We start from the raw sequence: 226,485 nt of genomic DNA, 5'->3' as shown, positions 1-226,485 counted from the left end.
GCCTTCGGACCTGGCCCGACTGCGCGGCACCGCCGACGCCATCGCGCTCCGGCTGCGCTACCACGACGATTCCGTCCATGTGCGCCGCATGCCGCAGCTGCCCGACGCCCGCAAGATCTACGACATGGTCGAGCAGGCCCGGGTCGAGGCGCTGGGGGCGCGGCTGATGCCGGGCGCCGCGGCCAACATCGCCGAGGTCCTCGAGGTCAAGGCCCGCGCCGAGGGCCTGGACCGCGCGGTCAAGCGCGAGCAGGTGCCGCTGGCCGACGCCATGCGCCTGATCGCCCGCGAGATCTTCGCCGGGCTGGAGCCGCCGCCATCGGCCCGTGCCGCCGTGGATCTGTGGCGCGACGAGATCAAGGCCAAGGCCGGCCCGACCCTTGATTCGCTCAAAGACCTGCTGCGCGACCAGGAAGCCTTCGCCAAGGGCCTGCACAAGCTGCTGCACGATTTGGATTTCGGCACCGACCACCCGTCGGAATCCGACGAATCCGAGAATTCCGAACAAAGCGGCCAGGAGCAGGACGCCCAGGGCGCCGGCCAGGAAAAGGAAGGCGAGCAGGAGGGCCAGGGTCCCCAGCAGGAAGGCGACACCCAGGCGCCCGGCTCGTCGGAAGGCAGCGGCGAGGACCAGGGCGAGGGCGACGGCGAGGAGATGATGCTGACCGGCACCGGCACCGAGGAGCCGGGCGGCCCGTCCAAGCAGGTCCAGGAGCAGCTCTCCAATTCCGCCGCCATGCAGGACCGGCCCTACAAGCCCTACACCACCCAGTTCGACCAGATCGTCACCGCCGAGGATCTGTGCGAATCGGAAGAGCTGAACCGCCTGCGCCGCCAGTTGGACCAGCAGCTCTCCCACCTCCAGGGCGTGGTGTCCAAGCTGGCCAACCGGCTGCAACGGAAATTGATGGCGCAGCAGACCCGCAACTGGGACTTCGACCTGGAAGAGGGCATGCTCGACACCGGCCGGCTGGCGCGCATCGTCGCCAACCCCATGCATTCCCTGTCCTTCAAGATCGAGAAGGACACCAATTTCCGCGACACCGTGGTCAGCCTGCTGATCGACAATTCCGGCTCCATGCGCGGGCGGCCCATCACCGTGGCGGCCATGAGCGCCGACATCCTGGCCCGCACGCTCGAGCGCTGCGGCGTCAAGGTCGAGGTTCTGGGCTTCACCACAAGGGCGTGGAAGGGCGGATCGGCCCGCGAGAAGTGGCAGGCCGAGGGCAAGCCGACCAATCCCGGACGGCTCAACGACCTGCGCCACATCGTCTACAAGGCGGCCGACGCCCCCTGGCGCCGGGTGCGGCGCAATCTCGGCCTGATGCTCCGGGAGGGCATCCTGAAGGAAAACATCGACGGCGAGGCGCTGATGTGGGCGCATGAACGCCTGATCGCCCGGTCGGAACAGCGGCGCATCCTGATGGTGATCTCGGACGGCGCCCCGGTGGACGATTCCACCCTGTCGGCCAATCCCGGCAATACGCTCGAAAAGCACCTGCGCGACGTCATCGCCTATATCGAGAACCGCTCGCCGGTGGAACTGGTGGCCATCGGCATCGGCCACGACGTCACCCGCTACTATCGCCGCGCCGTCACCATCATGGACGCCGAGGAGCTGGGCGGCACCATGATGCGCCAGCTGACCTCCCTGTTCGACGACGAGGCCGAGGCGCCGGGCGGCCGGCGCCGGGCGGGCTGACCATGAACGGCGGCAGCGTGGATATTTCCCATCCAGGCCGCACGGACAAGGAATCCGACGCCCCCCGCCCGTCGCGCCTGCCGCAGCCCAGGCTGCTGCTCGGCCTGATCACCGCCATCGCGGTGCTGGGCGGCATGGCCGGGCTGGGGACGCTCACCTGGTTCGACCATCAGGTGGCCCTGGCCGACTGGACCGCCAATCTCAGCCTGTCGGCCCGGCTGGTGGAATCCCACACCCGCGCCGCCTATGGCACCGCCCACGCCAATCTCGGCATGGTCGGCGACCACGTGGCGGGCCGGCCGCTGGCCAGCCTCAGGAACTCCCGTTCCGAGCAACAATGGCTGGCCTCGGTCCTGGGCAGCCTGCCCTATGGAATCGGCATCGCCATTCACGATGAGCGGGGCGACCCGGTGCTGGCCCATGACAGCCTCGGCCTGTTCGCCGCCAATGCCGCCCACCGCGACCACTTCATCGTCGCGCTGGCCCAGCCGGGCCGCACTGTGATGAGCGCCGTGGTGCCCGGACGGGGCGATCAGGGCCGGGTGATCATCTTCAGCCGCGCCATCCAGGACCCCACGGGCCGCACCGTCGGCGTGGCGCAAATCGCCTTGAAGACCGACTACTTCATCGATTTCTACCGCGATCTGCAGCCCGATCCCGGCTCCATCTTCCTGGTGTCGCGCCTGGATGGCGGATTGGTGGCGCGCTATCCCATGCCCGACGCCACCTTCACCCGTTTCGACACCTCCAAGGCACCGTTCACCCACTTCGCCAAGGCGCCGTCCGGCCTGTACCGCTCCGCCTCGGTGGTGGACGGAATCGAGCGGCTGGTGGCGTACCGCAACCTGCCGGACCTGGACATGGTGGTCACCTCGGGCATTCCCACCGAACTGGCGTTCCGCGAATGGAGCATCCGGACAAGGCGCAACGTGCTGCTCTTCGCCACCGCCATGGCCCTGCTGCTGGTGCTGGCCGCCATCACCGGCGAGAGCCTGCGGCACGAGGCCCGCCTGCTGGCCACCGGCGAGCGCCGCACCCGCGAGCTGATCAACGCCCTGGCCGAAAAGGACGTGCTGTTCCAGGAAGTCCACCACCGGGTGAAGAACAACCTTCAGGTCATCTCCAGCCTGCTGACCATGCAGTCGCTGCACGTCACCGACGAGAAGGTCAAGGAGACGCTGAAGGACGCGCTGGACCGCATCCATTCCATGGGTCTGGTGCATCAGACCCTGTACGAGCGCAACCTGGCCTCCAACGTGGATCTCGGCACCTATTTCGGCAAGCTGGCCGAGGCGCTGGCCGGGTCCTATTCCGCCTCGCCCGGCGGCGTCACCGTCGAGGTGGAGGTGGAGGGCACGCTGGACCTGGAGCGCGCCGTGCCGCTGGGCATGCTGGCCAACGAGGTGCTGTCCAACGCCATGAAGCACGCCTTCTCGGACGGACGGCGCGGCACCATCTGGGTCACCCTGGTGCGCGAGGCGGGCGAGTGGCACTTCACGGTGCGCGACAACGGCGTGGGCATGCCGGACAAGCCGGGACGCGGCATCGGCATCGGCCTGATCCGCGCCCTGGCCCGACAACTGGGCGGACGGTCCCACATCCTCGTCGACGAGGGCACCGTGGTGTCGGTGACCTTCCCGGCGTGATGGGGCGGGGACGCCCGCGCTCCGGGTTCTCGATGGGGCGCGGGCGTCCCGCCCGCTTTCCCCTACTTGGCCTTGGGCCGGAAGGCCTTGCACACCGAGGGATCGGTGTCGATGAAGGGGCCGCCGATCAGGTCGATGCAATAGGGCACCGCCGGCATGACGGCGGTCAGGCAATCGGCGATGGCCGAGGGCTTGCCCGGCAGGTTGATGATCAGGCTTTTGCCCCGGATTCCCGCCGTCTGGCGCGACAGGATGGCGGTGGGCACCACCTTCAGGCTTTCGGTGCGCATCAGTTCGCCGAAACCCGGCATCATCTTGTCGCACACCGCCTCGGTGGCCTCGGGCGTCACGTCGCGGGGCGCCGGGCCGGTGCCCCCCGTGGTGACGATCAGGGCGCAGCCCTCTGCGTCGGCCAGCTCCTTCAGCGTCGCCTCGATCAGCGCCTGCTCGTCCTCGATGACGCGCGCCACCGGACGCCAGGGCGTGGACAGGAAGCGGTTCATCTCGGCGATGATGGCCGGTCCGCCCTTGTCCTCGTAGATGCCGCGGCTGGCGCGATCCGAGATGGTGACGACCCCGATGGGGACGGGCTGTTCGGTCATGGCGAATTCTCCCAGAGCCTGATCCGGTCGATACGACCGGATCAGGCTCAATCCGAATTGAGCGAGAGCAAGATTCACGCATGAATGCGATCTTGCTCTGGAAAAGGATCACGGAGTGTGATGACCTCGACGAAACCGGTCAAGAGCGCGAGGGCAGCATGATCATCACCACCACAGATTCCGTCGAGGACAAGCGCATCACCGCCTATCTCGGCATCGTCAGCGGCAGCGCGGTGATGGGCACCAACATCTTCCGCGACATGCTGGCCAGCGTGCGCGACATCGTCGGCGGCCGCTCGGGCTCGTACGAGAACGTCCTGCGCGACGCCAAGGACGCCGCCCTGGCCGACCTGCAGGCCCAGGCCGCCCAGATGGGCGCCGACGCGGTGGTGGCGGTGGACCTGGATTACGAGACCATCGGCGGCGACGGCAAGACCATGCTGATCGTCTCGGCCAACGGCACCGCGGTAAAGCTCGGTTAACCATACGTTAAGACTTACAACGGGTTCCGGGCTGTTTTTGAGATATCCCGTGACTTTCCGGCCGCAATTGCGCTAGATAATTGGATTCTCGCGCTGCGGAACCGCGACCTTGTCCAAACGCCTCGCCTTTGCCGTCCTGACCTTGGCCTTGCTGGGCGCGTGCTCGTCGCCGCCGCCCCGGCCCGCTCCGCCGCCGCCCATCCTCGACCCCGATTCCGCCTGCCTGAAGGATTTGCACGACCGCCGCGTGGCCTTCGAGCCGCAAGCGGCGACCGGCGCCGGCTCGTGCTCCATCGCCAATCCCGTCAAGGTGACCGCCGATTCCGGGACCAGCTGGAACCGCCCCGGGGTGATGTCGTGCTCCATGGCCCGGGTGGTCGACCGTTTCGAAACCCAGGTGGTGCAGGCCGCCGCCCAAAGGATCCTCGGGCAGCGCGTCGCCAAGCTCCACCACATGGGAACCTACAACTGCCGCAGCCGACGCACCGAGACCACCGTCGCCTCGGCCGACATGGGCAGCAAGGGTGGGCGACTGTCGGAACACGGCAAGGGCCAGGCCATCGACATTGGCGGCTTCGAGCTGGCCGACGGCACCATGATCTCGGTGAAGAAGGACTGGCGGGGCGCCGGCAAGAGGAGCGAGTTCCTCCAGGCGGTGGCCCGGGCGTCGTGCGAGCACTTCAACGTGGTGCTGACGCCCAACCACAACAAGCTGCACGCCGACCACCTGCACCTGGACATCGGCCCGCACAAGCTTTGTTCCATGTGAGGAAGCCCCCCGGCCGCAAGGCCGAAGGACTTTTCACGAAACCCTTACAGCACTGTCAGCATGCTGGCCACCAGCGGGTGGCGGACGATGTCCTTCTCGTTCAGATGCACCACCGCCACGTCGGGCAGGTCCGACAGCCGCCCCGCGATGTCGGCCAGCCCCGACATGCCGGGCAGCAGGTCGCTCTGGTCCGGGTCGCCGGTCAGCACCATGGTGGAGTGCCAGCCCAGGCGGGTGAGCAGCATCTTGATCTGGCCGTAGGTGCAGTTCTGCGCCTCGTCGATGACCACGAAGGCGTTGTTGAGCGTCCGGCCGCGCATATAGGCGATGGGGGCGATCTCGATGGAGCCGTCGGCCAGCAGGGCCCGCAGCCGCTTGCCGCCCAGGCGGTCGGACAGGGCGTCGTAGAGGGGCCGCAGATAAGGGGCCAGCTTCTCCTGCAGATCGCCGGGCAGGAAGCCCAGGCTTTCGCCCGCTTCCACCGCCGGGCGCGACAGCATGATGCGCGCCACCTTGCCCTCCTCGAAGGCCTCCACCGCCGCCGAGATGGCCAGATAGGTCTTGCCGGTGCCCGCCGGCCCCAGCGCCAGGGTCAGGTTGCCGTCGGCGATGGCCCGAAGCAGCTGGCGCTGGTTCTCGCTTTGCGGGCGGACCTTGCGCACGTAGCTCTGATCGCGATGCTGGTCGTCCTCTCCCAGCGGGCTCCAGGCCTTCTCGGCGGGATACAGCGGCACCACCGGTTCATTCTTCGACGCGGCAACCCGCGTAGCGCGCTTGGCCATCTGGGACTCCTTCACGAACACTGAGGGAAGAGGGCAACAAAAAAGGGCCTCTCGGCACGAGAGACCCCTGATGGGAGAGGCGGAGGACGCTGCGGCCCGCAAGCGGCGGGCGACCCTGTCCGGAAATGCCTTCCGGTGCTCGGCTCAAGCAGCGAATCAACGTGGATTCCTCCATCCGCGATCACAACCCGCAAAAACCTTAAACAACGAAGACTCGGCTTGTCGACAACAAATCGGTCCCGTCACCCGATTGTAATACTATATGTGGAGTTAACGGGATGTGAATGGGATCACTCTGGCTCATTGTCATGCTGAGCCACGGGTGAAGCAGCTTTCAGCCTGAGGCGGCTGGCGCTCAGTCGCCGGCGGCCGGAGCGGGCGGCGTCACCCGCAGCGAGGTGATCTGGTTGCGCTGGCGCCGGGCGATCTCGAAGCGGAAGCCGTAGAAGCGGAACACCTGGCCCACGTCGGGGATCTGCCGCGCCTCGTGCAGCACCAGCCCGGCGATGGTGGCGGCCTCGTCGTCGGGCAGCCGCCACTCGAACTGACGGTTGAGGTCGCGGATGGTCACCGAGCCGTCGATGATGTAGGAGCCATCCGATTGCGGCCTGACGCCGGCCACCGTCACGTCGTGCTCGTCGGCGATGTCGCCGACGATCTCCTCCAGGATGTCTTCCAGGGTGACCACGCCCATCAGGGTGCCGTACTCGTCCACCACCAGGGCGAAATGCTCGCGCCGCGACCGGAAGGCCTGCAACTGCTCCAGCAAGGTGGTGGAATCGGGAATGAACCAGGGGTCCGAGGCCAGCTCGACCACGTCCAGCTTGTCCAACTCGCCTTCCAGGGCGCGGACGGCGCGCAGCAGATCCTTGGCGTGGACCACGCCGACGATGTTGTCGGGATCGTCCTTCCACAGCGGCACGCGGGAAAAGGTGCTGCTCACCACCAGTTCCAGGATCTCGGCGGCGGGCAGCCCGGCATCGGCGGTGACCACGCCGCGCCGGTGGGTCATCACCTGCTCCACCTCCACGTCGCCCAGTTCCAGGATGGAGCGCAGCATGCGCCGCTCCTCCTTGACCTCCTCCTCGCCGGCATGGACCTCGATGGCGCCCTTCAGCTCCATCATGGAGGCCTCGACGCTGACCGTGGTGGAGTACTTGGCGCCGAACAGGCGGAACACGCCCCCCACCACCAGCTCGACGGCGCGCACGAAGGGCGTCAGCAGCCAGACCACCCCGGTGACCGGGCCGGAGAACAGCAGGGCCATGCGGTTGGCGTGGTAAATGGCGTAGGTCTTGGGCAGCACCTCGCCGAACACCACGATGATCACCGTCATGCCCGCCGAGGCGTAGGCGACGCCCACCTCGCCGAACATGCCGACCAGCACGCCGGTGGCCAGGGACGAGGACAGGGTGTGGGTCAGCGAATTGCCGATCAGCAGCGCCCCGATCAGGCGCTGGCGGGCGTCGATCAGCCGGTTGACCCGCTTGGCGGGAAGGCTGCCGTCCTGCTCCAGCTGGTGCATCACCGGGCGCGACACGGCGGTCAGCGCCGTCTCGGTACCGGCGAAGAACGCCGACCCGGCCTGCAGCACCACGATGGCGACCACCGAAAGGGTGAGAAAAAGCGTCCCCTGATCCATCGCCATCCCCCCGTTAACGCCCCGCGGCCATCTCCGCCAGCATGGAGGCCAGTTCGGCTTGCCCCACCTCGCGGGTCAGGAAGCTTTTGCCAATCCCCTTGGCCATCACGAAGGTGACCTTGCCGTCCTTGACCTTTTTGTCGCCGGCCATGTGGTGGATCAGGCTGTCCACCGCCCACAGCCGGGGCTTGGGCAGGGCGGCGGGCAGGCCCACCGCGTTCAGATGCCGCTCGAGGCGCAGGGCATCGGCGGCGGGCGCCAGCCCCAGCCGGGCCGACAGGCGCAGCGCCATCACCATGCCGATGGCCACCGCCTCACCGTGCAGCATCTCGTCGGAGAAGCCGGTCTCGGCCTCGAGCGCGTGGCCGAAGGTGTGGCCGAGATTGAGCAGGGCGCGCACGCCGCCTTCCCGCTCGTCGGCGCCGACGATGCGGGCCTTGGCGCGGCAGGACACCGCGACGGCGTGGCGCCGCGCCTCCATGTCGCCCTCGATCACCTTGGAGCCGTTTTCCTCCAGCCAGGCGAAGAACGGCTCGTCGTCGATCACCCCGTATTTGACCACCTCGGCATAGCCGGCCAGCACCTGGCGCTTTGGCAGGGTGTCGAGTACTTCCGTGTCGGCCAGCACCAGGCGGGGCTGGTAGAACGAGCCGATCAGGTTCTTGCCCTGGCGGGTGTTGATGCCGGTCTTGCCGCCCACCGAGGAATCCACCTGGGACAGCAAGGTTGTGGGGATCTGGACGAAATCCACGCCCCTGAGCAGGATCGAGGCGGCGAAGCCGGTGAGGTCGCCGATCACGCCGCCCCCCAGCGCCACGATCATGGCCCCGCGCTCGGCGCGGGCTTCCAGCATGGCGTCGAGCAGGGCTTCCAGGTGCTTGAAGTCCTTGGTCTGCTCGCCGGCCGGCACCACGGTGTGCATGGTGGTGACCCCGGCCTCGGCCAGGCTCTTCTGCACCCGTTCGAGATAAAGCGGCGCCACGTTGGTGTCGGTGACCACCAGGGCGCGGCCGCCCCGCATCTTCGGCTTGATCATCTCGCCCGCCCGGTCCAGCAGGCCGGGGCCGATATGGATGGGATAGCTGCGCTCGCCCAGTTCGACCAGGACCTGTTCAGGGGCGGCGCTCATCATTTGCTCTCCGAGTTCAAATGCTCGATCAGGCCGGCCATGACGCGGATCACGGTGGCCTCGGGGATTTCGTCGGTGGAATCGACGATGATGTCGGCCTCGGCATAGATGGGGTAGCGGGCTTCCATCAGGCGGCCGAGGATTTCCTTAGGATCGCCCTGCTTGAGCAGGGGGCGGTGGTCGCGGCCCACCGTGCGCTTCAACAGCAGGTCGAGGTCGGCCCGGATCCACACCGAGGTGCCGGTGCGCTTGATACGCTCGCGGGTGGCAGGATCGACGAAGGCGCCGCCGCCGGTGGCCAGCACCACCGGGGGGCCGTCGAGCAGGCGCGAGATCACCTTGCGCTCGCCTTCGCGGAAGGCCGGCTCGCCGAAGCGGGCGAAATAATCGCTGATGGTGCTGCCCGAGGCAGCCTCGAACTCCACGTCGGAATCGAGGAAATCCATGCCCAGCCGGGCGGCGAGGCGGCGGCCGACGCAGGACTTTCCCGCCCCCATCAGCCCGACCAGGACGACGGTTCGGCTGATGCGCCCGGCCAGTTGCGGCGCCAGTCTCGCCAGTTCGTCGGCCATGCCCTGATCCACGCTTCGTCCCGTTCCTGTAAAAAAGCGTTGAGCCGGCGTTGATCCCCGCCGCCTTGGCCGATACACTGCGCCCACGAACGCAATGGGGCCGTCCCTGCCGCTTTTAGCCGCACGTCGGCGGTCCTGTCCAGAAATGTCGCTGTCGCGAGAGGTCTTCCGTCTCCCATGAGCAAGATTGCCGGCCTTCTTGTTGCCCTGCTGCTGGCGGTGATCGTCGGCGGCGGATTGTTCCTGTCCACCTGGGACCCGCCGCCCCCGTCGGCGAAGATCGAGAAGGTCGTACCGGATGCCCGCTTCCCGCGCTAAAGCCCTGGCCCTGGCGTTCGGCGCCGTCCTTCTGGCGCCCGCCGCCCTGGCCCAGCAGCCGGGCAAGCCGCTGATCCTGACCTCGCCCAATCTGGAAGCCCCATCCCAGGCGACGACGCCCCAGGCCGAGTCCCCCGCCGCGCCGCGCCCCACCACCGCCACCGAGTTCCCCGGCGGCCCGGCCAAGCCCGGCCCCCGCTTCGAGGTGGAGGAGCTGAAGGCCCCCGACCCCGACGCAGTCGGCGCCCTCGACGAGGCGCAGGGCGGTTTGGGCATGGGCATGTGGCACGGCACCTCCGCCACCCTGGTGCGCAAGATCCTGCCGGCCCTGCCCGCCGCGCCCGGCTCGCGCGCCGCCCATTCCCTGTCGCGCCGCTTGCTGCTGTCTGCGGCGGCCGCGCCCGACGGCAATCGCGGCCAGACGCCGTCGCTCCTGGAGCTGCGCGCCGAGCGACTGTTCGCCATGGGCGAGATCGACGGACTGGCCGCCCTGCTGAAGGCCGCCCCCGCCTCGCTGGCCTCGCCCGGCCTGTCGCGCCTCAAGGTGGACACCTTCCTGCTGTCCGGCGATTCCAAGGCCGCCTGCGCCGAGGCCGCCATCCTGGCCCAGGGCGCGCCCCTCGACCCGCGCCTGGCGGTGTTCTGCCAGATGACCGCCGGCAAGACGCTGGAAGCCGGCATGGCGCTGGACCTGATGCGCGAGCGCAAGGACGCCGACCACGCCTTCATCGCCGCCGCCGAGGTCATGGGCGGCACGCCGCCGGCCAAGGTGGACAAGCTGCCCAATCCCACCCCGCTGCATCTGGCCGCCTTCAAGGCGGCCAAGCTGCCGCTGCCCGCCGACACCGTCGCCAACGCGCCGCCCTCCATGCTGCGCGCCATCGCCGACAATCCCGGCATGGCCGCCGACCACCGGATCACCGCCGCCGAGCGGGCCGAGGCGCTGGGCATCCTCGACACCGAATCCCTGCGCAAGCTGATGGCCGAGGTCAGCCTGACCCCCGCCGAGCAGCAGGCCGCCGCCACCCAGGGCGACAAGAGCCCCCGGGGCCGCGTGCTGTGGCTGCGCGCCGTCGGCGCCGAGCAGGCCGCCCCCGCCCGGGCCGAGCTGATCACCCGCGTCCTGCTGGCAGCGGCCGAGCGCCACGCCTTCGCCGCCACCGCCCGGCTCTACGCCCCGCTGATCGCCGAACTGAAGCCGGCCCCCGATCTGGCCGGAGCCGCCCCCATGCTGGCCCGCGCCCTTTACGCGGTGGGACGGCCCGAGGCGGCGGGCAACTGGCTGACGCTGGCCAAGACCGACCCGGCCGCCGCCAAGCTGGCCGCCGGATTGTGGCCCCTGGCCCGCATCGCCCGCGTCGGCCTCGATCCCAGCCCCGCCGATTCCTTCGCCGCATGGCTGGAAGGCTCGCAACTGAACGAACGCCGCACCGTGGTCACCCTGGCCATGCTGCAGGCGGTGGGGGAACCCATTCCCGCCTCGGCCTGGGCGCCCCATGCCGTCGGCACCATCACCGGCCCGACGCCGAAGCCGGCGCTGAAGGCGCTGCTGCGCGCCGCCGCCGAGGGGGCGCGCCGGGGGGAAACCGTGCTGCTGTCGGTCGCCGCCCTGGGCGAGGGGGGACTGGAAAACGCCGATCCCGACCTGATCGGCCGGGTGGTGGTGTTCCTGCGCCAGGCCGGATTCGAGCGCGAAGCCCGCGAACTGGCCCTGGAAGCGGTGCTGGCCAACGGCGGATGAGCGAAGCCTTCGACCGACACGTCGAGGCTTTCCTCGAGATGATGCAGGTCGAACGGGGCGCCAGTCCCAACACGCTGGACGCCTATGGCCGCGATCTGGCCGATTTCGCCGAGTTCCTGGCCGGGCGGGGGCTTAAGCCCCTGGGCGCCGACCATCGCGCCGTCGCCGCCTATATCGCCCGTCAGGCCGATATAGGCATGGCGGCCCGCACCCAGGCCCGGCGGCTGTCCTGCCTGAAGCAGTTCTACGGCTTCGCCTTCGCCGAGCGCCTGCGCCCCGACGACCCCACCGCCAATATCGACGCGCCACGCCTGGGCCGCCCCTTGCCCAAATACCTGCGCAAGGAGGAGGTGGTCGCCCTGCTGGATTCCGCCCGCGCCCTGGAGGGCAGGGACGGCGTCCTGATGACCGCCCTGCTGGAAACCCTTTACGCCGCCGGGCTGCGCGTCTCGGAACTGGTGTCGCTGCCGCTGGCCGCCGTGGCCCGCGACCCTGCCGTCCTGGTGGTGCGCGGCAAGGGGTCGAAGGAACGCATGGTGCCGCTGTCCGATCCGGCCCGCGCCGCCCTGATGGCCTGGAAGGCCGAGCGCGAGGCCATGCTTCCCAAATCCAAGCCGTCGCGCTGGCTGTTCCCGTCCAGCGGCGTCACCGGTCACCTCACCCGCGACGGCTTCGCCAAGATGCTGGCCCGGGTGGCGGTCCAGGCGGGTCTCGATCCCACCAGGGTCTCGCCCCACGTGCTGCGCCACTCCTTCGCCAGCCACCTGCTGGCCGGCGGGGCCGACCTCAGAAGCGTCCAGGAGATGCTGGGCCACGCCGACATCGCCACCACCGAGATCTATACCCACCTGATCGACGACGAGGCCTCGCGCCTGGTCCGTGCCCACCATCCCCTGGCCGGCAAGACACCCCCAAAGGCGTAGCGTATTTACGCCAGCTTATACCTATCTGCATATGCAGCCAAAAGCTGCGCTCCACATGATCTGGCGATAAGCATTTCCACCTATTCATGTTCCGTTCCGTTGACAGAGTGGTAGTACCCCGCCAATTCTGTAAGCGCGCCGGGGAGTTACGCATATTCTCCCCAGCAGAGGGCACCACTCGCTCTGGTTGGGGAGAGCACCAGACATGACTGACGACGAGTTCACGGAGACATTACGGCGACTGGGATTGTCCCAGGCGGCCCTGGCCCGGCTGCTCGATGATTTGGGCGAACAGCAGCCCGCCCCCACCACCGTGTGGCGTTGGGCCGACGGGCGGTCGCGGGTTCCCATCGGGGTAGGCGCGCTGCTGCGGCTGCTGGAGCAACTGCCGTCCGAGCTCCGCAACCAAGTGACCCGCAAGGCCCTCAGGGCCTAAAGCCAAGAAAAAGGGCCGCCCAAAGGCGGCCCTTGATCATTTCCAGAGAAGCTCCTGCCTTACGCCGCCTGATCGCGGCCCGGCGGCAGCTGCTTGCCGTAGCGCTTCATGTAGAGCGGCAGGATCGCCTCGGCCGAGGTCGGCGTGATGCCCAGCTCGGTCAGGCCCGGCTTGCCGCCCCGGACCACGTTGTCCACCTTCATCATCCGCACCTGATCCTTGGTCAGCATCGGGCTGGGCAGCATCTGCAGGAAGGTGGCCTGCAGCATGCCCAGGCCGAAGGGCAGCGGCACCAGCAGGCGGTCGCGGCCGGTGGAGGCGTTCACCAGCTCCATCACTTCCTTCATGGAATAGCGGCGCGGCCCGCCCAGCTCGAAGGTCTTGCCGGCATGGCGGGAATCGTCGAGCATCGAGACGATGGCCTGGGCCACGTCGGACACGCTGACCGGCTGGAAGATGGGGCCGCCCGAACCGAACAGGTCGATGGAGCAGCCCGCTTCGCTGCACACCGGCTTGAAGCCGTCGCTGGTGAAGACCGGCAGCACCGGCGACACCATGGCGAGCTTGCCGAAGCGGTTGAAGAAGCCGTCATCGGGGCCGAACACCACCGAGGGACGCACGATCGAGGCGCCGGGGAAGGCGGCGGCGACCGCCTCCTCGCCCAAAGCCTTGGAGCGGGCGTAGGCGGCCTCGGAATTCTTGTCGGCGCCCAGCGCCGACATGTGGACCAGCCGGGTGACGCCGGCCGCCTTGGCCGCCTGGGCCACATTGGCGGCGCCCTTCACATGGATGGCGTCGAAGGTGGCCCGGCCGCTTTCATAGAGAATGCCCACCAGGTTGACCACCGCGTCCACGCCGGCCACCGCCATGGCCACCGACTTGGGATCGGTGATGTCGGCGCGCAGCGGCGTCACCTGCCCCACGTCGCCCATGGGCTTCAGGAACTCGGCGGCGATGGGATCGCGCACGGCGGCGCGCACCACCCAGCCCTGGGCGGCGAGACGCTTGACCACGTTCCTGCCGATGAAACCCGAACCGCCGAATACCGTGACAACGCGCCGAGCCATGCCGTCCCTCCATATCGTCCGGCGGCACGGGTGCCGCCCCCAGCCCAAATTCGGGCTAATTCTTTGGGTCGGAAGCTAGCCCATAAGCCGCCCGGGTGTAAAGGGCGCGGGGGCCGGAGCAAAAAAGCGGAACGAGGTGAAAAAACATCGTTGACACCGCCGGCCGCCTCGCATATTTCTTCGCGCCTCGGACGGCTGAGGCGGTTCGGGAGCTACCTGCCCAGGTGGCGGAATTGGTAGACGCGCACGGTTCAGGTCCGTGTGGCAGTGATGTCGTGGAAGTTCGAGTCTTCTCCTGGGCACCATCTCTTAACCGCGGCGCGGTCTAGCTGATGGACACATCGGACGCGGAGCCGCCCTCCCCCAACCGGGGATAAGAAGGAGCGGCTCCGTGACCGTTTTCTACCACAAGAACGACCTCCCCGACGGCCTCGATCTCGGCAAGCTGGTCGCCATCGATTCCGAGACCATGGGCCTCAACCTGCAGCGCGACCGCCTGTGCGTGGTGCAGCTGTCGGCCGGCGACGGCGACGCCCATGTGGTCCACTATCCCAAGCCCGAGTGGAACTCGCCCAATTTGGTCCGCATGCTGTCGGACCAATCGGTGACCAAGCTGTTCCACTTCGCCCGCTTCGACGTGGCCATGCTGCGGCGTTACCTGGGGGTGCGCTGCAATCCGGTGTTCTGCACCAAGATCGCGTCCAAGCTGACCCGGACCAACACCGAGAGCCACAGCCTCAAGACGCTGTGCAAGGAATTCCTGGGCATCGACCTGTCCAAGCTGCAGCAGAGCTCGGATTGGGGCGCGCCCGAGCTGAATGCCGACCAGCTGGCCTATGCCGCGTCGGACGTGCTCTACCTGCACCAGCTGAAGGCGCGCTGCGAAATCCTGCTGGACCGCGAAGGCCGCCGCGCCCTGGCCGAAGCCTGCTTCGCCTTCCTGCCCGACCGCGCCGACCTGGACCTGGCCGGCTGGGACGCGGAAGACATCTTCTCGCATTGATTTTTCAGCCCTTTCCTTGCCGTCACCCCCGGACTTGATCCGGGGGGCCATGGATGGCCGGGTCAAGCCCGGCCATGACGGGTAAAGAAGGCGTATCCACCCAAGTCAGCCCCTCAGCCACCGGGCGGGAATGCACGAAACGGACCAACCGGACGCGTTTTGCCTTTCCGTCACCGGGCCGTTGCGTATAGTTATGCACCCTCGCCGTGCCGGGCGGGGAACGGATCAGTTTGACCGGATGTATCGATGACCGCCGATTCCGATGCCCTCGCCACCGCCCGCCGGGTTCTCGACACCGAGGCCCGCGCGCTGGACTCCCTGGCGGCGGCGCTCGACGGGCCCTTCCTCAAGGCCGTCACCCTGATCGAGGGCGCGCCGGGACGGGTCATCGTCACCGGCATGGGCAAGAGCGGTCACGTGGGGCGCAAGATCGCCGCCACCCTGGCGTCCACCGGCTGTCCCGCCTTCTACGTCCACCCGGCCGAGGCCAGCCACGGCGACCTCGGCATGGTGACCGGCGACGATTCCGTGCTGGCGCTGTCCAATTCGGGCGAAACGCCGGAGCTGGGCGACATCATCGCCTACACAAGGCGCTTCGGCATCGGCCTGATCGGCATCACGTCCAGGGACGGCTCGACGCTGGCCACCGCCGCCGACGTCGCCCTGGTGCTGCCGGCCAATCCCGAAGCCTGCCCCATGGGCCTGGCGCCCACCACCTCGACCACCATGATGCTGGCGCTCGGCGACGCCCTGGCGGTCACGCTGCTGGAGCGCAAGGGCTTCACCGCCGCCGACTTCAAGGTCTTCCACCCCGGCGGCCAGCTGGGCCAGCGCCTGCTCAAGGTCTCGGACCTGATGCATGGCGGCGACGGCCTGCCCCTGGTGGGCGCCGACACCGCCATGGCCGACGTACTGCTGGTGATGACCGCCAAAAGCTTGGGGGTCGCCGGCGTGACCGACGCCGACGGCAAGCTGGCGGGCATTCTCACCGACGGCGACTTGCGCCGCCACATGAGCCCCGGTCTGCTGACCGCCAAGGCCGCCGAGGTGATGACCGCCTCGCCGCGCACCGTGCCGCCCAACCTGCTGGCCGCCGAGGCGCTGCGCCAGATGAACGCGCGCTCCATCACCAGCCTGTTCGTGGTGGAAAGCGACGGCCGCCCGGTGGGCGTGCTGCACGTCCATGACTGCCTGAGGGCCGGCCTGGCATGAGCCTGCACGCCGACAGCAGTTCAGCGCCGCCCCAGGAGCGGCATCCGAACGGGCGGCACCTGCGGGGGCCGCGCCGCGGTCCCTTCGCCGACCACACCCATTTCGTCTCGGTGATGAAGATCGCCCTGCCCGCCCTGGCCGCCCTGCTGCTGGGCCTGGTGGTGGTGTGGCCCAAGCTGTCGCGCATGGACAGCGGCTTCAAGCTGGGCTTCGCCAGCCTGTCGCCCAAGTCGGTCGATACCCTGGTGATGAAGAACGCCCGCTATTTCGGCGTCGACGAAAGCAACCGCCCCTTCGCGGTGACCGCCGACACCGCCACCCAGGTGCCGGGCAACCAGGACCTGATCCAGCTGGTCAACCCCAAGGCCGACTTCACCTCGTCCTCGGGAGCCAATATCGTGGTTGACGCCGTGGCCGGCATCTACCACCAATCCTCCAAGGTGCTGGACCTGTCGGGGGGCGTGAACCTCTACCACGACACCGGCTACGAGATTCACACCCCCACCGCCACGGTGGAACTGAACAACAACGCGGCGCGGGGCTTCGAGCCGGTGGAAGGCCACGGCCCGCAAGGCGAAATCCGCTCGGCCGGATTCGAGATCACCGGCAAGCGCCACGACATCACCTTCACCGGCAAGTCGCAGCTGAACCTGCGCGCCGTCAGCCACAAGGCCCAGGGAAAGGGCCAGGGCAAGGGAGCCAAGACCCGATGAAGCCGCCCGCTCTGATACCGCTGGTCACCCTTGCCCTGGGGGCCGCCCTGATGGCGGCCCTGCCCGGCTCCGCCATGGCCCAGGGCTTCGAGATGAGCAAGTCCGGCGACCAGCAGATCCAGGTCTACGCCGACAACGGCATCGAATGGCATTCCGAGGAGCTCCGCGTCATCGCGCGGGGCAACGCGCATGCCATCCGCGGCAACATGACGGTGGACGCCGACGTGCTCACCGCCCATTACCGCAAGGGAGCCAAGGGCGACGAGATCTGGCGTCTGGACGCCGACGGCAACGTGGTGATCCGCTCGCCCAACGACACCGCCACCGGCCACAAGGCCATCTACGACCTGGACAAGTCCATCTTCGTGCTGAAGGGCGCCCCGGCCAAGCTGGTCACCCCCACCGACACCTTCACCGCCACCGAAAGCCTGGAATACTGGGAACTGAAGAAGATGGCGGTCCTGCGCGGCGACGCCGTCGCCACCCAGCCGGGCGAGAAGACGCTGAAGGGCGACGTGCTGACCGCCCACTTCAAGGACAAGTCCGCCACGCCGTCCAAGCCGGGCGCCAAGCCGGCCCAGGCCGGCACCGCCAAGCCGGGACAGGCCGGCCAGCAATCGGGCGGCGACGGCAACGGCCTGGAACTGCAGCGCGCCGACGCCTACGGCCACGTGGTGATCCTGTCCAAGAGCGAGACGGTGACCGGCGAGAGGGGCGACTACGACGCCGAAACCGGTATCGCCACCGTCACAGGTTCGGTTAAGATCAGCCGCGAAGGCGGCAACCAGCTGGAAGGGGGATGGGCGCACGTGAACCTCAACACCGGGGTCAGCAAGCTGTTCCCCACCGCCGCCGGCGCCGCCGAAAGCGGGCAGAGGGTTCAGGGCCTGTTCATTCCGCAGAAAAAGGGCGATAAGGGCGATAAGAGCGAGCCGCCGGGCAAGGCGGGCTTCGTCGGCAATGTGCCGGCGTCCGGATCGGGGGGACGATGAAAAGCACCAAGCCAGCCTCGCCTTTTACCGCCGGCGGCGCCACCGTCTCCGGACCGCGTCTGGTGGCCGACAATCCCGGCTTGGTGGCCCGCAACCTGGGCAAGAGCTTCAAGGGCCGCCCGGTGCTGCGCGACGTCTCCATCTCGGTGCAGCGGGGCGAGGCGGTGGGCCTGCTGGGTCCCAACGGCGCCGGCAAGACCACCTGCTTTTACTGCATCACCGGCCTGATCAATCCCGATGTCGGCGCGATCCTGCTGGACGGCACCGAGATCACCGACCTGCCCATGTACCGCCGCGCCCGGCTCGGCATCGGCTATCTGCCGCAGGAGGCCTCGATCTTCAGAGGGCTTTCGGTGGAAGGCAACATCATGGCGGTGCTGGAAGTGGTCGAGGCCGATTCCGAGCGCCGCCAGCACGACCTGGAAAGCCTGCTGGCCGAGTTCTCCATCAGCCATCTGCGCCGGGCGCCCGCCATGGCGCTGTCGGGCGGCGAGCGCCGCCGCGTCGAGATCGCCCGCGCCCTGGCGTGTCGTCCCCACTTCATCCTGCTGGACGAACCGCTGGCCGGCATCGACCCCATCGCCGTGTCGGACATCCGCGATCTGGTGGCCCACCTCAAGCACCGCGGCATCGGGGTGCTGATCACCGATCACAATGTGCGCGAGACCCTGGACCTCATCGACCGCGCCTACATCCTGCACGACGGCGCGGTGCTGATGGAGGGCCGCCCCGCCGAGATCGTCGCCCACGAAGGAGTGCGGCGCGTCTATCTCGGCGAGCGGTTCAGCATGTAACGCCCCGCCATGGCCATCGGTCCCAGGCTTGATATCCGCCAGACCCAGTCTCTGGTGATGACGCCGCAATTGCAGCAGGCGATCAAGCTGCTGCAATTGTCCAATTTCGAGCTGGCCGCCTTCATCGATCAGGAACTGGAGCGCAACCCGCTTCTGGAGCGGGAAGAAGGCGAGCGGGGACTCGAGCCCGCCGAGCCCAAGGCCGACGCCGCCGACCTGCCCGTCCTCGATTCCGCCCCCGCCGAACCCCCGTTGCTGGACGGCATGACCGCCGGCTCGGCCGAGGACGGCATGGACGTGGACTACGACAACACCTTCAACAACGACAGCGCGTCCGACGCCGTCCAGGACGAATCGCTCGGCCAGTGGGGCAACGTCAACGGCGGCGGCGGCGGCTTCGACGACGGCGAATCCAGCCTGGAACAGATGACGGCCGGCGAGATCAGCTTACGCGACCATCTGGCCGCCCAGGTCAGCATGGACATTCCCGTCCCCGCCGACCGCCTGATCGCGCTGCATCTCATCGAGATGCTGGACGAGGCGGGCTACCTGATCGGCGACCTGGACGAACTGGCGGAAAAGCTGGGCTGTTCGCGCCAGCATGTGGAAGTGGTGCTGAAACGCGTCCAGGGCTTCGATCCCGTCGGCGTCTTCGCCCGCTCCCTCAAGGAATGCCTGGGTCTGCAGCTGGCTGAGAAGAACCGCCTGGACCCCGCCATGCAGGCGCTGCTGGACAATCTGGAGCTGCTGGCCCGGCGCGACCTGCCCGGCCTGATGCGGGTCTGCGGCGTCGACGCCGAGGACCTGGCCGAGATGATCTCCGAGATCAAGGCGCTGGACCCCAAGCCGGCGCTGGCCTTCGACCACGTGGTGGCCCAGCCGGTCACCCCCGACGTGCTGATGCGCCGCACCCAGGACGGCGCCTGGGTGGTGGAGCTGAATTCCGACACCCTGCCCCGCGTGCTGGTCAACACCCGCTACTATTCCAAGATCGCCGGCGCGGCCAAGAGCAAGGACGACAAGACCTACATCTCCGAGCGCTTCCAGTCGGCCAACTGGCTGGTGAAGTCGCTGCACCAGCGCGCCACCACCATCCTCAAGGTGGCCACCGAGATCGTCCGCCAGCAGGACGCCTTCTTCCGCTTAGGGGTCCAGCACCTGCGGCCCTTGGTGCTGCGCGACATCGCGACCGCCATCTCCATGCACGAAAGCACGGTCAGCCGCGTCACCTCGAACAAGTACATCGCCACGCCCAGGGGCATCTACGAGCTGAAGTACTTCTTCACCCAGGCCATCAGCTCGGCCGACGGCGGCGACGCCCATTCGGCCGAGGCGGTGCGCCACCGCATCAAGGCGCTGATCGATGCCGAGGGCAAGAGCGTGCTGTCCGACGATTCCATCGTCGACGCGCTCAAGGCCGAAGGCATCGACATCGCCCGCCGGACGGTGGCAAAATACAGGGAAGCCATGAACATCGGCTCGTCGGTCCAGCGCCGGCGCGAGAAGTCGCTGGGCATGTGATCGGCCCTGCCGTCCGCCATGCTTGACTTCGGACAAGTCGGGGCCTATTTTCCGCCCGCCCCGTGGGAAAGACGGGACGGGGAAGTTGGCGCGGTAGAGTGGATCCCGCGCCCGTTATGTGAAGACCCAGCGGAACCAGGCGTTCCGCGCTCATAGGGTGGATTCATGGAAATCACCGATCTGATCAGCCCGGCCGCCGTCATTCCGAATCTGCGCGCGACGTCCAAGAAGCAGGCGCTGCAGGACCTGGCCAAGAAGGCTGCCGAGATTACCGGCCTGCACGAGCGGGCCATCTTCGACGTGCTGCTGGAGCGCGAGCGTCTGGGGACCACCGGCGTCGGCAACGGCATCGCCATCCCCCACGGCAAGCTGCCGGCCATGGAGCGCCTGTACGGCGTCTTCGCGCGGCTGGAAAAGCCCATCGCCTTCGAGTCCATCGACGAACAGCCGGTGGACCTGATCTTCCTGCTGCTGGCCCCCGAATCCGCCGGCGCCGACCACCTGAAGGCCCTGGCCCGGGTATCGCGCCTGCTGCGCGACAAGGGCGTGTGCGAGAAGCTGCGCGGCACCGACAACGCCGACGCCCTCTACGCCCTGCTGACCGAAAGCCCGGCCAGCCGGGCGGCGTGATTTCGCGTCGCCGCCATGCCGTCATGCCCGGACTTGTTCCGGGCATCCACGGTGCGGGCCGCGTTATCCATCATTCCGGACGCCTTCGTGCGACGCAGCGTGGATGGCCGGGTCAAGCCCGGCCATGACGACGGAATGCTTTCGCACCCATTTTTGACTCGTCTTACCCAATCCGAGACATCCGTCTCGGATTGGGGACAAATAAGCCAAAGCCCGCGCGCCGGGCCGCCCCTAGCGCGGGCTTTTCCTTAGATCTTCCTGCGAAAAAGTACACTGAGCGTAGCGAAGGACTTTTTCGCAAGCGTGCTAATGCACGCTCATGGGCTCCATCTCGTGCTGGACGATGGCGGCGAAGGCGGTGTCGCGCGACGGCGCCGCGCCGATCACCGTGCCGTCGGCGGCATGAATGGACCAGCCGCCCTGCCCGCCATTGTCCTCGTGCTTGAAATAGGCGACGGCTGGCATGCCCCAGTTGAGGAAATCGGTGGCGCTCATCAGGTGATGGCCCATGATGGAGTTTCTGTTATCCGTGGTCTTCATGTTCAGACCTCCCTCTTATGGCCGGTTCTGGCCCGGGATGACACCGGCGAGGCTTCGTCGGCGGAAACGGTGATGGTGTGGGGCGCCTCGCCCGCCCGTCCGATGGGAATGGTGCGGACCTTGGGCTCGGGCACCCGGCGGATCAGGTCGACGTGCAGCAGGCCGTTGTCCAAGGACGCGCCCATGACTTCCATGCCGTCGGCCAGCAGGAAGGCGCGCTGGAACTGGCGCGACGCGATGCCGCGATGGATGAAGATGCGGCTGCCCTCGTCATCGGCCTGACGCCCGCGGATGACCAGCTGATTGTCCTCGAGCGCCACGGACAGGTCGTCCCACGAGAACCCGGCCACCGCCAGCGTGATGCGCAGGCCGTTCTCGGAAATCTGTTCGATGTTGTAGGGCGGATAGCCCTCGGGCGAGGTTTTGGAGATGCGGTCGAGCAGCCGGTCGAAATGATCGAAGCCGAGCAGCAGCGGGGAATTGAACGCGGACAAACGGGACATGATCTTCGTTCTCCTCGGGCATGAGCGAGTACGCCAAGGAAGGGCCCGTCATCGGCACCCTTCATCATATTATCTTGGGGGGAATTAAAGGATCGTCAAGCGAAGCGGTATTTTCACCCGGCGTCCCATAGCATCAAGCCGTGAATCCGCACCGTATCCACTCTCGTCATGCCCGGACTTGTTCCGGGCATCCACGTGGATGCCCGGGTCGAGCCCGGCCATGACGCAAAGAGATGATCCGGATTTGACGCAAGACGATCTCGGGAGAAAACAGACTCTCACCCGCCCTTCCTGAGCCCGCTCACCAGATCGACGTAATCGTGCTCGACATCGGGCGAGATCAGGCCGTGGCGGATCAGGAAGTCGATGATCACCAGATTGACGTTGAACTTGAACTCGTCGGTGTCCTTGACCAGACGGGCCACCTCGGCCACCGGCATCAGGGTGAAGCCCTGCAGCTCGCCGTCGGTGTTGCGCGGCGTGAAGCTCTCGGGGACCTCCAGGTCGTAGCAGAACATCACGTCGGGCTTGAGGCCCCACTCATCCTCGAGGCAATAGGAGACCACGCCGACGGGGCGCGCGGTGGCGGCCAGCGCCGCCGGAATGTCGGCCTCCTCGGCCGCTTCCTTGATCAGGTTGTCGGCCAGTGACAGGTCGCTGGGCTGGCCGCCGGCCACCATGTTGTCCAGCTTGCCCGGCGCCACGCTCTTGTCCTTGGCGCGGCGGCCGATCCACAGGTGAAGGCCGTCGGGACGGCGCACCATTCCGTTGACGTGGACGCCATAGGCGCGGATGCCGAACAGGCTGACCACGCCCCGGTCGATGCTCATCAGGGCCGGATCGCCGAAGCGGGCCGAGACCCGGTAGCGCTCGCCCCGCAATTTCGGCGTGCCCCAATCCTCGGCCAGTTCGCGGGCCACCTCGTCGATGGCGTTGCTGCGCGCCTCTGGCGTGGCCAGCGCCGGATGGAGGCTGACGCCTTCGATGGACACCCGGAAGGCCTCGGGAAAGGCGGCGAGGCGCTGGGCCACGTCGTGGCGGACCCAGCCGATCCACTTGCCCTCCACCGAGAACGGCCGGAACTTGGCCAGGTCGTGGCGGTTGCAGACGCGGATGTGGTCGAGGAAGGCCATGATACGGGCTCCGGCGGAGGATGCGACAGGGTGCAGAAGCCGCCCGCAAAGGTCAAGGGCGCCTACTGTTTAAGAAATGTTCATATGGGGCGACCACCCTCTATTCTCGTTGCGGGAAAAGCGGTAAAAGAGACGCATGAGGACCCTTTACCATCACCCGCTCTGCCCCTTCTCGCGCCTCGTGCGCGTCGTGCTCGCCGAGAAGAAGCTGGATTTCGAGCCCCAGATCGAAAAGACCTGGGAGCGTCGGCCCGAGTTCCTCGCCCTCAATCCGGCGGGCCAGCTGCCCGTGCTGGTCGAGGACGACGGCTCCGCCCTGGCCGATTCCACCGCCATCGTCGAATACCTGGAAGAGACCAGCCGCGAAACGCCGCTGCTGCCCGCCGAAGCCCTGGCCCGCGCCGACGTGCGGCGTCTGGTCGCCTGGTTCGGGCAGAAGTTCCACGCCGAGGTCACCGACCATCTGGTGGGGGAAAAGGTGTTCAAGCGCCTGGAATCGGGCAAGAACGAGCCGGATTCGCGCCGCATCCGCGCCGGCTACGCCCATATCCACCAGCATCTGGACTATGTGGGCCGGTTGGCCGAGCGCCACGGCTATCTGGCCGGCGGCGTGTTCACCCTGGCCGACATCGCCGCCGCCGCCCAGATTTCCGCCGTGGATTACGTGGGCGACGTGCCGTGGGACCAGCACGCCCCGGCCAAGGACTGGTACGCCCGCGTCAAGTCGCGGCCCAGCTTCCGTGTGCTGCTGGCCGACCACCTGCCCGGCCTGGTCCCGCCCCGGCACTATGCCAACCCGGATTTCTAGGCTCCTCGCTCTCCTTCTCCTCCTCGCCGCCCCCGTCCGGGCCGAGGTGATCGAGCGGCTGCCCACCGCCGACAAGCTGGTGGCGCTGACCTTCGACGCCTGCGAGGCCAAGGGCCAGCCGGCCTATCTCGACCGGACCATTCTCGACGTCCTGGCCGCCGAGAAGGTGCCCTACACCATCTTCGCCACCGGCCTGTTCGCCCGGCGCAACGCCGAAGAGCTGAAGGCCCTGGCCGCCAGCCCGCTGGTCCGGGTGGAAAACCACTCCATGGACCACGCCCGCCACATGGAGCGCTTCGACGCCGCCGCCATCCGCAGCGAGGTCGAGGACGCCGATGCCGCCATCCAGGCGGTGACGGGCCGCAAGCCCCGCTTCTTCCGCTTTCCCGGCGGCGACCATGACGGCCGCAGCCTGGCCGAGGTCGAGGCCACCGGCCACAAGGTGGTGCACTGGACCTTTCCCTCCGGCGATCCCGCCCGGGGCGTGACGCCCGAACGCTTAAGCGAATGGGTGCTGTCCAAGACCCGCCCCGGCGCCATCCTGATCTTCCACGTCAACCGGCGCGCCCCAGCCACCGGCCCGGCGCTTCCCGCCATCCTGGCCGGCTTGCGCGCCAAGGGGTATCGCTTCGTCCCGCTGGAGGAGGCGCTGCCGCCATGACTCCCGTCGCCCTGGACGGCGGCCTGCTCCGCCCCCTGGACGCCCCGGATTGCGCCCCCCTGGCCCAGGCCCTGGCGGCCATCGACCCCTGGGCACGGCTGGGCTATGGCGCGCCCGCCCTGGAACGCTATCTGCGGCGCGACGATCCCGCGCTCGCCCGCTGGGTGATCGAGCGCAATGGCACAATCGCCGGCCTGCTGGCGCGGCGCTCACCCTGGCTGCGCGGCCCTTATATCGAGCTGTTCGCCGTCCTGCCCGGTTTCCAGGGAAACGGCCTGGGCGGCGCCGCCATGAACTGGGCCGCCCGGCACGCCGCCGAGATCGCCCCCAACCTGTGGGCCTGCGTCTCGGACTTCAACGCCCCGGCGCGGGCCTTCTACGCCCGTCACGGCTTCGCCGAGATCGTGGGACTGGACGGGCTGGTCCAGCCGGGGATAGGCGAAATTCTGCTGCGCCGCCGCCTACAGCAATAGGCTGCCCAGCGCGGCGGCTCCGAACACCATCAGCATGGCGCCCGACAGGTGGTTGAACCGGCGCATGCGCTCTGGCGTGAAGCGGTCGCGCGCCGCCGAGGCCAGGGCCGACAGGGTCAGCCACCACAGGGACGAGCCGACGAAGATTCCCGCCACCAGCAGGATGGTCGGCACACCGATGCCGGGACGCCCCATGGGCCCCAGCGCGGCGAAGACGCCGGCCACCCCGAAGATCGTGCCGGGATTGGTGATGGTGATGGCGAAGGTGGACAGGAAGTCCCGGGCCATGCCGGGGCCCTTGCCCGGTTCGGCCTCCACCATGACCGCCGCCGAGCGCCAGGTATGAACGCCGAGGCCCAGCATGAACACCCCGCCGACCACCTTCAGCGTCACCATCTGGCCGTCGATGAAGCTCATCACCGCGCCGATGCCGAAGGCCGCCACCGCGCCGAACAGGGTATCGGCCACCGCCGCCCCCAGCCCGGCGACGAAAGCGGCCATCCGCCCGTCGGCCAGCGCCTTCCGGATGCACAGGATGCCCACCGGCCCGATGGGCGCGGCGATGGCGAAACCGATGGCGATTCCGCGCAGGAACGGGATGACGGATTCCACCTTGCGACCTCGACGGGAAACGGGGCGCCAGGAAAGACGCAACCTCCTGCCCCGGTCAAGGAAAGAGATCGGGACTATCCCTTGACCGGCAGGGGCGGGAAGAACCGGGTGGGAATGGCGATCTCGTCCTGGCCCGCCACCAGGGCCAGTTCGCGGCCACCGGCCGCACGGGTCTTCTCCAGCACGCCGTAGAGGCTGGACACCGCCATGGACAGGGCCTCGGGCAGGTCGCGGCCCTTGATGAGGTGGGCCAGCAGCAGCGCCGACAAGGTGTCGCCGCCGCCGTTGGGCGGCGTGGGGAAGCGCAGCCGGGGGGTGCGCACGATCCAGGCGCCCTCGGCGTTCACCGCCAGGCAGCCGATCATGCCGTCGCCCGCCGGCAGGCTGGTGGCGACCACCGCCTTCGTTCCCCGCTCCATCAGCCGGCGCGCGGCCCAGATGGCGTCCTCGGTGGTGCCGATGGGCCGCCCGGCCAGCACGCCCAGCTCGAAGCAATTGGGCGTGACGATGTCGGCCAGGGGGGCCAGAACCTCGGCGAAGACCCGGGGAATGCCCTCGGCCACGTACAGGCCGCCCCCCTCGTCGCCCATCACCGGGTCGCAGACATAAAGGGCGGCGGGATGGATGCCGCGCAGGCGGCGCACCGCGTCGGCCACCACATCGCCGGTCTCGGCCAGTCCCAGATAACCGGACAGCACCGCCCCGAAGGCTTCCAGCAGTCCGGCCGCCTCCAACCCGTCCACCACGTCGCGCAGGGCCTGGGCCGGATGGGCACCGCCCCGCCAGGCGCCGTAGCCGGGATGGTTGGAGAACTGCACGGTGTCCACCGGGCACGCCTCCAGCCCCAGGCGCTGCAGGGCGAAGATGGCGGCGGAATTGCCCACGTGCCCGTAGGCCACCGCCGATTGGAAAGAAAGAATCTTCATGTCCAGGCCGGTATAGACGATGCAATGTTGCGCCGCAACCGGACCATCGGGTAGTCTGCCCCGCCTTTTGTCACTTTTGGGAGTTTCGTCCATGGCGACCACCGCGCGGCCCCGCCGTTCCGTCCTCTACATGCCCGGTTCCAATCCGCGCGCCCTGGAAAAGGCCCGGACGCTCCCCGCCGACGGCCTGATCCTCGATCTCGAGGACGCGGTCGCCCCCGACGCCAAGGAAGAGGCCCGTGCCCAAGTGGTCGACGCGGTCAAGGCCGGCGGCTACGGCGCCCGCGAATTGCTGGTGCGCGTCAATTCGCTCGCCACTCCCTGGGGCCAGGCCGACGTGGCCGCCGCCGCCCAGTCGGGCGCCCACGCCGTGCTGATCCCCAAGGTGGAAAGCGCCGACACCGTGCGTCAGGTGGAAGCCATCATGGTCGCCAACGGCGCACCTGCCGACATGGCCATCTGGTGCATGATGGAGACACCGCGCGGCATGCTGCGCGCCGAAGAGATCGCCGGGTCCAGCCCCCGCATGGGCGGCTTCGTCATGGGCACCTCGGACCTGGCCAAGGACCTGCACTGCGCCCACACCCGCGACCGGCTGCCCATGATCACCAGCCTGGGGCTGTGCCTGCTGGCGGCGCGCGCCTATGGCCTCGCCGCGCTGGACGGCGTCTATCTCGACCTCAACGACGACGAGGGCTTCGCCTATTCCTGCCAGCAGGGCCTGGAGCTGGGCTTCGACGGCAAGACCCTGATCCACCCCAAGACCATTGACGCCGCCAACCGGGTCTTCGCCCCGGCGGAAAAGGAAATCGAGTGGTCGAAGAAGATCATCGCCGCCCACGCCGAGGCCTCGGCCGCCGGCAAGGGCGTGGTGGTGGTCGACGGCAAGCTGATCGAGAACCTGCACGTGGAGAACGCGCGGCGCATCGTGGCGCTCGCCGACCAGATCGCCGCCATGGCCTGAGAAGGGCAAGTCAGGCCATCACCATTTCAAACCGTCATGGCCGGGCTTGACCCGGCCATCCATGGCCCCCCGGATCAAGTCCGGGGGTGACGAGAAAAAAGAGGCTCCACCAATGACCAAGACCAACGCCGGCAATTTCTTCGAGGACTTCCGCCTCGGCCAGGTGATCAACCACGCCACGCCGCGCACCGTCACCGCCGGTGACGTGGCCATGTACACCGCGCTGTACGGCTCGCGCTTCGCCGTCAATTCCTCGGCCGAGTTCGCCAAGTCGCTGGGCCTCGCCGCCGAGAACATGGGCCACATCGCCCCCGTCGACGACCTGCTGGCCTTCCACGTGGTGTTCGGCAAGACCGTGCCCGACATCAGCCTCAACGCCGTCGCCAACCTGGGCTATGCCGTCGGCCGCTTCGGCGAGATGGTCTATCCCGGCGACACCATCACCACCACCTCGACGGTGATCGGGCTGAAGGAAAATTCCAACAAGCAGACCGGCGTGGTCTATGTCCGCTCGGTGGGCACCAACCAGCTCCACGAGATGGTGGTGGAATACGTGCGCTGGGTGATGGTGCGTAAGCGCGACCAGAACGCCGCCGTCGCCGAGGAGAAGGTGCCGGACCTGGCCGCCGCCGTCGCCGCCGCCGATCTGGTGATCCCCGAGGGGCTGAAGCTGGGCTCCTACGACACCGTCCTGGCCGGCAGCCCGCATCTGTGGGACGACTACGCGGTGGGCGAGAAGATCGACCATGTGGACGGCATGACCATCGAGGAAGCCGAACACATGATGGCGACCCGGCTGTGGCAGAACACCGCCAAGGTCCACTTCAACCAGTACACCGAGGGCCAGGGCCGCTTCGGCCGCCGCCTGATCTATGGCGGCCACATCATCAGCCTGGCCCGGGCGCTTTCGTTCAACGGGTTGGGCAACGCCTTCAAGATCGTCGCCATCAACGGCGGACGCCACACCAACCCCACCTTCGCCGGCGACACCATCCACGCCTGGACCGAAGTGCTGGAGAAGATCGAGGTGCCGGGGCGCAAGGACGTGGGCGCGCTCAGGCTGCGCCTGGTCGCCACCAAGAACCAGCCTTGCGCCGGCTTCCCCTTCAAGGCGGAAAACGGCAAGGACTTCGACCCCGCCGTGGTGCTGGACTTCGACTACACCGTGCTGATGCCCAGGAAGAAGTAAGACGGATGATGCGAGGGGCCCCGTCCCCTCGCGCTCCCCTTCGAATGCCGGCCATCACTTAAAAGCGCTTCACCCCAGGCATTTCGCCGTATCACACGCGGCCCGGCGTTCGGCCCTACTCCCTCCGGGTAGGATTTCCCGCCGGAAAGTGTGGTCCCTATCGTTGACTCCGAGGGCCCGAGGGGCTAAACACCTACACCGCATCGCCGCAAAGGGCCGATACAAGGCCCTCGTCGTCCGTATTTCAGGGGCTATTGCCATGACAACGCGCACCCGGCCGCTTTCGCCTCATATCCAGGTTTACAGGATGCCGTTCACGGCCATCCTGTCCATCACCCACCGCATCACCGGCATCGCGCTGGCGGTCGGCACCGTCGTGCTGGCCTATTGGCTGGCCTCGGCCGCCTATGGCCCCGTCGCCTATGGTCACGCCCAGGCCGTGCTCGGCTCGTGGCTGGGCAAGCTGGTGCTGTTCGGCTGGACCGGCGCCCTGTTCTATCACCTGTGCAACGGCATCCGTCACCTGTTCTGGGACAAGGGCCGTGGCTACGAGATCGCCGAGGCCGACAAGTCGGGCCGCATGGTCGTGGGCGCCGCCGTGGCGCTGACCCTGCTGGCCTGGATCTTTGGCCTGTAATCGGGAGCGCACGACAATGAGCCTCGAATCCCCTGTCGGCCGCGCCCGCGGCCTCGGTTCCGCCAAGGAAGGCGCCGGCCACTGGATCGCCCAGCGCGTCACCGCCATCTTCCTGATCCCGCTGTCGCTGTGGTTCGCCGTCTCCGTGATCGGCCTGTCGCACGCCGACTACGCCACCTTCAAGGCGTGGATGGCCAAGCCCGGCAATTCCTCGCTGCTGCTGCTCACCGTGCTGACGGTGATGTACCACGCCGCGCTCGGCCTGCAGGTGGTGATCGAGGACTACGTCCACTGCGAATGCAAGAAGGTCGCAGCCCTGGTCGGGTCCAAGCTGATCATCGCCTTCCTCGCCGTCTTCATGACGGTGTCGATCCTCAAAGTCGCGATTGGAGCCTGACGTCATGGCTGCCTACAAGATTATCGACCACACCTACGACGTGGTGGTTGTCGGCGCCGGCGGCGCCGGCCTGCGCGCCACCATGGGCATGGGTCAGGCCGGCTTCAAGACCGCCTGCATCACCAAGGTGTTCCCCACCCGCTCGCACACCGTGGCCGCCCAGGGCGGCATCGGCGCCTCGCTCGGCAACATGGCCGAGGACACCTGGCAGTGGCACATGTACGACACCGTCAAGGGGTCGGACTGGCTGGGCGACCAGGACGCCATCGAATACATGTGCCGCGAGGCCGTGCCGGCCGTGCATGAGCTGGAGCACTTCGGCGTGCCCTTCTCGCGCACTCCCGAAGGCAAGATTTACCAGCGCCCGTTCGGCGGCCACATGTCCAATTTCGGCGAGAAGCCGGTGCAGCGCGCCTGCGCCGCCGCCGACCGCACCGGACATGCCATCCTGCACACGCTGTACTCCCAGTGCCTGAAGCACCAGTGCGAGTTCTTCATCGAGTACTTCGCGCTCGACCTGATCATGGATGCCGACGGCACCTGCCGCGGCGTGATGGCCTGGAACCTGGACGACGGCACGCTGCACCGCTTCCGCGCCCATCAGGTGGTGCTGGCCTCGGGCGGCTATGGCCGCGCCTACTTCTCCTGCACCTCGGCCCACACCTGCACCGGCGACGGCCATGGCATGGTGACCCGCGCCGGCCTGCCGCTGCAGGACATGGAGTTCGTGCAGTTCCACCCCACCGGCATGTACGGTTCGGGCTGCCTGATCACCGAGGGCGCCCGCGGTGAAGGCGGCTACCTGACCAACTCCGCCGGCGAGCGCTTCATGGAGCGCTATGCCCCCACCGCCAAGGATCTGGCGTCCCGCGACGTGGTGTCGCGCGCCATGACCATGGAAATCCGCGAAGGCCGCGGCGTGGGCAAGGACAAGGACCACATCTTCCTGCACCTCGAGCACCTGGGCGCCGAGACCCTGGAACTGCGCCTGCCCGGCATCACCGAGACCGCCAAGATCTTCACCGGCGTCGACGTGACCAAGGCTCCGGCCCCGGTTCTGCCCACCGTCCACTACAACATGGGCGGCATCCCCACCAACCTGCACGGCGAAGTGCTGCGTCCCACCAAGGACAATCCCGACGCCACGGTGCAGGGCCTGATGGCCATCGGCGAGGCCGCCTGCGTGTCGGTGCACGGCGCCAACCGTCTGGGCACCAACTCGCTGCTGGACATCGTGGTGTTCGGCCGCGCCGCCGCGCTGCACGCCGCCAAGATCCTCAAGCCCGGCACGCCGCACAAGCCGCTGCCCAAGGATGGTTCGGATCTGGCCGTGTCGCGCTTCGACCGTCTGCGCAACGCCTCGGGTTCCATGCATACCAGCGAAATCCGCCTGGCCATGCAGAAGACCATGCAGAACGACGCCGCGGTGTTCCGCACCTCGAAGTCGCTGGCCGAGGGCTGCCAGAAGATGGGCGAGGTGGCCTCCACCCTGCCGCAGATCAAGATCAACGACCGCTCCACCGTGTGGAACTCGGATCTGGTCGAGGCCCTCGAGCTCGAGAACCTGATGGACTGCGCGCTGGCCACCATCGTCGGCGCCGAAGCCCGCCACGAAAGCCGCGGTGCCCACGCGCACGAGGACTTCCCCGAGCGTGACGACGTCGAATGGCAGAAGCACACCCTGGCCACCGTCAAGGACGGCAAGGTGTCCCTGGACTACCGTCCGGTGCACACCTACACGCTGACCGACGAGGTCGAGTACATCAAGCCGCAGAAGCGCGTGTACTAAGGAAGGGTAAGGAGAACGCACATGGTTGAATTCGCCCTGCCCGCCAACTCGCGGGTCCAGCCCGGCAAGGTCTACAAGGCCACTGGCGCCAAGAACGTCAAGGTCTTCAAGATCTACCGCTACGACCCCGATTCCAACGCCAACCCGCGCCTGGACAGCTACGAGGTCGACCTCGACGCCTGCGGCCCGATGGTCCTGGACGCCCTGCTGAAGATCAAGAACGAGATCGACTCGACCTTGACCTTCCGCCGCTCGTGCCGCGAAGGCATCTGCGGTTCGTGCGCCATGAACATCGACGGCACCAACACGCTGGCCTGCCTGAAGCCCATCGAGGACATCAAGGGCGACGCGGCGATCTACCCGCTGCCGCACATGCCGGTGGTTAAGGACCTGATCCCCGACCTGACCCTGCCCTACGCCCAGTTGGCCTCCATCAAGCCCTGGATGCAGACCCAGACCGCTCCGCCGCCGGACGGCGAGCGTCTGCAGAGCCCGGAAGAGCGCGAACAGCTCGACGGCCTGTGGGAATGCATCCTGTGCTTCTGCTGCCAGACCAGCTGCCCCAGCTACTGGTGGAACGGCGACCGCTATCTCGGCCCGTCGGTGCTGCTCCAAGCCGCCCGCTGGATTCTCGACACCCGCGACGAGATGACCGGCGAGCGTCTGGACGCGCTTGAAGATCCCTTCAAGCTGTACCGCTGCCACACCATCATGAACTGCACCAAGACCTGCCCCAAGGGCCTCAACCCGGCCAAGGCCATCGGTGCCATCAAGGAAAAGATCGCCGAGCGCCGCCTCTAAGGGCGTCTGGCGATCCTTCAAGCGAAAGGGGCGGTTCCCATGGGAACCGCCCCTTTTTCCTTGCCGTCATTCCTCGGAGGACTGCCCCCTGGCCCGGCGCTCCTCTTGCCATGCCTTGACCTGGGAATTGGAGAACGGGTTCACCAGCGTGCCGTCGGCCATGCGCATATCGGGATCAAAGCAGTAATAATCCGCCAGGTGAGGAACGGTCAGGCGGCACTGCCATTTCCGCTCGGTGACCAGGATGGTCTTGAGGCCGTAAACCTCGCACGCCTCCGCCGCCAGCCGGTCCCGCTCGGCCTTCGGCGTGTCGTCGCCGTAGCAGACCCTGATCTGCCCGTCATAGCCGGGAAGTCTCTGCTTCTTGATGGACTTGTCCATCTCGCGGCGGTCGACGAAAGCCTCCCCCATGGAACAGCCGCCCAGAAGCGCGACCAGCAAGACGAAGGCGGTAGTGCGGATGGCATGCATCGAAGGGCCCATGAAAACCGGGGAAGCGCTCCCATTGTTTAAACCAACTCCCCTCTTTTGGAAACATTCCTGCGCCAGGGACGTTGTCAGTGGAACCACTCAGGGCTATTCTCGGGGAAATGGCGTCTACCCCTGGGGTGGGAAAGAGGAGTAGGTCTATGTCCGACGGTAAGAAATTCCGGCTGGTTACCCGCAGCGACTTCGACGGTCTGGTCTGCGCGGTGCTGCTGAAGCAGCTCGATCTCATTGACGACATCAAGTTCGTCCATCCAAAAGATATGCAGGACGGCATCATCGAGATCGGGCCGAAGGACATCACCACCAACCTTCCCTATGTGGAAGGCGTGCATATCGCCTTCGACCACCACCTGTCCGAGACCATCCGGGTGGGCAAGAAGGAGAACCACGTCATCGAAGCCGAGGCCCCCTCGGCGGCCCGCGTGGTCTATAACTATTACGGCGGCGCCAAGGTGTTCCCGGCGTCGTGGAACGAGATGATGGCGGCGGTGGACCAGGGCGATTCGGCCCAGTACTCGCTGGAAGAGATTCTCAACCCCACCGGCTGGACCCTGCTGAACTACATCATGGACGCCCGCACCGGTTTGGGCCGTTTCCGCGAGTTCCGGGTGTCCAACTACCAGCTGATGATGGACCTGATCGATTACTGCCGGAACCACAACATCGACCAGATTCTGGCCCTGCCCGACGTCAAGGAACGGACCGACATCTATTTCGAGCACGCCGAAAAGTTCAAGGACCAGATCAAGCGCTGCTCCACCGTCCACAAGAACCTGGTGGTGCTGGACCTGCGCGGCGAGGACACCATTTTCGCCGGCAACCGCTTCATGATCTACGCGCTCTACCCGGAGACCAACGTCTCCATCCACGTGCTGTGGGGCGTGAAGAAGCAGAACACCGTCTTCGCCATCGGCAAGTCCATCGTCAACCGCTCGTCCAACACCAATGTGGGCGAGCTGTGCCTGAAGTACGGCGGCGGCGGCCACATGAACGCCGGCACCTGCCAGGTGGACAACGCCGTCTGCGACAAGGCGCTGGGCGACATCGTCGCCAAGATCACCGCCGACGGCTGAACGGCCGGGCGTCCGCGACCGGGCGGGAGGCGACTCCCGCCCGCTTTCGTTTCGGGAGCTTGAGGAAAATATGGGCGAAGGCCCCCTGTTCGCCTACCGCGCCAAGGTCGCCAGCGGCGAGGTCCGACCGGACGTCGCGCAGGAATTGGCCATGGAGAAGCTGCAAAGCCTCCATCACGCCCTGGCGCGCTACCGCCCGGCCCAGGGCGAAACCGGCTGGCTGGCCCGCTTCGGTCTGAAGAAGGCCTCGCCGGCCTCCACCTGGACCTGGGGCGGCGGCGACCTGGAGGCCCAGGCGGCGCCCAAGCTCGGCCTCTATATTTTCGGCGAGGTGGGGCGCGGCAAGTCCATGCTGATGGACCTGTTCTTCCACACCGCCTCGATCCCGGGCAAGAAGCGCGTCCACTTCCACGAGTTCATGCGCGACATCCACGCCGACATCCACAAATGGCGCCAGACGCCGTCGCGCGGCGATGCCGACCCCATTCCCAAGCTGGCCCGCTCCATCGCGTCGGAAGCCTGGCTGTTGTGCCTGGACGAGTTGCAGGTCACCGACATCGCCGACGCCATGATCGTCGGCCGCCTGTTCAAATGCCTGATGGACGACGGTGTAATCGTGGTCATCACGTCGAACCGCCACCCCAGGGACCTGTACAAGGACGGCCTCCAGCGCGACCGCTTCATCCCCTTCATCAAGCTGATCGAGGAGAAGCTGGACATCCTGGAGCTGAACTCGGACCGCGACTACCGCCTGGGCCGCAAGCGCGGATTGCAGGTCTACCACGCTCCGCTCACCGAGGAGGCGGAGAACGCCCTGGAACTGGCCTTCGCCCGCCTGACCGAAGGCGCCGGCGCCACGCCCCACACCATCGAGGTCAACGGGCGGCAGCTGCGCATCCCGCTCGCCGCGGTGGGCGTCGCCCGCTTCTCCTTCGCCCAGCTGTGCGGCACGGCGCTGGGACCCAGCGACTACCTGGCGCTGGCGTCGCGCTACCACACCCTGGTGCTGTCCGACATTCCCCTGCTGTCGCCGGCCAATAAGGACGAGGCCAGGCGCTTCGTCACCCTGATCGACGCGCTGTACGAACACAAGGTAACCCTGATCTGCTCGGCCGCCGCACCGCCGGAAACCCTCTACCCCGAAGGCGTCGGCGCCTTCGAGTTCCAGCGCACCGTCTCGCGCCTGATGGAGATGCAGGCCGAGGATTACGTGATGCGGGAATGGACCGCATGATTGCATACAATCAAACAGAGATAATCTTATATATAAGACTCGCTAACACTTGTTTCATTTTGTAAAATCCCTTGAAAAGTTGCGGATGCTGAGTTCGGCACCCGTCTAAACAAGGGATTTCGCAATGGCTGCGATAGATTTCTCGGAAGGATTGTCCTACTACTGGTCGTTCGCTGCCCCTTGCGACTCTCATATCGATACCGTCAAAGGCGAGGAGGAGGGCAGGAACGAACTTCCGCCCACCAGCCAGGAGAGTCTTGGCAGCTACGAGCTGATGATCGTCCATCAGGCGATCCAGGCCATTTCTGAGTACCGTGCCCGCCTGTCCAACCGCCTGTCGACCGTCGACGGCTTGCATGCCGACCTGGGGGAGCGGCGAAACAAGCAGTACGACGCGGAACGCCAGCGCCTGTCCAAGCAATACGACCTGGACAAAGATGAACTCGAACGGCGGATCGGCCCGACATCGGTGCTTGGCGTGCAGCAGTTCCGCGCCTGCCATGACGTGGACATGTCGCTTGAGAATCTGCGCAGCGAGCTTGGCGGCCGCGAACCCCTGATCCGTCTGGTTTATCCCCGCTGGCGCTGGCTAACCCCCTATCTGCTGCTCCTCGCCCTTCTCTCCTTGACGGAGCTGGTCATCAACAAGGGCGTGTTCGAGGACATATTCCGGGCCGGAGCGATCTTCGGCTACGGCGGAGCCGGGGTGATGGGTCTGGCCGTGGTGTTTTTCGGCCACCTGATCGGATTGTTCGTCCGCCAGTGCCGGGTTCGCCGCCGCCCACCCGAGCGTTTGCGCACCTGGGTCGGCATCCCTTTGATCCTGCTGCTGGTGACCTTTTCCCTCTACGAGCTTTCGGTGATCCGTCAGTCCTACCTGACCACGTCCCGCACCGCCAATCCCCTGGTCTCGAGCCTGTCGAGCGCCATGAACGAGGTTGCCTCCGGTCGCGGCCCCCTGGGAAGCGCCCTCCGGCAGGTGCCGCTGGCGGGAGGCGCCGCCCAATTGGGAGCCGCCGTCCTGGCGCCGCAGAACGAGCGCAACTCCTTCGAGGCGTTTCAGCCGCTGGGGGCCCAGGGCCTGCTGCTGCTGCTGCTCAACCTGAGCGTCTTCCTGGGCGGCGGGCTCCTGTCCTACATCCGCCACGACCCCCACCCGGACTACGAACCCCTGCTGGACAAGGTCAACCGTTGCCGCCGGCGGATCGCCCGCCGCCAGGAACGCTTCGACCTCGCCATGCGGGAACTGGACGAGAATTACCGCCGGATCAACGACAACCTCACCCGCCGGGCCGACGAACTGGCCCGAGACCTCGCCGAGCAGAAGGTCAACATCAATGGCGCCGAGTTCCGCCTCGACATCGAGATGGAGAATGTCGCGGCCGTGGTCGCCCAGCGCATCCATGCGTATCAGCGGGCCAACACCTTGGCTCGCAAGACCCCGGCACCGCTCTATTTCGGCGAAAGCAGCGCCCAGCAGGCCTGGGCGATGATCCTTGGCAACAGATATCAGGGAGGACCGGCATGACTTCCGGGGCTTGGCACTGGGCCGGAAGGCTGATCGGCGCACGCGGGATCGCCGGAATGCTGGTGGGATTGCTCGCCCTCCTGTCGGCCCCTGACGCCCTGGCCCAGGCCGGCAAGTCAGCCTACCCCTATTGCAGGATGTTTCCCGAGGCCCGGACCGTCGTTTTCCTTGTCGATCGCACCGCCACCTACGAGGACGAAGACATTGCCCGGCTGGTCCGGGGCTGGGAGGTGTTCGCGACCGAACTCAACCGCGAAGGCGACCACCTGGTGATCCGCACCGTCGGCGATTACGCCCGCACCTCCGACATCCTGTTCGACGATTGCGTGCCGAGTTGCCCGCCCAAGGGCTTCCTGCCCTGGTACGACGCCTGCAACCAGAACCTGATCGCCGCCGACCTTCAGGATTTTGTCACCCGCATCGGCCAGGCCCTGAACCCCGTCATGCTGAAACAGGCCCAGGCACGCAAGAACGAGACCGCACTGGCCGAGACGATCAGCCTCGTGGTGTCCGAACACCGACCCTCCCTGCTGGTCATCTTCTCGGACTTCCTGGAATACCATCTGGACAAGGTGGGAGAGGCCGACTTCTACAGGGCCAATACCACCGAGATGAACAGCTTCTATACCGATCTGAGGCGGCGGCGGCTGCTTCCCGACCTGCGGAACATCTCGGTGATCGGATATGGCCTCGGCAAGGAGCTCGGCCCGCCGTCGAAGCCCGGCATCCAGCAGGGCATGAAGCTGAACTGGAATCAGATCTACCGCTGGTGGGTCCGCTATTTCAGCGACGCGGGGGCGCGCAGCATCTCCATCGAGACCGAATATCGCGGGATGACCGCTCCGGTCCCTCCCGGCGAGGCGGGGCCGGAATACCGGACGTCCGAGCCCCTGGGGGCGGGGGCCACCAAGAAGCCTACCGGCAAGGGAGCTGGGCAATGAGTGACGTTTTCCGCAGCCGGCCGACGCTTGACCGCGTTTGCCTCTATATCAGCGCAAGGGACGACGCCTTTCCGCGCGACACCCTGGTTCGGGAATACTGCAATAGCACCCATTATGAGGTCCGGGTGGTGGGCCACCACCACAAGGATGCGGAGATTTCCGCTTGGAACGAGGTCATCACCGGCCTGCTGGACGCCGACCTGACGGTTTTCGACCTGACGCCCAACTATGACCGGGCGGGCCCCAGCCCGGAAAAGGACACGGCCTACGTCAGCGATCTGGTCCTCGAAGTCGGCATCCGCTTCCTATCCGGGCGACCGATGATCCTTCTGCTGGAAGACCGGTTCCGCCTGTGCAAATCCTTCGCCCACCTGGACGTCCTGCGGTACCGGTGCGACGACACGGCGTCGTTCGCCGGTCTGGCCGGCGAATTCGGGCGGCGCCTGAACGATATTGACCGGGCTTCGGACGCCCATCCCGGCGCCTACGCCAGCCGGCCGATCTTCAAGACGTTCAGAGGCCAGGCGGTCCTGATCGGCGGCACCGCCATCACCTACGAAGACTTGCGCCGCCTGGAAAGCGCCCAGCTCATGGCCCGCCGGACCGGGGCGCCCTTGCCCGCCACGGCGTCGGCCGGCCTCAAGCCACAGGGCGGGGCGGACCTGTTGCCCCGCCTGCGCAGCCGGCGGTCCTGGTCACAGTGACGCCGTCGTGACCCCCGCCGCCTTCCGCCTCGCAGCCATGATCGCGGCGGCCTGCTGGCTGGCCTGCGCGCCGCCGGCCCAGGCGCAGGAAAAGATCGAGGTGCGCTCGCCCGACACCTCGGGAAGGCCCTATGCCGACCAGCTGATCGAACAGCTCAGGCGCGACGTGGAACGGGTGGAAGGCTCCCTCAACACCTGCCGGCTGGGCTCGGGGGCGACCGAGCTTCGGGCCGCGGTCTGCGAACAGAAGCTCCAGAACGCCGCGACAACCAACGGCAATCTGAGTTTTCATGCCTCCGACAGCAACGTTCAACTGGCCCTGGACAAGCTGGTCAACATCAAGCTCGGCATCCGGGCAACCAGCGACGACGAGCGCATCTTCCTCGGCGAATCGCTCCTGGTGGTGGGCACCATCAAGAACGACACCCCCTGGGCGCTGCGGCTGGAGCATTCCCGGACCAAGCTGATCGTACCCTCCAACCTGTTCGACAGCCATGTCATCGCCGAAACGCCGCCCCACGGCGGCACGGCCACCCCGGGCATCATTCTCCCCGAGGCCGAGGGATGGACCCTGGACGAAACCAACCTTTCCGATGGCAGCAAAACCGCCTGGCGGAGCCATCTGGTTCCGCCCCATGGCAGCTTCGACATCCACTGGCGCATCCCCGGCCTCACCGTCGCCTCCCAATTGGCCCATCTGGGGGAGTTCACCGCCTTCCGCCCGGTCCGGCGCGACATGTTCACCGACGTCACCGTCAACGCGGAATTCGTTCCACGCCCCCTGCCCGGTTCCACCGCCTCCGGCGATCCCATCCGGGTGGCGTGGCCGATCACCGGGTCCACCGGGGTCAAGCTGGAGCTCAGCGGGCTGATCATCTTCTGCTACGCGTTCCTGGGCGGAATGCTGGCCACGGTCGCCCGCTACGGCTTCCGCCTCAACCGGATCAACGTGGAATACGCCCGGTCCGGCCTGCAGCGCGCCCGCGAACTTAGGCGCAACGGGATGGAATGGATCATCTTCACCGTTCTGGCCGGCTTCATGCCCGGCATCATCGTCGCCTTGGCGGCCACCACCCACGCCGCCAGCGCCGGCCTGTCCGTTCGTGTATTCGACTTCGTCGGCGCCGTGGCGGCGGGCATGGCGGTGCAGTTCCTGATCATGGAATTCGGCGAGCCGGTGGCCGACAAGTTGCTCGGCCGCGAAGCATGGTGGCCACGCATATGACGCAACCCCACCCCCGAGGGTGGGGAATAACCCCCTCCGGGTAGGTTTTCCTATAACGAGTCCAAAGCATTATTGCCCTGGTCCTACCGCTTTGCGGCCAGCGTTCGGAAATCCCAAGGTTTCCCGGCGGGGTGGCTTTGCGTCGGCTGCATGCCAATCCGCTTGCCCTTGGGCGCGAATCGCGTTACCTAAGCCCCCCAGGCCATTTTTGCGCGCTCGGCGCGCCCCACCCGTTCGTCTAGAACCATCTCACGATTTCGAGGGAACTCCATCCATGGCACGCAAGAAGATCGCTCTCGTAGGGTCCGGCAACATCGGCGGCACGCTCGCCCACCTGATCGGCCTCAAGGAACTGGGTGATGTCGTCATGTTCGACATCGCCGAGGGCATCCCCCAGGGCAAGGGCCTCGACATCCTCGAGTCCACCCCGGTCGAGGGCGTGGACTGCCGCTATTCCGGCGCCAACGACTACTCGGCGATCAAGGGCGCCGACGTGGTGATCGTCACCGCCGGCGTGCCGCGCAAGCCCGGCATGAGCCGTGACGACCTGGTCGGCATCAACCTCAAGGTCATGGCCGCCGTCGGCGAGGGCATCAAGAAGAACTGCCCCGGCGCCTTCGTGATCTGCATCACCAACCCGCTGGACGTGATGGTCTGGGCGCTGCAGCACTATTCGGGCGTGCCCGCCAACATGATCGTCGGCATGGCCGGCGTGCTGGATTCGGCCCGTTTCCGCACCTTCCTGTGCGAAGAGTTCAACGTCTCGGTCGAAGACGTCACCGCCTTCGTGCTGGGCGGCCACGGCGACACCATGGTCCCGCTGGTCCGCTACTCCACCGTCGCCGGCATCCCGCTGCCCGACCTGGTGAAGATGGGCTGGACCACCCAGGAGAAGCTGGACAAGATCGTGCAGCGCACCCGTGACGGCGGCGCCGAGATCGTCAACCTGCTGAAGACCGGCTCGGCCTACTACGCCCCGGCCGCCTCGGGCGTCCAGATGGCCGAAGCCTTCCTGAAGGACAAGAAGCGCGTCCTGCCCGTCGCCACCCTGGTCAAGGGCGGCACCTACGGCCAGCCCGACGACGTGTTCGTCGGCGTGCCGGTGGTGATCGGCGAGGGCGGTGTCGAGCGCATCGTCGAGATCGAGCTGAACGCCGCCGAGCAGGCCGAGTTCAACAAGTCGGCCGACGCCGTTCGTGGCCTGGTCAAGGTCGCCAAGGGCCTGATGGGCTAATCGACAAGACACTCTAGGGGAGCAATACCCGATGAACATTCATGAGTATCAGGGCAAGCAGGTGCTGGCCAAGTACGGCGTGGCCGTGCTGAAGGGCGGCGTCGCCTACACCCCCGACGAGGCGGTGCAGGTTGCCAAGGAACTGGGCGGCCCGGTCTACGTGGTGAAGTCCCAGATCCACGCCGGTGGCCGTGGCGCCGGTCGCTTCAAGAACGACCCCAATGGCAAGGGCGGCGTCCGCGTCGTCAAGTCCATCGACGAGGTCAAGACCAACGTCGAGGCGATGCTGGGCCAGATCCTGGTCACCAAGCAGACCGGCCCGGCGGGCAAGGAAGTCAAGCGCGTCTACATCGAGCAGGGCTGCGACATCAAGCGTGAGCTGTACCTGTCCATGCTGGTTGACCGCGCCACCTGCCGCGTCACCATCGTCGCCTCCACCGAGGGCGGCATGGAGATCGAGGAAGTGGCCCACAGCCACCCCGAGAAGATCCTGAAGGTCGCCATCGACCCGGTCGAGGGCTTCCAGCAGTACCACGGCCGCCAGATCGCGTTCGGCCTGGGCCTCGAGGGCAAGCAGGTCAACACCTGCGTCAAGTTCGTCGGCGCGCTGTACAAGGCCTTCATGGACCTGGACTGCTCGATCGTCGAGATCAACCCGCTGGTGGTCACCGGCGCCGGCGAGCTGATCGCTCTCGACGCCAAGGTGAACTTCGACGACAACGCGCTGTTCCGTCACAAGGACATCGAAGAGCTGCGTGACGAGTCCGAGGAAGACCCGGCCGAGCTCGAAGCCGCCCGCCACAGCCTGAACTACATCAAGCTGGACGGCCAGATCGGCTGCATGGTCAACGGCGCCGGCCTGGCGATGGCCACCATGGACATCATCAAGCTGTACGGCTCCGAGCCCGCCAACTTCCTCGACGTCGGCGGCGGCGCCACCAAGGAGCGCGTCACCACCGCCTTCAAGCTGATCCTGTCGGATCCCAACGTCGAAGGCATCCTGGTCAACATCTTCGGCGGCATCATGCGCTGCGACGTCATCGCCGAAGGCGTTGTCGCCGCCGCTCGCGAAGTCTCGCTGAACGTCCCGCTGGTCGTCCGCCTGGAAGGCACCAACGTCGAGCTGGGCAAGAAGATCATGGCGCAGTCGGGTCTGCCGATCATTGCCGCCGACAACCTCGCCGATGCCGCCGAGAAGGTGGTGAAGGCCGTGAAGGAGGCCGCATAAAAATGGCTGTTCTCGTTAATGCCAACACGAAGGTGATCTGCCAGGGCTTCACTGGCGCCCAGGGCACCTTCCACTCCGAGCAGGCCATCGCCTACGGCACCAAGATGGTTGGCGGCGTGACCCCCGGTAAGGGCGGCACCACCCACCTGGACCTGCCGGTGTTCAACACCGTCGCCGAGGCCAAGGCCAAGACCGGCTGCAACGCCTCCGTGATCTACGTGCCGCCGCCCTTCGCGGCCGACGCCATCCTGGAAGCCATCGACGCCGAGATCGAGCTGGCCGTCTGCATCACCGAGGGTATCCCGGTGGCCGACATGCTGGCCGTCAAGCGCGCCCTGCAGGGCTCCAAGACCCGTCTGATCGGGCCGAACTGCCCCGGCGTCATCACCCCCGGTGAGTGCAAGATCGGCATCATGCCCGGTCACATCCACCAGCGCGGCAAGATCGGCATCGTGTCCCGTTCGGGCACCCTGACCTATGAAGCGGTGGCGCAGACCACCGCCACCGGTCTGGGCCAGACCACCTGCATCGGCATCGGTGGCGACCCGATCAACGGCACCAACTTCGTCGACAGCCTGGAGCTCTTCCTGGCCGACCCCGAGACCCAGGCGATCATCATGATCGGCGAAATCGGCGGCGACGCCGAGGTCCAGGGCGCCGAGCTGCTGAAGCGCTCCAAGGTGAAGAAGCCGACCGTCGGCTTCATCGCCGGCCGTACCGCTCCGCCCGGCCGCCGCATGGGCCATGCCGGCGCGGTGATCTCGGGTGGCAACGACACCGCCGACTTCAAGGTGGAAGCCCTGTTGTCCGCCGGTATCGCCGTCGCCGACTCGCCCGCTTCGCTGGGCTCGACCATGGTGAAGCTCCTCAAGGGCTAAACCGCTTAGTACCAAACGGTCCGGCGCGTCGCCGGAGCGCCGGACCGCCGGTGCGTCGGACCGTCTTTACTAATAATAATAACAAAGCAGTTTGCGCCGTTAACGAGCGGCGCCCGGCGGCGCCGCCCGGCCCAAGCACGAAAGGGACGCGGGCTAGAACCTGCGTCGAATCCCGAACATGACAAAGCAGTTCGACGAATCGTCCTTTCTGAGCGGCGGCAACGCCGTCTTCATCGCCGAGCTTTACGCCCGCTACCTGGAAGACCCCGCGTCGGTCGACGCCTCGTGGGTTTCCTTCTTTCAGGATCTGAAGGACGACGGCTCGCAGCTCATTCAGGACTTCAAAGGCACCGCCAGCGCGCGGCGCGACGTCAAGATCATCGGCGCCATCGATCCCGAGGCCGCCGCAGCCGCCGCGGCCGCCGCCAAGAAGGCGGGCAAGGACGGGGCCAAGGCTCCCGCCGCCGCGCCCTCCGTCGATCCGGCCGCCATCCGCCAGGGCCAGATCGATTCGATCCGCGCCCTGATGCTGATCCGCAGCTACCGCGTGCGCGGCCATCTGATGGCCAAGCTCGACCCGCTGGACCTCACCAAGCGCGAGCAGCACCCCGAGCTGGACTACCGCACCTACGGCTTCACCGATGCCGATCTCGACCGCGAGATCTTCATCGACCACGTGCTGGGCCTGGAGACCGCCACGCTGCGCTCCATCGTCAGCATCGTGCAGGAAACCTACTGCTCGAACATCGGCGTCGAGTTCATGCACATCCAGGACCCCGACCAGAAGGCCTGGATTCAGAAGCGCATCGAATCGATCCATAACCGCACCGACTTCACGCCGCGCGGCAAGACCGCCATCCTGGAGCGCCTGACCGAGGCCGAGGGCTTCGAGCGCTTCTTGCAGATGAAGTACACCGGCACCAAGCGCTTCGGCCTGGAAGGCGGCGAGTCCGTCATTCCCGCGCTGGAACAGATCCTGAAGCGCGGCTCGCAGCTGGGCGTCGACGAGGTGGTGCTGGGCATGGCCCACCGTGGCCGCCTCAACGTGCTGGCCAATTTCATGAAGAAGCCCTACCAGGCCATCTTCTCGGAATTCCAGGGCAACGCCGCCAACCCGGAAGACGTCCAGGGCTCGGGCGACGTGAAGTACCACCTGGGCACCTCGGCCGACCGCGACTTCGACGGCAAGACCGTCCACCTGTCGCTGATGCCCAATCCCAGCCACCTGGAAGTGGTCGGCCCGCTGGTGGTCGGCAAGGTCCGCGCCAAGCAGACCCAGTTCGGCGATACCGAGCGCAAGCGGGTGATGGGCATCATCCTGCACGGCGACGCCGCCTTCGCCGGCCAGGGCGTGGTGCCCGAGGTGATGTTGCTGTCGCAGCTCAAGGGCTACGCCACCGGCGGCACCATGCACATCATCGTCAACAACCAGATCGGCTTCACCACCGCGCCGCAGTATTCGCGCTCCGGCCCGTATTCGTCGGACGTGGCCAAGGGCTTCCAGGCCCCGGTGTTCCACGTCAACGGCGATGATCCCGAAGCCGTGGTCCACGTGGCCCGCATCGCCACCGAGTTCCGCCAGGAATTCGGCGCCGACGTGGTGCTGGACATGATCTGCTACCGCCGTCACGGCCACAACGAGTCGGACGAGCCGGCCTTCACCCAGCCGCAGATGTACCGCAAGATCGCCGCTCACCCCACCACCCGCGCTCTGTATTCCGAGAAGCTGGTGGCCGAGGGCACCATCTCGCGCTACGAGGCCGACGCCATCTTCGCCAACTTCCAGGCCCGCCTGGAAGGCGATTACGAAGCGGCCAAGAGCTTCAAGGTCAACAAGGCCGACTGGCTTGAAGGCAAGTGGCAGGGCCTGGTGCAGCTGTCCGAGGAAGAGGAGTTCCGCGAGGAGAAGACCGGCGTGGCCGCCGACATCCTTCGGGAAGTCGGCCACGCCCTGGCCAAGACCCCCGAGGGCTTCAACGTCAACCGCAAGATCGTCCGCCAGCTGGCCGCCAAGAAGGACATGGTGGACACGGGCGAGGGCATCGACTGGGCAACCGCCGAGGCCTTGGCCTTCGGCACCCTGCTGGTGGAGGGCAACCCCGTCCGCCTGTCGGGCCAGGATTGCGGCCGCGGCACCTTCTCGCAGCGTCACTGCCGCCTGACCGACCAGGAGACCGAGGAGCGCATCGAGCCCCTGAACCACATCCGCCCGGGCAACCAGGCCTATTTCGAGGTCATGGATAGCCCGCTGTCGGAAGAGGCGGTTCTGGGCTTCGAATATGGCTACTCCCAGGCCGAGCCCAACACGCTCACCCTGTGGGAAGGCCAGTTCGGCGACTTCGCCAACGGCGCCCAGGTGATCATCGACCAGTTCATCAACTCGGGCGAGTCCAAGTGGCTGCGCATGTCGGGTCTGGTGATGCTGCTGCCCCACGGCTATGAAGGCCAGGGTCCGGAGCATTCGTCGGCCCGCTGGGAACGCTATCTCCAGCTCTCCGCCGAGGACAACTGGCAGGTCTGCAACATCACCACGCCGGCCAACTACTTCCACGCTCTGCGCCGTCAGCTGCGCCGCAATTTCAGGAAGCCGCTGATCATCATGACGCCGAAGTCGTTGCTGCGTCACAAGCTGTGCGTCTCCAAGCTGGACGATCTGGTCACCGGTTCGCGCTTCCGCCGCGTGCTGCCCGAGACCGAGACGCTGGTGGCCGATGCCAAGATCCGCCGGGTGCTGATGTGCTCGGGCAAGGTCTATTACGATCTGCTGGAGGAGCGCACCAAGCGCGGCCTCAAGGACGTGGCCATCATCCGCGTCGAGCAGCTCTATCCCTGGCCCAAGGACACCATCAAGGCCCAGCTGGCCCGCTATCCCAACGCCGAATTGCTGTGGGTGCAGGAAGAGCCGGCCAATATGGGGCCGTGGACCTTCGTCGACCGCCGTATCGAGTTCATCTGCGAAGAGCTCGACATCAAGGCGAGGAAGGCCCTGTACTGCGGACGCCGCGCCGCCGCGTCGCCCGCCACCGGCCTCTACAAGACCCACGTGGCAGAGCAGGAATGGATCACCGGCATGGCATTGACCGGTGAACTGGTCACCCTGCCCCAGCCCTTCCGCCGTGCCTCCAAACTCTCGCGCCTGACCGCCTAAGAAGAGGGAACAGCAGTAATGTCCACCGAAATCAAGGTGCCCACCCTGGGCGAGTCCGTCACCGAAGCTACCGTCGCCAAGTGGTTCAAGAACGTGGGCGACGCCGTCCGCGCCGACGAACCCCTGGTCGAGCTGGAAACCGACAAGGTCACCGTCGAGGTCAACGCGCCGTCCGCCGGAACCCTGACCGACATCGTGGCCGCCACCGGCGCCACCGTGGAAGTCGGCGCCCTTTTGGGCGTGCTCGGTGCCGCCGGCGCCGCCGCCGCGTCCAAGCCCGCCGCCGCTCCGGCTCCGGCTCCGGCCGCAGCCCCCGCCCCGGCTGCCGCTCCGGCCGCCGCCGCCGTCATGCCGTCGGCCAAGAAGATCGCCGCCGATGCCGGTGTCGACACCTCGGCCATCGCCGGCACCGGCAAGGACGGGCGCGTCACCAAGGGCGACGTGCTGGCCGCGGCGTCCGCTCCCGCCGCCGCTCCGGCTCCGGCCAAGCCCGCCGCCCCCTCGGGTCCGCGCGCCAAGGCCGACCGCGAGGACCGGGTCAAGATGACCCGCTTGCGCAAGACCATCGCCGGCCGCCTGAAGGAGGCCCAGAACACCGCCGCCATGCTGACCACCTTCAACGAGGTGGACATGGGCGCGCTGTTCGACCTCAGGAATCAGTACAAGGACCAGTTCGAAAAGCGCCACGGCGTCAAGCTGGGCTTCATGTCCTTCTTCGTGAAGGCCTGCATCTCGGCGCTCAAGGATTGGCCCGCCGTCAACGCCGAGATCGACGGCGACGATCTGGTCTACAAGAAGTACTACGACATCGGCGTGGCCGTGGGTACGCCCCAGGGCTTGGTGGTGCCGGTGCTGCGCGACGCCGACCTTCTGTCCTTCGCCGGTGTCGAGCAGGGCATCGCCAACCTGGGCAAGAAGGCCCGCGACGGCAAGCTGTCCATGGAAGACCTCACGGGGGGCACCTTCACCATCTCCAACGGCGGCGTCTATGGCTCGCTGATGAGCACCCCCATCCTCAACACGCCCCAGTCGGGCATCCTGGGGATGCACAAGGTGCAGCAGCGCCCCATGGTCATGCCCGACGGCAAGATCGAGGCGCGCCCCATGATGTACCTGGCGCTCTCCTACGACCACCGCATCATCGACGGCCGCGAGGCGGTGTCGTTCCTGGTGCGCGTCAAGGAGTGCATCGAGGACCCGCAGCGCATCCTGCTGGAAATGTAGGATCAGCCATAATAGCCGTCATGGCCGGACTTGATCCGGCCATCCATGGACCCCCGGACCAAGTCCGGGGGTGACGCCCTATCAGGGGGATAGACCCATGTCCGAGAATTCCTTCGACGTCGTCATCATCGGCGGTGGTCCGGGCGGCTATGTCGCCGCCATCCGCGCCGCCCAGCTGGGCTTGAAGACCGCCTGCATCGAAAAGCGCGGCAGCCTCGGCGGCACCTGCCTCAATGTGGGCTGTATCCCGTCCAAGGCGCTGCTGACCGCCTCTCACCACTACCACGCCGCCGCGCACGAGTTCGGCTCGTTCGGCATCAAGGTGTCCAAGGTCGAGATGGACGTGGCCGGCATGATGGGCCACAAGGACAAGGTGGTGTCCGACAACACCAAGGGCATCGAGTTCCTGTTCAAGAAGAACAAGGTGACCTATATCGTCGGCGCCGGCGCCATCACCGCGCCCGGCCAGATCGAGGTGACGGCCAAGGACGGCGCCAAATCCCAGGTGGCCGCCAAGCACATCGTCATCGCCACCGGCTCCGACGTCACCCCCCTGCCGGGTGTGGAGATCGACGAGGAGGTGATCATCTCGTCCACCGGCGCCCTGGCCCTGCCCAAGACGCCGAAGCACATGGTGGTCATCGGCGGCGGCGTCATCGGGCTCGAGCTCGGCACCGTCTGGGGCCGCCTGGGCGCCAAGGTCACCGTGGTGGAATTCCTCGACCGCATCCTGCCGTTCAACGACGGTGAGGTCTCCAAGCAGATGCAGCGCCTGTTGGGCAAGCAGGGCATGGAGTTCAAGCTGGGCACCAAGGTCACCGGCATCACCAAGAAGGGCAAGACCGCCACCGTCACCGTCGAGCCCGCCGCCGGCGGCGCGGCCGAAAAGATCGAGGCCGATTGCGTCCTGGTGGCCATCGGCCGCAAGCCCTACACTGACGGCCTGGGCCTGGATAAGGTCGGCGTCGCCATGGACAAGCGCGGCTTCGTCCAGATCGACGGCCACTTCCGCACCAACGTGCCGGGCATCTACGCCATCGGCGACGTGGTCGGCGGCGCCATGCTGGCCCACAAGGCCGAGGAAGAGGGCGTCGCCCTGGCCGAGATCCTCGCCGGCCAGCACGGCCACGTGAACTACGACGCCATCCCGGCGGTGGTCTACACTTGGCCGGAAGTGGCCTCGGTGGGCAAGACCGAGGAGCAGTTGAAGGCCGAGGGAATCGCCTACAAGGCCGGCAAGTTCCCCTTCACCGCCAACGGCCGGGCGCGCTCCATGAACGAGGTCGACGGCTTCGTCAAGGTGCTGGCCTGCGCCACCACCGACAAGGTCCTGGGCGCCCACATCGTCGGCCCCAACGCCGGCGACCTCATCGCCGAAGTGGTCCTGGCCATGGAATTCGGCGCAGCGTCGGAAGACATCGCCCGGACCTGCCACGCCCATCCGGGCCTGGGCGAAGCGGTCAAGGAAGCCTGCCTCGCCGTGGACGGCCGCCCGCTGCACACGTAGTTTTTTCGTTTCCCGAACGGAAAGGGCGCTCCATATAGGGCGCCCTTTTTGTTTGGCCTCCGGAAGGATCAAAGGCGAAGGGACTCGTCCCTATGCCAACTCCCGCTGAAACTCCGCGAAGGCGGCGTCGCAGGTCAGGATGTGGTCGCACAGCCAGCGTTTGAGCAAATCCACCAGCTCGTCGGCCACGTAATCGGGGCCCGAGACCATCAGGCGCTCGATCAGGGCGTCCAGCTGGAAGATCAGGTATTCGTGCTCGTAGCGATGGTCGTCGCGGTCGGGATAGCCGGCCTGCTCCATGCTGTCCTGCTCGCGGGCGAAGTGCTCGCGGGTGAACAGGCACAGATCGGCCACCGCCTGGGTGACCATGTCGGCGCCCAGCTGGACGGCCGAAAAGATCTGGTTCATCAGGGCGAACATCTCGCGGTGGTCGTCGTCTTCCTGCCTGACATGCAGGAGCATGTCGTCAGACCACTCGATCTTGCCGCTCCCCCATGAAACAATCCGATTCGAGGCCATATGAAAGGTCCTCCCACTCCCAACACGGCGCCCATCAGGCTCCCCCCAAGCGCCCATCTACGGTATACACCTTATGCGTGAATTGAAACACACCGAAAGTCATGGATCATTGTGGTGAGTGAAGCACCGTCCCAGGGCGCCAGAGCCGTCTTCTGCCTGTGCGCGGCGGAAGTGCTGACCATGGTCGGCGTCTTCGCCTTTCCTGCACTGCTGCCCGATTTCGTCGCCGCATGGGGGCTCACCAACACCGAGGCGGGGTGGATTTCCGGGGTGCTGTTCGCCGGCTACACAATGGCGGTCCCGGTGCTGACCACCATGACCGACCGGGTGGACGCCAAGAAGGTGTACGTGTTCGGCGCCCTGGTGGCGGGCGTCTCGTGCCTGGCCTACGCATTCATGGCCGAAGGCTTCTGGTCGGCCCTGGGATTACGCTTCCTGGCCGGAGTGGGATTGGCCGGCACCTACATGCCGGGGCTGAAGGCCCTGGTCGACCGCACCAAGGGCCCCAAGCAGGCCCGCTGGATCAGCTTCTACACCGCCAGTTTCTCGCTGGGCACCAGCGGCTCGTTCATGATCATCGGCGCGGTGGCCGAAATCTGGGGATGGAAGGCCGCCTTCCTCCTGGCCGGACTTTCGGCCCTGGCCGCCTTCGTCCTGGTCCTGGCCCTGCTGGAGCGGGCCGTCCCCGTCCCGCCGGCCCAGCCGGTCAACCCCTTTGATTTTGGACCCGTGTTCCGCAACCGCGCCGCCATGGGCTATGTGCTGGGCTATGCCGCCCATGTGTGGGAGCTGTTCGGCGCGCGGTCCTGGATGGTGGCCTTCCTCGCCTGGGTCCTGGCCGCCCAACCCGGCGCCGGCGGGCCGTCGCCCACCGCCACCGCCACCATCGCCGCCCTGCTGGCCATGGCCTCGTCGCTGATCGGCGCCGATCTGGCCATCCGCTTCGACCGCCGCCGGGTCTGCGCCGCCGCCATGCTGTCCTCGGCCGCCCTGGCGGCGGTGATCGGCTTTCTGGGCGGACTGCCCTATGGAATCGTGGTGGCGCTGATGCTGCTCTACAACGTGCTGATCCAGATCGATTCGGCAGCGCTGACCACCGGGGCGGTGATGGCGGCCGAGCCCGACCGGCGGGGTGCTACCATCGCCATCCACTCGCTGCTGGGTTTCGGCGCCGGCTTCGTCGGGCCGCTGGCCTTCGGCATGGTGCTGGACATGGCCGGCGGCGGCAACTCCACCCTGGCCTGGGGGCTGGCCTTCGCCTCACTGGCGGTGGTGGTGGGATTGGGCCCCCTCGCCCTCAGGCTCAGATGAGGCGCAGGATCATCACGCCGCCCTCGCCCGCCCGATAGACCAGACGCCAGGGCAGGCCGGGCAACGGAAGCTCGCTTGTGCCGGGCGCGGTGCCGTCACGGCCGCGCTCGGGGAACTCGGCCAGGCAATCGGCGGATTCGGCGATCAGGCGGCCGACCCGTCTGGCGGCCTCGGTACCCAGGCCGCTCCGCAGACGGAACAGGTCGGTCAGCGCCGTGTCGGACCAGCGGATCATCTCAGCAACTTCCGGGCGGGCCGGATTCGCCCTCGCCGCCCCAGCCCAGCAGCCACAGCCGCACCCTGGCATGGTCGGCGGACAGGCCGGGGGCCGCGCCGAACTCGCCCTCGCCCGCCGCCCTGATCACCGCGTCGCGGGCCGCCACCCTGTCGTCCTCGGCGTCGAGAAAGAAGCGCAGCGCCCGGTCCAGCAGCGCCGCCGCGTCGCCGCCGTCGCCGCCCAGCCGCTCGTCCACCCGCCGCGCCAGGGCGTCGTCGAGAACCAGCTGAATCGTCCTGGGCATGGGCATCTCCTTGCAAGGGCCTGCATATTACAGCCCCTTGCCGCCCCTGTGCATTAGGCATACGCTCATACTTCCGGTTGATGATCGTGCCATGGGGGAAGTGGGACATGTTCGAAGCGGCTGAACTGGGACGCAAAATCTCGCGCGAGGAATTCGACGCCATGGCCCCGGGCCTGCGCACCGATCTCCTGGCCTTGCAACAGCAACTGCGCGAGGCGGACTTTCCCGTCATCGTGCTGTTCGCGGGCGTCGACGGCGCCGGCAAGAACGAGACGGTCAACCTCCTGAACGAATGGATGGACCCGCGCTGGATCGTGACGCGCGCCTATGGCGCACCGTCCGACGAGGAGCGCGAACGCCCCGAATACTGGCGCTACTGGCGCGACCTGCCGCCCAAGGGCAAGGTCGGGCTGTTCATGTCGTCGTGGTACCACCACCCGCTGATCGACCGGGTCACCGACAAGATCAGCGGCCCGGAACTGGACGAGCGGCTGGAGCGCATCGTCCATTTCGAGAAGACCCTGGCCGACGAAGGCGCCCTGATCCTCAAGTTCTGGATGCACCTGTCCGAGAAGGCCCAGAAAAAGCGCCTGAAAAGCCTGGAAAAGGACCCGCTGACCGCCTGGCAGGTCACCAAGCAGGATTGGCAGCACTGGGAGATGTACGACAAGTTCGTCGCCGCCGCCGAACGGCTGATCATGCAGACCAGCAAGGGCCACGCCCCCTGGCAGATCGTCGAGGGCGCCGACCCCCGCTACCGCTCGGCGGTGGTGCTCCAGACCCTGAAGGAGGCCATCACCAAGCACTTCGCCACCCGCGAGGCGGTCAAGAAGGTCAACGCCGAGATCAAGACCAAGTCCAAGGCCAAGAAGACCTCGGAACCCGCCGCCCTGGCGTCGCAGCCCTCGATCCTGTCGTCGCTGGACATGAGCCTGACCATCGAGGGCGCCGAGTACAATCAGGCACTGCAGGAACAGCGGGCGCGGCTTGCCCACCTCTACCACGCCGCCAAGGAACGGGGCGTCTCCACCGCCCTGGTGTTCGAGGGCTGGGACGCCGCCGGCAAGGGCGGCACCATCCGCCGCCTCACCAACGCGCTGAACGCGCGCGACTATCAGGTCATCCCCATCGCCGCCCCCACCGAGGAGGAGCGCGCCCAGCACTATCTGTGGCGCTTCTGGCGCCATGTGGCCCGCGCCGGGCGCGTCACCGTGTTCGACCGCTCGTGGTACGGCCGCGTGCTGGTGGAGCGGGTCGAGGGCTTCTGCACCGAGGAGGCCTGGCGCCGCGCCTATGGCGAGATCGTCGATTTCGAGAAGCAATTGACCGACCACGGCATCGTCATGTGCAAATTCTGGCTGCACATCACCGCCGAGGAACAGCTGGCCCGCTTCAACGCCCGTGGCGAGATCGAATACAAGAAGTGGAAACTGACCGACGAGGACTGGCGCAACCGCGAGCAATGGGGCGTCTACGAGCAGGCGGTCAACGACATGGTGGAGAAGACCTCGACCACCAACGCCCCCTGGACGCTGGTCGAGGCCAATTCCAAGAACTACGCCCGCGTCAAGGTGATGCGCACCGTGGCCGACGCCCTCGAGGCCGCCCTGGGAAAGGCGGCCAGGAAACGGAAGCCATAGAAAAATTATTGAGTCCTTTGGATATGCAAACCCTATCCGACAGAGGTAATAGCCTCAAATAGGCTGTTGACTACCGATTTATTTCTACATAAAAACCCTTACGAATGGGGAGAAGAGTGCGCCAAGCACCGTTTCCCGCTTTGGTAGGGGGGTTTTATGAAGATCGCGATCCGACTGTGGCTGATCGTCGCCACTGCGCTGTGTGGCATCGCCGCCGTGGTGGCCGCCAGCCTGGCCCAGATGAACCATGACCTGATGGATGACCGCGAGGTCAAGACCCGCCACATCGTCGAGGTCGGCCAGTCCCTGCTCGCCCATTTCGAGGAGATGGAGCGCGCCGGCAAGCTCGGCCGCGAGGAGGCCCAGGCCGCCGCCCTGGCCGCCGTGTCCAAGCTGCGCTACGAAGGCTCGGAATACCTCTGGGTGCATCGGCAGGACCAGTCGGTGATGCTGTCGCATCCCAACGCCAAACTGATCGGCCAGCCCATTCTGGACATGAAGGACCCCACCGGCCTGTTCCTGTTCCGCGAGATGAACCGGATCGTCGCCGAGAAGTCGGCCGGCTTCGTCTACTACATGTGGCCCAAGCCCGGCGCCACCGAGCCGGTGAAGAAGCTGTCCTACGTCCAGGGCTTTGCCCCCTGGGGCTGGGTGATCGGCAGCGGCATCTACATCGACGACGTTTCCGCCGCCTTCCGGTCCCGCGCCGTCGAATTCGGATTGGCCGCGCTGGCCATCCTCGCCCTGGTCTGGCTGATCGCCGCCTGGGTGGGCCGCGGCATCACCCGCCCATTGGGCGACGTCACCGCCACCCTGGAGCGCCTGACCCAGGACGACCACGGGGTGGAGATCCGCCACACCGAGCGCGTCGACGAGATCGGCGCCCTGGCCCGCGGCCTGAAGGTCTTCCAGAAGCATATCGAGGCCGCCGCCCAGGCCGCCGCCGAGAAGATGCGCCAGCAGGAAGCCGACCTGGCCCGCCAACGCCGCATCGAAACCCTTACCTCCGAGTTCGACGCCAAGGTGGCCGGGGTGATCAAGTCGGTGGGCGCGGCCGCCGCCCAGATGCAGTCCACCAGCCAGTCCATGTCGGCCATCGCCGACCAGACGGCGCGGCAAAGCACCGCCGTGGCCGCCGCCGCCAACCATGCCGCCATGAGCGTGCAGACGGTGGCCGCCGCCACCGAGGAGCTGCACGCCTCGGAGGCCGAGATCGCCCGCCAGGTGGAGGTCTCCACCGCCCGGTCACGCACCGCCGTGGAAGAGGCCGAACGCTCCAGCGAGATCGTCGCCGGCCTCAATTCCGCCGCCGGCCGCATCGGCGAGGTGGTGGCGCTGATCAACGACATCGCGTCGCAGACCAACCTGCTGGCCTTGAACGCCACCATCGAGGCGGCCCGCGCCGGCGAGGCGGGAAAAGGCTTCGCCGTGGTCGCCAACGAGGTCAAGACGCTGGCCAACCAGACGGCGCGCGCCACCGACGAGATCACCACCCAGATCGGCGAGGTCCAGTCGGCCGCCACCCTGGCCGCCGACGCCATCGCCGCCATCGTGCGCACCATCGCCGAGATCGACGAGACCTCGTCGGTGGTGGCCATCGCCGTGGACCAGCAATCGGCCGCCACCACCGAGATCGCGCGCAGCATCGAGCAGGCCGCCACCGGTACCGCCGAGGTCTCCAGCAATATCGGCGAGGTCAGCGACGCCGCCCGCCACGCCGGCTCCACCGCCTCGGAGGTGCTGGCCGCCGCCGCCGAGCTTACCGGCCAGGCCGATGCGCTGCGGACGGAAGTGGAATCCTTCCTGGGCGCCATCCATGGCGGGGAAAAGACGCCGCAGCTCTATCTGGTGGCGGCGGAGTAAGGTTCTGCGGGCGGGACGCCCGCGCTCCGGGAGAGATATTTCCTTGGGAAGCGGGCGTCCCGCCCGCTTCCCTTGATGGCGACGGCTATTTCCTTGGAGCGCGGGCGTCCCGCCCGCCCGCCCGTCCCTATCCCTTGCGCGACAGCACGAACAGGCCCTGGTCGGCGAACAGGTTGGCGATGCCCTCGCAGGACGGGATGGACATGGCCTTGCCGTTGCGGTCCAGCGGAATGGACCGCTCCACCGTGATGCCTAAGTCCCTGCACAAATCCAGGAAGTCGCGGATGGTGCAGAAGTGGATGTTGGGGGTGTCGTACCACTCGTAGGCCAGGGTGTCGGTCACCGGCATGCGGCCATGGGTCAGGAGGTGCAGCCGCACCCGCCAATGGCCGAAATTGGGAAACGACACGATGGCGCGCCGCCCGATGCGCAGCATGTGGCTGAGCACGTCGCGCGGCGCGTAGGTGGCCTGCAGCGTCTGGCTGAGAATCACGTAGTCGAAGGCCCCCGAGGGGTAGTCCTTCAAATCGGTGTCGGCGTCGCCCTGGATCACGCTGAGGCCGTGCGACACCGCCGCCGACACGCCCGCCATGGACAGCTCGATGCCGCGCCCGTCCACGTCCTTGGTGCGGCCCAGCCAGTCCAGCAAGGCGCCCTCGCCGCAGCCCACGTCCAGCACCCGCGAACCGGGTTCCACCATGTCGGCGATCAGCTTGAGGTCGACGCGCAGATTGCCGTTGTAGACGGTCATCATCGCGCCGCACCCCCGTCGTTGCGCGGCAGGCCGCGATGGGCGGCGGCCCCTTCCAGGAAGCCGGTCAGCGTCGCGTGGAACTCGGGCTCGTCCAGCAGGAAGGCGTCGTGGCCCTTGTCCGACTTGATCTCGACGAAGCTGACATTGGCCGCCACCGCGTTCAGCGCATGTACCACCGCCCGGCTTTCCGGGGTGGGGAACAGCCAGTCGCTGGTGAAGCTGACCACGCAGAAACGGGTGCGCGTGCCGCGGAAGGCGTTGGCCAGCACGCCCCCGTTCTCGGCCGCCAGATCGAAATAATCCATGGCCCGCGTGATGTAGAGATAGGAATTGGCGTCGAAGCGGTCGACGAAGGTGTTGCCCTGGTGCCGCAGATAGCTTTCCACCTGGAAATCCGCGTCGAAACCATAGGTGATGGTGTCGCGGTTCTGCAGGTTGCGGCCGAATTTCTGGTGCAGGGCCGGCTCGGACAGATAGGTGATGTGCGCCGCCATGCGCGCCACCGCCAGCCCGCGATGGGGCCGCGTGCCTTCCTGCAGGTACTTGCCGTCACGCCAGTCGGGATCGGCCATGATCGCCTGGCGCCCCACCTCGTGGAAGGCGATGTTCTGGGCCGAATGACGGGCGGCGGCCGCGATGGGAATGGCCGAGAACACCCGCTCGGGATAGCTTTGCGCCCATTTCAGCACCTGCATGCCGCCCATGGAGCCGCCGACCACGCAGAACAGCTGCTCGATGCCCAGGTGGTCCACCAGACGGGCCTGGACCTTGACCATGTCGCCGATGGTGATCACCGGGAAATCCAGGCCCCAGGCCCGGCCGGTGGCGGGATTGTCGTCCATGGGCCCGGTGGTGCCCATGCAGCCGCCCAGCACGTTGGAGCAGATCAGGAAATAGCGGTCGGTGTCGAACACCCGGCCCGGCCCCACCAGCTCGCTCCACCAGCCGGGCTTGCCCGTGATGGGGTGGGGGTCGGCGACGTAATGGTCGCCGGTCAGCGCATGACAGATCAGGATGGCGTTGGACCTGTCGGCGTTGAGCTTTCCATAGGTCTGGTAGGCCACGGTCACCGGCCCCAGATCGACGCCGCAATCGAGCCGAATCGGCCGGTCGCGCCCCAGTTCGACCTTGAGGCCGGCAGGGTTGGCGGGGGCAGTCGGAACAGGCTCGCTCTGGGACATGGGATCACGCGCCGCGACAGGGAATGGATTAGCTATGGTCGCGGACGGGGACTGTCAACGTTTTCTTTGATTTCCGGGCCAAGCCGCACTAAACCTATCCCCCTTGGACCCACCATTTCCGGCCCCCTTTTCCGCCATGAGCCAGGACAGCGCCGCCCTCGAGCAGCTCCGTCGTGAAATTGATCGCATCGACGATCAGTTGCACGACCTGCTGATGCGCCGCACCGGATTGGTGGAGCGCATCGCCGCCGCCAAGACCGACCGCAAGGTGACGCTGCGCCCCGGGCGCGAGGCGCAGATCCTGCGCCGCCTGGTGGGTCGCCATGGGGGCGAGTTCCCCAAGCTGGCCCTGGTCCGCATCTGGCGCGAGATCGTCGGCGCGCTGACCGGCCTGCAGGGGCCGCTCCACATCGCCGTCCACGCCGCCGGCCGCTCCACCGCCGCCATCGAGCTGGCGCGCAACCATTTCGGCGTGGTGGCCCCGCTGTCGGCGTTGCGCAGCCCCGGCCAGGTGGTGCGCGCCGTCGCCGACGGCGTCGCCACGGTGGGCGTGATCCCGCTGATCCCCGGCACCGAGGCCGCCGACGACGCCGAGCCGTGGTGGACCAGCCTGACCCTGGAAAGCGGCGATGCGCCGCGCGTGGTGGCCCGCCTGCCCTTCGCCCCCACCGCCCCGGTCAAGGGCGCGGCCGAGCCGTTGCAGGCCCTGGTCATCGCGTGTCGCGACCACGACTGCTCCGGCGACGACCGCACCCTGGCGGTGCTGGAGACCGGTCCCGACGTCAGCCGCGACCGCCTGCGCGCCATCTTAGGCGCCGGCGGGCTGGAACCGGCCGAATTGCTGGCCATCCACCGCCACGGCGGCCAGTGGCTGCACATGGTCGAGATCCTGGGCCACGTCACCGCCGCCGATCCCCGCCTGGCCGCCCTGGTCGCGCCCAAGGACCCCGTCGGCCGCATCGCCGTAATCGGCGGCTACGCCACCCCCTTCGCGCCCGAAGCGCTCGTCTGACCCTTCATCCCTTTTTCGCTGGAGATAGAATCGTGACCGCTCCCACGCCCCGCCCCGGCATCATGGACATCCGCCCCTATGTCGGCGGCGAATCCGCCATCGAGGGTGTCGACCGCATCTTCAAGCTGTCCTCCAACGAGGGCGCGCTGGGCCCGAGCCCCAAGGCCGTCGAGGCCCTGCGCGCTTTCGCCCCCGAGATGCACCGCTATCCCGACGGCGGTGCCGAGGAACTGCGCGCCGCCATCGCCAAGCGCTACAAGCTCGACGCGTCGCGCATCGTCTGCGGCGCCGGCTCGGATGAACTGCTGGGCATCCTGTGCCGCTCCTATGCCGGCCCCGGCGACGAGGTGCTGTACTCGGCCCACGGCTTCCTGATGTACGCCATCGCCGCCAAGGCCTGCGGCGCGACCCCGGTCACCGCGCCGGAAGTGGATCTCACCGCCAACGTGGACAACCTGCTGGCCGCGGTGACACCGCGCACCAAGATCCTGTTCCTGGCCAATCCCAACAACCCGACCGGCACCTACCTGCCGGCCTCGGAAGTGGCCCGCCTGCGCGCCAATCTGCGCCCCGACGTGCTGCTGGTGATCGACGCCGCCTATACCGAGTTCGTCAGCCGCAACGACTATTCCGGCGGCATCGAGCTGGTGGAAGCGGGCGACAACGTGGTGGTCTGCCGCACCTTCTCCAAGATGTACGCGCTGGGCGGCCTGCGCCTGGGCTGGGCCTATTGCCCGGAGAACGTGGCGGGCGTGCTCAACCGGGTGCGCAACCCCTTCAACGTCGGCGCCCCCGCCCTGGCCGCCGGCCTGGCCGCCTTCGAGGACACCGCCTACGCCGACCTGTGCAAGAGCCACAACGACTACTGGCTGCCCTGGCTGTCGGGCAAGCTGGCCGATCTCGGCCTCACCGTGGTGCCCAGCGTCTGCAACTTCATCCTGGTCCGCTTCCCCGCCACGCCGGGCAAGGACGCGCCCACCGCCGACAAGTTCCTGCGCTCGCGAGGCATCATCGTGCGGGCCATGGGCGGCTACGGCCTGGGCGACAGCTTGCGCATCACCATCGGCACCGGCGAGGAGAACCAGGCGGTGGTCGATACCCTGAAAGAGTTCGTGGGAGCATGAGCGACACCAAGCCGTTGTTTGACACCGTCTGTTTCGTCGGTATCGGCCTGATCGGTTCGTCCCTGGCGCGGGCCATGCGCAAGCATGGTCTGGCCCGACGCATCGTGACGCTCGACACCAGCGAGAAGGCGCGCAAGACCGCCCTGGAGCTGGGCGTGGTCGATGCCGCCGGCGACAATCCGGCGGCGATGATTCCCGAAGCCGATCTGGTGGTGGTGGGTGCGCCCGTCGGCGCCACCCAGGCGGTGGGCGAGGCCATCGGCCCGCACTTGAAGCCCGGCACCATCGTCACCGACGTGGGCTCGGTCAAGCTGTCGGTGATCCGCGACTTGGGCCCCTACCTTCCCGACGGCGTCGAACTGGTCCCCGGCCACCCCATCGCCGGCACCGAGCATTCGGGGCCGGAGAACGGCTTCGCCGAACTGTTCGAGGGCCGCTGGCACATCCTGACCCCGGTCACCGGCGGCGATCCCAAGGCGGTGGACAAGGTGGCCGAGCTGTGGCGCCGGGTCGGCTCGCAGGTGGAGATCATGGACCCGCACCATCACGACAAGGTGCTGGCCATCACGTCCCACCTGCCGCACCTGATCGCCTACACCATCGTGGGCACCGCCAACGACCTGGAAGGCCACATGCAGCAGGAGGTGATCAAGTTCTCCGCCTCCGGCTTCCGTGACTTCACCCGTATCGCGGCGTCGGACCCGGTGATGTGGCGCGACGTGTTCCTGAACAACCGCGAAGCGGTGCTGGAAGTGATCCAGCGCTTCACCGAGGACCTGACCGCCTTGCAGCGGGCCATCCGCTGGGGCGAGGGCGAGGTCCTGCACAAGCGCTTCACCGAGACCCGCGCCATCCGCCGCGCCATCATCGACGCCAAGCAGGCTTGATGTGGATGCCCGGGTGAAGCCCGGGCATGACGGCATACAACAGGTTTCGTCATTGCCGGGCTTGACCCGGCAATCCATCTCCGTCGCCGGAAGGAAACCGCCATGACCAGCCGCATCACCGGCCTCGACCACGTCATCATCGCCGTGCGCGACCTGGAGCGGGCGGCCTCGGTCTTCCGCGCCCTGGGCTTCACCCTGGCCAGCCGGGGCGAGCACGCCGAGTGGGGCACCGCCAATTACTGCGTGATGTTCGAGAACGACTACCTGGAAATCCTGGCAGCGGTCGGCGAAGGCGGCCCGGCGGACCGTCTGCGCGCCCATCTGGCGGCCAAGGGCGAGGGGCTGATGGGCCTGGTGTGGGGCACCGAGGACGCCGAGGCAGATTGCGCCCGCTTAGGGATCGACGCGCCCGGCGATTTGAGCCGCACCATCGAGGGCGAGCTGGCCCGCTTCAAGGCGGGCATCCTGCCGCCCGAGACCACGCCCGGCATCGCCTCGTTCCTGTGCCAGCACCTGACACCGGAAAAGCTGCGCCGTCCGGGCTGGACCACCCACGCCAACGGCGCGCTGGGCATGGTGTCGGTCACCGCCCTGATGGCCGAGCCCCTGGACCTGATGGGGGCCTGGGACCGCCTCATCGGCCCGGCCGCCGCCACCGCCACCGACGAGACGGTGACGGTGCATACCCGCCACGGGCTGGTGTTCCTGTGCCGCCCCGACGATCTGGGCCAGATGCATCCCGAGGCCGAGGACGAGAACTTTCCCGCCGCCCCCGCCTTGGTCGCCCTGACGCTGCGGATCAAGAACGCCGAGACGGCCGCCGCCGCGCTGAAGGCGGCGGGCATCGCCTATGAGCGCGACCGCCAGGGCAAGGTGGTGATCTATCCCGAAGACGCCTGCGGCGTGCTGATCGAGCTGCAGGAATAGCAAAGGGCGGGCGAGACGCCCGCACTCCGATAACCCTTTGGAGGGCGGGCGAGACGCCCGCGCTCCAGCCCTCTTGCGGAGCGCGGGCGTCCCGCCCGCTATTTCACAGCCCGTAGGCCTGGGCCATCACCGGGTCCTTGGCGGCCACCGCACGCGCGAGGTCGACCATGACCTTGGCCTGCTTCCAGGTGGCGTCGTCCTGCATCTTGCCGTCGATCATCACCGCGCCGGTGCCGTCGGGCATGGCTTCGAGGATTTTCTTGGCGAACAGCACCTCGGCCACGTCGGGGCTGAACACCTTCTTGGCGATGTCGATCTGCTTGGGGTGCAGCGACCAGCCGCCGGCACAGCCCAGCAGGAAGGCGTTGCGGAACTGCGCCTCGCAGGCGGCATCGTCCGAGAAGTCGCCGAACGGGCCGTAGAAGGCCTTGATGCCGGCCGACTGGCAGGCGTCGACCATCTTGGCGACGGTGTAGTGCCACAGATCCTGCTGGAACAGGGTACGGCCCGACTTGCCCTCGGCGGCGTCTTCCAGCACGCCGTAGAAGGGATGGCCGCCGCCGACGCGGGTGGTCTTCATGCCGCGCGAGGCCGCCAGATCGGCCGGGCCGAGGCTGATGCCGTGCATGCGGGGGCTGGCCTGACAGATGGCGGCGACGTTTTCCACGCCGAGAGCGGTCTCGAGGATGGCGTGGATCATGATCGGGCGCTTCACGCCGTGCTTGGCTTCCAGCTGGGCCAGCAGCTGGTCGAGGTAATGGATGTCCCAGGGGCCTTCCACCTTGGGCAGCATCACCACGTCCACCTTGTCGCCCGCCTCGCCGACGATGGCGTTCATGTCGTCCAGGAACCACGGCGAGTTCAGGCAGTTGACGCGGGTCCACAGGCCGGTGTTGGGATTGTCCCAGGCCTTGGCCACCTCGACGAAGCCGGCGCGGGCCGCTTCCTTGGCGTCGGCGGGGATGGCGTCCTCCAGGTTGCCCAGCAGCACGTCCACGGTCTTACCGATCTCGGCGGCCTTGGCGCGCATCTTCTCGTTGTGCGGCGGGAAGAAGTGGATCATGCGCTCGAGGCGGACCGGCAGTTCCCGATAGGGGGCGGGCGCGCCGATGGCGAGCGGCTCGAAGAACTTGCGGGGCGGCTTGACGGACATGAACGCAATCTCCTTGCGGCAAACAATGGTGGGCCGCAATAATGCTTCGTCATTTTGCGCCGCACAAGAGGAAAGCGCCCAGGCGAGGCTCCCGCCCCGCACCCCGGTTGGAGGCGATGCCTCCAAACCTCCCTTATGTTCGGAAATCAAAGGGGGTCCGGGGCATGCGCCCCGGATGGGTGCGGGCGATAGCCCGCCTTGGGCCCCGTCTCAGCGCCAGCCGACCCGGTCGAAGATGCGCACCGCTTGCGGGTTGTTCTCGCCCAGCATGGCGACGTTGATGTCCTCGGCCTTGAACGGCCCCCAGGCGGCGACGATGGGCGAGGCCTGGGCCGACGCCAGGACGGGGAACTCGTTGTTAGCCTCGGCGAAGGTCTTCTGCGCCTCGGGGCCCGACAGGAATTCCAGCAGCTTGACCGCTTCGGCCTTGTGCTTGGCGCTGGCCGTGACGCCTGCGCCGGCCACGTTCATGTGGGCACCTCTGCCCTGCTGGTTGGGGAAGAAGATGCCGACCTTGGCGGCGGCGTCCTTTTCCTCGGCCTTGGACGAAGCCTGCATGCCGCCGAAATAATAGGTGTTGGCGATGGCCAGGTCGCACTGGCCGGCGGCCACGGCGGCGATCTGGTCGCGGTCGCCGCCCTGGGGCTTGCGCGCCATGTTGCCGACCATGGACTTGGCCCAGCTTTCCGCCTTGTCGGGTCCCATCACCGCGACCAGACCGGCCAGCAGCGACTGGTTGTAAGTGGACGAGGACGAGCGCACGCAGATGCGGCCCTTCCACTTCGGGTCGGCCAGATCCTCGTAGGTGGAAAGCTCGGAGGGCTTCACCCGGTCCTTGGCGTACAGCACCACGCGGGCGCGGGCCGACAACCCGTACCAATAGCCCTGGGGATCGCGGTAGCGGGCGGGAATGTTCTTGTCCATCTCGGCCGAGTGAGTGGGCTGCAGCACGCCGGCGACGCGCGCCTTGTGCAGATGGGCCACGTCGGTGGTGATGAACAGGTCGGCGGGGCTCCCCTGCCCTTCGCTTTTCAGGCGCTCCAGCAACTGCTCCTCGCCGGCCGACAGCAGGTTGACCTTGATGCCGGTCTTGGCGGTGAACTGGTCGAGCACCGGCTTCAGCAGGTGGTCCTTGCGCGCCGAATAGACGTTGACCTCTGCGGCGTCGGCGGCCCCAACCGCCATCACGCCCCCCAATACCAGACCCAGCAGACGCATCATGATTTTGCCCTCATGATTATGAAATTGCGACGGACTCGCATTCTCATAACCATGTAGCATGGTTCCCGCATTGGAAAAAGGGGCTTGGGGAAATTCAGGCGCCCTCGGCCCCGGCGGGAAAGACGAAGGCCTGGGCGGAATCGATGTGCAGGCGCACCCGCGCCCCTTCCGCCGGGCAGATGGAACCCGGCAGGCGGGCGTGCAGATGCTGCGGCGCCATGCCCTCTTTTTCCACCCGCAGATGGACCAGGCAGGAGCGTCCGAGATGGTGACTGACCAGCACCACCGCCTCACCGTCGGCGGCAGGGGTCAGCGTCACGCCCTCGGGACGGATCAGCACGCCGGCCGCCTGGGCTTCGGCCAGGCCCGAGGCGGCGAAGCGTCCCACCGCCGTCTCCACCGCGCCACCCGCCACATTGGCTTCGATCACATTGATCTCGCCGAAGGTGGAGGCCACGAAGGAATCCACCGGGCGATTGTAAAGCAGGGCGGGCTCGCCCATCTGCACCACCTTGCCCGCCCGCATGACGGCGATGCGGTCGGCCATGAACATGGCCTCCTCGGGATCGTGGGTGACCATCAGGGTGGACACGCCCGAGGTTTTGAGCACGTGCAGGGTCTCGTCCCGGACCTGATCCCTCAGCCGCTTGTCCAGGCCCGAGAAGGGCTCGTCCAGCAGCATCAGCTTGGGATGGGGGGCGAGTGCCCGGGCCAGCGCCACGCGCTGCTGCTGCCCGCCCGACAATTGATGCGGCCAGGCATCGGCATAGGCCGTCATGCCCACCTGATCGAGCACGGCCAGCGCGCGCGCGCGCCGTTCCGCCTTTGCCATGCGGTCCAGGCCGAACTCCACGTTGCCCAGCACGTTCAGATGGGGGAACAGGGCGTAGTCCTGGAACAGGAAACCGACATTGCGATGCTCGGGGGGCAGATGGGTGCCCCCGCCCGACACCAGCCGCCCGCCCAGGAAGACGCGGCCTTTGCGCGGCGCCTCCAGCCCGGCGGCGATGCGCAGCGTGGTGGTCTTGCCGCAGCCCGACGGCCCCAGCAGGCAGACCAGCTCGCCCGGACCGACCCGCAGCGAGACGTCCTGCACCACCACCTTGCCGCCGTAATCGTGGCTGACGGATTCGATGATCAGGCCGGTCTCTGTCATTCCTCTTCTCCGGGTCGGGAACGGGCGATGGCCCGGCTCAGCAGCATCACCGGCAGCAGCCCGGCCGCCACGATGGCCAAAGCGGGCGCCGCCGCGTCGGCGAGGCGCTCGTCGGAGGCCAGGGTGAAGGTCCGGGTCGCCAGGGTGTCGAAATTGAAGGGCCGCATCAGCAGGGTGGCCGGCAGCTCCTTCATCACGTCGACGAAGACCAGCAGCGCCGCCGACAACAGGCTGGTGCGCATCATGGGGATGTGGACGCGGCGCAGAGTCTTGCCCAGCCCGGCGCCGAGCGTCCGGGCGGCGGCCTCCATGGATGGCGTGATCTTGCCCAGGCTGGATTCCACCGCGTTGACCGACACCGCCAGGAAGCGCACCAGATAGGCGTAGGTCAGCGCCACCACCGTGCCGGTCAGGAACAATCCGCCCAGCAGGCGGTCCAGCGCGGCGAGCGGCACCATGATGCCCACGGCGATGACCGAGCCGGGCACCGCATAGCCCAGCGAGGCCAGCCGCACGCATCCCTTGACCAGGGGGGTGGGGCGCAGCCGCTGGGCATAGGCCAGCGGCAGGGCCACCGCCACGGCCGCCGCCCCCGCCATGCCCGCCAGGATCAGGCTGTTGCCGGCCAGCTCGCCCAGCCCGGACAGGGCACCGTCCTGCACCACCCAGGCGGCCAGCATGACGCCGGGCATCAGGAAGCCCAGGACCAGCGGCATGGTGCTGAACGCCAGCGCCGCCAGGGCCTTAGCCCCCCTCAGCTCCAGCTGGGGCAGACGGCGGTAGCGCCCGGTGGTGTGGTGGAAACGCGCAGCACCCCGCGACATGCGCTCGGCCAGCACCAGCGAAAGCACGAACAGCATCAGCACCGCGCCCAGCTGCGCCGCCGCCGCCGGCTGGCCCAGTCCCAGCCAGGTGCGGTAGATGCCGGTGGTGAAGGTGTCCACGGCGAAGTAGTGGACGGTGCCGAAATCGTTCAGCGTCTCCATCAGGGCCAGGGCGACGCCGGCCACCACCGCCGGGCGGGCCAGCGGCAGCGCCACCTGGACGAAGGCCCGCCAGGGCGAGCGCCCCAGCGTGCGCGCCGCCTCCAGCACGCAGACCGACTGCTCCAGAAAGGCGGCCCGCGCCATCATGTAGACATAGGGGTAGAGCACCATGCTCATCACCCAGATCGCGCCGCCCAGCGAGCGCACCTCGGGGAACCAGTAATCCCGGGCGCTCTTCCAGCCGAACAGGGCGCGCAAGGACGACTGCACCGGCCCGGCGTAATCGAGCATTCCGGTATAGGTATAGGCGACCACATAGGCCGGCATGGCCATGGGCAGCAGCAGCGCCCATTCCAGATGGCGGCTGGCCGGAAAGCGGCACATGGTGACCAGCCAGGCGGTGCCCACGCCGCCGATGCCGACGCCGATGCCGACGCCCAGCATCAGCCACAGGGAATTGGCGACATAAGAGCCCAGCACCGTCTCGGCCAGATGGCTCCACACCCCTTCGGTCGGCGCCGCCAGATTGGCGGCGACCACCACCACCGGCAGGGCGACCAGCGCCGCCAGCCCCATGGCCAGCACCACCCAGCCCGCGCCGGGCGGGCGGGCGGAAAGCGCTTTGGCGGACGGGACGGCGGGCATCGACGCGGACATGACGCCACACATTAGTGCGACTCAGTCTCAGCGACAACGCCTACCCCTAGGATTTTTGCACCTTTCGGAAGCGGCCGGGACGGCCGCGCTCCAATACGGTCCGCCTTCCTTGGAGCGCGGGCATCCTGCCCGCCTACTGGCTGACCCGAAGATTGCTGAGGCTGGTGGCGATGGCGCGAAAGGCGCTCTTCAGTTCGTCCTGGGAGGGTGAATCGAAGTACTTGGACGGGTCGGTGGCGCAGGTCTTGTAGATGTCCTTGGTGGCCTGGTTGATGCCCGATGTGAAGGTCACCGTGTAGACGATGATGTTCTTGGCCTTCATGGCGTTGCACACCGAGGTCAGGCGGTTGTTGATGGTGGTCTTGGCGGTGGTGGCGTTGGTGGTGCCGATGCGGCCCAGTTCGTCCAGGCGGCCATAGGCGCTGTAATCGGAATTGACCGCGTTGTTGACCTTGTTGACGCCGGTATTGCTGGTCAGCTTGTAGAACTGGTTGTCGCCGTCGGTCATCAGGATCACCGCCTTGCTCCATTTGGGCGTGCCCCAGGGCAGCCCCTCGGTGAAGGGCGGCTCGGGCGACAGCACGCGCAGGCCCCAGGCCATGCCCACGTCCGACAGCGTACCGCCCCGGCTCCACGCCTCCTGGGCGTTGATGGCGGCGGTGAGCGTCGCCTTCACATTGGTGAGCGGCGTGATCGGCGTCGGGCAGCCCACGTTGGGGCCGGTGGAGCCGTTGCCGTTGGAGGGGTTGGCGTAGACGGTCGAGGCCTTGGTGACGTCGTAGTAATTGTCGATGGCCGGCAGCCAGTTGTAGCGGGTCCAGGGCGCCACCGCCGCCGTGGTGTCGCCCATGGCGTTGGCGCCCGCCCGCTCCACCACGCAGCCCTTCCAGCCCAGCACGTTGCTGGGGGCGTAGGTGTCGCCGGTGGTGATCAGGCTGGGGGCCACCGAACCGGGATTGACCGCCACCGAATAGGGCACCAGGGCGATCTTCAGGTAGGGATGCACCGTCGCCGTGCCGAACAGGATGTCGGTCAGCTGGTTGGCGGCGTCGCGTACCGCCTGGATGTTGTTGTTGGTGGTCATGGAGCCGGTGTTGTCCAGCACCATGGCCAGTTCCAGCCCGGCGATCTGGCGGTTGACGGTGCTGTCGACCCCGATGGGCACCTCGTTCACCCCCACCACCTTCATGAAGACGGTGGAGACCACCGCCGAGGCGCTGGCCGAGATGACGTCGCCGGTCACCTTGACCGAGACGGAAGGGTGGGCCCCCAGGATGCCGGGGGGATAATTGGCGTCGAAGAATTTCTGCGCCACGGCCGACAACTGGGCGTCGGTGCCCGAGCTTGATCCCACCGCCAGGGCGGCGGCGTCCAGCGCGGCCGCCATGCGGCTTCGCACCGCATAGGCGCGGGCCACGTCCACCCCCAATCCGATGGTGGCGACGATGGGCAGCAGGCCGATGGCCAGCATGATCACCATGTTGCCGTCGCGGGCTTGCGCCAGACGGGCGAGAAGGGATCGGAGCATGGCTAGCCTCCCACGCCGTTCAAGGCGATCTTGCGCACCAGGCGGGGGCGCGTATAGGACATCTCGGTGAAGGTCTTGCTGGGCACCAGATGGTGGAGCACCGGCACGCAGACATAGGAGAGGCGGACCATGATCACGCTTTCTCCCGCCGCGCCCAGGCCCTTGGCCCCGGCCAGCGACGGCGCGCCCGACACCGCCCCCCACTGGTAGCGCCACAACTGGCTGGGAGTGCCGGCGGCGTCGAAGCCGACGCTGACCACGTCCAGGCCGAGATTGCCGGCATTGCTGACCAGGGGATCGAGCACCCGCTGGGCGGCGGTGCGGATGGAATCCATCTGGGTCGAGGTCAGCGACGAGGACTGGGCGGTGAGATCGGCCACCGTCTGGGCCGCCGACACCGTCTTGCCGTAGCTCTTGACCAGATTGGTGATCTCCACCGTGCCCAGCAGGGCGGTGATCATGATGGGCAGGGTCAGGGCGAATTCCACCGCCGCCACGCCCCGCTTGTCGCCGATCAGGCGCCTCAGCGTCGCGGGGCTCATGAATAGGGCTCCGACTTGAACACCGCGGTCGCGGTCACCGGCAGGGTGTTGCCGGTTCCCGCCCCCATCAGCGTGCCGATCAAGGGCGTGGCGAAGACGTGGCGGTAGATCACCCGCACCGTCATGATGGTCCCCGCCCCGCCCGGGGTGAACTGGGCGTTGGCCACGTTGCCCTGGGCGTCGAATTGCGGCGCCGGCAAGGTGATGGCGGTGAAATCCGGGAAGCTGCGCACGTCGAAGGTGAAGGAGCTGCACTTGTACAGGCTGAACAGCGAGGCGCAGAACGCCTGGCGGAAGGCGCCGGCGGGATCGCCGCTGGTCTGGGCCTGGCCGGTGCGCAAACGCCGCGCCGCGTCGCGGGTGGCGCCCTCGACCACCGAGGTCTCGAGCAGGACCAGCCCCATCTCGAAGATGCCGAACAGAATCATCAGGGCCGGCAACAGCAGAACGGAATATTCCAGCATGACCGATCCGCGCTGGTCCCGCCGAAGATTGCCGATCCGATGAAGCGTTTTCCTGAACATGACATCGCCTGTGGAACTATCCGGCGGATATCATGACATGATGCGCCGCCTCATTTCCGTGGCGCGCCTCACAATGGCGGGATGATTATTGCGGCGAAACTTGCGGCGCGGCGACAACGGCGGCCTTTGCCTTGTACGGGCTCTCGCCCGACAGGGCGTTGGCCGGGGCGCAGGCGTTGAGGCCGCAATCGACGATGGCGGTCGCCCCGCCCGGCACCCAAGTCTTGCCGGTGCCGTAGCGCAGCGTCACCGAAGTGTCGCCGCCGGCCAGAACCACCACCTGACGCCGGACCAGCACGCCGCCGCCGGAATCGAGCACCGCCAGGGTGGTGCCGCCCGGCGCCTTGCCGAACACCGTGATGGAGCCGGGGCCGTCGACGGTGACGTCGGCGATGGCGGGGTTGCCCACCACCACCGAACGGGCCAGACCCCGCATGGGCAGCAGCATCGCGCCGCCCAGCGGCACTTCCAGCATCTCCGCCGCCGATCCCGCCGAGGGAGAGGCCGAGATCAGACCGGCGAGCAGCAGGAACAGGCGGAAGCGGGACGTCATGGCGAACCTCGATCGCACGTGGTGACGCCTTTGATCCTAGACATGAATGAAACCGGCCACAGTGGTAGGCTTCACAAAGGCGTATGACTATGGATGACAACCCCTCGCGCCTTCGGAGTCCCCGACATGACCAGCCGCCTTGCCGCCCTGCCCTTCGCCCTGATGCTGGCCGCCTGCGCGGCGACCGGCGGCAGCGACAACGGGCTGTCCTCGGCGGTGGAGCCTTCGTTGCGCGCCTCGGCCCTGGCGGCCGAGGCCGGGCGCGACTATCGGGGCGCCGTCCAGCATTTCTCCACCTTGTACCAGCGCCGCCCCGACGACACCGGCCTGGCCATCGGGCTGGCCCGCAACCTGCGCTATTCCGGCCAGGGCCAGGCGGCGGCCGACCTGATGCAGGCCCATCTGGCCCGCCTGGGCCGCGATGCCGAAGCCCTGCTGGAACTGGGCAAGGACTATCTCGCCGCCGACCGCGCCGCGCTCTGCGTCAAGGTGCTGGAGGAGGCGCGGGGCTTGGCGCCCGGCAATTGGGAGGTCCACTCCACCCTGGGCGTGGCGCTGGATTCCCAGGGCCGCGCCGCCGAGGCCCAGGCGGCCTATGCCCGCGCCCTGGAGATCACCCCCGACAACGCCGCCGTGCTGAACAATCTGGGGCTGTCCCAGGCCCTGGCTGGCCAGCTGGACGCCGGGCTGGCGACACTGACGCGGGCCGCCGATTTGCCCGCCGCCACCGCCCAGGTGCGCCAGAACCTCGCCTTGCTGCTGGCCTTGAAGGGCGAGGGAGGCGAGGCCGAGCGCATGGCGCGCCGCGACCTGTCGCCGGAACAGGCCAAGGTCAACGCCGACACGCTGCGCGCCCTGGCGGCCGCGGCACGGCGGTAAGGGTTTCCGGCGGGCGGGACGCCCGCGCTCCAATCTCGGCGCGGCGGTAGGACGCAAAGCGGGCGGGACGCCCGCGCTCCGATCATCGCATCACGGAGCGCGGGCGTCCCGCCCGCATCACTTCATCATCCCCGAGACCTGGATCGCCGCCGGGCCGGCGATGATCAGGAACAGCACCGGCAGGAAGAAGACGATCATCGGCACGGTCAGCTTGGCCGGCAGGGCGGCGGCCTTCTTCTCGGCGGCGGCCATGCGGCCCTCGCGGTTTTCCTGGGCGATGACCTTCAGCGCCTGGGCCACCGGCGTGCCGTACTTCTCGGACTGGATCAGGGCGGTGGCCAGCGACTTGACCTGAGGAAGGCCGGTGCGCTCGGCGAAATTCTCCCAGGCCTGGCGGCGGTCGGCCAGGAAGGCCAGTTCGGCGGCGGTAAGCCCGATCTCCTCGGCCATCTCGGGCGCGCCGTTCATCATCTCCTCGGTGACGCGGCCCAGCGCCGTCTCCACCGACAATCCGGCGTCGACGCAGATGACGATGAGGTCGAGCGCGTCGGGAAAGGCGCGGCTTAGCGCCAACTGCCGCTTCTGCACCGCGTTGGTCAGCCAGATGTCGGGCAGCAGGGCGCCGATGCCCATGGCCACCGCCAGGATCAGGACGCGGACCACCAGCGGCTGCTCGTCGAACAAGGTGGTGGCGTAGATCAGGCCGAGGACCAGCAGCAGCACCGGCAGCGCCACCCGGGCGAAGATGAAGGTGAGCGGCGCCGCCTGGCCGCGCCAGCCGGCGCTGGCCAGCTTGGCCTTCAGCGCCCTGGCCTCCAGCACGTCCTGCAGCTTCAACCGGTCGATGACGGCCCGCATCAGGGCGACGCGGCGCTGGGGCCGCTGGCCGCGCCGCCGTCCCGGGGCGCGGGCTTGGTCCAGCTCGGCCTTTTGGCGCTCGGACAGTTCGCGGCGGCGCGACGACACCGCCTTGATGCGGCTCGCCCGGCGGTCGCGGGCCATCAGCGGCAGGGCGACGGCCAGGACCGAAGCCGCCGCCGCCAGCGCCGCCATGACCATGATGAGGGTGGAGAGCATGATCTTCGTCCCTCCCCTCAGATGTCGAAATTGATCATGTTGCGCATCACCAGCACCCCGATCCCCTGGGTCAGCAATCCGATGGCCAGCAGGATGTTGCCCAGTTCGGTGGTGAACAGCAGGCCGATATATTGCGGCGCCACCAGGGCCAGGATGGTCACCACCAGCAGGGGCAGCGAGCCGATGATGGCGGCCGAGGCGCGGGCCTCGGCGGCATAGGACTGGACCTTGTCGCGCATGCGCTTCCTAGCGCGCAGCACCTCGGACAGCTTGGCCAGGGTCTCGGCCAGATTGCCGCCGGTCTGCTGCTGGATGGCCAGCACGATGGCGAAATAGCGCATCTCGGCCATGGGCATGCGCTCCACCGCCCGGGTCATGGCCTCGTGCAGGGTCAGCCCGATGCGGGTGCCCTCGGTGATCTGGCGAAACTCGGCGCCGACGGGGTCGGGCATCTCGCGGCCGATGATGGCGATGCATTCGCCCAAGGGCAGGCCCGAGCGGATGCCGCGCACCACCACGTCGAGCGCGTCGGCGAACTGGGCGACGAAGGCCTTGAGCCGCTTGCCCGCCGCCACGCCGAGAACCAGCTTGGGCGCGCCGATCCCTAGGCACAGGGCGGCCGGCAGCCCCCAGATCAGGGCCAGGCCCGAGGCCTCGCCCACCGCCAGCACCAGGAGGAACAGGGCGGCGGAACCGGCAAGATAGTGCCAGACCTCGATCCGCCAGCCCGCCTGCATCAGCTGCTCGCGCAGGCGATAGCCGAAGCGCCGCTGACGCGCCCCTTCCACCGCCTTCAGGCGGGCCTGCACCGATTTGCGCTGGGGTCCGCGCGCCAGCGCGCGCCGGGCCGGAGCCTGTCCTCCCGCCACCACGGCGAGGCGGCGCTGCAGCCGGGCCCTGGGCCCATGGATCAGCGCCACCATGGACCAGCCCAGCACCACCAGGGCGACCAGCAGCACCGCCACCAGCACGGCGATTTCCGGCGGCAGGCGGGCGAGCAGGTCAAGCATGGGATTCTCCCAGCGCCTCGGCCAGATCGCGTTCCAGGCCATAGTAGCGGGCGCGGTCCCAGAAGGCGGGACGCAGGCCGGTGGGCCGGTGGCGGCCCAGGATGCGCCCCCGGGAATCCTCGCCCTCGAACTCGAAGACGAACAGGTCCTGGAGGGTGATGATCTCGCCCTCCATGCCCACCACCTCGGTGACATGGGTGATCTTGCGCGAGCCATCGCGCAGGCGCGACGCCTGGACGATGATGTTGACGGCCGACGCGATCTGCTCGCGCACCGCCTTGGCCGGCAGGTTGTAGCCGCCCATGGCCACCATGTTCTCGACGCGCGACAGGGCGTCACGGGGCGTATTGGCGTGGATGGTGCCCATGGAGCCGTCATGGCCGGTGTTCATGGCCTGGAGCAGGTCGAAGGCCTCGGGCCCGCGCACCTCGCCGACGATGATGCGCTCGGGCCGCATGCGCAGGCAGTTCTTCACCAGATCGCGCATGGTGATGGCGCCGGCCCCTTCCAGGTTGGGCGGGCGGGTCTCCAGGCGCACCACGTGGGGCTGCTGCAATTGCAGCTCGGCGGCGTCCTCGCAGGTGACGATGCGCTCGGTCTGGTCGATGTAGCGGGTCATGCAGTTGAGAAGCGTGGTCTTGCCCGACCCCGTGCCGCCCGAGATCAGGATGTTGCACCTGACCGCCGAGGCGATCTGCAGCACGCGGGCGGCCGGGGCGGACAGCGAGCCGAACTCCACCAGCTTTTCCAGCGTCAGCTTCTCGCGCTTGAACTTGCGGATGGTCAGCGTCGGCCCGTCGATGGCCAAGGGCGGCACGATGACGTTGACGCGCGAGCCGTCGGCCAGACGGGCGTCGCAGATGGGACTGGATTCGTCCACACGGCGGCCCACCGCCGCGACGATGCGCTGGCAGATGTTCATCAGCTGGGCGTTGTCGCGGAACTTGATGTCGGTGAGCTCGATGCGGCCCTCGGTCTCGATGTAGACCTTGTCGGCGCCGTTGACCATGATGTCGGCGATGTCGTCGCGGGCGATCAGCGGCTCCAGCGGGCCCAGGCCCAGCACGTCGTTGCAGATGTCATTGATCACCACCTGCTGCTCGGCGGCCGAGATCACCAGATTCCGCATGGAGATGATCTCGGCGACGATGTCCGAGATCTCCTCCCTGACCTGGGCCGGCTCCAGATTGCCCAGCTCGGTGGGGTCCACCGAATCGATCAGGTCGTTGAAGATGGCGATCTTGATGTCGGACAGGCGCTGGTCCATCTCGGCCCCCCGCGCCGCCGCCGCCGGGGCGGGAATCGCGGCGGGCTTCGCCGCCTCGCGGACGGGCTGGGCCTTGGGGTCGGGAGGAGCCGAGCGCCGGCCGAACATGGCCTACCTCCTCAACCAGCCGAACAGCCCCTTGCCTCCCGACGGCTTGCGCGCCGGAGGGGCCGCCTTGCCGGACAGGGCGGCGGCCAGCTGGGCCAGGGACTGGCTGGTCTTGTGGCCGGCGGCCACTTCGCCCAGCATGCGCGCCTCGGTGGCCGCCTCGCCGAACAGCGCCGGATCGGCGGGAATGACCAAGGCGGGCTCGACCTTCAGGGTCTCGGCGAAATCCTTGGCCGACAGTTGCGCCTTGCGGCCATTCTCGGCCCGGTTAAGCACCAGGCGGGGCTGGACCATGCCCTGGCGCCGGGGCGACAGCAGTTCCAGCAGCATCTTGGTGTCGCGCAGGCAGGCGAAGTCGGGGATGGCGGTGATCACCACCTCGTCGGCGGCGGCCAGGGCGGCCTCGCTCCACTGGTCCCACACATGGGGGATGTCGAGGACCACCAGCGCGGCCATGCGCGAGGCCAGCTCGACCATGTGTTCCAGGGCGTCGGGAGCGATGGCGGCGCGGCTGCGCCCGTCGCCCGGCGCGGCCAGGACCTGCAGATGGTCGTCGTATTCGGCCATGCAGCGGTCCATCAGCACCTCGTCCAGGCGCTCGGGGTTGGCCAGGGCGTCGGCGACGCTTTGCTTGGCGTCCAGGTTGAAGGCCAGGATCGAGGTGCCGAAGGCCAGGTCCAGGTCGATGAGAATCACCTGCTCGCCCAGATGGCGCGACGCCGCCCAGGCCAGATTCTGGGCGATGGTGGACGAGCCGGTGCCGCCGCGCGCGCCCCAGCAGGCGACCACCCGGGCGCGGGGGGCGGAAGCCGGGTCGGCGAACAGGCCGGTCAGGCTGTCCACCAGCTGGCGGGGGGCCACCGGAGCGGGCAGATAGTCGGCGACGCCCTTGCCCATCAGTTCGCGGTAAAGGCGGATGTCGTTGGTGGGGCCGATCACCACCACCTTGGTGCCGGCGACGCAGACCTCGGCCAGCTGGTCGAGGCGGGCGCGCAGCAGGGCCGGGTCGGTCTCCTCGACCACCAGCACCTGGGGCGTGGGCAGGTCGGCGTAATGGCCGATTGCCGCCGCCAGTCCGCCCTCGGCCAGACTGAGGCGCGACTTGGCCAACTGCCGGTCAAGGGCGGCGGCGCGCAGGGCCTCGGCGGTGTCGGGACCGCTGCAGAACGCCTCGATGGTCAGGCGATAGGCCATGTCCGCCTCCTATTTCGCCCCGGCGGACGATCCCACCGACGAGGTGGAGCCGGCGCTGGTCGCCTCCTTGGCCGCACCCGTGGCCTCGCCCTTGCCGTACTTCTCCAGCACGGTGGCGGCCCGGCCGCCGTCGCGGCCCGACGTCTCGCGGGCGCGGACCAGATCGGCGGGGTTTTGGACCATCAACGCCCGGTTGCGCTGCAAGGAGCAGCCCCAGTTGCTGTTGGGCGCGTTGGAGTAATCGGGATTGAGGCCGCGCTCGAAAGTACCACATTCCGGCGCCTTGGCCTCCCAGACCGGCACCCGGACCTGGGCCTGGCCCGGCTGAAGCGCCGAATCGGGGCCGCCGGCCACCGCCACGGTGACCGCGCCCACGCCCCAGGCGCGCAAAGTGTCGGCCAGGGTCTGGGCGAAGCCCAGCGCCGCCGCCTCCTCGCCGGCCTTTGCCCCCACGCTGACCTCGATGGCGCCTGCGCCGCGCCTGAGCGATTCCTCGGCCAGCCGGCCCAGGCGGTCGCGGTCGGCGGGCGACAGGGAAGCGCCCTCGGCCGGGCGGGAGAACAGGGCGACCGCCGCCTTCTCCTCCACGGTAATGGGATGGGCCAGACGGTAATCGTGCTCGACCAGATCGGCGGCGCAACCGCCCAGCAGCGGGGCCAGGACCAGGGCGGAGAGGACGACGCGCAAGGAAATCATGATGTCCTCCTCACTGGACGATGTGGCCGTAGGGGCCCTGCAGGGCCGGAGGCGCGGCCGGCGCCTCCTTGGAACGGGTGGTGTAGGTGTCCTGCAACCGGCCCAGCAGGAAGCGCTTGAGGTCCGAGCTGGGGGCGAAACCGTCGTTGGGGGTGGCCAGCCCCGGCTGCTCCAGCGGGCGGACCACATAGGCAGACAGGATCACCACCAGTTCCGTCTCGTTCCTCTGGAAGGCGTTGGAGCGGAACAGCGAGCCCAGCACCGGCAGGTCCATCAGCCCCGGCAATCCGGCGATGTTGCTGGTGATGTCGTTCTGCAGCAGGCCGGCGATCATCAGCGACCCGCCGGAGGGCAGCTCCACCGTGGAACCGGCGCGGCGCACCTTGAAGGCGGGGACCGAGATGGTCGAGCTGACGGCGGTCTTGTTGGCGGTGTCGATGGCGCTGACCTCGGTGCTCATCTTCAGGCTGAGGCGGCCGGGATCGAGCACCACGGGGGTGAAGGCCAGCAACACGCCATAGGGCTTGAACTCGATGTTGATGGCGCCGTTGGTCTGGGAGACGGGGATGGGCAGCTCGCCGCCGGCCAGCATGGTGGCGGTCTCGCCCGACACCGCCGTCAGGTTGGGCTCCACCAGGGTGCGGATCAGCCCCTGGTTCTCGAGGATGTTGAGATTGGCCACCAGGGCGCCGATGCCGGTGATGGTGGCGGTGCCGAAGATGGCCGAGCTGGACGAATCGATCAGTCCCACCGAGGCGCTGGTCTTCGACCCCGAGCCGATGGCGGCGCCGCCGAAGAGTGGAATGCCCTTGTTGGCGGTCAGCCCGACGCCCAGTTCCTTCAGCACGGTGCGCTGGATTTCGGCCACCTTGACGTGAAGCAGCACCTGCTGCTCGTTGACCACGCGCAGCAGGTTGACCAGCTTGGCGTCGTCGGCCACGAAGCGCCGCGCCACCAGCTTGGCGTCGCGCACCGCCGCGTCGTTCTTGACCGCGCCCGACAGATACAGGCTGTCGGCCACCGCCTCGACGGCGATGGAGCGCTCTTCCGGCAGCACGGCCTTGAGCGCGTCCTTCACCGCCTGGGAATCGATGGACACGTTGAGATCGATGCGGCGCATGACCCGGCCGGCGCGGTCCATCAGGAAGACGTTGGTCTGGCCCACCGCCCGGCCGGTGATGTGGACCAGGTTGGGGGCGCGCACGATCACGTCGGCGATGTCGGAATTGCCCATCACCACTTCCCTGACGGCGCCGGGCAGGGGTAGATCGATGCTCTTGCCCACCGGAACCTGCATGGATTCCGCAGAGACGGCGGCGTGGGAGCGCAGGACCTGCGGCGTGCCGGGGCGCGGCGCGGGCGCCGGCGTATCGGGAGCATCGAGCCGGACCACCTTGGCGCGCGGCGAAGCCAGCGGCGGCGGCGGCTCCTCGTCCCGCGCCAGGGCGGGGGCCGCCACGAGCACCGCCAGCAAAACGGCAAACCACTGACGCCGGATCATCGTCCCACCCCTTCCGAACTGATCTGGCCGGCGCGGTTGACCCGGACGCCCTTGGGGGCGGGAGGAGCCGCGCGCTCGGCCTTCGGCTTGAAGCCGACCACCGCTTGCAGCACCTTGCCAGCTTCCAGGTCAGCGGTGAAGTCCAGTTCGCCGGAAGCGGCAATCTGGGGCGCTTCCGCGCCACGCGGCGGCCGGAGCGACAGTTGCAGGCTGCCCATCATGCCGGCCACGGTCAGGATCTCGGCCTGCTTCGGCGTAACCTCCAGGGTCGCGGTCTTGCCCTGGATGGGCGCGCCGTCGCGCCCCCTGGTGATCTGCTGGTCGATGGCCAGCACCCGAAGATCGGCCAGCACCGTCTCGGCGCCGTAGCGCAGCAGCAAGCCGCTGCCCGATTCCATATTCGGCCCCTCTTCCGCCTTCTTGATGTCGGTGGCCAGCACCACGTCCACCCGGTCGCCCGGCGTGATGAAGCCCGACACGGCGGTGGGGTTGGTGATGGCGAGGGAGACGGCGCGCATGCCCGGCGCCAGCATGCCGGCCAGCACGCCCGAGGCCTCGGGCCGGAAGGTAGTGGCGGCGGAGACCGGCTCGCCCTCGGCCAGCGGCCGGCGCGCGATCATGCCGACGAAGGCGGCCTTGGTGTCCTCGCCCGGCTTGCGCACCGCCAGACGGTCGCCCGCCGCCGATTTCGGCCAGACGTCATAGCGCAAGTCGTCGCCGACCAGGGCGGCGCCCGAGGGAACGTCGCGGGCGACGATCAGGACCTCGACGGTGGCGGGCTCGTCGGCGGCCTTGGCGCGGCGCGCCTCCTGGCGGTCGAGCCAGGACTTGGCCAGCATGGCGGTGCCTCCGGCCGCCAGGGCGGCCACCACGACGATGATGATGATGGGTCGCATGACGAACCTCTTTTTTCCGAACTCAGCCGGCCAGCCGGGGCAGCAGGCTTGCCGCCGCCCAATCCAGACCGCCGGCGGCGATGGCGATGCCGTAGGGCACGTGTCCGCCCATGGCCGGGCGCAGCCCGCCGGCCTCGGCGCGGCGCGCCACCAGGGCGGCCAGCGCCACCAGGCCGCCGACCAGGGCCATGACCAGCAGGAAACGCGGCAGATCGGCGGGACCGACCCAGAGAAGCACGGCCGGCGCCAGCTTGGCGTCGCCGCCGCCCCACACCCCCAGGCTGAACAGTACGGCGGCCGCGACGAAGGACAGCACGCCGGTGCCCAGATGCACCAGCCAGGCCTCGCCGCTCAGCCCCATGGACAGCGCCGCCGGCACGAAGGCCGCCAGCACGGTGAGCGGCACGCGGTTGGGGATGCGCAAGGCGCGCAGATCGCCCCATGCCGCGTCCAGCAGGGCCGCGACGAAGACAATCGCCGAAACAATGAGGATGATGCTGCCCATTCCCGCCTCCAGGGGCCGAGGTGCTTCCGCAAGGAAGTTCCACAACCCGAAATCGTCCCGCTTCCTAAAAAAAGACTAACCACATTTCCCTAAAGGCACTGTGATTTTATCCACAGATACTAAAGTTTTAAAATTATCACAGAACACAGACTTTAATATACAGAACAAAAAAAGGCGCCCCGCTTGGGAGGCGCCTTGTTTTATTTGTCGCGGCGCCGCCGGAGCGGCGCGCCTCGACTTAACCGTTGATGTTGGTGGCCACAGTGGTGAAGGCGGCGATCAGCTTCGGACCGATCAGCAGCATGGCCGGGATGGCGACGATGGAGATCAGCGCGGCGATCAGGCCGTATTCGATGGCGGTGGCGCCCTGCTCGTCACGGGAAATCTTGGTCATTGCGCTGCGGATGGCAGTAAACATTTATCGTCTCCTTTAATCTGTTCGCGGAAACTCTGAACTACCTCATCGCTTCCGTTCGAGTGTCCTGGGTCTGAACTGCGTCTTGCGTTCCCGCCCCTATCTCGTGAGACAATATTTGCCACGTCATACCAATTCTTTCTGTGACGAATCACACAGAGACCAAAGTTTTATTTAAGCAGATTAGTTCAAATTTTAGCAAAAGCGAATCCCATCGCCCGGCATCGAGACGAGGCCGGGTCCAGGTCCGGGTGGCGGAGGGATCGTTTGCCGGAATTACGCCGCGCCGCGCGCTGCGGCCATCAGCTGCAGGCGGGCCAGGTCACAGATGACCAGCCCCATGGAGCGGCGGCGGACCACGCCTTCGCGGGCCAGCTCGCCGATGGCCTGGGCCACCTTTTCGCGGGTGGTGCCGGCCCAGGCGGCGATTTCCTTGTGATTGGGCAGATCGGCGATCTGCCAGGAATCCGGCTTGGCCGGATCGGGCTGGGCGAGGCGGAGAATCTCGCCCCAGACGCGCTGGTTCTCGCTTTGGCTGGACAGTTGGGCCACCCGGCTGTCCAGACTGCGCACGATGCGGGTCAGGCGCTCGACCACCTTGATGGCGATGGCGGGATACTGGCGCATCAGTTCGAGAAAGGCGCCGCCCTCCAGCGAGGCCAGCACCGAATCCTTGGTGGCCACCACCCGGGCCGAGCGCTTCATGCCGTCGATGGCCGCCAGCTCGCCGAAGTAATTGCCGGCGATGACGTCGGCCAGGGCGACCTCGCGCTCGTCGGCGCCGGTGGTCAGGATGCGCACCGCCCCCTCGACGACGAAATAGACCTCGAGCGTGTCGCTGTCCTTGTCGAAGATCTGGGCGCCCGAGGACACCCGCGACCAGTTGCAGCGGGCCTCGATATCGCCCAGCGCCGCCTCGTCCATGTCGGAGAACAGGGATACGCGGGCCAAGCCGCCGTCGATCACGTCCATCATCTGCGAACCCGTCGTCAACGCCCGTTCCCCGTCTTGGAGTATCGGCCGGGGCCGTCCGCTTTTCAATACGGGCTTGGCCCCATCGTCCGGCCGTCACACTTGGTCGAGGACAGCGACAATTCGGGCATTCCCCCCGGACGAACACCTTACTACCATGGAGTGAGCAAATTCCGCCCGATGGGGAATGCCATGGACAAGGATCTGCGTCACTGCCTGCCGGACCGGATTCGGGTCATCGTCGGATTAGTGAGCGATACGGCGGGTTGCGACTCCATCGCCCCGCTGATCGCCGACGGATGCCGCTGCGCCGAGGAGCGTCCCTGCATTCTTTGGGATGCATGCAAAAGCATACACCGGGCCTTCCGACCCGAGGTCCACTGACCCGGCCCCCCCCTACCCGAAATCATCACGATCGGTCTAAAGTCGTGCCTTCCCCCGGCAGATTCCCTGGGGTTAGCATGATTCTCATGAACGCCGACGCCCCCCTTGCCGCCCCTCTTTCCTCCACCGCCTCGTTCGGTCCGCCGGACGATCCGGCCATGGATCGGGTGGTGGCCTGGCTGCACGAGCCGGCCCGCCGTCTGCACGGCATGATCCGCCAGCTTCCGGGCTTCGCCTCCCTGCGCTACGCCTCACTGTCGGTCTATGATGCCCGGCACGACATGCTGTGGGCCTTTTCCTGCCATTCGGACGGCGTCGGAGCCCCGGACGTGACCGAGGTCGAGATGACCGACGTCCCCTCCCTGGTTCTGCTTGCCGACAGCCACGAACCCCGGATCGTCAACGACATGGCGGCGTTCGGAACGGAAGGCCGCTTCCACACCAGCGGCGCGCGCAATTCCGACAGCCGCTCCAGCATGACGGCCCCCATCATCCTGGACGGCCATTTCCTGGGCTTCGTGATCTTCGGGGCCTCCGTCCCCAATTTCTTCACCGCCCCCGTCTGCGAAACCCTGCAGACCTTCACCGAGGCCTTCGGCATCCTCATCGATCGGGCCAGGGCCCTTTCCGACTGAGCGACAGGACGATATGCTCCGGCCGTACAGCGTCCGGAGACCAGTCTTGCCGACCCATCCCCCGCGAACGGCCCCCATGTTCTTCTTCGGCACCCTGATGGACGAGGATGTTCTGGCGGCCGTGCTGGGACACCCGGCGGCCGCTGGGCGAATGGAGCCGGCGCGGCTGGTCGGCTGGCGGCGGACGAACATCGCCGGCCGCACCTATCCCATGCTGATCCCCCACCCCACCGGCACGGTGGAGGGAGTTCTGGTCCACGGCCTGGACGAGCGGGACCGCCGCCGCCTCGACCATTACGAGGGGCCGGAATATCGGGTGGGCTGCGTGCAGGTTCGCACCGGCGGCGGAAACGAGGTGATGGCGGACAGCTACCTCTGTCCGCCGGGAGTGCCCGGCGGCCGCGAGGAATGGCGGCTGGAAACCTGGCGCCTTCGCCACAAGCGGGCGGCGCTCACCCGCATCCGCGCCCTGATGGCGGGATGGCGGGACTGAGCTTTTTGCATGTCCCTCTGCCTTTGCGGGCGCCTCCGCGCCCTTGGCCTAGTCTAACGAACCCCACATTTGAGGCTCGACGATCTTTGCGTCAGGTGTTGGGATTGACCGGCTTGCAGGCCTTGCCGGCCTTGCCCAGGCGCTTGCAGGCGGCGCGGGCCTGGTCCTCGGTGAAGCCGGAGATGCGGGCGCGATAGACCGTCTTGGCGCCCTTGCCCGCCTTGTCGATGTCGATGGAGGCCTTGGAGACCAGCCCGCCCAGCTTCTTGGCGGCGTCGCTGGCCGCCTTGTGGGCCGGCCGGTACTCGTTGAACGCGCCCACCTGGATGGCCCAGCTGGCCGGGTCGGCGTCACCCACCGCATCGTCGTCGTCGTCATCGTCGTTGGCGGCGGCACGGGCAGGCGCGCGCATGGCGACCTTCTTGGCGGGGACCGGCTTGGCGGCGACCTTCGCCTTGGCCTTGGCGGGAGCCTTGGCCGCCTGCGCGGCGGCCACCAGCTCGTCCAGGTCGGGCAGGTCGTCGGCCTCGGCCTCGGCCATCTCGACGCTTTCACCCTTCCGCAGCTTGGCGAAGCCCTTGTCCAGCAGCTGGCCCATGTGCTTGTCGCGGGACGCGGCGGTGTTGCCGCCGAACACCACGCCGATGATGCGCCTGTCGCCGCGCTTGGCCGACGAGATGAGGTTGAAGCCCGACGCGTGGATGTAGCCGGTCTTGATGCCGTCGGCGCCCTGGTAGCGCAACATCAGGCGGTTGTGGGTGTTGATGGGCTGGCCGTCATAGACGAACTGGCGGGTGGAGAAATACTTGTAGTAGCCGGGATGGCTGCGGATCAGGGCGCGGGCCAGGGTCGCCTGGTCGCGCACCGTGGAGACCTGGCCCAGGTCCGGCAGGCCCGAGGCGTTGCGGTAGGTGGTGGAGCGCATGCCCAGCGCATGGGCCTTGCGGGTCATCATCTGGGCGAAATTGGCCTCGGTGCCGCCCACGCCTTCGGCCGCCACCACGGCGGCGTCGTTGGCCGACTTGGTGACCAGGGCGAGAATCAGGCTCTCCACCGAGATCTTCTCGCCGGGCTCGAGGCCCAGCTTGGACGGCGACTGGGCGGCGGCATGGGCCGAGGTGGTGAATTTGGTGTCGAGACGGATGCGCCCGGAATCCAGCTCGTCGAACAGCAGGAACAGGGTCATCACCTTGGTCAGCGATGCCGGATAGGACTTGGCGTCGGGACTTGCCGCATGCAGGACCGAACCGGATTCCGCGTCGATGACGATGGAAGCGTAGCGCCCGGCCAGGGCCGGCTGGGCCGACAGGGTCAGGATCGCCGCCAGGGCGACGGCGAACAGGCGGACACGATTCAGGAATCCAATGCGGCTCAGGTGCAACGTCTCGACCTTCCGTTCAGCGACTGAGTTGGCTTAGGGTATCGCCGAAACCTTAAAGATTTTGCGAATCTGTGTAAAGCTTCGCGAACCACCTGATTCCCGCCATATTTCCCTGCCCATCCTTGCAGGTCCCGCCCCCCCTCGCCCAGGGAAACACCATGCCTCATCGCCTCGCCATCTCGACCATCGCCCTCGCCGCCGCCCTGTCGGGATGCGCCTATACCGGCGGCGACGTCGGCAACCCCTTCTACCGCAAGGTCCAGTGGTTCTCCTTCGTCGAGGGCGGCGACATCCGCGACGCCTGCGCGCCCGGCTCGCCCGACCGCTTCCGCTTGGTCTACAACGCCCTGTGGGACCAGCAGGTGCGGTTCTATGAGTGGGATTCCAGCGCGGCGACGCTGAAGGTCAACGCCATTACCCGCCCGGGCAACATCGCCACCATCGAGCTGACCGACCCGCTGTCGCCCTGGCGCGCCAACGCCGCCTCGGTTCCCCTGGACCAGGCGGCCCGGAACGGGCTGGCCGCCGCCCTGGAGCAATCGGGCGCCTTCGGCCCGCCGGCGGTGGGATTGCAGCTGTACTCCCACTCCTATTACTGGACGGCCGCCAGCTGCCGCCAGGGCAAGTACACGTTCACCGCCTGGAGCTATCCTTCCGCCGCCTACGACGCCGCCCGCTTTCCCGCCGCCCTGGCCGCCCTGGATCCCGGCCGCGACACGATCATTCCGCCCGCCCCCGTCCCTGTCGATCCCTTCCGCGAGGACGAGCGCCGCCGCAATGGCGTGATTGAATTCACCCTGAAGGTGGGAACCAACGGCCTAGACTACGGGCTGTAGTCCGGAACAAAACTATACCATTTGACTTAGATCAGATATTCAACGCTTGGACGAAAGAGATACATGTAAATTCTCCTCCGATTAACCTTATCTGCTCAATGATGTCCTTGCCCCCGATGGGATGACCTCCATCACTAGCCGAGGATGACAGATATGGCCGCGACCTTGACGGTAAAGACCCGAATTTACGGCGGGTTCCTCAGCGTTCTCGCCTTCCTTGTGGTCGTCGCCGTGATGGTGGGAATCGGCTTCGCCACCGTCGGGCGCAACGTTTCGGAATTCCAGCGGGTCAACTCGAACACCATCCGGGTGCTGACCATCGACCGCAACGTGGTCGGATTGCGGCGCAACGTCCTGGCCTATACCGGCAGCCAGGGCGACACGGGCGCGCTGAGCCGCATCCGCACCCTGCAAGGCGCCCTGGAGAAAGATCTTGGCGAAGCCATCGCCGCCACGGTCGATCCCGAGCGCAAGGCGACCCTGGCGCGGATGAAGGCGCTGTTCGAGGAATACAACGTCAATTTCGACAAGATCATGGCGCTGCGCGGCGAACGCGACAAAGCCCTGATCGAACGGGCCGCCCCGGCCGGAGCCGCCATGGTCGACGCGCTGAGCGGCGCGGTGGACGGCGCCATGGCCGATGGCGACCATCTGGTGGCCGCCCATGCCGGCAAGGCGCTGCAGCACCTGCTGCTGGCCCGGGTCAGCGCCAACCGCTTCCTCGCCACCCCGGAGCAGAAATTCGCCGACGCCACCCTGGCCGAGCTGGGCGCCACCGAGACGGCGCTCAAGGCCCTGGCGGCGCAGAGCCGCGACGCCCGCACCCGCAAGGCCGTGGACAGCGTCGGACAGATCCTGCCCGCCTACCGCGCCGATTTCATGCTGATCCTGAACGGCACCCTGGAAATCGACCGGCTGGTGTCCAAGGAGGCGGCGCGGCTGGGCGCCGAATTCGCCGACCTGGCCCTCAAGATCAAGGATTCCCAGTTGCAGGTGCTGACCGCGCTGGGCAGCAGCACCGAATCCACCATCGACAGCCAGGGAATCTGGTCCAAGGCCGTCTCGGCCGTGGCGGTGCTGCTGGGCCTGATCTTCGCCGTGCTGATCGCCCGCTCGATCCTCGGCCCGGTGGGGGCGATGACCGGGGTGATGGACCAGCTGGCCCGCAACAACCTCGCCGTCGACGTCCCCTACGCCGAACGCGGCGACGAGATCGGGACCATGGCCCGCTCGGTCGCCCACTTCAAGGACCAGCTGATCCGGGTCAAGCAGCTGGAGGCCGACCAGGAGGAGCAGAAGAAGAGGGCCGAGGCCGATCGCCTGATGGCCATGCGCAAGATGGCCGACACCTTCGAAGACAGCGTCGGCAAGGTCATCGAGACGGTGACCTCGGCCGCCACCGAGCTGCAGGCCGCCTCGGGCCAGATGGCCGGCACCGCCACCGAGACCAGCGCCCAGGCGACCACCGTCGCCTCCTCGGCGCAGCAGGCTTCGGCCAACGTCCAGACCGTCGCCTCCGCCACCGAGGAGCTGTCGTCGTCCATCAATGAGATCTCGCAGCAGGTCGAGCGTTCGCAGGCGGTAGCCGACCGGGCCCGCGAGGAGGCCAGCCACACCACGGAACAGGTCCGCTCGCTGTCCGAGAATGTCGGGCGCATCGGCGAGATCGTCAACCTGATCAACGATATCGCCGCCCAGACCAACCTCTTGGCGCTCAACGCCACCATCGAGGCGGCGCGGGCCGGCGACGCCGGCAAGGGCTTCGCCGTGGTGGCCAACGAGGTCAAGAACCTCGCCAACCAGACGGCGCGCGCCACCAGCGAGATCGCCGGACAGATCTCGGCCGTGCAGCAGAGCACCTCGGCCGCCGTCTCGGCCATCGACAGCATTTCCGCGGTGATCGGCGAAATGGGCGAGATCAGCACCTCGGTGGCCTCGGCGGTGCAGCAGCAGACCGCCGCCACCGCCGAAATCGCCCGCAACGTCGAGCAGGCCGCTGCCGGCACCTCCGAGGTCTCCGGCAACATCGTCTCGGTGGAGCAGGCGGCCCGCGAAACCGGCGCCGCCGCCGAACAGATCCGCGAATCCTCCACCGACCTGTCGCGGCAGGCGGAATTCCTCCGCCACGAGGTTTCCACCTTCCTGGCCCAGGTGCGGGCCGAGAAGAAGGACATGGTGCTGCTGCGCTGGGACCCCGCCCTGGAAACCGGCCAGTCCTCGGTGGATCAGCATCACCGCGCCCTCTACGACCTGGTCAACCAGGCCTATCGCGCCATGATGAGCGGCGACGGGCAACTGGCCGCCTCGGACCTGCTGGCCGAGCTGGACCGCTCCATGCACGCCCATTTCGACGACGAGGAAGGCCTGATGAAGCGTCACGCCTATCCCGAGACCGACACCCACGCCCGCAGCCATCGCGCCTTCTTCCAGCGGGTCGACCAGCTGCGCGCCGCCATCGCGTCGGGCAACGCGACCGCCGGGGCCGAGCTGTTCGACTATGTGGCGACCTGGCTGGTCCAGCACATCAAGAAGGAGGACCTGGCCATGGCCCGCTTCATGGTGGAAAAACGGGCGGCCTGACCGTCCGGGCGCCTATCCGATTACGAATATATTGCAGTGCAATATACGCTATTGACTCGCTGACATCCGGGTCGCATGATACGCCCCATGTTGCATTGCAGCATGGGGCGATTTGTTTGCCTCGGCTGCGCGAACCCGCGGACACCGCGCCCAACCGATAAGGGAGACACCTTCCATGACCACCGCCAAGGCCAAGCCGGCCGCCGCCGCCAAGACCGCCGCCCCGACCGTAGCCACCCCCGTGAAGGCTACCAAGGCCCCGGCTCCCGTCGCCGCCCCCATCGCCGCCGCTCACGCCGACGCCGTCAAGACCATCGAAGAGGCGGTCTCCGTCGGCAAGGAAACCATCCAGACCGTGGTGAAGGCCTCGGCCGACGCCGCCGTCAAGGGCTACGACAAGGCCGCCAAGGGCTACGACAAGGCCGTCGCCATCGGTAAGGAGCAGGTCGAGGCCGCCGTCGCCGTGTCCAAGGAGACCATCGAGACCGTGGTGAAGGCCTCGGCCGACGTGGCCGCCAAGGGCTACGACAAGGCCGTGGCGCTGGGCAAGGAGCAGGTGGACGTCGCCGTCGCCGCCTCCAAGGAAGCCGTCGAATCCGTGGTGAAGGCGTCGTCCGAGGCTGCCGCCAAGGGCTACGACAAGGCCGTCGCCATCAGCAAGGAGCAGGTCGAGGCCGCCGTCAAGGCGCAGACCGCCGCCTACCAGGGCTACGAGGACGTGCTGGCCCAGGCCAAGGACAACGTCGACGCCTTCGTCAAGGCCGGCACCATCCTGACCAAGGGTCTGCAGGACCTCTCCAAGGCCTTCGTCGGCCTGACCCAGGCCAGCATCGAGGAGCAGGTCGCCGCCTCCAAGGCCCTGCTGTCGGCCAAGACCCTGAAGGAATTCATTGACCTGCAGACCGACCTGACCAAGGCCGGCGTCGACAAGCTGGTGATCGAATCCACCCGCCTGACCGAGCAGTCGGTCAAGCTGGTCGAGGACGCCCTGGCCCCCATCGGCGACCGCGTCAACGCCACCGTCGACAAGCTGGTGAAGGCCGCCGCCTAATTCGGCAGCCCTTCTTGTCAAGAGAGAGGCCCGGCGGAAACACCCGCCGGGCCTTTTTCATGCCCGCAATCCCCTCATGCGGAAAAAGGGGCCTTTTCGCCGGGCATCCGCACCCAATATGATAGGGGTGTAAAGAGCAACCAGGCCCAAGCACACAGGCATGAGCGAAAACGGTAACGACAAGCGGAACGGCGACGACGGTCAGACGGGGGTGGTCATCAAGACCCGCCCGAAAACCAAGAAGCCATCCATGTACAAGGTCCTGATGCTGAACGACGATTACACTCCGATGGAGTTCGTCGTGCATGTCCTCGAACGCTATTTCAACAAGAGCCGAGAGGATGCGACCCGCGTCATGCTGCATGTCCATACCAGGGGTGTCGGGATTTGCGGTGTTTACACATATGAGGTGGCGGAGACCAAGGTAACCCAGGTCATGGACCTGGCGCGCCAGAACCAGCATCCGCTGCAGTGTACGATAGAAAAGGAATAGCCCGCCCGTCGCGGCGCGTTCCCCCAGGATAAGGATCGGCCCCATGCTGTCGCGCAACCTGGAGCAAAGCCTGCACCGTGCCTTGTCCCACGCCTCCGAGCGCCGCCACGAATACGCGACGCTGGAACACCTTTTGCTGTCGCTCACCGACGACCAGGACGCCGTGGCGGTGCTCCGGGCCTGCAATGTCGACCTCGACAAGCTGAAGCGGGACCTTTCCGAGTTCATCGACACCAACCTGTCCGAACTGGTGTCCCCGCGCGGCACCGACCCCAAGCCCACCGCCGGCTTCCAGCGGGTGGTGCAGCGCGCCGCCATCCATGTCCAGTCCTCGGGCCGCGAGGAGGTGACCGGGGCCAACGTCGTCGTCGCCCTGTTCTCCGAGCGCGAGAGCCACGCCGTCTACTTCCTGCAAAGCCAGGACATGACCCGGCTCGACGCCGTCAACTACATCAGCCACGGCGTCGCCAAGGCGCCGGGCCGCGGCCAGAACCGCACCGTCCACGGCGCCGACGAGGAAGCCTCGGGCGAGAAGGTGGTGAAGAAGGGGCAGGAGGCGCTCAACGCCTATTGCATCAACCTCAACAAGAAGGCCGCCCAGGGCAAGATCGACCCCTTGATCGGCCGTGACGAGGAAATCGACCGCACCATCCAGATCCTGTGCCGGCGCTCGAAGAACAACCCGCTCTACGTGGGCGATCCCGGCGTGGGCAAGACCGCCATCGCCGAAGGCCTGGCGCGGCGCATCGTCAACGCGGAGGTGCCCGACGTCTTGAAGAACGCCACCATCTTCGCGCTGGACATGGGCTCGCTGCTGGCCGGCACCCGCTATCGCGGCGATTTCGAGGAGCGCCTGAAGGCGGTGGTCACCGAGCTGGAGAATTACGACGGCGCGGTGATGTTCATCGACGAGATCCACACGGTGATCGGCGCCGGCGCCACCTCGGGCGGCTCCATGGATGCTTCCAACCTGTTGAAGCCCGCCTTGGCCTCGGGGTCGCTCCGCTGCATCGGCTCGACCACCTACAAAGAGTTCCGCAATCACTTCGAGAAGGACCGCGCCCTGGTCCGGCGCTTCCAGAAGATCGACGTCAGCGAGCCGTCCATCCCCGACACCATCAAGATCCTGAACGGCATCAAGACCTATTACGAAAGCCACCACAAGGTCCGCTACACCGCCGAGGCCATCAAGGCGGCGGTGGAGCTGTCGGCCAAGTACATCACCGACCGCAAGCTGCCCGACAAGGCCATCGACGTCATCGACGAGGTGGGCGCGTCGCGCATGCTGCTGCCCGAATCCAAGCGGCGCAAGACGGTGACGGTCCGGGACGTGGAGGAGATCGTCGCCAAGATCGCCCGCATTCCCCCGAAAAGCGTGTCCACCAACGACGTGGAGGCGTTGCGCAACCTGGAACGCGACCTGAAGACCCTGGTGTTCGGCCAGGACAAGGCCATCGAGGCCCTGGCCAGCGCCATCAAGCTGGCGAGAGCCGGCCTGCGCGAGCCGGAAAAGCCCATCGGATGCTACCTGTTCTCCGGCCCCACCGGCGTCGGCAAGACCGAGGTGGCCCGCCAGCTGGCCAAGATCATGGGCATCGAGCTGACCCGCTTCGACATGAGCGAGTACATGGAGCGCCACTCGGTGTCGCGCCTGATCGGCGCGCCGCCCGGCTATGTGGGCTTCGACCAGGGCGGGTTGCTGACCGACGCCATCGACCAGCACCCCCATTCGGTGCTGCTGCTCGACGAGATCGAGAAGGCCCATCCCGACCTGTTCAACATCCTGCTCCAGGTCATGGACCACGGACGGCTGACCGACCACAACGGCAAGACCGTGGACTTCCGCAACGTGATCCTGATCATGACCACCAATGCCGGCGCCGCCGACCTGGCCAAATCGGCCATCGGCTTCGGCCGCGAAGCGAGGGAAGGCGACGACACCGACGCCATCAACCGCATGTTCAGCCCGGAATTCCGCAACCGCCTGGACTCCACCATCGCCTTCGCCAACCTGACGCCGGAAATCGTCGCCCAGGTGGTGGACAAGTTCGTCATGCAGCTGGAAACCCAGCTGGGCGACCGCGACGTGGTCATCGAACTGACCGACGAGGCCCGCGCCTGGCTGGCCAAGAAGGGCTACGACCGCTCGTTCGGCGCGCGGCCGCTGGCCCGCGTCATCCAGGAGCACATCAAGAAGCCCCTGGCCGAGGAATTGCTGTTCGGCCGCCTGGCCAAGGGCGGCATCGTCCGCATCCGGGTGGGCGAGGATGCCAAGCTGGCATTCGAGTTCCTGGCCACCTCCCCCAAGGCGGACAAGATCCCCGAACTGGTGGAATGATCCCCGCGCCACCGGCGACCCAACCAGGGCGCTCCCACCGGAGCGCCCTTTTGCTTGCCCAGGATGAGGGGCAAATTCTTGACAATTGCCCCCTGTTTGGCGATAATTAACCCGTAACAGAGATGGAGGCGTACCGGGATTGGAAGGTTGTCACGACAATATCCGATGCACCAGACGCCTCTCCCGAGGCGAATGCAACACCGGACAGGAGGATGTTGACAGCATGACGCCACCGGGTCGAATTTGAGGTGCCGATATAGTGGCACCAAGTACTATAAAAGCTCAGTACCATGACTTATCGGCCATTGCGCCGAACACATAGGACCTGTGGGTCCCCAAACCATAAGCCCCGCGCGGAACGAACGTCTCCGGCGGGGCTTCGGTTTGTCTGGACGCATATTTGAATCCCCCCCTCGCCACAAAACAGCGGCGGAGAGAGCATGGATCGCGCGGGTTCCGGCTCGATGATTCCAGAGTCTGTCCGGTTTAGAGCATCGAGCCATAAATCCGGATCATCCCTGCCCCCCTCCCCCGGCTTTGCCGGGGGAAGGTTGGGGTGGGGGCTCGTGCAGGAAGCACCCTGTCACCTCGTCATGGCCGGGCTCGACCCGGCCATCCACGTGGGACCGTTCGGCCACTATCCCAGATGGAGTCACGTGGATGCCCGGAACAAGTCCGGGCATGACGAGAGCTGAGATGGCACAGATTTAAGGCTCGATGGTCTAAAACAGCCCGAATTCCTTGCCAAGACCGCCCGGGCAATCCGCCCCCTACACCTGCCCGATGGGCGGCAGGGTGACCGAGAAGCGGGTGCCTTCGCCGGGGGTGGAGGTCACCCAAATGCGGCCGCCATGGTGCTCGACGATCTTCTTGCAGACGGCCAGCCCGATGCCGGTGCCTTCGAATTCGCCCCGGCGGTGCAGGCGCTGGAAGATCAGGAAGACGCGGTCGTAATACTTGGGCTCGATGCCGATGCCGTTGTCGACCACGGTGATGATCCACTCCTTGCCGGTGTTCTCGGCTTCGATGGAGATCACCGGCGCACGCTCGGGCGAGCGGTACTTGATGGCGTTGCCGATCAGGTTCTGGAACAGACGCATCAGTTCCTCGCCGTCGCCCAGCACGGTGGGCAGGACTTCGGGCGGCGTGGCGATTTCGGCGCCGCTTTCCTCGATCTTGGGCGCCAGGGCGCGCAAGGCCCGCTCCACCACCGGCCCCAGGGCCACCGGCAGCATGGGCCGGGTGATGCGGCCGATGCGGGAGTATTCCAGGAGGTCGAGGATCAGGCGATCCATGCGCGACGCGCCGTCCTTGGCGAAGGCGATGAACTCGCGGGCGTCGTCGCCCAGCTTGTCGCCGTAACGCCGGGCCAGCAGGTCCACGTAGGAGGAGACCATGCGCAACGGCTCGCGCAGGTCATGGCTGGCCACATAGGCGAACTGCTCGAGCTCGGTGTTGGAGCGCTCCAGTTCGGCGGCCTTGTCGCGCAATTCCTGCTCGGCGCGGCGCTGTTCGGTGATGTCTCTGATGGTGCCGACCATGCGGACCGGCTTGCCGTCGGCGTCGCGCTCGACCTTGCCCAGGCCGGCCACCCAGCGCGGGGCTCGGTCGCCGTGGCGGGTGATGGTGTAGGCTCTGTCGAAATCGTGGTCGCCGGCCTGGACCTCGCCCAGATAGGCCGCCATTTCGGCCCTCATGTCGGGAGTCACGAGATCGAGCCAGCCCTGGCCGCTGCGGGGATAATCGGGGCCGATGCCGAAAATCTCGTCGAGGATCGGCGACGAACGCCAGCGGTCAGTCCGCATGTCGTAATCGTAATAGCCCAGGTTGGCGACGCTCTGGACCTCCAGCAGCAGGGCCTGGTGCTCGCGGATGGCGGTTTCGGCCCGCATCTTCTCGGTGATGTCCTGGACGGTGCCCAGGATCTCCAGCGGCTCTCCCGTCTCGGATTTGGTGATCTGGGCGCGGGCCGTCACCCATTTAACCTCGCCGCTGGCGGCGATGATGCGATGCTCCACCTCGAAGCCGCCGCCGCCCCTGAGAGCGTCCAGCCCCTCGCGCACCCGTTCGCGGTCCTCGGGATGAATCATCTCCATCACGGCGGCCATGGAAACCGGAATCCCCGGAGAAAGGCCGAAGATGCGGTAGGTCTCCTCCGACCAGCGGACCCGGTCGGTGGGCAATTCCACCTGCCACGAGCCGATATGGGCGACACTTTGGGCGCGGCTTAAGGTCGCCTCGCTGTTCTTGAGCTCGGTGCGGGCCGCGACCTCGTTGTGATAGCGCCGCAGCAGCATCACGAACAGCGCGGTGAGCGACAGGATGCCCGTTCCCACCATGCCGGCCAGGCGGATCGTCTGGCGCCGCCACTCGCCCAGCACGGTTTCCACCGGAATGGCGGCGATGAGCACCAGGCCGTATCGCTCGATGCGCCGGAACGCCGTGACCCGGGCCACCCCGTCCAGGGGCGAGGTGGTAACCGCGGTTCCCTTGACGCCGCCTTCGGAAATGGCGGGAAAGACCTTGGAATTGTCGACCTTCGAGCCCACGGCCCCGTCCCTGACGGGGTGGCGGGCCAGGATGACGCCGTCGCCGCGCTGCAGGTTGACGATGGAGCCGTCGCCCAGGCTAAGCGTCTGAAAGAACGCCTGGAAGGCGTCGGCCCTCATGGTTGCGCCGGCCACGCCGGCGAAACCGCCATCGGGATTGAACAGCCGGCGGCTGACGATGATGACCTGATTGCCGGTGACCGCACCGATGACAGGTGCGCTGACCTGGGCCATGTCGGCGGGGGTGTCCCGGTGGAGCTTGAAATATTCCCGCTCGGCGATGGACAACGGCCGGAAAGGAAAGCTCTGGCCGTGCAGCCGGATCGCCCCGGTCTGATCCACCAGATAGAGGATGGGGACGGCCGACAGCGCATCCGCGTAGTCACGGAGCATCTGCCAGGTCTTGCGGTCCTTGGACACCGCGTCCCAGTCGCCCATGCTGCGAAACTGGATGCGGGCAGCCTGAAGCGCGGTATCGGCGCCCTCGACGGTGCGCAGCACCTGCTCGGCGGCGAGGTCGGCCATGGATTGGGTGCGGAAGGCCGCCTGGGCCAGAAAGGCCTCGCGGTCGCGGATGACGGTCATGGCGGACCAGACGACGACGACCGCCATGGCGGCGACCCACAGCGCCAGCGGCCACCACTTCAGGGGCTTGGCGGAGAGGCTTGAGCTGCTGGCGGTGGCGGGGGGCAAGAAAACTACCATTCCGGGGGAGAGGCCTTAACCAATGGTATAAAAGGTGATTGGGGACGTAAAGCGGATAGATCAAATTCCCCATAAGGAAAGGGCCCCGCCATGGCGGGGCCCTCCAAACAAACAATCGCGCATAAGGTATTCTACCTACCCGCGAGCCATCTTGGCCAGGCGCATGCGCAGCGCATTGAGCTTGATGAAGCCCTGGGCGTCGCGCTGGTCGTAGACCGAGTCTTCCTCGAAGGTGACGTAGTCCATGCGGTAGAGCGACTTGGGCGACTTGCGGCCGACCACCGAGGCGACGCCCTTGTAGAGCTTGAGGCGCACGGTGCCGGTGACGTTCTCGCTGACCTTGTCGATCATGGTCTGGATGGCGATGCGCTCGGGCGCGAACCAGAAGCCGTTGTAGATCAGCTCGGCATAGCGGGGCATCAGCTCGTCCTTCAGGTGGGACTCGCCGCGATCGAGCGTCAGGCTTTCCATGGCGCGGTGCGCCACGATCAGCACGGAACCGCCGGGGGTCTCGTAGACGCCGCGGGACTTCATGCCGACGAAGCGGTTTTCCACCAGGTCCAGGCGGCCGATGCCGTTGGCGCCGCCCAGCTCGTTCAGCTTGGTCAGCAGGGTGGCCGGGCTCATGCGCACGCCGTCGATGGCCACCGCGTCGCCCTTCTCGAACTCGATTTCGATATAGGTGGGCTTGTCCGGCGCGTTCTCGGGCGAGACCGAGCGGGTGTACATGTCCTCGAAGGGCTCGACCCACGGGTCTTCCAGCGCCTTGCCCTCATAGGAGATGTGCAGCAGGTTGGCGTCGGTGGAGTAAGGCGCCTCGCCGCGCTTGTCCTTGGCGATGGGAATCTGGTGCTTCTCGGCGAAGTCCAGCAGCTTGGTGCGGCTGGTCAGATCCCACAGGCGCCACGGCGCGATCACCTTGATGTCGGGCTTCAAGGCGTAATAGCCCATCTCGAAGCGCACCTGGTCGTTGCCCTTGCCGGTGGCGCCATGGGACACCGCATCGGCGCCGACCATGTTGGCGATCTCGATCTGGCGCTTGGAGATCAGCGGCCGGGCGATGGAGGTGCCCAGCAGGTAGACGCCCTCGTACAGCGCGTTGGCGCGGAACATCGGGAAGACGAAGTCGCGGACGAATTCCTCGCGCAGGTCGTCGATGAAGATGTTCTCTTCCTTGATGCCCATCAGGCGGGCCTTGGCGCGGGCCGGTTCCAGCTCCTCGCCCTGGCCGAGATCGGCGGTGAAGGTCACCACCTCGCACTGATACTGGTCCTGCAGCCAACGCAGGATGATGGAGGTGTCGAGACCGCCGGAATAGGCCAGAACGACCTTCTTGACTTCGCCCTTCATGGCAAACGCCTTTCCGAGATGGGGGAGGGATTTGGCGGCGCAGTATAGGCAAAGCCGCGCCCGAGGCAAGGTTCGTCTCCGTCCCGACCGTCATGCGGGCAGGATGCCCGCGCTCCAATATGGTATGGAGCGCGGCCGTCCCGGCCGCATCCTACCCGTGGTGCTCGTCCGCGATCCCCTGGGCGGCGCGGGCCTTGGCGAGGCTGGCCCGCTCCCGCTGGCTTTCCGAGCGCAGCTGGCCGCAGGCGGCCAGGATGTCGCGGCCCCGGGGCATGCGGATGGGGGCGGAATAGCCGGCATCTTGCAAGATGTCCGAGAACGCCTTGGTGGTCTTGATGTCGGGGGTCTCGAACTCCGAGCCCGGCCAGGGATTGAACGGGATCAGGTTGAACTTGGCCGGCAGGCCCCTGACCAGCTTGATCAGGGCGCGGGCGTCGGCCGGCGAATCGTTGACCCCCTTCAGCATGATGTATTCGAAGGTGATGCGCCGGGCGTTGGAGGCGCCGGGATAGTCGCGGCAGGCGGCCATCAGCTCCTTCAAGGGGTACTTCTTGTTGATGGGCATGATGCGGTCGCGGATCTCGTCGGTCACCGCGTGCAGCGAGATGGCGAGGTTGACGCCGAGCCGCTCGCCGCATTCCTTCATCATGGGCACCACGCCCGAGGTGGACAGCGTGATGCGCCGCTTTGAGATGCCGATGCCTTCGCCGTCCATGGCGATTTCCAGCGCCGTGGCGACGTTCTCGAAATTGTAGAGGGGCTCGCCCATGCCCATCACCACGATGTTGGACAAGAGGCGGCCGCCGTCGTCGGGCGTCGGCCACTCGCCATAGGAATCGCGGGCCACCATGAACTGCCCGACGATCTCGGCCGCCGACAGGTTGCGCACCAAGAGCTGGGTGCCGGTATGGCAGAAGCGGCAGGTCAGCGTGCAGCCCACCTGGGTGGAGATGCACACCGCGCCGCGCTCCTCGTCGGCGTCGGGGATGTAGACGGTCTCGGCCTCGTGGCCGTCGTCGAACTTCAGCAGCCACTTGCGGGTGGTGTCGGTGCTGGTCAGCTCCTTGGTCACCTGCGGGCGGCGCACCACATAGCGCTCGGCCAGATGACCCTGCATGGTCTTGGAGATGGAGGTCATCTTGGCGAAATCGGTCTCGCCGCGATTGTACATCCAGTGCCACAGCTGCTTGGCGCGGAAGGGCTTCTCGCCGATTTGGGCCATCTCGGCGATCAACTGGTCGCGCGACAGGCCGATAAGATTGGTCTTGGTGTCGTCCATGGTGGGCAACACATAAGGATCGGCGCGTCCTAAAGCAATGGCGGCGTGCGCAAAGGGGTGTTGTGGAACCTGACGCCAAGCTGGCATCATGCTTGCCCGACCGGTTGGTCTAGAAAGGAGATGACGGATGCCTCCTCCCTCTCGCCGCGACGATCTGGTGCTGGCGGCGCTCCGCCTGTTCCTGCGCGACGGCTTCCACGCCACCGGCATCGCCGCCATCCTGGACGCGGCCGGGCTGACCAAGATGACGCTCTATCACCACTTCAAGTCCAAGGAGGACCTGATCGTGGCGGCGCTGGAACTGCGCGACCGGCAGTTCCGCGACTGGCTGTTCGGCCGTATGCAGGCCATGGGCGGCACGCCGCGCGCCCAGGTGCTGAACATGTTCGAGGCGCTGGGCGAGTGGTTCCGGGGCGAAGCCGCCATCGGCGGCGCCGAGCCCGAGGCGTTTCGCGGCTGTCCCTTCGTCAAGGCGGCCGCCGAATACGCCGAGGCCAACGACCCCATCCACCGGGTCGCCGCCGATCACAAGCGGCGCATCGTCGAGACCCTGGGCGAGATGTGCCACAAGGCGGAACTGCCCGAGCCGGAACGCCTGGCGCGGCGCCTGGTCCTGCTGAAGGAGGGCGCCATCGCCGACGCCACCATCGCCGGCGATTCGCTCGCCGCCGCCGAGGCCAAGTTCATGGCCGTGCGCATGCTGTAGCCTTCCGCCATGGATTTGCATCATCCCGAACTGACCTATGCCGCCATCGTCGCCCTGGCCGCCGTGCTGTGCGGCGGACTGATGGCGCGCCTGAGGCAGCCGGCCATCGTCGGCTACATCCTGGCCGGCGTGGTGCTGGGGCCGAGCGGCTTCGGACTGGTCAGCAACCGCGACGCCGTGGCCGTCCTGGCCGAATTCGGCGTGCTGATGCTGCTGTTCGTCATCGGCATGAAACTGGACATCTCGCGCTTCCTGGGCGTGTGGAAGACGGCGGTGTTCACCACGCTGCTGCAGATCATGGGCAGCGTCGGCACCGCCCTGGCGCTGCGCCACGTCCTGGGCTGGAGCCTGGGGCTCTCGGTGGTGCTGGGCTGCGCCGTGGCGGTGTCGTCCACCGCCGTGGTGATCAAGGTGCTGGAGGCCTCGGACGAGCTGGACACGCCGGTGGGGCGCACCACGCTGGGCATCCTGATCGCCCAGGACATGGCGGTGGTGCCCATGATGCTGGTGCTGGAATCCCTGCAGACCAAGGCGCTGCTGCCCGCCGACATGGCCCGGGTGGTCCTTTCGGTGCTGTTCCTGGCGGTGCTGTTCTGGTGGCTGTCCAAGCGCCGGGTCGACCTGCCGCTCACCGCCCGGCTGTCCCGGGATTCCGACCTGGCCACCCTGTCGGCGCTCGCCTGGTGCTTCGGCACGGCGGCGGTGTCGGGCGTTCTCGACCTGTCGCCGGCCTACGGCGCCTTCCTGGGCGGCGTGGTGCTGGGCAATTCCGCCCAGCGCGACGTGCTCTTAAAGCGCGCCCAGCCCATCGGCAGCGTGCTGCTGATGGTGTTCTTCCTGTCCATCGGGCTGCTGCTCGACTTCAAGTTCATCTGGAAGAATCTCGGCACCGTTCTCACCCTGCTGGCCATGGTCACCCTGTTCAAGACAGCGCTCAACGTCACGGCGCTGCGCCTCGCCCGCCAGGACTGGCCCAGCGCCTTCCTGGCCGGCGTCGCCCTGGCCCAGATCGGCGAGTTCTCGTTCCTGCTGGCCGAGACCGGCAAGGCGGTAAAGCTGATCAGCGCCCAGGAGACCAAGCTGGTGGTGGCCGTCACCGTGCTGTCCCTGGTGCTGTCGCCCTTCTGGCTGTTCACCATGCGGCGCATGCACCGGGTGGCGGCGGTGCATGTCCATTCGTTCCGCGATCTGGTCTCGCGGCTCTACGGCGAAGAGGCCCGCAGCCTGGCCCGCACCGCCCGGCGGGCGCGGATGCTGGCCCATCGCGGCTCATGGAGGGATGATCCCAATGCCGGACCTGGCTCTGGAATCTGAGATCGGCGGCGCGGTCTGCGGTATCGACGAGGTGGGCCGCGGGCCCTTGGCCGGGCCGGTGGTGACCGCCGCCGTGATCCTGGACCCCGCCCGCCTGCCCAAGACCCTGCTGGAGCGCCTCGACGATTCGAAGAAGCTGTCCAAGCGTATCCGCGAGGAACTGGCCGAACTGGTGCCGGCGACCGCCATCATCGGCTTCGGCGAGGCCTCGGTGGAAGAGATCGACCGCCTCAACATCCTGCAGGCCACCTTTCTCGCCATGCGCCGGGCCTATGGCGCGCTGGGCCGCGATTGCGCCCTGGCCCTGGTGGACGGCAACCGGCCGCCGAAACTCCCCTGCCCGGTGCGCTGCGTGGTGGGCGGCGACGGCATCTCGCTGTCCATCGCCGCCGCCTCGGTGGTGGCCAAGGTGCGGCGCGACGCAATGATGGCCGAACTGGCCCTGTCCCACCCGGAATTCGGCTGGGAGCGGAACGCCGGATACGGCACGGCCGAGCATCTGGACGCGCTGAAACGCCTGGGCCCCACCCCCCACCATCGCCGCTCCTTCGCCCCCGTGGCCCAACATGTGCTGCTCTAAGGCCAAGCCCCGCTGAAGGGCTTGGCTAGGTCCAAGGGGCCGCGCGCCTTATGGCGCGGGAGCCAAGCGGGCTTAAGGCCCGCGCCCGGCGCTTGAGGGTGCGGTGATCGCCCTCGATCACCGCATCTTGATATGAAGCCTGTGGATAAATCACAACCTGTAGCGATGAATCATTAGATTCCAAGAGGTTCTTGACGGACTCTCATGTTTGACTCAAATTGAGTCTTCCAACTCATTTGAATCGGTCCGCCATGACCCTGCCTCTCAACACCATTCTCTCCGGCGATTGCATCGCCATGATGAACTCCCTGCCCGCCGGTTCGGTGGATCTGGTCTTCGCCGATCCGCCCTATAACCTGCAGCTGGGCGGCGAGTTGCTGCGCCCCAACAATTCCAAGGTGGACGGGGTGGACGAGGATTGGGACCGCTTCTCCGACTTCGCCGCCTATGACCAGTTCACCCGCGAATGGCTGAAGGCGGCGCGCCGGGTGCTGAAGGACGACGGCGGGCTGTGGGTGATCGGCAGCTACCACAACATCTTCCGGGTGGGCGCCATCCTGCAGGACCTGGGCTTCTGGATGCTGAACGACATCGTCTGGCGCAAGAGCAACCCCATGCCCAACTTCAAGGGCACCCGCTTCACCAACGCCCACGAGACCATGATCTGGTGCGCCAAGTCGTCGGATTCGCGCTACACCTTCAACTACGATTCCATGAAGTCGCTGAACGACGATCTGCAGATGCGCAGCGACTGGACCCTGCCGCTGTGCACCGGGGCCGAGCGCCTGCGCAAGGCCGGGCGCAAGACCCACCCGACCCAGAAGCCGGAATCCCTGCTGTACCGCGTGATCATGGCGTCGACCAAGCCGGGCGACGTGGTGCTGGACCCCTTCTTCGGCACCGGCACCACCGGCGCGGTGGCCAAGAAGCTGGGCCGCTCCTACATCGGCTGCGAGCGCGACCCCGACTACATCGCCGCCGCCAAGGAGCGCATCGCCAAGGTGATCCCGGTGGCCGATCCGTCGCTGCTGATGACGCCGTCCAAGCGGGCCGAGCCCCGCATTCCCTTCGGCACCGTGCTGGAACGCGGCCTGCTCACCCCCGGCGACCTGCTGTTCGGCGGCACCCGCAAGGACAAGGTGGCCAAGGTGCGCGCCGACGGCACCCTGATCACCGACGACCACCGGGGCTCCATTCACAAGGTGGGCGCGCTGGTCCAGGGCGCTCCGGCCTGCAACGGCTGGACCTACTGGCATTTCCAGGCGGCGGGCGAGGATTATCTGCCCATCGACGTGCTGCGCCAGAAGATCCGGGCGGAGCTGCATTGATCCGTCGCGTTGCCGTCCTCGTCCTCCTGATGGCGGCTCCGGCCCAGGCGGGAGTCTGCATCACCCAGGGCGAGACCCTGTCGTGCACCGATGCCGGCGAGACGATCATTCTCAAGGGCGGCGAGGGCGTGGCCTATTCCAGGCTGGCCGGACGCCCCATGACCGTGGCCAAGGATTCCCAGGGCAACATGATCGGCATGATCGGCGAGCAGAAGCTGATCATCCAGCGGAGCGAGGGCCTGTCGGTGGCCCGCTTCGGCAACCGCAAGCTGATCTGCGCCGAGGCGGGGCCGGGCATCACCATCTGCAAATAGGGCCGTCGAGGCCCCCTCCCCAACCCTCCCCCGGCAAGCCGGGGGGAGGTCGGGAGGGGAGCCCTCACTTCGGGCAGGGATGCCGTTGCGGGTCGGCCTCGTCGCAGACCGCGACGCCGCGCAGGAATTCGGACCATTCCTTCAGCATCTCGCTTGACACCGGCGCGGTGGAATTGCGCTCGAAGGGCTGGCCGCGCCAGATGCGCTGGACCACGTAGAGCGCCTGGGCGCCCCGGATGGCCTTGACCGCCACCAGGCCGCCCAGTCCGCTCTGGCGTCCCTTGGTGCAGGTGACGGTCAACGTCGAGACCGGATAGCCGTTGACCATCCCCTCGGTCACCGGGCTGGGACCCGAGGCCTCGCAATTGGTGCGGCTGGCCTCGACGATCCGCTGGATGTGCTCGCGCGCGTCGGCCCGCGCGTCGCCCATCACCTGGATGGACAGCATCTCGTTCCACTTCTCGGCGTTCTGGCCGGGCGGGAACAGGTGAGTGGTCAGCGCGTTCTGCCCACGGACGGTGCCGGCCTCCTGCCAGCCGGCAGGGGGCAGCAGCAGCAGGCGCTCGGTCAACTCGCTGCCCCGGGAAGGCTCGGGCGTCTGGGCCGGGCGGCCCGGCTGGCGTATCTGGGCGGTGGCGGGAAGCGCTGTAGCGGCGGCCAGCGACAGGGCGCAGAGCAGGGCAAGCTTTCGCATCGTCATTCCCGGTTCCTCGAATAAGCCTTGGCCAAAGCGTGGCGGGCCACCTTGCGCATCAGGGTGGGCAGCGCCTGGTCCTCCAGCCGGTCCAGCGGGCACCATACACCACGAACCGCCGCCTGGGCAGGGGTGCGCCCGGCGGCGACGGCCAGTTCCAGATGAAAATGGGTGAAGGTGTGGGTCACCAGCCCGGGCAGCAGCGTCCACGATTTCGGCGCCAGCGGCGCGGCCGGCACCGCCTCGTCCAGGCTCCACCCGGAGTCCCGCCATTCGGTGGAGGGAAATTCCATCATGCCGCCCAGCAAACCCGTAGGGGGACGGCGGCGCAGCAGCACCGAACCGTCGGGCGCCGTCAGCCAGAAGGCGACGCCCTTGCGCGTCGGGCGCTCGGGCCTAGCCGTCTTGGCCGGCAGGGTCTCGGCGATGCCCAACCCTTGGGCGCGGCAGGCGGACCGCCAGGGGCAAAGGCCGCAGGCCGGGCTTTTCGGCGTGCAGATGGTGGCGCCCAGGTCCATCACCGCCTGGGCGTAATCGCCCGGACGAAACTCTGGCGTCAGCGAGGCCGCCAGCTCCTTGAGGCGCGGCTTGGAGGCCGGTAGCGGCTCGGAAACGGCGAACATCCGCGCCATCACCCGTTCTACGTTGCCGTCCACCACCACCGCCCGCTTGCCGAAGGCGATGGCGGCGATGGCTGCTGCGGTGTACTCGCCGATTCCCGGCAGCTGGCGCAGGGATTCCTCGTCGTCGGGAAAGCGCCCGCCCCGCCATTCCGCCACCCGCTTGGCGCAGGCGTGCAGGTTGCGCGCCCTTGCGTAATAGCCCAGGCCCGCCCAGGCGGCCATCACGTCGTCCACCGGCGCGGCGGCCAGATCCTCGACGCGGGGCCAGCGGCGGGTGAAATCCCGGAAATAGGGAATCACCGCCGCCACGGTGGTCTGCTGCAGCATCACCTCGGACAGCCAGACGTGATAGGGGTCGGCGGCCGCCCCGGGAGCGTAGCGCCACGGCAGGGCGCGGCGGTCGCGGTCGTACCAGGAAAGCAGGATCGGGGCGAGGTCGGCATCGAGCATGCCCCGACCATAGTGCAAATTCCCGCCCTCGGGTATGCTGAGGCCATGGCCGATGCAAAGACCAAGACATCCGACGAGCGCCGCACCCATGGATTGGTGTCCATCGCCGTGCCCAGCGACCGGGTCACGCGGCCCGTCTTCGGCCGGCACGGCTTCGCCGGCGGCACCCTGGTGGTGGACTGGCCGGCCATCGTGGGCAGCGCCGTGGCCAGCCACACCCTGCCGCTGGGCATCAAGTTCCCGCCGAAGGAGCGCACCGAGGGCACCTTGACGGTCAAGGTGGATTCAGGCGCCTTCGCGCTCGAGATGCAGCACCTGGAACCGCTGATCCTGGAGCGCATCAACGGCTATTTCGGCTGGAAGGCGGTGGCGCGCCTGAAACTGCGCCAGGGCCCCCTGCCCGAATCCGGCAAGCCGCCGGCCGCCAGGCCCGCCGCCCCCTCCTCGCCGCCGCCCGCGCTGGACCGGCTGGCCCAGGTGGAGGACCCGGAATTGCGCGACGTGCTGGAGCGCCTGGGCCGCCGGCTGGCCCAAGGATAGGGCTAACCAAATGCTAACCCCATCCCATATACTGTTCCACAACACCGAGTGCCGCACGAAGGTGGCCGGATGAATGCGTTTCAGGATCTCGCCGAGATGACCCGCGACTACGGGCTGATCCGCTATTTCATCATGGTCACCATGGTCGTTGCGGTGCTGGTGGTGATCCTGTTCATGTGGGGCCACGTTCCCGAGGGCGCGGAAGAAGCGCCCCAGCCCGCCGCGCCGCCGGCATCCACCGCCGCCCCGACGTCCTATTGAGTCCCTACGCCTTGTGCGCGGGCGCCTCACCTCCTAATATCCCGCCCGGATTTCCGTTTCCCGGAGGGACCTCAAGGTGAAGCCGTTCATTCGTCTGCTCGGCGCCGTCGCGGCGCTGTTCCTGGTGAGCCAGACCGCCGCCGCCGCCGATCTCAGCTATCCCATCGACCAGGTCCTGGGCAAGCCCGACGCGCCGCTCACGGTGATCGAGTACGCCTCGACCACCTGCCCGCACTGCGCCACCTTCCACAAGACCACGCTGCCCAAGTTCAAGAGCGAGTGGATCGAGACCGGCAAGGCCAAGCTGATCTACCGCGACTTCCCCACCGGCCCGCGCGGCCTGTCGGTGGGCGCGTCCATGATCGCCCATTGCGCCGGCCCCGACCGCTATTTCGGCCTGCTGGCCCTGATCATGGAGCAGCAGGACAAGTGGATGCAGTCCCAGAACCCGCTGGTCGAGCTGAAGAAGCTGGCCAAGCTGGCGGGCATGGGCGAGGACAAGGTGGACGACTGCCTGAAGCGCCAGGACCTGGCCAACGCCATCAACGAGCGCGCCAAGGACGGCAACGAGAAGCTGGGCGTGGAAAGCACGCCTTCGCTGATCATCAACGGCAAGGTCGTCCCCGGCGCCATCCCCTACGACCAGCTGGACAAGGCGCTGAAGGCCGCGTCCAAGTAATAACCTCAAGGGTCCAACCCTGGTGATCCAGTTCACCAAGCTGCGTCTGTCGGGCTTCAAGTCCTTCGTCGATCCGGCGGAGCTCCTGATCGAGCCCGGCATGACCGGCGTGGTCGGCCCCAACGGCTGCGGCAAATCCAACCTCATCGAGGCGCTGCGCTGGGTCATGGGCGAGACCTCGGCCCGCCAGATGCGCGGCGGCGAGATGGACGACGTCATCTTCGGCGGCACATCGGGACGCCCCGCCCGCAACGTCGCCGAGGTGATGCTGGGCCTCGACAACACGGCGCGCACCGCGCCGCCCCAGTTCGACCGCGACGAGATCGAGGTCATGCGCCGCATCGAGCGGGGCAACGGCTCGAACTACCGCATCAACGGCGCCGATACGCGGGCCCGCGACGTCCAATTGCTGTTCGCCGACGCCGCCACGGGGGCGCGCTCGAGCGGTCTGGTCAGCCAGGGCCGCGTCGGCGCCCTGATCAACGCCAAGCCCGCCGACCGCCGCTCGCTGCTGGAAGAGGCGGCGGGCATCTCGGGCCTTTACTCCCGCCGGCACGAGGCCGAGCTGCGGCTGAAAAACGCCGAGCTCAACCTGTCGCGCCTGGACGACGTGCTCAACACCCTGGACGAGCAGTTGAAGTCGCTGCAAAAGCAGGCGCGGCAGGCCAACCGCTACCGCACGCTGTCGGAGCAGATCCGCCGCATCGAGGCCCAGGTGCTGTATCTCGGCTGGCTGGAGGCCCTGGTCGCCGTCGACGCGGCCCGCTCCGCCTTCCGCGAAGCCGAGATGAAGGTGGAGGAAGCCACCGGCCACGCCGCGAACGCCTCGGCCCAGCAGGCGGAGACCGCCGCCGGCCTGCCCGATCTGCGCCGCGCCGAGGCCGATTCCGCCAGCACCCTGCAGAAGGTGATGGCCGAGCGCGAGCAGTTGGAGGCCGAGGAAGGCCGCCTCGCCGAGCTGCGCCGCGACCTGGAGCGCCGGCTGGAGCAGGCCGGGGCCGATTTGCAGCGCGAGCATGCCCGCGCCGCCGACAGCGCCCAAGCCCTGGCCCGGCTGGAGGAGGAACGCGCCCTGCTGGCCGAGGCCGGCGAGGGCGAGGCCGAAGCCAAGCTGCGCGCCGAGGAAGCCGTCGATCTGGCCGCCGAGGCGGTGGTGGTGGTGGAACAGGAACTCTCCGCCCTGATGGAGGAGGTGGCCGCCGCCGACGCCGAGCGCGCGGCCGCACTGCGCCGCCTGTCGGAATGCGAGACCCGCCTTGCCCGCCTCGCCGAGCGTCTGGCCCAGGCCGAGCGCCAGAAGGCCGAGGTGGAGGGCGAGAGCATCGACCGCTCGGACCTCACCGCGCTGGAGATGGAGCTGGAGGAGACCCTGGAATTCCTGGAGGAATCCCGGGAACAGGCCGAAACCGCCGACCGCCGGCGGGTGGAGGCCCTGGCGGCGCGCGAATCCGCCCGCGATTCCTTCCAGGCCGCCAGCGCCGCCAAGTCCCGCCTCGCCGCCGAGGCCGATGGCCTGCGCCAGGTGCTGGCGCAAGGCAAGGCCGGCGACCATCGCCCGGTGCTGGACGACATTTCAGCCCGCACCGGCTTCGAGCCCGCTTTGGCCGCCGCCCTGGGCGAGGATCTTTCCGCCCCCATCGACGCCTCGGCGCCGCTCCACTGGGAAGATTTGGGGCCGCTGGACCATCCCCCCGTTTTGCCCGATGGCGCCGAGCCCCTGTCCCGCTTCGTCGCCGCTCCGCCACAACTGGCGCGCCGCCTCTCCCAGGTGGGCGTGGTCAAGGACATGGCTTTGGGCGAAGCCTTGCGCCCCCGGCTGGCGGTGGGCCAGCGTCTGGTGACGCCCGAGGGCGATCTGTGGCGCTGGGACGGCTATGTGGCCCGCTCGGGCGCGCCGTCGCCCATGGCCCTTCGCCTCGCCCAGCGCAACCGGCTGCGCGAGCTGGACGCGGCGCTCGACGACGCGTCCATCGGGGTGGAGGAGGCCGAGGAGAAGGTCGAGGCCGCCACCCGCGAAGTGGACACTGCCGCCGAGGCCGAGCGCCGCGCCAAGGACTCCGTCAAACAGGCAGAATCCGAGGCCGCCAAGGCCCGCGACTCCCATGCCAAGCTGTCCCAACGCTTCGCCGCCTTCGAGACCCGTCTGGCCGCCGCCACCCAGGCCTGGGAGGATTCCCGCGCCGACCATGTCCAGGCGGCCGAGGAACTGGCCGAGGCCCGCGAGGCGGTGGCCGCCTTCCCCGAATCCAGCGACGGCCGCGACAAGGTCAACATGTTGCGCGCCACCCTGGCCGAGCGCCGTTCCGTGCTGGTGGAGGCCCGCTCCGCCCTGGACGGCGTGGCCCGCGAAGGGGCCGAGCGCCGCCGCCGCCTGGATGCGCTGGACGGCGACGCCAAATCCTGGCGGGCCCGCGCCGAAGCCGCCAAGGCCCATGTGGAGGAACTGGCCGAACGGCGCGAGGAGATCGCGCTGGAGATCGAGCGCCTCGCCAGCCTGCCCGACACCATCGCCCGGCGCCGCGAGGAGCTGTTCGAGCGCCTGGAAGCGGCGGAAGCGGCGCGCAAGGCCGCCGCCGACGCACTGGTCTCGGCCGAGCAGCGTCTGGCCGAGGCCGACCGCCGCATGCGCGAGGCCGAGGCCCTGCTGGCCAACGCCCGCGAGGAGCGCATCCGGCGCGAGGCCGCCGTCTCCGCCGCCGACCAGGCCTGCCGCGCCGTGGCGGTGCGCATCGGCGAGCGCCTGGACATGACGCCCGAGCAATTGCGCGAGGTGGCCGGTCTGGTGGAGGAGGAGCGCCCCGACCCCGAGGAGCTGCAACGCAAGCTGGATCGCCTGCAACGCGAGCGCGACAACATGGGCCCGGTCAACCTGCGTGCCGAGCAGGAGGTCGAAGAGCTGGAGGCCCGCATCGCCGGCATGGTGGCGGAAAAGGACGACCTGCTGGCCGCCATCGCCAAGCTGCGCCACGCCATCGGCGATTTGAACCGCGAGGGGCGCGAACGCCTGCTGGCCAGCTTCCAGGCGGTGGACCAGCATTTCCGCGACCTGTTCGTCAAACTGTTCGGCGGCGGCCGCGCCCATCTGGCGCTCACCGAATCCGCCGATCCGCTGGAAGCCGGCCTGGAGATCATGGCCAGCCCGCCGGGCAAACGGCTGCAACAGCTGTCATTGCTGTCGGGCGGCGAACAGGCGCTGACCGCGCTGGCCCTGCTGTTCGCGGTGTTCATGACCAACCCGGCGCCCATCTGCGTGCTCGACGAGGTGGACGCGCCCTTGGACGACGCCAATGTCGACCGCTTCTGCTCGCTGGTGGAAGGCATCGCGCGCGCCACCAAGACCCGCTTCCTGATCGTCACCCACCACCGCATGACCATGGCCCGCATGGACCGCCTCTACGGCGTCACCATGGCCGAACGCGGCGTCTCCCAGCTGGTCTCGGTCGATCTCGCCCAGGCCGAGTTGCTCAGAGACAAGGTGACTCCCGCCTGACGCCACCCCCTCGGGTGGGAAGAATCTTTTCGCATCGCAGCAACTCCGCCGCCGCGACCCGTCAAATCCCCTGATTTCACAATGCAAATCAGCATATTGGCCCGGCCGGTTTGAGTCCTTGACACGGGTGGGTCCAGACCTTATGGTGCCCGCGCTTTTGGCACCAAGGGGCCAGAAGGGGGAATTTCGAGGACCGACCTATGGCTGACCGCGAGACTCCCCCGTCTTTCGATGACCTCGACGCCCGTCTGCGCGCTGCGCGCGCCAGGGAGGAAGAGGACTCGGGTCGCGGACCGGAACGGCGTGGAAAGCCGACCGGAATGGGTCTGGGGATGCGCATCGGCGTCGAATTGGTGACGAGCGTGCTGGTGGGGACCGGCATCGGTTGGGCGTTGGACGCCTGGCTGAAGACCGCCCCCTGGCTGATGGTGGTTTTCCTGCTCCTGGGCGGAGCGGCCGGCGTCATGAACGTGTACCGCCTTATGCGCGGCATGGACGAGACGGTGGGCCTGGGCCGGGCGCAACGGAGAGCCGAAGGTGCCGGAGAGGATCCGGCGAAGGACCATTAAGAGAGGCAAAGCGGTGGCTAATCCGATCGAGCAGTTCAAGATCCAGCCGTTGGTTCCGCTCAAGGTAGGGAGCGTGGACATCTCGTTCACCAATTCCTCTGCCATGATGGTGCTGTCCATCTGCCTGATCACCCTGTTCCTGACCCTGTCGGTCCGGTCCCGCGCCCTGGTGCCCGGCCGCTGGCAGTCCATGGCCGAGGTGTTCTACGAATTCATCGCCGGAATGCTGCGCGACAACGTGGGCCAGGAAGGCCGGAAGTATTTCCCCTTCATCTTCTCGCTGTTCATGTTCGTGCTGTTCGGCAACCTGCTGGGCATGATGCCGATCCCGGTGATCGGCTTCACCTACACCAGCCACGTGATCGTCACCTTCGCCATGGCGCTGGTGGTGTTCGTCGGCGTCACCGCCATCGGCTTCGCCCGTCACGGCACCCATTACCTGCGGATGTTCTTCCCGCACGGCGCGCCCATCGCGACGGCGGTCATCCTGATCCCCATCGAGCTGATCTCGTACTTCTCGCGTCCCTTCAGCCTCGCCGTCCGTCTCTTCGCCAACATGACCGTGGGTCACATCATCCTCAAGGTCATGGGCGGTTTCGTGGTGTCGCTGGGCGCGTTCTACCTGATCCCGGGCGTTGTTCCCTTCGCCTTCCTGTCGGCCATCACGGTGCTGGAATTCGGTATCGCGCTGCTGCAGGCCTATGTGTTCACCATCCTCTCCTGCATCTACCTGCACGACGCCATCCACATGCACTAAGTGGCTGGCCGGGCGGTTCGCCGGCGAGGACGTTTCGAGTTTCAATCTGTTCCGTTTTGTCCTGAAGGAGTTGAGTAAATGGAAGCGAGCGCTGCTAAGTTCATCGGTGCCGGTCTGGCTGCCATCGGCATGATCGGTTCGGGTATCGGCGTGGGCAACATCTGGGCGAACCTGATCGCCACCGTTGGCCGCAACCCCTCCGCCAAGGCCAATGTCGAGCTGTACGGCTGGATCGGCTTCGCGGTGACCGAGGCGATCGCGCTGTTCGCCCTGGTCGTCGCTCTGATGGTCCTCTTCGCCTAATCGCGAAGAGTTATCCGACGGGACGGTAGAATCCGCGGCAAAGCGCTCTACGAAGCGCCTTGCCGCGGGTCAACCGCCGCTCCGTACAGTTTTTCGGGCCTTCCCCGTTTGGGAGCTTTGGGATGCCTCAATTCGATCCCACCTTCTTTGCGCCGCAGCTGTTCTGGCTGGCGCTCACCTTCGTCACTCTGTACTTCGTGATGTCGACGGTGGCCCTGCCCAAGATCGGCGCCGTTCTCGACGAGCGTCAGCGCAAGATCGACGACAACCTCGACAAGGCCGCTCAGCTGAAGGCCGAAGCCGAGGCCGCCGTGGCCGCCTATGAAAAGGCCCTGGCCGAATCCCGCGCCCACGCCCAGTCGGTGATCAAGGAAGCCTCGGACCGCCTGTCGGCCGAAGCCGAGACCCGCAACCGCGAGCTTGCCGCCCGTCTGGCCGATCAGGTCAAGGCCGGCGAGTCCCGCATCGCCGAAGCCAAGGACAAGGCCCTGGCCAACGTCCGTGACGTCGCCCTCGACGTCGCCGGCGCGACCATCGCCCGTCTGGTGGGCAGCCCTGCCGACACCGGCCGGCTCGAGGCCGCCGTCGCCAGCGCCCTCAAGGAGCACGGCAAATGATTTCCGTCGCTTACGCCGCCGACGCCGCCCACGCCGCCCATGGCGCCTTCTACCAGCAGGCCCACTTCTGGGTGGACCTGGCCTTCATCCTGGTGGTGGCCATGGCCTTCAAGCCGGTCAGCCGCGCCATCGCCGCCGCGCTGGACGCCCGCTCGGCCAAGATCAAGGCCCGCCTGGACGAGGCTCACAAGCTGCGCGAGGAGGCCCAGGAAATGCTGGCCACCTATCAGCGCAAGCAGCGTGACGCCATGAAGGAAGCCGAGGAGATCATCGCCCACGCCAAGGCCGAGGCCGAGCGCCTCGCCAAGCAGGCGGCCAAGGATCTCGAGGTCTCCATGAAGCGCCGCGAGCAGATGGCCATGGACCGCATCGCCCAGGCCGAGGCCCAGGCGCTGCGCGAAGTCCAGAACCTGGCCGTGGACGTCGCCATCGGCGCCGCCCAGAAGGTCATCGGCGACAGCCTGTCGGCCGCCCAGACCGGCGCCCTGGTGGACAACGCCATCAAGGACCTGCCGGGCAAGCTGCACTAAGCCGCCTGATCGGACCAAGACAAACCCCCGCCGGGCGACCGGCGGGGGTTTTGTTTTGAGACGGTCCCAACATCCTCTCCCCCCACCATAGGTGGGGGGAGGGAGTGAGGATGGTGCGAATCACCCCAGGTCGAACAGCACGATCTCCGCCCCGTTCTCCGAGGCCAGAGTCACCGCCGCCGCGTTCTCGATGGCGACGCCGTCGCCGGCCGACACAACCTGCCCGTTGACCGCCAGGGCGCCGGCCACCACCTGCACCCAGGCGCCGCGCCCCTCGGCCAGATCATGGGACAGGCCGCGGCCCGAACCCAGGATGCTGGCGTAGACCGAGGCGTCCTGATGGATGACCAGCGACCCGTCCCGGCCGTCGCGCGACGCGATCAGGCGCAGCCGGTCGCGCTTGGACTCGTCATCGAACAGAGCCTGGGCGTAACCGGGGATCAGGCGCTGGGCCTCGGGCAGAATCCAGATCTGCAGCAGATGCAGGGTCTCGTCGGGCAGCGGGTTCATCTCGGAATGGCGGATGCCGGTGCCGGCGCTCATCACCTGAACCTCGCCCCGGCGAATGACGCCTTCACCCCCCGTACTGTCCTTGTGGGCCACCGCGCCGGCGATCACATAGGTCAGGATCTCCATGTCGCGGTGGGGATGGGTGCCGAAGCCGGTCTTGGGCGCCACCCAATCCTCGTTGATCACCCGAAGCGTGCGAAACCCCATATGGGCCGGATCGAAATAATCGGCGAAGGAAAAGCTGTGGCGGCTGCTGAGCCAGCCGTGCTCGGCATGGCCGCGTGCGGCGGCGGGACGAAGAGTGAGCGTCATTGTCGGGTCCTTTTCCGTGAGCGAACTGTCCTGACCTGACATCTAATGCCCAAATAGCGAATCAACAATTGCCGCCATACTCATAAAACTGTTGCTTTGAAGTAAACGTCAGGTCGCCAGGACCAGCGCCGACCATCCCAGCCCCAAAATCACCCCCACCGACGCCACACCAAGCGCATGGCCGAGCAGCACCCCCAGGCCATCCCGCCACAGCAGCCCGGCGGCAAGCAGCAGAATGGCCAGGGCGGGGGCGATGTTGCCGAACGGCAGGGGCACGGCCAGCACCAGTCCCTGCAGCACGATGGCGGCCTGGGCGACCATGGCGCCCCGGCCCTGGGCCAGCGGCGCCAGCCGGGACCGCGTCCGCCGCTCGACGCGCCGCATGAGGGGCACCAGCCGGCGCAGCGCCGCTTCGAGGATGGGCCGCGGCAGGGTCCGTCGCGACAGCGTCTCCGGCAATCCGCCCGGGCGGCCCCACAAGGCGGCGCCCGCCAGCCAGGCGATGGCCAGTCCGGTGAGCACCCCCAGGGGCAGGCCCGGCGAGGGCACCATGGCCAGGGCCGCCATCAGGATGACGCCCAGCGGGGTGGAGCGGTCGGCCAGATGGTCCACCACCTGGGCCATGGTCGGACCCGAACCGGCGCCCAGCCGCCTTAGACCGGCCAGACGGCGGACCGGAGAGGAGCCATGGGTCACCCGGCCCTCCCATCCTCGGGCACCGGCGGGGGGGCGTTCCGCGAGCGCCACAGGGACACCGCCACGCCGCCGCCGATCAGGCCGATGGTCACCGCCAGGGTCAGCGCCGGGTCGGGCTTGCCGTAGACTTGCGCCCAGAAGATCTTGCCGCCGATGAACACCAGGACCAGGGCCAGCGCGTATTTGAGATAGGTGAAGCGGTGGATCATGGCGGCCAGGGCGAAGTACAGCGCCCGAAGCCCCAGGATGGCGAAGATGTTCGAGGTGTAGACGATATAGGGATCGGTGGTGATGGCGAAGATGGCGGGAACGCTGTCCACCGCGAAGACGATGTCGGCCAGTTCCACCAGGATCAGGCAGAGGAAGAGCGGCGTCGCCCACCACACCGTCCGGCCGCCGCTACTGGCCTGGCGGACGAAGAAGTGGTGGCCGTGAAGCTCCGGCGTCACCCTGAGACGCTTGCGCAGGAAACGCAGCACCGGGTTGTCGGACAGGTCCCCCGGCGCATGGTCGGCCACCACCAGCATCTTGACGCCCGTGACCGCCAGGAAGGCGCCGAACAGCCACAAGATCCAGTCGAACCGCTCCACCAGGGCGGCGCCCAGGCCGATCATGATGCCGCGCAGCACGATCACCCCCAGCACGCCCCAGAACAGCACCCGGTGCTGGTGCCGCCTGGGCACGGCGAAATAGGAGAAGATCATGGAAATGACGAAGATGTTGTCGAGCGCCAGGCTCTTTTCCACGGCGAACCCGGTCAGGTAGTTGAGCCCCGGCTCGGCCCCCATGGTGAGCCAGATCCAGGCCCCGAACGCCAAGCCGACCGTGATGTAACCCAGGCTGAGGGCAAGGCTCTCGCCCACGCCGATCTCGCGCTCCTTGCGGTGCAGGACGCCCAGGTCCAGAACCAGCAGCAGCACGACCAGTCCCAGGAACACCAGCCACAGCCATGCCGCCTTGCCCAGAAACGAGACGGCCAGCCCGCCGAGAAGTATTTCCATGCCCCTCGTCCTCGCCCGTTACGGGGATCTTGCTTCCGCTTCGGTCAGGCAACGGGTCAGCGCCGCGCGAATTTCGGCCTCCGACACGCCGGAAGCCGCCAGCTCGGTACGCAGGCGGCCGATGACGTCCTCGTCGCCCGGTTCGTCGAAATCGGTGGCGACGACGCTGCGGGCGAATTCCTCGGCGGCGGCGCCGGACAGGCCAAGCCGTTCCGCGGCCCATAAACCCGCCATCTTGACGCCACGGGCCCGGGCCTTGAACGCCCGGTCATGGTCGTGGGCCAGTTTGCTGTCGTGAAGCGCCTTGTCCATGGGCATCGGTTTCTCCCTTGCGGATGATCGGCCCGGACGCATGGCCGGGCATTAGACTTGAGTTAAGACGCGAAGAGCCACAGCGGAAGTCCGCCGGCGGCTTAAACTTTGGTAAGTTCCGCTCCTTGTGCCGCCGCCGATATCGGATTCGTTGACTCGGCCCGGACGGCGACGCTATAAACTGAACTGAACGGTTTAGTTTTTGGACGCTGCCATGAAGAAGCCCATCGCCCTCGCCGCCGCCCTTGCCCTTGTCTCCGTCGCGGGATGGAGCGCCTATCGCTGGTCCCAGGACTGGCGGTGGATGGAAAGCACCGACGACGCCTATGTGGACGGCGACATCACCGCAATCTCGCCCAAGGTGGCGGGTCACGTGGTGGAGCTGGTGGCCCGGGACAACCGCCCGGTAGCCAAGGGCGACGTGCTGCTGCGCATCGATCCCCGCGACTACCGCGCCCGCGTGGAGGAGGCCACGGGACAGGTGAAGGCCCGCCTGGCCCAGCTGATCCAGATCGACGACAAGGTGGCGGTGCAAGAGGCGGTGGTCGCCCAGTCGGGGGCCTCCATCTCCGCCGCCCGGGCCGAGATGGTCCGCGCCAAGGCCGATTTCGAGCGCTCGCGGCGTCTGGTGCGCGAGGATTACGTCAGCCGCCAGCGCTTCGACGTCTCCCAGGCCGACGCGGCCCGCGCCGAGGCCGGCCTGACCGGTTCGGGCGCGGGGCTGCAGGCGGCACGCCGCCAGTTGACGGTGCTGGCCTCCGAGCGCCATGTCGCCCTGGCCCAACTGGAACAGGCCAAGGCCACCCTAAGCGTGGCCGAGACCGAACTGGAGGCCACCACCATCCGCGCGCCCTTGGACGGCGTGGTCGGCAACCGGGCGGTGCGCGACGGCCAGTACGTGCGGCCCGGCCAGCAGTTGCTGGCGGTGGTGCCGCTCGCCGACGTGTGGATCGACGCCAATTTCAAGGAAACCCAGATCGGCCGTATGAAGCCCGGCAACCGGGTGGAGATCAAGGTCGACGCCTTCCCCGGCGCGGTGATCGGCGGCCGGGTGGACAGCTTCGCCCCGGCGTCGGGCGCCAAGTTCAGCCTGCTGCCGCCCGAGAACGCCACCGGCAACTTCACCAAGGTGGTGCAGCGCATTCCCGTCCGCATCCGGGTGGATCATGACAATCCGCTGGCCGGCCAACTGCGCCCCGGCCTGTCGGTGGTGGTCAAGGTGGACACGCGGGAGTCCGACAAGTGACCTCGCCTGCCCCCATCAACCCCAACGACCGGGTGGTGACGGCCCGCGACTGGGTGGGCTTCATGGCCATGGTGGTGGGCATGTTCATGGCGATTCTGGACATCCAGATCGTCGCCAGCTCCATCGCCCAGATCCAGGCGGGCATCTCGGCCTCGGCCGAGGAGATCAGCTGGGTGCAGACCGCCTACCTGATCGCCGAGGTGGTGATGATCCCGCTGTCGGGCTGGCTGGCCCGGGTGGTGTCGACCCGCTATCTGTTCTTCGCCTCCTGCGTCACCTTCACGCTGGCCAGCGCCGCCTGCGCCGTGTCGTGGAGCATCGAATCCATGATCGCCTTCCGCGCCATCCAGGGCTTCTTAGGCGGCGCCATGATCCCCACGGTGTTCGCCTCCACCTACATCATCTTTCCGCCGCGCATGCAGGCCAGCATGTCGGTGGTGATCGGCCTGACCGCCACCATGGCGCCGACCATCGGCCCGACGCTGGGCGGCTGGCTGACCGAGACCTGGAGCTGGCATTGGCTGTTCCTGGTCAACGTGGTGCCCGGCGCGGCGGTCGCCACCCTGGTCTGGCTGTTCGGCCGCAAGGACAAGCCCCAGCTTCATATGCTGAAGGGCTTCGACATGGCGGGCATCGTCCTGGTGGCGGTGTTCCTGGGCGCGCTGCAATACGTGCTGGAGGAAGGCCCCGGCGACGACTGGTTCGAGGACCGCCGCATCGTGCTGGTGTCGCTGATCTCGGCCCTGGCCGGGCTGGGCTTCGTCTGGCGTGAGCTTTCGGCGAAGAACCCCGTCGTGGACCTGCGCGCCTTTTCCGACAGCAATTTCACGGTGGGCTGCCTCTATTCCTTCATCATCGGCATCGGGCTGTACGGCTCGGTCTACGTCATCCCGCTCTATCTCGGCCGCGTGCGGGGCTATTCCGCCCTGGAGATCGGGCTGACCATGATGGTCACCGGCGCCTTCCAGGCCCTGTCGGCGCCGCTGGCCGGCAACCTGGCCCGCCACATGGACCTGCGCTACATGCTGGGCCTGGGCCTTGCCCTGTTCGGCGGCGGGCTGTGGCTGAACAGCCATCTCACCTCGGAATGGGGCTATTGGGAAATGTTCCTGCCCCAGGCGGTGCGCGGCCTGTCGCTGATGTTCTGCTTCGTGCCCATCAACGCCGTGGCGCTGGGGCATCTGCCGGCCGACAAGGTGCAGAACGCGTCCGGCCTTTACAACCTGATGCGCAACTTAGGCGGCGCCATCGGGCTGGCCGCCATCAACACGGTGCTGACCCACCGGCTCGACCTTCATCTCGGCCGCCTGTCCGAGACCCTGACGGCGGCAAGGGGAACGGCGCAGCTCATGCTGGACGGCCTGTCGGCCCGCCTGACACCCCTGCTGGACGGGGGCGCGGAACGGGCGGCGATGAAGCTTTTGTCGCAGCTGGCCCGGCGCGAAGCCATGACCATGGCCTTCGGCGACACCCTGCTGCTAATGGGGGTGGTGTTCGCCCTGGGCCTATTGCTGCTGCCCCTGCTGCAGCCGGTCCGTCACCCCAGCGCGGGCGGCGGCGGACATTGAAATCGCCCTGATTGAAGAGAGACTTGACTGAACCGGTGGAATCAGATGCCGGTTCCATGCATGATTGCGCCCAAGGGAGTCGCCAGGACCGCCACAGAAGCGGCCGGCCGAACACGTCAATGGGGGAAGCAGTGCCCACCTCACGTAATACCGAATCCGCGCACGTCTTCGCCGTGCGCCTGATGCAGCATCTTGTCGTCCCCACCTTCGTGCTCAACGCCGAGCGCCGGGTAATCATCTGGAACAAGGCCTGCGAGCGCCTGACCGGCGTCGCCGCCCACGAGGTGATCGGCACCACCAACCACTGGCGGGCCTTCTACGACGAGGAGCGCTTCTGTCTGGCCGACCTGGTGGCGCTGGGCCGCCCCGAATCCATGGACGAGCTTTACGTCACCCATACCGAGCCCAGCGATTGTTCCCACGGCCTGCGGGCCGAGAACTGGTGCGTGATGCCCCAGGTCAAGAAGCGCCTGTACCTGGCGGTGGACGCCGGCCCCATCTTCGACGAGGACGGCAACCTGCTGGCGGTGGTCGAGACGCTGCGCGACCAGACCGAACAGAAGCTGGCCCAGATGGCACTGCAAAGCCTGGCGGTCAAGGACGGGCTGACCGGGCTGGCCAACCGCCGCTCCTTCGACGAGAAGCTGGAGGCCGAGTGGCTGCACAACCAGCGCGAAGGCACGTCCATGGCGATCCTGCTGGTCGATGTGGACCATTTCAAGCTCTACAACGACACCTACGGCCATCAGAAGGGCGATGCCTGCCTGAAGGCGGTGGCCAGCGCGCTCGGCGAGCAGGTGTTCCGCCCCTCGGATCTGGCGGCGCGCTACGGCGGCGAGGAATTCGCGGTGATCATGCCCAACACCGCCCTGGAAGGCGCCCTGCACGTGGCGGAGCGCATCAGGGACGCCGTCCACGCCCTGGGCATGCCCCACGGGGCCAGCCAGACCGCCGAATGCGTCACCCTGTCCATCGGCGCAGCCGCCTTCGTGCCCACCGAGGCTTGCCGGGCCGAGGATCTGGTGGCGGCGGCCGACGCGGCGCTCTACCGCGCCAAGCACCAGGGCCGCAACCGGGTGGTCAGCACCGACCGGGTCGAGGAACTGGCGGAAGCCTGAGGCCCCCTACCGTCATGGCCGTGCTTGACACGGCCATCCACGCGGCGCCGCTAAAACAGTAGTGGAAGCAATGAATTCGGCGGGACAGCGTGGATGCCCGGATCAAGTCCGGGCATGACGGAAAAACAATTAACCGCCCCGCGCCGCCTTGATGAAGGCCTGGATCTTCTCGACATCCTTGACGCCGGGCGCGCTTTCCACGCCGGACGAGACATCGACGCAGGGCGCGCCGCTGACGCGGATCGCCTCGGCCACGTTGGCAGGCGTGAGGCCGCCGGCCAGCATCCAGGGCAGACCCCATTTGCGGCCCGTCAGGATGGTCCAGTCGAAGCTGACGGCATTGCCGCCGGGCAACAGGGCACCCTTGGGCGGCTTGGCGTCGAACAGCAGGCGGTCGGCCACCGCCAGATAGGGCTCGGCGGCGGCAAGGTCGTCGGCCACCGATACCGACAGCACCTTCATCACCGGCAGGCCGTATTCCAGGCGGATGGCTTCCACCCGCTCCGGCGTCTCGTTCCCGTGCAGCTGCAGCAGGTCGAGCCGCACCCGGGTCAGTACCGAATCCAGGGTGGAATCGTCGGGATCGACGAAGAGGCCCACCTTGGTCACGTCGCCGGGGGTGAACTCCACCAGCTCGGCGGCGCGGTCGGGCGTGACGTTGCGGGGGCTCTTGGGAAAGAACACCAGCCCCACATAATCGGCGCCCCCCTCGATGGCGGCATCCATGGCCTCTTCGTCGGTGATGCCGCAGATCTTGACCTCGACCGGCATGGGTCGTCTCCCGTCGATACCTGCGTGTCACTGACGTGACCCGCCCTTGGAATTACCAGCCGCCATTGAGGCGGCGGCCAAGCGCGCTTAAGGCGCGCCCGGCGAGGGGCAATGATAATGCTAAAGCCCCAGTTCGGCCTTGATCCGGCCGGCGGCCTCGGCCGGGTCGGCGGCGCCGGTGATGGGCCGGCCGATCACCAGCACGTCGGCGCCCTTGGCGCGGGCCTCGGCGGGGGTGAGGAAGCGCTTCTGGTCGCCGGCCTCGCTCCAGGCGGGGCGGATGCCGGGGATCACCAGCTTGAAGTCGGGACCGCACAGCGCGCGCACCGCGTCCACTTCCAGGGGCGAGCAGACGATGCCGGCGGCGCCGCTTTCCTGGGCCAGCGCGGCCAGGCGCTTGACCTGGTCCAGCACCGGACGGTCGAAGCCCACCTGCTCGGCCCCGGCCTGGTCCAGGCTGGTCAGCACGGTCACCGCCACCACGGCGGGCGGCGCGACGCCTAAGCGGGCGGCCTCGTCATTGGCGGAGTCCACGGCGGCGCGGATCATGGCGGCACCACCCGAGGCGTGAATGGTGGTGATGGCGGCCTGAAGCCGGACCACGCCCTTCATGGCGGCGGCCACGGTGTTGGGAATGTCGTGCAGCTTGAGATCGACGAACAGCGGCATGCCGAGGCCCGTCACCGCCTCCATGCCGGCGGGGCCGTTGGCGGTGAAGTATTCCAGGCCCAGCTTGAAGCCGCCGACCAGCCCCTTCAGGCGTTCGGCAAGGGCGATGGCGCGGGCGGCCTCGGTGGTGTCGATGGCGACATAAACGGGATTGGTCACGGGAACGTCTACCTCAAGCTTGAGACTGGGTCTTGCGGGCGGCGTCCAGCTGACGCCGCAGGGAACCGGCGCGGAGCCGGGCCTTCAGCCCCGAGGCCCAGCCCAGCAGGAAACCGGCGGCAAGGCCCAGGGCCAGCGGCACCAGCACCGCCAGATAGGCGGGCAGCTCCACGCCGAAGGGCAGGGGCCACAGGTCGAAACGAATCTCCGCCCGGTTGGCGACGGCGAACACCGTCACCAGAACGGCCAGGGGCAGGCCGATTATCCAGGCGAGCAGCCTCACGAGCCGCCGCCGACGTTGAGCTTCTCGCGCAGTTGCTTGCCGGTCTTGAAGAAGGGAACCGCCTTGCCCTCCACCGACACGGTTTCACCGGTGCGCGGGTTGCGCCCCGTGCGCGGATCGCGCTTCTTCACCGAGAAGGCCCCGAAGCCGCGCAGCTCGACCCGGTCGCCCCGGGCCAGCGCCGAAGCGATCTCGTCGAAGATGGTGGTGACGATGCGCTCCACATCCCGTTGATAGAGATGGGGGTTGGCCTCGGCCAGACGGGCGATCAGCTCCGACTTGGTCATGGATTTCAAGTCCTTGGTTGTGCTTCAGGTTGAGGCCAGCATGCCCAACGCCCCCGGCGGCGTCAAGCAAGTCTCTGAGCCCGAACGATTTTTCAGCTCTTCGGCTCGTCCTCGGCCGGGGTGACCACCTCCCAGGTGGCTTCCTGCAGCCGGCAGGCGACGACGTCGCGGGAATAGGCGCCCGCCGGCTCGCCCGTCCGCTGCGCCGTCTGGGTCAGGCGCCGGCACCAGCGACCGCCGCCGTCGGTCCAGTCCTTGCCCTGCGGAGTGACCGCGCCCTCGAGGCCGCGCTCGGCCCAGCGGACATCCTTGCCGGTCTCGGCCGCCTCGATGGTGGCCGCCGACCACAGCCGGTTGGCGTGGGGATCGAACCAGCCGCCGATCACGTAGCCGGCCGCCGCGCCGGCCACGGCGCCCACCGGCGTGAAGGTCGACGCCAGATGGGGCGCGCCCAGCGCCGCCGCCCGCCCGATGCCGCCGCCGATGACGGCGCCGGCCCCGGTACCCCACACCTGGCCCTCGGTGGGGTTCTCGGCGCAGGCGACGAGCACGGCCAGGGTGCAAAGGGCGAAGGCGGTCTTGCGCATGGCTATAATCCTTCGTTGCGGAACGGGCGCGACAGCAGGGCGCGGATGGCCTCGTCCAGACTCTGGCCCTTGTTGATCACCGCGTCCACCGCCGCCGAGATGGGCATCTCGACACCCAGGCGTCCAGCCATGTCCACCACGGCCCCGGCGCTGTAGACGCCCTCGGTCACCGAATGGCGCTCGCCCAGGATGTCGGCCAGGGCCCGGCCCTCGCCCAGCGCGAAGCCCAGCGAGTAGTTGCGCGACTGGGTGGACGACGCGGTGAGGATCAGGTCGCCCAGACCCGACAGGCCCATCAGGGTCTCGGGCCGGCCGCCCTTGGCCATGGCCAGACGGGTCAGCTCGGCCAGTCCGCGGGTGATCAGGGCGGCGCGCGCGTTGTCGCCCAGGCCGCGGCCCTCGACGATACCGCAGGCGATGGCCAGCACGTTCTTCACCGCGCCGCCGATCTGGGCGCCCGCCAGGTCGTCGGACAGGTAGGGACGGAAGGTGGCGGTGCCCAGCGCGTCCACCAGCTTGCGGCCCAGCTCCGCATCGGCGCAGGCCAGGGTGATGGCGGTGGGCAGGCCCCTGGCCACCTCGATGGCGAAGGTGGGGCCCGACAGCACGGCGATGGGGGCGGACGGCAGTTCGGCGGCGACGGCGTCGGCCATCAGGGCGCAGGTGGCCAGTTCGATACCCTTGGAACAGATCACCGCCGGCACGCCGGCGCGCCAGTGAGGCGCCAGGGCGCGGGCCGCGACGCGCAGATGCTGGGCGGGCGACACCAGCAGCACCGCGTCGCAATCCGCCGCCTCGGCCAGGTCGCCGGTGGCGCGAAGGGCGGGGTCGAGATCGATTCCGGGCAGGAAGTCGGGATTGGCATGGCGGGCGTTGATGGCCTCGACCACCTCGGGCTCGCGGGCCCACAGCACCACGTCGCGCCCCGCCCGGCGGGCGGTCAACGCCAATGCCGTGCCCCAGGCCCCTCCGCCGATCACACCGATTCTGTTCATGGAAACCCCGCGATTGCCGTCACCCGGTTTACCGCGTCAGGCGTGCGGGAGCAAGCGGGAGGGCCGCGAAGCCCTCCCGGATCGTGATCAGGCCGCCTCGCCCTTGATCTTGGCGATGAAGCCGTTGATCTGGGCTTCCAGGTCGTCGGCGCGCCGGGCCAGGCTGGCGGCGGCGGCCGAGATGTCCTTGGCCTCCTGGTCGGTGGTCTCGGCGGTGTCCTTCACATAGGCCACCGCTTCCGACACCGAGGCGGTACCGGTGGCGGCCTCCTGGACATTGCGCGAGATTTCCATGGTCACCGCGTTCTGCTCCTCGACGGCGCCGGCCACGGCGGTGGAGGTTTCCTGGATGGTGCCGACGATCTGGGCGATCTCGCGGATGGCGGCGGCGGCACCTTCCGAGGCCAGCTGGATCTGGCTGACATGGGTGGAGATCTCTTCGGTGGCGCGCGCCGTCTGGTTGGCCAGCGTCTTGACCTCGTTGGCGACGACGGCGAAACCCTTGCCCGCCTCGCCGGCGCGGGCCGCCTCGATGGTGGCGTTCAGCGCCAGCAGGTTGGTCTGCGACGCAATGTCCTGGATCAGCGACAGCACGCTGCCGATCTGGGCGGCGGCGTTGCCGAGATCGCGCACGGTCTCGTCGGTGCGCTGGGCGGTGACCATGGCCTCGGACGAGATGGCGGTGGCCCGGGTGGTCTGCATGTTGATCTCGCCGAACGACGCGGCCAGCTCCTCGGCGGCGCCGGCCACCGACTGGACGTTGACCGAGGCCTCCTCGGCCGCCGCGGCCGAAGTCATGGCCTGGCTCACCGTCTGGGTGGCGTTGTTCATCAGGCGGTCCGAGCTTTGCTGCAGCTGGGTCGAGGCGGACGACACCTCCTGGACCAGGACGCGCACCTTCTGCTCGGCGAAGTCCAGCGCCTCGGCGTCGCGGCTCTTCATCAGGTCCAGCGAGGCGTTGATGATGCCGGCATAGCGCGAGAAATCGCCCCGAAGGCCGGTCTGGATGATCTTGCGGAAGTACTGGCGCTGGTTGGCGTGCTCCATGGCGGCCTGGGATTCGCGGCAATAGGCCTCGGTCAGATCCAGCAGGCGGTTGATGGAGCGCAGCATCACGGCCAGGTTGCCCGAGCCCCGGATATCCATGATGCGCACGCCGAGATTGCCGTTGGCGGCGGCCTGACAGACCTTCACCGCCTTCTCGATGCTGGCGTTGGTGCGCCCCAGGAACCTGATGGGCATCCAGGCGGCGACCGCCAGGATGGCGGCCACGCCGGCGGCGACCCAGTTCTGCAGGATCAGGGCGAGGATCGCCAGGGCGCCAGCGATGCCGACGGCGACCCAGGCGGCGCGGATGGCCTTAGAGACCGAGGACAAATTCTGCATAGGGCTTTCCTTCGCGCTTCAGCTGATCACCTAAGGCGGCGAATGCCGCCTCCATGCCCTGCTTGCGGTCCGCAGCGGCCGCTTCGATCTTCAACAGGCTCTGGTACAGGGGCTGAACCTTGGCCAACGCGTCGCGGCGGGGCACGCGGCGGTTGGAGTGGTAGCCGACGATCTTGCCGTCGGGGCCGAAATCCGGAGTGACGTGGGCCAGAACCCAGTAATGGTCGCCGTTCTTGGCCAGATTGACCACATAGGCGAACAGTTCCTTGCCCGAGGCGATGGTGTCCCACAGCAGCTTGAATACGCAGCGCGGCATGTCGGGATGGCGGATCAGGCTGTGCGGCTGGCCGATCAGTTCGGCCTCGGTGAAGCCGGAAACCGACAGGAAGACGTCGTTCACATAGGTGAGCCGCCCCGTGGTGTCGGTCTTGCTGACGATGATCTCGTCCTCGGCAAAGGTCCGTTCCCGCCCCGAGGGTTGAATACCCTTGCTTGCCATTCGACTCCCCTAACCTAACGACGTAGCCAAATCGGATTGAACCTGTAAATTGATATCAATCGGATAAGAACATTTCAACATACTCCGTGTAACCTCGTATGCCATTCGTTTAAAATTCATTTATTCGACGCCATTTGGCAGTTATGACAGCGCCGTGAATTTCGCCGTCCGCCGTCATCGCCGCATTGACCGCCGCCCCGCCTTCGGCGGATGAATCCGCACCGGGATAACCGGCCGGAGCGATCGGGATGACCCGTAGAATCGACGACCCACACATAACCGACGGCCTGACCATGGCGCTTCAGCCGGTGGTCGGGATTCATTCCGGGGATTGCCACGGCTACGAGGCCCTGCTGCGGGGAACCGAGGCGGCGGGCTTCGAATCGATCCAGGCCTTCTTCGACCACTGCCACGCCGCCGGCTGCCTGGCCGAGGTGGAGCTGGCGCTGCGCGACAAGGCGGTGGCGGCCTTCGCCAGCCTGGCCCACCACCCCCGGACCAAGCTGTTCCTCAACATCGACAACCGGGTCTTGAGCATCGAAGGCGATTCGGCGCGCCGCACCCGGGCCATCCTGGACCGCTACGGCGTGCCCGATTCGGCGGTGGTGTTCGAGATCTCCGAGCGTCACCCGCTGGAAGACGGCCTGGACGCCGTCGCCACCTTCCGCCACTTCAAGCGCCAGGGCTTCCGGCTGGCCATCGACGATTTCGGCACCGGCTTCTCGGGACTGCAACTGCTTTACTATTCCGAGCCCGACTACCTGAAGATCGACCGCTTCTTCGTGGCCGACATCGCCGCCGATTCCAAGAAGAAGGTGTTCCTGGCCCATATCGTCACCATCGCCCACCTGCTGGGTGCCGTGGTGGTGGCCGAGGGCGTCGAGACGGAGCGCGAGTTCCGCATCTGCAAGGAAATCGGCTGCGACATGGTCCAGGGCTGGCTGGTGCAGCGGCCGACCGTGCAATGGGCCGAGATGCTGTCCCACTACCCCGAGATAGAGCGCCTGGCCCGCCAGGACCGCCGGGCCGGCACGTCGGACCAGCGCATCATCGCCGACCAGATCGCCCGGCCCGAGCCGCTGGCCCTCGACACCCCCATGGAAAAGGTGTTCGAGCGCTTCCGCGCCGACAAGTCGGCCACCTTCTTTCCGGTGGTGGACGGCGCCGGCGCCCCGGTGGGCATCGTGCGCGACCAGGAACTGAAGGACTACACCTACTCCCCCTTCGGCCGCGAGCTGATCGCCAACAAATGCCTGGGCCGCTCGCTCAAGGATTTCGCCGTGCGCTGCCCCGTGGCCGACATCGCCGCCAAGGCCGAGCAGATCCTGGAGGCCTATTCGGCGGTGGAACGCACCGAAGGCATCCTGATCGTCGACGACATGCGCTATGTGGGCTTCCTGTCGGCGGATTCGCTTCTGCGCGTCATCAACGAGAAGAACCTGGCCACGGCCCGCGACCAGAACCCGCTGACCCGGCTGCCGGGCAACGCCCGCATCCTGTCCTGGGTGTGCGAGGCGCTGGAGAACCGCGCCCAGGCCTGCCTGCTGGCCTATTTCGATTTCGACAACTTCAAGCCGTTCAACGACAAGTACGGCTTCCGCTTGGGCGACCGCGCCATCTTAGTGTTCGGCGACCTGCTGGCCAAGGCCATGGCGGCGGCGGGCGGCTTCGCCGGGCATATCGGCGGCGACGACTTCTTCGCCGGCTTCTTAGGCGAATCGGCGGACAGCGCCGCCGACACCTGCCGCAAGCTGATCGCCGATTTCGCCCACGACGTGGAAAGCTTCTACGACGACGAGACAAGGGGAAGGGGCCATATCGTCGGCCAGGACCGCCTGGGCAACACGGTGCGCTTTCCTCTGATGACGGTCAGCTGCGTCGCCGTCCACCTGACGCCGGGATGCGGAACCTGCTCGTCGGACGACATTTCCCGCCTGCTGGCCGACCACAAGAAGGCCGCCAAACAGGCCGCCGACCATCTGGTCATCGTGCATCCCTGCCCAAACTGACACCAAGATGCGCGCCGCGCATCGCCCTCAGGCGCCGGGCGCCGCCACTGCACGCGAAGGCGTGCATCCCAGATAGTTTGCCGGCGAAGCCGGCGGGCGGCTTGGCTCCCGCGCCATAAGGCGCGCGGCCCCTTGGGCCTATCCAAACAAAAGCTCTCCTCAGGGGCGGCGCTTTCTGCTTTATTGGCGCCTTTCCGCCGCCCTAAGGTCACGAACTGAAGATGCAAAGCCTGAACACCTATCGCGCCGGTCCCGACGAACGCGGACATTTCGGCATCTTCGGCGGTCGCTACGTGGCCGAGACGCTGATGCCCCTCATCCTCGAGGTGGAGAAGGCTTACGCGGCGGCCAAGGCCGATCCCGTCTTCCAGGCCGAGTTCCGCTCGCTGCTGGCCCAGTATGTGGGCCGCCCCAATCCGCTGTATTTCGCCCGTCGCCTGACCCAGGCCTTCGGCGGCGCCAAGGTGTTCCTGAAGCGCGAGGACCTGAATCACACCGGGGCGCACAAGATCAACAACTGCATCGGCCAGATCCTGCTGGCCCGGCGCATGGGCAAGCAGCGCATCATCGCCGAGACCGGGGCCGGCCAGCACGGGGTGGCCACCGCCACCGTCTGCGCCCTGTTCGGCATGCAATGCGTCATCTACATGGGCGCCACCGACATCGAGCGGCAGATGCCCAACGTCTACCGCATGAAGCTGCTGGGCGCCGAAGTGAAGCCCGTCACCGCCGGCGCGGCGACCTTGAAGGACGCCATGAACGACGCGCTCAGGGACTGGGTCTCCAACGTCGCCGACACCTATTACCTGATCGGCACCGTGGCCGGGCCGCATCCGTACCCGGCCATGGTCCGCGACTTCCAGTCGGTGATCGGCGAGGAAGTGCGCGGCCAGATCATGGCCGCCGAGGGCCGCCTGCCCGATTCCCTGGTGGCCTGCATCGGCGGCGGCTCCAACGCCATGGGCCTGTTCCACCCCTTCCTCGACGACACCAGCGTGCGCATCATCGGCGTCGAAGCGGCCGGCCACGGCCTGGACAAGCTGCACGCCGCGTCCTTGACCGGCGGCAAGCCCGGCGTGCTGCACGGCAACCGCACCTACCTGCTGCAGGATGCCGACGGCCAGATCGCCGAGGCCCACTCCATCTCGGCGGGCCTGGACTATCCCGGCATCGGGCCCGAGCATTCCTGGCTGCACGAGACCGGCCGCGTGGAATACGTCTCCGTCACCGATGACGAGGCGGTGGCCGCCTTCCAGCAATGCACGCGGCTGGAGGGCATCATTCCGGCGCTGGAATCCAGCCACGCCATCGCTTACGCCGCCAAGCTGGCCCCCACCCTGCCCGCCGATCACCTGATGGTGGTCAACCTGTCGGGGCGCGGCGACAAGGACGTCAACACCATCGCCAAGGCGCTGGGCGACGTGCATCTTGGGGGGCTCGTCTGATGTCGCGTATCGCCAAGCGTTTCGAGAAGCTGAAGGCGGAGAACCGCGCCGCCCTGGTGACCTTCATCACCGCCGGCGACCCCGACCGCGCCACCAGCCAGGCCCTGCTCGACGGCATGCCGGCGGCCGGCGCCGACATCATCGAGCTGGGCATGCCCTTCACCGATCCCATGGCCGACGGCCCGGTGATCGAGCTGGCGGCGGGCCGTGCCTTGAAGGCCGGCGGCTCGCTCCGCCAGACCCTGGAGATGGTGGCCCAGTTCCGCAAGACCGATGCCGAGACGCCGATCATCCTGATGGGCTACTACAATCCCGTCTACGCCTGGGGTCCGGAGAAATTCGCCCGTGACGCCGCCGCCGCCGGGGTGGACGGGCTGATCATCGTCGACCTGCCGCCCGAGGAAGCCGACGAGCTGGTGCCCCACCTCAGGGCCAGCCACATCGACTTCATCGTGCTGACCACGCCCACCAGCGACGACAAGCGCCTGCCCGTGGTGCTGTCCAACGCGTCGGGCTTCGTCTACTACGTGTCCATCGCCGGAATCACCGGCACCGCGTCGGCGGCCCAATCGGCCATCGACGAGGCGGTTTCGCGCATCCGCCGCCACACCGATCTTCCGGTCTGCGTCGGCTTCGGCATCAAGGCCCCGGCCCAGGCGGCCGAAGTGGCCCGCATCGCCGACGGCGCCGTGGTGGGCTCGGCCATCGTTTCGGTTCTGGCCGACAATATCGGCAAGCCTTCCGCCGTCTCCGCCCCCCTGGCCCTGGTCAAGGACCTGGCCCAGGGCGTGCGCGGCGCCCGGAAGTAGGGTTTTGGGCCACAGATGAACACAGATAAACACAGATGAAGGATGATGACCTCAAGGACCCACTGACGGGGTGCATACTGTCGGCGGCTTTTGAGGTTGCCAACACGCTTGGACATGGTTTCCTGGAATCCGTTTACCAGAAGGCGCTGGCTCATGAGCTCGTCCTCGCCGGCTTGCCTGTCGAACGCGAAAAGGCCTTCAAGATAATTTACAAAGGGACCGAAATTGGTACCTATGTGGCCGACATGATCGTGGATGGCCGGGTCGTGGTCGAACTGAAAGCCGTTGAGGCCTTGGGTCCGGCACACACCGCCCAGTGCCTGAATTATCTGAAGGCTGGAGACGTCAAAGTCGGGCTGCTCATAAATTTCGGGCTCCCCCGCATCGAGTACCGGAGGCTGGTCCTGTGACGAGCCATCTGTGTTTATCTGTGTTCATCTGTGGCTGATTTCCTAGCCGCCGACCCAGGGAACTCATCATGAATTGGCTGACTAATCTCAACGAGACCCGCCGCTCACTCAAGGAGCGTCTGGTCGGACTGGTGGCGCCCAAGGAGGTCCCCGACAACCTGTGGCTCAAATGCCCGGGCTGCGGCCACATGATCTTCCACCGTGACCTGGAGAAGGCGCTGAACGTCTGCCAGCATTGCGGCCACCATCTGCGCCTGTCGGTGAAGAAGCGCCTCGGCATGCTGTTCGACGACGGCCAGTTCCAGCGCATCGAGCTGCCCAAGGTCGCCGACGACCCGCTGAAGTTCAAGGACCAGAAGCGCTATACCGACCGCCTGAAGGACACCCGCTCCAAGACCGGCGAGACCGACGCCATCGTCGTCGCCCACGGCCGCATGGGCGGCATGAACGTGGTGGCGGCCTGCTTCAACTTCGACTTCCAGGGCGGCTCCATGGGCATCGCCGTGGGCGAGGGCATCGTGGCGGCGGCCGAGCTGGCGGTGCTGCAGGACGCGCCCTTGATCGTCATCCCGGCCTCGGGCGGCGCCCGTATGCAGGAAGGCATCCTGTCGCTGATGCAGATGGCCAGGACCACCGTGGCGGTGGACAAGGTCAAGGAGAAGCGGCTGCCCTATATCGTGCTGCTGACCGACCCCACCACCGGCGGCGTCTCGGCCAGCTTCGCCATGCTGGGCGACATCGCCATCGCCGAGCCCGGCGCGGTGATCGGCTTCGCCGGCGCCCGCGTCATCGAAAGCACCATCCGCGAGAAGCTGCCCGAGGGCTTCCAGAAGGCGGAATACCTGCTGGAACACGGCATGGTCGACATGGTGGTGCCGCGCCGCGAGCTCCGCGCCACCATGATCCGCGTCCTGTCGCTCTTGCGCAATCGCGGCGCGGCCGGCGACCTGGTGGCGCTGCCCATCGACACCCCCGACAGCGTCGACCAGGACTGATCCGGGGAGAGCACGACTCTTCAGGACTGGAAATTCAACGTCCGATTCCTTATCCTAGGAAGATGGTAATACCGAGGCCCATGGCCTCGGTATTATTTTTTGAGCCCTGGGAACCGGACGTGCGGAAACAGATCACAAGGTTCGAGACGCTTTCGTCGCTGGCGACGCCCCCGCTGTTGCTGCTGGCGGCGGCGGCCGTTTGCGGTCTTGCCGTGCGGATCACTCCTCCGGGACAGCTGTTCGCCGATCCCAAGGATTACCTGCCGGTCCATTCCATCCTGGAACTGCTCAGCATCGCCGTGTCGTTGATGGTGTTCTCGCTCGGCTGGGCGGCGCGCCGGGCCGACAAGAGCCATCGCAACCTGATTTTAGGGCTGGCCGCCCTGGCGACGGCGGCCATGGACATGGCGCACACTTTCTCCTTTCCGGGCATGCCGGACCTTTTTTCGCCCAGCAGCACCGAGAAAGGCATCAATCTCTGGCTTCTCGGGCGGCTTGCAACGGCGGTCGGCCTGATCCTGGCGGTGACCACCGTCGAGCGGCAGTGGAGCGACGCCAAACGCCGCTGGTGGCTTGGCGCCATCGGTCTGCTGACGTCGGCATTGGTCCTGGCGGGCCTGTTCCGTCCGGATTGGTTCCCCCGGACCTTCATTCCCGGCAGTGGGCTGACCGGCTTGAAGATCGGCGCCGAATACGTTCTGGCCGCCGCCTATGTGACGGCGTCCAGCCTGCTCTGCCTGCAATTCCGGCGCTCGGGCGACCGCAATGACCTGAAGCTGGCCGGAGCGGCCTGGATTCTCGGCCTTACCGGCGTCCTGCTCACCCTCTACGCCGATACCGGCGACCTGTTCAATCTGGCCGGCCATGTGGGCAAGGCCTGCGCCTATATCCTGATCTATGACGCCCTGTTCGCCTCCGGCGTCCAGGCGCCCTACGACGCCCTGGCCCAGGAGCGAGCCCTGCTGCGCGCCCTGATGGATTCGGTGCCCGACCTGATCTTCTTCAAGGACGCCGAATCGCGCTATCTCGGCTACAACCGGGCCTTCGCCACCTATTGCGGCCGGCCCGAGACCGAGATGGTCGGCAAGACCGACAACGAATTCGCGCCCCCCGACATCGCCGCGTTCTATCGCGCCAAGGACCGCGAGGCCATGGCCGCCGGACGGCCCACCTGCAACGAGGAATGGATCGACTATCCCGACGGCAGGCGGGTGCTGCTGGAAACCGTCAAGGCGCCGGTCCACGACGACAAGGAAACGCTGCTGGGCATGGTCGGCATCAGCCGCGACATCACGGGGCGCAAAACGGCCGAGGAAAAGTTGCGCCGGGCCCATTACGACCTGGAGATGGTCACCGCCGTGGCCGCCCACGACCTGCAGGAACCGGCGCGGACCATCGCAAGCTTCCTGCAACTGCTGCAGATGCGCTACGGCGACCGGCTGGGCGAGGACGCCGACCAGTACATCGCCTATGCCGTCGAAGGCGCCCACCGCATGCGCGCCCAGTTGAGCGGCCTGTTGGACTACACCCTGATCGACCGCGGCGACCCGGTGTTCCCGACCGTGGAAACCGGCACCGTCCTGGCCGAGGCGCTGGAGAACCTGAAACCCTCCCTGGACGAGGCCAAGGCGGTGGTCGTCCGGGACTCCCTGCCCACGCTGAACGCCGACGCGGCGCAATTGCGGGCCCTGTTCCAGCATCTGCTCGGCAACGCCGTCAAGTTCCACCATCCCGAACGCAAGCCCGAGATCACGGTCAAGGCAAGCCGCCACGGCGATTACTGGGAGTTCTCGGTGTCCGACAACGGCATCGGCATCGATCAGGAGTACTGGGACAAGATTTTCATGGTGTTCCAGCGCCTCCATCCCCTGAACCGTTACGAGGGAACCGGGATTGGCCTTGCCATCTGCCGCAAGATCGTGGAACGTCACGGCGGCCGCATCCGCGTGGTGTCGGTCCCCGGCGAGGGCAGCACCTTCATCTTCACCCTGCCGGATCGCGCCTGACCCTTTTCGGCCCGAAAATGATCGATAGCATCCTCGACCGCCTGACACGGCTGCACCCCAAGGTCATCGACCTGTCGCTGGAGCGCGTTCTGCGCCTGCTCCAAGCACTCGGCAATCCCCAGGACAAACTGCCGCCGGTGATCCACGTGGCCGGCACCAACGGCAAGGGCTCGACGGTGGCGACGCTTCGCGCCCTGTTCGAGGCCGCCGGAATGCGGGCCCACGTCTACACCTCGCCCCATCTGGTGCGCTTCGCCGAACGCATCCGCATCGCGGGTCAATTGCCCACCGATCCCGAACTGCTGGCCCTGCTCGAAGAGGTGGAGGCGGCCAACGCCGGCAACCCCGTCACTTTCTTCGAGATCACCACGGCGGCCGCCTTCCTGGCCTTCGCCAGACAGCCCGCCGAAGTGTGCATCCTGGAGACCGGGCTGGGCGGACGCCTGGATGCCACCAATGTCGTCGAGCGCCCGGCGCTCACCATCATCACCCCCATCGCCATGGACCACGAGAGCTTCTTAGGGGGACGCATCGAGGCTATCGCCGCCGAGAAGGCCGGCATCATGAAGCGGGGCGTGGCCTGCGTGGTGGCCAAGCAGAGCCGCAAGGCGGCCAAGGTGCTGGACGCCCGCAGCAGCGAGATGGGCGTGCCGCTGATCAGGGAAGGCGAGCACTTCTTCGCCCGCACCTCGTCCGATGGCGGCCTGGCCTATCGCGGCCCGTCGGTGGAGTGGAGCCTGCCCGCCCCCGCCTTGGCCGGCGCCTTCCAGTACCGCAACGCCGCCCTGGCCCTGGCGGCGGTCGAGCGGCTGTCGCGCACCGCCCCGGCTCCGGTGTTTCCCGATTTCCCTGAAGGCTCGCTGGGCCTGGGGCTGCGCTCGGTGGAGTGGCCGGCCCGGCTTCAGCGCCTGACCAAAGGCCCGCTGGTGGACATGCTACCGGAAGGCTGGGAGCTGTGGCTGGACGGCGGCCACAATCCCCACGCCGCCGAGGCCATCGCCCAGCACGCCCGCTCGTGGCGGGACAAGCCGCTGATGGCGGTGTTCGGCATCCTGTCGACCAAGGACGTGGACGGTTATCTCGAGCCGCTGGCGGCGCGCTTCCATTCCTTGCGCGCCATCGCCATTCCCGGCGAGGCGGCGACGCTCGCGGCCGAGGACGGCGCGGCCGCCGCCACCCGCCACTTCTGCCTGGACGCCAAGCCCTCGGCATCGGTGGCGGCGGCCATCGCCGAACTGACCGCCGCGGGCACCGGTCCCGCCCGCATCCTGATCTGCGGCAGCCTTTACCTGGCCGGAACGGTGCTGGCGGAGAACGGCTGAGACAACCCGAACTGGGCCTCCAAGGCCGCGCGGGTCGCCGTCCACACCTGTTCCAGGGGTTCGGCGTGGCGGCGGACCTCGTCGGCGCGGCCGGCGCGGGCGGCATCCTCGATCAGGGCGGCGATCTCGGCGAGCGGCAGGCAGCCCGCCGTTCCCGCCATGCTTTTCAGGTCGTGGGCCGCCATATGCAGGCGCAGCATGTCCCCGGTCTCGTCGAGCAGGATCCGGCATGCCTCCTCGGCCTGGGTGACGAAGGTCGCCATCAGCCCCGCCACGCCCTCCGGCCCCAGATGGGCGGACAGCTCGGCGAAAGGGGCGCCTTCGCTGGCCACCAGGGGCGGCGCGGCCGCCGCCTCCACCGGCCGCCCGGCCAGCACGTCGGCGATGACCCGGAACAGCGCGTCCGGGTCCACCGGCTTGGCCACATGGGCGTTCATGCCGGCCTCGCGGCAACGCTCGGCGTCGCCCCGCATGGCGTTGGCGGTCAGCGCGATGACCGGCACCCGCCCGGCCGCCCCCGGCAGCGCCCGGATGCGGGCCGTCGCCTCCAGGCCGTCCATCACCGGCATCTGCATGTCCATCAGCACCACGTCGAATCCGCCCTGGCGGGCCAGTTCCACCGCCTCGACGCCGTTACCGGCCAGACTCACCCGGTGGAACGCCTTGGTCAGGTAGCCCAGCGCCACCTTCTGGTTGATGACGTTGTCCTCGGCCAGCAGCACCGACAGGGGCGGCAGCACCATGGCGCCCCGTGTGTCCACCGCGCCAAAAGCCGGAGCGGCGGTCGCCGGCAGGTCCAGGCGGAACCAGAACCGGCTGCCCAGGCCGGGCCGGCTTTCCACCCCGATCTCGCCGCCCTGCGCCTCCACCAGACGGCGGCAGATGGCCAGACCCAGGCCGGTGCCGCCGAACCGCCGGGTGATGGACGAATCCACCTGGGCGAAGGCATGGAACAGCCGTCCGATCTCGTCTTCGCCCATGCCGATGCCGGTGTCGCTCACCGAGAATTCCAGGCGTCCCGAACCGTCGTCGGCCCCGCCGATACGGACCAGCACATGGCCCGCATCGGTGAATTTGATCGCGTTGCCCACCAGATTGAGCAGAATCTGGCGCAGCCGCCCGCCGTCGCCTTCCACCCAATCGGGCACCCCAGCCGCGACGGCATGGGACAGCTTCACCCCTTTTTCCCGGGCGCGGGGCGCCAGCAGGCTTTCGATGCCGGCGATGATCCGGGCCGGGCTGAAGGGGGCGGCGTCGAACTCCATCCGCCCGGCCTCGACCTTGGACAGGTCCAGGATGTTGTCCAGAATGCCCAGCAACGCCTCGGCGGAATGGTGGACCATTTCCAGGCGCTCGCGCTCCTCGTCGGTCGGCTCGCCGTCGAGCAGCAGCCGCACCATGCCGAGGATGCCGTTCATGGGCGTGCGGATCTCGTGGCTCATCACCGCCAGGAACTCGCTCTTGGCCCTTGTGCCGGCCTCGGCCGCCTCCTTGGCCTCCAGCAGGGTGACGCGGGCCCGGCGCTCGCCTTCCACCAGCAGGTACTGCCGCCGCCCCATGCGCTCGAACTGGATGCGGGCGGTGGCGCCCACCAGATAGGCGACCAGGGTCATCATGGCGATGATGGCGATGTCGGCGGGCGCTTCGGGGATTTCGCGCAGCTCGGCCCAGGCCGCCAGACTGATCATCGGCGCCACGGCGCACAGCAGCGCCACCCGCCCGAACGGCCCCGGCGCGAACATGAACATGGACATGGCGATCAGCGGAAAGAACATGCCGCCGTGGCGGTCCAGCAGGGGATGGGCGAAGACCAGGGCGTTGAGGCAGAAGAAGACGTAGAGATGCAGATGCGCCACGGCGACCACCATGCGGGCGGAAACCGCCTGCGCCAGGGCGTGCAGCCCGATGGCCGTCACCGTGGCGATGGCCAGCCGGATGGTCAGGAAGGCGACCAGCCGGTCGCCGCCCAGCGACATCACGTCAAGTGGAGCAAAGGACAGGCTGGTCAGACTGGTGGCCAGAACGCAGAGATAGGCCCCGCCGCGCAAGCGCTGGCGTGAAAAATCGGCGAAGGAATCCTCGAGCTCCCGAGAATCGAACTCGCCGCGCCAGTTGATCCGTGCGTCCCCGCTCCCCATAACCTTAGGTTAAGTGTGTGATTGTACTTCCGTCAATACACCGAAACCCCGAGAAGCGGGGATGGCCGCAGCCATCCCCTTTCACGTTTACATCGGCTACTCGATGAATCGAGTAGCCGTAGGCCCCTCAGTCGCCGGGCGCTTCGCTCGGGCTCTCGCGCCATCAGGCGCGGCGCGCGGTCGCGCTTGCCTCGGACCCTGTGAACCGCAAGGCGGCTCACAGGGTCGTCGGTATTACTTCTTCCACCGCGCCGCCGCCTCGGCGACCCTTTTACCCAGGTGGGCGGCGGTCTTCCTGTCGGCCTCGGTGACGCCTTCCGGCCCCTGGTCGGCATTGGCCTGGGCCATGGCGCCGAGGAAGCTGCCCAGGCGGTTCAGATCCTCGACGCCGCCCTTGGAATTGTTGTTGCCGGGCAGCAGGTCCAGGCCCACCCAGACCATGCCGTGCTGGGCGGCGAAGATGGACAACTGGACCAGCGCGTTCAGCTTGTCGCCGCTCTGGCTGGCCGAGACGGTGAAGCCCGCCGCCACCTTGTCGGCCCAGCCGCGGCCGTACCATGTCTTGGAGCTCCACTCCATGAACTCTTTGAACTTGGCCGACACCGAGCCCATGTAGGTGGGCGAGCCGAAGACGATGGCGTCGGCGCCGTCCAGCAGGGCGGCCTTGGCCTCGGCCTCCTCGGCGGCGATCAGGTGCACCCGGGCCCCGGCCACCTGGCCCACCCCTTGGGCGACCGCCTCGGCAAGCGCCCTGGTGTGGCCGTAGCCGGAATGAAAGACGATAGCAATGGAAGTCATGATGCTCTCCTTGATGTAATGGTATCTGTTACTGTTACGTTTAACCTCAAAAAAATAGGGGGTTCTTACGCCTCGACCTTCAGGGCGCCTACCACCTCGGACAGCGTCGTGGTGGACAGCACCGCGTCGCGGGCGGCGTCGGCGCGCTCGATGACCCGCAGCAGCACCGACTGGATGTTGCGTCCCACCGGACAGGCCGGATTGGGCGGCTGGTTGTGCAGCGCCGGCTCGTCGTCCTCGTCCACCGCCCGGTGAATGTCGAGCAGCGAAATCCGGTCGGCGGGCCGCGCCAGCACCGATCCGCCCGTGCTGCCCCGCGTCGAGCTGACCAGCCCGGCCTTGGCCAGGGCCGACAGCAGCCGGCGCACCACCACCGGATTGGTGTTGACCGAGCCGGCGATCCATTCCGACGTGCAGGCCTGCCCCTCCATGGTGGCAAGGAGAGAGGCGATGTGGACGGCGACGGCAAAGCGGCAGTTTCTGGCCATGGAAAATATGTAACAAAGACCGTTCCTATTCGCAAGCCCAAATACAGCCCCCTCCTTTCCCGCATTGCCCGCCCTTGGTCGGGCGGCCTATGCTGTAATAAGGAGTTGATCAGCATGTGTAGCGATAAACCGCTCAATGTCGGCGAGGCCTTCGGCCGCGCCATGCAGGCCTGGGACGACGGCAACATCGCCGAGGCCCGGCGGCTGGCGCGCATCATCGTCGAGGCCCGCCCCGATTTCGGCGGAGCTCATTACCTGCTGGGCCTCGTCGCCCTGAACCAGGGCCAGGCCAAGCGGGCGACGGAGCACCTGACCCGGGCGGTGGCCGCCGACCCGAACCAGACGGTGCCGCGTCTGGCGCTGGGGCGCGCCCTGGAAGCCCAGGAAAACTTCAACAGCGCCATCCTGCATTACCGCGCCATCCTGTCCCAGGATTCCAACCACGCCGAGGCCAACGCCCGGCTGGCCGACCTGCTGGGCCGGCTGGGCCGCAACAAGGCCGAAGCGCTGGAGCATGCCCGCCGGGCGGTGGCCGCCGCGCCGCGCCATGCCGAGGCCCTGTGTACGCTGGGCACCCTGCTGCATCAGGACGGCAAGCACGCCGAGGCGGCCCAGATGCTGGAACGCGCCCTGGAGCTTCGCCCCGACTGGGCGGTGGCGCTGAACAATTACGGGCTGGTGCTGGGCGCGCTGGGCCAGCACGAGCGGGCGGTGGCGGTGTTGTCGGGCGCGGCCGACCTGCGCCGCGACCATGCCGGCACCAGGGCCAATCTGGCCGCCGCGCTGCGCGGGCTGGGCCGGCTGGACGACGCCCGGGTCCACGCCGAGCGTGCCACCAAGCTCAATTCCCGCGACCCGTCCGGCTGGCTGGAACTGGGTCTGGTCCGCCGCAGCCTGGGCATGCCCGAGGCCGCCGCCGCCGCCTTCGAGCGGGCGGTCACCGCCGCCCCCGATTCGGTCCATGCCCAGTATTGCCTGGCCGAGGAGCGTCTGGCGCTCGGCCAGAAGGAGCGCGCAGCCAAGCACTTCCGCCGCTGCCTGGAACTGGACCCCGAGGATCGCCACGGAGCCGCCCTCGGCCTGGCCCAGGCCGGAGCCGGCGACACCCCCGGCCGCGCCCCCGACGCCTATGTCCGCCAGCTGTTCGATGATTACGCCGAGAAGTTCGATTCCGCCCTGGTGGACAAGCTGGCCTACCGCGCCCCCGCCCTTCTGGCCCAGGCCCTGGACAAGGCTTTGGACGGCCGCAGGGGAATGGACGTGCTGGACGCCGGCTGCGGCACCGGGCTGGCCGCCCCGGTGCTGCGCCCCCTGGCCGCCCGCCTGGACGGCATCGACCTGTCGGGCGCCATGGTGGACAAGGCCCGCCAACGCGGCCTCTATGACGGACTGGAGGTGGGCGAACTGGTCGCCGGCCTCAAGCGCCGGCCGGGAGCCTACGATCTGGTGGTCGCCGCCGACGTTCTGGTCTATTTCGGCGACCTGAGCGAGATCATGGCCGCCACGGCGCGGTCCCTGCGGCCGGGCGGGATCTTCGCCTTCACGGTGGAGCGGGCCGAGGATTGCGCCTCCTACGTCCTGGGCGCCAAGAACCGCTATGCCCACGCCCCCGATTACGTCGAGGCGGCGGCCATGGAGAACGGCTTCGCCGTGGCCTCCCTGGAGCGCGCCTCCACCCGCCAGGAGGCGGGCGACGACGTCCCCGGCCTTGTGGTGGTGCTGCGGAGGAAATGACACCGGGGCTCCCGCCCCGCTCCCCGGTTGGAGGCAAGCCTCCAAACCACCCTTCAATTCATGAATAAAAGGGGGCTTGGGGCATCGCCCCAAATGGGTTCGGGCAATCGCCCGATCAGGCTGCGCCATCGGCCCAATTCTCAATGAGTTTCCCTCATGGGGATTTGGTATAAGCTCTGGCCAATTCTCATCGGGATTCTTGCCCCTCCATGTGCGGCTTCGCCGGCTTCCTCGACCTGACCCAACCCACCCCGGACCGGGACAAGGTGGTGCGCGCCATGGCCGCCACCCTGGTCCATCGCGGACCTGACGACGACGGCGCCTGGGTCGACGACGAAGCGGGCGTGGCGCTGGGGTTCCGCCGGCTGGCCATTCTCGACCTGTCGCCCCAGGGCCACCAGCCCATGGCGTCGCACGACGGGCGCTGGGTGATCAGCTTCAACGGCGAGATCTACAACCACGCCGCCTTGCGCGAACGGCTGGGCGGCGGCATCGCCTGGCGCGGCCATTCCGACACCGAGGTGCTGCTGGAGGCGGTTGCCGCCTGGGGCGTGGAGGCGGCGCTTTCCGCCTTCGACGGCATGTTCGCTTTCGCGCTGTGGGACCGCGACGAGCGCGTTCTCACCCTGGCCCGCGACCGCTTCGGCGAGAAGCCGCTGTATTGGAGCCGGTCGGGCGGCGCCTTGCTGTTCGGCTCGGAGCTGAAGGCGCTGGCCGCCCATCCTGGCTGGCAAGGCGGCATCGACCGCGACGCCCTGGCGCTGTTCATGCGGCTGGGCTGGATTCCGGCGCCCCACACCATCCATCCCGGCGTGTTCAAGCTGCCGCCCGGCCATGTGATGCGGGTGAAGGGCGGCGAGGTGACGCTCCAACCCTATTGGTCGGCCGCCCAATGCGCCGCCGGCCAGGAAGGGCGTTTCACCGGCACCGCCACCGAGGCTGCCGACCGGCTGGAGGATTTGCTGCGCGAGTCCATCTCCTTGCGCATGCAGGCCGACGTGCCGGTGGGCGTCTTCCTGTCGGGCGGCATCGATTCGTCCATCACCGCCGCCCTGATGCGGCAGATGTCGTCCGAGCCGGTCCATTCCTTCACCATCGGCTTCGACCAGTCGGGCCTGGATGAAAGCCCCCACGCCCGCGCCGTCGCCGATCACCTGGGCACCATCCACACCGAGGTGCGGATCAGCGACCGCGAGGCGCTGGACGTGGTGCCGCGCTTGGCCCGTCTTTACGACGAGCCCTTCGCCGACGCCGCCGCATTGCCCACCGCCCTGCTGGCCCAGGTGACGCGCAAAAGCGTCACGGTGGCCCTGTCGGGCGACGGCGCCGACGAGCTGTTCGGCGGCTACGGCATCTATCGCTCCATCCCCAGGGACTGGAAGGCCCTGCAAGGCCTGCCCGGCGGTGTGAAGAGCCTGGGTGCGGGGGCGGCCCGCCGCCTGGCGGGACCGGCGGAAGGGCTGGCCGCCCTGGCCGGGGGATTGCGCAAACGCCGCTCCCACCCCGGCTATCGCCTGGGGCGCGAGGCCGAGCGGCTGGAGGCCGGTACCCTGGCCGAACTGCTGGGCCTGCACTATTCCCGCTGGCGCGGCATGTCCGATCTGGTGCCCGGCGCCGGACGGGCCCAAAGCCTGTTCACCGCGCCGGGGCCTGCGGTCCGGGACGACGCCCTGGCCACCATGGTGCTGGATGCCATGGGCTATCTTCCCGACGATCTGTGCGTCAAGACCGACCGCGCCACCATGGGCGCCTCGCTCGAAGCGCGCCTGCCCTTCCTGGCGCTGGCCATCGCCGAATTCGCCTGGAGCCTGCCCACCGCGCTGAAGATCGAGGGCGACGTGGGCAAGGCGGTGCTGCGCAATGTCTTGTACCGCCACGTTCCCCGCCCCCTGGTGGACCGCCCCAAGATGGGCTTCGAGGTGCCGCTGCGCCGCTGGCTGAACGGCGAGTTGAGGGGCTGGGCCGACGACCTTCTGTCCGAGGACAGACTGCGCCGGCAGGGCTGGCTGAACGCGCCGCTGGTGGCCGGCTGCTGGCGCGAGCATCGCACCGGCGCCAAGAACTGGCAGAACGAAATCTGGCACGCCCTGATGTTCCAGGCCTGGCTGGAAGCCGTCACATCAAATCCGAATTGATAATTCGGATTTGATATTTCCCATTTATGCCCCTCGCCGGGCGCAATCCTCCGGATTGCTTGGCCGCGCCCGCAATGGGCGCTGGATACGGAATCCGAATTGATAATTCGGATTCCGTATCAATCCCTGAACGAATTGCGCTCGCGGGCCGCCTGGACGGCCGCCCGGTCGGCGGCCAGGATGCCGTCGATGCTCCCGTCCCGGCGCATGGCCGCCAGGGCTTCGGCCAATTTGGGAACCAGATGGGCGTGGCGGGCGTTGACGTAGTGGTAAAGCGGGGACATCGACACCGGCGGGCTCAGCGCCCGGACCGGCCCCAGTTTCAACTCGTCAACCAGCAGCCACACCGCCTCGCCCAGCACCGCCACCTGGCAATGCCCGGCCTTGACCATGCGCAGCGCCGCCCCGTTGGTGGAGACCAGTTCGCGGGTCATTCCCTGGGTGGCCGTCTCGCCCAGCTTGAAGCCCCGGACCACGCAGATGCTGTAGGGACGCAGGCTCTCCCAGCCGGTCACCGGAAAGGTCATCCCGGCGGTGAAGACGACGGAATCGAAGGTCAGGACCGGCTCGGGCACCCGGACCAGATGAGGATAGCGGGGCTCGAGCCCCGCCATGCGCATGGTGTCGCCGTCGGTGTCGCTGGTATCGGCCGAGATGATGGCGCGTTCGTTGGGGCGGATATCGGCCACCGCCTCCAGCCCGATGCGGCGATAGGCCTCGCGCACCACCTGGAAGCCCCTGATGCTGAGATGGTCGCCCTGAATCTGCGAGATGACGTGGAGATCGGCGGCGGCGGCCGGTCCCGCCGCCAGCCAGATGGCCAGGGCGAGGACGGCGGGCGCCGCCCATCTCATGGCCCGTACTCCGCCGGGTCGGACAGACCGGCCTCGGCGAAGCCCTTGAGGCGGAGCCGGCAGGAATCGCAATGGCCGCAGGCGCGGCCCTGGGCATCGGGGTCGTAGCAGGTGGACGTGATGGAATAATCCACCCCGAGATCGAGACCGCGCCGGATGATCTGGCCCTTGGTCAGGTCGATCAGCGGGGTGTGCAGCCGCAGCGGCGTTCCCTCCACCGCCGCCTTGGTGGCGAGGTTGGCCATGGCCTCGAACGCCTTGATGTAGTCGGGGCGGCAATCGGGATAGCCGGAATAGTCCACGGCGTTGACGCCGACGAAGATGTCGGCGGCGCCGATCACCTCGGCGAAGGCCAGCGCGAAGGACAGCATGATGGTGTTGCGCGCCGGCACGTAGGTGACCGGAATGCCCGCCGGGATCGCCTCGTCCAGGTCGCCCTTGGGCACCGCGATGTCCGACGTCAGCGCCGAGCCGCCGAACACCCGAAGATCGATGTCGGCGATGCGGTGGTCGCCCACCCCCATGGCGGCGGCCACCCGCTGGGCGGCACGGATTTCCACGGCGTGGCGCTGGCCGTAGCGGAAGGTCAGCGCGGCAGGTGCGAAGCCCTCGGCCTTGGCGATGGCCAGCACGGTGGCGGAATCGAGACCGCCGGAGAGCAGGACGACCGCCGGCTTCATGGTCTAGAGCGAGAAGTGCGAGGCGATGAAGGAATCGATCTCGGCCTCGCTCCAGCCCTTGGCCGCCAGATCGGAGCGGACCTTGAAGACGTCCACGTTGGGCCAGGTGTGGCAGCTTTCGATGGTGTGCTTGTCGGCGTCGACGATGCGGAAGTCGTAGGGGCGCTTCTCGCTTCGGAAGACGTCGTAGTACAGCACCTGGTCCACGTGGTTGTCGGGCAGGAAGGTCAGGATGCGCGGCTTGATCTCGTAAAGCTTTTCCGGCCCCGAGATGTCGGCGGACGCCGCGATGATCAGCTCGTCGCCCTTCTGGCAGGTGCGCGCCGCCGCGCCGTTCAGCACGCAGCAGCGCGAGCCCGGCTCGCCGAAGATGACGTAGGTGGAGATTCGCGCCGCCGAATTCTTGTTCCAGATGTCGACGAATTCCATGGGATAGATGCCGGCCATCTCGCACTGCTCGGGATCAAGGGTGATCGAGCCGTGGTAGTTGAGGTCGGCATTGGTGACGCGAATGCCATGCAGCTTCGCGCGGATGATCTTCATCATGGGGCACCGGAACAAACTTGCAGCATAGTGCAGTGACGTAAACGTACCGGGGCCCCTTCCGCAACACCTTATTGCGGTCAGGGGCGCGGATTCGGCGCTTGACGCCCCGATGCGCGCTGTCGTTTGCTGGGGCTCCCCAGTCGCTCAGTAGGATAATTCCGCCCATGTCCGCACCCGCCAAGCCCAGCGGCGAGCCCATCGCCGGCAAGCACCAGCTGGTCGAGTACCTGGAATCCGGGTGCAAGCCGAAGGACTCCTGGCGCATCGGAACCGAGCACGAAAAGTTCGGTTTTTGCGCCAAGGACCTCAAGCCGCTGCCCTATGACGGCGACAACGGCGTCAAGGCCATGCTGGACGGGCTGGCGGCGCTGGGCTGGGAGCCGGTGTTCGAGGGCGACAACGTCATCGCCCTGTTCGACCATTGCGGCGCCGCCATCAGCCTGGAGCCGGGCGGACAGCTGGAACTGTCGGGCGGCCTTCTGGAAAACATCCACCAGACCGCCGCCGAGGTCACCCACCACCTGGCCCAGGTCAAGCACGTGGCCCAGCGGCTGGGCATCGGCTTCCTGGGCGTCGGCTTCCAGCCCAAATGGGGCCGGGGCGACATTCCCTGGATGCCCAAGGGCCGCTACGTGATCATGCGCCGCTACATGCCCGAGGTGGGAACCAAGGGCCTGGACATGATGCTGCGCACCTGCACGGTGCAGGTGAACCTGGATTTCGCCTCGGAAGCCGACATGGTGAAGAAGCTGCGCGTCTCGCTGGCGCTGCAGCCCGTCGCCACCGCGCTGTTCGCCGCCTCGCCCTTCGTGGACGGCAAGCCCTCGGGCTTCGTCTCGGCCCGGGGCGACGTGTGGACCGACACCGACCGCTACCGCACCGGCGGCTTGGCCTTCGCCTTCGAGGACGGCATGGGCTTCGAGCGCTATGTGGACTGGATGCTGGACGTGCCTATGTACTTCGTCTACCGCGACGGCAAGTACATCGACGCGGCCGGGCAAAGCTTCCGCGACTTCATGGCGGGCAAGCTGCCCGCCTTCCCCGGCCAGCTGCCCACCATGGGCGACTGGGCCGACCACCTGACCACAGCCTTCCCCGACGTGCGCCTGAAGAAGTTCCTGGAGATGCGCGGCGCCGACGCCGGGCCGTGGCGGCGGCTGTGCGCCCTGCCCGCTTTGTGGACCGGGCTGCTCTACGACGATGCCGCCCTGGACGGCGCCTGGGAGCTGGTCAAGGACTGGACGGCGGAAGAGCGCGAGGCCTTGCGCGCCGCGGTGCCCGCACAAGGGTTGGCCGCCACCATCGGCGGACGGAGCGTGCGCGAGGTGGCGCAAGACGTGCTGGCCCTGGCCTCCAAGGGTTTGAAGGCCCGCAACCGCCTGAACGATTCGGGCCGCGACGAAAGCATCTATCTCGACCCCATCGAAGCGGTGGCGCAAAGCGGCAGGACCGCCGCCGAGGACATGCTGGAGGCCTATGCCACCCGCTGGCAGGGCTCGGTCGATCCCATCTTCCGCGAATACGCCTACTAAGGGCCCGCCGTGACCACCCTTTCGCGCCGCCGCCTGATCGCCGCCCTGGCCTCGGGCGGCGCGCTGCTGCTGTCCGGGACATCGCTGCGGGCCAGGGAGCTGTATCTGCGCCTCGCCGCCCCCCTGGCCGAGTTGGAATACCACAGCGGCGGCCGCCTGGGCGTAATGGTCAAGGACGTGGAGCGGGGCGAGACCGCCGGCCATCGTGCCGACGAACGCTTTGCCCTGTGCAGCACCGGCAAGGTGCCCACCGTCGCGGCGGCCCTGGCCCGCCACGACGCCGAGGGCGGTTGGCTGGAACGGCAGATCCCCGTCGCCGCCGCCGATCTGGTGTCGTGGTCGCCGGTGGTGGAACGGCGGGTGGGCGGCGTCATGACCGTCGCCGAGCTGTGCGAGGCCGCCCTGACCCAAAGCGACAATTCCGCCATGAACCTGCTGCTGCGCCTGTTGGGCGGACCGCAAGCGGTGACCGGGTATCTGCGCGGCCTGGGGGATGCCGAAACCCGCCTGGACCGCGTCGAGCCCGAGTTGAACGAGGCGGCATTGGGCGACGCGCGCGACACCACCACGCCGGCCGCCATGCTGGCCACCCTGGAGAAGCTGATGCTGGGCGACGCCCTGTCGCCCGCCGGACGCGCCCGGCTGGTGGGCTGGATGGCGGCCAACCGGACCGGTGACCGGCGGCTGCGGGCCAGCCTGCCGGAGGGCGCTTGGGCGGCGGAAAAGACCGGATCGGGCGAGCGCGGCAGCACCAACGACATCGGCGCCTTCCGCCTCGCCGGGCGGGGAGTGGTGCTGATCGCCGCCTATCTCACCGACACCACCTTGCCCGCCAACCGCCGCGATCTGGTGATCGCCGACGTGGCCCGCACCGTGGTCTATGCGCTGACCAATTGAGCGGCCTGAACTAGCCCCAGTAAGCCAGCCCGAGGATGGCGATCCCGAAGCCGATGCGGATGACGGCGAAGGGCGCGAAGGTGTTGCGCCCGACCCAGGCCATCATGGCGGCCAGGCCGACCAGGGAGACCAGCCCGGCCGTGACCATGGCCATGAGCAGGTCGCTGGAAAACACCAGTTGGGTGTGGTGGGCCAGCCCCCAGAAGGTCTTGATGCCGTGCCCCAGGATCAGGGGCATGGCCAGCAGCATGGAAAAGCGGATGGCCGCCTGGCGCTCCCAGCCCAGCAGGCGGGCGGCGGTGATGGTGATGCCGGTGCGCGACACGCCCGGCACCAGGGCGAAAATCTGCAGGACGCCCAGCCCGGCGGCGCTGAACCAGCCCATATGCTCGACCCGGCGCACGGTGACGCCCAGCTTGTCGCAAATCCACAGCAGCACACCGCCGGCGATCAGCACGATCGCCGCGCCGGTCGGCCCCACCAACCCGTGCGACCGCTCCAGCAACAGCCAGCCGGCGATGGCGGCGGGCACGGTGCCGACCAGGACATGCAGCAGCAGATAGGAGCCGTAATCCGGCTTGCCCTTGGCCAGACGCCACAACCCGACGTTCATGGCCCAGACGTCGCGCCAGAAATAGGCCATCAGCGCCAGCAGGGTGCCCGCATGGGCCGCCACCGACAGGGCCGACCGCCCTTCCGGTGTCCCGGCAAGATGGGGCAGCGCCGCCAGATAACCGGCAGCACCGAGAGGCAATACCTCTCCCAGCCCCTGAATCAGGGCCACGACCAGGACTTCCAGGAACGTCACTCGGGTGCCCCCCGTATGCGGCTGCCCCCTTATAGCACCGAGGCCCGCGACTCGGAAGGGAATCGGAAAGGTCCGAAACGGTACTATAATTTGACCCGCCTTCGCACATTCCTTTGAATGCAAATTCCGCTGTGGGCGGCCTATTTTGATTTAGGACATTAAAACTGACCTATTTAACCGATTTTCGTTGATCGGTCATGGTTTCTGACATATTTTTCCGCCCCGACCCCAGGGTTCGAGGATATGCCATGCCCCGCAAGATGCTGCAGTTCACCCATCTCCATCAGCGCCAGCCCGAAAAGCGCGGCCCTGCCGAACGTCGTAAGGATTTCGGCGAGATCAGCACCGCCTTCACCCCCGAGCGGGCCGGCGAGCAGGCGTCGCGCTGCGAGCAATGCGGCATTCCTTTCTGCTCCATCCACTGTCCGCTGGGCAACAACGTCCCCGACTGGCTGATGCTGGTGGCCCAGGACCGGTTGGAGGAGGCCTATGCCGTCTCGTCGGCCACCAACACCTTCCCCGAGATCTGCGGCCGCATCTGCCCCCAGGACCGCCTGTGCGAGGGCAATTGCGTGCTGGAGCAATCCACCCACGGCAACGTCACCATCGGGGCGGTGGAAAAGCACATCACCGAGACCGCCTTCGCCGAAGGATGGGTCAAGCCCATGCTGCCCGGCGCGGAATCAGGACGCTCGGTGGGCATCGTCGGCGGCGGCCCCGCCGGCCTCGCGGCGGCCGAGGCCCTGCGCCGCAAGGGCCATGCCGTCACCGTCTACGACCGCCACGACCGCATGGGCGGCCTCTTGATCTACGGCATTCCCGGCTTCAAGCTGGAAAAGGACGTGGTCGAGCGCCGCATCCGCCTGCTGACCGAGGCAGGGATCCGCTTCGAGACCGGAGTGGAGATCGGCAAGACCGTCTCCTTCGCCGAATTGCGTTCCCGCCACGACGCGGTTCTGATCGCCACCGGCGTCTACAAGGCCAAGCCGCTGGGCATCAGCGGCTCGGACCTGCCGGGCGTCCACGCCGCGCTGGATTATCTGATCGCCCAAAATCGCCGCGACCTGGGCGACAAGGTCGAAGGCCTCGACGCCAAGGGCCGCAACGTGGTGGTCATCGGCGGCGGCGACACCGCCATGGATTGCGTGCGCACCGCCATCCGCCAGGGCGCCAAGTCGGTGAAGTGCCTGTATCGCCGTGACCGGGCCAACATGCCCGGCTCCCAGCGCGAGGTGGCCCATGCCGAGGAGGAGGGCGTCGAGTTCGTCTGGATGGCCGCCCCCGAAGCCGTCACCGGCAAGGGCAAGGCCGAGGGCGTCAAGGCCGTGCGCATGCATCTGGGCATGCCCGATTCCTCGGGCCGCCAGAGCCCGGTGGCCATCGAAGGCTCGGGCTTCACGCTTCCCGCCGACATGGTCATCGCCGCGCTGGGCTTCGACCCGGAGGACATGCCCGCCCTGTTCGGGGCCTCCGACCTCAAGGTCTCCAAATGGGGCACCGTCGAGGCCGATTCCGCCCTGATGACCAGCCTGGACGGCGTCTTCGCCGCCGGCGACATCGTGCGCGGCGCCTCGCTGGTGGTCTGGGCCATCAAGGACGGCCGCGACGCCGCCGAGGCCATTCACCGCTACGTCAGCGCCAAGTCCGCCCAGGCGGCGGAGTAACGAATTTCTTCGTCATGGCCGGGCTTGACCCGACCATCCATGGACCCCCGGATCAAGTCCGGGGGTGACGAGATCGAAAAGTTGAAGGAGAGCACCATGTCCCGGAATCACGGCGAGCAATTCGTTGCCGAGTATCTGGAGAACGCCGCCAAGCTGGAATCCGCAGGCATCGACACCCGCCCGCATGACGCCTGCGGCGTCGGCATGGTGGCGGCGCTGGACGGCAAGCCCCGGCGCGACGTGGTCGAGGCCGGCATCCAGGCGCTGTCGGTGCTGTTCCACCGTGGCGCGGTGGACGCCGACGGCAAGACCGGCGACGGTGCCGGCATCCACGTGGAGATCCCCCAGGACTTCTTCAAGGACCACGTGGCCCGCACCGGCCATGCCGTGGCCGCCGGCCGCCTGGCGGTGGGCCAGGTGTTCCTGCCCAAGACCGATCTGGGGGCACAGGAAAGCTGCCGCTGCATCGTCGAGACCGAGATCCTGAACTTCGGCTATTCCATCTATGGCTGGCGTCAGGTGCCCGTCGACGTGTCGATCATCGGCGAGAAGGCCAACGCGACCCGGCCCGAGATCGAGCAGATCATGATCGCCAACACGCTGGGCACGCCCGAGGAACGCTTCGAGGCCGACCTGTTCGTCATCCGCCGGCGCATCGAGAAGCGGGTTCTGGCCAGCCACATCACCGACTTCTACATCTGCTCGCTGTCGTGCCGCTCGATCATCTACAAGGGCATGTTCCTGGCCGAGCAGCTGACCAGCTTCTATCCCGACCTGCTGGACGAGCGCTTCGTCTCGCGCTTCGCCATCTATCACCAGCGCTATTCCACCAACACCTTCCCCACCTGGCGTCTGGCCCAGCCCTTCCGCATGCTGGCCCATAACGGCGAGATCAACACGCTGACGGGCAACATCAACTGGATGAAGGCCCACGAGCCGCGCATGGAGCACGAGGTGTTCGGCGCCTCCATGGACGATGTGAAGCCCATCGTCCAGCCGGGCGGCTCGGATTCCGCCGCACTCGACAACGTCTTCGAGGTGATGTGCCGCGCCGGGCGCCCCGCGCCGCTGGTCAAGCAGATGCTGATCCCCGAGAGCCTGGGCTCCAACGCCCTGATGCCGGAAGCGCACCGCACCTTCTTCGGCTACTGCAATTCGGTGATCGAGCCGTGGGACGGCCCGGCCGCCATCTGCGCCACCGACGGCCAATGGGCGGTGGCGGGCGTCGACCGCAACGGCCTTCGCCCCATGCGCTTCACCATCACCAAGACCGGCCTGCTGATTCTGGGCTCCGAGACCGGCATGGTGAAGGTCAAGGATTGCGACGTGGTGGAAAAGGGCCGCGTCGGACCGGGGCAATCCATCGCCATCGACCTCGACGCCGGCAAGTTCTACCGTGACGGCGAGATCAAGGACCTTTTGTCGTCGCGCCGCAACTACTCCGCCTGGGTCAAGCGCATCACCGAACTGGATTCCCTGGTGCGGACCGGCGCGCCCGAGCCGGCCGAGCTGTCCTCGGACGAGCTGAAGCGCCGTCAGGCCGCCTATGGCATGACCATGGAAGACATGGAGCTGATCCTCCACCCCATGGTCGAGGACGCCAAGGAGGCGGTGGGCTCCATGGGCGACGACACGCCCTTGGCGGTGCTGTCGGCGGGCTATCGCGGCCTGCACCACTTCTTCAAGCAGAACTTCAGCCAGGTCACCAATCCGCCCATCGATTCCCTTCGCGAGTCCCGCGTGATGTCGCTTCGCACCCGGCTGGGCAATCTGGGCAACATCCTCGACGAGGATGAGAGCCAGTGCGACCTGCTGCAGTTGGAAAGCCCGGTGCTGTCCAACGCCGAATTCGCCGCCATGCGCAAATACATGGGTGAGGCGGCGGCCTCCATCGACTGCACCTTCGACCCCAAGGGCGGCATCGAGGCGCTGCGCGACGCCCTGGCCCGCGTGCGCCGCGAATCGGAAGAGGCGGTCAGGGGCGGCTGCACCCACCTGATCCTCACCGACGAGGGCGTGGGCGAAGCCAAAGCCGCCATCCCCATGATCCTGGCCGCCGGCGGCGTCCATTCCCATCTGGTGCGGCTAAGCTTGCGCACCTGGACCTCGCTCAACGTGCGCTCGGGTGAGTGCCTGGACGTGCATTACTTCGCCGTGCTGATCGGCGTCGGCGCCACCACGGTCAACGCCTATCTGGCCCAGGAAGCCATCGCGGAACGCCAGCGCCGGGGCCTGTTCGGCTCCATGCCGCTCGAGGAATGCGTGCGGCGCTACAAGTACGCCCTGGACCAGGGCCTGTTGAAGATCATGGCCAAGATGGGCATCTCCATCGTCAGCTCCTATCGCGGCGGCTACAATTTCGAGGCGGTGGGCCTGTCGCGCACCCTGGTGGCCGAGTTCTTCCCCGGCATGACCAGCCGCATCTCCGGCATCGGCCTGGTTGGCATCCAGAAGAAGACGGTGGAACAGCACGCCACCGGCTTCGGCGGCTCGGTTCCCGCTTTGCCCATCGGCGGCTTCTACCGCATGCGCCGCGGCTCCGAGGCCCATTCCTTCGACGGCAGCCTGATCCACCTGCTGCAGATGGCGGTGGCCACCGATTCCTACGCCACCTACAAGAAGTACTCGGACGGCATGCGCAAGCTGCCGCCCATCACCATCCGCGACCTTCTTGATCTCAAGCCCGCCGGCGCCCCCATCAGCCTGGACGAGGTGGAAAGCATCACCGAGATCAGGAAGCGCTTCCTTACCCCCGGCATGAGCCTGGGCGCCCTGAGCCCAGAGGCCCACGGCACGCTCAACATCGCCATGAACCGCATCGGCGCCAAGTCGGTGTCGGGCGAGGGCGGCGAGGACCGCGAGCGCTATCGCCCGCGCCCCAACGGCGACAACGCCAATTCGGCGGTGAAGCAGATCGCGAGCGGCCGGTTCGGCGTCACCGCCGAATACCTCAACATGTGCCGCGAGATCGAGATCAAGGTGGCCCAGGGCGCCAAACCCGGCGAGGGCGGCCAGCTGCCCGGCTTCAAGGTGACGGTGGAGATCGCCAAGCTGCGCCACGCCACCCCCGGCGTCATGCTGATCAGCCCGCCGCCCCACCACGACATCTATTCCATCGAGGACCTGGCCCAGCTGATCTACGATCTGAAGCAGATCAACCCCCATGCCCGCGTCACGGTGAAGCTGGTCTCGCGGTCCGGCATCGGCACCGTGGCGGCCGGCGTGGCCAAGGCCAAGGCCGACACCATCCTGGTCTCCGGCCATGTGGGCGGCACGGGCGCCTCGCCCCAGACCTCCATCAAGTTCGCCGGCCTGCCCTGGGAACTGGGGCTGTCCGAGGCCCATCAGGTGCTGACGCTCAACCGTCTGCGCCACCGGGTGAAGCTCAGGACCGACGGCGGCCTGAAGACCGGGCGCGACATCGTCATCGCCGCCATGCTGGGCGCCGAGGAATTCGGCATCGGCACCTCGTCCCTGGTGGCCATGGGCTGCATCATGGTCCGTCAGTGCCATTCCAACACCTGCCCGGTGGGCGTCTGCACCCAGGACCTGTCCTTGCGCGAAAAGTTCACCGGTTCGCCGGAGAAGGTGGTCAACCTGTTCAGCTTCATCGCCGAGGAGGTGCGCGAAATCCTGGCCAGCCTCGGCGTACGCAGCCTCTCCGAGGTCATCGGCCGCGCCGATCTGCTGCACCAGGTCAGCCGCGGCGCCAGCCACCTGGACGACCTGGACCTGAACCCGCTGCTGGCCCAGGCCGACACCGGCGGCTTCCCGCGCTATTGCGTCGAGGACAAGAGCCAGGAGGTCCCCGACACCCTGGACGCCCAGATGATCATCGACGCCAAGCCCGCGCTGGAAGACGGCGAGAAGATGCAGCTGGACTACAATGTCCGCAACGTCCAGCGCGCCATCGGCACCAAACTCAGCCACAAGATCTTCAAGCGCCACGGCATGACCGGGCTGGCCCCCGGCCACGTCACCGTGCGCCTGCGCGGCTCGGCGGGGCAAAGCCTGGGGGCCTTCGCGGTGCAGGGCCTGACCCTGGAAGTGTTCGGCGATTCCAACGATTACGTCGGCAAGGGCCTGTCGGGCGGCACCATCATCGTGCGCCCGCCGGTGGCCTCCAATCTCAAGAGCAACCTCAACACCATTATCGGCAACACGGTGCTGTACGGCGCCACCGCCGGCAAGCTGTTCGCCGCCGGCCAGGCGGGCGAGCGCTTCGCCGTGCGCAACTCGGGCGCCGAGACGGTGATCGAGGGCTGCGGCTCCAACGGCTGCGAATACATGACCGGCGGCACCGCCGTGATCTTAGGGCCCGTCGGCGCCAATTTCGCCGCCGGCATGACCGGGGGCATGGCCTTCGTCTACGATGCCGACGGCAGCTTCGCGCGTCGCGTCAATCCCGAAAGCGTCATCTGGCAACGCCTCGAGACGCCCCATTGGGAAGGCGTGCTGAAGGCGTTGGTGCAGGAACACGCCGCCGTCACCGGCTCGGCCTGGGCGGAATCGCTGCTGGCCGACTGGGACCGCGAAGTGCCGCGCTTCTGGCAGGTTATCCCGAAGGAAATGCTGTCCCGCCTCACCCATCCGGTGGGCCGCGACCGCATCGCCGCCGCCGAATAACCGGAAGCATAATAAGGCCTAGCCGGAGAGAGGGCTCCCCTCCTCCGGCCGGACCGCCCCACTACCCGTTTCCCCCCTCAACATCGCGGGCTTGCCGAGGCACTCTTTAAGGAAGGGTGAATTCGGGGAAGACGGAGATGATCGCGATCTGGGACACTCGGTTTTCAGTGGGGAATGCCCTGGCCGATGCAGAGCATCGGCAGGTGATCAGCATCCTCAATGAAATCGACGTGGCCTGCCGGGTCGGCGCTCCGCCCGAGGTGATGGGAAAGGCGCTGGAATCCCTGGCGCAAAGCATCGACGCCCACTTCGCCCACGACACGCCGCCGCGCAGTGACCACCTCGCCATCGCCGCCTCGGCCCGCCGCCTGCTCGAAGCCTGGCGCAGCGGCACCCCCAACGCCCTGGAACGCCGCGTCCTGGTCAACCTGGCCCGGCGCTGGATCGACCACATGGGCCGCCAGGAAGCCGCCCAGCCCTCCCAGCGCATGGCCGGCTGACCTCGGACTTCTTACGGACAAATCTTCGGGAAAGCGTTGGAGCGGGTGAAGGGAATCAAACCCTCATCGTAAGCTTGGGAAGCACTAAATTTTATCTAGCAACTATATGTAATATAACAATATATAAAATCAGCAGCCCTTATATGTAAGGCCATATGTAAGCTAAATCAATCCTCCCACTCACCCTCGGTGCCCAAAAATTCCGCATCCGTAGAGGAGTAGTGAGCTTGGCGGTGAAGATGAAGATTAATGCGAGCAGAGACCCAAAATCCGGCGTATTTCCGCTTTTCGAGCAGACCGTCAGCCGCCTCCCTGATCATATTGGCGCCGTAGATATCCAATTCCTCGACCCAATCGGTGGTGGCCATGATCTTGTTCGCCGCAGCCTGAAATCCGTGAGCTTCCGGAAGGCCGCCTTTCTGACGATTTGAGGGCCAGCGATTTCGAGCAGCATAGTCAATCCGGGGGTACCCCTTCCCCCCTTTCTCTTCGTCCGCACGCGTCCTTGCCGAACCATAGTCGGAGTAGAAGAGGTTAACAGCACCCGGACCAAGTATCCGTTCAAACTCGTGATGAAGTATACGTTCCTTGATTGGATAGCGGATAATTTCCTCTGCAACCCCCTTAAGCTCAAGCGGAAAGCTGGTTGCAGAAATCGCAACGTTAACCCGCCTATTACCGGCAGCCGCAATAAGAGTGCGAACAAGTCCCGCCGCCATAGCGGCAGGGGCCAGAGGTTCATCAATGTGTTCCAGATCAACCACAATCAGGAGGTGATCGAGCTTATTTCGGCGAGCCAAATATTGGATTGCCGGCGCCGCTGTCATGCCGACACCTTGATGGCGCGAAGACCTTATGCGGAGAACCATGCCTCGCCCCAAATCTGCAAAATCTTCCACCTGGGCCAGCAAGTCCGCCGCCGACCCAAAGCGAAGAACAGGGATCATATCGGGGTTTTCGCGGATAAACTGGCGCCAAGCTAGAAAGCCACCGGCTGCCCCCGATAATTCGCGAAAAACCTTATGAACCTCCTCCATCTCGACGGCAGGAAGCTCAAGCCCAATCTTGTCACCGATATCTGCGATAAAGACCTCTCCAACCCCATTCAAGCCCGTTCTAACTTTATCAAGAGTGTTCTGGAACCTCTTCGCATTGGGCACCCGTGCGAGCGGAATGATGGGCATTAGATAGGCGCTATCGCCTTTGGGGAGCTGGCTGAAACCTTTCAGGTCCGCCCCCATCGCATGGAGCAGAGGAAAATATCGTCGTTTATCGGAAGACCACGGGAACAATTCCACCCCCAATCGCCTGATGCGATTAGAAGTTTACGGGCGACAACAACCTAAGGAAAGCTGTTTTACGCGGGAAGCCCCAGACGAATCGACATTGCCGCCTCAGATACCTCGAAAGCCTGGGACAAGGCCTCAGGATCGCGAGTGCCGTGTGCCGTAGCTTTATGCACAAGGTGCCATGGCATGAGAATATCCGCCGCCAAACGATTAGCCTCACGCTCGACAGAGTCTGATTGTGTGCTTCTATAAAATGTGTCATCGGTAAGCCCTAGACCAATCCTATCGCGATGTAGCAAATAGTGGGCGATTTCATGGGCTACAGTAAATCTTTGACGTACTTTTGCGTGCCTCCTATTTACACGGATAACCCACTTCCCCTCTTCACTCCTTAATGATCCCGAAATTTCATCCGACATATCAACTTCACGAACGGTAAGGCCTAAGTCGCGAGCGAGCGCACCCACCTTAACCGGGTAGATTTGCTGATGCCGCTTGACGATCTCTTCCTCGCGAGGGTCCAGCCACATGTCAGTCACTCCAATCCTTCTCCGATCCCTTGGGCTCTTGCTCTGTTGGCGCCGCGATCCCCTCCTCGACGGCTCTTAGTGCCCCACGCTTTTCCAGTTGTTCGTTAATGATATTTCCGAGCTGACGTTCAAACTCCTCCGAGTGTAGATACCTATCGACAGCCTTGACGCTTCGAGATTCGGCACCTTTCTGAATCTGCTGATACCCCCATAAGGCAGCTACCGCTATTAACGACCCAAGAGCGGCAAGAACTATGGTCGCCACCCCCAATAATATGGTAACAAAATCCGTCCAATTCCAGCCCTCAGATGGGTGCTGTATATTCCTTGATGAAAATAAATAAATCAGACCTATTGCCAAAAAGACATTTATGACGCTGACAAATCGCCCAAGCCATTTGGGCAGAATGCTGAAGAATGTTTCCTGCTCAGCCTTTTCCATTTCTCAACCCTAGTTGAAACTTAGAACAAGCCCTGTTGGTCTGAGCGTGACCTAGGAGTGCAGCGGATAAAGTCTTCACGCCACTAGCATAACCGCGCTCTATTGCCAAACGCTAATATCGTGCAATGGGCGAAATTCGGACTAGCTGGATAGCTACGTCATTTCTAGAATGAAACGAGAACGAGCCCCTTGTCAAGCCACTGACCGAAGCGCCGAGGATGCCTTTGAGAGATCCTTAGGCACTGCAAAAAGAAGGGGGTATCGGGGGCAGACTCGAATTTCCCGCTTCCTACCCTAACGTCTCCTCGACGACCTTTGGGTTCCTCTCCAGCATGGCCAGCAGCACCCGAGCCGGGCCTTCTGGGGTGCGCCGCCCCTGCTCCCAGTTGCGCAGAGTCGCCGGCGACACGCCGATGCGGCGCGAGAAGGCGGCCTGGGACAGGCCGGTGCGGTGGCGGATGGTCGAGACGTCCACCTGGGCGGGGACGTGCACCACCAAATCCGGCACCACCTTGCCCTTGGCGTGGTCCAGGGCCTCGGTCAGGCCTTGGATGATCCGTTCGGCTGCGTTGCCCATCATTCTTGTCCTTTCCGCCAGTACTGGCCGATAGAAGCAGTCAGCGCCTTGAAGCCGGCGATCTCAGCCGCCGTGAAGTTGGCCCGGTCGCCCTTGCTCAACAGCGCCGGCAGATAGACCGGCGCATGCGGGGCGATATAGGCCAGCATCACCCGGTAGCCGCCGCTCTTGCCCTTGCCGCGTCCAGCGACCCTGATCTTGCGCACCCCGCCCGAGCCACGAATCTCGACACCCTGGCGGGGATCGGTCGCCACGCTATCGACAATCGCCTTACGCTCCTCCTCCGTCATGCCGGCGGCGGCGCAGTCCTTGAGGTATTGCGGCGTCTCGGCGACGGCATGCCGGGGGCGCTCATGCCCGAACTATACGCCAATGGCGCAGTCATCATCCAGCTTGTCGGTAGGGCGGGCGGCGGGATCGCGCGTCACCTTCGCCGCACAGCCAGTCTCAGCGCGTCACTTCGCCGGTCGCCAAGTCGGTGATCTCGACGATACGGCCCCGCCGGTCGAAGGTAAGGAGACTGTTGCCGGTATTCAGGCGGTGCCAGCCATTGCGTCTTTCCGTCATCACCCGGACAGTGTCGTGCATGTTGGTGCTTCCCAAACGGACCCAGCGCCCGTTCTGGCGATGCAGGATGAAGGTGTCGCACCCAGCCGTGCCGCACCAGCCTGAATCGGCAATCATCAGGAGGCGCTCGGCCACGCCGTCGCCGTTCAGGTCGGTGGTGGCGATGCGGATGCGGTTCTCGTCCACCGCCTTGCGCCAGAAGGTAGGCGTTTCGTCATCCTTGGCGTTGCGGCTCAGCCAGTCGCGGGCGAAGCTGCGCTCGGCCTCGTCGGCCAGCGGCCGGAAGGCCACGTCCTGGCCGGGCGCCTCGGCGGCTCGGCCAGTGAACGGCAGCGTCAACATCACCATCAGCAGGAATAGAGCCAGCCTGTGCGCCATCTTGCGTCCCTCGCGGCCTACCAGTTGCCGCGAGTGTAGGGGACCTTCTCGAAATCCCGCAACCGCTTCTCGATCTGCTTGTCTCGAGCACGATCCTCGGGGGCGGCGGCCTTGCGGCCATTGACACGACGCCGAATGTAATTGGCCGTGGCCCCCGCCCCATGCCGATGAGCGGCAGCGGCAATGCCTGCATCGGTGATCGTGACGGATTCACCACCAACCCCGGAATAGGTCCTGCCGGCATGACTGTATAGCCCTTTGGAATCTGCCTGACGCTCGGCCTCACGCATGATGTCGGACATGGCCGCCTCTTGCGCCGCCGGATTCTTCAGGAAGTCCTCATCGGAGGCCACTCCATGCTCACGGGCCTTATCGGTCCAGGCGCCGCCAATCTTCCATCCGGCCTGATCCAAGGTGATGGGGGTGATCTGATAGCGCCCGAGAGCTCCGCCAGGATGGCGCTCACCATAACCGTCGTTGATCTGCTCCGCACTGCGTTCCGCCTCGGCGATCTTCTGACGGAAGGCCGAATTAGGCTTGCTTTCCCAAGCCTTGCCGGAACCGCCACCCCGCTCATGGGCGGCGACATGGATGACCCCATGGGGGCCTTGGCGCTCATACGCGCCAACATGGACGGTTCCTTGTGACATGACACACCTTTCCAGCGACTGGACGACACGGTGAACTTGCATCGAGTCGTACACGGGATGGGTGTCAAGAGCAAGAGCAAAATAGGAACATTATCCGTTCCGTTGTTGCGGCCGAGAGCTGCCCCCGGCAATGCGGAAGCCGTTACAAACGATCATCCTGGTTAGCTTGACGCCCCCTGTTCGGCAAGGGATAGTTGCCGCAAGATGCTTCTTGCTCGGGGGAAATCATGATGAGCTTTGGTGCGTCCAGGCTGGGACGGATGTCCCTCCTGGCTTCGGCGATCTGCGTCCCGGTGGTCTTGACCGGCTGCAAGACCATGGAGACTGCCTTTGACAATGATTGCAAGGTGGGCGGCGCAGCCATCGGTGCGGTGATTGGGGGTGTGGCCGCCGGCTTGCTGCTGGGCAAGGCCAGCGGCAAGATCGGCACGGCTCTCCTCGGCGCGGCGGTGGGCGGCCTGATCGGTCAGCAGATCGGCTCGCTGCTCGATTGCCAGGACAAGCAGGCCCTGGCCACCGCCTCGCAGACCGCCGGCGAGGCGCCTGTAGGGCAGAAGGTGGTGTGGGCGTCGGATAGCGCCCAGGTTCCCGCCACGGCCAGCGCGCCGGCACCGGCATCCACCCCGGCCGCCACACCCCAGACGGCCACGACAACCGCCACCGCATCCCAACCGCCCAAGCCCAAAACCGCCCCCCAGCGCCAGGTCAAGACGGCCCCCTTACCGCCGCCCGCCCCATCGTCTTCGTCATCGCAGAGCGACGGACAGTGGGCCGCCGTCGAGCCCAACAAGCAAGCCTCCGCCGGTCAGTGGGGCGCGGTCGAACCGATCCGGTCCGGCGGCCAGTCGGGCAATTGGGGTTGGGTCGAGCCGGTTTCCGCCCCCACCACCCTGGCCGATGGCCGCACCTGCCGTCAGCTCAAGCAGGTGGTGGTCGATACCTCGGGCAAGCAGCACGAGGAAACGGTGACCTCGTGCCTGAACGAACAGAAGCAGTGGGTGGTGGCCTCGCGCTGAGGCTTCTCGTCTAGGAACTGGTCCGCGAGGAGGCGGCAATGAGGACGCTTGGCAACATTTTATGGCACTTCCCGTTCCTCGGGTTCATCAATGCCGCCGTTACCTATCTGATCGGCCTGCTGTTCACGGTCACTGTGGTGGGCGCCCCCCTGGGACTTGGACTGATGGAGCTGGGCAAGTTCTATCTGGGTCCGTTCGGGCGGGCGATGGTGCGTGACAGCGACCTGGAGCCCGGTGCCGAGATCGGGCTGTGGAAGGCCTATTCCTGGATCATCATGATCCTGTGGTTCCCCTTTGGGCTGCTCCTGGCCGCCGCGATGGTGGTTCAGGCGTTCCTGCTGTGCTGCACCATCATCGGCATCCCGCTGGCCATCGTGGTGGCCAAGGCCACGGGCACGGTCTTCAATCCCGTGGGCAAGCGGTGTATTTCGGTGGCCGCCGCGCAGGAATTGCAGCACCGGGCGGCCCTGCGCGAACTCGACGGCTTTGCCGGCAGGCCGGCGCGATCCGAGCCCACCTTGGGTCAGCCCGCCGCGCCCAGCGGATCGGATACGGTCCTGAATGTCCACTCTGACGATCGCCCCGCCCCGGTCAGCCATGGCCCGCAACTAAGCAAGGGACTGAAGATCGGCCTTGCAGTCGGCATCCCCCTGGTTCTGGCGGCGGTGTTCCTGGGGCCGAAACTGTTCGGCCCGTCTCCCAAGGCTACTGTCCCTGCGGCAACGTTGCAGCCCCAGATTCAGAAGCCGACTTCTGTCGTTCCCGCCGCCGCGATCCCGCCGGTCAAGCAAATTCCCGCCAGCCATTCCGGTATCCCCGATATCCTCGACACCGCCACCCTCAGCGTGAACGGACAGCGCCTGCCCCTGGCGGGCCTGCGTCCGGTGGAAATGCCCCAGGCCGCCGCCGCCGCCCGCTCCTACCTGGAGCAGGCGGGGGGCGTGACGTGCGAGCAGGCCCCGGTCGGTGGCTGGCGCTGTGTGTCGCAGTCCAAGGGACTCGATATCGCCGAGGTTTTCGCTCTGTCCGGCTTCGCCAAGGCCGCCGCCAATGCGCCGGACTTCATCCGCAATGCCGAGGGCATGGCGCGGGAAAACCGGCGGGGTGTCTGGGGCGCGTCGTAAGCAAAGAGACGGAGTGCGTCCGATGGCGAAGATGATTCCTGCGTCGTTCTCCGAAGTGGGGCGGGAAGCCGGGGCCGAGCGCGCCGTATTCCATGCGCTGGAACGGCAATTGAGCGGCGACTTTACTGTCCTGTGGTCAATCGGCACCCTGGGCAGCCAGCCCCGTGAGATCGACTTCCTGGTCCTCCATCCTCGCTTCGGGGTGGTGGTGGTCGAGGTCAAGGGCGGGGTCGTCACACTCGGCAATCCCATGGACAGCCGGCGCAAGTGGACAAGCACCACCCGTTCCGCCGGCCAGCCTGCCTCCATCAAGAATCCCTATCACCAGGCGGTCGGGGCGGGGATGTCCTTTGTCTCCGACTGGAAGGCCCATTCATCGGTTGGCGGCTTTTTCGCCATAACGCCGCTGGTGATTCTGCCTCACACCCCGCGCCCGTCCAACGCCGAGGCGGCTCTGGAACCGAAGGCCGAGCATTTCCTGTTCGAGAACGACATGGCGGTGATCGGCACTCGCATTGCCGAGATGATGGAAAAGGCCATGGCATCGGGCGAGGGCTATAAGCCGCTCGATTCCGCCGGGGTTACCTCCATCATCGAGTTGTATGGGCGTCAGCATGTTGTGGTGGAGCCGGTCGCGGTGGAGCCGGTGGAGGAAGAAACGGCGCCCACATCATTCCAGCCACCGCCCAATAAGCACCCCGCCATCGTGAAGGTCGCCGGGCTGACCATCGCCGCCAGTTTGGTTGTCGCTTTGGCGGCTGTTCTTGTCCCTCGGCTTATTCCGGCAAGCCCTCCCGCAATGCAGCCAGCCGCCGCCGTAAAGCCGCCAGCTTCGGCTCCGCCAAAGACGCCGCAAACCATCACGGGCGTGCCGGACATTCTGGATACCGCCACCCTCAGCGTGAATGGTCAGCGTCTGCCCCTGACAGGCCTGCGCCCCGTCGATTTGCCGGAAGCCAAAGCCTTTGCCCGTACGTATTTGGCTCAGGCGGGAAATGTGAAGTGCTATATGGCGCCGGTCGGCGGCTGGCGCTGCATCTCGCTCGCCAAGGGCCTCGATATCGCCGAAGTCTTCGCCCTTTCCGGCTTCGCCAAGGCCGCCGCCAACGCCCCGGATTTCATCCGCAATGCCGAGACGTTGGCGCGGGAGAACCGGCGGGGTGTCTGGGGCGCCTCCTGAGAACAGCGCATCCATTTCAGCAGCACGGCTGGAATGTCTTAGAAGGCGGATGACAGGGGCGACGTCACACCTTCGGCTTCCGAATTCCCATGGATTCGAGAATGCGCCGTACGTCCTCGAACATTCCCCAGATGGTGTAGTCGTTGCGCCGTCGTATCTCGCACGCGGCAATGCGGCCCAGCGCCTTTGCCGCCGATCCCGGCTTTTCATCCATGGCCTCGGCACGGCGATAGGCCAGGGCCTCGGCCAAGAGGTGGCGGGCGGCTACGGATGGCGAGCACTTCATTTCCGCCGCGACGGTCTCGACGGCTTGGCGGAGGCCGGTCTCAACTCGGACATTGATCCGACTGGCCCTTGTGAAACGTATCATGTCCTGCCTCCTTCAAGCCGCCGGAGGCAGGCGCTCCAAGCCCTGCGCTTTGCCGGGAGCCTGGGTTTGTGCCCCAGGTGTGCGACAAAGTGCGTATCCTGCCTTGTGTAGGGTTGAAGCGAGAGCCGCAGAAACCCTGGAGATTGGAGGGCATCTGCGAACCCGTGCCGCGCCGGTTCGCGTCCAAGTCTGTTTTTGGGCGCGCCCAAGCGCGTCCAAGGGGTGTTGACAGCGCGTCCAAGGGGGAAAAAGGCGCGTCCATGGCCGATTCTGCCGCGTCCAAACCGGGGACGTCGAAATCCGCTTCCGGCAGATGGGGGCCATGCGGCGTTCCTTGCCGCCGCGCACCCGCATCTGGACAATCCAGGCCTTGATGCCGGTGGGGGTGATGCGAACCCCGAAGCCGGGGATCTCCGCATCCCAGACGAAGGCCTGCCCCTTGGCCGGGGGTTGGATGTCGTCCACAAGGGTCTTGGTCAGTTTGACTCGGGCCATGGTGCGCGCTCCGCAACGGGCAGAGCCCCACGGCCACCCAGCGCCCCACGTCGGGTTTGCGCCCCGATTCGGCAGGCTTACGAGGTGCCGTGTAAGCTTACAGATAAGCTAGCACGCGGCAGAATCAGGCACAACGAAGCACCTTACGGCATCTTCGTTATCGTCTAACTGGCTAATTTGTTTGATAAAGCGTTGGAGCGGGTGAAGGGAATCGAACCCTCGTCGTAAGCTTGGGAAGCTTCTGCTCTACCATTGAGCTACACCCGCGCCGAGGCGCAGAAAATACGGTCGGTCTGGGGCGTTGCGCAAGCCCCCAGACGTCTCCGTCGCCAGAAATTGACAGAAGCCTCCCCGTCAGGCAACCCCCCTTGGGGTCGGAGCTAGATACGGGCCACTTCCTAAGCGAGGTTCTGCTGGTTGGCCGTCGCCACGAACGCGGCGATGTTCTGGTAATGCTCGACCGTGTCGAAGGTCTGGGTCCACCGCACCTCGGTCCCGCCGGTCACCGGCGCAAGTTCGATGCTCAGCAGGAAGTGATGACCGGACAGGCGTTCGCCCCGTGCTTCCAAGGGAATTTGAAAGCAAGCGCCGGAGTGCGCCCCTCGCGGTCGCGCCCCTACAGTTCCCATGGCGACGACCCGATATTGTCTGCGAGGATGGCATGATGACCGGCACCATGAAGACGGCGACGAATCCGACGGAAGGCGACCCCAGGTGGCTGGCGGTGATCGCGCGGGATCGGGCGCGGGACGGCGAGTTCGTCTATTCGGTGGCGACCACCGGAATCTACTGCCGCCCGTCTTGCGCCGCCCGGCGGGCCTTGCCCGGCAACGTCCGTTTCCACGCCACCTGCGCCGATGCCGAGCGGGCGGGCTTTCGTCCCTGCAAGCGATGCAGGCCCGATCAGGCATCGGCGTCGCAACGTCAGGCGGCCACGGTTTCCGGAATCTGCCGGATGATCGAACAGGCCGAAGCGACACCCTCCCTGGCCGAGATGGCCGCCGCCGCCCGCCTCAGCCCCTCGCATTTCCACCGCCTGTTCAAATCGGTCACCGGCGTCACCCCACGCGCCTATGCCAGGGCCCATCGCGCCAGACGCGTGACGGAGGAGCTTGCCCGCCCGGGGACGAGCGTCACCGAGGCCATCTACGGGGCGGGCTTCGAGTCCAGCGGACGCTTCTACGAAGAGTCCGCCCAGATGCTGGGAATGACCCCGACCACCTATCGCGCCGGCGGCGCCGACACGGAGATCCGCTTCGCCATCGGCCATTGCTCGCTCGGCGCCATCCTGGTGGCCCGCAGCGCCCGGGGCGTCTGCGCCATCCTGATGGGCGACGAGCCGCACGCCCTGGTCCGCGACCTGCAGGACCGCTTCCACAGGGCCCGGCTGATCGGCGGCGACGCCGGCTTCGAGCATCTGGTCGCCGCCATCGTCGGCCATGTCGAGGAGCCGTCCGGGGGGCTCGACCTGCCGCTCGACGTGCGGGGAACCGCCTTCCAGCAACGGGTCTGGCAGGCCCTGCGGCAGATCCCGCCGGGATCGACGGCCAGCTATGGCGAGATCGCCGAACGCATCGGCGCGCCAGGGGCGGCGCGCGCCGTGGCCGGGGCCTGCGCCGCCAATCCCATCGCCCTGGCCATTCCCTGTCACCGGGCGGTGCGGAGCGATGGGTCGCTGTCGGGCTATCGCTGGGGCATCGAGCGCAAGCGCGCCCTGCTGCGACGGGAGAGCGAACGGTGAGCAAGTGCGCGTCCGACCTGCCCGCGACCTATCGGTCGGTCGATATCCTGGCGTTTCACCGGCGCGACCCGTCCATGCTGGCGGAGCGGGTAGAGGGGGACAGCCTGCGCAAGGGCCTGGTCTGGCGGGGAAACCCGGCCTGCCTCACCATCCGCTTCCAGGGACAGCAGGCGTGGGCGGACCTGGAGATCGATGGCCCCGCCTCGGAGCATGACGCCTCGCTGCTGGAGGCCATGGCCGCAAGAATGCTGGGGCTGACCCAGCGGATCGAAGCGTTCGAAGCCGCCCATGGCGGCCATGCCCTGCTGGGGCGATTGATCGCCGACAGGCCCGGTCTGCGACTGGCCGTCGCCGCGACGCCGTTCGAGGCCTTGGCCTGGGCCGTCGCCGGGCAGCAGATCAGTGTCGGCGCCGCCATTTCACTGCGCCACCGCCTGATCAAGGCGGCGGGGATCAGCCATTCCAGCGGATTGTTCTGCTTTCCCGACGCGGCCGCGCTCCGGTCCCTGGACAAAGCCGCCCTGCGCCGGGCCGGCTTCTCGCAAAGCAAGACCGAGGCGTTGATGACTCTCAGCCGACAGATCGTCGACGGCGCGCTCCCCCTCGACGACTGGCTGGGCGGCACCGACATGGCCGAACTGGCCGAACGCCTGCTGCGGGTGCGCGGAATCGGGCCGTGGACCGTCGGCTACACCCTGCTGCGCGGCTATGGCTGGCTGGACGGCTCGCTGCATGGCGACGTCGCCGTGCGCCGCTCGCTGCAGGCCCTGCTGGACCGCCCCGACAGCGTCGGGGCGGAAGAGGCCAAGAGCTGGCTGGCGCCCTTCTCCCCCTGGCGTGCCCTGGTCGCCGCCCATCTGTGGGCCTGGAAATCCACCAAGGCATATTAAAGGATTGCCGCAGGCCTTTGGCCTGCGTCGTTCGGACGCGAAACATATTCGCGCCCGAACCGAACCCAGTGGATCGTCCACAGCACCCCGCACCGGCCCAAAACAAAAGGCCACCCGAAGGTGGCCTTTTGTTTTGAATGGCGGAGGGGGTGGGATTCGAACCCACGATGAGCTTGCACCCATACCGGTTTTCGAGACCGGCGCATTCGACCACTCTGCCACCCCTCCACAGGGCATGCAAAATCCCCGGGTCGGTGGGGAGGCGCGGAAAATAGCGTAAAGCCTTCCACTCCGCAACCCGCTTTGCGCGGGTGCGGAAAAAATGATCGGGAGCCCGGCGAAGCCTACTTCGCCGAGATCACCATGACCATCTGGCGGCCTTCCATCTTGGGGACCTGCTCGACCTTGCCCAGATCCTCGAGGTCGTCGCGCACCTTCTCCAGCACCTTCATGCCCAGGTCCTGGTGAGCCAGTTCGCGGCCGCGGAAACGCAGGGTGACCTTCACCTTGTCGCCTTCCTCGAGGAACTTGCGCATGCTCCGCATCTTCACGTCGTAATCGTGATCGTCGATGTTCGGGCGGAGCTTGATCTCCTTGACCTCGATCACCTTCTGCTTCTTGCGGGCGGCGTTCTTCTTCTTCTGGTCCTCGTACTTGAACTTTCCGAAGTCCAGAATCTTGCAGACCGGCGGCTCGGCGTTGGGCGAGACCTCGACCAAGTCGAGACCGGCATCCTCGGCCATCTGCAGACCCTCGCGCAGGGTCACGACTCCGATCATTTCTCCGTCGGCGCCCACCAAGCGGATGGAACGCACATCGATCTCGCGGTTGACGCGCGGCCCATCGTTCTTGGGCGGCGTCTGCATCGGGGGCCTAGCTATAGAACAATCTCCATCGTTTCGAGTACACCAACGGGCCCGGGTGCGGATTTCGCGGGCCGGGCCGTCGGTTCCAAGGGGTTCGCCCCGTCACGCGGGCGGGGTCGCCTCTGCGCCGAGTGTAGCGATAGCCTGCTCCAGCGCAACAATTTCTTGGTTCTGGCTGCCCAGACGGCGGATCGCCACCTGGCGGCTTTCGGCCTCGCGCTTGCCGACCACCAGCATCACCGGCACCTTGGCCACCGAATGTTCGCGGACCTTGTAGTTGATCTTCTCGTTGCGCAAGTCCAACTCGACCCGAAGGCCGGCGGCCTTGAGACTAGCCTCGACCTCGCGGGCGAAATCGTCGGCTTCCGACACGATGGTGGCGACCACCACCTGGGTGGGAGCCAGCCACAGGGGGAAGCGCCCGGCGAAATTCTCGATCAGGATGCCGAGGAAGCGCTCGAACGAGCCCAGGATGGCCCGGTGCAGCATGACCGGGCGCTTCTTGGTGCCGTCCTCGGCCACGTAAGCCGCGTCCAGACGCTCGGGCAGCACGAAGTCCACCTGCAGCGTGCCGCACTGCCAGTCGCGGCCGATGGCGTCACGCAGCACGAATTCCAGCTTGGGGCCGTAGAAGGCACCCTCGCCGGGATTGAGCGTGGTCTCCAGGCCGGCGGCCTTGGAGGCCTCCAGCAGCGCACCCTCGGCCTTGTCCCAGGTCTCGTCCGAGCCGGCCCGCTTGGCCGGGCGGTCCGAGAACTTGACCCGCACGTCGGTGAAGCCGAAATCGGTGTAGACCTCCTTCAGCAGCTGGCAGAAGGCGATGGTCTCCGAGGTGATCTGGTCCTCGGTGCAGAAGATGTGGGCGTCGTCCTGGGTGAAGGCGCGCACCCGCATGATGCCGTGCAGCGCGCCCGACGGTTCATAGCGGTGGCACGAGCCGAACTCGGCCATGCGCAGCGGCAGGTCGCGGTAGCTCTTGATGCCCTGGCGGAAGATCTGCACGTGGCAGGGGCAGTTCATGGGCTTGACCGCCAGATGGCGCTCGTCCTGGGTCCGGATGGTAAACATGGACTCGGAGAACTTGTCGGCGTGGCCCGAGGCCTCCCACAGGGAGAAGTCCACCAGCTGCGGGGTCTTCACTTCCTCGTAGTTGTTGGCTTCCAGGCGGCGGCGCATATAGGCCTCGACGGCCCGGTAGAGCGTCCAGCCCTTCTTGTGCCAGAACACCGAACCGGCGGCCTCTTCCTGCTGGTGGAACAGCTCCATCTCGCGGCCCAGGCGGCGGTGGTCGCGCTTTTCCGCTTCCTCCAGCATGTGGAGATAGCCGTCCAGGTCCTTCTTGTCGAACCAGGCGGTGCCGTAGATGCGCTGCAGCATCTCGTTGCGGGAATCGCCGCGCCAATAGGCGCCGGCCAGCTTCATCAGCTTGAAGGCCTTGCCCAGCTTGGCGGTGCTGGGAAGATGCGGGCCGCGGCACAGATCGATGAAATTGCCCTGGCGGTAAAGGCCGATCTTCTGGTCGGCGGGGATCGAGGCGATGATCTCCGCCTTGTACTTCTCGCCGGCATCCTCGAAGAACTTCACCGCCGCGTCGCGGTCCCATTCCTCGCGGGTGATGGCCTCGTCGCGGTCGACGATCTCGGCCATGCGCTGCTCGATCTTGGCCAGATCGTCGGGGGTGAAGGGGGTGGGGCGGGCGAAGTCGTAGTAGAAGCCGTTCTCAATAGACGGGCCGATGGTGACCTGGGTCTCGGGATACAGCTCCTTCACCGCCTCGGCCATGACGTGGGCGGCGTCGTGGCGCAGCAGCTCCAGCGCGTCCTGGCCGCTTTTGGCGGTGATGATGGAGAGGTTCACGTCGCGATCGATCAGCGTGAGGAGATCCTTCATCTCGCCGTCGATAGTGATGGCCAGCGCCGCCTTGGCCAGACCGGGGCCGATATCCTTTGCCACGTCCAGACCCGTCACCGGGTGATCGAATTGGCGAACCTTGCCGTCGGGCAGGGTGATGGCGACCATGACACTCTCTTTCACGCGTGGGAACAAATCAGGGGGAGGGAGTCTAAGGAGAAACGCACCTAAGTCAAGGCGCGGGCAACATCCCATCCAGCGCCGCCTCCACCTCTGTTTCGCCCAGCTCGGCCAGCGACGGGCGGCGCAGCACGGTGACGTTGCCCCTGGGCGCGCACAGGCTGGGGTCGGACTCGTGGGAGAACAGCACCACCGAGGGACAGCCGCCGGCGGCGATCAGATGCATGGGGCCGGTGTCGTTGCCCAAGGCCGCCTCGGCGCGGCGCGCCAGGGCGATGATGTCGGGTAGTCCGGTGCGCCCGCCCAGGTCCACCGCCTGGGGACAGGCGGCGGTGATGACTTCGATCTCGGCCCGCTCCTTATTCGTGCCCAGCAGGACGGGCGTGAAGCCCCGTTCCACCAGCCAGCAGGCCGATCGGGCGAAACGCTCCACCGGCCAGCGCTTGGCGGGACGGTGGGGGGCGCCGCCCGGCACCAGCAGCACGAAGCGACCGGGGATGTCGAAGCGGCCCGGCACGGCCTCGGCCCAGGCGAGGTCGGGGGGCGGCACTTTATTGATGCCGGCCATGGCCAGTTGCTCGCGCTGGCGCTCGATGGTGTGCATGAAATCCCGCTGGGGGTTGGCATGGGGATGCGAGCAGCCCTTGGCGATGCCCGACCATTCCACCCCTTTGCCCAGCAAACGGAAATACCAGGACGAGCGGTCCGAGGTCTGCAGGTCGTAGACCCGCTCGAAATGCCCGCCGCGCAGGCGGCCGGCCAGGGCCAGCACCTTGTCGAGGCGCCACAGCGGCGGCTTGTCGTCCAGCCAGACCTCGTCGAACCACGGGCAGGCGCCGGCCAGCTCGGCAAAGGGTCTGGTGGTGAGCAGGGTGATGTGGGCGGACGGGTGATATGCCCGGATGGCGGCGAAGGGCCCCATGGCCTGGACGAAATCGCCGAGCGCGCCGAGTTTGATGACGAGAATTTTTGGCGAAGCGCTCACGATTCCCCGGAAGCGATCGGAACCGGGTCCATGCCCAGCACCTCGCGATAGACGTCGAGCGTGCTGGCGCACATGCTCTCCTTCGAGAACTTCGAGCGCACGAAATCCATGGCGTCCTTGGCCATCAGGTCGCGCTCCTCGGCCGACAGCGCCAGGAAGCGGTCGAGCGCCTGGGCCAAGGCAGCGGCGTCGCCCGGCGCGGTCAGCCAGCCGGTCCGGCCGGGCAGCACAGTCTCGTCGGTGGCGCCGTGGGCGGTGGCAATCACCGGACGGCCCATGGCCTGGCCCTCGACGGCGATGCGGCCGAAGGCTTCCGGGTCGGTGGAGGCCGACACCACCACGTCGGTCAGCATGTAGGCGGCGGGCATGTCGCTGCACTCGTCGGCCAGATGGACCACGTCGGTGAGGTCGCGGCGCTTGATCAGCTCCACCAGTTCCTCGCGGTAGCCGGTGCGGCCCTGGTCCGAGCCCACCAGCAGACAGCGCACGTCGTGGCGGCCCAAGAGGGCCAGGGCCTCGATCAGCACCGCCTGTCCCTTCCAGCGGGTCAGGCGGCCGGGCAGCATGATGACCTGATAGCCGTCGGGCAGGCGCCACTTCTGGGCCAGCTGGATGATGCGCTCGGGGCTGACGCGGGCGGGGTCGAAACGGGTCATGTCGATGCCGCGATGGACCACGCGGACCCGGTCCGCCTCCAGGCCGTAGATGCGGCGCGCATGCTCGGCGATGAAGTCCGAGATGGCGATCACCCGCTCGCCCCTGGTCATCACGGCGTTGTACTTCTGCTTCAACCCGAACCAGCCGAGATTGTAGGTGCCGTGGAAGGTGGTGACGTAATGGGCGCCGGTGGCCTGGGCGGCGATCCAGGCGCTCCAGGCCGGCGCGCGCGAGCGGGCGTGGACGATGTCCACCTGATGGGTGGCAATCAGATCGGCCAGCTTCAGCGCGTTGGAACGGATGGTCAGGGGATTCTTCGAGGCCAGCGGCAGGGTGATGTGAATCGCCCCGGCGCGGGTCAGCTCGCGCACCATGGGGCCGCCCTCGGAGGCGACGATGGCCGTCCACCCGGCTTCGGCCAGGGCCACGGCCATGTCCACGGTGCCGCGCTCCACCCCTCCGGTCACCAGGGCGGGCAGCACCTGCAACACGACCGGTTGACGAACGGCCGGGGATGGCGCTTCGATGGGGGCAACGTGATCCATGGGTTTTCCGAAAGCGATGACAGTGAACTCGAAAAACGGGCAAAACCCGGCGGGCGGCGGGATACTAACACGCCCCGACGGCGCGACAATCGCTTACCGCAGGCTGGAAGGCAAGACTCCCGGCGTGGTGTTCCTGCACGGCTACCATTCCGACATGGAAGGGACCAAGGCCCTGGCGCTGGAGGAGATGTGCCGCGGCCAAGGCCGCGCCTTCCTTCGCTTCGATTATTACGGCCATGGCAAATCCTCGGGCGACGTCCTCTTCGGCACCGTCGGGCGCTGGGCGGCCGACGCGGTGGCGGTGATCCGGGACCTGACCGAGGGGCCGCAGGTCCTGGTGGGCTCCAGCCTGGGCGGCTGGGTCTCCCTGCTCGCCGCGCTGGAGCTGCGCGACCGGGTGGCCGGAATCGTGGGCGTGGCCGCCGCCCCCGACTTCACCGAGGACCTGATGTGGCAGGACTTCACCTTCGAGCAGCGCCGCACCCTGATGGAAACCGGCGAGCTGGAACTGCCCAATTGCTACGAGCCGGACAATCCCTGGCGCGTCCACCGCTCGCTGATCGAGGACGGGCGCAATCACCTGCTGCTGCGCGACCTGATCCAGTTGCACTGCCCGGTCCGGCTGATTCAGGGGCAGAAGGACGCCGACGTGCCCTGGCAGACCGCCCTGCGCCTCGCCGACTGCCTGGCCTCGGAACAGGTGGAGGTCATCCTGGTCAAGGACGGCGACCACCGGCTGTCGCGCGATGGCGATCTGATCCGCCTGACCAGCGTCGTGGCGGCCATGCTGGGCGCCACCCAAGAGTCCTAGGGTGAAAACCCTAGTTCCGTTCCAATGCAATCCCGGCTAGGATTCGGTCAGGCTGTATCGGAATTTCCATGAGATTGCCTGTCATCCTTGCCGCGGCGCTGGCCCTGGGGGGCTGCTCCCTGGTCACACCGGACCGCACCCCCGAGGAAGCGCGCGCCAACGCCGACCGCAAGGTCAGCCTGCGCACCAGCGTGAGCCCCTCCAACGCCTGCCCCAAGGTGGCGCGCATGCTGTCGTGGTGCGCGCGCGGCCCCAACTATCATTACCGCTGCAACATCACCGCCAATGGCAGCCGCGCCGAGCTGGTGGGCGAGCTGGAGGCGGTGTTCCGCACCGAGACCTTCCTGGTGGTGGACTTCACGCGCAAGGGCAACGACACCGAGGTCGCCATCTCTCAGCGCGACAGCGTGCTGGTCTACGACTACCCGCCGCTGATCGAAAAGCACCTGGCCGGCAGCCTGGATTGCCGGCCGCCGTGATCAGGCCTTGCGCCTGACGAAATTGTCGGGATCGAGCAGCATGTCGGCGGCCACCGTCATGGTGCGGCCGCTGCCCCGGTCGATCAGGCGGACATGGCGGGGAATGTCGGGGTAGTCGAAGACCCGCTCCACCGTCCAATCGCTGCCATACGTACCAAGCTTGTGAAAAACGTCGCCGGGCTCGATCGTCGGACCGCCCTTGCCTCGCGAAAACAACATCATCAGCCCCAACTCGGCCTTCCCGTCCCGCCCTCCCTTTACACGGGCAGAACGGGGAAAGTCGAGCCCCGCGTGCATATTTTTTTGAATAGGCGGCGGCTTCATCTATCCGTTTGGCCGTTTCCCGAGTCCTTGGCATGATAGGGCCATGCCGAGCCCGCTTCCCGAGACCGAATCCGCCAGCCATCTCGACCTGATCGTCGAGATGACCGGTGATTTCGTCCAGTCCCACGACGTCGAGGCCACGCTGCACCTGGGCCTGGAGCGCATCGCCAAGCGGCTGGGCGCCGAGGCCGCCTCGCTGTTCCTGGTCGACGAGGACACGGGCGAGTTGGTGTGCCGCGCCAATATCGGACCGGTGGACGTCAGGGGCCTCAGGCTGTCGCCGGGAACCGGCATCGTCGGGCGCACCATCGACCTCGGCGTGCCGCAACTGGTGAAGGACACCAGGCGCGACCCCGACTTCGCACGGTCCATCGACGCCGCCACCGGCTTCGAGACCCGCTCCATCCTGTGCGCCCCCATGTCGGCGCGGGGCCAGCGGCTCGGCGCCATCGAGCTGTTCAACAAGGTCAGCGGCGATGCCTTCACCCAGACGGATTCGCGGCTGCTGCAGGCGCTGGCCGCCAGTTCGGCCCTGGCCCTGATCAACGCCCGGCTGGTGGCCGACATGGCCGAGCAGCAGAGCCTGAAGCGCGAGCTGGAACTGGCCGCCGAGATCCAGCGGGCCATGCTGCCCGGCGAATTGCCCGGCGATTCCCCCATCCACGGCATCAATCTGGCCGCCAGCGGCGTGTCGGGCGATTTCTACGAGATCATGCCGCTGGCCGACGGGCGCATCGCGTTTGCCATCGGCGACGTGGCGGGCAAGGGCATGAAGGCCTCGCTGCTGATGGCCAAGACCGCCAGCCTGTTCCGCTGCCTCGTCAAGCGCGAGGCGGGCCCAGGCGCCGTGCTGGCCGCCATCAATTCCGAGATGCTGGAAACCCGCATGCCCGGCATGTTCGTCACCATGGCCGCCGGCGTGTTCGATCCGGCCATGGGCCGGGTGACCCTGGCCATCGCCGGGCACGAGCCGCCGCTGCTGCTGAAGGACGGCATCTTCACCCCCATCGAGGGCGACATGCCGCCGCTGGGCATCGCCGTCGAGCTGTTCGCCGACGGCTGCCCGGAAAGCGTGGTCGATCTGGACGGCGGCTGCCTCTACCTCTTCACCGACGGGCTGACCGAGGCCCGCTCGCGCCATGACGGCATGCTGGAGAACGAGGGCGCCCGCGCGCTGCTCCAGAGTTTTGCCGACCTGCCGGCCGGTCTGCGCCTGGACTCGGTGGTGCGCTCGCTCGACGACAGCGGCTCGCTCAGGGACGACATCACCCTGGTGGTGATCGAGGACCGCCGCGAGCGTCCGCCCATATCCGAAACCGCCGAATTCGAACGCCGCTACCCCGCCCGTCCCGACGAGCTGTCCTCCATCCGCGCCGCGGTGGGCGGCGCGGCCCGCGCCATGGGCTGCGGCGAATCCATGGTGGGCGACGTGGTCCTGGCGGTGGACGAAGCCTGCCAGAACATCATCCGCCACGCCTATCGCGGTACGGATGGCGACATCGTGGTTCACCTGAATCGCGACAATGATCGACTGGTCATACGACTTATGGATTTCGCTCCGGCCGTGGATGTGGCTAAAATCCAACCCAGGCCGCTGGACGAGGTGCGGCCGGGGGGATTGGGCACCCACCTGATGCGCTCGATCATGGATCACGTCGATTTCCTGGCCCCGCCGCCCGGAATCGGCAACCTGTTGCAAATGGTCAAACGGATCGACCCGACATGAAGCTGGAACATCGTGCCATCGGAACCGCCGCCATCGTGGCCCTGTCGGGCGAGGTGGACCTGCGCCACTCGCCCGCGCTGCGCAAGGCGCTGATGGAACTGATGCTGGACAAGCGCCCGCTGGTGGTGGCCGATCTTTCGGCGGTGGAATATATCGACAGCTCCGGCATCGCCGGGCTGGTCGAGGCCTACCAGATGGCGCGTAAGAACGGCACGCGCTTCGTGCTGGCCGCCATCAGCGACCCGGTCCGCCGGGTGCTGCAGCTGGCCCGCCTGGACCGCGTCTTCGCCATCGCCGACACGCTTGAGGGGGCCTTGGAGGGATGACCCGGTGAGCACGGACGCCGAACCCAGGGGATTCATCGGTTTTCTCGACCGGCTGGGACGCCGGACGATGGACGGAATCGCCGAATTCGGCTTCGGCGCCTCGCTGGTGGGCGAATGCCTTTACTGGCTGGGCATGGGGGGAAAGCGCCGCCAGCCCGTCCGCCTCACCCCCATCGTGGCCCAGGCCATGGAGATCGGCATCGGGGCGCTGCCCATCGTCACCGTGCTGTCGGCCACCATCGGCATCATGCTGGCCATCCAGGGCATCTACACGCTGCGACTGTTCGGAGCCGAATCCCGGGTGTCCATCGGCGTCGCCATGAGTGTGGTGCGCGAGTTCGGCCCGCTGATCACCGGCATCTTGGTGGCGGGGCGTTCCGGCTCGGCGCTGGCGGCAAGGCTGGGCACCATGCGCATCAACCAGGAGATCGACGCGCTCACCGTCATGGGCATCTCGCCGGTGCGCTTCCTGGTGGTGCCGCCGCTGCTGGCCATGCTGGTGATGCTGCCGGCGCTCACCCTGTGGTCCGATCTGGTCGGGCTGTTCGCTGCTGGCCTCTACATCGCGCCGCAGCTGGGCAGCTCTATCGGCGCCTATGTGGACGAGATGACCGATCTGGTGCGGCTCAACGACGTCTGGCACGGCTTAGGCAAAAGCGCCATCTTCGCCGTGCTGATCACCGTGGTCGGCGTGGTCAACGGCGCCTCGGTCACCGGCGGCGCCGAAGGAGTGGGACGCATGACCACCCGCTCGGTGGTCCACGCCATCTCGGCCATCGTCATCACCGACATGATCTTCGTCTTCATGGTGACACGCTGATGGGCAGTCCCACCCCCCACAGCATCGAGGTCTCCAACCTCGCCACCCATTACGGCAACCGCCAGATCCTGCACGACGTGTCGCTTTCCGTGGCCAAGGGCGAGATCATGGTGATCATGGGCGGCTCGGGCTCGGGCAAGACCACGCTGCTCAACCACCTGCTGGGGCTGAAGAAGCCCAGCTCCGGCACGGTGCGCATCCTGGGCCACGACATCGCCAAGCTGTCGCCAGTGGCGCTGCAGCGGCTGCGCACCCGCACCGGGGTGGCGTTTCAGTCGGGCGCGCTGTTCAGCTCCATGAGCGTCGGCGACAACATCGCGCTGCCCTTGCGCGAGCACACCCAGCTGGACGAGACCACCATCGGCATCATGACCCGGCTCAAGCTCGAGGTGGTCAGCCTGGCCGGGTTCGAGCACCTGAAGCCCGCCGAGCTGTCGGGCGGCATGATCAAGCGCGCCGCCCTGGCACGCGCCATCGTCATGGACCCCGAACTGCTGTTCTGCGACGAGCCCTCGGCCGGGCTGGACCCGGTGGTGGCGTCGTCCATCGACGACCTGATCCTGCGCCTGCGCGACGCCATGGGCATGAGCATCGTGGTGGTGACCCACGATCTCGATTCCACCTTCAAGATCGCCGACCGCATCTGCGTGCTGGACAAGGGCCATGTGCTGGCGCTCGACACCGTCGACGCCATCCGCGCCAGTTCCGACCCGCGCATCCAGAACCTGCTGAACCGCCGCACCGAGGAAGCCGAGCCCGATGCGGATTCCTATCTGCGCCGCCTGATCGGCGGCCCCGCCCACCCAACCGACCGGACCCTGCGCCCATGAAGGATTCCCGTATCAACTACGTGATGGTGGGCGGCTTCGTGCTGGCCATGCTGGTGTCGCTTGTGGTGGTCGTAGTCGTGCTCACGGGCCGGACCGGATCAACCCAGTCGTACTACACCCGGCTCGCCAACGTGGCCGGCATCAAGTACGGCACCAAGGTCACCTACGAAGGCTTCCCGGTGGGGCAGGTGGAGAAGATCTCCCCCCTGGTCGAGGGCAACACCACCGCCTTCCGCCTGGAGGTCTCGGTGGCCAACGACTGGCGCATCCCCAAGGATTCCCAGGCCCGCGTCGCCGCGTCGGGCCTGCTGGCGGCGGCGACGCTGGACATCAAGGGCGGCGTCTCGCCCGAGATGCTGCCCCCCGGCTCGGATATCCCGTCGGGCCCCGCCGCCAACATCTTCGCCGCCATGAACGACATGGCCGGCCAGATCACCGACCTCAACCAGACCGCCCTGAAGCCGCTGCTGTTCAGCCTGAACCAGCAGGTGGGATCGCTGGGCACCATCCTCGAGCGCCACGCCCCCGAACTGATGGCCAACCTGCTGGCGGTGGCCCAGGACCTGGCCGCCAAGACGCCCAGGATCACCGCCGACGTGGAGAAGATGACCGGCACCCTGTCGGGCAAGGTGATCACCGACGCCAACGCCGATCGCATCAGGGAGACTCTGGACAACGCCGCCAAGCTGTCGGCCGGGCTGCAGGACAGCCGCAAGAAGGTGGACGCCATGCTGACCAGCCTGGACAAGTCGGTCACCGGCAACCAGGACAACATCGACCAGAGCCTGAAGGACCTGCGCCATACCCTGCAGGCGGTGTCGCGCTCCATCGATTCGGTCACCTACAACCTGGACAGCACCACCCGGAACCTGAACGAGTTCTCGCGCCAGATCAGGGACAATCCCGGCGTGCTGATCGGCGGCAACAAACGGGGCGAGGACGGCCCGGGACGGAAATGAAGACCATGCGCATAATCATCTCCGCCGCCTTCGCGGCCCTCTTCCTCGCCGCCTGCGCCGGCCCCGCCGCGCCGCCGGATTCTTTCTACCGCATCGAGCCCGGCGCGCCCGCCCAGCGCTTCGCCAAACCCGCCCTGCCCGGCGTGCTGGAGGTCAACCGGCTGGCCGCCGACGGCGTGGTGGCCGAACGCGCCCTGGCCTTCGCCCGCGACGGCGCGCTGGCCCATTACAAATACGACTTCTGGAGCGAGCCGCCGGGCATGCTGCTGCAGGACCGCCTAGCCCACTATCTGGCCGAGTCCGGGCTGGCCGACCGGGTGGTGACGCCGGAATTGCGGGTTCTGTCCGATTGGGTGCTGCGCGGCAAGGTGCGTCGCTTCGAGCAGGTCGCCGGCGCCTCCCAGGTCGCCGTCGAGCTGGAACTGGCGGTGGTCAGCGCCCGCGACGGGCGCCTCGTGCTGCTTCAGACCTACGAGACCCGCGTAGCGACGCCCACCGAGCGGGTCGAGGACGCCGCCCGCGCCATGGAAAAGGGAGTGGCCGAGATCTTCGCCCGCTTCCTGGCCGATCTGGGCCGGGCCGATCTGGGCCGCGCTCCCAAATGAGAAAGCCCCGCCGCGCCCCGCCGCGTTCCGGCCGGACGTCCCCCGCCCCGCGCACCGTCGAACTGAGCATCGAACAGGTGGGAGCGCGCGGCGACGGCATCGCCCGCCTGGACGCGGAGACGGTGTTCGTTCCCTTCACGGTGGCCGGCGACAAGGTGCTGGCCCGGGTCGAGGGCAAGCGGGGCGACGGCCTGACCGCCGCCCTGATCGAGGTCACCGAGCCCGGCCCCGGCCGCGTCGCCCCACCCTGCGCCCATTACGGCCGCTGCGGCGGCTGCTCGCTCCAGCATCTGGACGACGCCCTTTACGCCGAGTGGAAGCGCGAGTTGCTGATCACCCAACTGGCCCGCCAGGGTCTTGCCGATGCCCCGGTGCAGCCGCTGATGCGCATTCCGCCCGCCTCGCGGCGGCGCGCCGACTTCACCTTCACCCGCGCCAAGGGCGGCATCCTGCTGGGCTTCAACGGCAGGGCCAGCCATACCGTCATCGACATCGAGCGCTGCCCGCTGCTCGACCCCGCCTTAGGGGACGCCCTGCCCGGCCTGCGCCGCATGCTGGCCGGCATCGCCGTGGAGGGCGGCGGCGAGATGATCGTCACCCTGACCGAAGGCGGCCTGGACGTGCTGGTGGAAGCGCCCGCCCGCCTCGACCTGTTCGAGCGCGAGGCCCTGGCGGCGGCGGCGGAATCCCTGGACCTCGCCCGCCTGCACTGGCGCAGGCCGGGCAGCGGCTTCGTCGAGCCCATCGCCCGGCGTCGCCCGGCCCTGGTGCGGTTCGGCGGCATCGCGGTCGAACCCGCCCCCGGCGCCTTCCTGCAGCCGACCCGCGGCGGCGAGCTGGCCATCGCCGAAGCCATCCTGGCCGCCATCCCGGGGGGCGTGCCGGTGGCCGACCTTTATGCCGGCTGCGGCAGCTTCAGCCTGCCGCTGGCCCAGCGCGGACCGGTTCGCGCCGTGGAAGGCGAGCAGGGGCCGGTGGCGGCGCTGGACGCCGCCGCCCGGGCCGCGAAACTGCCGCTCACCACCGAGGTGCGCGACCTGGCGCGCCGCCCCCTGGCGGCCCATGAGCTGAAAGCCTTCCGCGCCGTGGTGCTGGACCCGCCGCGGGCCGGCGCAGCCGCCCAGGCCGCCGAGTTGGCCCGCCCCTCGGCCGGAGGACCTTCGACCATCGCCATGGTGTCCTGCAATCCCGCCACCCTGGCCCGCGATCTGCGCACCCTTTGCGATGGCGGCTGGCGCATCGAAGGAATCTCTCCCATCGACCAGTTCCCCTGGTCCGCTCATCTGGAAGCGGTGGCGACCCTTCGGTTATGACGTATTGACTGTGCCTATAGTATGACTATGTACTGTAGGTGAAATCCCGGATGCTGCCTTCCCATGAATGACTTTCCCGATACCAAGCTGTCAGAACTGCTCTGCGCCCGCCTGTGCCACGATCTGGCCAGCCCGCTGGGCGCGGCGGCGGCCGGCCTGGAATTGCTCGAGGATGGCAGCGACCCGGAAACCCTGGGTCTGGTTTCGGCCAGCATGGGGGCGGCCACCGCCCGACTGAAATTCCTGCGCGCCACCTTGGGGCCGGCCAACGACCTGCCCCATGCCCCCAAGGCGCTGGGCGACCTGGTCCGCGCCTACTTAAGCGGCGCGGTGGCCGGCGGCATCGCGCTGGACTGGGCCAGCGAACGCCCCGAGATCGACGGCGAAACCGCCCGGCTGCTGCTTAATCTGGTGCTGATCGCCCGCGACGCCCTGCCGCGCGGCGGGCGGATCAATGCCCGGTGCGGGCAGAGCGGCGACGGCTCGGCCGGATTGCGGATCGACGCCGTGGGCGAAGGCCTCGGCCTGTCGGCCGAAGCCCGGCTGGTGCTGGTCGACGGCGCGCCGCCCTCGGGCCCCCGCGGAGCACAGGCGTGGTTCGCGCTTCACCTCGCCAGGGCCAAGGGCCTGAAAATCCGTTTGGATCCAAGGCCTGGGGAGATTTCCATCATGGCCTGACAGGGATCGTGGAAAAAATCGTTTCGCAAGCGGATTTACCCTGGTCTGGGTTCTTCTAAAGACCTCCTCGCCGTGCTATTAGTCGGCATGGCCTGTCCAGTTCGGATAGGGGGAGAGGTGGTTTTGGTGCCGCGCGCGAGTGCTGAAACAGGACCGTACTGGAGTCGATCATGGATGATCTCCTCAGTGAATTTCTGACTGAGACATCGGAAAGTCTTTCCGTTCTCGACGTTGCCCTGGTGAATCTGGAGCAGAATCCCAACGACCCTCAGATTCTGGGCAACATCTTCCGTCTGGTCCACACCATCAAGGGCACCTGCGGCTTCCTGGGACTGCCGCGCCTTGAGCATGTGGCCCACGCCGGCGAGAACGTGCTGGGCAAGTTCCGTGACGGCGAGCTGGAGGTCACCCCCGACGCCGTGACCCTGATCCTGCAGTCCATCGACCGCATCAAGCTGATCCTGGGCCATCTTGAACAGAACGAGTGCGAGCCCGAGGGCAGCGACGCCGACCTGATCGAGCGTCTCAACGCCATGGCCGAGGGCCGGTCCGTCGGCGCGCCGTCCGCGCCGCCGCCGCCGTCGCCGCCCATGCCCACCTTCGAGCCGGTGGCCGCCGCGCCCGAGCCCGCCGCCGCCGCGCCGGCCCCCGAGCCGGAGCCCGAGCCCGAGCCGGAACCCGAGCCCGAGCCGGTCAAGGCCAGCGTCCCCGCGACCGCCGCCCAGCCGCCGGCCGTGGCCGCCGCCGCCGCGCCGCCGGTCCCGGCGGGCGAGGCCAAGGAATCCGCCGTCGCCGCCCAGACCATCCGCGTCAACGTGGAACTGCTGGAAAACCTGATGACCCTGGTGTCCGAGTTGGTGCTGACCCGCAACCAGCTGCTCCAGATGGTCCGCGGCAAGGACGACAGCGAGTTCGCCACCCCGTTGCAGCGCTTGAGCCACATCACCACCGACCTCCAGGAAGGTGTGATGAAGACCCGCATGCAGCCCATCGGCAACGCCTGGGCCAAGCTGCCGCGCATCGTCCGCGACCTCGCGGTCGAAATGAACAAGAAGATCGACCTCCAGATGCTCGGCGCCGAGACCGAGCTGGACCGTCAGGTCCTCGAGCTGATCAAAGACCCGCTGACCCACATGGTGCGCAACTCGGCCGACCACGGCCTGGAGGGCACCGAGGAGCGCAAGAAGGTCGGCAAGCCGGAAATCGGCAAGATCGTCCTGAACGCCTTCCACGAGGGCGGCCACATCATCATCGAGATCTCCGACGACGGACGCGGCCTCAACCTGGACCGCATCAAGCAGAAGGCCATCCAGAACGGCCTGGCGTCGGAATCCGAGCTGGAGGCGCTGACGCCCCAGCAGATCTACCAGTTCATCTTCAAGGCCGGCTTCTCCACCGCCGAGAAGGTCACCAGCGTGTCGGGCCGCGGCGTCGGCATGGACGTGGTGCGCACCAACATCGAGAAGATCGGCGGCACCGTCGAGTTGAAGAGCCAGCCCGGCAAGGGATCAAGCTTCGTCATCAAGATCCCGCTGACCCTGGCCATCGTCTCGGCCCTGATCGTCGAATGCGCCGTCGAGCGCTTCGCCATCCCGCAGATCAGCGTGCTGGAACTGGTGCGCGTGACGGCCAATTCCGAGCACGGCATCGAGATGATCAACAACGCGCCGGTTCTGCGCCTGCGTGATCGCCTGCTGCCCCTGGTCTCGCTCAAGCGCCTGCTCAAGCTGGCCGAGAACGAGGAAGAGCAGCAGGAAACCTTCATCGTCGTCACCCAGGTGGGCACCTACACCTTCGGCATCATCGTCGACCGGGTGTTCGACACCGAGGAAATCGTGGTCAAGCCGGTGGCTCCCATCCTGCGCCACATCTCCATGTTCTCGGGCAACACCATCCTGGGCGACGGTTCGGTGATCATGATCCTCGACCCCAACGGCATCGCCGGCGCCACCGGCGAATCCGGCATGATGGGCGCCGGCACCCGCGACGCCGAGGCCCAGACCATCCGCGAGAGCCACGCCGACCGCAAGACCTCGCTGCTGGTGTTCCGCGCCGGCGGCGACGACCTCAAGGCGGTGCCGCTGGCCCTGGTGGCGCGCCTCGAGGAGATCGAGGTGGGCGACATCGAGCACAGCCACGGCAAGCCCATGGTCCAGTACCGTGGCCACCTGATGCCGCTGATCGCCATCGACGGCATCATGAATTTCCGCGACGAGGGTCGCCAGCCGGTGCTGGTGTTCTCGGACAAGGACCACACCATGGGCCTGGTGGTCGACGAGATCGTCGACATCGTCGAGGACACCCTGAAGGTGGAACTGTCCGCCGACAATCCCGGCGTCATCGGCACCGCCGTCATCGCCGGCAAGGCCACCACCATCATCGACGCCGGCTACTACCTGCCGCAGGCGTTCGGCGACTGGTTCGGCCGCAACGACAAGGAATTCGGCAGCAACGAATACCATCAGCCGCGCGTGCTGCTGGTGGACGACTCGCCGTTCTTCCGCAACCTGCTGACGCCTCTGCTGTCGGTCGCCGGCTACGAGGTGATCTCGGTGGACGGCGCCGACAAGGCCCTGGCGCTCCGCGAGCGCGGCGACGAGTTCGACGCCATCATCAGCGACATCGAAATGCCCGGCATGAGCGGCTTCGAATTCGCCCAGGCGGTGCGCGCCGACGGTCGCTGGGGCACCATCCCCATGGTCGCCCTGTCGTCGCACGCCACCGAAAAGGACTTCGAACGCGGCCGTCAGGTGGGCTTCAACGACTACATCGCCAAGTTCGACCGCGATGCCCTGTTGCAGACCCTGGCCACGACCATCGCAGCCTCTAAAGGTGCCGCATGAATCAGTTAGTCCCCGCTGGTAAGCGCCCTGGAACGGAGCTGGCCGCTCCCGAGACCCAGGACTTCGTGACCATGTTCATCGAGGGTCAGCTGTTCGGCATTCCCGTGCTGACCGTCCAGGACGTGCTGGGCCCGCAGAAGATCACCCGCATTCCCCTGGCGCCCCGCGAGGTTGCGGGCAGCCTCAACCTGCGCGGCCGCATCGTCACCGCCATCGACGTCCGGCTCCGCCTCGGCCTGAAGAAGCGGGCCGAGGACAAGAAGGGCATGAGCGTGGTCGTCGACATGGGCGGCGAGCTCTACTCCCTGATGGTCGACCAGGTGGGCGAGGTTCTGTCGCTGCCGGCGGCCAAGTTCGAACGCAATCCGCCGACGCTGGATCCCCATTGGCGGGATTTCTCCATCGGCATCTACCGCCTGGACGATAAGCTGCTCGTGGTGCTCGACGTCGGCAAGCTGCTGGATTTCACGCGGAACGAATAGTATAGGCATGGGGTAAGGGACCACGAAGGGGTGGCACTCCCGCTCAGGGAACAAGACCGCCCCTCCATCGGAGGCAAGCTTGGGAATGAAGTCCTGTCTGATCGTTGACGATTCCAAGGTCATCCGCATGGTGGCCAAGAAAATCCTGCACGAGCTGAGTTTCAAGACCGAGGAGGCCGAGGACGGCTCCGCGGCGCTGGAAGCCTGCAAGCGCTCCATGCCGGACGCGGTGCTGCTCGACTGGAACATGCCGGTGATGAACGGCATCGACTTCCTGCGGGCGTTGCGCCAGCTTCCCGGCGGCGATCATCCGGTCGTGGTGTTCTGCACCACCGAGAACGACATCGAGCATATTCAGGAAGCCATCACGGCCGGCGCCAACGAATACATCATGAAGCCCTTTGACAGCGAAATCCTTCAGGCGAAGTTCTCGCAGGTCGGATTGCTGTAGCCCCCGGTTCGGTGATTTCACCCATGGCCATCGATTCCCCTTCTTCGGCAGCCGAGCCCATCCGGGTCATGCTGGTCGATGATTCCGCAGTGGTCCGCGGTCTCGTCACCCGTATCCTGGAAGGCGAAGCCGGCATTCAGGTGGTCGCCTCGGTCGGCAACGGCCAGATGGCGCTCGCCTCGCTGGAGCGCAACGAGATCGACGTGGTCATCCTCGATATCGAGATGCCGGTCATGGACGGTCTGACAGCCCTTCCCAAGCTGCTGCAGATCGACCCCGGCCTCAAGGTGATCATGCAGTCGACCCTGACGCTGAAGGGAGCCGACGTCAGCTTGCGCGCCATGCAGATGGGCGCCGCCGACTACATCCCCAAGCCCACCTCCACCCGCGACCTGGCGGGCGGCGCCGACTTCAAGAGCGAGCTGGTGGGCAAGATCCGGGCCCTGGGCCAGGCGCGCCGCGCCGGCGCGCGGCCCGCGCGACCCGGCGGCCCGCCGGCCACCCGGCCGACCATCTCTCCGTCCACGCCCCGCACCCCGGTTCCCATCCATCCGCCGGGGCCGCTGCAGCTGCGCAGCAACACGCCCGAGCCGCCGGACGTCATCGCCATCGGTTCCAGCACCGGCGGCCCCCAGGCGCTGTTCACCGTGCTGGGCACCATGAAGGCCGGCACCGTCCGCCAGCCCATCCTGATCACCCAGCACATGCCCGCCACCTTCACCACCATCCTGGCCGAGCACATCAGCCGCGTCTCGGGCTGGAACGCCCACGAGGCCGTCGATGGCGAGGTGATCACCAGCGGACGCGTCTATATCGCGCCGGGTGACTTCCACATGGTGGTCGAAACCAAGGGTACGGACAAAGTACTGCGATTGAACAAGAACCCTCCTGAGAACTTCTGCCGCCCGGCCGTCGATCCCATGTTGCGGTCCATCGCCGCCGCCTATGGCAAGCGCGTGCTGACCTGCATCCTGACGGGAATGGGCGCCGACGGCATGAAGGGCGGTCAGGCGGTGGTTGCCTCGGGCGGCACCGTGATCGCCCAGGACGAGGCTAGCTCGGTTGTGTGGGGCATGCCGGGGGCAGCGGCGACGGCGGGCATTTGCTCGGCCGTCCTGCCTCTGCCGGAAATTGCCCCTTGGATCATGAAACTGGCGGCGAGGCGCTAAACCCATGCGGCCCGAAGATTTTGATTTCGTCGCCAAGTTGCTGAAGGACCGTTCCGGTCTGGTCATCACCCGCGACAAGGCCTACCTCCTGGAAAGCCGTCTCACCCCGGTGGCCCGCAAGCGCGGCCTCAAGGGCCTGGAAGACCTCGTCTCCGGCCTGCGCACCGCCGGCGAGGACCTGCTGCGCGAGGTCACGGAGGCGATGACGACCAACGAGTCGTTCTTCTTCCGCGACATCAAGCCGTTCGACCAGTTCAAGAGCGTCGTCCTGCCCCATCTGCTGGCCACCCGCGCCGCCAAGAAGTCGTTCCGCATCTGGTCGGCGGCGTCCAGCTCGGGCCAGGAAGCCTATACGCTCGCCATGGTGCTGAAGGAAGAAGGCGCCAAGCTGGCAGGCTGGAAGATCGAGATCGTCGGCACCGACATCTCCACCGAGATGCTGGAGAAGGCCAAGGCCGGCCTTTACTCCCAGTTCGAGGTGCAACGCGGCCTGCCCATCCAGCTGCTGGTCAAGTACTTCAAGAAGACCGCCGAGATGTGGCAGATCGACCCCGCCATCCGCGGCATGGTCCAGTACCGCGAGTACAACCTGCTGCACGACCTGAAGCCCTTGGGCCAGTTCGACGTGGTGTTCTGCCGCAACGTGCTGATCTATTTCGACCAGCCCACCAAGACCCGGGTGCTGGACAATATCAGCCGGGTGGTGCCCGACGACGGCTTCCTCTATCTGGGCGGCGCCGAAACGGTGCTGGGAATCTCGGACAAGTTCAAGCCCATCCCCGACCAGCGCGGCGTCTACTCCACCACCCGCGCTCCGGCCGGCATCGGCACCACCAAGTAGCTTTCCGTCTGCTCCAGACGGCACAAAGCCCCTTCTGGGACACCGGGAGGGGCTTTTTTGCTCTAAGCCCCCTCCCCCGGCTTTGCTGGGGGAGGGTTGGGCTGGGGGGAAATGTCGGCGGGTACAGCCCCCATACCGGCAGCAGGAAACACCAAAAGGGCCCGTGGTTGCCCACGGACCCTTTGGGAAATCTGCGGCACGCGGTTTAGGCCGCGGCGGCGTCCTGCTTGCTGGCCAGGGCGCGCTCGATGCGCTTCTTCAGGCGGCGAGCCTCGGCGCTGAGCTTGGTGGTGGCGATGGACAGCAGGTAGGAGTCGATGCCGCCGTTGTGCTCGATGGTCTTGAGGCCGTTGGTCGAGATGCGCAGGCGCACGGCATGACCCAGGGCGTCAGACAGCAGCGAGGCCTCCTGCAGGTTGGGCAGGAACCGACGACGGGTCTTGTTGTTGGCGTGGCTGACGTTGTTTCCGGTCAGAACGCCCTTGCCGGTGATGGCGCAGCGACGAGCCATAGCGAAATCCTCATATCCAAAAATTCGGTCCCGGAAGAGCGCCCGTTGGCCGGGGCATACCGGAGGAAGCCGCGTTTTTACGGTGGCGAGAGCCGCCCGTCAAGCGCGGAATCCGATTCGATACAAATCCTTATGGACTCTACCTCACCCAACGGCCGAGATAGCTCTGAATCAGCTGGGACATCTGCTGGTCGATGTCCTTCGCCAGGCTCTCGCTGATGTCGTAGAGCACCCGGTCGCGCTCGTTCAGCGTGATGCCCTCGGCCACGGTCTTGGAGCGGGTGGCCTGGGCCACGGTCTCGCCCTGGACCATGCCGCGCGCGTCGAGGATCTGCACCGCCACGTTCAGCGCGGCGTCGTAGCGCACCTCCTGCTCCTTCTTGAAGGCGCCGGTAAGGCCCTTGTCGATGGCCAGCGGCACCTCGACCACCTTGGCGTCCTTGATCACCACGCGGGCCGAGCCGGTGCGGCCCACCGGCTTCAGCCGGTCCTGAGCCCAGCGCTGGATGGCGCCTTCGGGCGACACCGGCATCAGGTGCTCGATATGGGGCGAACGGCCGGGGGCGACGAATTCCGAGACGATCTCCAGCTGGCCCACGTCCAGCTGGAACGGCCGCAGGTTGGAGAAGCTGATCTCGGGCAGCTTCTGCATGGGCGGCTTGGCGTTCTGGCAGGCGCTGGCGGTAAGGGCGGCGACAACGGCCACCACCAGACGGAAATGCCGAGCGATCATCGGAAATGACTCCCTTTGGGCGTACGAAACATGTGGGTTCAATATCGGTGCGGTGCGGCAAGCCGTCAAGAATGCTGCAGCTCGGACAGCCGGAAGACATGGTCGGTGCGGCAGAACTCGCAGGTCACCACGATCTTGCCCTCTGCGTCGGCCACCGAGGCGATCTCGGCGGCAGGCAGCGAACGCAAGGTCGCCTCCACCTTGTCGCGCGAGCAGCGGCAGCGGGCCTGGATCGCCTTGGGCTCGAACGCCTGCAGCTGCTCGGCATGATAAAGGCGATAAAGCAGCTGTTCGGGCGCCAGGACGGCATCGGTCAGTTCGGCCCCGGTGACGCTGCCCAGCAGGATCTCGGCGCGGCGCCAGCTTTCCTCGGCCTCCTCGGCCACCAGGATGGGGGCGCTGCCGGTCCCGGCCGGCATGCGCTGGATCATCAGCGCGGCGGCCGCCCAGCCCCGTCCGCCGGCGGGCGGGCGCACGGCGGCCTCGATGGCGGTGTCGAGCTGTTCCGACTGCTTGAAATAGGCCCGGGCGCAGTCTTCCAGGGTGGCGCCCTCCAGCTCGACGATGCCCTGGTAACGGTCGGTATCCGGCCCCTGGTCCACGGTGAAGGCGAGATAGCCCTTGCCCAGCAGCGCCGGCACCGAGGCCCGGTCGGCCACCGGCACCTGCCCCAGACGGGCGGCGTCGAAGCGGGCGTGGGCGCGCATGTCGCCGCCGCTGGTCACGTCAGCCACCAGCAGCGAGACCGGGCCGTCGCCCTGGGCCTGCAGGGTGAAGATGCCGTCGAACTTCATGGAGGTGGCCAGCACGGCGGCCAGTGCCATGGTCTCGGCCAGCAGGGCGGCCACCGGCACAGGATAGGCGTGCTGGTCGTCGAGAATAGTGTCGAGCGAGGCGCCCAGGCGGGCCAGGCGGCCGCGCACCGCGCCGCCCATCACGGAAAAGGGCAGGACGGTATCGGTCAAGCCAGGCACCAGGTCAGGATTCCCTTCTGGACGTGCATGCGGTTTTCCGCCTCGTCCCACACCACCGATTGCGAGCCGTCCATGACCGGGTCGGTCACTTCCTCGCCGCGATGGGCGGGCAGGCAGTGCATGAACAGGGCGTCGGGCGCGGCCTTGGCCATCAGCGCCTCGTTGACCTGATAGGGCTCCAGCAGCTCGTGGCGGTTGGCATCGGTGCAGCCCATGGAGACCCAGGTGTCGGTCAGCACCAGATGGGCGCCGTTGACCGCCTCGGCGGGATGGGTGGTCAGCACCACGCTGGCGCCCCGGGCCCGGGCCCAGTCCACCGCTGCCCTCGACGGCATCAGGCTTTCCGGGCAGGCCAGACGGATCTCGCAGCCGAAATGGCCGGCGGCGTGAATCCAGCTGGCGGCCACGTTGTTGCCGTCGCCCACCCAGGCCACCACCTTGCCCTTGAGCGAGCCGCGATGCTCCTCGAAGGTCATCACGTCGGCCATCACCTGGCAGGGATGGGATTCGTCGGTCAGGCCGTTGATCACCGGCACGCCGGCATGCCGGGCCAGTTCGGTCAGCTTTTCCGGCAGGTTGGTGCGGATCATCACCGCGTCGACGAAGCGCGACAGCACCCGGGCGGTGTCGGCGATGGTCTCGCCCCGTCCCAGCTGGGTGTCGCCGGCGGCCAGCATGACGACGTCGCCGCCCAGCTGCTTCATGCCCACCTCGAAGGACACGCGGGTCCGGGTCGAGGGCTTCTCGAAGATCATGGCCAGCATCTTGCCGGCCAGCGGCGCCTTGGGCCCCTTGCCCTGCTTGTAGGCCAGGCCGAGATCGAGGATATGGCGCAGCGTTGCCGTGTCGAATCCGTCAAGGTCGAGGAAATGGCGCGGTGCGCCCGATGCGTTGGAAGGGATCATTTCACCTCATCGAAGGCACGGGCCAGGATGCCCACGGCTTCGTCCACATGGCTTTCGTCGATGATCAGCGGCGGCAGCAGCCGCACGACATTGTCGCCGGCCCCCACGGTCAGCATTCCGCCGGCCGCCAGCCTTGCCACCATCTCGGTGTTGGGCATGACGGGCTTGAAGCCCAGCATCAGGCCGAGGCCCCGGACCTCGGTGACCACGCCGGGATAGCGGGCGCAAACTTCCTCGACCCGGGCGCGCAGCAGAGCGCCCATGGCCTGGACGCGGTCCAGGAAGCCGGGTTCGGCCATGACGTTCAGCACCTCGTCGGCCACCGCCATGGCCAGCGGGTTGCCGCCGAAGGTCGAGCCGTGGGTGCCCGCCACCATGCCCGAGGCGGCCTTTTCCGTCGCCAGGCAGGCGCCCACCGGGAAGCCGCCACCCAGGCCCTTGGCCGCCCCCATGATGTCGGGCGCGACGCCCGCCTGCTGGTGGGCGAACAGGGTGCCGGTACGGCCCATGCCGGTCTGTACCTCGTCGAAGATCAACAGCACGCCGAACTCGTCGGCGGTGGCGCGCAGGCGGCGCAGGTAATCGGGATCGCCGGGGACGATGCCGCCCTCGCCCTGGACCGGCTCGACCAGGATGGCGGCGGTCTCCTTGGTGATGGCGGCGCGCATGGCGTTGAGGTTGCCGAAGGGCACGTGGTCGAAGCCTTCGACCGCCGGCGCGAAGCCCTCCATGTGCTTCTTCTGCCCGCCCGCCGCCACGGTGGCCAGGGTGCGGCCGTGGAAGGCGCCCTCGGCGCAGATGACGCGGTAGCGTTCGGGATTGCCGGCGGCGTAGTGGTAGCGCCGGGCCATCTTGATGCTGCACTCCAGCGCCTCGGCGCCGGAATTGCAGAAGAACACCGTGTCGGCGAAGGTACGCTCCACCAGCTTGGCGGCCACCTTCTCCTGTCCCGGCACCCGGTACAGGTTGGAGGTGTGCCAGACCTTTCCGGCCTGCTCGGTCAGGGCCTTGACCAGGCGCGGATGGCAATGCCCCAGCGCGTTGACGGCGACGCCGGCGGCGAAATCGAGGAAGCGTCGGCCGTCGCCGGTGAACAGATAGACACCCTCGCCCCGCTCGAAAGCGAGGTCGGCACGCGCATAGGTCGGCATCACCACTGGAATCACGTCACTCTCCCGAGAATGCCCGGCGGCCTCGCAAGTGCGAGCGAAAAGGCCGATGCGCTCATGGAAAGCGGCAGAATATCGGTTGGAAACCGACAAATGTCAATGGGCTGGCGGCTTTTCAGCTTCTAAGCTTGTAGCCGCTGTCCAGCATGCGCCAGGTGACCAGCAGCAAAACCAGGTCGGCCAGCGCCATGGCGGCGACGCCGATTGCCACCGAGCCGTCGCTCACCCCGATGAATCCGGCCCGGAATCCGTCGATCATGTAGAAGAACGGATTGACCAGGGCGACGGCGTGGAAGGCCTGGGGCAGGCGCTCGATGGAATAGAAGGTGCCCGACAGGAAGGACAGCGGCGTGACGATGAAATTGGTCACGGCGGCCATGTGGTCGAACTTGTCGGCCCAGATGCCGCCCATCATGCCCAGCAGCGACAGCATCAAGGAACCCATCACCGCGTGATAGACGATCAGCAGCGGGTTGTGGACCGGCAGGTGGACGAACAGGGCCATGGCGAGGCCCACGGCGATGCCCACCGCCAGCCCGCGCGCCACGCCGCCCAGGGCGACCGCGGCCGTCTGCTCGGCCCCGGTGAGCGGCGGCATCAGCATGTCGACGATGTTGCCCTGGACCTTGGCGATGATGATCGACGACGAGGTGTTGGCGAAGGCGTTCTGGACGATGGCCATCATGATCAGGCCGGGGCTCAGGAACTGGACGAAGGGCACGCCCTTGACCTGGGCCGCCACGGGTCCCAGCGCCAGGGCGAACACCGAGAGGAACAGCAAGGTGGTGACCACGGGCGCGACGATGGTCTGGAAATAGACCTTGAGGAAGCGGCGCACCTCCTTGCACAACAGGGTCCAGGTCCCCAGCCAGTTGACCGCGCCGTAGGAGCGCGGCGCGGGCGGCAGGATGTTCACGTCGTCTCTCATGCTACACTCGCTTTCCATGACCCAGCTCGCCCCCCGGACCGGCAGACGCCCTCCGTCCAAGATCACGCCATCATACCTCGAGAATGCCGCGCTGCATTATCTCGAACGCTATTCCTCGTCCAGGGCCAATCTGCGAAGGGTACTCATGCGCAAGGTGGACCGCTCGCTCGCCCATTGGGGTGGCGAGCGCGACGAGGCGACGCCCATGGTCGAGGCGGTGATCGCCAAGTTGGCCGGTCTCGGCTATCTCGACGATGCCGCCTATGCCGGGACCAAGGTGCGGGGCCTGCGGCGCAAGGGGGCCAGCACCCGTCTGATCCAGGCCGCGCTGGCCGCCAAGGGGGTCGAGGCCGAAACCGTCGCCGCCGCCCTGGCCGAGCAGGAGCCGGACTCCGAACTGGACGCCGCCTTCACCCTGGCGCGCCGCCGCCGGCTGGGGCCCTGGCGCCCGGCGGACAAGCGGGCCGAGTTCCGCGCCAAGGACCTGGCCGCCCTGGGTCGCGCCGGCTTTTCCTGGGAAACCGCCCGCGCCGTGATCGAGGCCGAAGAGATCCCCTCGTCAGCCTGACACCACCTTCTGGGCCTGGGGCGAACTCATGGAAATGCCCGCCGCACTGAAACGCTGCTTCAGGCGGCGGTTGAACTCGCGGATCAGGGTCATGCGGTCGCCGGGCGTGGTCTTGATGCGCACCCGCAGGATCACCGAGGCGGAATCGAAGCGCTCGACGCCCTGGACCTCGACGGGATCGATCATCATGGCGCCCCAGACGGCCTCGCCCCGCATCTCGGCGCCCAGGGCCAGGATGATTTCCGTCGCCCGGTCGGTGTCCACCTCATAGGCCACCGGCACGTCGATGGCGGCGTAGTTGAAGCCCCGGCTGGAATTGATCACGGTGGAAACCGCGCCGAACGGCACGGTGTGCAGCGAGCCGTTGCCGTCTCTGATCTTCAGGGCCCGGATGGACAGCGATTCCACCGTGCCCACATGCTCGCCCACCTTGACCGAATCGCCCACCGCCACGGTGTCCTCGAACAGGATGAAGGCGCCGGTGATGATGTCCTGGACCAGCTTTTGGGAACCGAAGCCGATGGCGATGCCCAGCACACCGGCGCCGGCCAAGAGCGGCGCGATGTTGACGCCGATCTCCGACAGCACGATCAGCCCCACCGTCACCACCAGCAAGATGAAGGCGGCGTTGCGCACCAGGGGCAGCAGGGTGCGCGCCCGGCCCGACCGCTGCAGCTGGTTGCCGTCGGAATCGGTGGCCGACAGATAGCGCTCGATCAGGGCGCGCAGCACCTCCCAGAACACCACCGCCAGGGCCAGGACTAAGATGATGTTGATGACGCCCGACAGGATGCGCCGCCCCCATTCCGAGCCCACCACCGCCAGCACGTCGTAGACGCCCAGGGACTGGATGGTCATCAGCCCGACCGCGCCGACCAGGCCGACCAGCAGGATGCGGCGCAGCCAGCCCAGGCGCAGCCGGATGCGCAGACGTTGCTCGTCCGACAGCCGCCGCCCGGCGAAACGGTGCCAGGCGCCCCGCGACAGGCGGTCGGCGCCGAAGGCCACCGCCAGGGTGATGACGACGATCACCGCCGTATGGCGCCACTGGTCGCGCCCCGAATGGTCGGCCAGCTTCTGCACCATGACGTCGGCGGCCTTGTCGCCGATGGCGTTGATCTGGCCGGGCAGTTCGGGGATGGGCGCGGGCGGCGGCGGGGCCGCATCCTGGGCCAGGGCGCCGCCGGTCAGCATGCCCAGCAACATCAGGGTGGCGAGCAGGCGGGCGAAGACGCCATTATGGGCAACAGCACTCATGGTCTTTAACCGCTTTCGAGGATCGAGCATGTCCGGTCAGGTCACCATCTATCACAACCCGCGCTGCGGCAAGTCGCGCGATACGCTGAAGCTGATCGAGGACAAGGGCATCAGCCCCGCCATCGTGGAATATCTGAAGGAGCCGCCCTCGGCCGCCGAACTGACCCGCATCCTGGGTCTGCTGGGCAAGCGCCCGGCCGAGATCCTGCGCAAGAAGGAAGCCGCCGAGGCAGGCATCGACCCGGCCGGGCTGGACGACGACGCCCTGATCCGGGCCATGGTCGCCAACCCCATCGTCATCGAGCGCCCCATCGTGGTGACGGACACCAAGGCGGCATTGGGCCGCCCGCCGGAAAGCGTGCTGGCGATTCTGTAAGGGCGGCCTTCACCGAAACGCAACGCTCCGACGCTTGGCGTGAGAGTTGGAATTGGCATAGATTGCCGGAACGGGCCGTCTCCTCCTCGTCAGGGAAGACAGGCTTTTGGCGAGGGGGCCGGCCATTTTTCCCCGGATGGCCCCCTCGCCTTTTAACTTCCGGGATGCGCGAAGGGACGAGTCCCTTCGCACCGCTTCCCTTCCCCCGCCTTACGCCGCCAGCAGATCGACGATGTCGCCCATGATGGCGGTGATGTCGTAATCCTTGGGGGTGTAGATGCGGGCACAGCCGGCGGCCAGCAGCACCTTTTCGTCCTCAGGCGGGATGATGCCGCCCGCCACCACGGGGATGTCGGTCAGGCCGGCGGCCTTCATGCGCTCCAGCACCTCGGTGACCAGCGGCACGTGGCTGCCCGACAGGATGGAGAGGCCGACCACGTGGACGCCTTCCTCGAGCGCGGCGTTGACGATCTGGGCGGGGGTGAGGCGGATACCCTCGTAGACCACTTCCATGCCGGCGTCGCGGGCACGCACGGCGATCTGCTCGGCGCCGTTGGAATGGCCGTCCAGTCCCGGCTTGCCCACCAGGATCTTGACCCGGCGGCCCAGCTTGGCGGAGACCGCCTCCACCTTGGCGCGCACGGCGCCCATCTTCTCGCCCTTGACCTCGGCGGCGGCCCGGGCCACGCCGGTCGGCGCCCGGTATTCGCCGAACACGTCGCGAAGCGTCTGGGCCCACTCGCCGGTGGTGACGCCGGCATGGGCGCACGCGATGGAGGGCTCCATGACGTTGCGGCCTTCCTGCGCGGCGGCGCGCAAGGACGCCAGGGCGGCATCCACCGCGCTTCCGTCGCGGGACGCCCTGAACGCCTTCAGGCGCTCGATCTGCTCGGCCTCGGCCTTGGGATCGACGGTCATGATGGAGCCGTCGCCGGTGGTGAGCGGGCTGGGCTCGGTCTCGGTCCACTTGTTGACGCCGACCACGATCTGCTCGCCGGTCTCGATGGCGCCGATGCGGCGCGCGTTGGATTCCACCAGCTTCTGCTTCATGTAGCTGGATTCCACCGCCGAGACGGCGCCGCCCATGTCGTCGATGCGGGCCAGTTCCTCGCGCGCGCCGGCCTTCAGGGCTTCGACCTTGCGGGTGATCTCGTGCGAGCCGTCGAAGATGTCGCCGAATTCCAGCAGGTCGGATTCATAGGCCATGATCTGCTGCAGACGCAGCGACCATTGCTGGTCCCACGGGCGCGGCAGGCCCAGCGCCTCGTTCCAGGCGGGCAGCTGCACGGCGCGCGCCCGGGCGTTCTTGGACAGGACGACGGCCAGCATCTCCATGACGATGCGGTAGACGTTGTTCTCGGGCTGCTGCTCGGTGAGGCCCAGGGAGTTCACCTGGACGCCATAGCGGAAGCGCCGGGCCTTCTCATCCTTGACGCCGTAGCGATTGACGCAGATCTCGTCCCACAACTCGGTGAAGGCGCGCATCTTGCACAGCTCGGTGACAAAACGGATGCCTGCGTTGACGAAGAAGGAGATGCGGCTGACCACCGTCTCGAAATCGGCGGCCGGCACGGTGGGGCGCACGGTGTCGAGCACGGCGACGGCGGTGGCCAGCGCGTAGGCCAACTCCTGCTCGGGCGTGGCGCCCGCTTCCTGCAGGTGGTACGAGCAGACGTTCATGGGGTTCCACTTGGGAACCTCGGTATAGGTGAAGCCGATGACGTCGCTGGTCAGGCGCAACGAGGGCTGCGGCGCGAAGATATAGGTGCCGCGCGACAGGTATTCCTTGATCACGTCGTTCTGGGTGGTGCCGTTCAGCACCGAACGATGCGCGCCCTGCTTCTCCGCCGTGGCGATATAAAGCGACAGCAGCCAGGCGGCCGGCGCGTTGATGGTCATGGAGGTGTTCATCTTCTCGAGCGGGATGCCCTCGAACAGCGTCATCATGTCGCCCACATGGCAGACGGGCACGCCCACCTTGCCCACTTCGCCCTTGGCCAAGGCGTGGTCGCTGTCATAGCCCGTCTGGGTCGGCAGATCGAAGGCGATGGACAGCCCGGTCTGCCCCTTGGACAGATTGGTGCGGTACAGCTTGTTGGATTCGGCCGCCGAGGAATGGCCCGAATAGGTGCGGAACAGCCAGGGCTTCTCACGGGCGGGGGCTGTGGCTTCGCGGGCGGTCTTTTCGGTCATCGGGGGCTCCAGACTGAATCCATTCAAAAAAATGTCTCTTTGCCAGGGGTTAGGATCGGCATGCGACCTAAAATTTCTCATTCCCCCGACTTCGCGAAACAAACTATCATTTTGTGCATTGCGAAGAAAGCGACAAAACGCTAAAAGGCGGTGTACCGAGCGCCGAGGCCGGCCGCGTCGGGGAAGTGTCGTCCAGAGGGTCAAGGAGTTCTAGGATGAGCGAGCAGGTGGTCAAGGATCTCTACGAGCTTGGTGAGATTCCCCCGATCGGCCATGTGCCGAAGCAGATGTACGCCTGGGCCATCCGCAGGGAGCGCCATGGCAAGCCCGAGACCGCCATGCAGGTCGAGGTGGTCGATACCCCCGAGATCGACTCCCATGAAGTCCTGATCATGGTGATGGCCGCCGGCGTCAACTACAACGGCGTCTGGGCCGCGCTGGGCAAGCCCATCTCGCCCTTCGACTACCACAAGGCCGAGTACCACATCGCCGGTTCCGACGCTTCGGGCATCGTCTATAAGGTCGGCTCCAAGGTGAAGCGCTGGAAGGTCGGCGACGAGGTGGTGGTTCACTGCAACCAGACCGACGGCGACGACGAGGAGTGCAACGGCGGCGACCCCATGAACTCGGCCAGCCAGCGCATCTGGGGCTACGAGACTCCTGACGGTTCCTTCGCCCAGTTCTGCCGCGTCCAGGCGCAGCAGGTCATGGAGCGTCCCAAGCACCTGACCTGGGAAGAGAGCGCCTGCTACACGCTGACGTTGGCCACCGCCTACCGCATGCTGTTCGGCCATCGTCCGCACGTGCTGCGTCCCGGCCATAACGTCCTGGTGTGGGGTGCGGCCGGCGGCCTGGGCTCCATGGCCATCCAGCTGATCGCCGTGTCGGGCGCCAACGCCATCGGCGTGATCTCGGAAGAGGACAAGCGCGAATTCGTGCTCGGCCTGGGCGCCAAGGGCGTCATCAACCGCAAGAACTTCGATTGCTGGGGCCAGCTGCCCGATGTGGACGGCGACCCCAAGGCCTTCGGCGACTACATGAAGAAGACCCGCGAGTTCGGCAAGGCCATCTGGGACATCACCGGCAAGGGCAACGACGTCGACTTCGTGTTCGAGCATCCCGGCGAGTCCACCTTCCCGGTGTCGTGCAACGTCGTGAAGCGCGGCGGCATGGTCGTGTTCTGCGCCGGCACCACCGGCTACAACCTGACCTTCGACGCCCGCTTCGTGTGGATGCGCCAGAAGCGCATCCAGGGCAGCCACTTCGCCAACCTGCTGCAGGCCGCCCAGGCCAACCAGCTGGTCATCGAGCGCCGCATCGATCCTTGCATGTCCGAGGTCTATTCGTGGGAGGACATCCCGCAGGCCCACATGAAGATGCTGCGTAACGAGCACAAGCCCGGCAACATGGCGGTGCTGGTCCAGGCCTACAAGCCCGGCCGCTACACCGTCGAGGATTGCATCGAGGGCTAAACCTTGAGTGAAAACCCTCTCCCCACGCCGGGAGAGGGTTTTTTTCTTTTCCTATGGTCTTTGAGGACGTCGCCATGACCGCCATCCTGCTTCCCGATCTGATCCCCACCTGCGAGTCCGCCGTCGCGGTCCTCGACAAGCTGCGGCTGGCCGCCAAGGCCAATGTCACCGCCATGGTCAGCAAGGACGGCAAGGTCAACGGCGCCCTGTTCGACGCCAACCAGACCGCCGCCCACGGCTATGCCTGGCTGGCCACCTACGTCGCCGCCCTGCAGCAGATGCTGGGCTGGGCCAAGCGCCTCAAGGACGAGAGCAAGCTGGGCGAGCTGGAGACCCTGATGCTCCAGGCGGCCTATGGCGAATACACCGCCCAGATCTATGGCGGCATCCCCATGAGCCAGGGCGAGATCGTGCGCCCCGGCGATCTGGGCCTCGATGCCAAGGCCGTGCACGAATTCTCCAACGACGCGACCTCTTTGCTGCGCCGCGACGGCTGCACGGCGGTCGTGCGCGCCCGCATCGCCGAGCTGATCAAGGACGGCCATCATTTCGGCGAGCCGGGCCTGGAGGACGAGACCCTGGTCCTGATCCGCGACCAGTTCCGCTCGTTCGCCGAGAACGAGGTCATCCCCCACGCCCACGAATGGCACTTGAAGGACGAGCTGATCCCCATCGAGGTGGTGGACCATGTGGCCGAGATGGGCGTGTTCGGCCTGACGCTGCCCGAGGAATACGGCGGCCTGGGCCTGGGCAAGATGTCCATGTGCGTGGTCACCGAGGAACTGTCGCGCGGCTATATCGGCGTGGGCAGCCTGGGCACCCGCTCCGAGATCGCCGGCGAGCTGATCCGCCTCGGCGGCACCGAGGAGCAGAAGCAGTACTGGCTGCCCAAGATCGCGTCGGGCGAGATCCTGCCCACCGCCGTGTTCACCGAGCCCAACACCGGTTCCGACTTAGGCTCGCTTCGCACCCGCGCCGTTAAGCAGGGTGACGAGTATGTGGTCACCGGCAACAAGACCTGGATCACCCACGCGGCGCGCACCGACGTGATGACCCTGCTGACCCGCACCGATCCCAACACCAAGGATTGGAAGGGCCTGTCCATGCTGATCGCGCCCAAGCCGCGCGGCACGGAAGCCAACCCCTTCCCGGCCGAGGGCATGACCGGCGGCGAGATCAAGGTTCTCGGCTATCGCGGCATGAAGGAATACGAGCTGGGCTTCGACGGCTTCAAGGTTCCCGCCGCCAACCTGTTGGGCGGCGTCGAGGGCCAGGGCTTCAAGCAGCTGATGGAAACCTTCGAATCGGCCCGTATCCAGACCGCGGCGCGCGCCGTGGGCGTCGCCCAGTGCGCCATGGAAGTGGGCCTGAAATATGCCAACGAGCGCGTCCAGTTCGGCAAGCCCATCTACGAGTTCCCCCGCGTCGGCGGCAAGATCGCCTGGATGGCGGTGGAAACCATGGTGGCCCGCCAGCTGACCTACTTCTCGGCCCGCGAGAAGGACGAGGGGCACCGCTGCGACATCGAGGCCGGCATGGCCAAGCTGCTGGCGGCGCGCGTCGCCTGGGCCAACGCCGACAACGCGCTGCAGGTCCACGGCGGCAACGGCTATGCCGAGGAATACCCCATCTCGCGCATCCTGTGCGACGCCCGCATCCTCAACATCTTCGAGGGCGCCGCCGAGATCCAGGCCCAGGTCATCGCCCGCGGCCTGCTGTCGGGCGCCCGCGACTAGACGAGAGCTTCCCCCCTCCCCCGGCCTTGCCGGGGGAGGGCCGGGGAGGGGGCCCCTCTCCCAGCAATTTGTTGATCTCAGCCCATAAATCGAATATCTGCCTGGGGCATAGCACTGGTCTTACCCCTCGGGAGCGCAGCCTTTGGCCGGACATTTCCGCCACCGCTTACTGGCGTTGAAGGACGCCGAGCAGGCGTTGCGCCATGAATTGCTGCAATCGGGCGAACCGGTGGGCGGGTATCCGCCGCAACTGCGCCGCCTCCACGAATCCAACGCCCGCGAGCTGGAGCTGATCGTCGACGACGAGGGCTGGCCCACCGCCGATTCCGCCGGCCCCGACGGGGCCGAGGCCGCCTGGCTGGTGGCCATGCACGCCGTGTCGCGCCCCAGTTTCATGCGCCGCTGCCTAGGGCTGCTGAAGTCCGCCGCCAACCGCGACGAGGTGCCCCGGCGTCACGCCGCCATGCTGGAAGACCGCATCCGGGCGCTCGAAGGCCGCCCGCAGAAATTCGGCACCCAACTGGACTGGCAGGGCGGCCGCCTGTCGCCGCTCCCCATCGAGGACGAGGCCGAGGTGGATGCACGCCGCGCCGCCGCGGGTCTGGCGCCCCTGGCCGAAACCATCGCCACCGCCCGGGCCGCCGCCCAGTCCGACGGCGCCCCCCCGCCCGAGGAATGGGAGGCATCCAGCTCGGTGCTGGAAGCCCTGGCCCGCGAAGTGGGCTGGCGATAGGAACCTGGAGCGAAGGGATCTCCCATGTACACTGACGACGATCTCGACGCGGCGGTAGGGGAAGGCATCCTCAGCCGCGACGCAGCGACGGCGTTTCGCGCCTTCGTCGCCCGCCGGCAATCGTCCCACGACGCGGACGAGGAGAGCGTGCGTCTCGTCACCAGCTTCAACGACATCTTCGTCACCATCGCCGCCGTGCTGCTGCTCTCGGCGCTCGGCTGGCTGGCGGGCAAGATCAGCCCGATCCTTGGCGGCGCCTCGGTGGCCGTCGCCGCCTGGGCCTTCGCCGAGTATTTCACGAGGCTGCGCCGCATGGCCCTGCCCAGCCTCGCCTTGCTGCTGGCCTTCGTCTACGGGGTGTTCTCCGCCGGGCTGGGCGTGGTCGGCGTCGACGACTTCGCCCGGGGCGGTTATGGCGTCGCCGCCTCGGCCGCCGCCGCCGCCCTGGCCGCCTGGGGCCATTGGCGGCGCTTCATGGTGCCCATCACCATCGCCGCCGGAGCGGCTGCCGGAGCAGGCGCCCTGCTGGCCCTAGGCCTTGCCCTGGTTCCCGCGCTCCGGGACTTCTTCCTGCCGCTGGTCTTCGTCGCCGGGCTGGCCCTGTTCGCCCTGGCGCTCTGGTGGGACGCGGGCGATCTGGCGCGCAAGACCCGGCGCTCGGACGTGGCGTTCTGGCTGCATCTGGCCGCAGCCCCCATGATCGTCCATCCGGTCTTCTCGGCCCTGGGCGGCGGCGGCGGCACCGTCGCCGGAGCGGCTGGAGCGGTGGCCGTCTATCTGGTGCTGGCGGTGGTCGCCCTGGCGGTGGACCGCCGCGCCCTGCTGGTCTCGGCACTGGCCTATGTGCTTTACGCCGCCACCACCTTGTTCGAGGCCGCCGGCTCGTCGGCCGAGGCTTTCGCGCTCACCGCCCTGGTGGTGGGCTCGCTGCTGCTCAGCCTGTCGGCCTTCTGGCATCATGTGCGGCGCATGGTCCTGGCCCTGCTGCCGGCAACCCTGCGACAAAGGCTTCCCGCCGCCTAGAACTGGCGGAAAAGGCCGATTACGTATAAGGTGCGGGCCAGCCGCCCCACCTTCGTCATAACAGGCTCGAACACCATGTCCTCCGCCGCTCCCCGCCGCCCCCGTCCCGTCGTCCTGTGCATCCTGGACGGCTGGGGCTGGCGTGAAGAAACCGCCGACAACGCCATCGCCCAGGCCGACACCCCCAACTGGGACCGCTTCCTGACCAGCTATCCCCATGCGTTGCTGCATACCTCGGGGCTGCAGGTCGGCCTGCCCGACGGGCAGATGGGCAATTCCGAGGTGGGCCACATGAACCTGGGGGCCGGACGGGTGGTGATGCAGGACCTGCCGCGCATCGACGCCGCCGTGGCCGACGGTTCGCTGGCCGCCAATCCGGTGCTGACCAAGGCCATCGCCGCCATCAAGGCCAAGGGCGGCGCCATGCACCTGATGGGACTGTTGAGCCCCGGCGGCGTGCATTCCCACCAGGACCACCTGGCCGCGCTGGCGCGGACCATCGCCGATGCCGGCGTGCCCGTGAAGGTCCACGCCTTCCTCGACGGCCGCGACACGCCGCCGTCCAGCGCCAAGGGCTTCATGGAGCGCTTCCTGGCCGACGTGGCGGGCCACGACGTGGCCGTCGCCACCGTCTCGGGCCGCTATTACGCCATGGACCGCGACAAGCGCTGGGACCGCGTCTCGCTGGCCTGGAACGCTTTGGTCGAGGCGAAGGGCGTGGTCGGCGCCGATCCGCTGTCGGCCATCGCCGCCTCCTATGCCGAGTCCAAGACCGACGAGTTCATGCTGCCCGCCGTGATCGGCTCCTATCAGGGCATGAAGGACGGCGACGGCCTCTTGATGGGCAATTTCCGCGCCGACCGGGCGCGGGAAATTCTCGACTGCCTGGTCAACCCGGCCTTCGACGGCTTCGCCCGCGCCCGTCAGGTCGACTTCGCTGCCCGCCTGGGCCTGACCGAGTATTCCAAGGACCTGAACGCCTTCCTCGACACCCTGTTCGGGCCGGAGACGCTCTCCAACATCCTGGGCGAGGTGCTGAGCAAGGCCGGCCTCACCCAGCTGCGCATCGCCGAGACCGAGAAGTACGCCCACGTCACCTTCTTCTTCAACGGCGGCGAGGAAACGGTGTTCCCCGGCGAGGAGCGCATTCTGGTCCCCAGCCCCAAGGTCGCCACCTACGACCTGCAGCCGGAGATGAGCGCGGTCGAGGTCACCGACAAGCTGGTGGCCGCCATCGAGGGCGGCACCTTCGACGTCATCGTGGCGAACTACGCCAACGGCGACATGGTCGGCCACACCGGCTTCATGAAGGCCGCCATCACGGCGGCCCAGACCGTCGATGCCTGCTTAGGGAGGCTGGAAGCCGCCGTGACCAAGGCCGGCGGCACCATGCTGGTCACCGCCGACCACGGCAACGCCGAGCAGATGAAGGACCCCGCCACCGGCGAGCCCCATACCGCCCACACCACCGGCCCGGTGCCGGCCGTCCTGGTCGCCCCGCCCGCCGGCGTGAGCGGCATCGGCGACGGCAGGTTGGCCGACGTGGCCCCCACCCTGCTGGCCCTGCTGGGACTTCCCCAGCCGGCCGAGATGAGCGGGCAGTCCCTGCTCCGCCAGACCCTCCGTGCCGCAGGCTAAAACCCTCGTCACCGCGGCGGCGCTGCTCCTGCTGGGAGCGGCGCCCGCTCTTGCCACCTGGGACCGCCCGGTGGATGCCGGCGAACGCCTCAAGGAACTGGAAGGCCAGCTGGAGCGTTCCCGCGCCGAGCACGAGGACGTGCGGCGCAAGGCCGAGGAACTGTCCGCCGAGACGGCACGGCTGCGCGCCGAGATGGTCAAGGCCGCAGGCAAGGCCCAGGAGAGCGAGGACCTGCTGTCCGAGCTGGAAACCCAGCTGGAGGACCTGCGCAAGCGCGAGATCAGCCGCTCCGACGCCCTGGAGCGCCGCTCGCGCCAGATGGTCGGCGTGCTCACCGCGCTCCAACGCCTGGCCTGGCGCCCCACCGAGGCGCTGATCGCCCAGCCGCAAAGCCCGGCCGACACGGTGCGCTCGGCCATCCTGCTGCGCGCCGCCGTGCCCCAGATCGAGCAATCGGCCCGCGACCTGCGGGTGGAAATCGACGGCGTCGCCAAGCTGCGCACCGAAATCAGCGAGCAGCGCAAGCTGATCGCCGCCACCACCGGCACGCTCGAACGCGAGCATGTCCGCATCAAGGACATGTTCGAACGCAAATTCCAGGTGCAGAACGCCACCGAACAGGAACGCCGCGCGCTCGAGGCCCGGCTGCAGGACCTGGGCGGCCAGGCGGAAGACCTGCGCGATCTGCTGAGCCGCCTGGACCAGGAACGCGAACGCCGGCTGGCCGAGGCCGCCGCCAAGGCGGCCGCGGAAAAGCTGGCCCGCGAGACCGAGGCCACGGCGCGGCGCATCGCCCGCGAGGCCGAGCTGGCCGCGAGCAAGGCCGCCCGCGAGGCCGAGCTGGCCGCGCAAAGGGCGGCGCAGCAGGCCATCGCCGAAGCCAAGGCCCGCGACGAGGAGGCGAGCAAGGCCGCCCAGCAGGCCGCCGCCGAGGCGAGAGCCCGCCAGGAGGCCGCCGCCAGGGCCGCCCAGGAAGCCGAGCTCAGGGCCCAGGCCGAGGCCAAGGAAAAGCAGCTGGCCGCCGAAAAGGCCGCCCACGAGGCGGAGGTGGCGTCCCGCGAAGCCGCCGCCACCCGCCCGGTGAAGAACGACAGGCCGTTCAGCCAGGCCCAGGGCCGCCTGCCCTACCCCGCCCGTGGCCGGGTGGTGGAAACCTACGGCCAGCCCAACGACGTCGGCCACGTCTCCAAGGGCATCACCATCAACACCCGCAAGGCCGCCCAGGTCATCGCCCCCTATGACGGACACGTGGCTTTTGCTGGTCCGTTCAGGGGTTACGGCCTTCTCTTGATCATCGAACACAGCGAGGGCTATCATACCCTGCTGGCGGGAATGGCGCAGATCGACTGCGCCGTCGGCCAGAAGCTGTTGACGGGCGAGCCCGTCGGCGTCATGGGGCAGGACGACAGCAAGCCCAACCTTTACGTGGAGCTGCGCCGCAATGGCCAGCCGGTCAACCCGTTGCCTTGGCTCATGGCACAAAAAAGTAAGGCTAGTGGATGATTCGCAAGATTCTGATCGCGGCGGGCAGCTTCGCCCTGCTGTCGACGACCGCCCTCACCCCCGTTTCCGCCGCCGAGCGCAAGGAAACCTACAAGCTTCTCGACCTGTTCGGCGAAGTGCTGGAAAAGGTCCGCAGCGAGTATGTGGAACCCGTCAATGACGAGGAGCTGATCGAGGCCGCCCTGAACGGCATGCTGGCCTCGCTCGACCCCCACTCGGCCTATCTCAACCCCAAAAACTCTAAGGACATGGACATCCAGACCCGTGGCGAGTTCGGCGGGCTGGGCCTGGAAGTGACCATGGAGAACGGCTGGGTCAAGGTGGTCTCGCCCATCGACGACACGCCCGCCTACCGCGCCGGCATGCAGCCCGGCGACTTCGTCACCCACCTGGACGGCGAGCCGGTCCAGGGCCTGTCGCTGTCCGAGGCGGTGGACCGCATGCGCGGCACCGTCAACACCGACATCAAGCTGACCGTGCGCCGCGTGGGCGTGGAACAGCCCTTCGACATCAAGCTGACGCGGGCCGTCATCAAGGTGCAGACGGTCAAGGGCCAGACCCACGGCGACATCGGCTACATCCGCATCTCGCAGTTCAGCGCCACCACCCACGCCGATCTGGTGCGCATCATGGGTCAACTGAAGAAGGACATCGGCAAGACGCCGACCGGCTTCGTCATCGACCTGCGCAACAATCCCGGCGGCCTGCTGGATCAGGCGGTGGCGGTGTCCGACGACTTCCTGGACAAGGGCGAGATCGTCTCGACGCGGTCCCGCCGGCCCGAGGACACCCAGCGCTTCAACGCCCGGCCCGGCGACATCGCCGACGGCCTGCCGCTGGTGGTGCTGATCAACGACGGTTCGGCCTCGGCCTCGGAAATCGTCGCCGGCGCCCTGCAGGACCACAAGCGCGCCGTGCTGCTGGGCACCCGCTCGTTCGGCAAGGGCTCGGTCCAGACCCTGATGCCGCTGCACGGCCACGGCTCGCTGCGCCTGACCACGGCCCGCTACTACACGCCCTCGGGCCGTTCCATCCAGGCGGTGGGCATCGAACCCGACATCAAGGCGGCCCAATCCAAGGTGGAGCCCATCGCCGGCGCCGCCGTGGAGCGCCGCTCGGAAGCGTCCTTGCGCAAGGCCCTGCCCAATCCCAACGGCGACAAGCCCAAGCCCGACGCCAAGGAGTCCAAGCCCGCCGCCGAGCCCAAGGCCACGGCGCCCGAACCCAAGGCCCCCGAGCCCAAGGGCGAGGGCGGCAAGGCCGAGGCGCCGACGCCCATCAAGCTGGGCGACCCGGCCCAGGACTACCAGTTGGCCCGGGCCCTGGATCTGCTGCGCGGCCTGTCGCTCTATCGCCCGGCCCAGCGGTAAGCGGGGCACGGGTCCGCATCCATGGCCGCAGACACCCACTTCGATCTCGAGGAACTGGACGACGAGCCCATTCCCGAGATCGTCGTCGAGGAGATCAAGCCCGAACGCAAGCCGCTGAACCTCAGGCCGATTCTCATCGGCCTGGGGATTTTAGTGGCGGGCGGCGGACTGGGCGGCGCGGCCTATCTGTTCACCGCCTATCAGGCCCGCGACCTGATCGGCCTGATGGATGTGGGCGAGAACCCGCCCAAGCTGTCCTTCGAACTGCCCGGACGGGGCGAGGCGGCCAAGCCGGGGGCCGGGGGCGGCCTGCTGACCCCGCCGGCGGCGCCCGGCGCCGACAAGCCGGCCGGCGAGATGCTGAAGGCGGTGCCCGACGACACGCCGTCGCCCGATTCCCTGCCGCCCGCCATCGCCCCGGAAAAGGCGGCCCTGCCGCCGGCCGAGGCCAGGCCGGACGCCCCGCCCGTGTCCAAGACCGCCGCCCTGCCGCCGGATGGTAAAATGGCGGCGTTGCCGCCGGGCGATTACGTGGCCGAGCCGGAATCGCCGGTCTCCAAGGCCTTCGCCCCCAAGGCGCCGCCGGCGGTGGATGCCTCGGGCGTGCCCACCCAGCCCAATCCCCGCAACGCCGACAAGCCCCCCAGCTACGAGGGCCTGCCGGCCTTGAAGGGTGAGGTCAAGGCGCTGCCCGCCGCCCCGGTCAAGGAGCTGGTGAAGAAGACCGCCATCGGCGACATTCCCGCCCCCGGCCCCGACGGCAAGCAGCCCTGGCAGGTCTACGCCCGCCCGTGGTCCGGCCCCGCCGATCGCGGCAAGGTCGCCGTGGTGGTGATGGACATGGGCCTGGACAAGAACGCCACCGAGGCCGCCATCGCCAAGCTGCCGCCCGAGGTGACGCTGGCCTTCAGCCCCTATGCCCAGGGCCTGGACAAATGGGTGAAGAAGGCCCGCGACCACGGCCACGAGGTGATGATGGTGCTGCCCGCCGATACCAACGGCGCCCAGCCCCGCGACCCCGGCCCGCTGGGCATGACCAACGCGGTCCCGCCCGAGACCAATCTGGCCCGCATCGAAGGGGTGATGACCCGCGCCACCGGCTATACCGGCCTGATCTCGCTGGGTGACAAGTTCGCCGCCAGCGAACAGATCGTCCAGACCCTGGCCAAGCTGCGCGAGCACGGCCTGCTTTACGTTGGACCGGGAGCCGCGCCCGCCGACCGCGTTCCGGCCATCGCCCCCATAACGGCGGTCGCCGATTCCGACCTGTTCCGCGAGGCCATCGAGATGCGCCTCAATCAGGTGTCCATCGCGGCGCGCACCAAGGGCAAGGCCCTGGTGGTGATCAATCCCCGGCCGCTGTCCTTCGACCGGCTGCTGCCCTGGCTCAACGATTTCGACGGCCAGAAGCTGGTGATCGTGCCGGTCTCCACCCTGGTCCAGCCCCCGCCCGCCCCCGGAAAGTCATGAGCAAGAAGAACAAGGCCCCCGTCCTGCCCTACGACCAGCGCCCCTACCGCCCCGGCATCGGGCTGGTGCTGCTCAACGCCCAGGGGCTGGCCTTCGTCGCCCAGCGCATCGACACGCCCGGCAACGCCTGGCAGTTCCCCCAGGGCGGCATCGACGAGGGCGAGGACCCGCGCGCCACCGCGCTGCGCGAGATGGAAGAGGAAATCGGCACGAACAGGGCCGAGATCATCGCCGAAAGCCGGGGATGGATCTCCTACGACCTGCCGCCCGAGATCGCCGACAGGAGCTGGAAGGGCCGTTTTCGCGGCCAGACCCAGAAATGGTTCTGCGCCCGCTTCACCGGAACCGATGCCGACATCAATCTCGAGACCGAGCACCCGGAATTCGAGCGCTGGTGCTGGATGGATCTGGCCGAGGTGCCGGCCCTGATCATCCCGTTCAAACGGGCGCTCTATGATCAGGTGGTGGCCGAGTTCCTGCCGCTGGCCCGCTCGCTCACCCTCAGATAACTGTCTTCAGCTTCTGGCCCGGCTTCACGCCCTCGCCGTCGCCGAGCCCGTTGAGCACGCGGAAACGCTCGACCTTGTGGTCGTCATAGGGCAGCTGCTCGGCCAGCTTCTCCACGGTGTCGCCGGCCTTGGCGGTGATGATCTTCAGCTTCAAGGGCTTCGTGGCGGACTTTTCCGCCTCGGTCATCTTCCGAAGCGACAGGCCCGAGGTCTTGAATTCCTGGGCATGGGCCGCCGTCTGGTTGGGTGGCGTCAGATAGAGGAAGCGGTAGGTCTGCTTGCCGTTCTTCACCGCCAGCAGGCGGGCATCCATGGTGCCCTTGTTGGTGTTGAGCTTGGTCATCCCGGTGGCGGCCGGCATGCCGTTGATCTCCAGCGCCTCGATCCCCGTCAGCCGCGCCCCCTTGGCCCACTGGGTCTGCAGGTAGTTGGTCATGTCGCCATGGGCCTCGGCCCCCATGTCGAAGCGGATCAGCGACCCGTCCTTGTGGGTGGCCGTCACCGCCTTGGCTCCATTGATCAGGTTGAAGCCGGCCGGCACCTCGTAGCGGATGCCCAGCCCGGCATGGGAGAACACCCGCCCCCTCACCACGCCCTCGTCGGGATCGTCGCCCACCAGCAGGCCGTCCATATGAGTCAGATACTGATCGCGCCCCACCGCGCCCTTGCCGTCGGCGGCCTTGGCCGCGGCGGCGGCGTCCTTGACGCGGTCCAGGGTGCGGGGATGGCTGGCGAACAGCGAGGTCTCGTCCACCTCGTCGGGGGAACGCCCGGCCAGCACCGCCTCCAGCCGCGCCTGGTCGCGCAGCTTGCCCAAGAAGGTCGCCATGCTGTCGGGATTCCAGCCGCTGACCGTCATGTAGCGGATGCCCAGTTGGTCGGCCTCGCTCTCCTGGTCGCGGGAATAGCCCTGGATATAGGCCGCCGCGCCCAGCTGGGCGATGTCGCCCGCCCCCGACACGCCGGTCAGCACGCCCACCACCACGCCCAGCACGCCGGTCGCCACGTTGGCGGCCATGGCCTGGCTGTAGCGTTGGGCGGTGTGGCGTCCGGTGACATGGCCGATCTCGTGGCCCACCACGCCGGCCAGCTCGGCCTCGTCGTCGGCCAGGGCCAGCAGGCCGCGGGTGACGTAGACATAGCCACCCGGCAGGGCGAAGGCATTGACGATGGTGCCGTTCAGGACGGTGAAGCGGAAGGGTGCGCCGGGGGTCTCGGTATGGCCCACCAGCCGCTTGCCGATACCCGCCACATAGGCCTGGACCTTGGGATCGTCATAGGCGCCGCCGTATTGCTTCAGAATGTCGGGATGGGCCTCGGCGCCCATCTTCTGCTCGTCCTCGGCCGACAGCATGTTGAAGTTGCTCTTTCCCGTGCCCGGCGTGACCTGGCACGAGGAGAGCAGGGTCGAAGCCAGCAAGGCGGCAATCAGGGCGGAGGAGCGACGCATATTTCCCTCGGGGCGAGAAGCCGTAAGAGGGAAATGATACGACGTCCGCAGGCGGGAGCAAGCCTCGCTTTACACCATCTTCTTGCCGTAGCCCCGGGGCGTGTAGGTCCAGGTGTTCTGTCCCGCGGCGAAGGTACGGGTCTCGCTGGACCCCACCACCACCATGGTCAGCATGTCCACCTTGTCGGCGTCGAGATCGCCCAGGCGGATCACCTCGACCGTCTCGCCGGGGCGGCCCAGCTGGCGGGCCAGGATCACCGGCGTGTCGGGACCGCGGCCCGAGAGCAGGATGTCGCGGGCGCGCGGCAGCTGGTCGCGGCGGCGCTGGGAGACGGGGTTGTAGAAGCACACCACGAAATCGGCCTGGGCTGCGGCCTTCAGCCGCGTCTCGATGCTCTCCCACGGGGTCAGCAGGTCGGACAGCGAGATGGTGCAGAAATCGTGGTTGACCGGCGCGCCGGCGCGGGCGGCGGCGGCCTGCAGCGCCGAGATGCCCGGCACCACCACCACGTCCACCCGGTTCCAGTCGGCACGCTTCCTGCGGTCGAGCAGTTCGAACACCAGGGTGGCCAGGGCGTAGATGCCGGGATCGCCGGAACACACCAGGCTGACGGTACGACCCTCGGCGGCGAGGTCCAGCGCCCTGGCGGCGCGGGCCTCCTCGGCACCCAGCGCGCTCTCGTGCCGCTCCTTGCCCTGGGCCGCGTGGCCCAGCAGGTCGAGATAGAGGCCATAGCCCACCAGATCGCTGCTGGCCTCGATGGCCGCCGACGCCTCGGGCGAACGCCATTGGGGCGTGCCGGGGCCGATGCCGACCACGAACAGCTTGCCCCGCGCCCGCCCCTTGGATTCCGCCGCGATGGCGCGCGGCGCGCGGGCCAGGGCCATGGTGGTGCGCGCCCCCTTGACCTTGGGAACGATCAGGATTCCGTCGCCACCGGCCATGGCCAGGGCGGCGCCTTCCGACACGCCGTGGCAGCCGGTCTCGGCGAATACCACCTCGGACGGATTGGCGAGGCGAGACGCCTCCGCCTCCAGCTCGGCGGCGGTCAGGAAGCGGGCGGGCACGCCGAGGTCGGCGGCCAGTTCATGCACCGCCGCCTCGTCGGCCTTGAGATCGATGCTGGCGACGCAGGCGATGGATTTGGGCGACAGGGCTTCCTGGGCCAGCACGTCCCGGACCAGGCGGATCAGTTCGGAGGCCGGCGCATTGCGCTCGCAACCCACCCCCAGGGCCAGGGTGGGGGGATGCAGCACCAGTTCGTGATCGTCGGCCTCGACCGACCGGTCGGTAATGCGGATGGCGTATTCGGCGTCCTCGGCGAAGCCCACGCCGTCCAGCCATTGGGCATCGCCGGATTCCACCTCCAGCGCCACGCCCTCCTCGGCCAGCAGGGCGGCGGTGACCGACTTCACGGCGGCCGGATTGCCGACCTTCCAGCCCGGCGGCGGGTCGTCCAGCGCCACGCCCAGCGCCAGTTCGCCGGCGGTGGTGAGCGCCGGGCGGACGCCCAGGCCTTCGGCGATCCGCCGCGCCAGGGCGTTGGCCCCGTGATGGCCGCCCAGCAGCGGCACTACCGAGGAGCCGTCCACACCCACCGCCAGGACCGGCGGCTCGGCCAGCTTGTCGCCCAGCACCGGCCCCAGGGCGCGGATCAGGATGCCGGCGGCGCAGATGCCGACGATGGGGGTGCGGGCGGCGAACAGGGCGCGCAGATGGGCGGAGGTGTCCTGAAAGCCCACCTCGCCCTCCACCCGGCCGACGAGACCGTGGATGGAGGCGCCGGGCAGCAGGGCCATGAGCGCACGCGCGGTTTCCAGTCCGGCGGGGGTCACCACCACCAGGGCAATGTTCAAAGCCATGCTTTTCCTCTGCGGTGAACCAGGATCAGGGAGAAATAGGGAAGCTCGGTCACGCTGGCCGCGTCGTGGACCTTGCGGCCCGGCAGGCCGACGCGCTCGATGATGCGGGCGCCGTCCCACAGGCCCAGGCGTTCAAGCACGGCCCGGACCTTGGGCAGATGGCGGCCGATCTTCATGATCACGGCGGCGTCCGAAGCCGCCAGCGCCGCCTCGATCTCGGCCTCGGAGCGGGTGGCGGGGATGATGGCCACCCCGTCGTCCCAGGCGCACAGCGGCGCCTGAAGATCGGCGCTGGCCGCCATGATGGAGGAGACGCCCGGCACCACCTCGACGGCGAAGCGGGCAGACAGGCGGGCGAACAGATAGATGAACGAGCCGAAGAAGAACGGGTCGCCCTCGCACAGGACGGCGACGTCGCGTCCCGCGTCCAGATGAGCGGCGATCTCCGCCGCCGCCCGGTCGTAGGCGGCCTCGGTCCCCGCCCGGTCGACGGTGAAGCCCATGCGGATGGCGATCTCGATCTTGCCCGGCAGAATGTGGGCGGCCGCGATACTGCGCGCCAGCCCCTCGCCGTCCAGCGGCGCCGGCCAGGCCAGCACCGGGGCTTCACGGATCAGGCGCACCGCCTTCAAGGTCAGAAGCTCCGCGTCGCCGGGGCCGATGCCGATGCCGAACAAGGTCCCGGTCATTTCTTCCACCCCACATAGCGGGTGACCGGCTTGGCCGGATGCCAGGCGTGAAAGCCGCCCACCCGATCAAGATGGGACACGGAAAGCCGGGTCATCTCGCCGCCGTGCAGGCCGTAAAGCGCCACCAGGGCTTCCTCGCCCTCCATGGTCACCGCGTTGGCCACCAGCCGCCCGCCGCGCCCCAGGGCCGACCAGCAGATATCCAGGAGGCCAGCCTCGGACACGCCGCCGCCGACGAAGACCGCGTCGGGCGGATCACGGTCCAGCGGCAGGGCGTCGGGCGCGCGCCCGGCGATGATCTCGAGGCCCGGCACGCCGAGCCGCGCCGCGTTGCGGGCGATGCGCTCCAGACGGTCGGGCTTGCTTTCCATGGCGATGGCCCGCCCGCCGGCCCGCATCCACTCGATGGCGATGGAGCCGCTGCCCGCCCCCACGTCCCACAGCACCTGTCCCGGCACCGGCGCCAGGGCGGCCAGCGTCGCGGCGCGGATGTCGCGCTTGGTCAGCTGGCCGTCATGCTCGAACGCCTCGTCGGGCAGGCCAGGGGCGGCGGACAGCAGCCGGACCCCGCGTTCGGCCACGCATTCCACCGCCACCACGCAAAGGTCCGAGGCGCAGCCCTGCGCGTCGGTGACCCGCTCGTTGGGCCCACCCAGATTCTCCAGCACCACCACCCGACTGGGACCGTAGCCGTTGGCGGCCAGCAGCGCCGCCACCTTAGCCGGGCTGGCGCGGTCCTCGGCCAGGATCAGCAGCCGGCGTCCCGGCGCAAGATGGAGCACCAGGGATTCGATGGGGCGGCCGTGAATGGTGAGGAACAGGCAATCCTGCATGGCCCAGCCCAGCCGCGCCGCCGCCAAGGAGAAGGCGCCGGGATGGGGAATGACGGAGATGGAATCGGCCCCGAACCAGCCGGTCAGGGTGGCCGCCGCGCCGAACCACAGGGGCTCGCCACTGGCCAGCACCACCAGACGCTTGTCGGCGTGCGGCTCCAGCAAGGCGCGGCTGTCGGCGAAGGGCGAAGCCCATTCCAGCCGCTTCGCCCCATTGGCGGGAACCATGCCCAGATGCCGCGAACCGCCCACCAGCACCTCGGCATTGTCGATCACGGTGCGGGCGGCGGGCGAGAGTCCGTCCAGACCGTCCTCGCCGATGCCGACCACGGTGATCATTTCAAGCCCCCCGCCAGGGCGTTGACCGCGGCCGCCGCCATGGCGCTGCCGCCGCGGCGGCCCTTCAGCGCCACATGGGGCAGACCCGACGCGATCAGCGCCTCCTTGCTTTCCACCGCGCCGACAAAGCCGACGGCGAAACCCAGGATCAGGGCCGGACGGGGCGCGCCCGCCTCGACCAGTTCCAGCAGGCGGAACAGGGCGGTGGGCGCGTTGCCGATGGCGACCACCGCCCCCTCCAGGCGGGGCAGCCACTTCTCGACGCCCAAGGCCGAGCGGGTGGTCCCGGCCGCCTTGGAATCGGCCTGACTCACCTCGTTCAGGGTGCAGACCACCGCATTGGCGGCGGGCAGATTGCGGCGGATGATGCCGTGGGCCACCATCTCGGCGTCCACCAGGATGGGAGCGCCCGCCTTCAGGGCTTGCATTCCCGCCAGCCCCGCGCCATCGCTCCACGCCAGATCGGCGGCGATGTCGGTCATGCCGCAGGCATGCACCACGCGCACCGCCAGATCGGCGAGATCGGCGGGCATGCGCCCCAGATCGGCCTCGGCCCGGATGGTGGCGAAGCTTTGGGCGTAGATGGCGGCGGGGTCGCTGATCCAGGCGTTCACGGCGCGGCCTCAGCCGTGACGGTGGGGACGGTAGGCGTGCCCGTGACCATGATCGTGGTGATGTCCATGGTCATGACCGTGGTCATGGTGGTGTCCATGGTCATGGTGATGATCGGCGTCGGTGCCGATGCCGCGCACATGGTGGTGATGCCCGGCCTGCACCGCGCCCACCGAGGTCTCGTAGCCCACCACCTGTTCGCGGTACTTGCAAAGCGAGCAGTTCATGGCGGGCGAGCCGGCAAGGATCTCGCCCACCCGCTCGACGAAGCTGTCCACCACCAGGGGATGGTCGTTGAGGTAGGGGGCCTTGACGAATTCCACGCCGGGATGGGCGGCCGCCGCCTGATCGGTCCATTCGTAGATGCGCTTGACCAGGATGCCGGTGAACAGGAAGTACGGGAAGACGACGACCCGCTTGTAGCCCAGCTTGGTCACCCGCGCCAAAGCCTCGTCCACCAGGGGATAGGCCACGCCGGAAAAGGCGATCTCGGCCCAGCCGAAACCCATGCCTTCCCACAGCATGCGCGCCACCTTGGCGATGTTGGAATTGGCGTCGGGGTCGTTGGTGCCGCGCCCCACCACCAGCAGCATTGTGTCCTTGCGCTCGACGCCCGTGGCGGAGGCGGCCTCGGCCTCCTCGATGCGGGCCCTGGCCGCGGCCAGCAGCTTGGTGTCAATGGCCAGTTCGCGCCCGAAGGTGATGGAAAGGCCGGGATTCTCGGCGGCGAAGGAGTTGATCTCCCACGGCAGGTCGTTCTTGACGTGACCGGCGGCGAACAGCATGCCCGGCACCGCCAGGATGCGCGACACGCCCTTGGCCTTCAGGGCGTCGAGGCCGGTGCGGATGATCGGCTTGGCGAATTCGAGGAAGCCGGAATCCACCTCGTATTGCGGCAGCCTTTGGGCCAGATGGCCGGCCAGCGCCTGGAATTCCCGGATGGCATCTACGTCGCGGCTGCCATGGCCACACAACATCACACCGATCTTCTCGCTCATCTCGCCCTGGTCCTTGCCTTCGAGCCGCCCGGCTGGTCCATGCCTCCGGCCGGTTTGAACGCGGACTATAGGCGCGACGCATGGCGCGATTCCAGCCAAATCATCCCGGTTGACGGAGCCCCCGCCGCCCGCCCATCTTGGCCCCCATGTTTCCGCTGTTCACCCAATCCACCCACGCCCCCGACGGCATGATGCTGCTGTTCATGGCCATCGCGCTGGACGCGGCGCTGGGCGAGATGGGGCCGCTATTCCGGCTGTTGCCCCACCCGGTGGTGCTGATCGGCCGGGTCATCGGCGAGCTTGACCGCCGCCTCAACCGGCCGGAACGGTCGGAGTCCGACCGTCGCCGCCGGGGAATCCTGGTGGCGCTGGGCCTGTGCCTGGGGGCGCTGGGCGTCGGCGCGGTGATCAGCTTCCTCGCCCGCACGCTGCCCCATGCCTGGCTGTTCGAGGTCTTCGTCGCCGCCACCCTGATCGCCCAGCGCTCGCTGTTCGACCATGTCCACGACGTGGCGGTGGCCTTGAAGGACAGCGGGCTGGAGGCCGGGCGCTACGCCGTGTCGCGCATCGTCGGCCGCGATCCGCAAAGCCTGGATTCCCACGGCGTGGCCCGCGCCGCCATCGAAAGCCTGGCGGAGAATTTCGCCGACGGCGTGGTGGCGCCGGTATTCTGGTACGCGCTGCTCGGCCTGCCCGGCCTGATCCTCTACAAGACCGTCAACACCGCCGATTCCATGATCGGCCACCTGAACGACAAGTACCGGGATTTCGGCATGGCCTCGGCCCGGCTGGACGACCTGTTGAACCTGGTTCCCGCCCGTATCGCCGGATTGCTCCTCGTCGCCGCCGCACCCTTCGTGCCGAAGGGACATCCCGGCAAGGCCCTGGTGACCATGCTGAGGGATTCGGGCCACCACCGCTCGCCCAATTCCGGCTGGCCCGAGGCCGCCGCCGCCGGCGCCCTGGATCTGGCGCTGGGCGGCCCACGCAAGTATCCCGGGCTGGTGGTGGACGAAAAGTGGATCGGGTCGGGACGGGCACGGGCCGAAATCGCCGACATCCAGCGGGCGCTGCACCTTTATACCGTGTCCTGCCTGATCCAGGCCGGTCTGGTGATCTTCCTGCTATGGCTGCAGGCCTGACAGCGTCCTGATCCGCCCCAAATCCAGATGGGTTTCCAGATGGTCGGCGAGGCGGTCGAGCACCCGATCCACCATGGGCTCGTATTCTAGCCCGCTTTCAGAGCCCAGCAGGGCAGCGCGGAAGGAATCGGAGGCGAACAGGCCGTGCAGGTAGCAGCCCATGATCCGCCCATCCGCCGAGACCGCGCCGTCGGGGCGGCCGTCCAGGGTGAGGAAGGGGCGCGCCGTGTCGGGGCCGGTGGTGCGGCCCATATGCATCTCGTAGCCTTCGACCGCATGGCCCGATGAATCGAGACCGGAGGCGCGGCGCAGCACCTTGGCTCCCTCCATCACCGTCTCCACGTCCAGCAGGCCGAGACCGGCGGCCACGCCGCCCGCCGGACCTTCGACGCCCAGGGGGTCGGACACGGACTTGCCCAGCATCTGGAAGCCGGCGCAGATGCCCAGCACGCGACCGCCCCGTCGCGCATGGGCCTTGACGTCGATGTCCCAGCCCTGGGCCCGCAGGAAATCCAGATCGGCGATGGTGGATTTCGATCCCGGCAGGATGATCAGGTCGGCATCGAGGGGTAGCGGACGGCCCGGCTCCACCATGTCGAGGCTCACCCCCGGCTCGGCGGCCAGGGGATCGAAATCGTCGAAATTGGCGATGCGCGAAAGTCTCGGCACGGCGATCTTCAGCCCGCTCCCCGCCGCCTTGCCCTTGCCCAGCGAGGCGGAATCCTCGGCCGGCAGCAGGGCGGCGTCGGCGAACCAGGGAACGACGCCCAGACACTCCAGCCCGGTCTTGTCCCGGATAATGTCGAGCGCCGGGGTGAACAGGGCCGGATCGCCGCGAAAGCGGTTGATGACGTAGCCCTGGAGCCGCGCCCGTTCGGCATCCGGCAGGATGGCCCAGGTGCCGACGATTGCAGCGATCACGCCCCCCCGGTCGATGTCGGCCACCAGCACGACGGGCAGGTCGGCGGCCTCGGCGAAGCCCATGTTGGCGATGTCGGCGGCGCGCAAATTGACCTCCGCCGCGCTGCCAGCACCTTCCACCACCATCACATCGGCCTTGGCCGCCAGACGCCGATAGCTTTCCAGCACGCGGGGCAGCAGGGTGGGTTTCAGCGCGTGGTAGTCGCGCGCCGTGGCGTTGGCCACCACTTTGCCCTGCACCACCACCTGCGAGCCCACGTCGCTTTGCGGCTTCAACAGCACCGGGTTCATGTCCGAGCACGGCTCCACCCCGGCGGCCCTGGCCTGCAGCGCCTGGGCGCGGCCGATCTCGCCCCCGTCCGCCGTCACGGCGGCATTGTTGGACATGTTCTGCGGCTTGAACGGCAGGGCGCGCAAACCCCCGCGGGCGAACAGGCGGCACAGCCCGGCGGCCAGCAGCGATTTACCCACGTCGGAACCGGTGCCTTGCAGCATGAGGGCGGGTGTCTTGTTCATGGGGCCGAATGTCGCAGACCCCACGCATGGGGGCAAGGCGCATGCCGAGGGTTGTCTCCGCCCCGCCCGGCACGATATGAGGGGGCCATGGTCAGTAGCTTCCTCCTTCACCTCGACGGGCGCTCGCTGCCGGTCACCGTCAAGCGGTCGGGCCGGGCGCGCAATATGAGCCTGCGCCTCGACGCAAGCGGCGGGTCGCTGGTGGTGGTGCTGCCCGACGGCGTGCCTGAGCGCGAAGCCGAGCGCTTCGCCCGGCGCCAGGGCGCCTGGATCGAGAGCCGGCTGGCGGTGATGCCGGGCGCCATCGCCTTTGTCCATGGGGCCGAGGTGCCGCTTCTGGGCCTGGCCCATTCCATCCGCCACGAGCCCGAGGCCCGGCGCGGCGTGTGGGCCGAAGAAGGCGTCATCCACGTCTCGGGCCGGGCCGAGCATCTGCCCCGCCGGGTCGGCGAATTCCTGCGGGACGAGGCCCGGGTGGTGATGGCGCATCATTGCCGCGAGCTGGCCGCCCGTCTGGGCCGCAAATTGGGCCGCGTCGCGGTGCGCGACACCACGTCGCGCTGGGGCAGCTGCACCGCGCGGGGCGATCTGTCGTTCTCATGGCGTCTGGTGATGGCGCCCGATTTCGTCGGCCGCTATGTGGCGGCCCACGAGGTGGCCCATCTGGCCGAGATGAACCACGGCCCCGATTTCTGGGCCCTGGTTGAAGGACTGGTGGGCGATATCGAAACGCCGCGCGCCTGGCTGAAGCGCCATGGGCCGCAATTGCACCGTTATGGGGGTAAGGTTTGAGTAAAGTGACGCCATCGCGGCGAATCGCGGTGCTGTTGACCCTGCTGGTGGCCTTCGGGCCGGTCTGCACCGATCTCTACCTCGCCTCGCTGCCCGACATGGCCCGCGATCTCGCCACCACCACCCCCATGGTGCAGATGACCCTGTCGGCCTTCGTCGGCGGCTTCGCGGTGATGCAGCTGGTCTATGGACCGCTGTCCGACCGCTTCGGCCGCCGGCCGCTGATCCTGGGCGGCATCGTCATCTATGTGGCGGCCAGCCTTTACTGCGTCGTGGCACCCAGCATCGAGGCGCTGATCGTCGGGCGGTTCTTCCAGGCGGTGGGCGCCTGCTGCGGCCCCGTGCTGGGCCGCGCCGTGGTGCGCGACCTGTTCGCCCGCGAGCAGGCGGCCAAGGTGATGAGCTATATGGCCAGCGCCATGGCCCTGGCCCCGCTGGTGGCACCTACCATCGGCGGCTGGTTCCACACGGCGTTCGGCTGGCGCTCCAATTTCGTGCTGCTGGCCCTGTTCGGCGTGGCCCTGCTGGTCCTGGTCTGGCGGATGCTGGCCGAGACCAACGCGCACAAGGATTCCCAGGCCCTGGACCTGGGCCGCATGGCCGAGAATTACCGCCAACTGCTCACCCACCGGCTGTTCCTCGGCTATGTGCTGACCATGACGGCGGCGTTCGGCGGGCTGTTCAGCTTCATCTCGGCGTCAAGCTTCGTGCTGATCGACGTCATGGGCATGGCGCCCCACAATTTCGGCCTGGCCTTCGCCTTCGCCTCGGGCGGCTATCTGATCGGCGGCTTTGCCGGCGCCAAGCTCACCCACCGTTTCGGCATCGAGCGCATGGTGCTCGCCGGCACCATCGGCTGCACCCTGGCGGGTTTCGTCCTGGCCGCGCTGGTGTGGTCGGGGCTGGCCCGGCCGGGCGGACTGGAGGGCATAGCCATGATCATGGGCTCGGTGATGGCCTTCTTCGCCTCCTGCGCCCTGGTGCTGCCCAACGCCACCGCCGGCGCCATCGCCCCCTTCCCGCGCATGGCGGGCGGGGCGTCGTCGGCCATGGGCTTCATCCAGATGGGCGGCGGCGCGTCCGCCGGCTGGCTGGTGGGCGCGCTCTACGACGGCTCGGCCCGGCCGCTGGCCGCCATGATGGCGATGATGGGGCTGGTCTCGCTGCTGGTCTATCTCAGGGTGGTGCGGCCGGCAACCAGACCGTGAAGGTCGTCCCCTCGCCCACCCGGCTGTCGATGGTGAGCAGGCCGCGGTGGCGGTTGACGATGTGCTTGACGATGGCCAGCCCCAGCCCGGTGCCGCCCATCTTGCGCGAACGCGCCGTGTCCACCCGGTAGAAGCGCTCGGTCAGCCGGGGCAGATGCTCCGGCGCGATGCCCTCGCCATGATCGCGGACGGCCAGACGCACCACCGGGCCGGAGCGCAAGGCGGCGCCCGCCCCCGGCGGCAGGGTTTCGGCCAGGGCGACGCCCACCTCCACCCTGGTGCCGTCGTTGCCGTACTTGACGGCGTTGTCCATCAGGTTCTGCAGCAGCTGGGCCAGCTCGTCGGGCTGGCCCGTCACCTCGGGCAGGCCGGGGGCGATGTCGAGCGCCAGTTCCATGCCGCGCGGAGCGGCCAGGGGTTTCAGCGCCTCGGCGGCGCTGGTGACCAGCCGGGCCAGGTCCACCGTCTCGCTGGGCGGCGAGTGTTCGTTGAGCTCGATGCGCGACAGCGACAGAAGGTCGGCGACCAGCCGGCTCATGCGCCCCGATTGCTCGGCCATGATGCCGAGGAACTTCTCGCGTGCCTCCTCGTCGTCCCGGGCCGGGCCCTGCAGCGTCTCGATGAAACCCGAGAGCGCCGCCAAGGGCGTCCTCAGCTCGTGGCTGGCATTGGCGACGAAATCGGCGCGCATGCGCTCCATGGCCCGGATGGCTGTCAGTTCGTGCAGGGTGAGAAGCGCGATGGCCGCCTCGAAGGCTGGCTGGCCGTCCAGGCGGTCGACGCGGGCGGCGAAGGTGCGCTCCACCGGAATGGCCTGGGTGAACTCGCATTCGCGAAAGGCCGCCGCGCCCGACAGCACCGCCTGCACCGCCTCGGTGACGGCGGGGTCGCGCAGCACGGCGGCGAGATCGGCTCCCGCCGGGTCGCGGTTGAACAGACGGGTGGCGGCCCGGTTGGCGCGCACCACCCTACGCCCGGAATCCAGCAGCAGCAGCGGGTCGGGCAGGCTCTCCAGCAGGCTGGCGTTCCAGCGCGCCGTCTCGGCCAGCTCGTTGGAGCGGTGCTGCCACAGGCGGCGCAGCGCCGCAACGGAAGCGGCGATCTCGGCAAGCGCCACGCCGTCCTTGCCCGGCGCGGTGGCGATGTCGCCGCCATGGGCCAGACTGCGCACCCAGTTGGCGAGCCCCGACAACTCGCCTAGATGCGAACGCACCAGGGGCAGCAGCAGCGAGGTCACCATCACCCAGGTGCCGAGCGCCGGCCAGACGTCCAGCCGCCCCGCCCCGGTCAGCACCACCAGCATGATGGCGGTGGGGCTGGACAGGAACAGGGCGAACAGCAGGACGCGGCCGCTGGTGACGGTTCCCCGGTTCACCGCCACCCCGGATCAGCCCAGCGCGTCATGGCAGGCCAACACCGCCATGTTGACGATGTCGTTGGCGGTGGCGTCCATGGAGGTGATCTGCACCGGCTTGGCGAGCCCCACCAGGATGGGGCCGATGACGCTGACGCCGCCCAGCTTCTGCAGCAGCTTGGACGCGATGGTCGCCGAGTAGAGGCCGGGCATCACCAGCACGTTGGCCGGCTCCTTCAGGCGGCAGAACGGGAAGTGGGACAGGAGTTCCGGGTCCAGCGCCACGTCGGCGGCCATTTCGCCGTCATAGTCGAAATCCACCTTGCGGGCATCGAGCAGGGCCACCGCCTCGCGCATGCGGTCCGAACGCTCCGAGCTGGGATTGCCGAAATTGGAATAGCTGATCATGGCGACGCGGGGCTCGTGGCCCATCTGGCGGGCCTTTTGCGCCGTCTGCACCGCGATGTCGGCCAGCTGTTCCGGGGTCGGCGTCTCCATCACCGTGGTGTCGGCCATGAAGACCAGCTTGCCCTTGACCACGAACACCGTCATGCCGAACAGCAATTCGCCGGGCGTCGGGTCGATGACCTTCTTGATCTCCTCGAAGGCCTGCCAGTAGTTGCGGGTCAGGCCCGTCACCATGGCGTCGGCGTCGCCGGCCTGGACCATCAGGGAGCCGAAGATGTTGCGCTCCTGGTTGACCTGGCGCTGGACGTCGCGATACAGCGCGCCCCGGCGCTGCAGCCGCCGGTACAGCATGTCGGTATAGTCCTTGGTGCGCGGCGAGATGCGCGAATTGATGATGTCGAGCGATTCGGCCGCCGGCAGGCCGATGTTCTTCATGGTCTCGCGGATGCGTTCCTCGCGGCCCAGCAAGATGGGATGGCCCAGCCCGGCGTTGGAGAAGGCCACGGCGGCGCGGATCTGCTTTTCCTCCTCGCCCTCGGCGAACACCACCCGCTTAGGCGCCGCCTTGACCGCCTCGGTGATGGCCTGCATGCCGGCGCTGGCCGGGTCCAGGCGGGCGGCCAGTTCGCGCTTGTAGCCGTTCATATCGACGATGGGCTTCCTCGCCACGCCGGAATCCATGGCCGCCTTGGCCACCGCCGGGGGAATGGACGAGATCAGGCGCGGGTCGAACGGCACCGGGATGATGTAATCGGGGCCATAGCGCAGCCGCCGGCCGGAATAGGCGGCGTCCACCTCGTCGGGCACGTCCTCGCGGGCCAGGGCGGCGATGGCCCGGGCGGCGGCGATCTTCATGGCCTCGTTGATGGTGCTGGCGCGCACGTCCAGCGCGCCGCGGAAGATGTAGGGGAAGCCCAGCACGTTGTTGATCTGGTTGGGATAGTCGGACCGCCCGGTGGCGATGATGGCGTCGGAGCGCACCGCCTTCACCTCTTCCGGGGTGATCTCGGGGTCGGGATTGGCCATGGCGAAGATGATCGGCCTGGGCGCCATGGAGGCCACCATCTCGGCCGTCACCGCGCCCTTGACCGACAGGCCGAAGAACACGTCGGCGCCTTCCAGCGCCTCGGCCAGGGTGCGGGCCTTGGTGGGAACCGCATGGGCCGACTTCCACTGGTTCATGCCCTCGGTGCGGCCCTGGTAAATGGTGCCCTTGGTGTCGCACAGGATGACGTTCTCGTGGCGGATGCCCATGGCCTTGGCCAGCTCGATGCAGGCGATGCCGGCCGCACCCGCGCCGTTGACCACCACCTTGACCGTGGCCATGTCGCGCCCCGTGAGGTCCAGCGCGTTGATCAGTCCGGCGGCCGAGATGATCGCCGTGCCGTGCTGGTCGTCATGGAACACCGGGATGGGCATCAGCTCGCGCAGCCGCTGCTCGATGATGAAGCATTCGGGCGCCTTGATGTCCTCGAGGTTGATGCCGCCGAAGCTGGGGCCGAGATAGCGCACCGCGCCGATGAACTCCTCGACGTCCCTGGTATCCACCTCGAGGTCGATGGAATCCACGTCGGCGAAGCGCTTGAACAGCACCGCCTTGCCTTCCATCACCGGCTTGCCCGCCAGGGCGCCCAGGTCGCCCAGGCCCAGCACGGCGGTACCGTTGGAGATCACCGCTACCAGATTGCCCTTGGCGGTGTAGTCGTAGGCCAGCGAGGGGTCGCGGGCGATGTGCAGGCAGGGAAAGGCGACGCCCGGCGAATAGGCCAGCGACAGGTCGCGCTGGGTGGCCAGCGGCTTGGTGGGGACCACCTCGATCTTGCCGGGACGGCCCGAGGCATGCATCAGAAGGGTGTCGCGCTCCAGCGCGCTGGTGCCCTTGGCGTCGGCGTCACGCGACGTTTCCGAATGGAAATTGGTGCCCATGTGATCTCACTTCCCTGTTGATTCAGCCGGCGGGGCGTTGGCTCGCCCCGTCCGGGTCGTGCATTGAAACGCCGGGGACCGCCGCCCGTCAGCCCCCGGATTTCCGTTAATGGCGGGCGCCCTTGGCGCGCTCGAAGATGTGGATGTTGGCGCCACCGGCGGCGTCGAGCAGGGCGCGGGCCTTGGCCTCCTCCTCGGGCGAATCGGCGCTGACCCACAAGATCACGCTGCCCGCCGCCAGCGCCCGGACGAAGTCGTCGGAATCGGGAATGGCCGCCACCTCGTCCAGAACTTCCTTGAGCGCCACGCCGCCGACGCCGGCCGCCACCAGCCCGGCGATCACCGCGCCCACCGGCCCGGCGGCCAGCGCGATCAGCCCGGCGGCCACCAGGGGGCCTTCGAATTTCAGCTCGCCCATCAGGGCGACCAGGCCGTCGCGCCACTTGCGCGCCTTGGCTCCCCCCGGCCCCTCGGCGGCGTCGAGCGAATCGTGGGAAGTCAGAACCGACAGCTTGTCGCGGCCGAAGCCTTCGGCCAGCAAGGCGGAGACCGCGGCCTCGAAATGGCTGCGGTCGGCGAAGGTGCCCACCACTTCGCGAAGGGCACCGGTGCGGGGGGCAAGGGCGGCTGTCATGGGATTCTCCTCGTGTCGGCCTGATGATCCCATTGTGCGCCGAAAGCGGGAGTCTGCAAAGGGGGGCGCAAGCCCTTGAACCATGACACGCCCGTGATACTGTGCCCGGTCGTTTCCATTGAGCCCCCGCCAAGCCCGTGACCGCAGACCTGCCCGCCATCCCAGACGACGCGACGCCCATGATGGCCCAGTACCTGGCCATCAAGCGGGCCCATCCCGATTGCCTGCTGTTCTACCGCATGGGCGATTTCTACGAGTTGTTCTTCGACGACGCGGTCAAGGCCTCGGCGGCGCTCGACATCGCGCTGACCAAGCGGGGCAAGCATGCCGGCGAGGACATCGCCATGTGCGGCGTGCCGGTCCGGGCCTACGAGGCCTATCTCGCCAAGCTGGTGCGGTCCGGCTTCAAGGTGGCCATCGGCGAGCAGATGGAAGACCCGGCCGAGGCCAAGAAGCGCGGCTCGAAATCGGTGGTGGCCAGGGACGTGGTGCGCGTCATCACGGCGGGCACGCTGACCGAGGACACGCTCTTGGACGCCCGGTCCCACAATTACCTGGCGGCGGTGGCCGAGGCGCAAGGCGCCCTGGGCCTGGCCTGGGTGGACGTGTCCACCGGCGACTTCGCCATGCAGGCCATCGGCCCGAAAACCCTGGCGGCCGCCCTGGCGCGGCTTTCGCCCGGCGAGTTGCTGGTCTCGGACCGCCTGCTGGGCAATGCCGAGTTCCATGACGTCTGGGCCGAATGGCGCAACGTGCTGTCGCCGCTGCCCACCGCCCGCTTCGATTCCGAGAATTCGCGGCGCAGGCTGGAGGCGCTGTACGGCGTCGGCGCGCTGGACGGCTTCGGCGCCTTCACCCGGCCCGAACTGGCGGCCGGCGGCGCGCTGGTCGATTACGTCGAGCTGACGCAAAAGGGCAAGCTGCCCCGCCTGTCGGCCCCGAAGCGCCTGGCCGAGGGCGCGGTGATGGAGATCGACGCGGCGACGCGGCGCAACCTGGAACTGGCCGAAACCCTGACGGGCGAGCGAAGGGGCTCGCTGCTCGCCACCATCGACCGCACCGTGACGGGAGCCGGCGCCCGGCTGCTGGCCGCCTGGCTGGCGGCGCCGCTCACCGATCCCCACGCCATCGAGTGGCGCCTCGATATGGTCGGCTTCTTCGTCGAGCACGAAAGCGTGCGGGCCGAATTGCGCGACACGCTGAAGCGCTGCCCCGACGTGGAACGGGCGCTTTCGCGCCTGTCGCTGGGACGCGGCGGCCCCCGCGACCTGGCCAATGTGCGTGACGCCCTGGCCGAGATTCCCGCGCTGCGCACCCTGGTCACCCAGGCCCATCTGGACACGCCGCCCGGCATCAACCAATGCGCCCGCGAGCTGGGCGAGCATTCCGCCCTGGTGGACCGCCTCGCCCGGGCGCTCAGCGCCGATCTGCCGCTCAATGCCCGCGACGGCGGCTTCATCGCCCAAGGATTCCACGAGGGCCTGGACGAGCTGAAATCCTTAAAGACCGAAAGCAGCGGCCTGATGATGCGCCTGGAAAAGCGCTATCAGGACGAGACCGGCATCGCCTCGCTGAAGATCCGCCACAACAACATCATCGGCCATCACATCGAGGTGCCGTCCAAGCAGGCCGACCGGCTGGGCGAGGGCTACATCCACCGCCAGACCATGGCCAACGCGGCGCGCTACACCACCACCGAACTGATCGAGCTGGCCGGCAAGATCACTGGCGCCGCCGACCGCGCCCTGGCGCTCGAGATGGAGCTGCTGGCCGAGCTGATCGGCGAGGTCACGGCGCATGCGGCCGAGATCGCCCTGGCGGGCGCGGCGCTCGCCGGGCTCGACTGCGCGGCGGCCTTGGGCGAAATAGCGTCCTCGGCCCGCTGGTCTCGCCCGAAGATCGACGACAGCACCGCCTTCGACATCAAGGGCGGCCGCCACCCGGTGGTGGAGGCGGCGCTGGCGGCCGCCAGTTCCGGCCCCTTCGTCGCCAACGATTGCGATCTGGCCGACCAACAGCGCCTGTGGCTGGTCACCGGCCCCAACATGGCGGGTAAGTCCACCTTCCTGCGCCAGAACGCGGTGATCGCCATCCTGGCCCAGATGGGCTCGTTCGTGCCCGCCGAGTCCGTCCACATGGGGGTGGTCGACCGCCTGTTCTCGCGCGTCGGCGCCGCCGACGATCTGGCGCGCGGACGGTCCACCTTCATGGTCGAGATGGTGGAGACCGCCGCCATCCTCAATCAGGCCGGGCCCCGCGCTTTGGTCATCCTGGACGAGATCGGGCGCGGCACGGCCACCTTCGACGGCCTGTCCATCGCCTGGGCGGTGGTCGAGCACCTGCACGAGGTCAATCGCTGCCGCGCCTTGTTCGCCACCCATTACCACGAGCTGACCCGCCTCACGTCGCGCCTCGCCGCGCTGTCGTGCCACATGATGCGGGTCAAGGAATGGCAGGGCGACGTGGTGTTCCTGCACGAGGTGGGGGCGGGGGCCGCGGACCGCTCCTACGGCATCCACGTGGCGCGTCTGGCCGGATTGCCTTCGGCCGTGGTGGGCCGCGCCGAGGAGGTGCTGGGCATCCTGGAAAAGTCGGATCAGGCGTCCGGCATGGCGCGCCTCGCCGACGACCTGCCGCTGTTCGCGGCACTCGCCAAGCCCAAGCCCATCGCGGCCGCCGCCGCCGCACCGCAGATTTCGGCCGTGGAAGAGGCGCTCAAAGGCGTCAATCCCGACGATCTGACGGCGCGACAGGCGCTCGATCTGATCTACGAGCTTAGGCGCATGCTTTAAACGAACTTGTCATACCACTTGTCGTCAAAGCATCTTTCCCACCCCATGTGAAAGACCCTTTGCCGCCTTCCGGGATGACAGACGCCTGATGAACACCCTGATCACCATCGTCCTGCCCGCCGGCCGCTCGGCCATCGAGCTGTCGCTGTTCGTGCTGCTGCCCATCATGGTGGTGATGCTGTCCATGATGCGTCTGCTGGAAGCCTGGGGCGTGCTGGACCGGCTGGTGGCGCTGCTCACCCCCATCCTGCGCCCCTTCGGCCTGACCGGGCTGGCCACCTTCGCCGCCATTCAGGTGAGCTTCGTCAGCTTCGCCGCGCCGGCCGCCACGCTGGCCATGATGGAGCAGCGCGGCACCTCGGACCGCCATCTGGCCGCCGCCTTCGCCATGGTGCTGGCCATGGCCCAGGCCAACGCCGCCTTTCCCTTGGGCGCGCTGGGCCTCTCGGTCCTGCCGGTGCTGGGCGTCTCGCTGGTGGGCGGGTTGCTGGCCGCTTCCGTCGCCTACCATCTGGCCGGGCGGGGCCTGTCGTCGGAAGAGCAGGTGCTGGACGAGACGCTGAAGCACCCGGTGGCAGAAAACGCCAAGGGCGTGGTGGACGTCATCAACCGGGCCGGCGCCGAGGCCTTCCGCATCGCCATCAGCGCCATTCCCATGCTGGTGGTGTCGCTGACCGTGGTCACCGCGCTCAGGCAGGCGGGCGCCATCCAGGCGCTGACCAATGCGCTGCCCTTCATCGATCCCGATCTGGTCCTGCCCGCCGTCACCAAGTATCTGGCCGGCGGCACCGCCATGCTGGGCATCGTGGACGAGCAGGCGCGCACCGGCCATCTGTCGGCGGCCCAGCTCAACGCCTGGGCCGGCATCCTGATCCATCCCCTGGACTTTCCGGGGGTGGCGGTGCTGATGGCCGCCGGCCCCCGGACGGCCCGGGTGTGGCGGCCCGCCGTGCTGGGCGCGCTGGCCGGGATCGCGCTGCGGGCGGGGGTGCATCTCGTCCTGACCTGATCGACGACGATGCGGGCGGGACGCCCGCCCTCCGGGGGCGTATGGAGCGCGGGCGTCCCGCCCGCCATTACCGCCTCAAGCCCGCCTGCCGCAGGCTACGGTCGATCCACGACTTGGACAGCTTCTCCCACACCGAGTTCTGGCCCAACCGCTCGGCCAGGCTGGTGAAGTCCACCTTGTCCAAGGGCTGGTCCTGGTCGAAGCAGGTGAACACCACCTTCTCCTCGCCGGTGACCGGGTCCTTGTGCTTTTGCAGGCACTGGGCGCAGACCTCCTTCAGCATGCATTGCATGGGCGAGTTGATCGACCCGATGCCCTGGTGCTCGCGCTTGAGGAAGGGGGCCAGGCGGTCGTGGCGCGCCTTGGCCACCGCCGCCATCATGCGGTCCGAGCCGATGGCGATGATGCGGTCCACGTCGGTGATGGGGATGGTCTGCTCGCCCAGGCGGCCCTCGCCATAGGCCACCATGGCCTCGACGATGTTGCCGACGAAGGCGCGGTCGCCGGGCCGGTCGGGGGTAAAGGCCTCGCCGCCGTCCACGCACCACACCACCACGTCGGCGGCGGCCTCGATGTCGGCCACCTTGAAACGGTCGTGGGCGTTCTTGTAGCCGGCGAAGTACAGCACCTTGGAGCCCTTGGCGCGGAAGGCCGCGCCGATGGAGAACAGCACGGCGTTGCCCAACCCGCCGCCGGCCAGCAGCACGGTCTCCGAGCCGCAGACATGGGTGGGCGCGCCGGTCGGCCCCATCAGGACCACCGGCTCGCCGGGGGTGAGGTGGGCGCACAGATCGGATGAGCCGCCCATTTCCAGGACGATCAGCCCCACCAGGCCCTGCTCCTTGTCCACCCAGGCGCCGGTCAGCGCCAGTCCTTCCATGGCGAGAGAGGTGTTGCCCACCTTGCGGGCCAGCATCTCGAAGTTCTGCAGGCGGAAGAACTGGCCGGGCCTGAAGGCGTTGGCCGCCGCCGGCGCCTTGATCACCACCTCGATGATGGTGGGCGTCAGGCGGTTGACGGCGTGGACCTGGGCGCGCAGGCGGGCGTTGAGGGTCTCGAACAATTGGGTCGCCGGCACCGGATTGGCGGGGCGGCGCGCCATGGTGCGCGTCACCACCGGATGGCCCTGCTTGGCCGAGGCCATGGCCGAGACCACGTTGCCGGCAAAGGACGGGTGGAGGTCGCCGAAGAAGCTGACCGTGCGGTCGTGGCCGTCGATATGCATCAGCACGTGGACGTCGCCCGGCTTGGTGCGGCGCTCCGGCGTGACCAGATTGCCATCCTCGTCCATGGCCTGGAAGTATTTGCCGTCCAGATGGATGCCCTTGGCCTCGCGGGCGGGCGTGGTGTTGGGCACGGTGCCCGCCGCCACCAGCACGGCACGCGCCGGCAGGCGGTGGGGCTGGCCGTCCCTATCCTTGAACTGCACGCCGTTGGCCGAGCCGAAATCGTCGGTCTCCACCGCCACCGGACTCATGCCTTCCAGGAAGCGGATGCCTTCCTCCAACGCCTTGGAGATTTCCCCGTGGTTGCGGTAGGCCGGGCTGTCGGTCAGGCCCCGGCGATAGGCCACAGTGGCGCCCCCCCAGGATTGCAGCAGTTCGAGGATGCGCGGCGCGCGACCCTCGGCGGCCGCCGCCCGGCGCTCGGCGCGGATGGCCTCGGCATGATGGATGAACTCGTCGGCGATCTCGTGGTCTTCCTCCGACCAGTGGACGCGCACCGCGTGCTCGCCCCGCTCGGCCACCAGTTGCTCGTGGCGCGACAGGAACTTCTCCACCTGAACGGGGTAATAGGCCAGGGCCTCGGTGCAGGTGTCGATGGCGGTCAGCCCGCCGCCGATCACCACCACCGGCAGACGCAGCTGCAGGCTGGCCAGCGTTCCCGGCCGGGCCGCGCCGGTCAGTTGCAGGGCCATCAGGAAGTCCGACGCCTGGCGCACGCCCTTGGCGAGGCCGCCCGGCATGTCGAGGATGGTGGGCTTGCCCGCCCCCGTGGCCAGGGCCACATGGTCGAAGCCCAGCTCGAACGCCTCTTCCAGGGTCAGGTTGCCGCCGAAGCGCACGCCGCCGAACAGGGCGAATTCCGAACGGCGCTCCAGCAGCAGGCGGATGACGTCGAGGAAGTTCTTGTCCCAGCGCACCGTGATGCCGTATTCGGCCACGCCGCCGAAACCGCCCATCACCCGCTCGCCCAGGGGCTGCCACAGGGAGCGGATGTCGCGCACGGGGCGGAAGGGCACCCTTTGCCCGAAGGAATCGACGCCCGACAGGTCGGCGGCCAGCGGCTCGATCTTCAGCCCGTCCACCGCCACCACGTGGTGGCCGTCCTGCATCAGGTGGTGCGACAGGGTGTAGCCGGCCGGGCCCATGCCCACCACCAGCACCTTGCGCCCCGAATCGGGCTTGGGCAGCGGGCGGCGGAGATTGGCCGGGTTCCAGCGGGTCAGCAGGGAATAGATCTCGAAGCCCCAGGGCAGTTCCAGCACGTCCTTCAGGGTCCGGGTCTCGGCCTCGGGCACGTTGACGGGGTCGCGGTTCTGGTTCTGGTAGACGCAGGCGGTCATGCAGTCGTTGCAGATGCGGTGCCCGGTACCGGCCGCCATGGGATTGTCCACGGCGATGATGGCCAGCGCCGCCAAGGCGTGGCCGGCGGCCTTGGCCTCGTGCATCTCGGAGATCTTCTCCTCGAGCGGGCAGCCCTCCATGGCGACGCCGAGCGCATTCTTGGCGGTGTCGCCGGTCTTCTTGTCCTTCATGCCCTTGGAACAGGAATCGCGGCCCTGGTGATGGCAGAGGATGCAGTAGTTGATCTCGTCCAGCGCGCCGGCCAGATCGGTGCCGGCATCGGTGAGGTTGAAGCCTTCGCGCCGGCGCAGGCGCGCGGTTTCGAATTCCAAGGCGGGCACGCCGCACAGCTCGCCCTTGACCACCGGCACCTGATGCAGGGGATCGTGCTTGGCCGGGACCTTGAACAGGATGCCCTGGGGGTGATAGGCGCTGTCGTTGGCGGCCACCTTGGCGGCGGCCAGGCGGACGGCCAGCTTCAGTTCGTCGCCGTGCGCGGCCTCGTCGTCCATCCAGGCCAGCACGCGCCGGGCGAAGCCGGCTTCCGAGAACGGCTCGCCCACTTTCAGCGCGTATTCCATCTCCAGCGCCTGGGCGTCCAGGGTGGCGGCCTCTTCCGCCTTGATCTCCTTTAAGGCCCGGCGCTGGACGAACAGGCGCTTGGCCTGATAGAGCGGTGCCAACCCGTCCTGGCGGGCCTTCAGGTCGGACAAGGCCGAGCGGATGGCGAACAGTTCGGCCAGAAAGTCGTCCAGATGGGGCGCCAGTTCCACCAGCAGCGCCGCCTCCTCCTTGGGCGCCAGCGCATCGGGTTCAGCGCGGGCGGCCTTGAGGCGCTCGGCCAGGGCCGGGTCGGCGGCGGCCAGCGCGCCCAGAAAGGCCGCGTCCAGCCGCTCCAGGCCGGAGCGCCGGTACAAATCGTCAAAGGAAAGGCCATGCCCAAGGGCCGGATGCGTCATGTCCACACTCATCGTCTGAAAAGCCTCGAGATCAGCGGATACCCCCACTCATCAACCTCATATGGCATTGTGTAGAATTATTCACAACGACAAAATTTTTGTGGTGAATTCAGGTAACGGCTCATTAACGCGGGTAAGGCTACCATTCATCTGGGGAGAGGGTTGCAGGACGGACAGGATGGATCATCCCGTGGAGAAGCCGGCGACCACCGAGGAGCAGGAAGCCCTGTTCCAGGCCCTTATCCTGAAATTACCCGGCGTCAAGGACCCGGCCAGGCTGGAACAGCTGACCATCCTGGCGCTGGACCTGATGCTGCGCCGTCCCTATGACCGGGAATTGCGCGACGCGCTGCGCCGCCGGGCGAGCGAGGTCGTCGCGGCGGTTAAGCCCGGCCACACGCCCGAGGTCCACCGCAACGAGATGCGCTCGGCCGCGCGCGGCTGCATCGAGGTGCTGCGCGCCGCCAAGGAGCAGCGCCTGCCGCGCTCGACCACCGACAACTGGGCCCAGTCCAAGGACGGCAAGTTCCATCCGGCGCACCACGCCGAGGAGGAGGGCGAAGGACGCGGCGTGTTGATCGCCGGCGGCGTGATGGTCGCCCTGATCCTCACCATCGGCGGCTACATCCTGTGGAGCCGCTCGCAGGAGCCGGTGGAGAACACCGGGTCCGAAACCGACCGCTTCGTCGCCATGATGGTCGAATCCTCGCAAGGCAACGCGCCGCCGTCGCACATGTTCGGCGGCGCGATCCGCGTCACCTCCATGAACGGCGTGCCGGTGGTCATCGCCGAGCGGGTGCCGCCGCGCATCTGCTCGGCCTCGGGCATGAAGCTGGTGAAGAAGGGCCTCTTGTCCGTCAACGGCATCACCCCCACCCGCGTCTCGTCGGCCATCATCACCGAATTGTGCAACAAGGAAGGCGGTGGCGATGCCACGATCATGTGGGCGCCGAAATAGCCTTCTCGCCCTGATCCTGGCCGGCATCGCCTGGGTGGGCGCGGCTGCGGCCGAGACCAGCCTCTCCGGCCATGCCGAGCAGGGCGGCCTGGTGCTGGGGCGCACCGAGCCGGGTGCGCGCGTCGAACTGGACGGGCGGTCCGTGCCGGTGGATTCCCAGGGCCGCTTCCTGCTGGGCTTCGGACGCGACAACAGCCGCACCGCCGAACTGCGCGTCATGCTGCCGGACGGAAGCGCCGAAAGCCGCGCCCTGGCGGTGTCGCGCCGCGACTGGCCGGTGCAGCGCATCGAAGGATTGCCGCGCGAGAAAACCGAGCCCGACGCCGCCTCGCTGGCCCGCCTCAGGGCCGAGACGGACATGGTCCGCGCCATCCGCGCCCAGGTGAGCCTGGAAGCGCGGTTCCTGGAAGACGGCGGCCTGCTGCGCCCTTCGGACGGCAAGGTCTCGGGCGTGTTCGGCAGCCAGCGCGTCTACAACGGCATCGGCGGCGCGCCCCATTCCGGCCTGGACATCGCCGCGCCCACCGGCGCGCCGGTCCATGCCTGCGCCGACGGCACGGTGGTGCTGGCCGCTCCCGACCTGTTCCTCACGGGGCGCACGGTGATGATCGACCACGGGCTGGGGCTGATCTCCAGCTATGCCCATCTGTCGCGCCTGGACGTCGCCGCCGGGGCCAAAGTGCGCAAAGGCCAGCTGATCGGCGCCGTCGGCGCCACCGGGCTGGCCACCG

General features: G+C 67.5%; 214 protein-coding genes and 3 tRNA genes (2 of these 217 running past the window's edge). 122 read left to right on the top strand and 95 right to left on the bottom strand.

All coding sequences use genetic code 11. The features are described from left to right. Positions 1-1,702: the 3' portion of a cobaltochelatase subunit CobT gene (gene cobT, locus XM1_RS06705; protein ID WP_068431671.1), read on the top strand. Its footprint begins 188 nt before the window's first position; only the last 1,702 of its 1,890 coding nucleotides appear in the window; its start codon lies beyond the left edge, outside the window; its stop codon occupies positions 1,700-1,702. A gap of 2 nt (positions 1,703-1,704) precedes the next feature. Next, the gene (locus XM1_RS06700) at positions 1,705-3,348 is read left to right on the top strand and encodes a sensor histidine kinase (protein ID WP_068431668.1); all 1,644 of its coding nucleotides are present in this window, start codon (positions 1,705-1,707) and stop codon (positions 3,346-3,348) included. Positions 3,349-3,410: 62 nt separating this feature from the next. On the opposite strand, the gene mog is transcribed toward XM1_RS06700, so the two are convergent. After that, entirely contained in the window at positions 3,411-3,950 is a 540-nt protein-coding gene (mog, locus tag XM1_RS06695) for a molybdopterin adenylyltransferase (protein ID WP_068431665.1), read from the bottom strand. A gap of 158 nt (positions 3,951-4,108) precedes the next feature. On the opposite strand from mog, the gene XM1_RS06690 reads away from it, so the two are divergent. Both XM1_RS06690 and XM1_RS06685 read left to right on the top strand, forming a co-directional pair. After that, positions 4,109-4,432 (top strand): heavy metal-binding domain-containing protein, encoded by a 324-nt coding sequence (locus XM1_RS06690; RefSeq protein ID WP_068437575.1) that lies wholly within the window; start codon positions 4,109-4,111, stop codon positions 4,430-4,432. 109 nt (positions 4,433-4,541) lie between these two features. Further along, on the top strand, positions 4,542-5,201 hold the full coding sequence (locus XM1_RS06685; protein ID WP_068431662.1) for an extensin family protein: 660 nt from the start codon (positions 4,542-4,544) through the stop codon (positions 5,199-5,201). 44 nt (positions 5,202-5,245) lie between these two features. On the opposite strand, the gene XM1_RS06680 is transcribed toward XM1_RS06685, so the two are convergent. The 4 genes from XM1_RS06680 to XM1_RS06665 form a co-directional block, all read right to left on the bottom strand. Continuing rightward, positions 5,246-5,983: a PhoH family protein gene (locus XM1_RS06680; protein WP_068431659.1), complete on the bottom strand. Its 738-nt coding sequence runs from the start codon at positions 5,981-5,983 to the stop codon at positions 5,246-5,248. A gap of 355 nt (positions 5,984-6,338) precedes the next feature. After that, positions 6,339-7,625 (bottom strand): HlyC/CorC family transporter, encoded by a 1,287-nt coding sequence (locus XM1_RS06675; RefSeq protein WP_068431656.1) that lies wholly within the window; start codon positions 7,623-7,625, stop codon positions 6,339-6,341. Between the two features lie 13 nt (positions 7,626-7,638). After that, entirely contained in the window at positions 7,639-8,754 is a 1,116-nt protein-coding gene (gene aroB, locus XM1_RS06670; RefSeq protein WP_156428659.1) for a 3-dehydroquinate synthase, read from the bottom strand. After that, entirely contained in the window at positions 8,754-9,326 is a 573-nt protein-coding gene (locus XM1_RS06665; RefSeq protein WP_068437573.1) for a shikimate kinase, read from the bottom strand. Before XM1_RS06665 ends, aroB begins: the two co-directional genes overlap by 1 nt. A gap of 177 nt (positions 9,327-9,503) precedes the next feature. On the opposite strand from XM1_RS06665, the gene XM1_RS24480 reads away from it, so the two are divergent. The 4 genes from XM1_RS24480 (at position 9,504) to XM1_RS06650 (ending at position 12,744) form a co-directional block, all read left to right on the top strand. After that, positions 9,504-9,644, top strand: coding sequence for a hypothetical protein (locus XM1_RS24480; RefSeq protein WP_168185960.1), 141 nt, complete (start codon positions 9,504-9,506; stop codon positions 9,642-9,644). Further along, a complete protein-coding gene (locus tag XM1_RS06660) occupies positions 9,625-11,385 on the top strand; it encodes an antifreeze protein (protein ID WP_068431650.1) in 1,761 nt (586 codons plus the stop codon). The genes XM1_RS24480 and XM1_RS06660 overlap by 20 nt, the downstream gene beginning before the upstream one ends. Next, a complete protein-coding gene (locus XM1_RS06655; protein ID WP_068431648.1) occupies positions 11,382-12,308 on the top strand; it encodes a site-specific tyrosine recombinase XerD in 927 nt (308 codons plus the stop codon). The genes XM1_RS06660 and XM1_RS06655 overlap by 4 nt, the downstream gene beginning before the upstream one ends. Before the next feature lie 205 nt (positions 12,309-12,513). Next, on the top strand, positions 12,514-12,744 hold the full coding sequence (locus XM1_RS06650) for a hypothetical protein (protein ID WP_068431645.1): 231 nt from the start codon (positions 12,514-12,516) through the stop codon (positions 12,742-12,744). Between the two features lie 59 nt (positions 12,745-12,803). On the opposite strand, the gene XM1_RS06645 is transcribed toward XM1_RS06650, so the two are convergent. After that, complete coding sequence (locus XM1_RS06645) at positions 12,804-13,811, bottom strand: complex I NDUFA9 subunit family protein (protein WP_068431642.1); 1,008 nt, start codon at positions 13,809-13,811, stop codon at positions 12,804-12,806. A gap of 218 nt (positions 13,812-14,029) precedes the next feature. Between XM1_RS06645 and XM1_RS06640 the strand changes: the two genes are divergently transcribed. The 8 genes from XM1_RS06640 to ptsN all read left to right on the top strand — a co-directional run bounded on the left by XM1_RS06640 (position 14,030) and on the right by ptsN (position 20,676). Next, positions 14,030-14,116 (top strand) — tRNA-Leu (locus XM1_RS06640). A gap of 86 nt (positions 14,117-14,202) precedes the next feature. Next, positions 14,203-14,814, top strand: a complete 612-nt coding sequence (locus XM1_RS06635) for a ribonuclease D (RefSeq protein ID WP_068431639.1) — start codon at positions 14,203-14,205, stop codon at positions 14,812-14,814. Positions 14,815-15,060: 246 nt separating this feature from the next. Further along, positions 15,061-16,026, top strand: coding sequence for an SIS domain-containing protein (locus XM1_RS06630; RefSeq protein WP_068431636.1), 966 nt, complete (start codon positions 15,061-15,063; stop codon positions 16,024-16,026). Beyond that, the gene (gene lptC, locus XM1_RS06625; protein WP_068431633.1) at positions 16,023-16,739 is read left to right on the top strand and encodes an LPS export ABC transporter periplasmic protein LptC; all 717 of its coding nucleotides are present in this window, start codon (positions 16,023-16,025) and stop codon (positions 16,737-16,739) included. Before XM1_RS06630 ends, lptC begins: the two co-directional genes overlap by 4 nt. Continuing rightward, entirely contained in the window at positions 16,736-17,731 is a 996-nt protein-coding gene (locus XM1_RS06620; protein WP_068431630.1) for an LptA/OstA family protein, read from the top strand. The genes lptC and XM1_RS06620 overlap by 4 nt, the downstream gene beginning before the upstream one ends. Further along, positions 17,728-18,525: an LPS export ABC transporter ATP-binding protein gene (gene lptB, locus XM1_RS06615; protein ID WP_068431627.1), complete on the top strand. Its 798-nt coding sequence runs from the start codon at positions 17,728-17,730 to the stop codon at positions 18,523-18,525. The genes XM1_RS06620 and lptB overlap by 4 nt, the downstream gene beginning before the upstream one ends. A 9-nt stretch (positions 18,526-18,534) precedes the next feature. After that, the gene (gene rpoN / locus XM1_RS06610; protein WP_068431624.1) at positions 18,535-20,046 is read left to right on the top strand and encodes an RNA polymerase factor sigma-54; all 1,512 of its coding nucleotides are present in this window, start codon (positions 18,535-18,537) and stop codon (positions 20,044-20,046) included. Between the two features lie 165 nt (positions 20,047-20,211). Then, entirely contained in the window at positions 20,212-20,676 is a 465-nt protein-coding gene (gene ptsN / locus XM1_RS06605) for a PTS IIA-like nitrogen regulatory protein PtsN (protein WP_068431621.1), read from the top strand. Positions 20,677-20,982: 306 nt separating this feature from the next. Here ptsN and XM1_RS06600 read toward each other — a convergent pair whose 3' ends face one another. The 3 genes from XM1_RS06600 to XM1_RS06590 form a co-directional block, all read right to left on the bottom strand. Then, a complete protein-coding gene (locus tag XM1_RS06600) occupies positions 20,983-21,216 on the bottom strand; it encodes a DUF1150 family protein (protein ID WP_068431618.1) in 234 nt (77 codons plus the stop codon). Positions 21,217-21,218: 2 nt separating this feature from the next. Continuing rightward, a complete protein-coding gene (locus XM1_RS06595) occupies positions 21,219-21,719 on the bottom strand; it encodes an Hsp20 family protein (RefSeq protein ID WP_068431615.1) in 501 nt (166 codons plus the stop codon). A 278-nt stretch (positions 21,720-21,997) separates the two neighbouring features. Next, the gene (locus XM1_RS06590; protein WP_068431612.1) at positions 21,998-22,852 is read right to left on the bottom strand and encodes a DUF4743 domain-containing protein; all 855 of its coding nucleotides are present in this window, start codon (positions 22,850-22,852) and stop codon (positions 21,998-22,000) included. Positions 22,853-22,988: 136 nt separating this feature from the next. Here XM1_RS06590 and XM1_RS06585 point away from each other — a divergent pair, with 136 nt between their 5' ends. Genes XM1_RS06585 through XM1_RS06575 form a run of 3 tightly spaced genes read left to right on the top strand, consistent with a single transcriptional unit; the run spans position 22,989 to position 24,794 of the window. Beyond that, a complete protein-coding gene (locus XM1_RS06585; protein WP_068431609.1) occupies positions 22,989-23,660 on the top strand; it encodes a glutathione S-transferase family protein in 672 nt (223 codons plus the stop codon). 46 nt (positions 23,661-23,706) lie between these two features. Continuing rightward, entirely contained in the window at positions 23,707-24,321 is a 615-nt protein-coding gene (locus XM1_RS06580; protein WP_068431606.1) for a polysaccharide deacetylase family protein, read from the top strand. After that, positions 24,318-24,794 (top strand): GNAT family N-acetyltransferase, encoded by a 477-nt coding sequence (locus XM1_RS06575; protein ID WP_068431603.1) that lies wholly within the window; start codon positions 24,318-24,320, stop codon positions 24,792-24,794. Before XM1_RS06580 ends, XM1_RS06575 begins: the two co-directional genes overlap by 4 nt. Here XM1_RS06575 and XM1_RS06570 read toward each other — a convergent pair. Then, positions 24,783-25,406 (bottom strand): LysE family translocator, encoded by a 624-nt coding sequence (locus XM1_RS06570; protein WP_068431599.1) that lies wholly within the window; start codon positions 25,404-25,406, stop codon positions 24,783-24,785. The genes XM1_RS06575 and XM1_RS06570 overlap by 12 nt on opposite strands. A 74-nt stretch (positions 25,407-25,480) precedes the next feature. Next, positions 25,481-26,332 (bottom strand): pyridoxal kinase PdxY, encoded by an 852-nt coding sequence (gene pdxY, locus XM1_RS06565; RefSeq protein WP_068431596.1) that lies wholly within the window; start codon positions 26,330-26,332, stop codon positions 25,481-25,483. A 91-nt stretch (positions 26,333-26,423) separates the two neighbouring features. On the opposite strand from pdxY, the gene XM1_RS06560 reads away from it, so the two are divergent. The 6 genes from XM1_RS06560 to XM1_RS06535 all read left to right on the top strand — a co-directional run bounded on the left by XM1_RS06560 (position 26,424) and on the right by XM1_RS06535 (position 32,109). Beyond that, complete coding sequence (locus XM1_RS06560) at positions 26,424-27,296, top strand: CoA ester lyase (RefSeq protein WP_068431593.1); 873 nt, start codon at positions 26,424-26,426, stop codon at positions 27,294-27,296. Between the two features lie 112 nt (positions 27,297-27,408). Further along, positions 27,409-28,485 carry a MaoC family dehydratase gene (locus tag XM1_RS06555; RefSeq protein ID WP_068431590.1) on the top strand — a complete coding sequence of 359 codons (1,077 nt, stop codon included), beginning with the start codon at positions 27,409-27,411 and terminating at the stop codon, positions 28,483-28,485. Between the two features lie 259 nt (positions 28,486-28,744). Further along, on the top strand, positions 28,745-29,122 hold the full coding sequence (gene sdhC, locus XM1_RS06550) for a succinate dehydrogenase, cytochrome b556 subunit (protein ID WP_068431588.1): 378 nt from the start codon (positions 28,745-28,747) through the stop codon (positions 29,120-29,122). 16 nt (positions 29,123-29,138) lie between these two features. Further along, positions 29,139-29,519 (top strand): succinate dehydrogenase, hydrophobic membrane anchor protein, encoded by a 381-nt coding sequence (sdhD, locus tag XM1_RS06545; RefSeq protein WP_068431585.1) that lies wholly within the window; start codon positions 29,139-29,141, stop codon positions 29,517-29,519. A 4-nt stretch (positions 29,520-29,523) separates the two neighbouring features. Beyond that, the gene (gene sdhA, locus XM1_RS06540) at positions 29,524-31,308 is read left to right on the top strand and encodes a succinate dehydrogenase flavoprotein subunit (protein ID WP_068431583.1); all 1,785 of its coding nucleotides are present in this window, start codon (positions 29,524-29,526) and stop codon (positions 31,306-31,308) included. A 21-nt stretch (positions 31,309-31,329) separates the two neighbouring features. Beyond that, on the top strand, positions 31,330-32,109 hold the full coding sequence (locus XM1_RS06535) for a succinate dehydrogenase iron-sulfur subunit (RefSeq protein WP_068431581.1): 780 nt from the start codon (positions 31,330-31,332) through the stop codon (positions 32,107-32,109). 66 nt (positions 32,110-32,175) lie between these two features. On the opposite strand, the gene XM1_RS06530 is transcribed toward XM1_RS06535, so the two are convergent. Beyond that, complete coding sequence (locus tag XM1_RS06530) at positions 32,176-32,580, bottom strand: hypothetical protein (protein WP_068431579.1); 405 nt, start codon at positions 32,578-32,580, stop codon at positions 32,176-32,178. A gap of 158 nt (positions 32,581-32,738) precedes the next feature. Here XM1_RS06530 and XM1_RS06525 point away from each other — a divergent pair, with 158 nt between their 5' ends. The 12 genes from XM1_RS06525 (at position 32,739) to lpdA (ending at position 48,522) form a co-directional block, all read left to right on the top strand. Next, the gene (locus XM1_RS06525) at positions 32,739-33,671 is read left to right on the top strand and encodes an exopolyphosphatase (protein ID WP_068431576.1); all 933 of its coding nucleotides are present in this window, start codon (positions 32,739-32,741) and stop codon (positions 33,669-33,671) included. A gap of 70 nt (positions 33,672-33,741) precedes the next feature. Continuing rightward, the gene (gene zapE, locus XM1_RS06520) at positions 33,742-34,905 is read left to right on the top strand and encodes a cell division protein ZapE (RefSeq protein WP_068431572.1); all 1,164 of its coding nucleotides are present in this window, start codon (positions 33,742-33,744) and stop codon (positions 34,903-34,905) included. Positions 34,906-35,029: 124 nt separating this feature from the next. Beyond that, a complete protein-coding gene (locus XM1_RS06515; protein WP_156428658.1) occupies positions 35,030-36,433 on the top strand; it encodes a hypothetical protein in 1,404 nt (467 codons plus the stop codon). Continuing rightward, positions 36,430-37,374 carry a hypothetical protein gene (locus XM1_RS06510; protein WP_068431559.1) on the top strand — a complete coding sequence of 315 codons (945 nt, stop codon included), beginning with the start codon at positions 36,430-36,432 and terminating at the stop codon, positions 37,372-37,374. Before XM1_RS06515 ends, XM1_RS06510 begins: the two co-directional genes overlap by 4 nt. Then, on the top strand, positions 37,371-38,078 hold the full coding sequence (locus XM1_RS06505) for a hypothetical protein (RefSeq protein WP_068431556.1): 708 nt from the start codon (positions 37,371-37,373) through the stop codon (positions 38,076-38,078). Before XM1_RS06510 ends, XM1_RS06505 begins: the two co-directional genes overlap by 4 nt. A gap of 7 nt (positions 38,079-38,085) precedes the next feature. Further along, entirely contained in the window at positions 38,086-39,303 is a 1,218-nt protein-coding gene (locus XM1_RS06500; RefSeq protein ID WP_068431552.1) for a hypothetical protein, read from the top strand. Between the two features lie 274 nt (positions 39,304-39,577). After that, positions 39,578-40,537 (top strand): malate dehydrogenase, encoded by a 960-nt coding sequence (gene mdh, locus XM1_RS06495; RefSeq protein WP_068431549.1) that lies wholly within the window; start codon positions 39,578-39,580, stop codon positions 40,535-40,537. Positions 40,538-40,568: 31 nt separating this feature from the next. Next, the gene (gene sucC / locus XM1_RS06490; protein ID WP_068431547.1) at positions 40,569-41,765 is read left to right on the top strand and encodes an ADP-forming succinate--CoA ligase subunit beta; all 1,197 of its coding nucleotides are present in this window, start codon (positions 40,569-40,571) and stop codon (positions 41,763-41,765) included. A 2-nt stretch (positions 41,766-41,767) separates the two neighbouring features. Then, positions 41,768-42,643, top strand: coding sequence for a succinate--CoA ligase subunit alpha (sucD, locus tag XM1_RS06485; RefSeq protein ID WP_068431538.1), 876 nt, complete (start codon positions 41,768-41,770; stop codon positions 42,641-42,643). A 178-nt stretch (positions 42,644-42,821) separates the two neighbouring features. Further along, positions 42,822-45,791, top strand: coding sequence for a 2-oxoglutarate dehydrogenase E1 component (locus XM1_RS06480; protein WP_068431534.1), 2,970 nt, complete (start codon positions 42,822-42,824; stop codon positions 45,789-45,791). An 18-nt stretch (positions 45,792-45,809) separates the two neighbouring features. Then, positions 45,810-47,015, top strand: a complete 1,206-nt coding sequence (gene odhB / locus XM1_RS06475; RefSeq protein ID WP_068431532.1) for a 2-oxoglutarate dehydrogenase complex dihydrolipoyllysine-residue succinyltransferase — start codon at positions 45,810-45,812, stop codon at positions 47,013-47,015. A gap of 97 nt (positions 47,016-47,112) precedes the next feature. Next, the gene (gene lpdA / locus XM1_RS06470) at positions 47,113-48,522 is read left to right on the top strand and encodes a dihydrolipoyl dehydrogenase (RefSeq protein ID WP_068431530.1); all 1,410 of its coding nucleotides are present in this window, start codon (positions 47,113-47,115) and stop codon (positions 48,520-48,522) included. Between the two features lie 90 nt (positions 48,523-48,612). Here lpdA and XM1_RS06465 read toward each other — a convergent pair whose 3' ends face one another. Then, entirely contained in the window at positions 48,613-49,041 is a 429-nt protein-coding gene (locus XM1_RS06465) for a bacteriohemerythrin (protein WP_068431526.1), read from the bottom strand. Positions 49,042-49,155: 114 nt separating this feature from the next. On the opposite strand from XM1_RS06465, the gene XM1_RS06460 reads away from it, so the two are divergent. Continuing rightward, positions 49,156-50,352, top strand: a complete 1,197-nt coding sequence (locus XM1_RS06460; RefSeq protein ID WP_231920710.1) for a nitrate/nitrite transporter — start codon at positions 49,156-49,158, stop codon at positions 50,350-50,352. Here XM1_RS06460 and XM1_RS06455 read toward each other — a convergent pair. Together XM1_RS06455 and XM1_RS06450 are read right to left on the bottom strand one after the other, a co-directional pair. After that, positions 50,345-50,587 (bottom strand): type II toxin-antitoxin system RelE/ParE family toxin, encoded by a 243-nt coding sequence (locus tag XM1_RS06455; RefSeq protein WP_068431521.1) that lies wholly within the window; start codon positions 50,585-50,587, stop codon positions 50,345-50,347. The genes XM1_RS06460 and XM1_RS06455 overlap by 8 nt on opposite strands. 1 nt (position 50,588) lies before the next feature. Continuing rightward, entirely contained in the window at positions 50,589-50,873 is a 285-nt protein-coding gene (locus tag XM1_RS06450) for a transcriptional regulator (RefSeq protein WP_231920709.1), read from the bottom strand. Between the two features lie 107 nt (positions 50,874-50,980). Here XM1_RS06450 and pap point away from each other — a divergent pair, with 107 nt between their 5' ends. Beyond that, entirely contained in the window at positions 50,981-52,513 is a 1,533-nt protein-coding gene (pap, locus tag XM1_RS06445) for a polyphosphate:AMP phosphotransferase (protein ID WP_068431507.1), read from the top strand. Between the two features lie 156 nt (positions 52,514-52,669). Beyond that, entirely contained in the window at positions 52,670-54,376 is a 1,707-nt protein-coding gene (locus tag XM1_RS06440; RefSeq protein WP_068431504.1) for a methyl-accepting chemotaxis protein, read from the top strand. 127 nt (positions 54,377-54,503) lie between these two features. On the opposite strand, the gene metW is transcribed toward XM1_RS06440, so the two are convergent. Beyond that, positions 54,504-55,130, bottom strand: coding sequence for a methionine biosynthesis protein MetW (metW, locus tag XM1_RS06435; RefSeq protein WP_068431502.1), 627 nt, complete (start codon positions 55,128-55,130; stop codon positions 54,504-54,506). Continuing rightward, complete coding sequence (locus tag XM1_RS06430; protein ID WP_068431500.1) at positions 55,127-56,311, bottom strand: homoserine O-acetyltransferase; 1,185 nt, start codon at positions 56,309-56,311, stop codon at positions 55,127-55,129. Before XM1_RS06430 ends, metW begins: the two co-directional genes overlap by 4 nt. A 136-nt stretch (positions 56,312-56,447) precedes the next feature. Here XM1_RS06430 and XM1_RS06425 point away from each other — a divergent pair, with 136 nt between their 5' ends. The 4 genes from XM1_RS06425 (at position 56,448) to XM1_RS06410 (ending at position 60,261) form a co-directional block, all read left to right on the top strand. Then, positions 56,448-57,323, top strand: coding sequence for a chorismate mutase (locus tag XM1_RS06425; protein ID WP_068431497.1), 876 nt, complete (start codon positions 56,448-56,450; stop codon positions 57,321-57,323). A 32-nt stretch (positions 57,324-57,355) separates the two neighbouring features. Next, positions 57,356-58,447 carry a histidinol-phosphate transaminase gene (gene hisC / locus XM1_RS06420; protein ID WP_068431494.1) on the top strand — a complete coding sequence of 364 codons (1,092 nt, stop codon included), beginning with the start codon at positions 57,356-57,358 and terminating at the stop codon, positions 58,445-58,447. After that, entirely contained in the window at positions 58,444-59,334 is an 891-nt protein-coding gene (locus XM1_RS06415; protein ID WP_068431491.1) for a prephenate/arogenate dehydrogenase family protein, read from the top strand. Before hisC ends, XM1_RS06415 begins: the two co-directional genes overlap by 4 nt. 102 nt (positions 59,335-59,436) lie before the next feature. Beyond that, positions 59,437-60,261 carry a VOC family protein gene (locus XM1_RS06410; protein WP_068431488.1) on the top strand — a complete coding sequence of 275 codons (825 nt, stop codon included), beginning with the start codon at positions 59,437-59,439 and terminating at the stop codon, positions 60,259-60,261. Between the two features lie 103 nt (positions 60,262-60,364). Here XM1_RS06410 and XM1_RS06405 read toward each other — a convergent pair whose 3' ends face one another. From XM1_RS06405 to XM1_RS06370, 8 genes are all read right to left on the bottom strand, one after another. Then, positions 60,365-61,414 (bottom strand): CoA ester lyase, encoded by a 1,050-nt coding sequence (locus XM1_RS06405; RefSeq protein ID WP_068431475.1) that lies wholly within the window; start codon positions 61,412-61,414, stop codon positions 60,365-60,367. A gap of 210 nt (positions 61,415-61,624) precedes the next feature. Further along, on the bottom strand, positions 61,625-62,635 hold the full coding sequence (locus XM1_RS06400; RefSeq protein WP_068431474.1) for a Fe(3+) ABC transporter substrate-binding protein: 1,011 nt from the start codon (positions 62,633-62,635) through the stop codon (positions 61,625-61,627). 94 nt (positions 62,636-62,729) lie between these two features. Next, a complete protein-coding gene (locus XM1_RS06395) occupies positions 62,730-63,791 on the bottom strand; it encodes an ABC transporter ATP-binding protein (protein ID WP_068431472.1) in 1,062 nt (353 codons plus the stop codon). Next, positions 63,788-65,434, bottom strand: coding sequence for an iron ABC transporter permease (locus XM1_RS06390; RefSeq protein ID WP_068437570.1), 1,647 nt, complete (start codon positions 65,432-65,434; stop codon positions 63,788-63,790). Before XM1_RS06390 ends, XM1_RS06395 begins: the two co-directional genes overlap by 4 nt. Positions 65,435-65,567: 133 nt before the next feature. Beyond that, entirely contained in the window at positions 65,568-66,962 is a 1,395-nt protein-coding gene (locus XM1_RS06385) for a TadE/TadG family type IV pilus assembly protein (protein ID WP_068431470.1), read from the bottom strand. Positions 66,963-66,964: 2 nt separating this feature from the next. Further along, positions 66,965-67,504, bottom strand: coding sequence for a TadE/TadG family type IV pilus assembly protein (locus XM1_RS06380; protein WP_068431466.1), 540 nt, complete (start codon positions 67,502-67,504; stop codon positions 66,965-66,967). Further along, complete coding sequence (locus XM1_RS06375) at positions 67,501-67,968, bottom strand: TadE family protein (protein WP_231920708.1); 468 nt, start codon at positions 67,966-67,968, stop codon at positions 67,501-67,503. Before XM1_RS06375 ends, XM1_RS06380 begins: the two co-directional genes overlap by 4 nt. A 145-nt stretch (positions 67,969-68,113) precedes the next feature. After that, on the bottom strand, positions 68,114-68,581 hold the full coding sequence (locus tag XM1_RS06370; RefSeq protein ID WP_068431462.1) for a pilus assembly protein N-terminal domain-containing protein: 468 nt from the start codon (positions 68,579-68,581) through the stop codon (positions 68,114-68,116). 126 nt (positions 68,582-68,707) lie between these two features. On the opposite strand from XM1_RS06370, the gene XM1_RS06365 reads away from it, so the two are divergent. Further along, positions 68,708-69,460, top strand: a complete 753-nt coding sequence (locus XM1_RS06365) for a tetratricopeptide repeat protein (RefSeq protein WP_082700399.1) — start codon at positions 68,708-68,710, stop codon at positions 69,458-69,460. 117 nt (positions 69,461-69,577) lie between these two features. Here the strand turns inward: XM1_RS06365 and XM1_RS06360 are convergent, their stop codons facing one another. The 10 genes from XM1_RS06360 to XM1_RS06315 all read right to left on the bottom strand — a co-directional run bounded on the left by XM1_RS06360 (position 69,578) and on the right by XM1_RS06315 (position 79,122). Then, positions 69,578-70,537: a type II secretion system F family protein gene (locus XM1_RS06360; protein ID WP_068431456.1), complete on the bottom strand. Its 960-nt coding sequence runs from the start codon at positions 70,535-70,537 to the stop codon at positions 69,578-69,580. Between the two features lie 17 nt (positions 70,538-70,554). Further along, positions 70,555-71,547, bottom strand: coding sequence for a type II secretion system F family protein (locus tag XM1_RS06355; RefSeq protein WP_068431453.1), 993 nt, complete (start codon positions 71,545-71,547; stop codon positions 70,555-70,557). Then, positions 71,540-72,922, bottom strand: coding sequence for a CpaF family protein (locus tag XM1_RS06350; RefSeq protein WP_068431451.1), 1,383 nt, complete (start codon positions 72,920-72,922; stop codon positions 71,540-71,542). Before XM1_RS06350 ends, XM1_RS06355 begins: the two co-directional genes overlap by 8 nt. 3 nt (positions 72,923-72,925) lie before the next feature. Beyond that, positions 72,926-74,116, bottom strand: coding sequence for a cellulose synthase operon protein YhjQ/BcsQ (locus tag XM1_RS06345; protein WP_068431439.1), 1,191 nt, complete (start codon positions 74,114-74,116; stop codon positions 72,926-72,928). Positions 74,117-74,125: 9 nt separating this feature from the next. Continuing rightward, positions 74,126-74,812: a CpaD family pilus assembly protein gene (locus XM1_RS06340; RefSeq protein WP_068431438.1), complete on the bottom strand. Its 687-nt coding sequence runs from the start codon at positions 74,810-74,812 to the stop codon at positions 74,126-74,128. Positions 74,813-74,822: 10 nt separating this feature from the next. After that, positions 74,823-76,313 carry a type II and III secretion system protein family protein gene (locus XM1_RS06335; protein WP_068431436.1) on the bottom strand — a complete coding sequence of 497 codons (1,491 nt, stop codon included), beginning with the start codon at positions 76,311-76,313 and terminating at the stop codon, positions 74,823-74,825. Further along, positions 76,310-77,209 (bottom strand): Flp pilus assembly protein CpaB, encoded by a 900-nt coding sequence (gene cpaB / locus XM1_RS06330; RefSeq protein WP_068431435.1) that lies wholly within the window; start codon positions 77,207-77,209, stop codon positions 76,310-76,312. Before cpaB ends, XM1_RS06335 begins: the two co-directional genes overlap by 4 nt. 22 nt (positions 77,210-77,231) lie before the next feature. Then, the gene (locus tag XM1_RS06325; protein ID WP_068431434.1) at positions 77,232-77,714 is read right to left on the bottom strand and encodes a prepilin peptidase; all 483 of its coding nucleotides are present in this window, start codon (positions 77,712-77,714) and stop codon (positions 77,232-77,234) included. A gap of 238 nt (positions 77,715-77,952) precedes the next feature. Continuing rightward, positions 77,953-78,132, bottom strand: a complete 180-nt coding sequence (locus XM1_RS06320) for a Flp family type IVb pilin (RefSeq protein ID WP_068431433.1) — start codon at positions 78,130-78,132, stop codon at positions 77,953-77,955. 273 nt (positions 78,133-78,405) lie between these two features. Further along, positions 78,406-79,122, bottom strand: coding sequence for a Crp/Fnr family transcriptional regulator (locus XM1_RS06315; RefSeq protein WP_231920707.1), 717 nt, complete (start codon positions 79,120-79,122; stop codon positions 78,406-78,408). Between the two features lie 171 nt (positions 79,123-79,293). Between XM1_RS06315 and XM1_RS06310 the strand changes: the two genes are divergently transcribed. From XM1_RS06310 to XM1_RS06300, 3 genes are all read left to right on the top strand, one after another. Next, the gene (locus XM1_RS06310; protein WP_156428657.1) at positions 79,294-79,485 is read left to right on the top strand and encodes a hypothetical protein; all 192 of its coding nucleotides are present in this window, start codon (positions 79,294-79,296) and stop codon (positions 79,483-79,485) included. A gap of 86 nt (positions 79,486-79,571) precedes the next feature. After that, positions 79,572-80,120 carry a GAF domain-containing protein gene (locus tag XM1_RS06305; protein WP_231920706.1) on the top strand — a complete coding sequence of 183 codons (549 nt, stop codon included), beginning with the start codon at positions 79,572-79,574 and terminating at the stop codon, positions 80,118-80,120. A 46-nt stretch (positions 80,121-80,166) separates the two neighbouring features. Then, complete coding sequence (locus tag XM1_RS06300) at positions 80,167-80,613, top strand: gamma-glutamylcyclotransferase family protein (protein ID WP_231920705.1); 447 nt, start codon at positions 80,167-80,169, stop codon at positions 80,611-80,613. Between the two features lie 91 nt (positions 80,614-80,704). Here the strand turns inward: XM1_RS06300 and XM1_RS06295 are convergent, their stop codons facing one another. Further along, on the bottom strand, positions 80,705-81,994 hold the full coding sequence (locus XM1_RS06295; protein ID WP_068431418.1) for a D-alanyl-D-alanine carboxypeptidase: 1,290 nt from the start codon (positions 81,992-81,994) through the stop codon (positions 80,705-80,707). A gap of 158 nt (positions 81,995-82,152) precedes the next feature. Between XM1_RS06295 and XM1_RS06290 the strand changes: the two genes are divergently transcribed. The 5 genes from XM1_RS06290 (at position 82,153) to clpA (ending at position 89,292) form a co-directional block, all read left to right on the top strand. Beyond that, positions 82,153-82,830: a hypothetical protein gene (locus XM1_RS06290; RefSeq protein ID WP_068431416.1), complete on the top strand. Its 678-nt coding sequence runs from the start codon at positions 82,153-82,155 to the stop codon at positions 82,828-82,830. 153 nt (positions 82,831-82,983) lie between these two features. Then, entirely contained in the window at positions 82,984-85,410 is a 2,427-nt protein-coding gene (locus tag XM1_RS06285) for a bacteriohemerythrin (protein ID WP_068431414.1), read from the top strand. 175 nt (positions 85,411-85,585) lie between these two features. Next, a complete protein-coding gene (locus tag XM1_RS06280; RefSeq protein WP_068431410.1) occupies positions 85,586-86,461 on the top strand; it encodes a phasin family protein in 876 nt (291 codons plus the stop codon). 160 nt (positions 86,462-86,621) lie between these two features. Continuing rightward, positions 86,622-86,954, top strand: a complete 333-nt coding sequence (gene clpS, locus XM1_RS06275; protein WP_068431407.1) for an ATP-dependent Clp protease adapter ClpS — start codon at positions 86,622-86,624, stop codon at positions 86,952-86,954. Between the two features lie 43 nt (positions 86,955-86,997). After that, positions 86,998-89,292: an ATP-dependent Clp protease ATP-binding subunit ClpA gene (clpA, locus tag XM1_RS06270; protein WP_068431404.1), complete on the top strand. Its 2,295-nt coding sequence runs from the start codon at positions 86,998-87,000 to the stop codon at positions 89,290-89,292. A 770-nt stretch (positions 89,293-90,062) separates the two neighbouring features. Here the strand turns inward: clpA and XM1_RS06265 are convergent. The 3 genes from XM1_RS06265 to rlmN form a co-directional block, all read right to left on the bottom strand. After that, entirely contained in the window at positions 90,063-92,534 is a 2,472-nt protein-coding gene (locus tag XM1_RS06265) for a PAS domain-containing protein (RefSeq protein ID WP_068431401.1), read from the bottom strand. Between the two features lie 147 nt (positions 92,535-92,681). Then, complete coding sequence (locus XM1_RS06260; protein WP_068431395.1) at positions 92,682-93,896, bottom strand: argininosuccinate synthase; 1,215 nt, start codon at positions 93,894-93,896, stop codon at positions 92,682-92,684. Positions 93,897-94,047: 151 nt separating this feature from the next. After that, on the bottom strand, positions 94,048-95,175 hold the full coding sequence (gene rlmN, locus XM1_RS06255; protein WP_068431394.1) for a 23S rRNA (adenine(2503)-C(2))-methyltransferase RlmN: 1,128 nt from the start codon (positions 95,173-95,175) through the stop codon (positions 94,048-94,050). 127 nt (positions 95,176-95,302) lie between these two features. Here rlmN and XM1_RS06250 point away from each other — a divergent pair, with 127 nt between their 5' ends. The 5 genes from XM1_RS06250 (at position 95,303) to XM1_RS06230 (ending at position 99,417) form a co-directional block, all read left to right on the top strand. Beyond that, on the top strand, positions 95,303-95,881 hold the full coding sequence (locus tag XM1_RS06250; RefSeq protein WP_068431387.1) for a TetR/AcrR family transcriptional regulator: 579 nt from the start codon (positions 95,303-95,305) through the stop codon (positions 95,879-95,881). Positions 95,882-95,890: 9 nt separating this feature from the next. Next, the gene (gene magA / locus XM1_RS06245; protein ID WP_068431384.1) at positions 95,891-97,195 is read left to right on the top strand and encodes an iron transporter MagA; all 1,305 of its coding nucleotides are present in this window, start codon (positions 95,891-95,893) and stop codon (positions 97,193-97,195) included. Then, complete coding sequence (locus XM1_RS06240) at positions 97,170-97,775, top strand: ribonuclease HII (RefSeq protein ID WP_068431381.1); 606 nt, start codon at positions 97,170-97,172, stop codon at positions 97,773-97,775. The genes magA and XM1_RS06240 overlap by 26 nt, the downstream gene beginning before the upstream one ends. A gap of 251 nt (positions 97,776-98,026) precedes the next feature. Next, the gene (locus tag XM1_RS06235; RefSeq protein WP_068431367.1) at positions 98,027-99,103 is read left to right on the top strand and encodes a site-specific DNA-methyltransferase; all 1,077 of its coding nucleotides are present in this window, start codon (positions 98,027-98,029) and stop codon (positions 99,101-99,103) included. Further along, positions 99,100-99,417 carry a hypothetical protein gene (locus XM1_RS06230; protein ID WP_156428656.1) on the top strand — a complete coding sequence of 106 codons (318 nt, stop codon included), beginning with the start codon at positions 99,100-99,102 and terminating at the stop codon, positions 99,415-99,417. The genes XM1_RS06235 and XM1_RS06230 overlap by 4 nt, the downstream gene beginning before the upstream one ends. A 64-nt stretch (positions 99,418-99,481) precedes the next feature. Here the strand turns inward: XM1_RS06230 and XM1_RS06225 are convergent, their stop codons facing one another. After that, the gene (locus XM1_RS06225) at positions 99,482-100,117 is read right to left on the bottom strand and encodes a hypothetical protein (protein WP_231920704.1); all 636 of its coding nucleotides are present in this window, start codon (positions 100,115-100,117) and stop codon (positions 99,482-99,484) included. Next, entirely contained in the window at positions 100,114-101,184 is a 1,071-nt protein-coding gene (gene mutY / locus XM1_RS06220; protein WP_068431355.1) for an A/G-specific adenine glycosylase, read from the bottom strand. Before mutY ends, XM1_RS06225 begins: the two co-directional genes overlap by 4 nt. Positions 101,185-101,229: 45 nt before the next feature. Between mutY and XM1_RS06215 the strand changes: the two genes are divergently transcribed. From XM1_RS06215 to XM1_RS06175, 9 genes are all read left to right on the top strand, one after another. Beyond that, positions 101,230-101,724 (top strand): DUF721 domain-containing protein, encoded by a 495-nt coding sequence (locus XM1_RS06215; RefSeq protein ID WP_068431354.1) that lies wholly within the window; start codon positions 101,230-101,232, stop codon positions 101,722-101,724. Between the two features lie 69 nt (positions 101,725-101,793). Beyond that, positions 101,794-101,985, top strand: a complete 192-nt coding sequence (locus tag XM1_RS06210) for a hypothetical protein (RefSeq protein WP_068431350.1) — start codon at positions 101,794-101,796, stop codon at positions 101,983-101,985. Between the two features lie 76 nt (positions 101,986-102,061). Beyond that, entirely contained in the window at positions 102,062-102,664 is a 603-nt protein-coding gene (locus XM1_RS06205) for a DsbA family protein (protein WP_068431347.1), read from the top strand. Positions 102,665-102,686: 22 nt separating this feature from the next. Then, entirely contained in the window at positions 102,687-106,154 is a 3,468-nt protein-coding gene (smc, locus tag XM1_RS06200; RefSeq protein WP_068431346.1) for a chromosome segregation protein SMC, read from the top strand. A 200-nt stretch (positions 106,155-106,354) separates the two neighbouring features. After that, on the top strand, positions 106,355-106,723 hold the full coding sequence (locus tag XM1_RS06195) for an AtpZ/AtpI family protein (RefSeq protein ID WP_068431344.1): 369 nt from the start codon (positions 106,355-106,357) through the stop codon (positions 106,721-106,723). A gap of 13 nt (positions 106,724-106,736) precedes the next feature. Beyond that, positions 106,737-107,480 carry a F0F1 ATP synthase subunit A gene (locus tag XM1_RS06190; RefSeq protein WP_068431333.1) on the top strand — a complete coding sequence of 248 codons (744 nt, stop codon included), beginning with the start codon at positions 106,737-106,739 and terminating at the stop codon, positions 107,478-107,480. A gap of 78 nt (positions 107,481-107,558) precedes the next feature. Continuing rightward, on the top strand, positions 107,559-107,783 hold the full coding sequence (locus XM1_RS06185; RefSeq protein WP_009870554.1) for a F0F1 ATP synthase subunit C: 225 nt from the start codon (positions 107,559-107,561) through the stop codon (positions 107,781-107,783). A gap of 122 nt (positions 107,784-107,905) precedes the next feature. Continuing rightward, positions 107,906-108,400, top strand: coding sequence for an ATP synthase subunit B (locus XM1_RS06180; protein ID WP_068431326.1), 495 nt, complete (start codon positions 107,906-107,908; stop codon positions 108,398-108,400). Further along, positions 108,397-108,930 (top strand): ATP synthase subunit B, encoded by a 534-nt coding sequence (locus XM1_RS06175; RefSeq protein ID WP_068431323.1) that lies wholly within the window; start codon positions 108,397-108,399, stop codon positions 108,928-108,930. The genes XM1_RS06180 and XM1_RS06175 overlap by 4 nt, the downstream gene beginning before the upstream one ends. 120 nt (positions 108,931-109,050) lie before the next feature. Here the strand turns inward: XM1_RS06175 and XM1_RS06170 are convergent, their stop codons facing one another. The 4 genes from XM1_RS06170 to XM1_RS06155 form a co-directional block, all read right to left on the bottom strand. Continuing rightward, positions 109,051-109,752, bottom strand: coding sequence for a pirin family protein (locus tag XM1_RS06170; protein ID WP_068431322.1), 702 nt, complete (start codon positions 109,750-109,752; stop codon positions 109,051-109,053). Positions 109,753-109,860: 108 nt separating this feature from the next. Then, the gene (locus XM1_RS06165; RefSeq protein WP_068431316.1) at positions 109,861-110,448 is read right to left on the bottom strand and encodes an exopolysaccharide biosynthesis protein; all 588 of its coding nucleotides are present in this window, start codon (positions 110,446-110,448) and stop codon (positions 109,861-109,863) included. Further along, positions 110,445-111,449 carry a TerC family protein gene (locus XM1_RS06160; protein ID WP_068431315.1) on the bottom strand — a complete coding sequence of 335 codons (1,005 nt, stop codon included), beginning with the start codon at positions 111,447-111,449 and terminating at the stop codon, positions 110,445-110,447. Before XM1_RS06160 ends, XM1_RS06165 begins: the two co-directional genes overlap by 4 nt. A gap of 18 nt (positions 111,450-111,467) precedes the next feature. Next, positions 111,468-111,767 (bottom strand): DUF1476 domain-containing protein, encoded by a 300-nt coding sequence (locus XM1_RS06155; RefSeq protein WP_068431312.1) that lies wholly within the window; start codon positions 111,765-111,767, stop codon positions 111,468-111,470. A gap of 208 nt (positions 111,768-111,975) precedes the next feature. On the opposite strand from XM1_RS06155, the gene XM1_RS06150 reads away from it, so the two are divergent. The 3 genes from XM1_RS06150 (at position 111,976) to XM1_RS06140 (ending at position 115,693) form a co-directional block, all read left to right on the top strand. Further along, positions 111,976-113,007 (top strand): HlyD family secretion protein, encoded by a 1,032-nt coding sequence (locus XM1_RS06150; RefSeq protein ID WP_068431308.1) that lies wholly within the window; start codon positions 111,976-111,978, stop codon positions 113,005-113,007. Beyond that, positions 113,004-114,575: a DHA2 family efflux MFS transporter permease subunit gene (locus XM1_RS06145; RefSeq protein WP_068431307.1), complete on the top strand. Its 1,572-nt coding sequence runs from the start codon at positions 113,004-113,006 to the stop codon at positions 114,573-114,575. The genes XM1_RS06150 and XM1_RS06145 overlap by 4 nt, the downstream gene beginning before the upstream one ends. A 131-nt stretch (positions 114,576-114,706) precedes the next feature. Beyond that, positions 114,707-115,693: a diguanylate cyclase gene (locus XM1_RS06140; protein WP_082700397.1), complete on the top strand. Its 987-nt coding sequence runs from the start codon at positions 114,707-114,709 to the stop codon at positions 115,691-115,693. 129 nt (positions 115,694-115,822) lie between these two features. Here XM1_RS06140 and XM1_RS06135 read toward each other — a convergent pair whose 3' ends face one another. From XM1_RS06135 to XM1_RS06100, 8 genes are all read right to left on the bottom strand, one after another. After that, the gene (locus XM1_RS06135) at positions 115,823-116,464 is read right to left on the bottom strand and encodes a phosphoribosylanthranilate isomerase (RefSeq protein WP_068431303.1); all 642 of its coding nucleotides are present in this window, start codon (positions 116,462-116,464) and stop codon (positions 115,823-115,825) included. A 120-nt stretch (positions 116,465-116,584) separates the two neighbouring features. Then, positions 116,585-117,292, bottom strand: coding sequence for an orotidine-5'-phosphate decarboxylase (gene pyrF / locus XM1_RS06130; protein WP_068431301.1), 708 nt, complete (start codon positions 117,290-117,292; stop codon positions 116,585-116,587). A 13-nt stretch (positions 117,293-117,305) separates the two neighbouring features. Then, the gene (locus tag XM1_RS06125; RefSeq protein WP_068431299.1) at positions 117,306-117,575 is read right to left on the bottom strand and encodes a lipopolysaccharide assembly protein LapA domain-containing protein; all 270 of its coding nucleotides are present in this window, start codon (positions 117,573-117,575) and stop codon (positions 117,306-117,308) included. Beyond that, on the bottom strand, positions 117,572-117,862 hold the full coding sequence (ihfB, locus tag XM1_RS06120) for an integration host factor subunit beta (RefSeq protein WP_008614847.1): 291 nt from the start codon (positions 117,860-117,862) through the stop codon (positions 117,572-117,574). The genes XM1_RS06125 and ihfB overlap by 4 nt, the downstream gene beginning before the upstream one ends. Before the next feature lie 92 nt (positions 117,863-117,954). Further along, the gene (locus XM1_RS06115) at positions 117,955-118,449 is read right to left on the bottom strand and encodes a hypothetical protein (RefSeq protein WP_068431295.1); all 495 of its coding nucleotides are present in this window, start codon (positions 118,447-118,449) and stop codon (positions 117,955-117,957) included. Between the two features lie 2 nt (positions 118,450-118,451). After that, on the bottom strand, positions 118,452-119,444 hold the full coding sequence (locus tag XM1_RS06110) for an NAD(P)H-dependent glycerol-3-phosphate dehydrogenase (RefSeq protein ID WP_068431290.1): 993 nt from the start codon (positions 119,442-119,444) through the stop codon (positions 118,452-118,454). Positions 119,445-119,531: 87 nt separating this feature from the next. Continuing rightward, positions 119,532-120,830 (bottom strand): methyl-accepting chemotaxis protein, encoded by a 1,299-nt coding sequence (locus tag XM1_RS06105; RefSeq protein WP_068431288.1) that lies wholly within the window; start codon positions 120,828-120,830, stop codon positions 119,532-119,534. Then, the gene (locus tag XM1_RS06100; RefSeq protein WP_068431286.1) at positions 120,805-121,329 is read right to left on the bottom strand and encodes a PAS domain-containing protein; all 525 of its coding nucleotides are present in this window, start codon (positions 121,327-121,329) and stop codon (positions 120,805-120,807) included. The genes XM1_RS06105 and XM1_RS06100 overlap by 26 nt, the downstream gene beginning before the upstream one ends. Positions 121,330-121,577: 248 nt before the next feature. Between XM1_RS06100 and XM1_RS06095 the strand changes: the two genes are divergently transcribed. From XM1_RS06095 to XM1_RS06065, 7 genes are all read left to right on the top strand, one after another. After that, entirely contained in the window at positions 121,578-123,338 is a 1,761-nt protein-coding gene (locus tag XM1_RS06095) for a GGDEF domain-containing protein (protein WP_068431283.1), read from the top strand. Between the two features lie 221 nt (positions 123,339-123,559). Further along, on the top strand, positions 123,560-124,783 hold the full coding sequence (gene trpB, locus XM1_RS06090; protein WP_068431277.1) for a tryptophan synthase subunit beta: 1,224 nt from the start codon (positions 123,560-123,562) through the stop codon (positions 124,781-124,783). Then, positions 124,783-125,592 carry a tryptophan synthase subunit alpha gene (gene trpA / locus XM1_RS06085; protein ID WP_068431270.1) on the top strand — a complete coding sequence of 270 codons (810 nt, stop codon included), beginning with the start codon at positions 124,783-124,785 and terminating at the stop codon, positions 125,590-125,592. The genes trpB and trpA overlap by 1 nt, the downstream gene beginning before the upstream one ends. A 35-nt stretch (positions 125,593-125,627) precedes the next feature. Next, positions 125,628-126,002 carry a GxxExxY protein gene (locus XM1_RS06080; protein WP_082700396.1) on the top strand — a complete coding sequence of 125 codons (375 nt, stop codon included), beginning with the start codon at positions 125,628-125,630 and terminating at the stop codon, positions 126,000-126,002. A 68-nt stretch (positions 126,003-126,070) separates the two neighbouring features. Continuing rightward, the gene (gene accD / locus XM1_RS06075; RefSeq protein WP_068431267.1) at positions 126,071-126,997 is read left to right on the top strand and encodes an acetyl-CoA carboxylase, carboxyltransferase subunit beta; all 927 of its coding nucleotides are present in this window, start codon (positions 126,071-126,073) and stop codon (positions 126,995-126,997) included. Between the two features lie 119 nt (positions 126,998-127,116). Beyond that, positions 127,117-129,003 carry an MASE3 domain-containing protein gene (locus tag XM1_RS06070; RefSeq protein ID WP_231920702.1) on the top strand — a complete coding sequence of 629 codons (1,887 nt, stop codon included), beginning with the start codon at positions 127,117-127,119 and terminating at the stop codon, positions 129,001-129,003. Between the two features lie 17 nt (positions 129,004-129,020). Beyond that, entirely contained in the window at positions 129,021-130,325 is a 1,305-nt protein-coding gene (locus tag XM1_RS06065) for a folylpolyglutamate synthase/dihydrofolate synthase family protein (protein ID WP_068431265.1), read from the top strand. On the opposite strand, the gene XM1_RS06060 is transcribed toward XM1_RS06065, so the two are convergent. From XM1_RS06060 to XM1_RS06050, 3 genes are all read right to left on the bottom strand, one after another. Further along, positions 130,289-132,463 (bottom strand): ATP-binding protein, encoded by a 2,175-nt coding sequence (locus XM1_RS06060; protein WP_068431263.1) that lies wholly within the window; start codon positions 132,461-132,463, stop codon positions 130,289-130,291. The genes XM1_RS06065 and XM1_RS06060 overlap by 37 nt on opposite strands. Before the next feature lie 234 nt (positions 132,464-132,697). Next, positions 132,698-133,261, bottom strand: a complete 564-nt coding sequence (locus tag XM1_RS06055; protein WP_068431257.1) for a flavodoxin family protein — start codon at positions 133,259-133,261, stop codon at positions 132,698-132,700. A 65-nt stretch (positions 133,262-133,326) separates the two neighbouring features. Beyond that, complete coding sequence (locus XM1_RS06050; protein ID WP_068431256.1) at positions 133,327-133,749, bottom strand: Rrf2 family transcriptional regulator; 423 nt, start codon at positions 133,747-133,749, stop codon at positions 133,327-133,329. Positions 133,750-133,863: 114 nt separating this feature from the next. Here XM1_RS06050 and XM1_RS06045 point away from each other — a divergent pair, with 114 nt between their 5' ends. Further along, positions 133,864-135,483, top strand: a complete 1,620-nt coding sequence (locus tag XM1_RS06045) for a tetratricopeptide repeat protein (RefSeq protein ID WP_068431255.1) — start codon at positions 133,864-133,866, stop codon at positions 135,481-135,483. Positions 135,484-135,692: 209 nt separating this feature from the next. Then, entirely contained in the window at positions 135,693-137,618 is a 1,926-nt protein-coding gene (gene asnB, locus XM1_RS06040; protein ID WP_068431252.1) for an asparagine synthase (glutamine-hydrolyzing), read from the top strand. A 119-nt stretch (positions 137,619-137,737) separates the two neighbouring features. On the opposite strand, the gene XM1_RS06035 is transcribed toward asnB, so the two are convergent. The 3 genes from XM1_RS06035 to XM1_RS06025 are packed head-to-tail and all read right to left on the bottom strand — an operon-like array spanning position 137,738 to position 139,698. After that, positions 137,738-138,472, bottom strand: a complete 735-nt coding sequence (locus tag XM1_RS06035; RefSeq protein WP_068431249.1) for an ABC transporter substrate-binding protein — start codon at positions 138,470-138,472, stop codon at positions 137,738-137,740. After that, on the bottom strand, positions 138,469-139,152 hold the full coding sequence (queC, locus tag XM1_RS06030) for a 7-cyano-7-deazaguanine synthase QueC (protein ID WP_068431246.1): 684 nt from the start codon (positions 139,150-139,152) through the stop codon (positions 138,469-138,471). The genes XM1_RS06035 and queC overlap by 4 nt, the downstream gene beginning before the upstream one ends. Positions 139,153-139,155: 3 nt before the next feature. Further along, entirely contained in the window at positions 139,156-139,698 is a 543-nt protein-coding gene (locus tag XM1_RS06025) for an aspartate 1-decarboxylase (protein WP_068431243.1), read from the bottom strand. 164 nt (positions 139,699-139,862) lie between these two features. Between XM1_RS06025 and XM1_RS06020 the strand changes: the two genes are divergently transcribed. Both XM1_RS06020 and bla read left to right on the top strand, forming a co-directional pair. After that, the gene (locus XM1_RS06020) at positions 139,863-141,230 is read left to right on the top strand and encodes a glutamate--cysteine ligase (RefSeq protein ID WP_068431240.1); all 1,368 of its coding nucleotides are present in this window, start codon (positions 139,863-139,865) and stop codon (positions 141,228-141,230) included. A 9-nt stretch (positions 141,231-141,239) separates the two neighbouring features. Next, on the top strand, positions 141,240-142,127 hold the full coding sequence (gene bla / locus XM1_RS06015; RefSeq protein WP_068431237.1) for a class A beta-lactamase: 888 nt from the start codon (positions 141,240-141,242) through the stop codon (positions 142,125-142,127). Between the two features lie 10 nt (positions 142,128-142,137). On the opposite strand, the gene XM1_RS06010 is transcribed toward bla, so the two are convergent. Continuing rightward, the gene (locus XM1_RS06010; protein ID WP_068431234.1) at positions 142,138-142,935 is read right to left on the bottom strand and encodes an undecaprenyl-diphosphate phosphatase; all 798 of its coding nucleotides are present in this window, start codon (positions 142,933-142,935) and stop codon (positions 142,138-142,140) included. Positions 142,936-143,183: 248 nt separating this feature from the next. Between XM1_RS06010 and XM1_RS06005 the strand changes: the two genes are divergently transcribed. The 3 genes from XM1_RS06005 to XM1_RS05995 all read left to right on the top strand — a co-directional run bounded on the left by XM1_RS06005 (position 143,184) and on the right by XM1_RS05995 (position 149,725). Next, positions 143,184-144,599: an NAD(P)-dependent oxidoreductase gene (locus XM1_RS06005; protein ID WP_068431231.1), complete on the top strand. Its 1,416-nt coding sequence runs from the start codon at positions 143,184-143,186 to the stop codon at positions 144,597-144,599. Positions 144,600-144,695: 96 nt separating this feature from the next. Then, the gene (gene gltB / locus XM1_RS06000) at positions 144,696-149,225 is read left to right on the top strand and encodes a glutamate synthase large subunit (RefSeq protein WP_068437559.1); all 4,530 of its coding nucleotides are present in this window, start codon (positions 144,696-144,698) and stop codon (positions 149,223-149,225) included. A gap of 137 nt (positions 149,226-149,362) precedes the next feature. Further along, the gene (locus XM1_RS05995; protein ID WP_068431227.1) at positions 149,363-149,725 is read left to right on the top strand and encodes a hypothetical protein; all 363 of its coding nucleotides are present in this window, start codon (positions 149,363-149,365) and stop codon (positions 149,723-149,725) included. Positions 149,726-149,892: 167 nt separating this feature from the next. On the opposite strand, the gene XM1_RS05990 is transcribed toward XM1_RS05995, so the two are convergent. The 7 genes from XM1_RS05990 to XM1_RS23880 form a co-directional block, all read right to left on the bottom strand. Then, positions 149,893-151,023, bottom strand: coding sequence for a hypothetical protein (locus XM1_RS05990; protein ID WP_156428655.1), 1,131 nt, complete (start codon positions 151,021-151,023; stop codon positions 149,893-149,895). 59 nt (positions 151,024-151,082) lie between these two features. Further along, positions 151,083-151,544 carry an ImmA/IrrE family metallo-endopeptidase gene (locus XM1_RS23120; RefSeq protein ID WP_082700394.1) on the bottom strand — a complete coding sequence of 154 codons (462 nt, stop codon included), beginning with the start codon at positions 151,542-151,544 and terminating at the stop codon, positions 151,083-151,085. Position 151,545: 1 nt separating this feature from the next. Next, positions 151,546-151,986: a hypothetical protein gene (locus tag XM1_RS05985; RefSeq protein WP_068431223.1), complete on the bottom strand. Its 441-nt coding sequence runs from the start codon at positions 151,984-151,986 to the stop codon at positions 151,546-151,548. A gap of 289 nt (positions 151,987-152,275) precedes the next feature. Further along, positions 152,276-152,566 carry a DNA-binding transcriptional regulator gene (locus XM1_RS05980; protein WP_231920701.1) on the bottom strand — a complete coding sequence of 97 codons (291 nt, stop codon included), beginning with the start codon at positions 152,564-152,566 and terminating at the stop codon, positions 152,276-152,278. Continuing rightward, positions 152,563-152,853, bottom strand: a complete 291-nt coding sequence (locus tag XM1_RS05975; RefSeq protein ID WP_068431221.1) for a type II toxin-antitoxin system RelE/ParE family toxin — start codon at positions 152,851-152,853, stop codon at positions 152,563-152,565. The genes XM1_RS05980 and XM1_RS05975 overlap by 4 nt, the downstream gene beginning before the upstream one ends. A 157-nt stretch (positions 152,854-153,010) precedes the next feature. Beyond that, complete coding sequence (locus tag XM1_RS05970; protein ID WP_068431217.1) at positions 153,011-153,508, bottom strand: hypothetical protein; 498 nt, start codon at positions 153,506-153,508, stop codon at positions 153,011-153,013. A gap of 17 nt (positions 153,509-153,525) precedes the next feature. Beyond that, entirely contained in the window at positions 153,526-154,158 is a 633-nt protein-coding gene (locus XM1_RS23880; protein ID WP_156428654.1) for a hypothetical protein, read from the bottom strand. 227 nt (positions 154,159-154,385) lie between these two features. Between XM1_RS23880 and XM1_RS05955 the strand changes: the two genes are divergently transcribed. Genes XM1_RS05955 through XM1_RS24670 form a run of 3 tightly spaced genes read left to right on the top strand, consistent with a single transcriptional unit; the run spans position 154,386 to position 157,478 of the window. Beyond that, the gene (locus XM1_RS05955; protein ID WP_068431206.1) at positions 154,386-155,174 is read left to right on the top strand and encodes a hypothetical protein; all 789 of its coding nucleotides are present in this window, start codon (positions 154,386-154,388) and stop codon (positions 155,172-155,174) included. A gap of 38 nt (positions 155,175-155,212) precedes the next feature. Next, positions 155,213-156,298 (top strand): YccF domain-containing protein, encoded by a 1,086-nt coding sequence (locus XM1_RS05950; protein ID WP_068431203.1) that lies wholly within the window; start codon positions 155,213-155,215, stop codon positions 156,296-156,298. A 22-nt stretch (positions 156,299-156,320) separates the two neighbouring features. Beyond that, complete coding sequence (locus tag XM1_RS24670; RefSeq protein WP_068431200.1) at positions 156,321-157,478, top strand: NERD domain-containing protein; 1,158 nt, start codon at positions 156,321-156,323, stop codon at positions 157,476-157,478. Between the two features lie 64 nt (positions 157,479-157,542). On the opposite strand, the gene XM1_RS05940 is transcribed toward XM1_RS24670, so the two are convergent. From XM1_RS05940 to XM1_RS23870, 3 genes are all read right to left on the bottom strand, one after another. Next, complete coding sequence (locus tag XM1_RS05940) at positions 157,543-157,848, bottom strand: hypothetical protein (RefSeq protein ID WP_068431196.1); 306 nt, start codon at positions 157,846-157,848, stop codon at positions 157,543-157,545. 688 nt (positions 157,849-158,536) lie between these two features. Further along, positions 158,537-158,610: transfer RNA gene (locus XM1_RS05935), tRNA-Gly, on the bottom strand. Positions 158,611-158,741: 131 nt separating this feature from the next. After that, positions 158,742-158,912, bottom strand: a complete 171-nt coding sequence (locus XM1_RS23870; protein WP_156428653.1) for a hypothetical protein — start codon at positions 158,910-158,912, stop codon at positions 158,742-158,744. Positions 158,913-159,007: 95 nt separating this feature from the next. Here XM1_RS23870 and ada point away from each other — a divergent pair, with 95 nt between their 5' ends. Both ada and XM1_RS05925 read left to right on the top strand, forming a co-directional pair. Continuing rightward, entirely contained in the window at positions 159,008-160,084 is a 1,077-nt protein-coding gene (gene ada, locus XM1_RS05930; protein ID WP_369816048.1) for a bifunctional DNA-binding transcriptional regulator/O6-methylguanine-DNA methyltransferase Ada, read from the top strand. Then, positions 160,081-160,974, top strand: coding sequence for a DNA-3-methyladenine glycosylase (locus tag XM1_RS05925; protein ID WP_068431190.1), 894 nt, complete (start codon positions 160,081-160,083; stop codon positions 160,972-160,974). The genes ada and XM1_RS05925 overlap by 4 nt, the downstream gene beginning before the upstream one ends. A gap of 138 nt (positions 160,975-161,112) precedes the next feature. On the opposite strand, the gene XM1_RS05920 is transcribed toward XM1_RS05925, so the two are convergent. The 5 genes from XM1_RS05920 to XM1_RS05900 all read right to left on the bottom strand — a co-directional run bounded on the left by XM1_RS05920 (position 161,113) and on the right by XM1_RS05900 (position 166,058). Then, positions 161,113-161,202, bottom strand: a tRNA-Ser gene (locus XM1_RS05920). A gap of 116 nt (positions 161,203-161,318) precedes the next feature. Next, a complete protein-coding gene (gene infC, locus XM1_RS05915; protein WP_068431187.1) occupies positions 161,319-161,840 on the bottom strand; it encodes a translation initiation factor IF-3 in 522 nt (173 codons plus the stop codon). A 102-nt stretch (positions 161,841-161,942) separates the two neighbouring features. Next, positions 161,943-163,859: a threonine--tRNA ligase gene (thrS, locus tag XM1_RS05910; RefSeq protein ID WP_068431183.1), complete on the bottom strand. Its 1,917-nt coding sequence runs from the start codon at positions 163,857-163,859 to the stop codon at positions 161,943-161,945. A 64-nt stretch (positions 163,860-163,923) separates the two neighbouring features. After that, on the bottom strand, positions 163,924-164,793 hold the full coding sequence (locus tag XM1_RS05905) for a glycosyltransferase family 9 protein (RefSeq protein ID WP_156428849.1): 870 nt from the start codon (positions 164,791-164,793) through the stop codon (positions 163,924-163,926). 59 nt (positions 164,794-164,852) lie between these two features. Continuing rightward, positions 164,853-166,058: a glycosyltransferase family 4 protein gene (locus tag XM1_RS05900; RefSeq protein WP_068431176.1), complete on the bottom strand. Its 1,206-nt coding sequence runs from the start codon at positions 166,056-166,058 to the stop codon at positions 164,853-164,855. Between the two features lie 16 nt (positions 166,059-166,074). Between XM1_RS05900 and XM1_RS05895 the strand changes: the two genes are divergently transcribed. Together XM1_RS05895 and XM1_RS05890 are read left to right on the top strand one after the other, a co-directional pair. Beyond that, positions 166,075-166,869, top strand: coding sequence for an alpha/beta hydrolase (locus XM1_RS05895; protein WP_068431173.1), 795 nt, complete (start codon positions 166,075-166,077; stop codon positions 166,867-166,869). 68 nt (positions 166,870-166,937) lie between these two features. Next, positions 166,938-167,348: a hypothetical protein gene (locus XM1_RS05890; protein ID WP_068431169.1), complete on the top strand. Its 411-nt coding sequence runs from the start codon at positions 166,938-166,940 to the stop codon at positions 167,346-167,348. Here XM1_RS05890 and XM1_RS05885 read toward each other — a convergent pair whose 3' ends face one another. Then, positions 167,349-167,570, bottom strand: a complete 222-nt coding sequence (locus tag XM1_RS05885; RefSeq protein WP_172821890.1) for a hypothetical protein — start codon at positions 167,568-167,570, stop codon at positions 167,349-167,351. It lies immediately after the preceding gene. A 145-nt stretch (positions 167,571-167,715) separates the two neighbouring features. Here XM1_RS05885 and XM1_RS05880 point away from each other — a divergent pair, with 145 nt between their 5' ends. The 13 genes from XM1_RS05880 (at position 167,716) to XM1_RS05820 (ending at position 180,715) form a co-directional block, all read left to right on the top strand. Continuing rightward, positions 167,716-169,398, top strand: a complete 1,683-nt coding sequence (locus tag XM1_RS05880) for a SpoIIE family protein phosphatase (RefSeq protein WP_068431162.1) — start codon at positions 167,716-167,718, stop codon at positions 169,396-169,398. Then, positions 169,395-169,724, top strand: a complete 330-nt coding sequence (locus XM1_RS05875; protein WP_068431159.1) for an STAS domain-containing protein — start codon at positions 169,395-169,397, stop codon at positions 169,722-169,724. The genes XM1_RS05880 and XM1_RS05875 overlap by 4 nt, the downstream gene beginning before the upstream one ends. Before the next feature lie 4 nt (positions 169,725-169,728). Continuing rightward, complete coding sequence (locus XM1_RS05870; protein WP_068431156.1) at positions 169,729-170,544, top strand: ABC transporter permease; 816 nt, start codon at positions 169,729-169,731, stop codon at positions 170,542-170,544. Next, positions 170,544-171,374, top strand: coding sequence for an ABC transporter ATP-binding protein (locus XM1_RS05865; protein WP_068431153.1), 831 nt, complete (start codon positions 170,544-170,546; stop codon positions 171,372-171,374). Before XM1_RS05870 ends, XM1_RS05865 begins: the two co-directional genes overlap by 1 nt. Continuing rightward, positions 171,371-172,333 (top strand): MlaD family protein, encoded by a 963-nt coding sequence (locus tag XM1_RS05860; RefSeq protein WP_068431149.1) that lies wholly within the window; start codon positions 171,371-171,373, stop codon positions 172,331-172,333. The genes XM1_RS05865 and XM1_RS05860 overlap by 4 nt, the downstream gene beginning before the upstream one ends. Before the next feature lie 5 nt (positions 172,334-172,338). Continuing rightward, positions 172,339-172,938 (top strand): ABC-type transport auxiliary lipoprotein family protein, encoded by a 600-nt coding sequence (locus XM1_RS05855; RefSeq protein ID WP_068437554.1) that lies wholly within the window; start codon positions 172,339-172,341, stop codon positions 172,936-172,938. Continuing rightward, the gene (locus XM1_RS05850) at positions 172,935-174,251 is read left to right on the top strand and encodes a class I SAM-dependent RNA methyltransferase (protein ID WP_068431146.1); all 1,317 of its coding nucleotides are present in this window, start codon (positions 172,935-172,937) and stop codon (positions 174,249-174,251) included. Before XM1_RS05855 ends, XM1_RS05850 begins: the two co-directional genes overlap by 4 nt. Positions 174,252-174,314: 63 nt before the next feature. Further along, complete coding sequence (locus tag XM1_RS05845) at positions 174,315-174,929, top strand: histidine phosphotransferase family protein (RefSeq protein WP_068431143.1); 615 nt, start codon at positions 174,315-174,317, stop codon at positions 174,927-174,929. 170 nt (positions 174,930-175,099) lie between these two features. Beyond that, positions 175,100-177,772 carry a chemotaxis protein CheW gene (locus XM1_RS05840; protein ID WP_068431140.1) on the top strand — a complete coding sequence of 891 codons (2,673 nt, stop codon included), beginning with the start codon at positions 175,100-175,102 and terminating at the stop codon, positions 177,770-177,772. Continuing rightward, positions 177,769-178,254, top strand: a complete 486-nt coding sequence (locus XM1_RS05835; protein ID WP_011382772.1) for a chemotaxis protein CheW — start codon at positions 177,769-177,771, stop codon at positions 178,252-178,254. The genes XM1_RS05840 and XM1_RS05835 overlap by 4 nt, the downstream gene beginning before the upstream one ends. Positions 178,255-178,339: 85 nt before the next feature. Beyond that, complete coding sequence (locus XM1_RS05830) at positions 178,340-178,705, top strand: PleD family two-component system response regulator (RefSeq protein WP_008619879.1); 366 nt, start codon at positions 178,340-178,342, stop codon at positions 178,703-178,705. 23 nt (positions 178,706-178,728) lie between these two features. Next, positions 178,729-179,874, top strand: coding sequence for a chemotaxis response regulator protein-glutamate methylesterase (locus tag XM1_RS05825; RefSeq protein WP_068431137.1), 1,146 nt, complete (start codon positions 178,729-178,731; stop codon positions 179,872-179,874). Between the two features lie 4 nt (positions 179,875-179,878). After that, positions 179,879-180,715, top strand: a complete 837-nt coding sequence (locus XM1_RS05820; protein ID WP_068431134.1) for a protein-glutamate O-methyltransferase CheR — start codon at positions 179,879-179,881, stop codon at positions 180,713-180,715. A 205-nt stretch (positions 180,716-180,920) separates the two neighbouring features. On the opposite strand, the gene rpmB is transcribed toward XM1_RS05820, so the two are convergent. From rpmB to XM1_RS05790, 6 genes are all read right to left on the bottom strand, one after another. After that, positions 180,921-181,226, bottom strand: a complete 306-nt coding sequence (gene rpmB / locus XM1_RS05815) for a 50S ribosomal protein L28 (RefSeq protein WP_068431131.1) — start codon at positions 181,224-181,226, stop codon at positions 180,921-180,923. Positions 181,227-181,365: 139 nt separating this feature from the next. Continuing rightward, entirely contained in the window at positions 181,366-181,959 is a 594-nt protein-coding gene (locus tag XM1_RS05810; protein ID WP_068431129.1) for a hypothetical protein, read from the bottom strand. 65 nt (positions 181,960-182,024) lie between these two features. After that, on the bottom strand, positions 182,025-182,924 hold the full coding sequence (locus XM1_RS05805; RefSeq protein ID WP_082700393.1) for an Hsp33 family molecular chaperone HslO: 900 nt from the start codon (positions 182,922-182,924) through the stop codon (positions 182,025-182,027). Beyond that, the gene (gene argF, locus XM1_RS05800) at positions 182,921-183,838 is read right to left on the bottom strand and encodes an ornithine carbamoyltransferase (RefSeq protein WP_068431126.1); all 918 of its coding nucleotides are present in this window, start codon (positions 183,836-183,838) and stop codon (positions 182,921-182,923) included. Before argF ends, XM1_RS05805 begins: the two co-directional genes overlap by 4 nt. Continuing rightward, positions 183,835-185,004 carry an aspartate aminotransferase family protein gene (locus tag XM1_RS05795; RefSeq protein WP_068431123.1) on the bottom strand — a complete coding sequence of 390 codons (1,170 nt, stop codon included), beginning with the start codon at positions 185,002-185,004 and terminating at the stop codon, positions 183,835-183,837. Before XM1_RS05795 ends, argF begins: the two co-directional genes overlap by 4 nt. A gap of 118 nt (positions 185,005-185,122) precedes the next feature. After that, positions 185,123-185,935 carry an ABC transporter permease gene (locus XM1_RS05790; protein ID WP_068431120.1) on the bottom strand — a complete coding sequence of 271 codons (813 nt, stop codon included), beginning with the start codon at positions 185,933-185,935 and terminating at the stop codon, positions 185,123-185,125. A gap of 145 nt (positions 185,936-186,080) precedes the next feature. Between XM1_RS05790 and XM1_RS05785 the strand changes: the two genes are divergently transcribed. After that, positions 186,081-186,503, top strand: a complete 423-nt coding sequence (locus tag XM1_RS05785; RefSeq protein WP_231920700.1) for a regulatory protein RecX — start codon at positions 186,081-186,083, stop codon at positions 186,501-186,503. On the opposite strand, the gene XM1_RS05780 is transcribed toward XM1_RS05785, so the two are convergent. Then, the gene (locus XM1_RS05780; protein WP_068431114.1) at positions 186,495-187,760 is read right to left on the bottom strand and encodes a mechanosensitive ion channel family protein; all 1,266 of its coding nucleotides are present in this window, start codon (positions 187,758-187,760) and stop codon (positions 186,495-186,497) included. The genes XM1_RS05785 and XM1_RS05780 overlap by 9 nt on opposite strands. 28 nt (positions 187,761-187,788) lie before the next feature. Between XM1_RS05780 and arsC the strand changes: the two genes are divergently transcribed. Then, positions 187,789-188,136 (top strand): arsenate reductase (glutaredoxin), encoded by a 348-nt coding sequence (gene arsC / locus XM1_RS05775; RefSeq protein ID WP_068431112.1) that lies wholly within the window; start codon positions 187,789-187,791, stop codon positions 188,134-188,136. Positions 188,137-188,346: 210 nt separating this feature from the next. Here arsC and XM1_RS05770 read toward each other — a convergent pair whose 3' ends face one another. Then, positions 188,347-190,329: a protein meaA gene (locus XM1_RS05770; protein WP_068431109.1), complete on the bottom strand. Its 1,983-nt coding sequence runs from the start codon at positions 190,327-190,329 to the stop codon at positions 188,347-188,349. Between the two features lie 215 nt (positions 190,330-190,544). On the opposite strand from XM1_RS05770, the gene ccrA reads away from it, so the two are divergent. The 9 genes from ccrA to XM1_RS05725 all read left to right on the top strand — a co-directional run bounded on the left by ccrA (position 190,545) and on the right by XM1_RS05725 (position 201,784). Continuing rightward, positions 190,545-191,801, top strand: coding sequence for a crotonyl-CoA carboxylase/reductase (gene ccrA / locus XM1_RS05765; RefSeq protein ID WP_068431106.1), 1,257 nt, complete (start codon positions 190,545-190,547; stop codon positions 191,799-191,801). Positions 191,802-191,875: 74 nt separating this feature from the next. Next, positions 191,876-193,537, top strand: coding sequence for an acyl-CoA dehydrogenase family protein (locus XM1_RS05760; RefSeq protein WP_156428651.1), 1,662 nt, complete (start codon positions 191,876-191,878; stop codon positions 193,535-193,537). A 142-nt stretch (positions 193,538-193,679) separates the two neighbouring features. Further along, on the top strand, positions 193,680-194,270 hold the full coding sequence (locus tag XM1_RS05755; protein WP_068431102.1) for a DUF6624 domain-containing protein: 591 nt from the start codon (positions 193,680-193,682) through the stop codon (positions 194,268-194,270). A 24-nt stretch (positions 194,271-194,294) separates the two neighbouring features. Then, entirely contained in the window at positions 194,295-195,293 is a 999-nt protein-coding gene (locus tag XM1_RS05750; protein WP_068431099.1) for a hypothetical protein, read from the top strand. A 75-nt stretch (positions 195,294-195,368) separates the two neighbouring features. Continuing rightward, a complete protein-coding gene (gpmI, locus tag XM1_RS05745; protein ID WP_068431097.1) occupies positions 195,369-196,931 on the top strand; it encodes a 2,3-bisphosphoglycerate-independent phosphoglycerate mutase in 1,563 nt (520 codons plus the stop codon). Beyond that, a complete protein-coding gene (locus XM1_RS05740) occupies positions 196,918-198,435 on the top strand; it encodes a murein hydrolase activator EnvC (RefSeq protein ID WP_231920699.1) in 1,518 nt (505 codons plus the stop codon). Before gpmI ends, XM1_RS05740 begins: the two co-directional genes overlap by 14 nt. Further along, complete coding sequence (locus tag XM1_RS05735; RefSeq protein ID WP_068431095.1) at positions 198,432-199,805, top strand: S41 family peptidase; 1,374 nt, start codon at positions 198,432-198,434, stop codon at positions 199,803-199,805. The genes XM1_RS05740 and XM1_RS05735 overlap by 4 nt, the downstream gene beginning before the upstream one ends. A 21-nt stretch (positions 199,806-199,826) precedes the next feature. Continuing rightward, entirely contained in the window at positions 199,827-201,275 is a 1,449-nt protein-coding gene (locus XM1_RS05730) for a divergent polysaccharide deacetylase family protein (protein WP_068431093.1), read from the top strand. Continuing rightward, a complete protein-coding gene (locus XM1_RS05725; RefSeq protein ID WP_068431089.1) occupies positions 201,272-201,784 on the top strand; it encodes an RNA pyrophosphohydrolase in 513 nt (170 codons plus the stop codon). Before XM1_RS05730 ends, XM1_RS05725 begins: the two co-directional genes overlap by 4 nt. Here the strand turns inward: XM1_RS05725 and XM1_RS05720 are convergent. The 6 genes from XM1_RS05720 to XM1_RS05695 form a co-directional block, all read right to left on the bottom strand. Beyond that, positions 201,777-203,234 (bottom strand): M48 family metalloprotease, encoded by a 1,458-nt coding sequence (locus XM1_RS05720; RefSeq protein ID WP_068431086.1) that lies wholly within the window; start codon positions 203,232-203,234, stop codon positions 201,777-201,779. The genes XM1_RS05725 and XM1_RS05720 overlap by 8 nt on opposite strands. 69 nt (positions 203,235-203,303) lie before the next feature. Further along, positions 203,304-205,097, bottom strand: coding sequence for a precorrin-3B C(17)-methyltransferase (cobJ, locus tag XM1_RS05715; protein ID WP_068431083.1), 1,794 nt, complete (start codon positions 205,095-205,097; stop codon positions 203,304-203,306). Beyond that, positions 205,088-205,786, bottom strand: a complete 699-nt coding sequence (gene cobI / locus XM1_RS05710; protein WP_068431079.1) for a precorrin-2 C(20)-methyltransferase — start codon at positions 205,784-205,786, stop codon at positions 205,088-205,090. The genes cobJ and cobI overlap by 10 nt, the downstream gene beginning before the upstream one ends. After that, a complete protein-coding gene (locus XM1_RS05705) occupies positions 205,783-206,958 on the bottom strand; it encodes a bifunctional cobalt-precorrin-7 (C(5))-methyltransferase/cobalt-precorrin-6B (C(15))-methyltransferase (protein ID WP_068431077.1) in 1,176 nt (391 codons plus the stop codon). Before XM1_RS05705 ends, cobI begins: the two co-directional genes overlap by 4 nt. Continuing rightward, entirely contained in the window at positions 206,955-207,572 is a 618-nt protein-coding gene (locus tag XM1_RS05700; RefSeq protein WP_068431073.1) for a precorrin-8X methylmutase, read from the bottom strand. The genes XM1_RS05705 and XM1_RS05700 overlap by 4 nt, the downstream gene beginning before the upstream one ends. Positions 207,573-207,581: 9 nt before the next feature. Then, positions 207,582-208,568, bottom strand: a complete 987-nt coding sequence (locus XM1_RS05695; RefSeq protein ID WP_068431070.1) for a sirohydrochlorin chelatase — start codon at positions 208,566-208,568, stop codon at positions 207,582-207,584. 146 nt (positions 208,569-208,714) lie between these two features. Between XM1_RS05695 and cbiB the strand changes: the two genes are divergently transcribed. After that, on the top strand, positions 208,715-209,710 hold the full coding sequence (cbiB, locus tag XM1_RS05690; RefSeq protein WP_068431067.1) for an adenosylcobinamide-phosphate synthase CbiB: 996 nt from the start codon (positions 208,715-208,717) through the stop codon (positions 209,708-209,710). Here cbiB and XM1_RS05685 read toward each other — a convergent pair. Further along, complete coding sequence (locus XM1_RS05685; protein ID WP_068431064.1) at positions 209,693-211,147, bottom strand: cobyric acid synthase; 1,455 nt, start codon at positions 211,145-211,147, stop codon at positions 209,693-209,695. The two genes, cbiB and XM1_RS05685, sit on opposite strands and share 18 nt — an antisense overlap. Positions 211,148-211,234: 87 nt before the next feature. Between XM1_RS05685 and XM1_RS05680 the strand changes: the two genes are divergently transcribed. Both XM1_RS05680 and XM1_RS05675 read left to right on the top strand, forming a co-directional pair. Next, positions 211,235-211,939, top strand: coding sequence for a M48 family metallopeptidase (locus tag XM1_RS05680; RefSeq protein WP_068431061.1), 705 nt, complete (start codon positions 211,235-211,237; stop codon positions 211,937-211,939). 5 nt (positions 211,940-211,944) lie between these two features. Continuing rightward, positions 211,945-213,147 (top strand): multidrug effflux MFS transporter, encoded by a 1,203-nt coding sequence (locus XM1_RS05675; RefSeq protein WP_369816047.1) that lies wholly within the window; start codon positions 211,945-211,947, stop codon positions 213,145-213,147. On the opposite strand, the gene XM1_RS05670 is transcribed toward XM1_RS05675, so the two are convergent. From XM1_RS05670 to XM1_RS05660, 3 genes are all read right to left on the bottom strand, one after another. Further along, positions 213,116-214,522: a cell wall metabolism sensor histidine kinase WalK gene (locus XM1_RS05670; RefSeq protein ID WP_068437542.1), complete on the bottom strand. Its 1,407-nt coding sequence runs from the start codon at positions 214,520-214,522 to the stop codon at positions 213,116-213,118. The genes XM1_RS05675 and XM1_RS05670 overlap by 32 nt on opposite strands. 12 nt (positions 214,523-214,534) lie before the next feature. Next, entirely contained in the window at positions 214,535-216,835 is a 2,301-nt protein-coding gene (locus tag XM1_RS05665; protein WP_068431058.1) for an NADP-dependent malic enzyme, read from the bottom strand. A gap of 106 nt (positions 216,836-216,941) precedes the next feature. After that, positions 216,942-217,469 (bottom strand): hypothetical protein, encoded by a 528-nt coding sequence (locus tag XM1_RS05660; protein ID WP_068431055.1) that lies wholly within the window; start codon positions 217,467-217,469, stop codon positions 216,942-216,944. 179 nt (positions 217,470-217,648) lie between these two features. On the opposite strand from XM1_RS05660, the gene mutS reads away from it, so the two are divergent. Beyond that, entirely contained in the window at positions 217,649-220,261 is a 2,613-nt protein-coding gene (mutS, locus tag XM1_RS05655; protein WP_068437538.1) for a DNA mismatch repair protein MutS, read from the top strand. Between the two features lie 88 nt (positions 220,262-220,349). Next, the gene (locus XM1_RS05650; protein WP_068431052.1) at positions 220,350-221,270 is read left to right on the top strand and encodes a nucleoside recognition domain-containing protein; all 921 of its coding nucleotides are present in this window, start codon (positions 220,350-220,352) and stop codon (positions 221,268-221,270) included. 67 nt (positions 221,271-221,337) lie between these two features. Here XM1_RS05650 and XM1_RS05645 read toward each other — a convergent pair whose 3' ends face one another. Beyond that, positions 221,338-224,796, bottom strand: coding sequence for an FAD-dependent oxidoreductase (locus tag XM1_RS05645; protein WP_172821889.1), 3,459 nt, complete (start codon positions 224,794-224,796; stop codon positions 221,338-221,340). 178 nt (positions 224,797-224,974) lie between these two features. Between XM1_RS05645 and XM1_RS05640 the strand changes: the two genes are divergently transcribed. After that, positions 224,975-225,754, top strand: coding sequence for a hypothetical protein (locus XM1_RS05640; RefSeq protein ID WP_068431045.1), 780 nt, complete (start codon positions 224,975-224,977; stop codon positions 225,752-225,754). Further along, a protein-coding gene (locus XM1_RS05635; RefSeq protein WP_068431042.1) for a M23 family metallopeptidase crosses the window boundary here: on the top strand, positions 225,726-226,485 show its 5' portion. It continues 98 nt past the right edge of the window; 760 of the gene's 858 nt are visible here — the first part of the coding sequence; it begins with the start codon at positions 225,726-225,728; its stop codon lies off the right edge, out of view. The genes XM1_RS05640 and XM1_RS05635 overlap by 29 nt, the downstream gene beginning before the upstream one ends.

The sequence above is a fragment of the Magnetospirillum sp. XM-1 genome, assembly GCF_001511835.1.
Taxonomy (GTDB): domain Bacteria; phylum Pseudomonadota; class Alphaproteobacteria; order Rhodospirillales; family Magnetospirillaceae; genus Phaeospirillum.
The sequence above is the reverse complement of the archived record's forward strand: the minus strand, read 5'-3'. Positions and strand labels throughout refer to the sequence as shown.

Excerpts from the sequence above, each read along its gene's own strand:
- XM1_RS05720 (WP_068431086.1), bottom strand. The coding sequence starts at position 203,234 with ATGCGTCGCTCCTCCGCCCTGATTGCCGCCTTGCTGGCTTCGACCCTG.
- XM1_RS05725 (WP_068431089.1), top strand. The coding sequence starts at position 201,272 with ATGAGCAAGAAGAACAAGGCCCCCGTCCTGCCCTACGACCAGCGCCCC.
- XM1_RS05705 (WP_068431077.1), bottom strand. The coding sequence starts at position 206,958 with ATGATCACCGTGGTCGGCATCGGCGAGGACGGTCTGGACGGACTCTCG.
- clpS (WP_068431407.1), top strand. The coding sequence starts at position 86,622 with ATGAGCGAAAACGGTAACGACAAGCGGAACGGCGACGACGGTCAGACG.
- gltB (WP_068437559.1), top strand. The coding sequence starts at position 144,696 with ATGTCCCGGAATCACGGCGAGCAATTCGTTGCCGAGTATCTGGAGAAC.
- XM1_RS05860 (WP_068431149.1), top strand. The coding sequence starts at position 171,371 with ATGAAGGATTCCCGTATCAACTACGTGATGGTGGGCGGCTTCGTGCTG.
- XM1_RS06465 (WP_068431526.1), bottom strand. The coding sequence starts at position 49,041 with ATGGCCTCGAATCGGATTGTTTCATGGGGGAGCGGCAAGATCGAGTGG.
- XM1_RS06440 (WP_068431504.1), top strand. The coding sequence starts at position 52,670 with ATGAAGATCGCGATCCGACTGTGGCTGATCGTCGCCACTGCGCTGTGT.
- XM1_RS06665 (WP_068437573.1), bottom strand. The coding sequence starts at position 9,326 with ATGGCCGACGAACTGGCGAGACTGGCGCCGCAACTGGCCGGGCGCATC.
- gpmI (WP_068431097.1), top strand. The coding sequence starts at position 195,369 with ATGTCCTCCGCCGCTCCCCGCCGCCCCCGTCCCGTCGTCCTGTGCATC.
- XM1_RS05650 (WP_068431052.1), top strand. The coding sequence starts at position 220,350 with ATGAACACCCTGATCACCATCGTCCTGCCCGCCGGCCGCTCGGCCATC.
- XM1_RS06355 (WP_068431453.1), bottom strand. The coding sequence starts at position 71,547 with ATGCTTGACCTGCTCGCCCGCCTGCCGCCGGAAATCGCCGTGCTGGTG.
- mutY (WP_068431355.1), bottom strand. The coding sequence starts at position 101,184 with ATGCTCGATGCCGACCTCGCCCCGATCCTGCTTTCCTGGTACGACCGC.
- XM1_RS06410 (WP_068431488.1), top strand. The coding sequence starts at position 59,437 with ATGACCAGCCGCATCACCGGCCTCGACCACGTCATCATCGCCGTGCGC.
- cbiB (WP_068431067.1), top strand. The coding sequence starts at position 208,715 with ATGTTTCCGCTGTTCACCCAATCCACCCACGCCCCCGACGGCATGATG.
- XM1_RS05695 (WP_068431070.1), bottom strand. The coding sequence starts at position 208,568 with ATGAGCGAGAAGATCGGTGTGATGTTGTGTGGCCATGGCAGCCGCGAC.
- XM1_RS06530 (WP_068431579.1), bottom strand. The coding sequence starts at position 32,580 with ATGCATGCCATCCGCACTACCGCCTTCGTCTTGCTGGTCGCGCTTCTG.
- XM1_RS05830 (WP_008619879.1), top strand. The coding sequence starts at position 178,340 with ATGAAGTCCTGTCTGATCGTTGACGATTCCAAGGTCATCCGCATGGTG.
- XM1_RS06515 (WP_156428658.1), top strand. The coding sequence starts at position 35,030 with ATGGCTGCGATAGATTTCTCGGAAGGATTGTCCTACTACTGGTCGTTC.
- XM1_RS06310 (WP_156428657.1), top strand. The coding sequence starts at position 79,294 with ATGGACAAGGATCTGCGTCACTGCCTGCCGGACCGGATTCGGGTCATC.
- XM1_RS06400 (WP_068431474.1), bottom strand. The coding sequence starts at position 62,635 with ATGATGCGTCTGCTGGGTCTGGTATTGGGGGGCGTGATGGCGGTTGGG.
- XM1_RS06405 (WP_068431475.1), bottom strand. The coding sequence starts at position 61,414 with ATGTCCGTCAAGCCGCCCCGCAAGTTCTTCGAGCCGCTCGCCATCGGC.
- ptsN (WP_068431621.1), top strand. The coding sequence starts at position 20,212 with ATGGAAATCACCGATCTGATCAGCCCGGCCGCCGTCATTCCGAATCTG.
- rpmB (WP_068431131.1), bottom strand. The coding sequence starts at position 181,226 with ATGGCTCGTCGCTGCGCCATCACCGGCAAGGGCGTTCTGACCGGAAAC.
- XM1_RS06395 (WP_068431472.1), bottom strand. The coding sequence starts at position 63,791 with ATGACAGAGACCGGCCTGATCATCGAATCCGTCAGCCACGATTACGGC.
- XM1_RS05845 (WP_068431143.1), top strand. The coding sequence starts at position 174,315 with ATGAATGACTTTCCCGATACCAAGCTGTCAGAACTGCTCTGCGCCCGC.
- mutS (WP_068437538.1), top strand. The coding sequence starts at position 217,649 with ATGATGGCCCAGTACCTGGCCATCAAGCGGGCCCATCCCGATTGCCTG.
- XM1_RS06365 (WP_082700399.1), top strand. The coding sequence starts at position 68,708 with ATGACCAGCCGCCTTGCCGCCCTGCCCTTCGCCCTGATGCTGGCCGCC.
- XM1_RS06020 (WP_068431240.1), top strand. The coding sequence starts at position 139,863 with ATGTCCGCACCCGCCAAGCCCAGCGGCGAGCCCATCGCCGGCAAGCAC.
- XM1_RS06060 (WP_068431263.1), bottom strand. The coding sequence starts at position 132,463 with ATGGGGAGCGGGGACGCACGGATCAACTGGCGCGGCGAGTTCGATTCT.
- XM1_RS05665 (WP_068431058.1), bottom strand. The coding sequence starts at position 216,835 with ATGGGCACCAATTTCCATTCGGAAACGTCGCGTGACGCCGACGCCAAG.
- XM1_RS06690 (WP_068437575.1), top strand. The coding sequence starts at position 4,109 with ATGATCATCACCACCACAGATTCCGTCGAGGACAAGCGCATCACCGCC.
- XM1_RS06095 (WP_068431283.1), top strand. The coding sequence starts at position 121,578 with ATGACCCGTAGAATCGACGACCCACACATAACCGACGGCCTGACCATG.
- argF (WP_068431126.1), bottom strand. The coding sequence starts at position 183,838 with ATGATCCCTTCCAACGCATCGGGCGCACCGCGCCATTTCCTCGACCTT.
- XM1_RS05875 (WP_068431159.1), top strand. The coding sequence starts at position 169,395 with ATGAAGCTGGAACATCGTGCCATCGGAACCGCCGCCATCGTGGCCCTG.
- zapE (WP_068431572.1), top strand. The coding sequence starts at position 33,742 with ATGGGCGAAGGCCCCCTGTTCGCCTACCGCGCCAAGGTCGCCAGCGGC.
- rpoN (WP_068431624.1), top strand. The coding sequence starts at position 18,535 with ATGGCCATCGGTCCCAGGCTTGATATCCGCCAGACCCAGTCTCTGGTG.
- XM1_RS05880 (WP_068431162.1), top strand. The coding sequence starts at position 167,716 with ATGCCGAGCCCGCTTCCCGAGACCGAATCCGCCAGCCATCTCGACCTG.
- XM1_RS05975 (WP_068431221.1), bottom strand. The coding sequence starts at position 152,853 with ATGACGGAGGAGGAGCGTAAGGCGATTGTCGATAGCGTGGCGACCGAT.
- infC (WP_068431187.1), bottom strand. The coding sequence starts at position 161,840 with ATGCAGACGCCGCCCAAGAACGATGGGCCGCGCGTCAACCGCGAGATC.
- sucD (WP_068431538.1), top strand. The coding sequence starts at position 41,768 with ATGGCTGTTCTCGTTAATGCCAACACGAAGGTGATCTGCCAGGGCTTC.
- XM1_RS06480 (WP_068431534.1), top strand. The coding sequence starts at position 42,822 with ATGACAAAGCAGTTCGACGAATCGTCCTTTCTGAGCGGCGGCAACGCC.
- XM1_RS05940 (WP_068431196.1), bottom strand. The coding sequence starts at position 157,848 with ATGATACGTTTCACAAGGGCCAGTCGGATCAATGTCCGAGTTGAGACC.
- XM1_RS06600 (WP_068431618.1), bottom strand. The coding sequence starts at position 21,216 with ATGAAGACCACGGATAACAGAAACTCCATCATGGGCCATCACCTGATG.
- XM1_RS06050 (WP_068431256.1), bottom strand. The coding sequence starts at position 133,749 with ATGGCCAGAAACTGCCGCTTTGCCGTCGCCGTCCACATCGCCTCTCTC.
- XM1_RS06390 (WP_068437570.1), bottom strand. The coding sequence starts at position 65,434 with ATGTCCGCGTCGATGCCCGCCGTCCCGTCCGCCAAAGCGCTTTCCGCC.
- XM1_RS05855 (WP_068437554.1), top strand. The coding sequence starts at position 172,339 with ATGCGCATAATCATCTCCGCCGCCTTCGCGGCCCTCTTCCTCGCCGCC.
- sucC (WP_068431547.1), top strand. The coding sequence starts at position 40,569 with ATGAACATTCATGAGTATCAGGGCAAGCAGGTGCTGGCCAAGTACGGC.
- XM1_RS06555 (WP_068431590.1), top strand. The coding sequence starts at position 27,409 with ATGACCAAGACCAACGCCGGCAATTTCTTCGAGGACTTCCGCCTCGGC.
- XM1_RS06175 (WP_068431323.1), top strand. The coding sequence starts at position 108,397 with ATGATTTCCGTCGCTTACGCCGCCGACGCCGCCCACGCCGCCCATGGC.
- XM1_RS06380 (WP_068431466.1), bottom strand. The coding sequence starts at position 67,504 with ATGAGCCCCGCGACGCTGAGGCGCCTGATCGGCGACAAGCGGGGCGTG.
- XM1_RS05680 (WP_068431061.1), top strand. The coding sequence starts at position 211,235 with ATGGTCAGTAGCTTCCTCCTTCACCTCGACGGGCGCTCGCTGCCGGTC.
- XM1_RS06415 (WP_068431491.1), top strand. The coding sequence starts at position 58,444 with ATGAGCGACACCAAGCCGTTGTTTGACACCGTCTGTTTCGTCGGTATC.
- XM1_RS05850 (WP_068431146.1), top strand. The coding sequence starts at position 172,935 with ATGAGAAAGCCCCGCCGCGCCCCGCCGCGTTCCGGCCGGACGTCCCCC.
- sdhC (WP_068431588.1), top strand. The coding sequence starts at position 28,745 with ATGACAACGCGCACCCGGCCGCTTTCGCCTCATATCCAGGTTTACAGG.
- XM1_RS06025 (WP_068431243.1), bottom strand. The coding sequence starts at position 139,698 with ATGATGAAGATCATCCGCGCGAAGCTGCATGGCATTCGCGTCACCAAT.
- XM1_RS06235 (WP_068431367.1), top strand. The coding sequence starts at position 98,027 with ATGACCCTGCCTCTCAACACCATTCTCTCCGGCGATTGCATCGCCATG.
- XM1_RS06160 (WP_068431315.1), bottom strand. The coding sequence starts at position 111,449 with ATGGAAATACTTCTCGGCGGGCTGGCCGTCTCGTTTCTGGGCAAGGCG.
- XM1_RS05810 (WP_068431129.1), bottom strand. The coding sequence starts at position 181,959 with ATGATCGCTCGGCATTTCCGTCTGGTGGTGGCCGTTGTCGCCGCCCTT.
- XM1_RS06370 (WP_068431462.1), bottom strand. The coding sequence starts at position 68,581 with ATGACGTCCCGCTTCCGCCTGTTCCTGCTGCTCGCCGGTCTGATCTCG.
- XM1_RS06170 (WP_068431322.1), bottom strand. The coding sequence starts at position 109,752 with ATGACGCTCACTCTTCGTCCCGCCGCCGCACGCGGCCATGCCGAGCAC.
- ccrA (WP_068431106.1), top strand. The coding sequence starts at position 190,545 with ATGAGCGAGCAGGTGGTCAAGGATCTCTACGAGCTTGGTGAGATTCCC.
- XM1_RS05985 (WP_068431223.1), bottom strand. The coding sequence starts at position 151,986 with ATGGAAAAGGCTGAGCAGGAAACATTCTTCAGCATTCTGCCCAAATGG.
- odhB (WP_068431532.1), top strand. The coding sequence starts at position 45,810 with ATGTCCACCGAAATCAAGGTGCCCACCCTGGGCGAGTCCGTCACCGAA.
- XM1_RS05660 (WP_068431055.1), bottom strand. The coding sequence starts at position 217,469 with ATGACAGCCGCCCTTGCCCCCCGCACCGGTGCCCTTCGCGAAGTGGTG.
- XM1_RS05730 (WP_068431093.1), top strand. The coding sequence starts at position 199,827 with ATGGCCGCAGACACCCACTTCGATCTCGAGGAACTGGACGACGAGCCC.
- XM1_RS24480 (WP_168185960.1), top strand. The coding sequence starts at position 9,504 with ATGAGCAAGATTGCCGGCCTTCTTGTTGCCCTGCTGCTGGCGGTGATC.
- XM1_RS06560 (WP_068431593.1), top strand. The coding sequence starts at position 26,424 with ATGGCGACCACCGCGCGGCCCCGCCGTTCCGTCCTCTACATGCCCGGT.
- lpdA (WP_068431530.1), top strand. The coding sequence starts at position 47,113 with ATGTCCGAGAATTCCTTCGACGTCGTCATCATCGGCGGTGGTCCGGGC.
- XM1_RS05950 (WP_068431203.1), top strand. The coding sequence starts at position 155,213 with ATGAGGACGCTTGGCAACATTTTATGGCACTTCCCGTTCCTCGGGTTC.
- XM1_RS23880 (WP_156428654.1), bottom strand. The coding sequence starts at position 154,158 with ATGTCACAAGGAACCGTCCATGTTGGCGCGTATGAGCGCCAAGGCCCC.
- XM1_RS05820 (WP_068431134.1), top strand. The coding sequence starts at position 179,879 with ATGCGGCCCGAAGATTTTGATTTCGTCGCCAAGTTGCTGAAGGACCGT.
- thrS (WP_068431183.1), bottom strand. The coding sequence starts at position 163,859 with ATGGTCGCCATCACCCTGCCCGACGGCAAGGTTCGCCAATTCGATCAC.
- XM1_RS06675 (WP_068431656.1), bottom strand. The coding sequence starts at position 7,625 with ATGGATCAGGGGACGCTTTTTCTCACCCTTTCGGTGGTCGCCATCGTG.
- XM1_RS05900 (WP_068431176.1), bottom strand. The coding sequence starts at position 166,058 with ATGGATCACGTTGCCCCCATCGAAGCGCCATCCCCGGCCGTTCGTCAA.
- sdhA (WP_068431583.1), top strand. The coding sequence starts at position 29,524 with ATGGCTGCCTACAAGATTATCGACCACACCTACGACGTGGTGGTTGTC.
- XM1_RS05890 (WP_068431169.1), top strand. The coding sequence starts at position 166,938 with ATGAGATTGCCTGTCATCCTTGCCGCGGCGCTGGCCCTGGGGGGCTGC.
- XM1_RS06215 (WP_068431354.1), top strand. The coding sequence starts at position 101,230 with ATGGCCGATGCAAAGACCAAGACATCCGACGAGCGCCGCACCCATGGA.
- XM1_RS05955 (WP_068431206.1), top strand. The coding sequence starts at position 154,386 with ATGATGAGCTTTGGTGCGTCCAGGCTGGGACGGATGTCCCTCCTGGCT.
- XM1_RS06335 (WP_068431436.1), bottom strand. The coding sequence starts at position 76,313 with ATGATCCGGCGTCAGTGGTTTGCCGTTTTGCTGGCGGTGCTCGTGGCG.
- XM1_RS06425 (WP_068431497.1), top strand. The coding sequence starts at position 56,448 with ATGAGCCAGGACAGCGCCGCCCTCGAGCAGCTCCGTCGTGAAATTGAT.
- trpA (WP_068431270.1), top strand. The coding sequence starts at position 124,783 with ATGTCGCGTATCGCCAAGCGTTTCGAGAAGCTGAAGGCGGAGAACCGC.
- XM1_RS06250 (WP_068431387.1), top strand. The coding sequence starts at position 95,303 with ATGCCTCCTCCCTCTCGCCGCGACGATCTGGTGCTGGCGGCGCTCCGC.
- XM1_RS06630 (WP_068431636.1), top strand. The coding sequence starts at position 15,061 with ATGACCGCCGATTCCGATGCCCTCGCCACCGCCCGCCGGGTTCTCGAC.
- XM1_RS06375 (WP_231920708.1), bottom strand. The coding sequence starts at position 67,968 with ATGCTGGAATATTCCGTTCTGCTGTTGCCGGCCCTGATGATTCTGTTC.
- XM1_RS06290 (WP_068431416.1), top strand. The coding sequence starts at position 82,153 with ATGCCTCATCGCCTCGCCATCTCGACCATCGCCCTCGCCGCCGCCCTG.
- XM1_RS06155 (WP_068431312.1), bottom strand. The coding sequence starts at position 111,767 with ATGCCCATGGACAAGGCGCTTCACGACAGCAAACTGGCCCACGACCAT.
- XM1_RS06180 (WP_068431326.1), top strand. The coding sequence starts at position 107,906 with ATGCCTCAATTCGATCCCACCTTCTTTGCGCCGCAGCTGTTCTGGCTG.
- ada (WP_369816048.1), top strand. The coding sequence starts at position 159,008 with ATGACCGGCACCATGAAGACGGCGACGAATCCGACGGAAGGCGACCCC.
- XM1_RS05790 (WP_068431120.1), bottom strand. The coding sequence starts at position 185,935 with ATGAGAGACGACGTGAACATCCTGCCGCCCGCGCCGCGCTCCTACGGC.
- cobJ (WP_068431083.1), bottom strand. The coding sequence starts at position 205,097 with ATGGCTTTGAACATTGCCCTGGTGGTGGTGACCCCCGCCGGACTGGAA.
- XM1_RS06035 (WP_068431249.1), bottom strand. The coding sequence starts at position 138,472 with ATGAGATGGGCGGCGCCCGCCGTCCTCGCCCTGGCCATCTGGCTGGCG.
- XM1_RS05895 (WP_068431173.1), top strand. The coding sequence starts at position 166,075 with ATGACAGTGAACTCGAAAAACGGGCAAAACCCGGCGGGCGGCGGGATA.
- XM1_RS06115 (WP_068431295.1), bottom strand. The coding sequence starts at position 118,449 with ATGCGCAAGACCGCCTTCGCCCTTTGCACCCTGGCCGTGCTCGTCGCC.
- XM1_RS06195 (WP_068431344.1), top strand. The coding sequence starts at position 106,355 with ATGGCTGACCGCGAGACTCCCCCGTCTTTCGATGACCTCGACGCCCGT.
- XM1_RS06185 (WP_009870554.1), top strand. The coding sequence starts at position 107,559 with ATGGAAGCGAGCGCTGCTAAGTTCATCGGTGCCGGTCTGGCTGCCATC.
- XM1_RS05750 (WP_068431099.1), top strand. The coding sequence starts at position 194,295 with ATGTACACTGACGACGATCTCGACGCGGCGGTAGGGGAAGGCATCCTC.
- XM1_RS06150 (WP_068431308.1), top strand. The coding sequence starts at position 111,976 with ATGAAGAAGCCCATCGCCCTCGCCGCCGCCCTTGCCCTTGTCTCCGTC.
- XM1_RS06260 (WP_068431395.1), bottom strand. The coding sequence starts at position 93,896 with ATGAAGGGCGAAGTCAAGAAGGTCGTTCTGGCCTATTCCGGCGGTCTC.
- XM1_RS05995 (WP_068431227.1), top strand. The coding sequence starts at position 149,363 with ATGATCGCGATCTGGGACACTCGGTTTTCAGTGGGGAATGCCCTGGCC.
- sdhD (WP_068431585.1), top strand. The coding sequence starts at position 29,139 with ATGAGCCTCGAATCCCCTGTCGGCCGCGCCCGCGGCCTCGGTTCCGCC.
- XM1_RS06680 (WP_068431659.1), bottom strand. The coding sequence starts at position 5,983 with ATGGCCAAGCGCGCTACGCGGGTTGCCGCGTCGAAGAATGAACCGGTG.
- XM1_RS05645 (WP_172821889.1), bottom strand. The coding sequence starts at position 224,796 with ATGACGCATCCGGCCCTTGGGCATGGCCTTTCCTTTGACGATTTGTAC.
- XM1_RS06510 (WP_068431559.1), top strand. The coding sequence starts at position 36,430 with ATGACTTCCGGGGCTTGGCACTGGGCCGGAAGGCTGATCGGCGCACGC.
- XM1_RS06525 (WP_068431576.1), top strand. The coding sequence starts at position 32,739 with ATGTCCGACGGTAAGAAATTCCGGCTGGTTACCCGCAGCGACTTCGAC.
- cobI (WP_068431079.1), bottom strand. The coding sequence starts at position 205,786 with ATGACCGGGACCTTGTTCGGCATCGGCATCGGCCCCGGCGACGCGGAG.
- XM1_RS05780 (WP_068431114.1), bottom strand. The coding sequence starts at position 187,760 with ATGAGTGCTGTTGCCCATAATGGCGTCTTCGCCCGCCTGCTCGCCACC.
- XM1_RS06325 (WP_068431434.1), bottom strand. The coding sequence starts at position 77,714 with ATGGGCAGCATCATCCTCATTGTTTCGGCGATTGTCTTCGTCGCGGCC.
- mog (WP_068431665.1), bottom strand. The coding sequence starts at position 3,950 with ATGACCGAACAGCCCGTCCCCATCGGGGTCGTCACCATCTCGGATCGC.
- XM1_RS06210 (WP_068431350.1), top strand. The coding sequence starts at position 101,794 with ATGAATGCGTTTCAGGATCTCGCCGAGATGACCCGCGACTACGGGCTG.
- XM1_RS06340 (WP_068431438.1), bottom strand. The coding sequence starts at position 74,812 with ATGATTTCCTTGCGCGTCGTCCTCTCCGCCCTGGTCCTGGCCCCGCTG.
- rlmN (WP_068431394.1), bottom strand. The coding sequence starts at position 95,175 with ATGGACGACACCAAGACCAATCTTATCGGCCTGTCGCGCGACCAGTTG.
- XM1_RS06320 (WP_068431433.1), bottom strand. The coding sequence starts at position 78,132 with ATGTTTACTGCCATCCGCAGCGCAATGACCAAGATTTCCCGTGACGAG.
- XM1_RS06135 (WP_068431303.1), bottom strand. The coding sequence starts at position 116,464 with ATGCCGGTCGAGGTCAAGATCTGCGGCATCACCGACGAAGAGGCCATG.
- cpaB (WP_068431435.1), bottom strand. The coding sequence starts at position 77,209 with ATGCGACCCATCATCATCATCGTCGTGGTGGCCGCCCTGGCGGCCGGA.
- pdxY (WP_068431596.1), bottom strand. The coding sequence starts at position 26,332 with ATGAAGATTCTTTCTTTCCAATCGGCGGTGGCCTACGGGCACGTGGGC.
- XM1_RS06065 (WP_068431265.1), top strand. The coding sequence starts at position 129,021 with ATGATCGATAGCATCCTCGACCGCCTGACACGGCTGCACCCCAAGGTC.
- magA (WP_068431384.1), top strand. The coding sequence starts at position 95,891 with ATGGATTTGCATCATCCCGAACTGACCTATGCCGCCATCGTCGCCCTG.
- XM1_RS06080 (WP_082700396.1), top strand. The coding sequence starts at position 125,628 with ATGAAGGATGATGACCTCAAGGACCCACTGACGGGGTGCATACTGTCG.
- XM1_RS05980 (WP_231920701.1), bottom strand. The coding sequence starts at position 152,566 with ATGATGGGCAACGCAGCCGAACGGATCATCCAAGGCCTGACCGAGGCC.
- XM1_RS06350 (WP_068431451.1), bottom strand. The coding sequence starts at position 72,922 with ATGTTCGGCCGGCGCTCGGCTCCTCCCGACCCCAAGGCCCAGCCCGTC.
- XM1_RS05885 (WP_172821890.1), bottom strand. The coding sequence starts at position 167,570 with ATGATGTTGTTTTCGCGAGGCAAGGGCGGTCCGACGATCGAGCCCGGC.
- XM1_RS06305 (WP_231920706.1), top strand. The coding sequence starts at position 79,572 with ATGAACGCCGACGCCCCCCTTGCCGCCCCTCTTTCCTCCACCGCCTCG.
- XM1_RS23120 (WP_082700394.1), bottom strand. The coding sequence starts at position 151,544 with ATGTGGCTGGACCCTCGCGAGGAAGAGATCGTCAAGCGGCATCAGCAA.
- XM1_RS05840 (WP_068431140.1), top strand. The coding sequence starts at position 175,100 with ATGGATGATCTCCTCAGTGAATTTCTGACTGAGACATCGGAAAGTCTT.
- XM1_RS06285 (WP_068431414.1), top strand. The coding sequence starts at position 82,984 with ATGGCCGCGACCTTGACGGTAAAGACCCGAATTTACGGCGGGTTCCTC.
- XM1_RS05785 (WP_231920700.1), top strand. The coding sequence starts at position 186,081 with ATGCGCAAGGTGGACCGCTCGCTCGCCCATTGGGGTGGCGAGCGCGAC.
- pap (WP_068431507.1), top strand. The coding sequence starts at position 50,981 with ATGTTCGAAGCGGCTGAACTGGGACGCAAAATCTCGCGCGAGGAATTC.
- XM1_RS06650 (WP_068431645.1), top strand. The coding sequence starts at position 12,514 with ATGACTGACGACGAGTTCACGGAGACATTACGGCGACTGGGATTGTCC.
- XM1_RS05905 (WP_156428849.1), bottom strand. The coding sequence starts at position 164,793 with ATGGGGCCCTTCGCCGCCATCCGGGCATATCACCCGTCCGCCCACATC.
- XM1_RS05735 (WP_068431095.1), top strand. The coding sequence starts at position 198,432 with ATGATTCGCAAGATTCTGATCGCGGCGGGCAGCTTCGCCCTGCTGTCG.
- metW (WP_068431502.1), bottom strand. The coding sequence starts at position 55,130 with ATGATGACCGTCTACAACGGCAATCTGCGCGTCGACCTCAAGCTGATC.
- XM1_RS06240 (WP_068431381.1), top strand. The coding sequence starts at position 97,170 with ATGCCGGACCTGGCTCTGGAATCTGAGATCGGCGGCGCGGTCTGCGGT.
- XM1_RS05640 (WP_068431045.1), top strand. The coding sequence starts at position 224,975 with ATGGATCATCCCGTGGAGAAGCCGGCGACCACCGAGGAGCAGGAAGCC.
- XM1_RS05970 (WP_068431217.1), bottom strand. The coding sequence starts at position 153,508 with ATGGCGCACAGGCTGGCTCTATTCCTGCTGATGGTGATGTTGACGCTG.
- XM1_RS06385 (WP_068431470.1), bottom strand. The coding sequence starts at position 66,962 with ATGCTCCGATCCCTTCTCGCCCGTCTGGCGCAAGCCCGCGACGGCAAC.
- accD (WP_068431267.1), top strand. The coding sequence starts at position 126,071 with ATGAATTGGCTGACTAATCTCAACGAGACCCGCCGCTCACTCAAGGAG.
- XM1_RS05835 (WP_011382772.1), top strand. The coding sequence starts at position 177,769 with ATGAATCAGTTAGTCCCCGCTGGTAAGCGCCCTGGAACGGAGCTGGCC.
- XM1_RS06345 (WP_068431439.1), bottom strand. The coding sequence starts at position 74,116 with ATGGCCTATCGCCTGACCATCGAGGCGTTCTGCAGCGGTCCCGACACC.
- XM1_RS06505 (WP_068431556.1), top strand. The coding sequence starts at position 37,371 with ATGAGTGACGTTTTCCGCAGCCGGCCGACGCTTGACCGCGTTTGCCTC.
- XM1_RS06590 (WP_068431612.1), bottom strand. The coding sequence starts at position 22,852 with ATGGCCTTCCTCGACCACATCCGCGTCTGCAACCGCCACGACCTGGCC.
- XM1_RS06100 (WP_068431286.1), bottom strand. The coding sequence starts at position 121,329 with ATGGCAAGCAAGGGTATTCAACCCTCGGGGCGGGAACGGACCTTTGCC.
- clpA (WP_068431404.1), top strand. The coding sequence starts at position 86,998 with ATGCTGTCGCGCAACCTGGAGCAAAGCCTGCACCGTGCCTTGTCCCAC.
- XM1_RS06280 (WP_068431410.1), top strand. The coding sequence starts at position 85,586 with ATGACCACCGCCAAGGCCAAGCCGGCCGCCGCCGCCAAGACCGCCGCC.
- XM1_RS05685 (WP_068431064.1), bottom strand. The coding sequence starts at position 211,147 with ATGAACAAGACACCCGCCCTCATGCTGCAAGGCACCGGTTCCGACGTG.
- XM1_RS06700 (WP_068431668.1), top strand. The coding sequence starts at position 1,705 with ATGAACGGCGGCAGCGTGGATATTTCCCATCCAGGCCGCACGGACAAG.
- XM1_RS06585 (WP_068431609.1), top strand. The coding sequence starts at position 22,989 with ATGAGGACCCTTTACCATCACCCGCTCTGCCCCTTCTCGCGCCTCGTG.
- XM1_RS06535 (WP_068431581.1), top strand. The coding sequence starts at position 31,330 with ATGGTTGAATTCGCCCTGCCCGCCAACTCGCGGGTCCAGCCCGGCAAG.
- XM1_RS06110 (WP_068431290.1), bottom strand. The coding sequence starts at position 119,444 with ATGAACAGAATCGGTGTGATCGGCGGAGGGGCCTGGGGCACGGCATTG.
- mdh (WP_068431549.1), top strand. The coding sequence starts at position 39,578 with ATGGCACGCAAGAAGATCGCTCTCGTAGGGTCCGGCAACATCGGCGGC.
- ihfB (WP_008614847.1), bottom strand. The coding sequence starts at position 117,862 with ATGACCAAGTCGGAGCTGATCGCCCGTCTGGCCGAGGCCAACCCCCAT.
- arsC (WP_068431112.1), top strand. The coding sequence starts at position 187,789 with ATGTCCGGTCAGGTCACCATCTATCACAACCCGCGCTGCGGCAAGTCG.
- XM1_RS06430 (WP_068431500.1), bottom strand. The coding sequence starts at position 56,311 with ATGTCCCAGAGCGAGCCTGTTCCGACTGCCCCCGCCAACCCTGCCGGC.
- XM1_RS06645 (WP_068431642.1), bottom strand. The coding sequence starts at position 13,811 with ATGGCTCGGCGCGTTGTCACGGTATTCGGCGGTTCGGGTTTCATCGGC.
- XM1_RS05825 (WP_068431137.1), top strand. The coding sequence starts at position 178,729 with ATGGCCATCGATTCCCCTTCTTCGGCAGCCGAGCCCATCCGGGTCATG.
- lptC (WP_068431633.1), top strand. The coding sequence starts at position 16,023 with ATGAGCCTGCACGCCGACAGCAGTTCAGCGCCGCCCCAGGAGCGGCAT.
- XM1_RS24670 (WP_068431200.1), top strand. The coding sequence starts at position 156,321 with ATGGCGAAGATGATTCCTGCGTCGTTCTCCGAAGTGGGGCGGGAAGCC.
- XM1_RS05760 (WP_156428651.1), top strand. The coding sequence starts at position 191,876 with ATGACCGCCATCCTGCTTCCCGATCTGATCCCCACCTGCGAGTCCGCC.
- XM1_RS06055 (WP_068431257.1), bottom strand. The coding sequence starts at position 133,261 with ATGACTTCCATTGCTATCGTCTTTCATTCCGGCTACGGCCACACCAGG.
- XM1_RS06455 (WP_068431521.1), bottom strand. The coding sequence starts at position 50,587 with ATGATCCGCTGGTCCGACACGGCGCTGACCGACCTGTTCCGTCTGCGG.
- XM1_RS06575 (WP_068431603.1), top strand. The coding sequence starts at position 24,318 with ATGACTCCCGTCGCCCTGGACGGCGGCCTGCTCCGCCCCCTGGACGCC.
- XM1_RS06655 (WP_068431648.1), top strand. The coding sequence starts at position 11,382 with ATGAGCGAAGCCTTCGACCGACACGTCGAGGCTTTCCTCGAGATGATG.
- queC (WP_068431246.1), bottom strand. The coding sequence starts at position 139,152 with ATGAAGCCGGCGGTCGTCCTGCTCTCCGGCGGTCTCGATTCCGCCACC.
- asnB (WP_068431252.1), top strand. The coding sequence starts at position 135,693 with ATGTGCGGCTTCGCCGGCTTCCTCGACCTGACCCAACCCACCCCGGAC.
- XM1_RS06360 (WP_068431456.1), bottom strand. The coding sequence starts at position 70,537 with ATGCTCTCCACCCTCATCATGGTCATGGCGGCGCTGGCGGCGGCGGCT.
- aroB (WP_156428659.1), bottom strand. The coding sequence starts at position 8,754 with ATGAGCGCCGCCCCTGAACAGGTCCTGGTCGAACTGGGCGAGCGCAGC.
- XM1_RS06620 (WP_068431630.1), top strand. The coding sequence starts at position 16,736 with ATGAAGCCGCCCGCTCTGATACCGCTGGTCACCCTTGCCCTGGGGGCC.
- XM1_RS06225 (WP_231920704.1), bottom strand. The coding sequence starts at position 100,117 with ATGACGATGCGAAAGCTTGCCCTGCTCTGCGCCCTGTCGCTGGCCGCC.
- XM1_RS06660 (WP_068431650.1), top strand. The coding sequence starts at position 9,625 with ATGCCCGCTTCCCGCGCTAAAGCCCTGGCCCTGGCGTTCGGCGCCGTC.
- lptB (WP_068431627.1), top strand. The coding sequence starts at position 17,728 with ATGAAAAGCACCAAGCCAGCCTCGCCTTTTACCGCCGGCGGCGCCACC.
- XM1_RS05770 (WP_068431109.1), bottom strand. The coding sequence starts at position 190,329 with ATGACCGAAAAGACCGCCCGCGAAGCCACAGCCCCCGCCCGTGAGAAG.
- XM1_RS06105 (WP_068431288.1), bottom strand. The coding sequence starts at position 120,830 with ATGCAGAATTTGTCCTCGGTCTCTAAGGCCATCCGCGCCGCCTGGGTC.
- XM1_RS05865 (WP_068431153.1), top strand. The coding sequence starts at position 170,544 with ATGGGCAGTCCCACCCCCCACAGCATCGAGGTCTCCAACCTCGCCACC.
- XM1_RS06005 (WP_068431231.1), top strand. The coding sequence starts at position 143,184 with ATGCCCCGCAAGATGCTGCAGTTCACCCATCTCCATCAGCGCCAGCCC.
- trpB (WP_068431277.1), top strand. The coding sequence starts at position 123,560 with ATGCAAAGCCTGAACACCTATCGCGCCGGTCCCGACGAACGCGGACAT.
- XM1_RS06045 (WP_068431255.1), top strand. The coding sequence starts at position 133,864 with ATGTGTAGCGATAAACCGCTCAATGTCGGCGAGGCCTTCGGCCGCGCC.
- XM1_RS06450 (WP_231920709.1), bottom strand. The coding sequence starts at position 50,873 with ATGCCCAGGACGATTCAGCTGGTTCTCGACGACGCCCTGGCGCGGCGG.
- XM1_RS06595 (WP_068431615.1), bottom strand. The coding sequence starts at position 21,719 with ATGTCCCGTTTGTCCGCGTTCAATTCCCCGCTGCTGCTCGGCTTCGAT.